We start from the raw sequence: 225507 nt of genomic DNA on the forward strand, positions 1-225507 counted from the left end.
ACCCGGTCCCATCCCGAACCCGGAAGTTAAGCCTGCCAGCGCCGATGGTACTGCAACCGAGAGGATGTGGGAGAGTAGGACGCAGCCGGACAATCATTCGCCGAAAGGCCGACACCATGTGTCGGCCTTTCGGTGTTTTTGTCGTTGGATGTCTCTCCAAGAGCCCTTTCGCGTCCACATTTCGCTGTTCTGGCGCGGATCTCCACAGGCCGTCGGCGCCGGATGGCTCACTCTGCTTCTCCAGGTCGATGCTCTCGTCATGAACCAGAGCGAGCAGACATCGATGAACTCCGTACAGTTGCAGGGGCGCATCACCGGGGTGCCCGAGATGAGGGAGCTGCCCAGCGGCGACGCGGTGTGCGTGTGCCGCCTCGCGGTCGCCCGCGACGAGGTGAGGTTGCTCCCCTCGGGAAGGCGCTCGCCGTCGGTCGACGTCATCGACCTGGCCGGGTGGACCGCCCGGTTGCGCCGTTCGATGGGTGGCTGGATCCCGGGCGACCAGGTGCAGGTCGAGGGCGCGATACGGCGCCGCTTCTACCAGGCCGGCGGCCGCACGATGTCGCGTGTGGAGGTGGAGGTCAGCTCGGCGCGACGGGTTCGTCGCGCAAGGACCTGATCAGCACGCCGAGACTCGGCTTGGGCTGGAAGGACGTCGCCTTCTCGGGCAACAAGCGGTCGGCCTCGGCGATCTCGATCACCTGGTCGACCGACGGCGCCGGCATCAGCACCGACACGGCGTCGGGGCGGGCCTTGGCGAGGGCGTCGTCGACGGAGTGGTGGTAGTCGATGGCGCTGGGACCGTGGGGCAGCGCCGGCACGATCCTGCGATGCAGGGTCTCGACGGCGGCCTCACGCTCGTCGGCATCGAGCTTGATGACGGCCCAGGACCGGCCATCGGTGGCCACCAGCCGGGTGGCCGAGAGTGCGGCCACCGCGTCGGGCTGGTTCTGCTCCTCGAAGGTGAGGCCCACGCTCTCCACGGCGTCGCGGAGGTGGACCATTGCGGTGCCGGCCAGGGTGCGGTGGATCGGTCCCAGGAACAGGGGGGTGGCCTCCTGGTCCACCAGCATCGCGAGACCGAAGTCGGTCGCCGACCGACCGGGGGCGGCGAACCGTCGCTGGAGGCGCAGGTAGGCGGCGTAGCGGTGATGCCCGTCGGCGATCAGGGCGCGACCACCGGCGAGCTCTGCGGCGATCGCCTCGAGGGTGGCGGGTTCGCGGATCGTCCAGATCCGGTGCTGCTGCTCTCCGCGGTCGGTGAAGGTGTGTGCGGGAGGTGTGGCGACGACGGCGCTCAAGGTCTCACGGAGGGCCTTGCTCCCGCGGTGCACCAGCAGGATCGGCGCAGGGTTGAGCTCCATCTCTGCCATCCGGTCGGCCAGGTCGTCGGCCTGGGCCGGATGGATCCCTTCGTGGGGCAGGACGGCCCGGTCCTCTGGGCGGGTGGCCCGTCGCGACACGTCGAGGGCACCGACCAGGCCGCGCACCGTCATCCCGGCCGAGCTGTACTCGTGCAGGTAGAGCGCAGGCAGGTCGTCGTGACGGACGTACCCGCGCGCCTGCCAGCGCAGCAGCCGCGCGGAGACGTCCTTGTAGGGACGGGCGAAGGCGCGTCCCGTGGTCGGGTTCCCGACACGGGCGGGCGTCAGCATCAGCCCGCGGAAGGGCTCGAGGCGCAACGGACCCGCGACGTAGGGCGGGGTCACCAGTGCTGTTGCGTCCACTCCCGCATCGTACGGAGCCGCGCGTGGAGCAGGCTGGCAAGGTGGTCCTGTGTTGCTGACTTCCACCTCCGTGCTCACGGAGGTCTACGACCTGGCCATGCTCGACCTGGACGGTGTCGTCTACATCGGTGCCGAAGCCGTCCCGGGAGCAGCCGGTCACATCGCTGCGGCACGCTCCGCTGGCATGCGGATCGCCTTCGTCACCAACAACGCCTCCCGTCCACCGGAGACCGTCGCCCAGCACCTGAGCGATCTCGGTGTGTCCGCCAGCGCCTCGGACGTCGTGACGAGCGCGCAGGCCGCAGCCCGCCTGGCGCGGGGACGCTGGGGGCGGGGCGCCCGCGTGGTGTGTCTGGGTGCTCCCGGTCTGGAGCAGGCACTGGTCGAGGCGGGACTGGTTCCGGTGGGTGTCGAGGAGGAAGCCGTCGGCCTGGTCAGCGGCTATGGACCGGATCTGCGTTGGTCGACGATCATGCGTGCCGCCGTACTGATCGGGGACGGTCTGCCCTGGGTGGCCAGCAACACCGACCAGTCGATTCCGACGGCGTTCGGGGTGGCGCCCGGCCACGGTGTGCTGGTCGAGATGGTCAGCCGCTTCACGGGCGTGGTCCCCGTCGTGGCAGGCAAGCCGGAGCGCCCGCTCCTCGACGAGACCGTGCGGCGGGTCGGAGGCGCCCGGCCGCTGATGATCGGTGACCGACTCGACACCGACATCGAAGGCGCCCGGAACGCCGGAGTGGACTCGCTGCTCGTCCTCACCGGAGTCACCGGGCTCGGGGACCTGGTCGCGGCGCCCGTGCCGCTTCGACCGTCCTACCTGTCCGCGAACCTGGCGGGCCTGTTCGACGCGCACGTCGCACCGACGCGCGTGGAGGACCGGTGGGTCGCAGGTGGCTGGAGCTGCCGGGTGGCGAAGGACGGTCGGATCGAGATGGCGACGGACGCTGCGCGGCCTGACGCCGCCCAGCGCGACGACTGGTGGCGCGCTGTGGCGGCGGCTGCCTGGGACCACCTCGACCGAACCGGATCGGTGGTCGACATCACCGCGGCACGGGTCCCCGCGCCCGACCCGTCGGCGCGGTAGCCTCGCGACATGACCGAGGTTCCTGTACCGGCACCCACGCCGACCGGCATCGAGGCCGTCGACCGCGTCCTCGACCTGGTCGCGGGTCTGGACGTCCGTCCGCTCGACGAGCACGCGGCCGTCTTCGAGGAGGCCCACGCCGGCCTCCGGCACACGCTCGACAACCCGCCGGCTGCCGACTAGCGCTGTGCCACCGCGACGCCTGCGGCTGGACGCAGAGCTGGTACGACGTCAGCTGGCGCCCTCCAGGGAACGGGCTGCCCAGCTCATCGCCGACCGCCGGGTCAAGGTCGCCGGCGTCGTCGCGACCAAGCCGGCGACCGGTGTCACGACCGATGTCGCGATCGTCGTCCTCGAGGGCGAGCACGGTCCGGACTACGTGTCGCGTGGTGCCCACAAGCTCGCTGGTGCGCTCGCTGCCTTCGCTCCACTCGGACTGGGTGTCGCCGGTCGGCGGTGCCTCGACGCCGGGGCGTCGACCGGTGGCTTCACCGACGTACTCCTCCGTGCCGGCGCCCAGCAGGTGGTTGCGGTCGACGTCGGCTACGGCCAGCTGCACTGGTCGCTGCAGAAGGACGACCGGGTCGACATCCACGACCGCACCAACGTCCGTGCCCTGGTCCCGGACCAGATCGGCGGTCAGGTCGACCTCGTGGTCGGTGACCTCTCCTTCATCTCGCTGGTCCTCGTCCTCGAGGCACTGCTCGGCGTGACCCGCCCCGACGGCGACCTCGCGTTGATGGTGAAGCCGCAGTTCGAGGTCGGCAAGGACCGGGTCGGCAAGGGCGGCGTCGTCCGCGATGCCGCTCTGAGGACCGAAGCCGTGCTCGGGGTGGCCCATGCGGCCGCCGCGCGTGGCTGGGGTGCGCAGGCCGTGACGGTGAGTCCGTTGCCGGGTCCCTCGGGCAATGTGGAGTTCTTCCTCTGGCTGCGCCACGGCCCCGCGATGGTGGACGACGAGGCCATTGCCGAGGTCGTGCACCGCGGGACGTCGGAGCATGATGAGAAGGTGGGCCCATGACCGACCCGCGCCGCGTCCTCGTCCTGGCGCACACGCGACGCCCCGAAGCCCGTGAGGTCGCCCGGGCCTTCGTCAAGGAGCTGACCGGGCACGGCATCGTGGTGCGTCTCCTGCGCGCCGAGGCCGACGACCTGGACCTCGATCCGGACGGCTACGACCCGGCGGTCGAGCTCACCGACTCCGAGACCGATGCCAGCCGCGGCTGCGAGCTCACCGTCGTCATCGGCGGCGACGGCAGCATCCTGCGAGCGGCCGAGGTCACCTACGCCCGGCTCACGCCCGTGCTCGGCGTCAACCTGGGCCACGTCGGATTCCTCGCCGAGGCCGAGCACGAGGACGTCGCCGACACCATCGAGGCGATCGTCCACCAGCGCTACACCACCGAGGACCGCCTGACCCTGGACGTGCGGGCCTTCGTCGACGGCGAGCTGGTCTACACGACCTTCGCGGTCAACGAGGCGAGTGTCGAGAAGGCGTCGCGCGAGCGGATGCTCGAGGTCGTCGTCGAGATCGACAACCGGCCGCTGTCCCGATGGGGCTGCGACGGCGTCGTCTGTGCGACGCCCACCGGCTCCACGGCGTACAACTTCAGCGCGGGTGGCCCGATCGTGTGGCCCCAGGTCGAGGCGCTGTGCATCGTCCCGCTCAGCGCGCATGCCCTGTTCGCGCGACCGATGGTGGTCGCGCCGTCCTCGGTGATCGCGATCGAGGTGCTCGAGGGCAACCAGGGCTCCGGCGTGCTGTGGTGCGACGGGCGACGCAGTGTCGACCTCCCGCCGGGCGCCCGGATCGAGGTGAGCCGGGGTCTGCGACCGGTGCGTCTGGTGCGCCTGCACCAGCGGCCGTTCACCGACCGGCTGGTTGCCAAGTTCGGCCTGTCGGTCGCCGGCTGGCGTGGCACGGCCGAGCAGCGCAACAACGCCAGGGGACAGGGAGAGATCACGTGATCGAGGAGCTCAGGATCAGCTCGCTCGGGGTGATCGACTGCTCCGTGCTCGAGCTCGGCCCCGGCCTCACCGTGATCACGGGCGAGACCGGCGCCGGCAAGACCATGGTCGTCACGGCCCTCGGGCTGCTGCTCGGGGGACGGGCGGACAGCGGAGCGGTCCGCGCCGGTGCCCGTCAGGCGCGGGTGGAGGGCCTGGTGTCCACCACCTCGGTCCCCGGACTGGCCGCTGCGGTCGAGGACGCCGGTGGCGAGGTGGAGGACGGGACGACCGTCCTCGCCCGCAACGTCAATGCAGAAGGGCGCTCGCGTGCCTTCGTCGGTGGGGCGGCGGTGCCCATCTCCACCCTCACCGAGATCACCGAGCCTCTCGTCGCGGTGCACGGGCAGTCGGATCAGCACCGCCTGCTCAAGCCGCAGACCCAACGCCACGCGCTCGACCGCTTCGGCGCGCTCGAGCCCCTGAACGCCACCTATGCCGGGATCCACGACCGGTTGGTCGCCACCGAGCAGGAGCTCGCGGAGGTGACGGCGAGCGCGCGGGAGCGCGCTCGCGAGGCCGACGTGCTGCGCTTCGGCGTCGACGAGGTCGAGGCGGTCTCGCCCCAACCCGGCGAGGACGTCGAGCTGGCGGCCGAGGAGGCCCGGCTCGGTCATGCCGACACGCTGCGCGGTGCTGCCGAGCAGGCCCGCGAGGCCCTGTCCAGCGAGCACGGGTCGCCTGACGCGTTGGGCGCGGTCGCGGCAGCACGCGGTCTGCTGGAGGGTGTGCGTGACCACGACCCCGAGGCGGCCTCGCTCGCCGACCGGGTCGCCGAGGTCAGCTACCTGTTGTCCGACGTCGCGGCCGACGTCGCGTCGTACTGCTCGGGCGTGGACACCGATCCTGCCCGGCTCGCCTCGGTGTCCGAGCGGCGGGCGGCCCTGCTCTCCCTCACCCGGAAGTACGGCGAGACCGTCGCCGACGTGCTGGCCTGGGCCGATGCCTCCTCGGCCCGCCTGCTCGACCTCGACTCGACCGACGAGCGGATCCAGGAGCTCGCGGCCACGGCGGGCCGACTGCGCGCAGAGCTCGCTGCGGCCGGCCTCGCGCTCAGCAAGGCCCGCACGGAAGCGGCTGCCCGGCTCTCCAGCGCCGTGAGTGACGAGCTCACCCTCCTCGCCATGCCGCACGCCCACGTGAGGATCCGGGTGTCCCGGCGCGAGGTCACGGCGCCGATCGACCCTGCCCGTCCGCCCGCCGACCAGGTCGCGGTGGGGGAGCAGTGGATCCGCTTCAGCCGCAGCGGGCTGGACGACGTCGAGTTCCTGCTCGCCGCCAACTCGGGCTCCGAGCCGCGACCCCTGCACAAGGGTGCCTCGGGCGGCGAGCTCTCCCGGGTGATGCTGGCCGTCGAGGTCTGCCTCGCCGGGACGAGTCCCGTCCCGACCTTCGTGTTCGACGAGGTCGACTCCGGCGTGGGTGGCGCCGCAGCCGTGGAGATCGGGCGACGCCTGGCCACCCTCGCCGACCAGGCCCAGGTCCTGGTCGTCACCCACCTTCCCCAGGTCGCGGCGTTCGCAGATCGCCATGTCCTGGTGGAGAAGTCCAGCGACGGCACCGTCACGACCTCGGGACTGGTGACCCTCGACGACGCGGGCCGTGAGAGGGAACTCTCGCGGATGCTCGCTGGCCTCTCGGAGTCCGACACCGCCCTCGCCCACGCGCGCGAACTGCTCGATGTGGCGCGGCGGCGTGCAGGCTGAGCAATCACCGCGTAGAATGGAATCCCGTGAACACGGCGCCCGGTAGTGGTACGAATCGACAGGCAAAACACCTCTTCGTGACCGGGGGCGTCGCCTCCTCCCTCGGCAAGGGTCTGACTGCTTCCAGTCTCGGTCGTCTGCTGCGCTCGCGTGGCCTTCGGGTCACCATGCAGAAGCTGGACCCCTATCTCAACGTCGACCCCGGAACGATGAACCCGTTCCAGCACGGTGAGGTGTTCGTCACCAACGACGGCGCCGAGACCGACCTCGACATCGGTCACTATGAGCGGTTCCTCGACACCGATCTCAGCCAGATCGCCAATGTCACGACCGGGCAGGTCTACTCGACGGTGATCGCCAAGGAGCGCAAGGGCGAGTACCTCGGCGACACCGTCCAGGTGATCCCGCACATCACCAACGAGATCAAGGAACGGATCCTGGCCATGGGCCACGGAACCGGTGCCGACGCGGTGGACATCGTGATCACCGAGGTCGGCGGCACGGTCGGCGACATCGAGTCCCTGCCCTTCCTCGAGGCCGCCCGCCAGGTGCGTCACGACATCGGTCGCGACAACTGCTTCTTCCTGCACGTCTCGCTGGTCCCGTTCATCGGTCCGTCCGGTGAGCTGAAGACCAAGCCGACCCAGCACTCTGTGGCCGCCCTGCGCCAGGTCGGCATCCAGCCCGACGCGGTGGTGTGCCGCGCCGACCGTGAACTGCCGGACAGCATCAAGAAGAAGATCTCGCTGATGTGCGACGTCGAGCAGGAGGCCGTCGTCACGGCCGCCGACGCGCCCTCGATCTACGACATCCCCAAGGTCCTGCACCGTGAGGGCCTGGACGCCTACGTCGTACGACGTCTCAACCTGCCGTTCCGCGACGTCGACTGGACGCTGTGGGACGACCTGCTCCGCCGGGTGCACCACCCCAAGGAGGACGTCACGATCGCGCTGGTCGGCAAGTACATCGACCTCCACGACGCCTACCTCTCGGTGGCCGAGGCGCTGCGCGCCGGTGGGTTCGCCCACGAGGCCAAGGTCCACCTCAAGTGGGTCGCCTCGGACGAGTGCGAGAGCCAGCCCGGCGCAGCCAAGCAGCTGGCCGACGTCGACGCCATCTGCGTGCCCGGTGGCTTCGGCATCCGCGGCCTCGAGGGCAAGCTCGGCGCACTCACCTACGCCCGCGCGCACGGGATCCCCACCCTGGGCCTGTGCCTGGGCCTGCAGAGCATGGTCATCGAGTACGCCCGCACCGAGCTCGGCCTCACCAAGGCGGGATCGACGGAGTTCGACCCGGACACCCCGGAGCCGGTCATCGCGACGATGGAGGAGCAGAAGTCCATCGTCGAGGGCGGCGGCGACCTGGGTGGCACGATGCGACTGGGCCTCTACCCGGCCCGGCTGACCCCGGGCTCGCTCGCGGCCGAGGCCTACGGCGCCGAGCTGATCGAGGAGCGTCACCGGCACCGCTACGAGGTGAACAACGCCTACCGCGCGCAGCTGGAGGAGGCTGGGCTGGTGTTCTCCGGGATCAACCCCGACCTCGACCTGGTCGAGTTCGTCGAGCTGCCGCGCGACGTGCACCCCTACTACGTCGGGACCCAGGCGCACCCCGAGCTCCGCTCGCGCCCGACGCGTCCGCACCCGCTCTTCGCCGGTCTGGTCGGCGCGGCGCTCGCCCGTCAGCGGGAGACGCGTCTGGAGATCGACGAGTCCGGCCTCCATCCCGATCCGGTCGACGAGTGACGACCGGAGCCTGAGGTGCTCGGCGACGTCCCGGAGTCCTGGCCGGTCGAGTCGAGCACCGACGTGCACCGCGACTCGTGGGTGCTCGCGCTGCGTTCGGACCGGGTACGCCGCCCGGGGGACCACGGCGAGGAGCCCTTCCGGCGGCTCGTGGTCGAACACCCCGGTGCTGCCGTGGTGCTGGCCATCGACGACCAGGACCGCGCGCTGTGCATCCGGCAGTACCGCCACGCGGCGCAGCACCGGCTGGTGGAGCTGCCCGCCGGTGTGTGCGACCACGACGGGGAGGACCCCGAGCAGGTCGCCCGCCGCGAGCTGCGGGAGGAGGCCGCGCTGCAGGCCGAGCGCTGGACCCACGTGCTGTCGACGTACAGCTCACCCGGCTACTCCGCGGAGCGGATCCACTACTTCCTCGCCGAGGGGCTCTCGCCCGCGGACCGTGGCGACTTCGTGCTCGAGCACGAGGAGGCCGAGCTGGAAGAGGTCTGGGTCCCGTTCGCCGAGCTGGTGGAGGCGGTCCTGAGCGGCGCGATCGCCGACGGACCGGTGGTCCAGGTCGTGCTGGCCTGCCACGTCCTGCGTGAACGGGCTCGTACGGCGTGAGCGAGCTCGACGCCATCGACGCGGCGATCGTCCGCGAGCTGCAGCAGGACGCGCGGCTCGCGAACAACGTGCTCGCCGCGCGGGTGGGCATCGCCCCCTCGACCTGTCACGGTCGGGTGCGCAGCCTGTTCGAGCGCGGCGTGATCCGCGGAGCCCATGCCGAGGTCGACCAGGCCAGCATCGGTCGCCCGCTGCAGGCGATGATCTCGGTGCGCCTGCGCCCTCATGCCCGCGGTGAGCTGAGCGCGTTCGCCCTGTCGATGGCGGGTCTGCCCGAGGTGCTCAACGTCTACTTCCTCGCTGGCGCCGACGACTTCCTGATCCACGTGGCGACCGCAGGCTCCGAGGAGCTGCGCGAGTTCGTCCTGCACCACCTCAGCGGAACCCGCGACGTCGCGATGACCGAGACGAGCCTGATCTTCGAACATCTCCGCGGTGGCGCCGAATCCGGTTCAGCACAGCGAACCACGCCGGTGCCACCGTCGACGATCTGAGCGTTCTTCGGCCGATCTGCGAATAATCGATCCGAGCACTAGCGCGATGCTCGACTGATCTTCAGTATTTCCTTCCACCAGGGAATCCAGGTCGGATGCCCGCGGCCAGGAGGGTGTCCCCATGCGCGTCGGTGTCGCGAAGGAAGTCAAGAACCACGAGTACCGGGTGGCGATCACGCCGATCGGTGTGCACGAGCTGGTCGCGCACGGTCATGAGGTGATGATCCAGGCGGGTGCCGGGGTGGGTTCCTCGATCGAGGACGCTGACTACGTCGCGGCCGGCGCCACGATCGCGCCGGACGCGGACGCGGTGTGGGGTGCGGCCGAGATGGTGATGAAGGTCAAGGAGCCGGTCGCCGAGGAGTACCACCGGATGCGGGAGGGGCAGGTGCTCTTCACCTATCTCCACCTCGCGGCCGACAAGCGGTTGACCGAGGAGCTGCTGGCCCGCAAGGTGACCGGTGTCGCCTACGAGACGGTCCAGCTTCCCTCGGGAGGACTGCCGCTGCTCTATCCGATGTCGGAGGTCGCTGGTTGCCTCGCGCCCCAGGTCGGCGCGCACGCCCTGATGAAGGCCCAGGGCGGTCGTGGCGTGTTGATGGGCGGCGTCGGTGGCGTGTCCAACGCCAAGGTCGTGATCATCGGTGCCGGTGTCTCGGGCCAGAACGCCGCCAACATCGCGCTCGGCATGGGTGCGGACGTGACGCTGCTCGACACCGATCTCGACAAGCTGCGGATGTCGTTCTGGCGCTACGACAACCGGGTGCACGGACTGGCGAGCTCGAGGCTCGCGCTGGAGCAGCAGGTGATGGCAGCCGACATGGTCATCGGTGCCGTGCTGATCCCCGGTGCCGCGGCGCCGAAGCTGGTGTCGAACGAGCTGGTCTCGCGGATGAAGCCTGGCTCGGTGCTCGTCGACATCGCGGTCGACCAGGGTGGTTGCTTCGAGGACACCCGTCCCACGACGCACGCCGACCCGACCTACCAGGTCCACAACTCGACGTTCTACTGCGTGGCGAACATGCCCGGTGCGGTGCCGAACACCTCGACCTACGCGTTGACCAATGCCACGCTGCCGTACGCCGTGGCGCTGGCCAACCGCGGCTGGCGCGAGGCCTGCCGGGCCGACCACAGCCTCGCGTTGGGCCTCAACACCCACGACGGGATGCTCACCAACACCCCGGTCGGCGAAGCGGTGGGTGTCGAGGCAGTGTCCCTGGACGATGCCCTAGCCTGACCGGGTGAGTGGCACAGGGGCGGTGGACCGGGCGGTTCGCACCTATCTGGACCACCTGAGTGTCGAGAAGGGCCTGGCGGCGAACACCCTGACGTCGTACCGCCGGGACCTGAGGCGCTACCGCGAGCACCTGGCGGGCGCCGGCATCGCCGATCTCGACGGCGTGACGGAGTCGACGGTCACCGAGTTCCTGATGAGCCTGCGCGAGGGCAGCGCCGACCACCCGCCGCTGAGCGCGTCGTCGGCAGCCCGGACCGTCGTGGCGGTGCGGGGCTTCCACCGGTTCGCGGTGTCCGACGGACTCGCCCAGCTCGATCCCGCGGCCAGCGTGAAGCCGCCCAGTCCGCCCAAGCGTCTGCCCAAAGCACTGCCACTCGCGGACGTCGAAGCGATCCTCGACGCCGCCGGTGCGCCCGGAACCCCGCTGGCGCTGCGCGATCGGGCCCTGCTCGAGGTGCTCTACGGCACCGGTGCCCGGATCTCCGAGGCGATCGGGCTCGACGTGGACGACGTCAGCGGACTGATCGGTCTGGCCGACGGAGGTGCCGACGACACGGTCCTGCTGAGCGGCAAGGGCGGCAAGGAACGTCTGGTTCCGGTCGGCACCTATGCCCGCGAGGCGCTGTCGGCCTACCTGGTGCGGGGACGGCCGGCGCTCGTCGCGAAGGCGACGCCCGGGCTCTTCCTCAACTCCCGTGGGGGACGACTGTCGCGCCAGTCCGCGTGGGCCGTGCTGGTCAAGGCCGCCGAGCGCGCAGGCGTGACGCGCGATGTCTCTCCGCACACCCTGCGCCACTCGTTCGCCACGCACCTGCTGGACGGCGGCGCCGACGTCCGCGTCGTCCAGGAGCTGCTCGGCCATGCGTCGGTCACCACGACGCAGGTCTACACGCTCGTGACCGTCGACAACCTGCGCGAGGTCTTCGCCACCGCACACCCGAGAGCCCGCGATGCCTGAATCCACCGACGCCACTGCTTCGACCGACGAGGCCTATGACCGGATCCTCGCGCACGCCGAGGCGCAGGGTCTGACGCTCTACGACCACCAGGAGGAGGCGATCCTGTCCCTGCTGGCCGGGGACAACGTCGTCCTGGCGACGCCCACCGGCTCGGGCAAGTCCCTGGTCGCGATCGCGGCGGCGATGGCGGCACAGGCCGACGACCGGGTCAGCTTCTACACCGCTCCGATCAAGGCACTGGTGAGCGAGAAGTTCTTCGACCTCGTCGAGGTCTTCGGCGCCGACGACGTCGGCATGCTGACCGGCGACGTCGCGGTCAACGCCGATGCGCCGATCATCTGCTGCACCGCCGAGGTGCTCGCGAACATCGCCCTGCGCGAGGGTGCCGCAGCCGACGTCGGCATGGTCGTCATGGACGAGTTCCACTTCTACGGCGAGCCCGGGCGGGGCTGGGCATGGCAGGTGCCGCTCATCGAACTGCCGCGCGCCCAGTTCCTGCTGATGTCCGCGACGCTCGGCGATGTCACGGAGCTCGCGGCGGACCTGACCCGACGCAACGGTCGCGCCACCTCGGTGGTCGACGACGCGGAACGCCCCGTGCCGCTCGACTTCGCCTGGTCGCTGGAGCCCATGGGCGACAAGCTCGCCGAGCTCGTGACGACCGGTCAGGGCCCGGTCTACGTCGTGCACTTCACCCAGGCCGCTGCCGTCGATCACGCGGTGTCGCTGCTCGCCGGTCCGGGGCGTCTCGACACGGTCCTGCCGAAGGACCGCAAGGAGCAGATCGCCGAGCGGATCGCCGGCGTGCGCTTCGCTGCCGGGTTCGGCAAGACCCTGAGCAAGCTGCTGCGCCAGGGCATCGGCGTCCACCACGCCGGGATGCTGCCTCGTTACCGGCGTCTGGTCGAGCAGCTGGCGCAGGCCGGCCTGCTCACCGTCATCTGCGGCACGGACACCCTCGGCGTCGGCATCAACGTGCCCATCCGCACGGTCCTGTTCACCGGACTGGCGAAGTTCGACGGCAGCCGCCAACGGGTGCTGCGGACCCGCGAGTTCCTGCAGATCGCCGGCAGGGCGGGCCGAGCGGGCTTCGACACGGCCGGCTACGTCGTCGTCCAGGCTCCGGAGCACATCATCGACAACGAGAAGGCGAAGGCGAAGGCAGCCGCCAAGAACGCTGCGATGAGTGAGCAGCAACAGGCCAAGCGCGCGTCCAAGGCGCAGCTGCGCAAGCCGCCCGCCGGCACCGTCGTGTGGAGCGAACAGACCTTCGACAAGCTGGTCGCCGGGCGTCCCGAGGCGCTGAAGTCGCAGATGAAGGTCGACAACGGGATGCTCGTGAACGTCCTGTCCCGCGAGGAGGACGCGTTCCCGGTCATGCGCCGGCTGTTGATGGACAACCACGAGGACCGCAAGACCCAGCTCCGCCTCGCCCAGCGCGCCGTGCGGCTGGCGCGCAGCCTGGTCCGGTCCGAGGTCCTGACCCGGTTGGACGAGGTCGACTCCTTCGGGCGCCGGTTCGTGCTCACCGAGGCCCTGCCGGTCGACTTCGCCCTCAACCAGCCGCTGTCGCACTTCGCGCTGGCCGTCCTCGACGTGCTCGACCCGGACAGCGAGACCTTCATGCTCGACGTGGTCTCGGTGGTGGAGTCGACCCTGGAGGCGCCACGGCCGTTGCTGATGGCCCAGCGCCACGCGGCGCGCGGTGACGCGATCGCGGCGCTGAAGGCCGATGGGGTCGAGTACGACGAGCGGATGGCCCTGATCGAGGAGATCAGCTGGCCCGAGCCGCTCTCCGAGCTCCTCGAGCCGCTCTTCGAGACCTACCGGGAGCGGCACCCGTGGCTCTCGCCCGATGCCCTGGCCCCGAAGTCGGTCGTGCGCGCCATGTGGGAACAGGGGATGGGCTTCACGGACCTCGTGTCGCGCTACCAGGTGGCACGCTCCGAGGGTCTGGTCCTGCGCTACCTGACCGACGCCTACCGCGCCCTGCGCCAGACCGTCGCGCAGGCGCACCGGACCGAGGAGCTGGAGCTGCTCATCGAGTGGCTCGGGGAGACCGTGCGCCAGGTCGACTCCTCCCTGCTCGACGAGTGGGAGGCGCTCGCCGACCCGTCGCACGCGACCACGGCGGTCAGCCATCACGAGCCCCCGCCGCCACCCCGCCCGCTCAGCCAGCAGGGTCGGGTCTTCGACGTCATGGTCCGCAACGCGATGTGGCGCCGGGTCGAGCTGGTCGCCCGCGACGAGGTACCCGCGCTCGCGGTTCTCGACGAGGACGCCGAGTGGGGCGAGGCCGAGTGGGACCAGGCGATCGAGGCCTACTACGCCGAGCACGACCGGCTGGCGACCGACGGCGACGCCCGTGGCCCGGCCCTCCTGGCCATCGAGAAGCAGCCCGGACGCTGGGTCGCGACCCAGACGTTGCACGACCCGGAGGGCGATCACGACTGGGTGATCCGGGCCGAGATCGACCTCGCCGCCAGCGACGAGGCCGGCGAGGCCGTCGTACGCACCCTCGAGATGGCCTGCCTGACCGGCTGAGCGGCGCGTCGGTGCCCGCGTCCGCAATGTCTCCGTGTCGACATTGTTGGATGAAGGAGTCCCGGGCTCTGGGGAAGGAGCCCGCAACCACTCCACGACAAAAGGTGAGGGCGATGGTCGGTATCTATGGAGGATCCAGTGCACCCGACATGCCACCGCGGGTGCAGATCCCGTTGGGCTCGGAGGATGCCATGACATTGCAGTTCCCGACTTCGGACGACGTCTCGGAGTCCGAGGGACCGGCCGCGAAGGCGTCCGGCTCCTCGAAGCTCGGCCCGACGGGCCGGCCGATGCCGAGCTTCCCGGTGCCGAAGCCGATCGAGGTCCACGGCCAGGCCCGGGTGGTCTCGATGTGCAACCAGAAGGGCGGCGTCGGCAAGACGACGACCACGATCAACCTGGGTGCCGCCCTGGCCGAGTTCGGCCGCAAGGTGCTCCTGGTCGACTTCGACCCGCAGGGCTCGCTCTCCGTCGGTCTCGGCCTGAACCCGCACGAGATGGACAGCACCATCTACAACCTGCTGCTGGACCGCGACACGACGCTGGCCGACGTGGTCGTGCCGTCCGGGATCCCCGGCATGGACCTCCTGCCGTCCAACATCGACCTGTCGGCGGCCGAGGTGCAGCTCGTGCACGAGGTCGCCCGCGAGCAGACGCTGCAGCGCGTGCTGGCGCCCGCCCTGGCGGACTACGACATCATCCTGATCGACTGCCAGCCCTCGCTGGGCCTGCTGACGGTCAACGCCCTGACGGCCTCGCACGGCGTCATCGTCCCGCTGGAGTGCGAGTACTTCGCGCTGCGCGGTGTGGCGCTGCTCAAGCAGACCATCGACAAGGTCAAGGAGCGGCTCAACCCCGCCCTGGAGATCGACGGCGTGCTCGGCACGATGTACGACGGCCGCACGCTGCACGGACGCGAGGTGCTCGAGCGTCTGGTGCAGGCCTGGGGTGACCAGGTCTTCCACACCGTCATCCGCCGGACCGTGAAGTTCTCCGACTCGACCGTGGCCGGGGAGCCCATCACGTCGTACGCCTCGTCCTCGAGCGGCGCGGAGGCCTATCGGCAGCTCGCGAGGGAGGTGGCGCTGCGGTGGCCCGACGCGTGAGCCTGCCCAACGCCGACGACCTGTTCCGGGCGACCTCGGAGCCTGCGGTCCGTGCGGTGCCCGACCCGCCCGCCGCGGCCGCCCAGAAGGGACCGAGCGGACGGATCCGGCACGACGAGAAGATCACTGTCTACGTCACCGCCACCGAGCTGATGGCGCTCGAACAGGCCCGGCTGACGTTGCGCGGCGAGCACGGCCTGGTCGTGGACCGTGGCCGGCTGGTGCGCGAGGCGCTGCACCTGGTCCTGGAGGAGCTGGAGTCCGGGGGAGAGGACTCCGCGCTGGTCAGGCGCCTGCGTGAATGACGACACCGAGCTCGCCGGGGAGCCCTCCACGGGCTTCGCAGTCCACCTGGCGAACTTCGAGGGCCCGTTCGACCTCCTGCTGAGCCTGATCTCCAAGCACAAGCTGGACGTCACGGAGATCTCGCTCTCCTCGGTCACCGACGAGTTCATCGCGCACATCAAGAACCTCCCGGATGCCGACCTGGAGGAGACGACGTCCTTCCTGCTGGTCGCGGCGACCCTGCTCGACCTCAAGGCCGCACGGCTCCTGCCGCAGGGCGACGTCGAGGACGAGGAGGACCTGGCGCTGCTGGAGGCGCGGGACCTGCTCTTCGCGCGCCTGCTGCAGTACAAGGCCTACAAGCAGGTGGCCGCGGTCATGGACCGGCGGCTGCAGGCCGAAGCGCTGCGCTTCCCCCGTGCGGTCGGCCTCGAGGAGAGGTTCGCGGGTCTGCTGCCCGAGGTGCTGATCGGGATCGGGCTCGAGGCCTTCGCCGCACTCGCGGCCCGGGCGATGGAGCCCAAGGCCGAGCTCGAGTTCAACCTCCACCACATCCACGCGCCCACGGTCAGCGTGCGCGAGCAGGCCGTGATCGTGGCCGACCGGCTGCGGCGCAGCGGCACGATGACCTTCCGGGCGCTGTGCGGCGACTCGCCGGACACGTTGACCACCGTCGCCCGCTTCCTCTCGCTGCTCGAGCTGTTCCGCGAGGGCGCCGTCGCGTTCGACCAGGTCACCCCGCTCGGTGAGCTCACCGTGCGGTGGACCGGGGACGAAGAGGTCGATGTCGGCGACCTGATCACCGACGAGTTCGACGGAGCGCCCGTCCCCGACGAGGCCCCCAGCACCGAGGAGACACCCGACGATGACTGATGCACCTGACGAGGCGCTCGCCGTCCCGCTCGCGGCCCTGCGCCCCGCCCTCGAGGCGGTGCTGATGGTCGCTGACCAACCACTGGACCTGCTGTCCCTGGCCACAGCCGTCGGCTACCCCTCGCCCGAGGTGTCCGAGGCGCTGCTCGCGCTCGCGGGGGAGTACGACGAGCAGGGCCGCGGCTTCGAGCTGCGCAACGTCGCCGGTGGGTGGCGCTACTACACCCGCGAGGAGTTCGCCCCGGTCGTCGAGGCCTTCGTGCTCGAGGGCCAGCAGGCCAGGCTCACCCAGGCGGCGCTGGAGACGCTGGCGGTCGTGGCCTACCAGCAGCCGGTGTCGCGCGCGCGGGTCTCGGCGGTACGCGGTGTCAACGTCGACGGCGTGATGCGTACGCTGATCAGTCGCGGACTCGTCGAGGAGGCCGGCCGCGACGGGGAGCACGGCGCCACGCTGTACCGCACCTCGTCGTACTTCCTCGAGCGGATCGGCATCGTCTCCCTGGACGAGCTGCCCGATCTCGCTCCGCACCTCCCCGACCTGGCCGACGTCGAGGAGGAGCTGGCGCCGAGCCAGCCGATTGACCAGGAACCTGTGGAAGGAACCCATTGACCCGCGAGATCGCCGTTGACGAGGACGGCCTGATCCGACTGCAGAAGCTGCTCGCCACCTCCGGCGTCGCCTCGCGCCGCAAGTGCGAGGAGCTGATGCTCGAGGGTGAGGTCGAGGTCGACGGCGAGGTCGTCACCCGACTCGGCACCAAGGTCGATCCCCGCACCGCGGTGATCAAGGTGTCCGGCAAGCGTCTCCCGCCCGTGTCCGATCACGTCTACCTCGTGCTCAACAAGCCGCGCGGTGTGGTCTCGACGATGTCGGACCCCGAGGGACGCAAGACCCTCACCGACTTCCTCGGCAACCGTCGCGAGCGCCTGTTCCACGTCGGCCGGCTCGACACCGACACCTCCGGCCTGCTGTTGCTGACCAACGACGGGGAGTTCGCGCACCGCATGGCGCACCCGTCCTTCGAGGTCGAGAAGACCTACGTCGCCGAGGTCGCCGGCCGGCTCGCGAAGGGAACTGTCGCCGACCTGCTCGCGGGGGTCACCCTCGAGGACGGTCCGGTGCAGGTCCGCCGGGCACGGGTCATCGACACCGCCGCCGAGAAGTCGATCATCGAGCTGGTCATCCACGAGGGCCGCAACCGGATCGTGCGCCGCCTGCTCGACCAGGTCGGCCACCCGGTGCGGCAGCTGAGCCGCACGAAGTTCGGTCCGATCGAGCTCGGCACGCTCAGCGGGGGAACCCTGCGCGAGCTGAGCGACGACGAGCTCGGACAGCTGCTGGACCTGGTGGGTCTGTGAGCGAGCAGGCCACTCCGACCGGTGGGGGCAGCCTGGTCGGACCGGTCGAGATCGTGGGAACCGGCCTGATCGGGACCTCGATCGCGCTCGCCTGTCGGCGCGCGGGCCTCGAGGTCCTGCTCACCGACACCTCGCCCGACCACGTCCGCACGGCCACCGGGCTCGGTGCGGGTCGTCCGCGCGCGGCCGGCGACGTGCCGCAGGTGGTCGTGGTCGCCGTACCCCCGGACGCGCTGGGCTCCGCGGTCGGTGCCGCCCTCGACGCCGCAGGTCCCGAGACCGTCGTGACCGACGTCGGCAGCGTGAAGGCGGCTCCGCTGGCTGCGGTCCAGGGCCACCCGGCGCTGAGTCGGTACGTCGGGAGCCACCCGATGGCCGGGACGGAGCACTCGGGTCCGCTCTCGGCGAGCGCAGCCCTGTTCGACGGCCGCCCCTGGGCAGTCACGCCCGGTCCCTCGTCGACCCCGTCGGCCGTGCGCCAGGTCGAGGCGCTGGTGCTGCTCTGTGGCGCGGTCCCGGTCCACCTGAGCCCGAGTGAGCACGACCGGGCCGTCGCCCGGACCTCGCACGTCCCCCACCTGATGGCCTCCCTGGTCGCTGGCACCCTCGCGGGCGCCCCCGCCGAGCACCTCGCGCTCTCCGGCACCGGCGTGCGTGACGTGACCCGGGTCGCGGGCGGGGACCCCCGTCTCTACAGCCAGATCATCGGCGGCAACGCCACGGCGGTCGCCAACCTGCTCGCCGAGGTGCGTGACCGGCTGGACCTGGTCCTGGAGGCCGTCGCCGGCGGTGACCGGGCGGGCCTCGAGTCGCTGCTGGGCTTCGGCCAGGCCGGGACCCGGGTGATCCCGGGCAAGCACGGCGTGGCCCCGCAGCCCATGGCGGCGGTCCGGGTCGCCGTCCCCGACCATCCGGGCGAGCTCGCCCGGCTCTTCGCCGATGCCGGCGCGAGCGGCGTCAACATCGAGGACGTCCGGATCGACCACGACCCGGGCCGACCGGTCGGGCTGGTCGAGCTGGACGTCGTCGCGGTCCGTGCCGACGAGCTCCGGGCGGCGCTGGAGTCGAAGGGCTGGACGGTTCCCTGAGCCGGTCACCGGTAGTCTGCGGGCCGTGAACGTGCCGAAGAGTGTCGTGGTTGCCGTTGACGGGACGTCCGGATCGGGCAAGTCGAGCACGTGCCGTGCGGTCGCCGACCGCGTCGGTCTGCGCTACCTCGACACCGGTGCGCAGTACCGCGCGATGACGTGGTGGATGCTCGCTGCCGGCGTCGACGTCCACGATCCTGCTGCCGTCGCGGCACGGGCCGGGGAGCCGGTCCTGGTGTCCGGCACGGATCCTCTGGGGCCGACGATCACCGTCGACGGTCGCGACGTGTCGGTCGAGATCCGCAGCGACGAGGTCAACGGCGCGGTCTCGCCGGTCAGCACGGTCCCTGAGGTGCGTTCCCGCCTGGTCGCCCTGCAGCGTGAGCTGGTCGGCGCCGGCGGCATCGTCGTCGAGGGCCGCGACATCGGCTCCGTGGTGTGGCCCGAGGCCGAGGTCAAGATCTACCTGACGGCCGACCCCGCGGCACGTGCCGCGCGCCGGGCCCTCGAGAACGACACCTCCGACGTCGCCGCCACGCAGGAGTCCCTCCTGGCCCGCGACAAGATCGACTCCGGCCGGGCGGTGGCCCCGCTGACCATGGCCGACGGCGCCGTCCACATCGACTCCACGGACCTGACCCTCGACGAGGTCGTCGAGCTGGTGGTGGGCCTGGTGATGGAGCGCGAGTGAGCGCCCATCGCGAGTCGCCGCGCAGCGACACCGTGCGGCCTCCCGCCCGGTGGCTGCTGCGCGGTGCCCGACCGACGGCCCGTTGGCTCATCCAGCGGCGCTGGGACGTCCACGTGCACCATCGCGAGAGGTTCCCCGCGACCGGACCGGTCGTGGTGGCCGGCAACCACGTCGGTTTCATCGACGGCCCGCTGATGGCGATCTTCGCTCCGCGGCCGGTGCACGCGCTGACCAAGGAGGAGATGTTCCGCGGCGGGCTCGGCTGGTTCCTCAGGCGGGCCGGGCAGGTGCCGTTGGACCGGTTCCACACCGACCCGCGTGCGGTCCGCACGGCCCTCCACGTGCTGCGCGAGGGCAACCCGGTGGGTGTGTTCCCCGAGGGCACCCGCGGACCGGGGGACCTCGAGGAGTTCCACACCGGAGCGGCCTATCTCGCGCTCGTGACCGGCGCCCCCGTCGTACCCCTGACCTTCATCGGGAGCCGCGAACCGGGTGGTTCGAGCAGCTCGCTCCCGGCCAAGGGGCAGCGCATCGATGTGGTGGTCGGCAAGGCGATGTCCGTCGATGCTGTGTCCTGGCCCCGGACGCGAGACAATGTTCGTCTGATGTCGGCTGCCCTCCAGGCGCACATGCGCAGTGGGCTGGCCGATGCCCTGGACGAGACGGGGCGGAGCCTGCCCGGCCCGCTCCCGCAAGGAGACACAGATGAGTGACGTTCCCGTGGTGGCCGTCGTCGGCCGCCCGAACGTCGGCAAGTCGACGCTGGTAAACCGTATCCTCGGCCGCCGCGAGGCAGTCGTGGAGGACGTTCCCGGTGTGACCCGGGACCGCGTGTCCTACGACGCCGAGTGGAGCGGACGGGCGTTCACCGTCGTCGACACCGGCGGCTGGGACCCCGACGCCCGCGGCCTGGCCGAGCGGATCAAGGAACAGGCGGAGATCGCCGTCAGCCTGGCCGATGCCGTGCTGTTCGTCGTCGACGCCACGATCGGGATCACCGACGCAGACGAAGCCGTGGTGCGCGTCCTGCGCAAGTCCGGCAAGAACGTCGTCCTCGCCGCCAACAAGGTCGACGACGAGCGGGCGGAGGCCCAGGCGTTCGGCCTGTGGAACCTCGGTCTCGGCGAGCCGCACATGGTCTCGGCGCTGCACGGTCGAGGCTCGGGCGACATGCTCGACGCCATCCTGGCCGTCCTGCCGGACGCCCCCGAGCACAGCCCGACCGAGGTCGGCGGCCCGCGACGGATCGCCATCGTCGGACGCCCCAACGTCGGCAAGTCCTCGCTGCTCAACCAGCTCGCCGGTGAGAACCGGGTCGTCGTCGACAACGTCGCCGGCACGACCGTCGACCCCGTCGACGAGCTGGTCGACCTCGGTGGCGAGACCTGGCGCTTCATCGACACCGCGGGCATCCGCAAGCGGGTCAAGGAGGCCTCGGGCCACGAGTACTACGCCTGGCTGCGCACCTCGACCGCCATCGAGCGGGCCGAGGTCTGCGTGCTGGTCCTCGCCGGCAACGAGTCGGTCGCCGAGCAGGACATCCGGATCCTGCAGGAGGTCCGCGAGGCGGGCAAGGCCCTGGTCATCGCGTTCAACAAGTGGGACCTCGTCGACGCCGAGCGTCGCTACTACCTCGACCGCGAGATCGAGCGCGACCTGGTGCAGGTGCAGTGGGCGCCGCGGATCAACATCACCGCGAAGACCGGCTGGCACATCGACCGGATCGTCCCGGCGCTGAACCGGGCCATCGAGGGCTGGGAGACCCGGATCTCGACCGGCTCCTTCAACGCCTTCCTCGGCCGCATCGTCGCCGAGCACCCGCACCCCGTGCGCGGTGGCAAGCAGCCGCGCATCCTGTTCGGCAGCCAGGTGCAGAGTGCGCCGCCGGTGTTCAAGCTGTTCACCACCGGCAAGCTCGACGCGGGCTACGAGCGGTTCATCGAGCGTCGTCTGCGCGAGGAGTTCGGGTTCGTCGGTACGCCGATCGAGATCAAGGTCCAGCCGCGGGAGAAGCGCGGGCGGAAGTAGGCGGAGTTGTTGCGGTTTGGTCCCAAACCGCAACAATTCGGGGCCTGGAGCTGCGGTTCCTGCCCAATCGGTGACTCGACGAGCCCTGCCAACGGGTGGACGTGGTCTTGCATCGTTCGAACATGTGTTCGATCATGGTGGGGTGAGTGTTCGCCCCCTCGAGATGCCCGAGCCGGCCGACCCGCGTGCGGTCCTCGACCAGCTCCGCGGGCGGATCCAGGCGCTCCAGGGCGGACCGACCCGGATGCTCGTGCCGACCTTGCCGATGTTCGAGCCACTCGTGCAGCTGCGCACCGGGGGCGTGTACGCCGTGGACTCGTCCAGCCTCGGCATGGGCCTGGCTGCAGGCGCCTCCCGGTCGGGGGAGTGGGTCGGGTTCGCGGGGTGGGACGACTTCGGGGTCGAGGCGGCTCACCAGTGGGGGATCGACCTGTCCCGCACGGTGCTGGTGCCTGCTCCGGGTGAGCACTGGCTCGAGGTGACCGCGGCGCTCGTCGACGTCCTCAAGGTGGTCGTGCTCCGCCCGCCCGGTCCGGTGGATGCGAAGTCGGCGAGCATCATCGATGCCCGGCTGCGGGCGCGATCGGGTGTGCTGGTCGTCCAGGGGGAGTGGCCGCGATGCGAGCTGCGCCTCACCGCCGAGCAGACCACCTGGAGCGGCATCGGTGACGGACGTGGCCGGCTGCGCGAGCGGCAGGTCGCGATGGTGGCCCGCGGCTCCGGGGGTGCGCCGAGGCGCGCCGTCGTGGTGCTGTGATGTGCCCGTGGCCTGATGTGCCCGGTGACCTGATGTGCCCGGTGGCCTGATGCGCACGATGGTCCTGTGGTGCCCCGACTGGTCGGTGACCGCGGGTCTGCTGGAGCTGGCCGACGAGCAGGGCGACTCGCCCGTGACCGTGGCGGCGCCGGCCGTCGTACTCGCCAACAACAAGGTGGTCGTCTGCAACACCGCCGCCCGTTCCGAGGGGGTACGGCGTGGTCAGCGTCGCCGCGACGCCCAGGCGCGCTGTCCGGAGGTGGTGCTGCTGAGTGCCAATCCGGCTCGTGACGCCCGCTGGTTCGAACCGGTCCTCTCGGCCGTCGAGGAGGTGCGCCCCGGGGTGGCTCCGTTGCGGCCGGGGATGCTGGCGGTGCCTGCGCCCGGGCGCTACTTCGCGCGGGCCGGCCTCAGCGGGGAGGAGGCGGCAGCAGCGGTCCTGGCCGAGCACCTCGTCGGTGCCGGTGTGTGGGACTGCCGGTTCGGGTCGGCCGACGACCTCTACACCGCCGAGCGCGCGGCGCGCCTGGCCACGGCGCAGGCGTGCACGGTCGTGCCGGTCGGCGGTTCGGCGCTCTTCCTGCGCGGGCTCCCGGTCACGGTGCTCGCTGACGACGGGCCCGAGGGTGCCGAGCTGGCGGACCTGCTGCGCCGGCTGGGGCTGGTGCTCCTCGGCGACTTTGCTGCCCTCTCGGGTGCCTCGGTCAGCAACCGCTTCGGCAGCTACGGCATGGACGTGTGGCGTCGTGTGCACGGCGAGGAGGTCTCCCGGCTCGCCTCCCGGACCCCGCCCCCCGAGCTGGCGTGCGAGATCTCCTTCGAACCGCCCCTGGAATCTGCCGAGGCGGTCACCTTCAGTGTGCGCACCACCGCGGAACGGTTCATCGCCGGGCTCGCGGACCGGCAGCTGGTCGCCACCGGAGTCCGGGTCGAGGCGGAGTTCGAGGACATCGGCCACGGTGGGGGTGTTTCGGCCCGCACCTGGCTGCACCCGCGCTGCTTCACCTCCCGCGACCTGGTGGATCGCGTGCACTGGCAGCTGCAGGCAGGCATGGCGACCTCTGGCCTGCGCAGCCGCAAGACGACGGGGGAGCGGATCGACGCGCCGGTCACCCTCGTCCGCTTCCTGCCCGACACGGTGGAGCCGGCCGGTGACCATGCCGACGGCCTGTGGGGTGGTGGCGCCGACGACCAGGTCGTCCGCGGTGTCGCACGGGTCCAGGCCGTGGTCGGGTACGACGCCGTCCGGGTCCCGGTGCGTCAGGGCGGCCGGAGCGCAGCCGACCGACAGACACTGGTCCCGTGGGGCGAGCGTCCCGTCGGGCTGCGCCCGGTCGATCGGCCGTGGCCCGGGCAGATCCCGGGACCCGCGCCGAGCCGGGTCTTCGCCGAGGGCCGGGAGGCCGAGGTCGTCGACGAGGCGGGCGTCGCCGTCGCGATCACCGCGCGGGGCGTGGTCACCGGAGCGCCGTGGCGCTTCCGGGTCGGCCAGCGTTGGCAGCCCGTCGGATCCTGGGCAGGTCCCTGGCCGGTCGACGAGTCCTGGTGGCTGGGGGCAGGGGCGGGTGGACGCTCGGCGCGCTTCCAGGTCGTCGGGGTCGACGGCAGGGCCTGGCTGCTGCGCTGGACGTCGCCGGGGAGCTGGGCGGCGGAGGCGGCGTACGACTGAACCGGTCGGCTCAGAGGTACTGACCCGCCGTCTGCCGCTCCGGACGCCACGGTCCCGTGCGCGCCTGCGCGACCAGCGCCTCGGTGGTGACCTGGTCCATCGTCTCCAGCACCGTCGCGCGCACCAGCTCCTTGAGGTCGGCGCCCGTCGCCCCGTCCGTGGCACGGGCCACCGCCTCCAGGTCGAGCGGGGCCTCGCACCAGGCGAGATAGCGCTGCAGGATCGAGACCCGGCCCTCGAGGCGGGGCGCCTCCATCTTGATGACGGTGTCGAAGCGGGAGGAGCGGCGCGCTGCCTTGTCGATCTTGCGGTGGTCGTTGGTCGAGGCGATCACCACGACGCCGCTGCGGTCGGCCAGGCCACCGTCCATCACGTTGAGGAACTCGCGCAGCCGGTGCGGGTTGGTCTGACCGCGCTCGCCGGCGATCAGGTCGAGGTCGTCCATCAGGATCAGGCAGGGTGACAGGTCCGCGGCGAGGTCGAACAGCTCGGTCATGTAGTTCTCGGTGACCTGGGTGCCGGGGATCAGCACGGTCGTGCGCCCGCTCAGCTCGTGGGCGACCACGGTGCCGAGCTGGGTCTTGCCGGTGCCCGGGGGACCGACGAGCAGGAGACCGGTGCTCGTGCCCAGGCCCCGCGACGTCAGGTCGTCGGCCAGGTCGAGCACCCGGTGCACCCGGTGATCGATCGTGTGCCACACCGAGTCGTCCAGCTTGAGCAGGTCACGCGACGCAGCCGGCGCGGCCCACCGCTTCAGCACGAGACCGGCGTTGTTGGCGGTGACCCGGTAGGCGCCGCGCCAGTACGGCGACTCGGACGTGCGGCAGGTGCGCAGGAAGGTGTCGAACTGGTCCTGGAGGTCGAAGCCGTCCTCGGCACGCCCCATCAGCTCCACGTCGGTGCCCCACTTGTCCGGGACGATGCGCAGGACGAGGGGAGCCTCCCCGAGCGTCCCGGCGGGCAGCAGCGCGGTCGCCGAGGAGAACGCCCGCACGTCACCGACCGCGCCGGGGATGGTGTGGGTCCGGGCCGGCAGGCGGGGATCCGCCCCGACGAGGTCGAGGCTCCAGCGCGTCTGGGCGTCGTACAGCCAGCGACCGACGGCGTGGGTGACCGGAGTGTCCGGGCACTCGCTCAGCACGACCAGCTCGGTGGCCTCGACGCCGAGTGCGGCGGCGGCGTACTCGTAGCCGGTGGGCGTGGTCGGAGCGCGCCGTGCGAACTCCCGGTCGATGGTGTCGGCCAGCAGTCGGAGGGCAGCGTGGGGCGCCTCCATGTGGAGGTCGAATGCGTCGATGTCGGTCATGGTCACCACCTTCGAGGGAGTCGGGTCGGATCGGGCACAGTTGGACAGTGTGCGCTCGCCCGACCGGTCGACGCCAATGGTTATCCAGGGGTCCGACATGAAGTCCGACATGAAGTCCGGCATGAAGTCCGGCATGAAGCTCGACATGAAGAAGAGCTCGACGCCTACCGTGCGCGTTGCGGTGAGTTCCGGGTCCTCGACCTCGCGCCGCAGGGCTACCTGATGGTCGACGGACAGGGCGACCCGAACACGTCACCGGCCTACGCCGAGGCGATCTCCGCCCTCTACCCGGTGGCCTACGGGCTGAAGTTCGCTTCGAGACGCTGGCTGAGGCTCGCGATGGCGGTCGCCACCACGAGATCTACCTGAGTGATGCCCGCCGGGTGGAGCCGGCCAGGCTGCGCACGATCCTGCGGCAGCCCGTGGTGCCGACTACCAGGTCCTGACCCACACGCAGTGCTCGGAGCCGCGCAGGGCGGCCACGGCCTCGGCCGACAGCGGCTCGGAGGCGTCGGTGACGACGTACCCGAGCCGGTCGCGGGTCGAGAGGTGCTGGCCGACGACGTTGTCACCTGCCTCGGCGAACGCGGCGTTGAGCTCGGCGAGGACGCCGGCCACGTTGTGGTGCAGGAAGCCGATGCGGTGTCCGGGCTCGTAGGTGCCGGGCAGGACGTCGGGCAGGTTGACCGACAGGGCAGTGCTGCCCTCGAGTGCGAACCGGGCGAGCTTCTCGGCCACGAACCAGCCGATCTCCTCCTGCGCCTCCTGGGTCGAGCCGCCGATGTGCGGCGTCAGGATGACGTTGTCGAGGCCGCGCAGCGGGGAGTCGAACGCGTCGCCCTGGGCCTTGGGCTCGGCCGGGAACACGTCGACGGCGGCACCGGCGATGTGGCCCGAGAGCAGGTGGTCGCGTAGCGGCGTGTAGTCGACGACCATGCCGCGGGAGGCGTTGATGAACAGGGCGCGCGGCTTCATGGCGGCGAACTCGGCGGGGCCGAAGAAGCCGGCGTTGCCGGGGCGACCGTCGACGTGGAGGCTGACGACGTCGGCGACGGCGAGCAGCTCCTTGAGGGTGCGCAGGCGGCGCGCGGTGCCGTGGGCGGGACGGTCGGCGGTGTCGTAGAAGACGACGTTCATGCCGAGTGCCTCGGCGACGGTCGACAGCTGGGTGCCGATGTTGCCGTAGCCGACGATGCCGAGGGTGCGTCCCCGCACCTCGTGGCTGCCCTTGGCGGACTTGTCCCACACGCCGTCGTGCATGCGCTGGGTCTTCTCCGGCAGGCGCCGGGCGAGACTGATGATCTCGGCGATGACCAGCTCGACGACGCTGCGCGTGTTGGAGTACGGCGCGTTGAACACGGCGATGCCGCGCTCGGCGGCGGCGACGAGGTCGACCTGGTTGGTGCCGATGCAGAAGCAACCGACGGCGACCAGCTCGCTCGCCTCGGCGAGGACGCGGTCCGTCACGGTCGTGTTGGACCGGATGCCGAGCAGGCTCACGCCGCTGAGGGCGGCGACCAGCTCGTCCTCGGACAGGGAGCCGGCACGGAGTTCCACGTCGTACCCGCGGCCCTCCAGGTACTCGACAGCGGCCGGGTGGATGTTCTCGAGGAGCAGGGCCTTCACGGGACAACCGTAGGGGAGGTCGGGACCTCAGGGCGAAGTGGCGACGCCCCGTGGGCGGCTCAGTGCTGGAGCGTGGGATCCCAGCGGTTGGCGATCAGCTTGAAGCTCGGGGTGTCGTCGAGCGAGGTCATCGCCTCGTAGATGCGCTCGTACTTGGTGGACGCGATCCGCCACGCGCCGTCGGCATCCTTGCGGTAGGTGTCGACGTAGTAGCCGCCGCCGCGGATCTGCACCTTGAAGTCCGGCACGATCACGGTGTCCTCGAACGCCCAGGATCCGGTCGCGGTGTCGCCGTCGACGTCGATCTCGGGGTGGTTGGCGATGTGGATGGTGACGATCCCCGGCCCGAGGTTCTGCGACATGTAGGTCACGACGTCGGCGCGCGAGTCGAAGTGCAGCGGCTGGTCCATCGCCTGGGTGCCGTAGCGGGCGGTGACGTCCTCGGCGAGGCAGTCGCCGAACTCGTCCCACAGCTTCAGGTCGAGGGTGCGGAAGTAGCGGTGCTTGAGGCGCTTGATCTGCTCGATCGCGACGAAGTCCATGGAGAGAGACTAGAACGTGTTTCAGTTCTGGTCGAGGGGTACGTCGCCGCCGGGCGAGGCCGAACTCCCGTCGCCCTCTTGCGTCGAACACCTGTTCGACTAGAGTTGGGTGCATGGCCGCCCCCACCGCACTCCCCTCGTAGGCCGCCATGGGCTGGAACAACCCACCCGTCCCGTGGAGCGAGCTCGAGCGCCGCATGTCCGGTCGAGCGCCGTCGATGGAGGCGCCGGTCTCGCGCCGCAAGCACCCGCGTGCCGAGCCGGAGGACATCAGCCGACCCGACCGCGTGACGCCGTACGCCGAGCTGCACTGCCACAGCCACTTCAGCTTCCTCGACGGGGCGAGCAGCCCCGGCGACCTGGCCCGTGAAGCCACCCGACTCGGGCTGCACGCCCTCGCCCTCACCGACCACGACGGCTTCGCGGGGGCACCGCTGTTCGCCGAGGCGGGGACCGACTACGGCCTGAGGACCGTCTACGGCGCCGAGCTCTCCCTGGGGCTCACCCGCACCCAGAACGGCATCCCCGACCCGGAGGGCAGTCACCTGCTGGTGCTCGCCCGAGGGGTCGAGGGCTACCACCGGTTGTCCGGGGCGATCACCGAAGCCGGTCTGCGGGCGCCCGAGAAGGGCAGCCCCGCCCACGACCTGGACGAGCTCGCTGCGAGGGCGGAGGGCCACTGGCTGGTCCTCACTGGATGCCGCAAGGGGACGGTCCGCCAGGCCCTCGCCGCTCAGGGGCCACGCGCTGCCGCCGCTGAGCTGGACCTGCTCCTCGACCGGTTCGGGCGCGAGCACGTCGTCGTCGAGCTCGTCACCGGTGACCACCCCGGCATCGACGAGACCAACGATCTGCTCACCCGGATCGCCGACGACCGGCGGGTGCCGGTGCTCGCCACCGGCAACGTGCACCACGCCACCCCGGGCGAGCGTCGTCTCGCCGCGGCGATGGCGGCCGTACGAGCCCGGCGGAGCATCGCCGAGCTCGACGGATGGCTCGACCTCTCCGGGGGAGCGCACCTGCGCAGCGGGGAGGAGATGTTGCAGCGCTTCGCGCACCGGCCCGACGCGGTGCACCGCAGCGTCGTACTCGCCGACGAGCTGGCCTTCGACCTGCACAAGGCACAGCCGAAGCTGCCCAAGCAGATGATCCCGGAGGGACACACCCCGATCTCCTGGCTGCGCCACCTCACCGAGATCGGCTTCGCCCAGCGCTACGCCTCCACCCCGCTCGCCGAGCAGGCGCGCCACCGCGTCGACCGCGAGCTCGCCGTGATCGAGGCCAAGGACTTCGCCGGCTACTTCGTGATCGTCCACGACATCGTCGCCTTCGCCCGCAGCCAGGGGATCCTCTGCCAGGGGAGAGGGTCCGCGGCGAGCTCCGCGGTCTGCTACGCCCTCGGGATCACCGCCATCGACTCGGTCTACTTCAACCTCCCCTTCGAGCGCTTCATCTCCCAGCACCGCGACGAAGAGCCCGACATCGACGTGGACTTCGACTCCGACCGCCGCGAGGAGGTCATCCAGTGGGTCTACGACACCTACGGACGGCGCAACGCTGCCCAGGTGTGCAATGTCGTGAGCTACCGCCCACGGATGGCGGTGCGCGACGCGGCGAAGGCACTCGGCTTCTCGCCCGGCCAGCAGGACGCGTGGTCGAAATCGATCGATGGGTGGGGCAGTGAGGTCGAGAAGGGTCTGGGCATCCCCGACCAGGTCGCCACCCTCGCCGAGGAGCTGATGGGAGCGCCACGACACCTCGGCATCCACTCCGGCGGCATGGTCCTCACCGAGCGCCCGATCGGCGAGGTCTGTCCGATCGAGAAGGCACGGATGCCCGGACGCACCGTGCTGCAGTGGGACAAGGACGGCTGCGAGTCCATGGGGCTGGTGAAGTTCGACCTCCTCGGCCTCGGCATGCTCGGCGCGCTGGACCACATGATGCGGCTGGTGGAGGAGCACACCGGCCGGCGTTGGAGCCTCGAGACGTTGCCGCGCGAGGAGTCCGAGGTCTACGACATGCTCTGTCGCGCCGACTCGATCGGCGTCTTCCAGGTCGAGTCCCGTGCCCAGATCGGCACCCTGCCGAGGCTGAAGCCCCGCTGCTTCTACGACCTCGCCATCGAGATCGCCCTCATCCGTCCCGGGCCGATCCAGGGCGGCGCCGTGCATCCCTACATCCGGCGGGCCACCGGGCGTGAACCGGTCACCTACGACCACCCGAGCCTGCGTCCGATCCTCGAGCGCACCCTCGGCGTCCCGCTCTTCCAGGAGCAGCTGATGCAGATGGCGGTCGCGCTCGGCGACTGCACGCCCGACGACGCCGACCTGCTGCGCCGCGCGATGGGGTCCAAGCGGGGCGTCGAGCGGATCGAACGGGTCAAGGACAGGCTCTACCAAGGCATGGCGAAGAAAGGCATCACCGGCGACCTCGCCGACGGGATCTACGTCAAGATCCTCTCCTTCGCCGGCTTCGGCTTCGCCGAGTCCCACTCACTCAGCTTCGCGCTGCTGGTCTACGCCTCCTCCTGGTTCAAGCTGCGCTACCCGGCAGCCTTCCTCGCCGGTCTGCTCCGCAACCAGCCGATGGGCTTCTACTCGCCCCAGTCGCTCGTCGCCGACGCTCGCCGCCACGGTGTCACCGTGCTGCCGCCGGACATCGGGCTCTCCGGTGCCAAGGCCGGGCTGGAACGCTGTGAGGCGCACGGTCGCGACCGGCACCGGTACGACGACGGACTGGCCGTCCGGCTCGGGCTCGACGCCGTGAAGGGGATCGGCAGCGAGCTCGCCGAGCGCATCGTCGAAGAGCGTCGCACCTCGCCGTACGACGACCTGCGTGACCTGTCCCGGCGCGCCGGCCTCACCACGACGCAGCTGGAGGCGCTGGCCACCGCCGGTGCATTCGACGGACTGGGCCTCGAGCGTCGCCAGGCGATCTGGATGGCGGGCTATGCCGAGCACGACGGCCAGCTGCCGGGCACCACGCCCGCTCCGGCCCCGCCGACGCTGCCGGGGATGAGCCCGCTGGAGACGACGCTGGCCGACCTGTGGGCGACCAGGATCTCCACCGACATCCACCCGGTCGAGCACTTCCGCGAGACCCTGCGGTCCGCCGGGATCCTCGCCGTCGGCGACACGGCGACGGCGGCGGCCGGTCGCCGCGTGCACGTCGCCGGGTTGATCACGCACCGTCAGCGTCCCGGGACGGCCGGCGGCGTCACCTTCATCAACCTCGAGGACGAGACCGGGATGCTCAACGTGGTCTGCTCGCAGGGAGTGATGCGGGTGCACCGTCAGGCGGCCCGCAACAAGGTGGCCGTCGTCATCCGCGGCCAGCTGGAACGACAGGACGGCGTGACCAACCTCCTGGCGGATCGGATCGAGTCGCTCGACACCGTTCTCCCCGGAGCCGGTGCGGCTCTCCAGGCGCGACAGACGTCGCGCGACTTCCGGTGAGACCCTTGGAGGGGAGCCCGATTCCAGTTCGGCGAAGCGCCTGGGGTAGTCTTCCGGTCGCTCCGGACGGCGATCCCGTACGGAGTGATTCGGGCTGTAGCGCAGCTTGGTAGCGCACCTGACTGGGGGTCAGGGGGTCGCAGGTTCAAATCCTGTCAGCCCGACCGAAAAGTAGCCTCTGACCTGCTGAAACACAGGTCGGGGGCTCCTTGTCGTCTTGAGCCATTCCGGCTTATGGCACGCTTTGCGCATCAAAAACCATCTGGTGAAGGTTCACCACACCTAGCGAGCGATATTCGAACAGATATCATCGGCGGTTGGCTGAGGACACGATCATCGCGCGAGCACGCCGGGGGAGCGGGCTGTCCCAACGCGCGCTGGCGCACCGTTCAGGCACCTCCCAACCCACACTGTCGACCTACGAACGCGGCACCAAGCCGCCCACCCTCACCGTCCTTGAACGGATCGTCCACACCTCCGGCTGCGACCTCGACCTGACTTCACGGGTGAGATTCACCAACCACCTGGGCTCGCGCGGTGAGCCCTACGTGGTTCCGGACCGGCTGTGGCGCCTGGACCTCGAGACCGCTTTCGCTGAAGTGGTCCTCCCGGGCCATCTGCACTGGTCGGGCCCCTCGCGTGCCTACCGACTCGCTGAGCGGGCTGATCGGGCCCGGGTCTACGAGATCGTCCTTCGCGAGGGCGCCGCCCCGGACCTGTTGACCTACCTCGACGGGGCACTGCTGCTCGACCTGTTCGACGAGCTGATCATCCCGCCAGCCCTACGCAAGGCGTGGGCCCCAGCGATCGACCGGTACCGAAACACAACCCCATGAATGACGCCATGGATGACGCTGTGAGTGGTGAGCCGGGCGAGGAGCCCGGAGGGCGGCTTCGCCGACCGGCGGGCAGGTGATGTGCCCGCCGCTGGTCAGGCTCTCCTCGCGGCCGTCGGTGGACGCGGGTACCGGCGTCGGGGGCAGTTCGCGCGTAGTCGTCGCGGTCATCGGCGCTTGGGCTCGCCCCGCTGCCACCAGTCGCGCGACCGCTGATCATCGACCAGGCTCGCTGTGAACTCGACGTCGTCGAGGTTGCAGAACTTCCAGAGCTCTTTCGCGGCCCGGCTGTACTGAAAGATCACTTGGTCGACGTCGAAAGCGTCAACCTCGCCGGCGCGGAAGCGGTCGACCTCTGCAGCTACGCGTCGGACGAGAACCTCCAACTGAGCCTCGTGGTAGGACATCACCTTTTCTTGCGCTGCCCGCCTCGTGGAGTTGCCGGTCATGAACCGACGCTAGCGACCCCCGGCACCTACGGGAACCGAGGCCAAGCGACTACGACGACTACGACCTCAACTTTCGACGTAGAGCCGGCGCGTCCGCTTCGACACCGGCATGGTCGGACGGCTGCGAGAAGCCGACTGGAGCCATCCCGAGTCGACCTCCGGGATCAAACGATGATGATCACGAACACGGTGACCACGAACAACAAGAGGAACAGGAGGAACAGGTCGCTGCTCACCACACCGCGATCGGCTGGCAGCGGTGTGGTCGTCACTCTGCTTGGCGGGGTCCCGGGCCAGGGTGGTCAGCGATCGAGCGGTCCGAGGCAGACAGGCTGCCGGCGCGCCAACCAGCACATCACCCTCATTGAGGGTCTAAACTGCATAATCGACCGCCGAATTATCTAGTTTAGACCGTCTGTGAGGGCTTCTTGTGCACTCTTTCGTCGACCTTGATCGAGTCCTCGGCGCTGTGCCAGCGCCCTTGGTGATGACGCTGCGCGACATCGACCGCGGCCAAGGTAGCGAGGGCCTGTACCTGAACCAGGTGCCCGACCTGCTCACCGAGTTGGCTAACCGGGCCCGAGTCGCGAGCATCACTGCGTCGTCTGCCCTTGAGGGCGTCGTCGTCAAGAACCGCAGCCGTGCGGCCGCCATCATCGCCAACAAGCCCATCGAGCTGCGAACGCGCAGCGAACAGGAGTTCGCCGGCTACCGTGCTGCCCTCGATTACCTGTTCGCCGAGGACCGGCGCCCCTTGAACGTCGGCTTGCTTCTTCACCTGCACCGGCTCCTGTTCGCGGAGGCCAAGGCCACCGGGGGGACTTTCAAGGAGAGCGACAACCTCGTCGTCGACCGGTCTCCCGACGGCGTACAGACCGTCCGATTCAAGCCTGTTCCTGCCGCTCGCACCGAGTACTACGCCGCTGAGCTCATCGACCGCTACACCGACGCCGTGAAGGCAAACCAACACCACCCGGTGCTCCTCGTCGGCCTGTTCGTCCTCGATCTGCTCATCATTCACCCATTCGATGACGGCAACGGTCGTGTGGCGCGCGCGCTGACGAACGCCCTCCTCGCTGAGGCTGGCTATGGGGTAGGCCGCTACGTGTCGCTTGAACAGCTCATCGCCGAATCTGCCGACGGCTACTACCAGGCGTTGCTCGACTCAACTCACAACTGGAACGACCACGTCAACGACCCGTGGCCCTGGCTGCACTACTTCAGCCAGCTCCTCGCTCGCGGCTATGCCCGGTTCGCTGAGGGCGTCACTGCGGACCGGTCTGGGGGCACGAAGACCGAACGCGTCCGCGAGCACGTCTTGCGGCACAGTGCCCCCGTCTTTGCGATCTCCGACGTCAGAGCCGCGCTACCCGGAATCAGCGATCCAACCATCCGCCTCGTCCTCAATGACCTCAAGGATGAAGGACTCCTCAAACCCCAGGGCACAGGACGCTCCGCCGTGTGGTTGCGCGTCACCACCTAAGACACACCAAGCACGCCTTCCGCAGCACCGAATGACTGTCTAAAGACCCGACAGCGGCATGTGAGTGCGTTCGGCGACTACCCAAGAACTTGGCTGAGCACCTGCTCGCGGTCCTCTCCGGTGGCGTCGGCCAATCGCTCCACCAATCTGGCGGCAAGGCCGTACAGAACGTGCACGGCTGCATCCGGACCAGGGTGCGCCTGGGCTGCTTCGTCCAGCCAGTTCAGTTCGTCTGCGTCGTTACCGGCCCATCCAGCCCGCATCGCCTGCTGGATCGCCTTCCGCCGGATGCGGTCGTCTTTCCTGGCCGCGTCGCGGGCGGCACGCTTCTCCGACGGACTCACCACGGGGCGCTCAGTCATGCCTGAGTATCTAACGCTCATCGGCACGACCGCGCGCGTGTCGCGGCGTGGTCGGGCGCTTGCGCTCCGACAGCGGCATGGTCGGGCGCTACTGCGGCTCGGTCAGTCGTTCTCGCAGGTAGGTGATCTCTCTCCAGGCAACTGGCGTTGCGCCTGCGGTCGGTTGAAGACCGTGTTCCCGTACGGGTCCACGCCAGCGAGGAGCGGCGTGTCACGCAGGTTAAGAGCGTCGTACGGCGCCTTCCAAGCAACTGAACTCTCGTCCAGCCGGTCACCACGCTCGGCGTTCCAGTTGCGGACCCAGATACTGATTGGCACTTCGTGATTCTCACACGAGGCAGCCGCCCGACCATCGGCATGAGCGTGCGCTTGTGCTGCGCCTGATGGGGGGTTGAGTTCGAGCATTGGGCTGATCATCTTTGGGTGATGCGCGGCGACGTTGGTTCGGAGCCGGTGCTCATTTCTACGTGGTCGCCCAGGATCAACGGTCACCAGTCGTCGACCCCTCCCGCCCAGCCCAGGTCCACCACTGTCCGGGCAAACAGGCAAGACCTCCCCGGGACGTCGGGGAGGCCTTGCAGGTTGCCTCGCGGAGAGAGGCTCGACGTCAGTCGACGGTGATCCGCAGGACGGTGCGGTACTGGTCCCCATCCTCGACGACCGAGATGCCCAAGGTGCCGAGCGCGTCAGCGTCGTCGCCGGTGAGTGCACCCTCGCTGAACTCCTCCAGCCACTCACCCGCGTTGATGTCGGCGTACATCGTGATGATGGCGTCGTCCGCACCGGGCAGTGCGCGCTCGAAGGCGTCGCTGTCGGCCAGGGTCTTCTTCGCGTCGGCGATCTCCTCGAGGTAGGAGACGTCCGGTCCGATCACCACGGCGTCACCGTCGCGGCGGGACTGGAAGAACGAGTCGTCCTTGCCCTTGGAGAGCTTGGCCAGTGCCTTCTCGATCGCGTCGGCGTTGCCGGTGACCCGCGCGGCAATCGGAGGGGTCTTGGAGCCCTCGTCCTCGAAGTCGAAGAAGTCGGCGAACGCCTTCTCGAAGCCGGGCTTCGCTGCAAAGGCGATGGTGTCACCGCCGATGGTCTCCAAGTCCTTGATGGTGAGTCCGGTCGACTTTTCGAAGGTGTCGAGTACGTCCTTCTCGTCGACCTCCTCCCCGAAGGAGAAGGCGAGCTGACCGTCCAGGACGGTCCGCTTGCCCCAGTCGTCGGCAAGTCCTCCACCGAAGGCGATCGCAGTGTCCGCGGGCAGCGCGGCGATCGCCGAGGTGCCGTCGGTGCCGTCGTAGCGGCCGTTGAAGCCGCCGATCAGCGGGTCGCTGACGGTTTCGATCTCCAGGGTTCCGTCGTCGAAACGGACGATTCCGCCGAGTCCGGAGAAGCCTTCGATGTCCTTGCGTAGGTCGGCCGGGACCTCGATCCCCTCGAGTTCTTCGTCGATGAACTCCTCCTCGTCGAACTCCTCCTCGTCGAACTCCTCTTCGGAGAGGTCGCCGTACTCCTTCTCGTAGAACGCCTCCATCTCCTTGTCGAGTGCCTCCTGCTCGGCGGGCGTGAGGTCGTCGTAGTTCTCCATGCGTTCGTGGAGCCGACGCTCCTCCGGCGAGAGTGAGGCCTCGTACTCGGCCTGCATCTCCTCGAGCTCCTCGTCGCTGAGCTCGAGGTCTTCTCCGGCGTACACATCGTCCGAGGAGTCGAAGGATCCGAACAGCTGGCTGAAGCCGACGACGCTGGCCAGCGGGTCGGAGCCGGCCAGGAGGGGAAGGACTGCGAACGAGAGGTACGGGTCCTTGTCGACTTCCTCGAGGAGGGCCTTGCCGGCCTCGGGCGCGAGGAAAGCGGTCATGACGCCGGCGCTCCCGGCCGACTTCGTCAGCTTCTGGAAGTCGGAGTCCTCGGCAAGGGTGCGTCCCTTCGCGTTGTCGGCGACCTGGCGGGCGATCTCGGTGGTCTCCGCGAGGATGGCCCACTTCTCGCCGACGACGTAGCCGAGCTCTCCCTCGCCGCACTCGCGGACGATCTTCTCGAGGCGCTCCTTCGCCTTCGCGGCGTCGTCCACCTGGACGGCCGCGACGACGGTCGGCTCGTCCAGGGGTACGACGGCCATCGCGGCCCGGTCGCCGGCCCAGGAGGTGATGGCGCTGGCGTCGAGGTCGCATCCGCTGTCAGCGGTGACCTCGCCGACGATCGAGTCGCGCAGGTCGTCGGCGCTTCCGAGGCCGAGCTCCTTCTTCAGCGTGGGGAGCTTGCGCAGCGTGTTGAACGCCGCGACCTTCTGGCCGCCCGGCGGGTCGAGGTCGACGGCGAGGTAGGCCAGGGTGTTGGCCGGCAGCGCCTCGGCAGCCTGCGGGCCCTGGGCGTTCCAGACCTGCCACGCCCAGGCTCCGCCTCCGACGACGGCGGCCACGCCGACGACACCGGCGACGGCGGCTGCGCGGCGTCGTGGCCGCGGGGTCGGAGCTGATGGGGTGGGGGTGGCATCGATCAGAGTCACCGGCGTCACCGTAGTTGGCTTCGGCGATCCTCACCGAGGGTTTGCCGAAAGTGTGGTTGCTGTAACCGTTGGTTGCAGATAACTTGGGGTCATGGGAAGCGTCGGAACCAGCCAGCAGGACTACCGCGAGATCCTCCAGACCCTCTCCGAGGCGTCGGTCGAGCACCACTTCGACGCGTTCGTCGACGTACCGTGGGAGGACCCGGAGTTCGCGATCGATCCGGCGGACCCGCGTTGGATCCTGCCGAAGGTCGATGCCCTGGGCGGCACCGACTGGTACCAGTCGCTGTCGGTCGAGCGGCAGATCGAGGTCGGGTTCTACCGACAGACCAACGTGGTCAAGGTCGGTCTCCAGTTCGAGCAGGTCCTGATCGCGGGCCTGATGATGTACTGCCTCGACCTGCCCAACGGGCGCCCGGAGTTCCGCTACTCCACGCACGAGGCGACCGAGGAGTGTCACCACACCCAGATGTTCCAGGAGTTCGTGAACCGGACCGGACTGGACGTCGCCGGGTCGCACACCCTCTTCCGGGCGCTGGGCCCGCTGCTCCCGCTCGCGGCCAAGCACCTGCCCTTCATCTTCTTCATCGGTGTCCTCGGGGGAGAGGAGCCGATCGACTACGTCCAGAAGGTGATGCTCCGCTCGGGCGAGCCGATGCATCCGCTGCTCGAGCGGATCAGCCAGATCCACGTCGCCGAGGAGGCGCGCCACATCGGCTTCGCCCACCAGTACCTCGAGCACCGCGCGCCGCGCCTGGGGCGCGTGCACCGCGGGGTCGCCTCCGTGCTGACGCCGATACTGATGCGCGTCCTGTGTGACGCCATCGTGATCCCGGGCGCCAAGGCCGTGCGCGACATGGGCATCCCCAAGGACGTCGTTCGCGAGGTCTGGTGGGAGAGCCCGGAGTCGCGCAGGTTCCTCCAGGACATGTTCGGCGACGTCCGCATGCTCGCCGAGGAGCTCGGCCTGATGAACCCGGTCTCCCGTCGGATCTGGCGCGCGCTCGGCATCGCCGGGCGCCCGAATCGGTTCCGCAGCGAGCCCGCCCGCGCTGCCTGAGGTCGACCGGGTTCAGGCGTCCCGCGGCGTCAGGCTGCGGCGCATGTCGATCACCCACTGCTTGTAGGCGAGGTGGCTGGCCCGCAGCTCCTCGCCCGGCCAGTCGGCCGGTAGGAGCTCGGCTGGCAGCACCGGGTCCGTGAGCAGGTGTCGCCCCGACGTCGCGCAGGCGGTGAACCGCAGCACCGGGTCGTCGGTGGCCGTGGCGTCCAGCAGCGCGCGCGCCGTCGCGCTCCAGGTGTCGAGGTCCCACATGCGCCCGGCCAGTGCCTGCGGATCCGCGACCTCGGCGCCGGCGAAGCGCTCACACACCTCTGCGACCGGGTCCGGCCACTCGGGTTCGAGATTGGCGGGGCGGGTCCAGACTCCTTCCCGGAGCTCGGCGAGCCGGAGCTCGGCAAGGATGGCGCGCAGGTCGGCTCGATCGGCCGCCGTCCGGCCCATGGTGGTCACCACCACGACATCCCAGGCGCCGTCCCAGGTGCCGTCGGTGGTGCGCCGGGCGGGATGGGTTGCCCGTTCCTGACGACGCTGCCGCTCGAGCAGGCGCTCGGAGAGCTGGTACTGCCCGTCGTCGCTGCGGATGACGTCGCCAGCGCTCGCCATCCGGGAGAGCGCGACCCGCACCGTCGGCTCGGCGAACCCGACGACCGACGCGGCTGCGGCCAGCTCGCGCGACGACAGACTGGTCACGTCGGCGCCCAGGAGCAGCGTGAGCAGGGCAGACCGGGTCGAGACCGGCTTGAGGGCGGGGGAGGCGAGGACCATGGTGCGGCCGATGTTACGAGATCACGACAGACGTCGTACAACTGTTGTGATCTATGTCTAACATTCTTGGCGCAGCTGTCGGCAGTGTGTAACGGTTCCGGCATGACGCAGAACTCAGCCAGCCAGCGGCTCACCGGACGTACCCTGATGATGTCCGGCGGCAGCCGGGGGATCGGTCTCGCGATCGGTCTGGCCGCGGCCCGCGAGGGCGCCAACGTGGTGCTCCTCGCCAAGACCGACGTGCCGGATCCCCGTCTGCCCGGAACGGTCCACTCCGCCGCGGCCGAGATCGAGGCGGCCGGGGGCCAGGCCCTCGCCGTCGTCGGTGACGTCCGCGACGAGGCCTCGGTGGACAACGCCGTGGCCCGCGCCGTCGAGCGCTTCGGCGGCATCGACATCTGCGTCAACAACGCCTCGGCCCTGGCGCTCGACTCCACCGCCGACCTGCCGGTCAAGCGCTTCGACCTGATGACCCAGATCCAGCTGCGCGGGACCTACCTGTTGACCCGGGCCTGCCTGCCGCACCTGCAGCAGGGCACCAATCCCCACATCCTGTCGCTGTCGCCGCCGCTCAACATGTCGCCCGAATGGCTGGGCAAGCACCCGGCGTACACGCTGGCGAAGTACGGCATGTCCCTGCTCACCCTGGGCTGGGCCGCGGAGTACGCCGCCGACGGGATCGCCGCCAACTGCCTGTGGCCCGAGACCCTGATCGCCACGGCTGCGGTCCAGAACCTGCTGGGTGGCGACGGCGCGATGGACCGGGCCCGCTCGCCCGAGATCGTCGCCGACGCTGCGATCGAGGTGCTCACCGGCCCGTCGCGGGAGTACACCGGTCAGGCGCTCCTCGACGTCGAGGTCCTGCGGGCCGCCGGCGTCACCGACCTGTCGGCGTACGGCGGTACCGGCGAGCTGGAGTACGACATCTTCGTGGATGCGCCGTCCTGAGGGCGCTCACCGACTGTTGATCGCCTGCTCGGTGCCGAGGCGTGCCCGGGCTGCGGCCCGCACGCCCGCGTCGCGGGAGCCGGGTGCGGCGTGGCCCGCCGACGCCGTGCCCTTCCACGTGCCGCGGATGCCGTGGTCGCGCTGCATCCGCGAGAAGTAGTCGACCACCTCGACCTCCTTGGCCCGCAGTGCGAGCTCGGTGGAGGTGGTGACCTCGGGAGGTGCGTGCTCGGCCTGGATCGCCGCCGCCCGGGCGTCGTCGCGGGCACGGGCGAGCCGGTCGCCGACGTGGTCGGCCCAGGCCTCGTAGAACGCGGCCCTGGCCGTCGAGCCGTGCACCGGACGGTCCTCCCAGGCGCGGCGCCGGGCGTTCCACACCTGCCGGGTGTCGGTCTTGTGTGCCCCGGACCTCAGGTGAGCGTCTCCGTCGGCCACCATCTGCATCACCAGTGAGGCGTAGAGCGCCTTGACGACCGCGATGTCGCTGGGGAAGCCGTAGAGGGTGACCCGGGTGTTGCTGGTGTAGATCGCCACCCGGACGTCGTTGGCGCGGGCGATCTCGAGGACCAGGCGGACGTAGCGTGCCAGCGACCGGGTGCCGGACTCGCCGATCAGCACGGTCTCCCAGGCCGGGTCCTGGCGTTGCTCCTCCGAGCGCGCGGTCGCCCGCGCGACCGCCAGGGCGATCTGGTGGCGGGTCGCAAGCGTCTGGGCCTTCTCGAAGAACGCGTCGCGCTCGGCCGTGTTGGTCGTGCGTTCGGCCTGCCGCAGGAGTCGACCGATCCGCAACAGCGTGCGGTCCTCGTCGTCGACGCCGGTGTCCAGACCGGAGACGCGGTAGGCGGTGTGCAGGAGGTCGGCCACCACGGGCATGCCGATGTCCTCGAGCAGGCGCAGGAAGTTGGTGCGGAAGGCGGGTCCGTGACCGTCGCTGCCGGACAGGTGGTGTGCGACCTCGTGCAGGACGACCGCCCCGCGCAACGACCAGGCGCCTCCGATCTCGCGCGGGGGCAGGGCGATGACACCGCGCAGGGGGAGCTCGTGGCGCTCATAGTGAGCCTTGAGGCGACCGCGACGGCTCCGCACCGCGATCGGCACCCGGGCCAGGTCGAGCCCCGTGCCGTCGTCGTACGACGCCTCGGCGGTCATGAGATGGTCGAGGACCCGGTCCACGAAGGTCTGGACGTGGGCGGGATCGGTGAAACGGGGCTCGGTCTCGGGAGAGAACTCGTGCACTGACGAACCCACCCGGACCCGGACGGGTTCGCCCGGGTGTCGGCTGGACTCGTCGAGCCAGCCGGCGAGCAGGTCTTCGGCCGCGTAGACCGCTGAGGTGTCGTCAACCATGGCAGCACCCTTCCAGTCGGTCCCGATCAAATGGTCATCAGGAGTTTCTCAGGGTGGGGGTTAGCAACGTCGGGAGGTGGGGATAGCCTCCTCGCGCGGCAACAAGCCGTCGAACCCTCACCAAGACACCCCCGGGGACACCACATGCACAAGACCCTCCACCGATTCCTTCTCCTCGTCGTCGCGCTGGCGACGGGGGCCATCTCCCTGGTCGCGGTCGCGCCTGCTGCACATGCCGCGCCTGCCGCCACGGTCTCCAAGATCTCTTCGACCAAGACGGTGGTCCTCCACGGCACCACGGTCAAGATCTACGGTTGCGGCACGCTTCCGGCGTACGGAGACTGCATCTCCGAGCCCGGCGCTGCTGCGCCGTTCGGCACGCTCACCCTGCAGCGCCGACTGGTCGGCTCGACGTCGTGGACCAACATCTCCTCGCGCAAGGCGTCCGACAACCCGGTCTCCAGCTGGATCCTCACGCCGACCGCGTCGGCCTACTACCGGGTTTCCTGGAACCCCGGCGCACCCGAGACCTACGCGCCGACCACCACCAGCGCCCGCCAGACCCGCCTGATCCGTGTCGCGCGCAACCTGCACGACGGCTGGACCAAGAGCTCGTTCCGCTTCTACGGCAAGGTCACCCCGAGCTACTCGCGCAAGCCCGTCTACATCCAGAAGACGACCTGCTCGAACCCGACCGCCTCGACCTGCAAGTGGACCAGCCACAAGACGCTCACCACGACGTCGGCCGGCAACTGGTCCGTCAAGCTCCCGGCGTACTCCCGCACGACCTACTTCCGCGCGTACGTCAAGCCCAGCAGCGGCTACGCGCCGAGCTACTCGCGGTACTACATCGAGACCAAGAAGTACCGTCCGGCCGCGCGCATGACGCGCTGACCTTCACCACTGAAGAGGTCAGGCCGACTCGACGAAACCGGCTGCAGGGCTCGCGCCCTGCAGTCGGTTTCGCAATTCCACGAGCTCGGTGATCGCATCGACGAAGCGCCCGGTGCTGTCACCGACGCCGTTGTCGTCGAAGTAGTGGTGACGCATGGCTGCGCGGGCGATCCGATGCTCGTCGTGCTCCAACCGGGCCTCGAGCAGCTCCTCGAGGTCGGCCAGGGTGTCGGCGTCCACCACGTCCGCGCAGCGGCTGACGGGGACCTCGCGGCGCAACCGCTCGCTGTCGTGGTGCCGGTCGGTGATCAGGATCGGCTTGTCGGTCTGGAGGTAGAGCCAGTCCAGGCCGACGGAGGAGACGTCGGTGATCATCGCGTCGCAGCCGGGGAAGACGGCGAGGATGTCGCCCTGCCACACGGCAGCGTGACCGGCGTCGGGGTCCTGATCGGCAGCGCGCTCGATCAGGTCGAGGATCGCCTGGTGCCCGTCGCGGATGGCCGGGGTCTGGCTCGTGGTCACCTTGGGGTGCGGCTTGTAGACCAGTCGCACGCCGGGCACGGCCAGTGCGGCCCGCACGATCGCCGGACCGAACACGTCCACGGAGGTGTAGTCGTTGTACTCCGCGTCGCCCTCCCAGGTCGGCGCGTAGAGCACGGTACGACGCTCGCTCGGCGGGAGCAGGGGAGCTGGACGCAGGTCGAGCTGCGGACGCCCGATGCGCACGAGCCGGTCCTCGTCGAGCTCCATCAGCGCGAGGTGGTGGCGCTGCACGGCGGCCTCGCCGGCCACGAACACCCGGTCGTAGGCCTTGGCGTTGTTGCTCACCATGCTCTGCTTGTCGCTCTCGCCGTGGTTGATGTGCACGTGCATCATCCGGCCGTCGAGCAGCGAGTTGAAGTTGAACATGGAGTTGTTGCAGTAGACGACGACGGCCGGGTCGAGGTCGTCGTACATCGTGGCGAGGTCGGCGAAGCCGGGGGCGAAGTACACCGGCAGCGACGTGCGCTCCTCGAGGATCGCGCGGGTGCCGGCGTCCCGCGTGAGGATGCCCACCGGCTGGCTGGCGTCGAGACGCTCGAGCACCGGAATCCATTGCAGGAGCTGGTAGACCCGGGTCGGGTCGTCAGCGAAGTAGGCGATCACGCGAGGCTTCTGCACCAGCGGATGTTACGGCTCCGTAGGTCACCGGAACGAACCGACGAGACCACTGGATGTTGCGTTTCGGTAACCTCTGCGGATGCCTCGCGTTCGCCGCCTCGTGAACCGCTCCATCCATGCCGTGTGGCAGTGGGTCGAGCGGGCTGGGGACGTCGGCCCGGGGACCGATCTCGCGCAGCGTTTCGGAACGTTCGGCGAACACAGCTGCCTGGCCTTTCCGATGGCGACGATCGTCAACCCGAGCGCGATCCACGTCGGCAGCGGCACGCTGATCGGGAAGTACTCCACGCTCTCCGTCGGCTACGGCCCGACCCAGGAGGTGCTCCCGGAGCGAGGCCTGGTCGTGGGGGACCGCTGCGTGCTCGGCGCCCGGATCTGCATCACCGCCCACGAGTCGATCGAGATCGGCGACGACGTGTGGTTCGGGCAGGACGTCTTCGTGTCCGACGCCAGCCACGGCTACCAGAACCCCGACATCCCGGTCGGTCTCCAGTTCGGTGCGCACCAGCCGGTGCGGATCGGATCGGGAACCTGGATCGGCCACGGCGCGATGATCCTCCCCGGGACCACGATCGGTCGCAACGTCGTGGTCGCAGCGGGATCCGTCGTGCGGGGCGTGGTCGAGGACCACGCGGTCGTCGGCGGTGTGCCTGCCCGCGTGATCCGTCGCCTCGAGCCGGGCCAGGGCTGGGTGTCGGCCAACGGAAACGGCGAGCTCCGCGGCCTCGCGGGGATCCCGCAGTGAGCCACAGCGGGCTGCCGGTAGGCTGGACGCTCTCGAAGTGAACGACCGGTACAGCAACGTGGGCAGGAGCCGCACACCCCGATGACTGCCTGGCTCCTGCTGGGGCTCGCCATTCTCCTCATCCTCGCGTGCGGACTGTTCGTCGCGGCGGAGTTCGCGCTCGTCACCGTCGACCGAGGACAGGTCGACCGCCTTGCCGCCGAGGGTGACGCCTCGGCGATCGGTGTGCAGAAGGCACTGCGCTCCCTGTCGACCCAGCTCTCCGGCGCGCAGGTCGGCATCACCATCACCAATCTCGCGATCGGGTTCTTGGCCGAACCGGCCATCGCCGAGCTGTTGCGCTCCCCGCTGCAGGACGCCGGTGTCTCCGAGGGCGCCGTCACGCCGGTCGCGGTGGCGACCGGGCTCGTGCTCAGCACGCTGCTGACGATGCTGATCGGCGAGTTGGTGCCGAAGAACGTCGCCATCGCCGTGCCGTACACAACCGCTCGCCTCACCCAGGGCCCGATGCGCGCGTTCACCGCAGCAGCGAGAGGTCCGATCCGGGTTCTCAACGGCAGCGCCAACGCGATCGTCCGGCGACTCGGGATCGAACCCCAGGAGGAGCTCCGCTCGGCGCGCAGCGTCACCGAGCTCGCCTCACTGATCCAGCGCTCGGCGGACGAGGGCACGCTGGATGCGGACACGGCCGAGCTCATGGAGCGGTCGGTCGAGTTCGGCAGTCGCACGGCCGGCGAGATCATGACCCCGCGGGTGCGGACCCGGTCGCTCGAGACGAACGACCGCGCGAGCGCGGTGATCCTCCTGGCGCGTGAGTCCGGCAACTCCCGGTTCCCCGTCCTGGACCAGACCGACGCGGTGGTCGGGACGGTCCACGTCAAGAATGCTGTGGCGCTCCCGTTGCACGAGCGTGCGACGACGAAGGTCAAGCACCTCATGGCCAAGCCGATCGTCGTACCCGACTCGTTGCGCCTCGACCCGCTGCTGGCCCTGCTGCGTGCCGACGGCTTCCAGATGGCGATCGTCCTGGACGAGTACGGCGACCACGCCGGCATCGTCACGCTGGAGGACGTCATCGAGGAGATCGTCGGCGACATCGCCGACGAGCACGACCGGTCGGGCAGCCGCGGACGGCTGCGACGCGACGGCACCTGGTCGCTCTCGGGCCTGCTGCGCCCCGACGAGGTCGAGGACCTGACCGAGGTCGAGCTGCCCGAGAGCGAGGACTATGACACCGTCGCCGGCCTCGTGCTCAAGATCCTGGGCCGTATCCCGGTCGCGGGCGACCAGGCAGAGATCCCGCTGCCTGCGGACGGCGACGACGACGAGGACGCCCCCGCCCGCCGGGCCGTCCTGACCGTCGACCACATGGACGGCCTGCGCATCGACCGGGTCTCCCTGCGCGTCGAGGAGGTGGAGTCGAGCGATGGGTGACCTCGGTGGCGTGCTGCTCGCCGTCTTCCTGCTCGCAGCCAACGCCTTCTTCGTGGGGGCCGAGTTCGCACTGATCTCGGCGCGCCGCAGCCAGATCGAGCCTCGCGCCCAGGCTGGCTCGCGGATGGCCAGGATCACCCTGACGGCCATGGAGCAGGTCTCGCGGATGATGGCGGGCGCCCAGCTGGGCATCACCATCTGCTCCCTGGGCCTCGGCGCGGTCGGTGAGCCCGCCCTCGCCCACCTCATCGAGCCGGTCTTCCACGAGCTCCACGTCCCCGAGGACTGGCTGCACCCGGTGGCGTTCGTGATCGCCATGACCATCGTGGTCTTCCTGCACGTCGTCCTGGGGGAGATGGTCCCCAAGAACATCGCGATCGCTGGTCCCGAGCGCGCGGCGCTGGTCCTCGGCCCGCCGATGTACGCCATCGTCCTGGTGCTGCGCCCGCTGATCGCCTCGATCAACGCGATCGCCAACGCCATTCTGCGGCTGCTGAACATCGAGCCGAAGGACGAGCTCGGGAGCACCTACACCCGTGAGGAGGTCGCTGCGCTCGTCGAGGAGTCGCACGGCGAGGGCCTGCTCGCCGAGGAAGAGTACGACCGCCTCTCCGGCGCGCTCGGCTTCACCGAGAAGAGCGTCGCCGTGGTCACCATGACGCCCGACTCGCTCGCAACGGTGCGTCGCGGTGCCACCGGCGCGGAGGTCGAGGCTCTCTGTGCCGCCACCGGCTTCAGCCGGTTCCCGGTGGTCGCCGACCAGGAGGACGGCTCGGTGGACCTGGTCGGCTACCTGCACATCAAGGACATCCTCGAGCCCGACGAGGAGCGCCGGGAGCGTCCGGTCGCCGACCGTTGGATCCGGCCCTTCGCGACGGTCACCGAGGACACGCTGCTCCACGACGCCCTCGAGGTCCTCCAGCGCCGCGGGTCCCACATGGCCCGCGTGGTCACCGGCGACGGTACGACGATCGGCGTCGCAGCGCTCGAGGACGTGATCGAGGAACTCGTCGGAGAGATCCGCGACGCGGCGCACTACGACGACGCGACGGGCAACTAGGGTGGCGGGCGTGGGCGAAGCGGTGACGCGCGAGGATCGCGAAGGTGACCGGGTGCTGACCATCCCCAACCTGATCAGCGCCTCGAGACTGCTGGGCGTGCCCCTCTTCCTGTGGCTGGTGCTCGGTCCCGAGGCCGACGTCTGGGCGCTGGTCGTGCTGATGGTCTCCGGAGTGACCGACTTCCTCGACGGATGGCTCGCGCGCAAGCTGAACCAGACCTCCGAGCTGGGCCGGTTGCTCGACCCGGTCGCGGACCGGCTCTACATCCTCGCCGTCGTCGTGGGTCTGGCGATGCGTGAGGTCATCCCGTGGTGGCTGGCGCTCTCGCTGCCGCTGCGCGACCTGCTGCTGTGGGGACTGGTCCCCGTCCTCCGGACCCGCGGCTACAGCGCGCTGCCGGTGCACTTCCTCGGCAAGGCCGCCACCTTCAACCTGCTCTACGCCTTCCCGCTCCTGCTCCTCGGCGACGGTGACGGCACGATCGCCACACTGGCCCAGGTCTTCGGGTGGTCCCTGGCCCTGTGGGGCGTCGGGCTCTACTGGTGGGCCGGCGTCCTCTACGCCTGGCAGGTCCGCAAGCTCCTCGCCACGACCGAGCCGCGTTCGCGTTCCGGCGGCTGACCGTGACGGACACCGAGGACCGCGCCCGGACTCCACTGCTGACCCTGATCACGCTGGAGGCCGTCGACAAGGACTACCAGGTCGCGGCCTCGCGTCGCTCGCCCGACCACCACGCCGGCCCGGGGCTCCGGCTCGCCGTCGTCGGCGTGGTTGCCGCCTTCGCGGTGCTGGTCACCGTCGCGGCCGTGCAGACCTCGCAGAACGCCGACGTCAACGACGCCAGCCGCTCCAGCCTCATCGAGCGGATCGAGTCCCGCCGCGACCGGGTCAACAGCCTCCAGAAGGAGATCGCGGGCCTGCGCAGCGACAACCAGGACGCCGAGGACCGCCTGCGGTCACTCGGCACCCAGTACGCCGACGCCCAGACCCGCCGGGCCTCGCTGGCCGCGCTCACGGGCTTCGACCGCGTCCGGGGTGACGGGGTACGGGTCCGGATGGACAACCCGCCGTACGCCGACGAGAACTCCTCCATCCGGGACGCCGATCTGGCGCTGCTCGCCAATGCGCTGTGGGGGGCCGGGGCGGAGGCCATCGCCATCAACGGCCAGCGGCTCACCGCCGCCAGCGGGATCCGCAACTCAGGTCTCGCGATCGAGGTCCACGGCATCGGCATCGCGCCGCCGTACACGGTCACGGCGATCGGCGACCAGCGCAACCTGTCGGCGAATTTCGTCGACTCGGAGGCGGGCCTGCAGCTCATCGGCCTGACCGAGCAGTACGGCTACTCGTACGACATGGAGAATGTGGACGACCTCAGGCTGCCCGCAGCTCCCGCGTCACTGCGGGCGTTGCGTTCGGCGACGTACGAACCCAAGCCCCGGATCAAGGGAGGTGGCACGCCGTGATCGCAGTGCTCGGACTGCTCGTCGGTGTCGTCCTCGGACTGGTGTTCCAGCCCGACGTCCCACTCGGCCTCGAGCCGTACCTGCCGATCGCCGTCGTCGCGGCGCTGGATGCCGTCTTCGGCGCGCTCCGCGCCTATCTCGACGGCATCTTCGACGACAAGGTCTTCGTCGTCTCCTTCGTCAGCAATGTCTTCATCGCGGCCGGGATCGTCTACCTCGGTGACCGGCTCGGCGTCGGCGGCCAGCTCTCCACCGGCGTGATCGTCGTGCTCGGGATCCGGATCTTCACCAACGTCGCCGCCATCCGGAGGCACGTCTTCCATGCCTGAGCCCGAGTCGCCCACCGAGGAGACGCCGAGCGAGCTGACCCCCACGGGGCGGCTCCGTCGGGCTGCGCTGCGTCCCTCGCGGCGCCAGATCGTCGTCGGACTGCTGATGGCGGTCCTCGGCTTCGCCGCCGTGACGCAGGTCCGGGTCGCCGGAACCGACGAGACCTACGCCGGGTTGCGCGAGCAGGAGCTGATCGACCTGCTCAACGCACTCTCCGGCACCCGCCAGCGCACCGAGTCCGAGATCGGGCGCCTCGAGGAGGTCGCCTCGGGACTGCGCGACGAGACCACCAAGCGTCAGACCGCGCTCGAGCAGGCCGAGACCGAGTCGGACACGCTGAGCATCCTCGCCGGCCTCGTGCCGGTGACCGGCCCGGGCACCCGGATCACGATCAACGAGGAGGAGGGTCGGATCCGGCTCGCCTCCCTGCTCGACACGATCCAGGAGCTGCGCACCGTCGGTGCGGAGGCGATCGCGATCAACGGCACCGTCCGGGTCGTCGCCCAGACGTCGTTCGTGGAGACCGAAGGCGGGTTCACCATCGACGGCGAGCGGGTCGAGGCACCGTACGTCATCGACGCCATCGGCGAACCGGGCGTGCTGCGTGCGGCGATCGATTTCGCCCTCGGCCCGAAGAAGCAGATCAAGGAGGACGGCGGCACGATCGAGGTCCGGGAGCTGCGGGCCGTCGACATCGAGGCCGTCACCCGACGCGACGAGCCTCGCTACGCCCTGCCGGACCAGGGGCAGTAACCTTCTGGCCATGACGAACCCCGCGGACCTGAAGTACACCGTCGAGCACGAGTGGCTGCGCCAGCCCGGCGAGGCCGCGGGCTCGGTCCGGGTGGGCATCACCGACTTCGCCCAGGACGCCCTCGGCGACATCGTCTACGTCTCCCTGCCCGAGGTCGGCGCCTCCGTGACCTCCGGCGAGGCCTGCGGCGAGCTGGAGTCGACGAAGTCGGTCAGCGACGTCTACGCCCCGGTCACCGGCGAGATCGTCGCGGTCAACGAGGCGCTGGACGCCACGCCCGAGCTGGTCAACAACGACCCGTACGGCGCCGGTTGGCTCTTCGAGGTCGTCCCGGCCACCGACGGTGACATCGAAGGACTTCTCGACGCGGCCGCATACGAGGCACAGCTCGACGTCTGATCCGGTACGTTCGTACGTATCCGTTTCCGGTCCGTCGCTGTCCCCCCGAGGAGTTCCTGATGCCGTTCTGCACCGCCTGTGGCAGGCAGAACCCTGATGACGCCCGCTTCTGCTCGCAGTGCGGCACCCGCCTCGCCGAAGCCGACGCGGCGCCCGTGGCCACCGATGCCACCGCGACGATCATGTTCGGCGCTGGCGACCGTGCCGAGACCTCCGACCGCGCGCTGAGCCCGGTCGACGCTGCCGCGGTCGACGCGCTGCCGATGGGTCACGCACTGCTGGTCGTGCAGAAGGGTCCGGGAGCGGGCAGCCGCTTCCTGCTGGACGCCGACGAGGTGAGCGCCGGTCGACACCCCGAGAGCGGCATCTTCCTGGACGACGTCACCGTCTCCCGTCGCCATGCGCTGTTCCGCCGGGCCGGCGACACGTTCACGGTCGAGGACGCCGGGAGCCTCAACGGCACCTACGTCAACCGCGACCGGATCGAGAAGGCCCACCTCAAGGACAGCGACGAGGTCCAGGTCGGCAAGTACCGCCTCGTGTTCTTCGCAGGTCACGAGAACCTCTGATTCGATGGTCGCTGCCGTCGCCCGCGGTGAGCGGGAGCCGCTGCTCAACATCGGCCAGGTCCTGGACCGGCTGCGCTCGGACTTCGAGGACATCAGCATCCCGAAGATCCGCTTCCTCGAGTCCGAGGGACTGGTCAAGCCCGAGCGCACCCCGGCGGGCTACCGGAAGTTCTCGGAGGCCGACATCGTCCGGCTGCGCTACATCCTGCGGATGCAGCGTGACCACTACCTCCCGCTGAAGGTCATCGGCGAACACCTCGATGCCATGGACCGCGGCCTGGAGCCGCCGGCCGTCGAGCCGGTCGTGCCGACCGTGCCCAAGGTGGCTGTCGGCGCCGACGGCCTGCCCGCACCGGAGTCGTTCCGCCGGACCGACCGGCTCCGTCTCTCCCGCAAGGAGCTCATCAAGGTGGCCGAGATCGACCAGGCCCTGTTGGCGCAGCTCGAGGACTTCGCGCTGATCTCGCCCTCCGCGACGGGCCACTACGACACCGACGCCCTGGTCATCGCGCAGACGGCCAAGGAGCTCGCCGACTTCGGGATCGAGCCGCGCCACCTGCGGGCTTTCCGCACCGCCGCCGATCGCGAGGTCGGTCTGATCCAGCAGGTGGTGGCGCCGCGCAGAGGCCGCGACGCCGGCGCCAGTGCGCGTGCCGAGGAGGCCGTCAGCGAGATCGCGGCGCTGTCGGTGCGCCTGCACGCGACGCTCGTGAAGGCTGGCCTGCGGCGCATCTGAGCGTCCGCAAATTGCGCGCAGTAGGCTGGTGTCATGCGCGAGGTGGATGTCCTGGGAGTCCGGGTGGAGATGCCCTCCAACCAGCCGATCGTGCTGTTGCGCGAGACCTCGGGGGAGCGGTACGTCCCGATCTGGATCGGCGCGGTGGAGGCGACAGCGATCGCCTTCGCCCAGCAGGGCGTGGTTCCACCACGGCCGCTGACCCACGACCTGATGAAGGACCTGCTCGAGGCCACCGGGACCGAGCTGTCCGAAGTTAGGATCACCGCGGTCAAGGACGGCGTCTTCTTCGCCACCCTGGTGCTCGCCTCGGGGGTGGAGATCAGCGCCCGTCCCTCGGACTCGATCGCGCTGGCCCTGCGCACGGGGGCCACGATCATGTGCGCCGAGGAGGTGCTGGCCGAGGCCGGCATCGCGGCGCCCGCCGAGGAGGAGGACGAGGTCGAGGCCTTCCGCGAGTTCCTCGATCACGTCTCGGCTGACGACTTCGGTCCCGAGGAGAGCTGAGCACCCTGAGTCTCACCTTGAGGCTGAGGGTTTTTCCCGACACGCCCGGTGACGTCTTTGACCGCCCGGTCCTCGCCGCCGTACCTTGAAGACGTCGAATCACAGAGGTGCAACATCTGCGCCAGGTGAAGTGGATCCGTGGAGGACGCCGTGAACGAGCAGCAGCCCGAGAAGGTCGGTCAGGACACGACCGCGGCGACCGCTGTCGCGGAGGAGCAGGGTCTTCTCTTCACCGATGACGTCTCCCCGGTCCCCAGCGACCTGGGCTACCGCGGCCCGACCGCGTGCAACGCCGCCGGCATCACCTACCGCCAGCTCGACTACTGGGCCCGCACCGGCCTGATCGAGCCCAGCGTGCGCGGCGCCAAGGGCTCCGGATCGCAGCGGCTCTACAGCTTCCGCGACATCTTGATCCTCAAGATCATCAAGCGGCTCCTCGACGCCGGCATCTCGCTGCAGCAGATCCGCACCGCGGTGAGCCACCTTCGCGAGCGCGGCACTGACGACCTGACGCAGGTCACCCTGATGAGCGACGGCGCCTCGGTCTACGAGTGCACCAGCAACGACGAGGTCATCGACCTGCTCCAGGGCGGCCAGGGCGTGTTCGGCATCGCCATCGGCGGCGTGTGGCGCGAGATCGAGGGCACCCTCGCCCAGCTGCCGAGCGAGCACGCTGCCGAGTCCCCGGACGCGGACTCCACGGCGAGCGACGAGCTCGCCGCACGCCGCGCCGCGCGCAACGCCGGCTGATCCTCGAGCGTCATCAACGCGGTCTGCCAGCGTCGAGGTAGTAGGCTGCACCTGCTGTTTGATGCTGCGCGGGAGAGTCAGGCCCGAGCCTGCGCCGAAGGGGCAATTCCTCCCCGGAACCTCTCAGGCGCCCGGACCGTGCGGAGCAGGCAACTCTGAAGGTGCAGTGACGCACCGACAGAGGGGGAGGGCTCGATCTCTTTTCGATCCCTGAGGAAGCCTGCCTGCCATGAGTGACCCCTCCGCTGCCCCCTTCGGTCCGTTCGTACGCCGCCACATCGGCCCGGACGACGTCCAGGTCGAGACCATGCTCGATCGCCTCGGGTTCGCCTCGCTGGACGCCCTGATGGACGCGGCCGTGCCGAAGTCCATCCGTTCGACCGACACGCTGGACCTGCCGGCGGCCGCCGACGAGGAGACCACGGCGGCCGAGCTCCGTGCGCTGGCGGCGGCGAACGTCCCGGGTGAGCCGATGATCGGCCTCGGCTACCACGCCACGGTGACGCCGGCCGTGATCCGCCGCAACCTGCTCGAGGACCCGAGCTGGTACACCGCCTACACGCCGTACCAGCCGGAGATCTCGCAGGGGCGTCTCGAGGCACTGATCAACTTCCAGACGATGGTGGCGGACCTGACCGGTCTCACCACGGCGGGCTCCTCGCTGCTCGACGAGGGCACGGCGGCGGCCGAGGCGGTCGCCCTGGCCTTCCGGGCCAACCGCAAGGCGTCCGGTCCCTTCGTGATCGACGCCGACGCGCTGCCGCAGACGATCGACGTCGTGCGCACCCGCGCCGAGGGGATCGGGATCGAGATCCTCGTCGCCGACCTGACCGAGGGCCTGCCCGACGGCGAGGTGTCCGGCGTCCTGGTGCAGTACCCCGGTGCCTCGGGCCGGATCGTGGACCTCAAGCCGGTCATCGACGCCGTCCACGAGCGCGGCGGGCTGGCCGTGGTCGCGGCCGATCTCCTGGCCCTCACCCTGCTGGAGGCGCCGGGCACGCTCGGTGCCGACGTGGTCGTCGGCTCCGCGCAGCGCTTCGGCGTCCCGCTCTTCTACGGCGGTCCCCATGCCGGGTTCATGGCCGTGCGCGAAGGGCTCGAGCGGCAGCTGCCGGGCCGGCTCGTGGGCGTCTCGATCGATGCCGAGGGTCGTCCGGCCTACCGGCTGGCGCTCCAGACGCGTGAGCAGCACATCCGTCGCGACAAGGCGACCTCGAACATCTGCACCGCCCAGGTCCTGCTCGCCGTGACCGCCGGCATGTACGCCGTCTACCACGGCCCTGCGGGCCTGAAGGCGATCGCGAACCAGATCCACACCCTCGCCGGTCGGGCCGCTGCCTCCCTGCAGGCTGCGGGGCTCGACCTGGTGAACGACACCTTCTTCGACACCCTCCAGGTGCGCGTCCCCGGCCGCGCGGCCGAGGTCGTCGCGGCGGCCCGGGTCGAGGGACTCCACCTGCGCCTGGTTGACCAGGACGTCGTCGGGATCGCGTTCGGCGAGACGGCGGGCCCCGCCACCCTGCGTTCCCTTCACACCGCCTTCGGTGTCACTCCAGGGGAGGCCACCCCGACCGCGGGACTCCCGACCGACCTGGCGCGGACCACGGACTACCTCACCCACCCGGTGTTCTCCTCGCACCACAGCGAGACGTCGATGCTGCGCTACCTCGCGCGCCTGGCCAACCGGGACTACGCGCTGGACCGTGGCATGATCCCGCTCGGTTCCTGCACGATGAAGCTCAACGCGACCACGGAGATGGAGCCGATCTCGCTCGCCGGCTTCGCCGGACTGCACCCGTTCGTCCCGGCGGAGGACGCCGAGGGCTACCGCCAGCTCATCGAGCAGCTCGAGGACTGGCTGGCCGAGGTCACGGGCTACGACCGCGTCTCGATCCAGCCCAACGCGGGCGCCCAGGGCGAGTTCGCCGGGATGCTCGCGATCCGGAACTACCACCGCGCCAACGGCCAGGACCAGCGCAACGTGTGCCTGATCCCGTCCTCGGCTCACGGCACCAACCCCGCTTCGGCCGTGATGGTCGGCATGAAGGTCGTCGTGGTGAAGTCGAACGACGACGGAACCGTCGACCTGGCCGACCTACGCGCCAAGTGCGAGCAGCACGCCGACACCCTGGCGGCGATCATGGTCACCTATCCCTCGACGCACGGTGTCTACGAGGAGACGATCACCGAGCTGTGCGACATCGTCCACGAGCACGGTGGACAGGTGTACGTCGACGGCGCGAACTTCAACGCACTGCTGGGCTACGCCCAGCCCGGCCGGTTCGGTGGCGACGTCTCGCACCTGAACCTGCACAAGACGTTCTGCATCCCGCACGGTGGTGGCGGCCCGGGTGTGGGCCCGGTCGCGGTCCGCGAGCACCTCGCGCCGTACCTCCCCACGCACACGCTGCACCCGGACGCAGAGCGCCGGGAGGGCACGGGCGCGATCAGTGCTGCGCCCTACGGCTCGGCCGGCATCCTGCCCATCTCGTGGGCCTACGTGCGGATGATGGGTGCCGAGGGCCTGACCCGGGCCACGGCCGTCGCGGTCCTGTCCGCCAACTACGTCGCGGCCCGCCTCGGCGAGCACTACCCGGTGCTCTACCGCGGTGAGTCCGGGCTGGTCGCCCACGAGTGCATCCTCGACCTGCGCGACATCTCCAAGGACACCGGCGTCAGCGTCGACGACGTGGCCAAGCGCCTCATCGACTACGGCTTCCACGCGCCGACGATGTCCTTCCCCGTTGCCGGCACGCTGATGGTCGAGCCGACCGAGTCCGAGGACCTGGCCGAGCTGGACCGCTTCTGCGACGCGATGATCGCGATCAAGGACGAGATCGACCGGGTCGTCGCGGGGGAGTGGGACGTCGATGGTTCGCCGCTGCACCACGCTCCGCACACCGCCCGTGCGCTCGTCGGTGACTGGGACCGGTCCTACTCCCGCGAGGTCGCGGTGTTCCCTGCCGGCATCACGGTCGACAAGTACTGGCCCCCGGTGGCCCGCATCGACCAGGCCTACGGAGACCGCAACCTGGTCTGCGCCTGCCCGCCGATGGACGCCTACGCCGAGTGAGGGTCGTGCGCCAGGGGTACGACGACACGCTGGCCTCGCTCCAGGGCGCCGGTCGGCTGCCGTCGGTCTCGGCCGCCGTCGCCCGTGGTGGGGAGCCGGTGTGGCAGGGCTGCGTCTCGGCGATGCCCGGAGTGGACGTGCACTCCGCGTACCGGATCGGCTCGATCACCAAGACGATGACCGCCGTCCTCGTCCTGCAGCTGCGGGACGAAGGACGGTGCTCGCTCGACGAACCGATCGGGCGATTCGTCCCCGAGGCGGGCTACGCCGAGGTCACGCTCCGGGAGCTGCTGGCGCACACCGGCGGCCTGCAGAGCGAGCCGGTCGGTCCATGGTGGGAACGGGTCGACGGCCCTGCGGTGGCGGAGCTGCTCCTGGCCAACGACGGGTCCGGCCGGGTGGCCGGTCGCGGGGAGTTCTTCCACTACTCCAACCTCGGGTTCGCCCTCCTGGGCGAGGCGGTGGCCCGGCTGCGGGGCCAGACGTGGTGGGACGCGGTCCGCGCACGCGTGCTGGAGCCGCTGGCGATGACCGCCACGTCGTACGGTCCGCCGACCCACCACGCTCCGGGACACAGTGTCGACCAGTTCGCCCACACCCTCAGCGCCGAGCCGCACGCGGACACCGGTGCGATGGCACCCGCCGGGCAGCTCTGGAGCACTGTCGCCGACCTGCTCCGGTGGGCCGACTTCCTCGCCGCGGGTCACCCCGGCGTGCTGGGTGCGGACACCCTTGCGGAGATGGCGACCCACGCCGAGCCCGCTGACGCCTACGGCCTGGGTCTTCGCCTGCTGGACGTGGGCGCGCGCGCCATGGTGGGTCACACCGGTTCGATGCCCGGTTTCCAGGCGTCCCTCTTCGTCGACCGCGCCACGAGGGATGCCGTGGCCGTGCTGACCAACGCGACCACCGGCCTGCGCGCCGAGCACGCGCCGGGTGCGTTCCTCGACGGCGCAGTGGCGCCCGCCCCGCCGTGGACGCCGCCGTGGACGCCGTCCTCCGTGCCGGTGCCGGGGCGGGTCGCCGAGGTGCTGGGCCTCTGGTTCTGGGGCAACACGGCCTTCACCTTCGAGTGGGTGGGTGGGGAGCTCCTCGCCCACGACCTGCGCACCGGCGAGCTGCACGAGCGGTTCGTCATCCGCGGGGACGACGTCGTCGGCGCGCAGGGCTACCACCGTGGCGAGCGACTGGTCACGCATCGTGATGCGGCCGGCGGGTTGCTGAGCCTGGAGTGCGCGACCTTCGTCTACACACGGGTTCCCTACGACGCCCGGGTCACGATCCCCGGTGGGCATCCGTCGCCGGAAAGACCGTGACGACGGACGCCAGTCCGAGCACGACGCTGGCCGCCAGGAGCAGCAAGGTCCCGTCGGGGAACAGGTGCGGGAACCTCGCGACCAACAGCGTGGGCACGAGCAGGTGCACCGACACCGCCACCACCCACGGCCAGGGGGTCCGTCGTACGCCCAGCGCAGCGGCGGCCAGGGCGGCCGGCGCGAGAACCAACCACGCCAGGGCGACCGCGTAGGGCAGTCCGCCGTGCCGCGCGAGCCAGGGCGCGAGGTCCCACGGCTCGATGCCGGGCCCGAGGGCCGCCACCAGCGCCGTCGCGAGCGCGATGAGGAGCACCGCGGCGCGGAGCAGCGGTCCCGGCACCGATCAGTCGATGTCGTAGGAGGAGATGCAGGACCGGCCGTCCCGCTCCTCGACCTGGACGGTCGCCGACAACTCCTCGCCGGACAGCCCGTCCTCGTCGCTGGTGGCGCGGACGTCGAAGGTGCCGGCGCTGTCGCCCACGATGTTCGAGATCTCGTAGTCGACGTCGGGGTCCTCGGTGTCCGCCTCCTCCTGGGCCGCTTCGATCAGCCGCTCGAGGTCGCGCCGGTCCTCGGCGGGCGGGGCCTCGCAGAGCAGGTCGACACCCGCCTCCACGTCGAGGTCCTCGGCGGCTTCGACGGCAGCCTCGGCCACGCCCGCGACGGTGGTCGGGTCACCGGCGGAGGCCAGGACGAGGGTGGTCACGCCACCTGCGAGGAGGAGAACGGCGGCCAGGGCTCCGGCCACGATGAGTCCGGTCTTGTTCGTCATGGTCTCCTGATGCCCCACCGGACGGCTGCCCACACCGGTTGCGGACGAGGCATGATGGACCCATGAACGAGAACACGTTCCAGTTTTGCTGGTTCCGTCGCAACGGCGACCTCTTCGACCCGCAACCGCTGGCGCAGAGCCTGTGGCGATCGGACCAGATGCACGGTGTCGCGGTGAGTGGCCTGCTGGCCCGCTGCCTGGAGCAGGCGGCGGCCGGCCGCGACGACCTCGTCCCGGCCCGCTACCACGTCGACCTGTTCCGGCCGGCCCGGATGACCGGCACGAGTGCAACGGCGACGGTCGTGCGCGAAGGCCCCCGCCTCCTGCTGATCGACGCCGTCGTGGAGCAGGAGGGCGAGGTGGTGGCCCGGGCCAGCGCCACCTTCCTCAAGCCCTCGACCAACGCGACCGGCGTCGTCTGGTCCTCTCCGGAGGACAGGCCGACGCCACCGCCGCTGGAGATCGCCCCTGACGACGTGGAGCACCACGTTCCGATCTTCTCCAGCCAGGCGCCATGGTCCGACGACTTCGGTCAGCACCAGAACGCCGGCCGCCACGCGACGTGGCACATCGCTGTTCCGATCGTGCTGGGGGAGGAGTGCACGCCCTTCCAGGCCGTCGCCTCGGTCGCCGATGCGACCAGCATGGTGACGAACTGGGGTGCCGGTGGCGTGCAGTACATCAACACCGACATCGACCTGGCGCTCTCGCGTCGGCCGAGGGGGATCTCCATCGGCCTGCGGGCCAGCGACCACCTGGCCCATGACGGCATCGCTGTCGGGACCGCCGAGGTCTTCGACCGTGACGGGTCCATCGGCACGGCGACCGTGACCTCGCTCGCCAACTCCCGCCGGACAGTCGACCTGTCCGGCGGGGTCAGCGTCGAGGGCAGTGCCTGATCGAGCTCGCCCGAGGCTGGGTCAGCCTCCGGCGATCACCACGTAGAACCGCTTGCGCGCGCCGTCCTGGGTCACGGTGCCGTCGCTGTTGCGCGGGCTGACCACGAAGTGGTTGGCGTTGTTGGTGTCGGTGGGCGCACACGCGACGATCATGGCCAGGCCGCAGATCGAGGCGGAGATCTCACCGGAGAACTCCGGGTTGGCGTCGGCCGTCGGCGCACGGCCGTTGGTGATGCCGTCCGCGTTCTGGTCGAGCTGGTTCTGCAGCGCGATCGTGGCGACGATGGCGTTGTCCGACAGGCTCTCGCCGGCGTTGATGTAGACGTTGCCCGCGGCCCGCAGCGAGTTGTCACCGCTCGGCGCGGTGTTGGCGAGCGTCGGGTAGGCCGCAGCAACGGTGAAGCCACCGGACTGGGCCTCGATCTGACCCTGGGCGTTGATCAGCACCCAGCGGGCGGGGGCGCCGTCGGTGCCGTCCTCGCCGTTGGTCCCGTCCGTTCCGTTGGTGCCATCGGTTCCGTTGGTGCCGGCCGGGCCGCGGGGACCCGTCTTGCCCCGGGGGCCGGGGACCAGGACGCCGTCGGCGAAGTCGGCCCGTCGCAGCGTTCCGTTCTTCACGTCGATCGAGCGCACGGTGTCGTTGCGGATGTCAGCAGAGCGAACCGAGTTGTCCTTGATGTCGGAGGAACCGACCTGGTTGACCGCGTAGGACGTCCCTCCGAGCGAGATGACGAGGGCGCCGACGGCGACGGCGAAGGCGGGGGTGGGCTTGCGAATGCGCATCAGGGGTTCCTCCGGAGCGAGAGTGATCTGTCACACACACTTCGGAGCGGAGCCTCCGACGGATTGGAACCAATTTCGAGGAGGGTCCCCAGGGGGCTCAGCCCGCCTCGGCCTCGTCCACGATCTCTGCCTCGGCGACGTCGAAGTCGAAGGTCAGCTCGTCACGATCGAGGTCGGCCAGGGCCGAGAACTCACTGCTCGACAACGGGCTGGGAACGTCCTCGATCTCCTTCGGTGCAGGGATCGTCGCCACCGGGTCGGCGGCGTTGAGCTTGCGCGCCGCCGGCAGGACCGAGCGCTCCAGGGAACCGGTGAAGGCGTTGTAGTCCTTCACGCTCCGCTGCAGGGAGCGACCGAGCTTGTCGACGTGCTCGGACAGCTTGAGGATGCGGCGGTAGAGCACCTGGCCGAGGTCGAAGAGCGCCTGCGCGTCCTCTGTCAGCGCCTCCTGCTTCCAGGTGAAGGCGACCGTCTTGAGCAGGCCCCAGAGGTTGGTCGGCGTCGCCAGGACGATGCCCTGCTTGAACGCGTGCTCCTGCAACGAGGGATCCACCTCGAGCGCGGCATTGAGCAGCTGCTCGTTGGGGATGAACGCGACGGTGAACTCGGGGCTGGTGGTCAGGCCGGTCCAGTAGCCCTTGCGGGACAGGACGTCGACGTGGCCGCGGACCTTGCGGGCGTGGTCCTCGAGGAGGCGCTGGCGCACCTCCGGGTCGATGCCCTCGCGGTGCGCGTCCATGAACGCGTTGTAGGGAACCTTGGCGTCGATCGCCATCTGCTTGCCGCCGGGCAGGTTGATCACCATGTCCGGGCGTCGGGCTCCGGAGTCGGCGTCCATCGAGTGCTGCAGCTCGAAGTCGACCCGGTTGAGCAGGCCCGACGTCTCGACGAGGGTGCGGAGCTGGGTCTCGCCCCAGGCGCCGCGGACCGCGTTGTTCTTCAGCACCGAGGCGAGGGTGTCGGCGGCCTTGCGGGAGTCCTCCACCGAGCGCTGCGTGTGGCGGATCTGGGCGGCCAGCTCGGTGTGCTGCTCGACCCGGGACTTCTCCAGGTCGTCGACCTTGCGCTGCATGGTGCGCAGGTGCTCGACCACGGGGGAGAGGGTCTTGAGGACCTGGGTGTGGCCGCTCTCCGCGTGCTCCTTGTCGCGCTGGGCCTGCTCGCGCTCGCGCTGGGTCTGGCGCTGGCTCTCGACGAGCGCCTTGTACTGCTCGCGCGCGTCGCCGAGCGCGGCCCGGAGGGCCTCGACCTGCGCGGCGGTGGCGGCGAGCTCCTCCTGGACGGCGGCGCGGGCGGTCGACGCCTCCTGTCGCTCCTCGGCGAGGGCGAGCTCGTGACGGGCGCGGACCAGGGCCGGGTCCTCCACGGGCACCGGCGGCTCGGCGGGCTCGGGCTGGGCGAAGGTCGCCTGACGCACCGCCCAACCGACGCCGGCTCCGAGCAGGAGACCGACGAGGAGGGCGAGGAAGATGACCATGGGGACAGTCAAACAGTGGGGCCCGACGCAATGGTGCTGGCCACGCCGAGGCGGCGCCGGAGTTCGTCCAGCCGGTCGGTCAGCCGGCGTCGTACGGCGCCCGGGAGCTCGCCCTCGAGCGCAGCGAGGGCTGCGGCGACCGTGCGGTCGTCGAGATGCGTGATGGGGAAGAAGGCCTCGACCACGACGCCCTGGACCCAGCCCTGGTGGGCCGAGATCAGCGAGGGCAGCTCGGCGAAGTAGGCCTCGGCGAAGGGACGGGTCAGCTCGCGCTGGTCCGGTCGCCACAGGCCGATGCCAGCGGCCTCGATCTCGTAGTTGGGCACCGACACCTCGCCGGTCGCGCGGGCCCAGGCGAACTCCTTGGCCTCCCGCGTCGGGAGCGAGGCCACGGCCCGGGCGTGGTGAACGGTGGCCGATCCGCTCGGTGCCTCGGCGAGGACGCGGTCGAGAGCGGCCCGATCGGTCGCGCCGATCTCGGCCAGTCGGCGGCGTGCCTTCCAGCGCAGGTCGGCGTCGGCGGAGATGCCGCGGGGCAAACCCTCGCCCTCGGCCCAGCGGGTCAGGGCCTCGGCATCGACCGAGGTGAGCACTGATGTGCGGAAGGCGGAGAGCTGGAGCTCTGATCCGGGATCGGACCGCTCGGCCGCCTCGGTCACCGCGGCGTGGAAGCGGGCGGTGCTGCCCTCGGGCGCGAGGGGGAGGGCGGTGCCGATCACCCACGGGAGCAGGCCGCGGATCCCGTCCGAGGTGTCCTGCACAGGAGGCGCGGCGACGAGGAGCTCCGCCACCGCCGCCGGGGTGACGGCTCCGTCGAAGAGTGCGAGCCGCACGCTGTTCCACATGGTCGCGCGCAGCTGCTCGCTGGGCAGGCTGGCCGCGAGCTGGGGGAGTGCGGCCATCGTGACCGCGTCAGGCGGGCACATCGCCCAGGTGGTCTCGTTGGCGTCGAGCAGGATCGGCGCGTCGCCTGCGTCGAACGGGGTCTGCGGGCCGTCGAGGACCAGCGGTTCCACCGACCAGGTCCCGTCGCGGTGGATGGCCACGTCGAGCAGGTGGCGACGCTCGGCCGGATGGGTCGGCGAGCTCGTCCGCCGGACCACTCCGGCGGACCGGTCCAGGCTCAGCACGTCGGGCTCGGGTGTCAGCAGCCAGTCCTCGACGAAGCCGCCGAGGTCGGTGCCACCGGCAGCACGCTCCCAGCTCGCGAACAGGTCGTGCATGGTCGCGTTGCCGAAGCGGTGCAGGGCGAAGTGCTCGCGCACCCCGCCGAGGAAGGCCTCGTCGCCCAGACGGGTGGCGAGCTGGCGCAGGACGTTGGAGCCGCGGGCGTAGGAGATCCCGTCGAAGTTCTGGAGGGCCGACAGTGCGTCCTCGGCAGGGTTGCCGGCGACCGGGTGCGTCGTGGGCCGGCAGTCGGCGGTGATGCCCCAGACCCGGCGGGCATAGGACTGGTGGACCCACGCGTCGTCGTACTCCGTGGCGTCGGCGACGACCCGGTAGCCGGCGTACTCGGCGAAGGACTCGTTGAGCCACAGGTCGTCCCACCACCTCGGGGTGACGATGTTGCCGAACCACTGGTGCGCCATCTCGTGGGCGACGAGAGCGGCGCGGAAGCTGCGGTCGGCCCGGCTCGCGCTGGTTCCCTCGAAGAGGAGAGGGTCGCGGATCGTCACACAACCGGGGTTCTCCATCGCACCGGCGTTGAACTCGGGGACGAAGGCCTGGTGGTAGTCGCCGAACGGGTAGCGCACCTCGAACAGACGGTGCAGCTCGTCGAAGGACTGTCGGGTCAGCGTGAACAGCTCATCGGCTTCGCGGTCGAGCGCATCGGCGAGGCTGCGGCGAGAGCTGAGGCCGAGCCTGATGCCGTCGTGCTCGGTGGAGAGGTGGTGGTAGGGGCCGGCGACCAGCGTGACGAAGTAGGTCGCCAGGGGCTCGGTCGGGCCGAGCTCCCAGCGGCGGGCTGCGCCCTCGGTGCCGACCTCGCGCGCCGGAGCGTTGCCGACGACCAGCCACTCTGCGGGCGCGGTCACGCTCATGGAGTACGGCGCCTTGAGGTCCGGCTGGTCGAAGCAGGCGAAGATCGACGGTGCAGCGTCCATGAACGACATGCCGTAGACGTAGGCGAGCCCGTCGGCGGGATCGACGGAGCGGTGCAGGCCCTCGCCGTCGTTGCGGAAGGACATCGTCGCCTCGACGACCAGCTCGTGCTCGCCGGCGGCCAGGTCCAGTGCGACGCGTCCCCGATCGAGTGTCGTCGGGTCGATCCTCGCGCCGTCGAGGGTCACGGCGTGCAGCGCACGAGGCTTGACGTCGACGAAGGTCCGCGCCGCCTCGCTCCTGAACCTGATCACGGTGCGCGACGAGAACGTCTCCGGGCCGCGGGCCAGGTCCAGCTCGACGTCGTACGACGACACGGCGAGCACGCTCGCGCGGTGCTCGGCCTCGGCGCGGGTGAGGCTGAGGAAGCCGGAGTCGCTGCTCATCGGGCCAGCGTATGGGAGCCTTCCGCCATGCGACCCTGGACCCAGGTGCCACCCCAGCAGGGGCGGCGATTCGTCATCACCGGCTCGAACGGCGGTCTCGGACTCGAGACGGCGCGGATCCTTGGCTCGCGAGGCGCGGAGATCGTCATGGCCTGCCGCAGCATCGAGCGCGGCGAGGCAGCGGCACGCACCGTGCCCGGCCACGACAAGGGGCGGATCCAGGTCCGCCAGGTCGACGTCAGCGACCTCGCCTCGGTGGACGAGTTCGTCCGGGCGTTGAGCGCCGAAGGGCGCCCGGTCGACGTACTCATCAACAACGCGGGGGTCCTGGGAGTTCCGCACGCCCTGTCCGCGGACGGGGTCGAGATGCACTTCGCGACCAACTACCTCGGCCACTTCGCGCTCACCCTCGGACTGCTGCCGTTGCTGAGGGACCGCGTCGTCGTGATCAGCTCGCGTGAGCACCGCTCGGGACGCATCGACCTCGACGACCTGGGCTGGGAGCGTCGGCCCTACCGCGCCTTCGCGGCATACGGCGACTCTAAGCTCGCCGACCTGCTGTTCATGCGTGAGCTGGACCGGCGGTTCCGGGCGGAGGGCTCCGACCTGCGCGCGGTGGCCGCCCATCCCGGCGCGTCGGCCACCGGCATCACGAGCAGCACCGGCAACGCGCTGCTCACCGCCATCGGCCACTACGGGCAGAAGCTCGTCAGCATGCCGGCCTGGCGGGGTGCGCTGTGCACGGTCTACGCCGCCACGACGGACGTCAAGGGCGGGAGCTACACGGGTCCGCACGGACGGACCGAGCTGTGGGGCTGGCCCGGACCGGCACAAATGGGCCAGGGCGCGGACGACGTCGTGCTCGCCCGCGCCCTGTGGGACCGCTCCGAGGAGCTGGTCAGCCGATCTCGACGCCGGTGAACGTCACCGGGGTGTTGGGACGGCCGCCGCCGCTCTGTGCCCAGAAGCCGTCGTTGCCGGAGGCGGTCGCCTTCGTCAGCGTGGCGAGCGAGGCGGCGTCGAGCTTGCCCCACACGGTGTAGCTCGGCGGGAACTGGCTGTCGCCGAAGACGATGAAGAACTGGCCGCCGCCGGAGTTGGGGGCGCCGGTGTTGGCCATGGCGAGGGTGCCGGCCGGGTAGGTCTCCGTGCCGTCGACCTCGTCGGGGATGGTGTAGCCGGGGCTGCTGCTTCCGGTCTTCGGGTCCGGCTGGTCGGCCTTCGGGTCGAAGTAGGGGTCGCCGCACTGCAGGAACTCGAAGCCGGGGTCGTTGCCCTGGCGGTGGCACGAGCTGTTGTCGTAGTAGCCCTGCTCGGCGAGCGAGGCGAAGGACGCGACCGTGCACGGAGCCTTGTCGGCATCGAGGGTGAGCTTCAGGTCGCCGACGGAGGTCTTGATGACTGCGGGGACCTGGCCGGTGAACGTCGAGGTCGCAGCCGGCGGCTCCACGTCGCGGGCGGCGTCACCGGTCTCGACGAAGTCGCACTGCGTCCCGCCGGAGGCGTCCGGGGCGGCGGTGGTCTCGGTCGTGGCGGCCTCGGTGGGCGCAGAGCTGGTGCCCTCGGTCGTGGGGCTGTCGTCGGTGGCCGACTTCTTGTCGTCGTCCCCGCAGGCGGAGAGGCTGGCGAGCAGGAGGAGTGCCGGGACACCGGCGAGCAGGCGTGAGCGCATGGGCCGCATCGTACGCAGGCACCCTGTGGCGGCGCGGCGTAGGTTGAAGGACATGGACCTCGGCATCCACTATGCGAACTTCACCCACCCCGACTGGCAGACCACGCTGGTGGATCGTCTCGATGCCACCGTGCGGGTGGCCGACGAGGGCGGCATCTCGCTGTTCACCGTGATGGACCACTACTTCCAGATGGTCGACTTCGGTGGGCCCTTCGAGCCGATGCTGGAGGGGTACAGCACCCTCGGCTACCTCGCAGGTCGCACCGAACGCGTCGAGCTCGGGCTGCTCGTCACCGGCGTGACCTATCGCCACCCGGGAGTGCTCGCCAAGGTCGTCTCGACCCTCGACGTGCTGTCGCGCGGTCGGGCCTGGCTCGGCATCGGTGCCGCTTGGTACGACCGTGAGCACGAGGGCCTCGGGGTGCCGTTCCCGTCCATGGCCGAGCGGTTCGAGCGGCTGGAGGAGACGATCCGGATCACCGAGCAGATGTGGAGCGACGACGACGGACCGTTCGAGGGCACGCACTTCCAGCTCGCCGAGACGATCTGCCTCCCGAAGCCGCCGCGTGGGCGGGTGCCGCTGATGATCGGCGGGCAGGGGGAGCGCAAGACGCTGCGGATGGTGGCCCAGTACGCCGACGCCTGCAACCTCTTCACCGGCGACGGCGTCGAGGGGGTCGCGCACAAGCTCGACGTGCTGCGCGGCCACTGCGACGACCTGGGACGTGACTACGACGCGATCCGCAAGACGATCCTGTGGATGGGTGACCCGGTCGCCGAGATCGACCGTTTCGTGCAGGAGACGGGGGAGTACGCCGCCCTCGGGGTCGACCTCACCGCGCTCGCGCCGCCGCTGGACGTCGACCCCGAGGCCTGGGCGACCGTCCTGGTCGAGAAGGTGCTCCCGCGGGTCGCGGAGCTCTGAGCCGCTCCGGCACACTTGGCTTCGGCTTCGCTGCCTGCGCGGCCTGAACCGAGGAGGGGAATCGGGCCATGGGCGCGACGATCAAGGTGTCCGGGCTCTCTGCCGGACACGGGGCGACGGCGCTGTTCGCCGACCTCGACCTGGTGATCGCGCCGCGCGACGTGATCGGACTCGTCGGTCCGAACGGTGCGGGCAAGTCCACCTTGCTCCGCACGCTGGCCGGCGAGCTGGTGCCCGAGGCCGGCACGGTCACGGTCGTTCCCTCCGCCGCCACCATCGGCTACCTGCCGCAGGAGACCGAGCGGCGCGAGGGTGAGACGGTGCGCGCGTTCCTGGCCCGTCGCACGGGCGTGGCGCAGGCCCAGGCAGCGTTCGATGCGGCGACCGAGGCACTCGGCTCGGAGCAGCCGGGAGCCGACGACACCTACGCCGACGCGCTCGAGCGCTGGCTCGCGCTGGGTGCCCCGGACCTCGATGAGAGGGCTGAGGCGATCGCCGCCGACGTGGGTCTGGCGGTCGACCTCGACCAGCCGATGACCTCTCTGTCCGGCGGGCAGGCGGCCCGCGCGGGGCTCGCCAGCCTGCTGCTCTCGCGCTACGACGTGTTCCTGCTCGACGAGCCCACCAACGACCTGGACCTCGACGGTCTCGCCAGGCTGGAGCGTTTCGTCGGCGACCTCGGCGAAGCGGCCGTGATCGTCAGCCACGACCGGGAGTTCCTCGCCCGCACCGTCAACCGGATCGTCGAGCTGGACCTCCACCAACGCGCGATCAACGTCTACGGCGGGGGATACGACTCCTGGTTGCAGGAGCGCGAGATCGCCCGACGCCACGCGCGCGAGGCCTATGACGAGTACGCCGGAACGGTCGCCGGGCTGCAGGCCCGCGCCAACACGCAGCGCAATTGGGCGGCGCAGGGCGTGCGCAACGCGCGACGCAGCATCAACAACGAGCCCGACAAGTCGGTACGGAGGTTCCGGGCGGAGGCCAGCGAGAAGCAGGCGTCCAAGGTCCGCCAGTCCGAGCGGGCGCTGGAGCGGCTCGAAGAGGTCGACGAACCTCGCAAGGAGTGGGAGCTGCGGATGGAGATCGCGGCGGCCCCACGATCCGGTGCGGTCACCGCCGCACTCCGGGAGGCCGTCGTACGACGCGGGGAGTTCACGTTCGGACCGGTGACCCTCGAGATCGGCTGGGCCGAGAAGGTCGCGATCACCGGTGCGAACGGCGCGGGCAAGTCCACCCTGCTCGCGGCGCTGCTCGGTCGACTGCCGCTGGACGCGGGGGAGTCGCACCTCGGTCCCGGCGTGGTCGTCGGCGAGGTCGACCAGGCCCGCCGGCTCTTCGAGGGCGATGACTCGCTGGTGGACGCCTTCCAGCGACAGGTCCCCGATCTGGCTCCGGAGCCGGTGCGCACACTGCTGGCGAAGTTCGGTCTGAAGACCGGTCACGTCGTACGGCCGGCAGCGACGTTGTCGCCCGGCGAGCGCACCCGCGCCGCCCTGGCACTGCTCCAGGCCCGGGGAGTGAACCTGCTCGTCCTCGACGAGCCGACCAACCACCTCGACCTGCCCGCCATCGAACAGCTCGAGTCGGCGCTCGCCGAGTATCCGGGGACCTTGCTGCTCGTCACGCACGACCGCCGGATGTTGGAGGCAGTCGCCACGACGCGTGAGCTGTCCGTCGCGAACGGTCGGGTCACCGAACGCAGTTGAATGTTATGTCAGGCGGCTTGGGTGGGGTCGCCGGGATCTGGCTTCCGGGAGAACTGCTGGCGGTCGGCTCGAAACGTTGCGGTTTGGTCCCAAACCGCAACGAATTGGGTCTGAAACGTGCGGTTTGGGACCAAACCGCAACGTCAGGGGAGCGTCTCGGGCAACTCGACCGTGTCGTTCCGCCGACGTGGCGCAAGGGCCTTCTGAATCAGCAACATGACATAATGTTCATTATCGGCGATATCTGAACAGGTCGTTCAGGTCCGGAGCCCGATGTGTTCGGGGGCTTTCCTGGAGGTGATGGAGGACATTGTCGAGTGCCGACCTAGTCTTCAAGGGTGCACCGCATCATCGCCCCGTTCGCCGTGGTGATCCACCTCGTCTTCGTCGGGTTCACGGTGATCGGCGGGTTCCTCGCCTGGCTGGTGGTTCCCTGGCTCGTCGTCCCTCACGTCGCGGCTGCTGCATGGGGCGGCCGGATGGCCGTGTCGCGCGCCGCCTGTCCACTGTCACGTCTGGAGAACTGGGGACGGTCGCGGACCGGACGCCCTGAGCTGCACGAGCGTGGCTTCGTCGCGCACTACTTCGAGGGCACGGTGTACCCGCATCGGTGGTCGCGCCGGATCGAGCTCGTCATCGGTGGGCTGATCGCCGGTTCCTGGCTCGGGTTCGCGCTGCGCTGATGCGCCGGATCGTGCTGGTCGAGGGCGAGAGTGACAGGGTCGCGCTCGAGACACTCGCTGCGCGGACCGGACGAGACCTCGCCACCGAGGGTGCCGAGATCGTCGTGATGGGTGGCGTCACCAACGTCCGCAGGTACGCGACGACGTACGGGCCGCGTGGTCAGGGTTTGGAGGTCGAGGGGTTGTACGACTCCCCCGACGAATCCATCATCAGACGCGGTCTGGTCGACGCCGGACTGGACGTGCCTGAGGACCTCGCGCTGATCGGGTTCCACGGCTGCGAGCCGGACCTGGAGCACGAGCTGATCCGGGCGCTCGGGACCGACGTCGTCGAGCAGGTCATCGCTGCGGAGGGCGAGACCAGGTCGCTGGACCTGTTGTTGCAGATGCCTGCCCAACGCGGCTGGACGCGGGTCGAGGTGCTGCACCGCTTCATCGGAGCGAGGTCGGGGCGCAAGGCGAGGTACGCCCGGCTCCTCGTCGAGGCGCTGGGTGAGGGGTGCGCGCCGCCACCCCTCAGGGCAGTGTTGGGGACATGGACGCCGACGTGAGCCTGCGCCGTGCCCGCAGTCCGGTGGTGATCGCCAGCACGGCGGTCGTCGTCCTGGTGGCGGGCGCTGCGCTGATCTGGACCATCCGTGACGACGACGAGACGGCCGAGGTGCGCCCGGTCGACCGGGCCCTCGCGGCGGCGATCTCCGGGACAGGGGTCACGCCGTACGTCGTCGACTTCGACGGCGCCCGCCTGCGCGACGTCCGTGTCGAGGGCGCAGAGGTGTTCCTGTCGTACGACGTGGACGACGTCCCGCTCTTCACGCTCGTGCTCGAGAAGTCGAGGCCCGGTGACCTGTGCCAGGACCACGACGACTCCCGGGGTGGGAGCTGTCTCGCCGACGGGGACCGGGTCGAGACCGAGTTCGAGGAGTTCGGGACCTTCGGCGTGCGCAGGGACGACACGATGCTGACCATGGCGAGCGTGGTCATCGAGAGTGACCCGGACATCGGTGAGCGGGCGTACGCCGCGCTGGAGGCCGCCGAGCGCGTGGGCGTCGACGACCTCGCGCGACGCTGAGCGTGGCAGGCTGGGTGACGTGGACGACGAGCTGATCATCGAACGGAGCCCGCTCCCCGCCGGCATCGATCCCCGGCTGGTCGCCCAGCTGACGTTCCTCGCCGAGGCCGACAAGCTCAAGACGATCCTCCGCGCCTCTCCCCTGGCTGCTGTCGAGCGTCGCGAGAACGATGCCGAGCACTCGTGGCATCTCGCGCTGATGGTCACCCTGCTGGCGGAGTACGCCGACGAGCCGATCGACGTCGGGCATGCGATCAAGCTCGTGATCATTCACGACCTGGTCGAGATCTACGCCGGCGACAGCCCCGTCTTCGACCCGGCCGCCGTGGTCGGCCAGCAGGAGCGCGAAGAGGCGGCCGCAGACCGACTCTTCACACTGCTCCCCCACGACCAGGCCGGGTGGGTCCGGGCGCTGTGGGACGAGTTCGAGGCGGCCGCAACGCCGGAGGCGCGGTTCTGCAAGGCGATGGACCGGCTCGAGCCGATGCTGCTCAACTGGCTGAACCGCGGTGGCACCTGGCAGATGCCCGGCGCGACCGAGACGACGGTGCGGGCGCGCGAGGCGGGCGTGGTGGCCGGCTCGACGACCCTCGGGGCCGTGACGAACCTCCTGGTCGAGGGCGGCCTGCGCAACGGGTGGATCAGGCCTGACGCTCCGGCGTCCTGACCGGAAGCAACGTGCCGCGTGACAGCGCGGTCCACACGGCCCGGGTCACGACGACCCGTCGGCCCAGCCCGAGCCGGGTCCGGTACTGCCGCACCGTCCTGGCCGTGTCGGCTCCGTAGGTGCCGTCGACGCGGACGACGCGTCGTCCGACAGCGGCATTCAGACTGCGTTGCAGACGGCGCACGTCCTCGCCACGGGCTCCCCTGCGCAGCACCGGCGTGCTGCCCTGGGACAGGAGTGCCGTCCAGGTGCGACGGTCCACCGCCCCCGTCGCCGGGAGGCCGCGCCGCTCCTGGAAGGCGCCGACCGCACGGACCGTGGTCGCGTCGTGGAGCCCCGAGGTCTTGACCGGGTGCGGCTGCCCGGGCAGCACGAGGCACTGGACCAGGCGGACGAGCGCCCCGCGGTCCCCTGAGCGGACGGGGCGGGTGCGGGCCCGGCCCGCCGCGTCGTCGCAGCCGACGGGCGCGCGCGGGTTGCTGGTGGCGCCGAGGCTGACGAAGTTCCAGTCGATCGCCATCCGGTGGCCGCCGAACTCCACCCGGGTGTCGAGGGCGTACTGGTGGACCCGGCTGGTCCGCATGTACTCCGGCGCGGCGACGTACTGGCCGGGCAGCGTCCTCGGGCGGTCGATCCACGCGTACCAGACCGCATCGGGACGGGCGTAGTCCCGATCGGTGGCGCTGAGCAGTGCGATCCCGGCGCGCACGTGGGAGTAGACGCCGGACCGGTAGCCGAGCCGGTGCACGTCGCGCGTCCACTGGTCGAGGAAGGCGAGCGAGGAGCCGCGGCAGTGGCGGCGGGCCGTGTCGAACGGCTCGAGGTCGTAGAAGAGGAGCTCCCCGGGAACGAGGCCGAGGGCGCGGGCGGCCGCCACGGCCTGCTCTGCCTCCTGGGTGGCGCGCGCCCGAGCGGCGTCGTACAGGCCACTCTTCCCCGGCCGGGCGGTGATCCGGTGGCGATAGCCGGTGCACGATGCCTGTGGTCCGACCCAGATCGGCAGGAGCTTCCAGCCGGCGCGGACCTGGTTGTCGACCCATCCCGAGGTCAGGTGCCGCTGCGGGCACGCCCGGTGGATGCCGCCGAGGTAGATGCCGACGCCGGTGAAGGGTGAGCTCGTGAGCCAGCGGTCCATCACGCCCTGCCTCGGGGCGCGGCAGGCATCGAAGGCGAAGCCGCTCCAGGCCGAGCCCGGCGGAGCCGGCGGCGGAGGTGGTGGAGGTGGGAGCTGATCCTCGGCCTCGGCGACGACCGGCGCAGCCGCCGGGTCGGCCTGGTCCGCGTCGTTGTCGTCGAACGGGCCGTAGGGCCCGGCCAGCACGAGAGCGACCGTCAGGTAGAGGGCCAGGGCGGCGCTCAGCACGACAGGCAGGGGCACGGAGCGGTCGAGGACGCGCATGGGGAGGACAATCGGCTGGGCGACAGGGTTTCCGCGATCGTAGGCGGCGGGTGGTCGCGAACCGTTGCGTGACCCACGTCACGCTGACAGCATCGCCTCATGACGGCCACCGACGCCACCCCGACCACCGACGCCGACGCGCTCGACGTCCCCACCCTCTGCGCCGCGTTCCAGAGCACGGCCGTCCTCCATGCCGACGAGGTCGCGCTCCGCACGCCCGGTGGAACACAGGAGATCACCTGGCGGGAGTACGCCGACCGGGTGCGCCGCGTCGCGGAAGGACTGGCCTCGTTGGGCGTCGCCCACGGCGACACCGTCGGCATCATGCTGACCAACCGGCCGGAGTTCGCGATCGTCGACACCGCCGCCCTGCACCTCGGTGCCGTGCCCTTCTCGATCTACAACACCTCGTCCCCGGAGCAGGCGTCCTACCTGTTCGGCAACGCCGGCAACAAGGTCGTCATCACCGAGGAGGCCTTCCTGCCACTGGTCAAGGCTGCCGGTGCGGACATCGAGACGATCGTGACCGTCGACGGCGGAGACGCCACGATGACCCTCGCCGAGCTCGAGGGCCGCACTGTCGACGGATTCGACTTCGAGGCGTCGTGGCGCAAGGTCGCCTCCGAGGACGTGCTCACGCTGATCTACACCTCCGGCACCACCGGTCCGCCGAAGGGTGTGGAGCTGACCCATGGCAGCATGCTCGCCCAGCTCCGGGGTGTGCAGGCGGTCATCCCGGCGCGGCGCGGCGAGCGGACCACGTCGTACCTCCCCGCGGCGCACGTCGCCGACCGCTGGGCCGGGCACTACTCCCCCATGGCCTTCGGCGGCACCGTCACCTATGTCGCTGACCCGAAGGCGGTCGTGGGTGCGCTGCCTGAGGTCCGGCCGACGGCCTGGGGCAGCGTGCCGCGCGTCTGGGAGAAGATCAAGGCCGCGCTCGAGGCCAAGGGGGTCACCGATCCCGGTGCTCTCCCCGAGGAGCACCGCGTGGCGGTGCGTCAGCTGCTCGGGCTCGACGACGTCCGCTTCACCGTGTCGGGTGCTGCGCCGATCGCCCCCGAGGTGCTGGAGTTCTTCGCGGCGCTCGGTGTGCCGATCTGCGAGCTGTGGGGCATGTCGGAGATCTCCTGCTGCGGGATCATCAACCCGCCCGACGACATCCGGATCGGCACGGTCGGCAAGCCGATCCCCGGCCTGGAGGTCCGCATCGCCGACGACGGCGAGCTGCTGGTGCGCGGGCCCCAGCTGATGCGTGGCTACCGCAATCAGCCGGAGAAGACGGCCGAGGCGATCGACGCCGACGGCTGGCTGCACACCGGTGACGTCGCGACCATCGACGAGGACGGCTACGTCACCATCGTGGACCGCAAGAAGGAGCTCATCATCAACGCCGGCGGCAAGAACATGTCGCCCTCCAACATCGAGCAGGTCGTCAAGGCCTCGCACGCCCTGATCGGCCAGGCGGTGGTGGTCGGCGACCGCAGGCCGTACAACGTGGCGCTCCTGGTCCTCGACCCCGACGTGTGCGCGGCCTACGCCGACCAGGCCGGACTGGCCGATGGATCGGCTCCGGCCCTGGCGCGCGACGCAGGTGTCAAGCAGCAGATCGCGGAGGCCATCGAGGCCGCGAACGCCCGCCTGTCACGGATCGAGCAGATCAAGCGCTACCGGATCCTCGAGTCGGACTGGCTGCCCGGCGGCGACGAGCTCACGCCGACGATGAAGCTCAAGCGACGACCGATCGCCGACAAGTACGCCGCTGTGATCGAGGAGTTGTACGCCGAGGGCTGATCCTCAGTCGAGGCAGAACTCGTTGCCCTCGGGGTCGGCCATCACCAGGTGGCCGGCGCCGAGGGGTGGCGCGGGATCGTGCCGTGCGAGGCGGCTCGCTCCCAGCGCGACCAAGCGCTCGCACTCGGCCTCGAGGGCCTCCATCCGCGCGTCACCCTCGAGTCCGGGGGCTGCGCGGACGTCGAGGTGGAGCCGGTTCTTGGTGACCTTGTCCGCGGGGACCTGCTGGAAGAAGAGACGCGGCCGCTTCCCCTCCGGGTCCTCGACCGCGGAGCGGCTGTTGCGCAGCTCCTCGGGCACGCCGATCCCGGCGAGGAACCCGTCCCAGGCCTCGAAGGGGTCCTCGCCGTCGGCGAGCTCGACGCCGGGCGGACCGGGGATCGCGTAGTGGAGGGCCTGGCTCCAGAACCGGGAGAGGCTGGCCGGGTCGTGGGCGTCGAACGTGATCTGGAGGTCGCGGGGCATGGGCCTTGTCTACGCGGCGCCACCGACAGTCCTCCCCCGTTCGCCGTCCTGGAGCGGTGATCCACGTCTCCCAACCACCCGCTTTCCAATTCCTATGCAGCCCTGCATAGTTGTCCCCATGACCGAGACCACGACCGTCGCCGCTCTGCACCAGCCGTTCACCCTCCCCAACGGCTCGGTCCTCCCGAACCGCCTCGCGAAGGCTGCGCTGAGCGAGAGCCTCGCCCGCCGCGACCACTCGCCGGGGACCCGGATCAAGACGCTCTACCGGCGCTGGTCCGACAACGGTGCCGGCCTGGTCATCACCGGCAACGTGATGGTCGACCGCCGCGCGATCGGCGAGCCCGGCAACGTCGTCGTCGAGGACGAGTCGTGCGTCGAGGACGTCGCCGAGTGGGCCCGGATCATCAAGGCCAACGGCGCCGTCGCGTGGGCACAGATCAACCACCCCGGCCGCCAGGCACCGCGCACGCTCACCCCGAAGCCGGTCGCCCCCTCCGCGGTGGCGCTCCCCGGTAGCGGCGGCATGTTCGCCGAGCCGCGCGAGCTCACCCACGAGGAGATCCTCGACATCATCCGGCGCTTCGCCACGACCGCCGGGATCCTGGTCCGGGCCGGCTTCGACGGCGTCCAGATCCACGGTGCCCACGGCTACCTCGTCAGCCAGTTCCTCTCGCCGCTCGCCAACCAGCGCACCGACGAGTGGGGCGGCACGCCGGAGAAGCGCCGCCGCTTCGTCATCGAGGTCGCCCGCGCGATCCGCGCCGAGATCGGCCCCGACGCCGCCATGGGCATCAAGCTCAACTCCGCCGACTTCCAGCGCGGTGGCTTCTCCGAGGACGAGTCGATCGCCGTCGTCCACGCCCTCGTGGCCGAGGGCATCGACCTGCTCGAGGTCTCCGGCGGCACCTACTCCTCCGCAGCCATGCTGGGCGTCGACCCGTCGCTGAAGGAGAGCACCCGCAAGCGCGAGGCCTACTTCCTCGACTACGCACTGCGTGTGCGCGCCGAGCTGCCCGACCTTCCCCTCATGCTCACCGGTGGCTTCCGCACGGCCGACGCCATGAACGACGCCGTGGCCAGCGGCGCCATCGACGTCGTCGGTCTCGGACGCCCGCTCACCGTGGAGCCTGACGTCCCCGGCCAGCTCCTCGACGGTACGGCGACCGCGAGCCACGTCCGGCCCAAGCGCAGCGGCATCCGGCTGATCGACAGCCTGACCGAGCTCACGGCGTACACGGTCCAGATGTGGCGGATGGCCGACGGCAAGGCGCCCGCGCCCCGACGCCACCCGGCGTTCAACGTCGCGACCTACCTCGTGCGCAACGGCAAGGACAGCGTCCGCGTCGGCCGCCGCGGGCTCTGAGCCGTGGCACGCCGGCCGGACCCCGCCAAGCGGGAGCGGATCGTCCACACCACCCGTGAACTGCTCCGTCGCCGCGGTGTGGCCGGGACGACCATGCTCGACGTGGTCGCCGAGGCCGGCGCGTCACGGGGATCGCTCTACCACTACTTCCCCGGTGGCCGTTCGGAGATGGTCGAGGACGCCGTGAGCGGCGCTGTCGCGGAGTACTCCGAGGCGCTCCTCGCTCTCGCCGAGCTCTCGCCGCGCGAGGCGATCCCGCTGATCGTCGAGGTGTGGCGGTCCGAGGCGGAGGCGAGCGGCTACGAAGCCGGATGCCCCGTCGTGGCCGCTGCCCTCGGCGGCGAGGCCGAGCCGGGCGCCCGCGAGATCGCGGCCCGTGCCTTCACCGACTGGACCGACACGGTCGCTGCGTGGCTCGAGCAGACCGGTGTCCCGGCCCGGCGAACCGCATCTTTGGCAAACCTCCTGCTCTCCGCCGTGGAGGGTGCGGTGATCGTCGGGCTCGCCCAGCGATCCAGCGAACCGATGGTGCGGGTCGCCGAAGAGCTGGTCAACGTCGTCGAGGCGGCCAGGAGCACCGGGGCCGGCCACAGCTAGCAAGTTCCGATCTGCACGGAATCTCCACAGGTCGCACACCCTTTGCGACCGGTCGCGCTCGTAGCCTCATCGCATGAGCATGTCCCGAGTCCTCGTCGTCGAGGACGATCCGGTGATCAACCAGGCGATCACGGACCGACTGGTCGCCGAGGGGTACGACGTCGTCCGCGCCTGGGACGGACCGGGCGCCGTTGCGGCGCACGTCGAGCACTCCCCCGACGTGGTGGTCCTCGACGTGATGCTGCCCGGGTACGACGGCCACGAGGTCTGCCGCCGCATCCAGGCCGACCGACCGGTGCCGGTCCTGATGGTCACCGCACGCGCGGACGAGTCCGACGTCCTGGTCGGTCTGGGGATCGGCGCGGACGACTACCTCACCAAGCCGTTCCGGATGCGGGAGCTGGTGGCCCGGATCGCCGCGCTGCTGCGTCGCGTCCAGCGAGCGGCCGACCTCGCCGCGGACAGTGCGGGCAGCGGACCGATCGAGCTCGGTGACCTGCGCGTCGACGAGGCCGCCCGCAGGGTGTGGCGCGGCGACGAGGAGGTGTCCCTGACGCCCACCGAGTTCGACCTCCTGGTCTGCCTCGCAGCCACGCCGGGAGCCGTGGTGACCCGTGAGCGTCTCCACGCCGAGGTGTGGGGCTGGCCCGGCGGGTCCGGCTCCCGCACCGTCGACAGCCACGTCAAGGCGCTGCGCGCCAAGATCGGTGCCGAGCGGATCCGGACCTCGCACGGTGTCGGCTACGCCCTCGAGACGCCGGAGCCCGGTCGGTGACCCCGGAGCCGCTGGCCGGCATCACCTCCATCAAGGTCAAGCTCGGCCTGCTCGTCGCGGCGAGCGTCACCGTGGCCGCTGTCGTGGCCAGCATCGGCCGCGCCGCCGGCGTACCCGTGCTGCTCGGCCTGCCCGTGACCATCCTGCTCGCCCTCGCCGTCACGCAGCTGCTGGCGGTCGGGATGACCTCACCGCTGCGCCAGATGACCGAGGCGGCCCGACTGATGGCAACCGGTGACTACGGCGTGGAGATCGCGACGCCGTCGACCGACGAGGTGGGCCAGCTGGCGCGGGCGTTCACGACGATGGCACGCGATCTCGCCTCGGTGGACCGGCAACGGCGCGAGCTCGTCGCCAACGTGAGCCACGAGCTCCGCACGCCCCTGACCGCGCTGTGCGCAGTGCTGGAGAATCTCGTCGACGACGTCGCGCCTCGTGATCCGGAGACGCTCGCCAGCGCTCTCGCCCAGGCCGAGCGGTTGGCCGGGCTGGTCGAGGACCTCCTCGACCTCGCCCGGGTCGACGCCGGCAAGGCACCGCTCGATCCCGCACCCGTACAGCTCCGTTCCCTCCTGGAGGACGCGGTCGCCGAGGCGCAGGTCCTCGGACGGGTGGTGGAGTACGACGTCCACGTCGTGCCTGCCGACCTGACGGTGCACGCCGATCCCGCCCGTCTGCGCCAGCTGGTGGCCAACCTGCTCGACAACGCCAGCCGGCACAGCCCGTCGGGAGGCACCGTGGCCGTGACGGCGGCCCGGACCGGGGACCGCTACGTCGTCGAGGTCCACGACCAGGGCCCGGGCGTTGCGGTGCCGGACCGTGAGCGGGCCTTCGAGCCGTTCGGGACGCTGAGCACCGACGAGGGCGGCAGCACCGGCCTCGGGCTCGCCATCGCCCGGTGGGTCACCGACCTCCACGGCGGCTCGATCGGCTTCGTCGATCCCGGGCCGGGCCGGCGCGGTGCCCGGGTCAGGGTCTCTCTCCCCCTCCAGCCCGCCGACCGCCACTCCCTCCCCACCGAGATCGAGGAGATCCCCATGGCCACCCCCACCCCTCCAGTCCCGGTGCCGGCGCCACTCCCGTCCCCGTACCCAGCAGGCGTCCTCCCGGCGCCCGCGCCGCGGCCCGTGCTCGACGACCTCTTCGGCTCCTTCTGGCCCGAGCGGGACCTGCCGACGAGCAGCCGCCTGCTGCTGGGTTCCGTGGGCACCGGTGTGCTGGCCGCACTGCTCCTGCCGTTCCGCGAGCTCGGCCTCGCCGCCTTCGTCGTGCTCCTCGCGGCGGGCGGTGTCGTGCTCGCCGCGAGCAGGAACCGTCGCGACCCGTTCACGCTCTCCTGCGCCGCGCTGTGCGTGGTGCTCGCCGCGACGACCGTGGTCCGCGACGCCGAGTGGGTCGTCGCGCTGAGCCTGTTCGCCGGCGGCGTGGTCTGCCTGTGCGGTGTGACCCGCGGTCGGTCGCTTCCGGGCTTCGTGCTCTCGGGCCTCGCGTGGCCGTTGTCCGCGCTCCGCGGCCTGCCCTGGCTCGGCCGGACGCTCACGCGGCTCGCCGGGGTGACCAGCTTCGGCCGGGGGCCGGCCCTGCTCCGCACCGTGGCGCTGTCGGCGCTGGGCCTGCTGGTCTTCGGTGCCCTGCTCGGGTCGGCCGACGCGCTGCTCGCCTCCTGGGTCGAGACCCTCGTGCCCGACCTGAGCATCGACACCGTCGTCCTGCGGGTCTTCGTCGGCGTCGCCGTCGGCGGCGCCGTGCTCGCCGCGGCCTACCTCGCGCTCAACCCGCCACGCGTCGAGACCGACCCGCGGCCCGCCCGCCCCACGACCCACCGGTTCGAGTGGCTGGCTCCGGTCCTTGTCGTGAACGGCGTTCTCGCGGCCTTCCTGCTGGCTCAGGCCGCGGTGGTCTTCGGAGGTCACGCCTACCTGCGCCGCACCACCGGGCTCACCTACGCGGAGTACGTCCACCAGGGGTTCGGGCAGCTCACGGTCGTGACGGCGCTGACCCTGATGGTGATCTGGGTGGCCGCGCGCAAGGCACGCAAGGAGGATGTCTCCGACCGGCGGTGGCTGCGCCTCTCGCTGGGCCTGCTCTGCCTGCAGGCCCTGGTGGTCGTGGCCTCCGCCCTGCACCGGCTCAGCCTCTACCAGGACGCCTACGGCCTGACCCGCATGCGCCTGCTGGTCGACGTCTTCGAGGGGTGGCTCGGGCTGCTGCTCCTGGCGGTCCTCGTCGCCGGCGCCTCGCTCCGGGCAGCGTGGTTCGCGCGTTTCGCCCTGCTCAGTGGTGCCCTCGCGATCGTGGGCGTCGCTGCGATCAACCCCGACGCCTGGATCGCCCGGCACAACATCGATCGCTACGAGGAGTCCGGCAAGCTGGACGTGGCCTACCTCCAGCAGCTCTCGGACGACGCGGTGCCTGCCTTCGCCGACCTGCCAGACGAGCTGCGCCGGTGCGCCGTGGCCGGGCGGGACGTGGCCGACGGTGACTGGCTCTCCTGGAACCTCGGCCGCAGCCGCGCCGCCGACGTGGTGGACGCTCGCAGCGTCGATCGGTCCGAGGCCGACTCGCTCTGCACGGCGTCCGCGCCCTGACGGGTCACGCTGCTGGGCGCATCACCCGCCGACGTACGCCGCCAGGTGCTCACCTGTCAGCGTCGATGCCTTCGCGACCAGGTCGGCGGGCGTGCCCTCGAACACCACCGAGCCGCCGTCGTGACCGGCTCCCGGCCCGAGGTCGATGATCCAGTCGGCGTGCGCCATCACGGCCTGGTGGTGCTCGATCACGATGACGGACTTGCCGGCATCGACCAGGCGGTCGAGCAGTCGCAGGAGGTTCTCGACGTCGGCGAGGTGGAGGCCGGTCGTCGGCTCGTCCAGCACGTAGACGCCGCCCTTCTCCCCCATCCGCATCGCGAGCTTCAGCCGCTGGCGCTCGCCGCCCGACAGGGTGTTGAGCGGCTGGCCGAGCTTGAGGTAGCCCAGACCGACGTCCTCCATGCGGGACAGGATCGAGGAGGCCGCCGGGGTCTTCGCCTCGCCGGCCGCGAAGAACGCGTGCGCCTCGGCGACCGGCAGGTCGAGGACCTCGGCGATGTTGAGGCCGCCGAACCTCAGCTCCAGCACGGAGGCCTGGAAGCGCTTGCCGCCGCACTCGTCGCAGAGGGTCGCGACGGTGTCCATGAACCCGAGCTCGGTGTAGATCATCCCGTTGCCGTTGCAGCTCTCGCAGGCACCTTCGGAGTTGGCGCTGAACAGTGCGGGCTTGACCCCGTTGGCCTTCGCGAAGGCCTTGCGGATCGGCTCCAGCAGCCCCGTGTACGTCGCCGGGTTGCTCCGCCGCGAGCCCTTGATCGCGCTCTGGTCGACCACCACGACGTCGTCGTGACCGGCCACCGAGCCGTGGATCAGCGAGCTCTTCCCGGAGCCGGCGACGCCGGTGACCACGCACAGCACGCCGAGCGGGACGTCGACGTCGACGTCACGGAGGTTGTGGGTGGACGCACCGCGGATCTCGAGCACGCTCGTCGCCGTACGGACCTCGTCCTTGAGCGTCGCACGGTAGGCCAGGTGTCGACCGGTGAGCGTGTCGGACGCCTCGAGCCCGGCGACGTCGCCCTCGAAGCAGATGGTCCCGCCGCCGGTCCCGGCGCCGGGACCGAGGTCGACGACGTGGTCGGCGATCACGATCGTCTCCGGCTTGTGCTCCACGACGAGGACCGTGTTGCCCTTGTCCCGCAGCTCGAGCAGCAGGTTGTTCATCCGGGCGATGTCGTGCGGGTGCAACCCGATGGTCGGCTCGTCGAAGACGTAGGTGACGTCGGTGAGGGCCGAGCCGAGGTGGCGGATCATCTTGGTCCGCTGGGCCTCGCCGCCGGACAGGGTTCCGGCCGGGCGGTCCAGCGAGAGGTAGCCCAGGCCGATCTCGACGAACGAGTCGAACAGGTGCAGCAGGTTGGCCAGCAGCGGGCCCACCGAGGAGTCGTCGACGGAGCGCACCCAGTCGGCGGCGTCGGTGATCTGCATCGAGCAGACGTCGGCGATGCTCTTGCCGTTGACCAGCGAGGTCCGGGCCGCTTCGTTGAGCCTGGTCCCCTCGCAGGCCGAGCAGGACGCGAAGACCGCAGCGCGCTCGACGAAGGCCTTGATGTGGGGCTGGAGCGAGTCGACGTCCTTGCTGAACATCGCCTTGCGGATCTTGGGGATCAGGCCCTCGTAGGTGATGTTGATCTTGTCGAGCTTGATCTTGCGCGGCTCGGCGTGGAGGAAGTCCTCGCGCTCGGCCTTCGTGAACTTCGCGATCGGCTTCTCAGGAGGCAGCTCTGCCTTGTAGGCCGCGACCATCCAGCCGTCCGCGGTGTAGCCGGGCACGAGGATGGCGCCGTCCACCAGCGACTTGCTCTCGTCGACGATCTGGGTCAGGTCCAGGTCCGAGACCGTCCCGCGGCCCTCGCACTCCGCGCACATGCCGCCGAGGTAGATCGCCTGCTTGACGACCTTCTTCTCGACCTTGCCACCGGCCTTCTCGGTGCTCATGACGCCACCGGCCCTACGGGTCGGCACGTTGAACGCGAAGGCGGTCGGCGGCCCGATGAACGGGTCGCCGAGCCGGCTGAAGAGCACCCGGAGCATCGCGTTGGCGTCGGTCGCGGTGCCGACCGTCGACCGGACGTTGGCCCCCATCCGCTCCTGGTCGACGAGGATCGCGGTGGTGACCCCCTCGATGTTGTCGACCTCGGGACGGGCCAGCGTCGGCATGAAGCCCTGGACGAAGGTGCTGTAGGTCTCGTTGATCATCCGCTGCGACTCGGCCGCGATGGTCGCGAAGACCAGGGAGCTCTTGCCGGAGCCGGACACCCCCGTGAAGACCGTCAGGCGGCGCTTGGGGATCTCGACGCTGACGTCCTTGAGGTTGTTCTCCCGGGCGCCCTGCACCCGGATGAGATCGTGACTGTCGGCGGCGTGGGGGGTGGTGCTCATGGGGTGGGGTGATGCCTTTCGGTCCAGGTGCCGTCGCGCATGAGGGTACGGCCGGTCATCTCGTTCACTTCGCGCCATGCCTGCACCCGGTGCGGGCGCAGGACCAGGAACACGTACCCGACCGAGCCCCGGGGGTCCCAGTCGGCCTGTGCTGCATACGACTCCGCCAGTGCCGGATTCTCATCGATCCCCAGCACGTTCCAGCACGACGTCGCGCGGCTCGGCGCTCACCCGTCAGATCGTGCCACGTCCACCCATGCCTCGGTGCGAGTCCAGAGCTCGGCGGCGAGCTCGTCGGTGACGACCTCCGAGGGCGCCTTCACGCGCCGGTTGTCGTAGTACAGGCCGGTCTGGTCGGCAACGTCCGGTGAGGTGGCGCAGTGCAACGAGGTCCGAGCGCCGTCGACGGTCGACTTCATGAACAGCTTCATCACGTGCCGCAGCCCGGGCGGCACCTCCCGCCACACGTCGGACGCGATGGCGCCGGGGTGCAACGAGTACGTCGTCACGCCGGTCCCCTCGAGGCGGCGGCCAAGCTCGCGCGCGTGGAGGATGTTCGCGAGCTTCGACACGCAGTACTCGTCGAAGGCGGTCCGGGTGACCGACGGCCGGCGCACGGCCTCCCAGTCGATGCCCTTGGCGCGGTAGTGGCCGGCGCTGGCGACGTTCACGATCCGGCCGGGACCGCTTGCGACGATCTGCTCGCGGAGCAGCTCGGTGAACAGGAACGTGCCGACGTGGTTGGTGCCGAAGGCGAGCTCGAACCCGCTGGCCGACAGGCCGCGCTTGCCGGCGAGACCGGCATTGTTGATCAGGACGTGGAGCGGCTCGCCGCTGGCGAGGAAGGTCTGGGCCGCCGTCCGCACCGAGGCGAGGTCGCCGAGGTCGATGGCGAGGAAGTCGAGGTCGGTGTTGCCGGTCTCCTCGGAGATCTCCTTCATCGCCGCCCGGACCTTGTCCTCCGAGCGGCCCCCGATCACGACGCGCGCGCCTCGACCGGCGAGCTCGCGCGCCGTCTCCTTGCCGATGCCGGTGTTCGCCCCGGTGACGAGGAAGGTGCGTCCGTTCAGTTCGCTCATGGTTCGCCATGCTCCCGCATGGGCCCCGGCCCGTCGTCCTCCCCTGGTCGTAGTTCACGGGTCTACGGTGGTGAGGTGGCGCTCAGCGTGTTCGATCTCTACTCCGTCGGTATCGGCCCCTCCTCGTCCCACACCGTGGGCCCGATGCGCGCCGCCAAGCTGTTCGCGGACGGCATCGTCGCCGATGGTCTCCTGGAGGAGATCGGCCGGGTCCGGGCCGAACTGTTCGGTTCCCTCGGCGCGACCGGTCACGGCCACGGGTCCGAGAAGGCAGTGCTGCTCGGGCTCGAGGGTGAGGAGCCGGCGACCGTCGACATCACGACGTACGACGAGCGCGCGGCCGCGATCCGGGCCTCCGGCCGGCTCCTGCTCGCCGGGCGTCGTGAGGTCGACTTCGGGGCCGACGACCTCGTGATGCATCGCCGCAAGTCCCTGCCCGGACATCCCAACGGCATGAGGTTCGAGGCGTACGACGGGTCCGGAGCCCTGGTGCGCGAGCGGGTCTACTACTCGGTCGGCGGCGGCTTCGTCGTGGACGAGTCGGCCGTCGGGGCGGACCGCGTCGTCGCCGACGAGACGCCGGTCCGCCACCCCTTCGGCACCGCTGCCGACCTGCTCGCGATCTGCGCCGAGACCGGCCTGCGGGTCAGCGACGTGATGCTCGCCAACGAGCTGGCGTGGCGCACGGAGGCCGAGGTCCGCGACGGCCTTCTGGAGATCTGGTCGGTCATGAAGACCTGTGTGCGCAACGGCTGCGCGAGCGAGGGGGTGCTCCCGGGTGGGCTCAAGGTGCCTCGTCGGGCTCCCGCGCTGCACGCGCGACTGACCGCCGACAGCGGGGTCGACGACCCGCTGCAGGCGATGGACTGGGTCAACCTGTTCGCGCTGGCGGTGAACGAGGAGAACGCTGCTGGCGGGCGGATGGTCACCGCCCCCACCAACGGTGCCGCGGGGATCATCCCGGCCGTCCTCCACTACTACGACCGTTTCGTTCCGGGAGCCGACGACGACGGCATCGTGCGGTTCCTGCTGACAGCCGGAGCCATCGGTGCCCTGTTCAAGCAGAACGCCTCGATCTCCGGCGCCGAGGTCGGGTGCCAGGGCGAGGTCGGCTCGGCCTGCTCGATGGCCGCAGGGGCCTTCTGCGAGGTGCTCGGCGGCTCGCCCGAGCAGGTGGAGAACGCTGCGGAGATCGGTATCGAGCACAACCTCGGGCTGACCTGCGACCCGGTGGGCGGTCTGGTCCAGATCCCCTGCATCGAGCGCAACGCCATCGCCTCGGTGAAGGCGATCAATGCCGCCCGCCTGGCGCTGGCGGGCACCGGCCGGCACACCGTGTCACTCGACCGGGCGATCAAGACCATGCGGGAAACCGGCCGCGACATGCACACGAAGTACAAGGAGACCTCGCGCGGCGGACTCGCCGTCAACGTGATCGAGTGCTGAGCGCGGTGCGTGAAATGTGACGCAGGTCATGCCACTCTGGGACCCATGACCACCGTTGCCCTTGTCGTGATCGCTGCTGTCGTCCTGTTCGTGCTGCTCCTGGGGTCCCTCTTCGGGGTCGTGTGGTTCGCCGGACAGAGCAGCCGCAAGAGCCAGGTCCGGGGCTAGCCAGGATCCAGCCCTAGTTGATCGGGTGGCGCAGCACTGCCGCCGCCCGCTCCCACACCGCAGGATCGCCCTCGAAGGTGATGCCTGCGTCGTCGTACCTGTGCCAGAGCCAGCCGTCGAGGCGGTCCGCAGTCCCCGCGACCACCAGGTCAGCCGGCGTGCCGGGGTCCGGGACGACGTGCTGATCGGGCTCGTCGGCGTGGTCGGTGCCCTCCGGCGAGGTCCCGGAGAAGGTGCCGAGCCGGGTCCACACCGACGTAGCGGTGTCCGTGATCCGGTACTCCACGTGCAGTGGCAGAGGCTCGAACCGGCCCCAGTCGGGCAGTCCGCCGAACATGACGGCCAGGGTCTCCTCGACGCCGTCGGTCGCAAGGTCCGGCGGCAACGGCGTCGACGTGCCCGCGGCGAGCTCGGCGTCGAGCCGGTGGATGAGGGCCTCGTGTGCCTGGCGGCGGTAGGTGAACGCGACGCTCTGGGCGCCCGCGTCGTTGGACCAGGACCAGGCCGGCTCGCTCGGGGCGGCAGCGCTCAGCGCCTCCAGGAACCGTCCGTGCACCTCCTGGAACCTCGCCAGCAACCCGTCGTACGACGTGGGGCGCCCCGGCTCCGCGTAGTCGTCGGGCGCGGCCGGGCGGGTCGTGACGACGTGGTGCCAGAAGTGCTGGACGCCGGTGAGGTGCCACAGGAGGTCCGCGGCGTCCCAGTCGGGGCACGAGGGGACCTGGGCGGTCGGCTCGCACCCGCGCAGGACCTCCAGGAAGCGCGCGGACTCCTTGCGGATGTGGTCCAGGTAGGCGTGGTCGGCGAGCCGGGTCACGGCGTCAACATCACCTTGATCGCGCGGCGCTCGTCCATCGCGCGGTAGCCCTCGGCGGCCTGCTCGAGCGGGAGCACCAGGTCGAAGACCCGGCCCGGATCGATGGCGCGGTCCTGGACGAGCGCGAGCAGCTCGGGCAGGTAGCGGCGAACCGGCGCGACGCCACCCCGGAGCCCGATGTTCTTCGCGAAGAGGGTGCCGACCGGCAGCTCGACGCCGTGGGGAACCCCGACGAAGCCGACTCCCCCGCCGGGGCGGGTCACGCCGATCGCGGTGCTCATCGCCTGGTCGGTGCCCACGCATTCGAGTGCGGCATCCACGCCGACGCCGTCGGTCAGCGCCAACACCTCCTCGATGCCCTCCTCGCCGCGGGTCGAGACGATGTGGGTCGCGCCGAAGGCACGTGCGATGTCCTGACGGGACTCGTGCCGCGACATCGCGATGATCCTCTCCGCACCCATCACCGAGGCGGCCAGGACTCCGCACAGCCCGACGGCGCCGTCCCCGACGACCACGGCGGTGCCGCCCTTGCGGACGCCCGCGCAGACAGCGGCGTGCCACCCGGTGGGCATCACGTCGGTCAGCGAGAGGACCGAGGCGAGCAGGTCGGCCGGCGGCGCGCCGCCCGTGGCGACGAGGCTGCCGTCGGCCTGGCCGACCCGGGCGTACTCCGCCTGGCCGCTGGAGGTCATCGAGAGGTTGACGCAGGCCGACTGTGCGCCGGCCCGGCAGTGCGCGCAGGTGTTGTCGCAGTGGCAGAACGGCACGATGACGTGGTCGCCGGCTGCGAAGTCGCGGACCTCGCTGCCGACCTCCTCGACGATCCCGATGCACTCGTGGCCGATCGTCGCGCCCGGGCGGATGGGGTTCTCGCCGCGGTAGGGCCACAGGTCGGAGCCGCAGATGCAGCCGGCCGTCACCTTGATGATGGCGTCGGTGGGCTTCTTCAGGACCGGGACGTCGACGTCCTCGACACGGATGTCGCGGGCGGCGTGGATGGTGGTGGCGCGCATGGACCGATCCTGCCACCGGAGGGATCAGGTGAGGGCGCACCGTGCGCCGTCGCTTGCGTTATCTCACATGTGAGTTACCGTCGTGGTATGACGTTCGAGGAGCCCAACGACGACTACAAGGGCCGGATCGGCAATCTCATCCGGGACGCCCGCAAGCACCGCGGACTCACCCAGGCGCAGCTCGCAGAGCGCCTCGGCACCAGCCAGAGTGCGATCAACCGGATCGAGAAGGGCCACCAGAACCTGTCCCTGGAGATGCTCGCGCGGATCGGCAGTGCGCTCGACTCCGAGATCGTGGCGCTGGGTGCCGGCCCGACCCATCTCCGGGTCAAGGGACCCACGACGCTGGCCGGCACCATCGACGTGAAGACCTCGAAGAACGCCGGCGTCGCGCTCCTGTGCGCCTCGCTGCTGAACCGCGGTCGGACCACGCTGCGCAAGGTCGCCCGGATCGAGGAGGTCAACCGCCTGCTCGAGGTGCTCGACAGCCTCGGCGTGCAGACCCGCTGGATCAACGCGGACAACGACCTCGAGATCATCCCGCCCAAGGAGCTCGACCTCACCAAGATCGACGAGGAGGCCGCTCGACGGACCCGCTCGGTGATCATGTTCCTCGGACCGCTGCTGCACCGCTCCGACGACTTCGAGCTGCCCTACGCCGGCGGCTGCAACCTCGGCACCCGCACCGTCGAGCCCCACATGTCCGCCCTGCGTCCGTTCGGGCTCGAGGTGAAGGCGACCGATGGCTGGTACCACGCCCAGCTCAACCGGGCGATCTCCCCGACCCGTCCGATCGTGCTGACCGAGCGCGGTGACACCGTCACCGAGAACGCCCTCATGGCCGCCGCGCTGCACCCCGGCACGACCATGATCCGCAACGCGTCGTCGAACTACATGGTCCAGGACCTCTGCTTCTTCCTCCAGGCGCTCGGCGTCCAGGTCGAGGGCATCGGCACCACCACCCTCACGGTCACCGGGTGCACGAGGATCGACGTGGACGTCGACTACTCCCCCAGCGAGGACCCGATCGAGGCGATGTCGCTGCTCGCGGCCGCCATCGTCACCCGCAGCGAGATCACCGTCCAGCGGGCCCCGATCGAGTTCCTGGAGATCGAGCTCGCCGTGCTCGAGGAGATGGGCTTCCTCTACGACCTCTCCGAGGAGTACGTCGCCGCCAACGGCCGCACCCGCCTGGTCGACATCACCACGCACCCCTCCGACCTGGTTGCCCCGCGGGACAAGATCCACCCGATGCCCTTCCCGGGCCTCAACATCGACAACCTGCCGTTCTTCGCCATCATCGGCGCCGTCGCCGAGGGCACGACCTACCTCCACGACTGGGTCTACGACAACCGGGCGATCTACCTCACCGAGCTCAACAAGCTCGGCGGCCGGGTGACCCTGCTCGACCCGCACCGCGTCCAGATCGAGGGACCGACGTCGTGGACCGGCACCGAGCTGATCTGCCCGCCCGCGCTGCGACCTGCGGTCGTCGTCCTGCTCGCCATGCTGGCCAGCAAGGGCACCTCCGTGCTCCGCGGCACCTACGTGATCCACCGCGGCTACGAGGACCTCGCCGAGCGGCTGAGCTCGCTCGGCGCGGACATCGAGACCTTCCGCGACATCTGAGCGCCCTGCCGTGTATCTCCCCGAGGGCAAGGTCCTCGCCTTCGCCCACCGCGGCGGCGCGTACCACCCGGAGATCGAGGGACTCGAGAACACCATGGCGGCCTTCCGGCACGCTGCGGCGCTCGGGTACGACTACCTCGAGACCGACGTCCACCTGACCGCGGACGGGGTGCTCCTCGCGTTCCACGACGCGGTCCTGGACCGGGTCAGCGACCAGCAGGGTGCCATCCGCGACCTCACCCTCGCCGACGTACGACGTGCCCGGATCGGTGGGCGTGAGGAGATCCCGACCCTCCTCGACCTCCTCGACGCCTTCCCCGACGCTCGCTTCAACATCGACCTCAAGGCCGACGAGGCCGTCGAGCCGCTGGCGCGCCTGGTGCGCGAGCGCGACCTGTGGGACCGGGTGTTCATCGGGTCGTTCTCGCGCCGCCGGATCCGGCGGTTCCGCGCACTGACGCAGGGGCGGGTCCCGACCGCAGCGGATCCGTGGCAGGTGGTGGTGTGGCGCCTCTCCCCCGTCGCATCGGTCGCACGCCTGCTCGCGGGCACCGACTTCGAGGCCTTCCAGATCCCCCACCGACACCGCCGGTTCCCCGTCGTGACCCCGGGTCTGGTGCGCCGGGCGCACGGTGCGGGCCTCCAGGTGCATGTCTGGACCATCGACGAGCCGGACGAAATGGTCGAGCTCCTCGACCTCGGCGTCGACGGACTCTTCACGGATCGCACCGATCTGCTCAAGGATGTCCTGCAGGGGCGCGGCCAATGGTGGTCCGTGCAGGGAGGGACGTCGTGAGCGACACCAACAGCATCGCGGACCTGGGGCCGCTGAACCGGGCGCGTCAGCAGCGCGCCTGGTACTTCACCGACTGGGCTGCCTCCGCCTTCCAGACGACGGTCGCGGGCGTGCTCTTCGCGCCGTACCTCATCTCGATCGCGGAGAACGACGTCGGCGAGAGCGGCCATCTCGACATCCTCGGCCTGTCGATCTCGCCCGGCGCGCTGCCGTCGTACGTCATCACGCTCTCGACCGTGCTCAGCGCACTCGTCTACCCACTGATCGGCGCGATCGCGGACCGGACGGCCCGCAAGCCCGACCTGCTGGTCGGCTTCGCGTGGGCCGGGGCGATCGCCACCGCGATGCTGTTCTTCCTGGAGGGCGACAACTGGCTGTTCGGCAGCCTGGTGTTCATCTTCGCCAACCTCTGCGCCGGCGCCGCGGTGGTCATCAGCGACTCGATCCTGCCGCTCATCTCGGAGGAGTCCGAGCGGGACCGGGTCTCCTCGATCGGCTGGGCCTACGGGTACGCCGGCGGCGGGTTGCTCCTGGCGGTGAACTTCCTCGTCGTCACCTTCCACGACTCCCTCGGGATGAGCACCGAGCTCGCCGTCCGGCTGAGCATGCTGTCCGCTGCGGTGTGGTGGGCGGCGTTCATGGTCATCCCGTGGATGCGGATCAAGAGACATCCTCCGGTCGACGTCGCCGAGGTGGACGGCGGCCTGCTGACGCGGTCCTTCGGCCAGCTCTGGGCCACGCTCAAGGACCTCCGCAACTATCCGACGGCGCTCTCCTTCCTGGTCGCCTACCTGTTCTTCAACGACGGCATCCAGACCGTCATCGCCTCGGCGTCGACCTTCGGGATCGAGGAGCTGGACTTCGCCGAGGGCACCGTCCTGGGCACCTACCTGCTGGTCCAGTTCGTCGCGATGTTCGGCGCCATCGGCTTCGGACGGGCCGCCAACAGGTACGGCGCCAAACGGGTCATCCTCGCCGGACTGGTGGGCTGGATGGCCATCGTCACGGTCGCCCTGGGCATCCCCTCGGGCGCCCTGCTGCCCTTCCTGGCCCTCGGTGTGGCGATCGGCATCGTCCTGGGCGGCACCCAGGCGCTCGCCCGGTCGTACTTCTCGCTGTTCATCCCCCGTGGCAAGGAGGGTGAGTACTTCAGCCTCTACCACGCGATGGACCGGGGGACGTCCTGGTTCGGCACGCTCACCTTCGGTCTCGTCTACCAGCTGACCGACTCCTACCGGCCGGCGATCTTCGCCCTCATCGTCTTCTTCGTCGTGGGTGGACTCCTGTTGCTGAGGGTGGACACTGAACGTGGCATCCGCGAGGCGGGCAACACCCGTCCCGCGGTCATCTAGGGCCCGTATCGCGGTACCGGATCCGGTCCTGGTGGTGATCACGACCTCACCGGGGATTGGAACCTTTTACCGGCGGGTAGCGTTGACATGATCAGAGACGAAACACGGGAGGTGAGTTCTCATGGCTGAGCGGACATTGCGCGGCGCCCGACTGGGGGGCCAGTCGTTCGAGGACGAGCGAGGAATCGAGTTTGCTGCCCGTCAGCAGGTCGGCTACCGCTGCTCACAGGGACACGAGTTCGAGATCACGATGTCGATCGAGGCCGACGTGCCGGCCATCTGGGAGTGCCCACGATGCGGCCTCGAGGCCGAGAGCACTGCCGGGATCGAGCGTGAGGTCAAGGTCGAGAAGCCGCAGCGCACCCACTGGGACATGCTCCTGGAGCGGCGTTCGGAGAAGGAGCTCGAGGAGATCCTCACCGAGCGGCTCGAGCTGCTCCGCGGTGGCGAGATCGGCCCCGCCCACCTGCACCGGGCCAGCGCCCGCAAGAAGAAGGCCGCCAAGGCCTGACGTCAGTCGATGACCTCGCCCCGGACCACATCTGGTCCGGGGCGATTGTCATCTCCGGGACCAGTGCGCCCGGGACCGGTGCGCCCGGGACCTGCGGCCCGTCGAGCGACCTGGTGCACGGCATAGGTCGTCAGCAGCCGCCGGAACACCGGGCGGGTGACCGGCAGGATCAGCAGGATGCCGACCGCGTCCGTCACGAAGCCCGGGCTGAGCATGAACGCCCCACCGAGGACCACCAGGGCGCCGTCGGCGAGCTCCCTGGTCGGCATCCGACCGGTCTCGACCTGCTCGCGCAGCGCGAGCCACGCACGCCGACCCTCCCGCTTGATCAGCCAGGCACCGAGGATGCTGTCGAGCACCAGCAGCAGGATCGTCCACCACGGCCCGATCACCTGACCCACCTGGATGAGCACGACGATCTCGAGGATCGGCATCACCACGAAGGCGAGGAAGAGCAGGACGGCGGCGCGCCGGCCCCGTCGGCTGCGGCGGGTCATCGTCTGATCTTCTCCCAGCGTTCGCGGACGCCCCAGGACGTGATCCGCTTGAGCGACTCGACGGCGACCTGACCGCTCATCTTCGACTCGCCGCGGACCCGTTCCACGAACTCGATGGGGACCTCGCGCACGCTCAGCCCGGCCCGCAGGGTCCGGGTGACCAGGTCGGTCTGGAAGACGTAGCCGGTCGAGCGGACCTCGTCGAGGCGGATCTTCTCGAGCGTCGTGCGCCGGAACAGGCGGTAGCCCGCCGTGGCGTCGCGGACCTTGATGCCGAGCAGCATCCGCACGTACAGGTTGCCGCCGCGGGAGAGGACCTCGCGCTGCCAGGGCCAGTTCACGACCGAGCCGCCGGGAACCCAGCGGGAACCGATCACCAGGTCGGCGTCGAGCAGGCCGTGCAACAGGCGCTGGAGCTGCTCGGGCTGGTGGGAGCCGTCGGCGTCCATCTCGCCGATGACGTCGTAGCCGCGGTCCAGCGCCCACGCGAAACCGGCGAGGTAGGCGGCGCCGAGGCCGCCCTTGGCGGTGCGGTGCAGGACGTGGACCTGGGTGTCGGACACGGCCAGGTCGTCGGCGATCCGTCCGGTTCCGTCCGGGGAGCCGTCGTCGACGACGAGGACGTCGACGGCGGGCTGGGCACGCCGCACCCGCCCGACGATCCAGGCCAGGTTGCTGGCCTCGTTGTACGTCGGGATCACCATGACCGTGCGGCCGAGGTCCGTGAGGGGGTCACGCATGCTGGGGCTCCTTCGCCGGGACGTGCTGGGGCCCGGCAAACTCTCGCCTTCGACGGTACGCGACGGCACCAGCGACGAGAGCGACAAGGGTCGATCCGGTGAACAACCGGGACGGCCAGGCTCCCAGTCGCATCGCCGGGGTCAGGTCGGTGCTCAGACCGACCTCCTCCACGAGGACGGCGGTCGTGCGGGTGGCCGCTGAGGCCACGACCGAACCGTCCGGTCGGATCACGCCCGTGCGGCCGTTGGTGGAGGCGACGGCGAGCCAGCGTCCCGCCTCGATCGCACGTAGTCGGGTGATCGCGAACTGCTGCTCGATCTGGTGGGTGAAGATGAAGCTCGCGTTGCTGGTCTGCACGGTCAGCAGCTCGGCTCCCGCCCGGACCTGGGCCGGCATCACGTCGTCGTAGGCGACGTCGAAGCAGATCGCATCGGCGACGTCGATGCCCGCGATGCGCAGGGGCCTGGTCCTCGTGCCGCTCTTCATGTCACGGGAGATCAGCGCGAGCTGGCCGAACTTGGGGTCCCAGTAGCGCCGGTAGGGGATGTACTCGCCGTACGGGACGGGGTGCTGCTTGGTGTAGCGCTCCCCCGGTCCGGTCAGCGGGTCCCACACGATGCCCTGGTTGAGGATGTGCTCGGGGCCGTCGTCGACGATGCCTCCCACCACCACCGGGACGCCGATGGCCTCCACCGCCTCCTTGATGCCGCGGTTCACGGGGGCGTCGGCGAAGGGGTCGACGGCTGTCGAGTTCTCCGGCCACAGCACGAAGTCGGGGCGCGGACGGCGACCTGTCGCGACGTCGGTCGCGAGGTCGATCGTCGCGTCGACGTGGTTCTCGGTGACGCCCCGCGCGTCGAAGAGGATGTCGTTGCCCGGCCCGGGGACGTCTCCCTGGACGACGGCGACCGTGGCGCGGCCCGACTCCTGCACGGAGTACGGCGCCACCGCGGGCAGCACGAGCGCGGCCAGCACGCCGACCAGTGCGGCCGCGTGGACGCGGGTGCGCTCCTCGAGGGCACGCGCCAGCAGGAACCCGACCAGCGCCAGCAGGAAGGTCAGCCCGGTCATCCCCACCCAGGCGACCGCCGGCGCCGCGGGGGTGTCGACGGCAGCGAACGCCAGGCGTCCCCACGGCATGCCGCTGAACGGCCAGCCGCTGCGCACCGTCTCCATGGTGGTCCACGCCGCCGCGAGCCACACCGGCCACCAGGGCAGTGCGCGCAGCAACGGCGAGACCAGGCCCAGCAGGCCGTAGAACAGCGCCTCCACGATCGCGAGCGCGACCCAGGCGTCCGGGCCCACCGAGGTCCGCATCCACTCGATGTGGACGAAGTAGAAGGAGATCCCGAACAGGAGACCGACCAGGCCGGCCCGGCGCACGGTGAGGTCCCTGGTGACCAGCGCGAAGCAGGCGACACCGAAGGGCAGCAACCACGCTGCGGCGACGGGCTCGAAGGAGACGGCGAGGAGGAGGCCTCCGAGGACCGCGAGGAACGAGCGCTGCAGCACGTGGGGAGCCTAGTCGGGCTCTCCAGGAGCGGAAGGTGGAGGGACGCCTTCGGACCACCGCGACGCGAGCTGGCTGCCCACGCCATGGCGTTGTCTAGGGAGACCCGCCACCTTCCGGCCCACTCTCGAGGAGCGAACCGACCTCCGCGAACCGCTGACCGGGATGAGTTGGTGCCACTCCCCCGGGTACTGCGGCCACTCGGACGCCGGTCCGCCGACCACGACCTGCACGAGCGAACGGAACCGTACTTTGGTCACCGGGAACGGCCCTGTCAACCGCCTCCTGACCTGCGGTGATACACGTTCTCGCAGGTCAGCAGGCCCCGCCGGAGAAGGAAAAATCCCGAAAAAACGAAGGCAACCTCGGCGTGTCGCTGGCGCCACGCCGAAGCGTCAGTTCGAGACGGGCCGGTTCTCGTAGTAGGTCGAGAGCACGATGGTGGTCCGGGTCGACACGTTCGCGGCGGAGCGGATCCGGCCCAGGAGGACCTCCATCTCCGCCGGTGAGGTGGTGCGCACCTTGAGCATGTACGACTCCTCGCCGGCCACGGACCAGCACGACTCGATCTCCGTCATGCCGACCAGACGATCGGGGCAGTCGTCGGGCTGCGACGGGTCGATCGGGCGGATCGAGATGAACGCCGTCAGTGGCAACCCGATCTCCGCGTAGTTGACCGTGGCGCCGTATCCGAGGATCAGGCCGCGCTGCTCCAGCCGCTTCACGCGCTGGTGCACCGCGGAGGTGGAGAGCCCTGTGGCCCGCCCGAGATCGGTGTAGGACATCCGGCCGTCCTTGGACAGGAGCTCCAGGATCTGTCGATCGATCACTTCGACCGCTGGATTGGGGCTCTGACTCACGGGCACACCCTAATAGGCTGCGCCACGATGAATGAGCGACTTCTACTCCTCGATACGGCCAGCCTCTACTTCCGCGCCTTTTTCGGTTCCCCGGAGATCCTCTCTCCGGGCGGTACGAACGTGAACGCAGTCCGTGGACTGCTGGGCTACATCTCCCAGCTGGTGGAGCAGTACGAGCCCACCCACCTGGTCTGTTGCTGGGACGACGACTGGCGTCCGCAGTGGCGCGTCGACCTCCTGCCCAGCTACAAGGCGCACCGCGTCGTGGAGGAGGTCGCCGGCGCGCCGGACGTCGAGGAGGTCCCTGATCCGCTCGAGCTGCAGGTGCCGGTCATCCGCGAGGTGCTCGCCGCGTTCGGCATCGCTGTCATCGGCGCGCCGGGCTACGAGGCCGACGACGTGATCGGGACGCTCGCCACCGGTGCCGGTATGCCGGTCGACGTCGTCACCGGCGACCGCGACCTGTTCCAGCTCGTCGACGACGAGGCGGCGGTCCGGATCCTCTACGTCGGCAAGGGCGTCGGACGTCACGAACGCGTCGACGAGGCCTGGGTGCTGGACAAGTACGCCGTGCGGGCCGATCAGTACGCCGACTTCGCCACCCTCCGTGGTGACGCGTCCGACGGCCTGCCGGGCGTGAAGGGTGTCGGCGACAAGACCGCCGCCGTCCTCCTGCAGAAGTACGACGACATCGCCGGCGTGCGTGCGGCGGCGGAGGACCCGGCCAGTGACCTCGGTCCCGGCCCCCGCCTGAAGATCAAGGAGGCGGCGCCGTACCTCGACGTCGCCCCGACGGTCGTCGCCGTGGCCCGCGACATCGACCTCCCCCGCGACGGGATCGCCCTCCCCCGGGTCCCGGCCGACCCCGAGGGCCTGGCGGACCTGTCGGAGCGGTGGGGCCTGAACAGCCCGGTGGAGCGCCTGATCGGTGTGCTCGGCGCTTTGTAACATCGATTTCATTCCATTTGGTAGTAGTTGGAAATCAGCGCTCCCTAGGTTCATCGCACCGGGGCCCGCTGATGTGCCCCTTGGCTTCCGAGCCCGCAGCCCCGAGACTGCGGGCCGATGACCGAAGGGTTGTCCCACGTGTTCGAATCCCGCCCCCGCCTTGTCACGGGCACCGTCCTCGCCTTCACCGCCGCGCTCAGCCTGAGTGCGTGCGGTGGAACCAAGTCCGGAGAGTCCAGCGCCGTCGAGAGCTGCGTCGACACCTCCGGTGACACCGTCAAGCTCGGGTTCCTCAACTCCACCTCCGGCGCCATGGCGATCAGCGAGCAGACCGTTCGCGACTCCCTGGTCATGGCGATCGACGAGATCAACGCCGACGGCGGCATCCTCGGCAAGAAGGTCGAGCCCGTCGCCGAGGACGGCGCGAGCGACCCGGCGATCTTCGCCGAGAAGATCGAGAAGCTGTTGACCGGTGACTGCGTCGCCGCGGTCTTCGGTGGGTGGACCTCCGCATCGCGCAAGGCGATGCTCCCGGTCGTCGAGGCCAACAAGGGCCTGCTGTTCTACCCCGTCCAGTACGAGGGCCTCGAGGCGTCCGAGAACATCTACTACACCGGCGCCACGACCAACCAGCAGATCATCCCGGCCATGGACTTCCTGAAGTCCGAGGGCGTGAAGACGCTGTTCCTCGCCGGTTCGGACTACGTCTTCCCGCGCACCGCGAACAAGATCATCAAGCAGTACGCCGAGGAGCTCGGCATCGAGATCGTGGGCGAGGAGTACGTCCCCCTCGACGACGACGACTGGACCACGCAGGTCGCCAAGATCGCCGCCGCCAAGCCGGACTTCGTGTTCAACACCATCAACGGCTCCTCCAACGTCGGCTTCGTCAAGGCGTACTACGAGCAGGGACTCGGCCCGGACAACTCGCCGATCATCTCGGTGTCGATCGCCGAGGAGGAGGCGCCGGCGATGGGCAAGGACATCACGGGTCAGTACGCCGCCTGGAACTACTTCCAGTCCGTGGAGAGCCCGACGAACGACACCTTCATCGAGGCCTTCCAGGCGAAGTACGGCGACGACCGGCCGACCTCGGACCCGATGGAGGCGGCCTACACGTCGCTGTACCTCTACAAGGCACTGGTCGAGAAGGCCGGATCCTTCGACGTGGACGAGATCAACGCGTCCGCCGACGGCGTCACCTTCGACGCCCCGGAGGGCACCGTCACCATCGACGGCGAGAACCACCACATCGCCAAGACGGCACTGATCGGAAAGATCAACTCCGACAACCAGTTCGACGTCGTGTGGTCCTCCGACAGCCCGGTGGAGCCGGACCCGTTCCTCGAGGGCTACAGCTGGTGGGACCCGAGCAAGAACTGACCTGACCGGCCCCGTTCATCCCCCCTCCCGGGGCGTCGCGACCTCAGCGGCGCCCCGGGACCGGCTGTCAGGAGACCCGTCTTGGACGCGTTCACCACCCCGCTGCTCGCTGGTACGGCGACCGGTGCACTGCTGCTCATCGCTGCCCTCGGCCTGGCGCTCACGTTCGGCCAGATGGGCGTGATCAACATGGCGCACGGCGAGTTCCTCATGGCCGGCGCCTACACGACCTTCCTCACCCAGCAGGTCGTCACGAACACCGACCTCTCGATCCTCGTCGCCCTCCCGGCCGCCTTCGTGGTGGCCGGCTCGCTGGGGCTCCTGCTCGAGGTGTCGATCATCTCCTGGATGTATCGACGGCCCCTCGACACGCTGCTCGTGACGGTCGGGGTGAGCCTCCTGCTCCAACAGCTCGCCAAGGACATCTTCGGCGCGCAGGGCGACCCCGTGCAGACGCCGGGCTGGCTCGACGGCAACATCGACGTGTTCGGCTACCACTGGCCCTACCGGCAGATGTTCACCATCCTGCTGGCCATCGCGGCCCTCGTCGGGCTGGGCCTGCTGCTGAAGTACACCGCCTACGGCCGGCAGATCCGGGCCACGGTCCAGAACCGGGACCTGGCCGAGACGATGGGCGTCTCGACCCGGACCGTCGACCGGGTGACCTTCTTCGTCGGCTCCGGTCTCGCCGGGGTGGGCGGGGTCGCGGTCTCGCTGATCTCCGGCACCAATCCGAATCTCGGGACGACGTACATCATCTCGGCGTTCCTGGTCGTGGTCGCCGGAGGCCTCGGCCAGCTCAAGGGCACCGTGATCGCGGCCTTCGCGGTCGGCATCGTGACCGCGTTCTTCACCGACTGGTTCAACTCCAGCATGGCGCAGGTCTTCACCTTCGCGCTGGTCGTCATCTTCCTCCAGCTCAGGCCCCAGGGCCTGTTCACCGTGCGCACGAGGGGGCTCGCATGAACAACCTGCTGCAGACCGGACAGCGGCTGGGCCGCACCTGGGGACCGCTGCTCGGCATCGCGATCGTCGCGATCGCCCTGCTGGTGGTGGCGCCGGCCGTGCTCAGTCCCTTCCGGCTCAACAACCTCGGCAAGTACGTCTGCTGGGCGATCGCCGGCGTCGGCATCGGCCTCGCCTGGGGCCGGGGCGGCATGCTCGTCATGGGCCAGGGCGTCTTCTTCGGGCTCGGTGGCTACGCGATGGCGATGCACCTCAAGCTCGAGGCGGCGATGGCCACCGGCGGCCCGGACGCGATCCCGGACTTCATGGTCCTGTACGGCGACGGCACGATGCCCGGCTGGTGGGAACCGTTCCGCAGCGGTCCGTTCACCCTGTTCGCGATCCTGGTGCTGCCTGCGATCGCGGCGACGATCCTCGGGTTCGCGATCTTCAAGAGGCGGGTGAAGGGCGCCTACTTCGCGATCCTCACCCAGGCGCTCGCCGTCGCCTTCGCCACCCTGCTGGTCGCGACGATCAAGCAGACGGGAGGGTTCAACGGCCTCAACCAGTTCACCCAGTTCTTCGGCTACAACCTCTACGACCCGGTGAACAAGCGGATGATCTACTCGATCGCCGCGGTCCTGCTCATCGTCTGCCTGGTGGTCGTGTGGCAGCTCTACCGCAGCAGGTTCGGCGAGCTGCTGGTCGCGACGAGGGACGCCGAGGAGCGGGTCCGGTTCCTCGGGCACGACCCGGCCAACATCAAGCTCGTCGCGTTCGTGGTCGCCGCCGTGATGGCGAGCATCGGCGGTGCCATGTTCGCCCCGATCACCGGCATCATCTCCCCCTCCGACGTGGACGCGACCGCCTCGATCTTCCTGATCGCCGGGGTCGCACTCGGCGGACGGTCCCTGCTCCTGGGACCCGCGATCGGCGCGCTGGCCGTGGGCTTCGGCAGGACCTTCCTGTCCGAGTCGTTCCCTGACCAGTGGACCTACTTCTTGGGACTGCTGTTCATCGTGGTCATCCTGTTCTTCCCCTCCGGCCTCGGGAGCTCGTGGTCGCAGCTCACCTCCCGCCTGCGTACGAAGGAGGTCGCGCGATGAACGACGACTACCTCGAGATCCGGGGCCTCACCGTCGAGTTCGACGGGTTCAAGGCCATCGACGGGGTGGACCTGACCCTGCTCCAGGGCCAGCTCCACTTCCTCATCGGTCCCAACGGCGCGGGCAAGACGACGCTCGTCGACGCGGTGACCGGCCTGGTGCCGGCGACGGGCCATGCCCGCTACCGGAACCAGGACCTGCTCCGGATGAAGTCGCACCGGATCGTGCGGGCGGGCATCGGGCGCACCTTCCAGACCGCCACGGTCTTCGAGGGTCTCTCGGTCCTGCAGAACCTGGACATCGCCGGCGGCGTGCACCGCTCTGCCTGGACGATGCTGATGGCGCGGCGCGGCGTCCCGTCGTACGTCGAGGAGGCACTCGAGACCGTCGGTCTCGCCGACCTCCGGGACAAGCCCGCCGGTGTCCTGGCCCACGGGCAGAAGCAGTGGCTGGAGATCGGCATGCTGCTCGTCCAGGACGCCCGGGTGATGCTGCTCGACGAACCCGTCGCCGGGATGAGCGCCGAGGAGCGTGAGGAGACCGGCGAGCTGCTCCGGCGGATCGGGCACGAGCGGACCATCGTCGTGATCGAGCACGACATGGACTTCGTCCGCAGCTTTGCCGACGTCGTCACCGTGATGCACGCGGGCAAGGTGCTCGCCGAGGGCGGCGTCGCGGAGATCCAGGCCAACGCCAGGGTCCAGGAGGTCTACCTGGGCCGCACCGCTGAGGAGGCGGACCATGCTTGAGCTGCGTGACGTGACGGCCGGGTACGGCCGGACCAAGGTGTTGGAAGGTGTCTCGGTCGAGGTGCCGCGCGGCGGAGCGGTGGCGCTGATGGGTCACAACGGCGCCGGGAAGACCACGCTGCTGCGCGTCGCGGTCGGGCTCCTGCCCGTGATGAGCGGCACGGTGCTCATCGACGGCGAGGACGTGACCCGACTGCGTCCCAACAAGCGGGTCGCCCGAGGTCTCGGGTACGTGCCCCAGGGGCAGCTGTCGTTCCCGCAGATGACCACGCTGGAGAACCTCCAGCTGGTCACCACCGACCGGACCTCGATCGACGAGGTGCTCGACACCTTCCCGGCGCTGCGCGACCTGCTCGCGCGACGCGCGGGCCTGCTGTCCGGAGGTCAGCGGCAACAGCTGTCGATCGCGCGGACGCTCCTCACGAAGCCGCGCCTGCTGATCCTCGACGAGCCGACGGAGGGCATCCAGCCCAATGTCGTCGCCGAGATCGAGTCGGTGATCACCTCGCTCACCGCACGCGGTGACCTCTCGGTGCTGCTCGTCGAGCAGCACGTCGGCTTCGCGCTGCGGAGCACGGGCTCCTACTACGTCCTCGAGTCGGGTCGGATCACCTCCCACGGCGAGGGCGGACCCGGCGCCCTGGACGACGTCCGCGCTGCGATGGCGGTCTGAGGTGCACCTGACGCCGGCCGACACGGAGAAGCTGTTGCTGAGCGTGGCGGGGATGGTGGCGCGGGACCGGCTCGAGCGAGGCGTCCTCCTGAACTACCCCGAGACCGTCGCGCTCCTGTGCTGCTGGGTGATCGAGGAGGCGCGGGCAGGTGCCCTCGTGGTCGACCTGATGGAACGGGGCCGCGAGGTGCTCGGCCGCCACCAGGTGATGGCCGGTGTCGCCGAGATGCTCGTGGACGTCCAGGTCGAGGCCACCTTCCGCGACGGACGCAAGCTCGTCACCCTCCACCACCCGATCGCCTGAGGAGGACTCGTGGGAATCGTGTCCGAAGGACCCGGCGCCACCCGGCCCCGGCCCGGCACCATCGTGCTCAACGCCGATCGCACACCCGAGCAGCGGGGCCTCCTCGTCGTGACCAACACCGGCGACCGGCCGGTGCAGGTGGGCTCCCACCTGCACCTCCCCGACGCCAACGCCGCCCTGGCGTTCGACCGGGCCGCCGCGCACGGCTTCCGGCTCGACATCGCATCCGGCACGTCCCGCCGCTTCGAGCCCGGCGCCTCGCAGGAGGTGGCCGTGGTCGCGTTCGCCGGCCGACGGGTGGTCCCGGGCATCCAGATCAAGACGGACGGCGGAGCACTCGATGGTTGAGATCAGCCGGGCGGCGTACGCCGCGCTCTACGGCCCGACGGTCGGCGACCAGGTTCGCCTCGGCGACACGGACCTGTGGATCGAGGTCGAGCAGGACCTCGTCGTGGGCGGCGAGGAGGCGGTGTTCGGTGGTGGCAAGTCGATCCGCGAGTCCATGGCCCAGTCGACCCGGACCTCGGCCCAGGGAGCACTCGACACCGTCATCACCAACGCGCTGGTCCTCGACCACTGGGGCATCGTCCGCTGCGACGTCGGCATCCGGGCGGGTCGGATCGTCGCGCTCGGGCGCTCGGGGAACCCGGACGTCGCCGACGGAGTCCACCCCGACCTGGTGATCGGGCCCGGCACCGACGTCGTCTCGGGCGAGGGCAGGATCCTCACCGCGGGCGCCATCGACGTCCACGTGCACCTGCTGTCCCGGTCCCAGCTGGTTGAAGCACTCGCGACCGGCATCACGACCGTCGGCGGTGGTGGGACCGGGCCCTCCGAGGGCTCGAAGGCCACGACCGTCACACCGGGGCCGTGGCACCTCGCCGCGGTCCACCGCGCGCTCGACACCCTGCCGCTCAACGTCCTGCTGCTGGCCAAGGGCAACACCGTGAGCAGCGCGAGCCTCGCGGAGCAGGCGCTCGCCGGCGCAGCGGGGTTCAAGGTCCACGAGGACTGGGGCTCCACCCCGGCTGCGATCGACGCTGCCCTGCGCGCTGCGGACGAGTTCGGCCTCCAGGTCGCCCTCCACTCCGACAGTCTCAACGAGGCGGGCTACGTCGAGTCGACGATCGGCGCCATCGCCGGACGCGGCATCCATGCCTTCCACGCGGAGGGCGCAGGTGGTGGGCACGCGCCCGACATCCTCAAGGTCGCCTCGCTGGCGAACGTCATCCCCGGCTCGACCAACCCGACGCTCCCGCACACGGTCAACACGGTGGCCGAGCACCTCGACATGCTGATGGTCTGCCACCACCTCAACCCCCAGGTGCCCGAGGACCTGGCGTTCGCGGAGTCGCGGATCCGCGCGACGACGATCGCCGCCGAGGACCTGCTGCACGACATCGGCGCCCTGTCGATCACCTCCTCCGACGCCCAGGCCATGGGCCGCATCGGCGAGGTCGTGTGTCGCACCTGGCAGGTCGCCCACGTGATGAAGGCGAGGTATGGCCGCCACGGTGACCTGGCCGCGGGACCCGCGGACAACGCCCGGGCCCGCCGATACATCGCGAAGTACACGATCAATCCCGCGATCGCCCACGGGATCGACCACGAGGTCGGCTCGGTCGAGCCGGGCAAGATGGCCGACCTCGTCCTGTGGGACCCGCGGTTCTTCGGCATCCGGCCGGACGTGGTGATGAAGTCCGGAGCCCTCGTGTGGGGGGCGCTCGGGGACCCCAACGCCTCGATCCCGACGCCGCAGCCCGTGTTGATGAGGCCGACGCTGTACGACGACGGCAGCCCCTACGGAGTGAGCTTCGTGGCACCGGCTGCCCTCGCGGACGGCCTCGTCGATCGGCTCGGGCTGCGGCGACGACTGGCTGCCGTCCGGCCGACCAGGGAGCTCACCAAGGCGCACATGGTCAACAACGCCGCGCTCCCCCGCATCGACATCGATCCGGAGACCTTCGCGATCGACGTCGACGGTGAACGCGTGCTGCCCTCGCCGGCTGAGGAGCTGCCGCTCGCGCAGCTGTACTCGATGTTCTAGGTGGACTGCGTGCACCCTGACCTGCTCCTCATGCTGCTGGCCGACGCCCGTCTGCCCGTGGCCGGACACACCCAGTCCGGTTCGCTCGAGCCTGCCGTCGTCCGCGGTCTGGGTGCGGCCGAGGTGCCGGCGTACCTCCGGCTGCGGCTGCGCACCGTCGTGACCGTCGACGCAGGCACCGCCGTCGTGGCACGCGCCCTCGTGGACAGCCACGGCGCCGCTGCGGGCCTCGGAGTGCTCGACCGGGCCTGGGCCGCGCGGACGTCGAGCCCGGCCCTGCGCGACGCGGCACGGGGCCAGGGACGGGCACTGCTCCGGCTGACCGAGAGGTTGTGGCCGCAGGGGCCCGGAGCCACGGCACTCCGCGCTGTCGAGAGCCCTCCGAGAGCGGTCGTCCTCGGCGCCCTCGCGTGCGACCTCGGTCTGCCCGGCCCTGCGCTCGCGCGCCTGGTCGGGTACGACGACGTCCAGACCGTGTGCGCAGCGGCCCTCAAACTGGTGCCGCTCGACCCTGCCGTCGTGACCGGATGGGTACGCGACGCACTCCCCCGGATCGAGGAGATGGCGGAGTCCGTCGCCGGACTCAGCGAGCCCGACCAGGTCCCCGCGACCGGGGCCCCCCAGATCGAGGTGTGGGCACAGGCCCACGCCCACACCACCCGGAGGTTGTTCCGTGCCTGACCACGCTGACCCGGTTGACCCCACCCGACGCCGCCCCCTGCGGCTCGGCATCTGCGGCCCGGTGGGCACCGGGAAGAGCTCGCTGATCGCCCTGCTGTGTCGCGAGCTGGCCGGCTCCCTCGAGCTCGCCGTCGTCACCAACGACATCTACACCGACGAGGACGCGCGATTCCTTCGATCCGCCGGCGTGCTCGAGGTCGACCGGATCAGGGCGGTGGAGACCGGTGCCTGTCCGCACACCGCCATCCGCGACGACATCACCGCCAACCTGATGGCCGCCGAGGAGCTCGAGGGGACCTATCCGTTCCTCGACGTCGTGATGATCGAGTCGGGCGGCGACAACCTCACCGCGACCTTCTCCCCCGCCCTCGTCGACGCCCAGGTCTTCGTGCTGGACGTCGCCGGCGGTGGCGACGTCGCCCGCAAGGGTGGCCCGGGGATCGAGCGCGCAGACCTGCTCGTCGTCAACAAGACCGACCTCGCGCCGTACGTCGGGGTCGACGTGGTCCAGATGCTCGCGGATGCCCGGTCGGCACGGGACGAACGGCCGGTGGTGGGCCTGTCCCGCACGGATCGCGACAGCATCGACCAGCTGACGGCCTGGCTCGCCGACGTCCTCGCGACCCATCGTGCCGGCACGCTCGTTCCCGTGGACCCGGGGCCGATGGCAGCCCACGGCGACGGCGTGGGACACGGACACGGGCACGGACATGCCGGTGCTCACCAGCACTGAGCGCTGGTCCCGCACCCGGCTCCGGGTGCAGCGGGGATCCGGGGGTTCGCCGACCGTCGTCCGGTCGGTGGTCTCGGCCTCGGACACGGCCGCTCCCTCGCTCCGGCCGATGCTGATGGACCGGCGCCGCGACCATGCCCGGGTCTGCCTGGTCCCGGAGGGTGCCCTGCTGCTCGCGGGGGACGGCGTGGAGATGGACATCGAGGTCGGCGACGGAGCGCGCCTGGACCTGGTGGAACCGGGCGGCACCGTCGCCTTCGACATGCGGGGAGCGGCGGCTCGGTGGTCGGTGCGCATCACGCTCGGCCGCGATGCCTGCCTCACCTGGGCCGGCGAACCCTTCGTCGTCGCCGCCGGCGCCGACGTGCAGCGCGACACCGTGATCCGGCTCGGGGCCGGTGCCCGCCTGGCGTTGCGGGAGACACTGGTGCTCGGCCGCTTCGGCGAGGTGCCGGGCCGGGTCCGGCTCACGACCACGGTCCTGGACGACGAGGGTCCTCTCCTCGTCGAGGACCTGCCGCTCGACGCATCGAGCGCAGCAGGCCTCCTCGGGGGCCATCGCGTGATGGCATCGGTGCTCTGCCTGGGCCCGGATCCGGTTTCTGTGGCCGACGACCAAGATCCGGACCGTTACGACCTGCACGCCGGTGGGACGCTCTGGCGTCGTCTCGGTGCGGAGGTCCACACCAGCGGCCTCGGGCCCGCCTGGCTGACGTCGCTGACCCGAGTGGTCGGGCTCTAGTGGGCCCGCGCGATCTGCTGCTCGATCCGGAACTCCAGCCCGTCGGCTGCCGCCAGGTAGACGTCCTGGTCGAGCAGGTTGCCGTCCAGGCGCATGAGACCGCGGGGGCTCGAGTAGAAGTGGCCGGACTCGAGGGCACCCACGGCTCCGACCGACAGCGAGCCGCACACCTCGCCGACCCGCGCGAGGAAGAACAGCGCCTCGTAGCAGGACTCCCCCACCGCATTGAGCGCCGGCGCCCAGCGGCCCCACCGGGCGTAGTACGCCCGGGCCAGCTCGGTGCTCTCGGCCGTGCCGAGGACGTCGAAGTACGCCGCGGCGGCGTACAGGCCGTCGTGGGCGCCGGCCCCGCCGGCCAGGAGGGTGTTCTCCTCCACGGCCGGACTCAGTCGCGGAAGGTCGGCGGACAGTCCCGATCGGCCGAACTGCCGGTTGAAGTGGACCGCGTCCTGGCCCATCAGCAGCATGATCACGCCGTCGATCGGCTGGCGGGCCAGGTCGGAGAGAACGCTGGAGAAGTCGCTCGTGCCGAGCGGCACGTAGGTCTCGCTGACGACCTCGGACGCGGTGTCCTCGAGCGCGAGACGGGCGGTCGTGCCGGTGACCCGGGGGAAGACGTAGTCGTTGCCGACGATCGCCCATCGGCCGACGCCGAGCTCCTCGCGCATCCAGTGCGCCGCGGGCAGGAGCTGGTTGATGGGTCGCTCCCCGAGCATGAAGACACCCGGCGTCGCGTCACTGCCCTCGTGCATGGCGGCGTAGGCGTAGACGACCCGACCACCGACCCGTCTCGTGATCGCCTGGCGTACGGCGGAGATGTGCCAGCCCGCCACGGCCTGGACCCGGCCCGATTCGACCAGTCCGCCGACCTCGTCGGCCACCAGCCCGGGGTCGCGCCCGGCGTCGACGACGACCAGCTCCACCTGCTTGCCGGCGATGCCCCGGCCGGCGTTGAGCTGCTCCACCGCCAGCTCCCCGCAGGCGAGGCAGGACGGTCCGTAGAGCCCCGTCGTTCCCTGGAGGGGGACGACGAAGGCGACGGACAGGACCTCGTCGCTACGGGTGCGGGGCACGGGACCTCTGCGCGGGCGTCGGCCGGCGGTGCCGGCGACATTGCGGGCGACGAATCAACCGGAATCTTTCGTGGTTCCGCCTAGGATAGGCCCGACGCCGCGGCGTGGCAGCGTCGTTCACGCGATTGTGACGAATCCGACCGGGGGGACCGCCGTGACCCACAGTCTGGCCGTGCAGGTCCGCCAGGTCGAGGCGCTGTTGCGCCGGGCCCTCCAGCCGATCCTCGCCGAGCACGACCTGGCCATGGACCACTGGCGGATCGTCGCCGTGATCGCCGCCGCACCCGGCCTCGGCATGAACGAGGTCGCCACGACGGCGGTCGTGCCGGCCGCCAGCCTGACGCGGCACATGGACCGGCTCGTCGAGCGCGGCCTCGTCGTGCGCCGCATCGACACCGAGGACAAGCGCCGTGCCGTGGTCGCCCTGTCCGCCCGGGGCCAGGCCTACGCCGAGCGGTTGCGTGCGGCCGAGCAGTCCCTTCCGACGCCGGCCGTGACCGGCCTGCCCGTCAGCTGATCCAGTCAGCTGATCCGGCAGCTGATCCGGCTCAGACGCTCGCGACGATGCCGCGGCGCAACAGCCTGACCAGCTCGCGGGCCGTGTCCCGCACGGGCGTGCCGGCAGCTGCATCAGCGATCTGACCGGCGAAGTCGATCAGCTGCTTCATCTGGCGCACGAAGTCCCCCGCCGTCTGGTCGTTGCGGGTGATCACCTCGTCGAGGTCCTGACCTCCGGCCCAGCGGTAGGCGGTCCAGGCGAACCCTCCGTCGGGTCGCCGGAGGAAGTCGAGCCGGTGACCGCGCTCGAGGGTGTCCAGCTCGCCCCAGAGTCGCGTCATCGCCTCGATCGTGTCCTGGATGGGACCGGGCGGGACGTTGGCGGGTCCGTCCTCGGGTCGACGCGCCTCGTAGACCAGGGCCGACAGCACAGCTCCCAGCTGCTGGGCGTTGAGGCCGTCCCACAGCCCTGCGCGCAGCGACTCGGCAGCGACCAGGTCGAGGTCGGAGTAGATCCGCATCAGCCGGCGGCCGCGCTCGGTCACCTCGTCGTCGACGAGGTACTCCAGTGCGTGGAGCACCTCGCAGACCCGGTCGAAGGTGCGCGCCACGGTGTTGGTGCGGCGCTCGATGCGCTGCGCGAGGACCTGCGCGTCCTTCTCCAGCTTGCCGTACCGCTCTGCCCACCGTGAGTGGTCCTCGCGATCCGAGCACCCGTGGCAGGGGTGGTTCTTGATCTGCGCGCGGAGGTCGGCGATCTGCGCGGCGACGCCGGCGTCGACGGGCCCCCGCTCCGACTTCGGGCGGGTCACCGACAACGGCAGACCGCGGATCGCCTCGCGCAGGGCCTGGGCGATGTCCTTGCGCTGGTGCGGGTTGCGGGCATCGACCCGCTTGGGGAGCTTGATCCTCGCGACGGGTTCGACCGGCGTCGGGAAGTCCATCATCGCCAGGCGGCGACCCTGGCGCTCTGCGGTGATCACCAGCGGCCGGTGGCCGTGCTCGGACAGGCCCGGGTCGACGACGACGGCCGGACCGGCGAACTTGCCGACCGGCACCACGACGATGTCGCCGGGAACGAGCTTCTCGAGCGATGCGGACGCCTCGTCGCGGCGGTCCTGACGGCGCACCTTGCTGGACGCCTTCTCCAGCTCCGAGACCTGGCGGCGCAGCCCGGCGTACTCCATGAAGTCGCCGAGGTGGCACTGGGCGGACTCGGCGTAGCCCTCGAGCGCGTCCTCTGCCTTGCGCAGCTGTCGGGCGAGGCCGACGACGGCGCGGTCGGCCTGGAACTGGGCGAACGACTGCTCCAGCAGCTCCCGGGCGCGGTGGCGTCCGAAGGAGTGCACGAGGTTGACCGCCATGTTGTACGACGGCCGGAAGGACGAGCGGAGCGGATAGGTCCGGGTGGAGGCGAGGCCGGCGAGCTCGCGAGGGTTCATGCCAGGTTGCCACAGCACGACCGCGTGGCCCTCGATGTCCAGACCGCGGCGACCGGCGCGGCCGGTGAGCTGGGTGTACTCCCCCGGCGTGATGTCCGCGTGCGTCTCGCCGTTCCACTTCGACAGCTTCTCCAGCACGACGGTGCGGGCGGGCATGTTGATGCCGAGGGCAAGCGTCTCGGTGGCGAAGACCATCTTCACCAGGCCGCGGAGGTAGAGCTCCTCCACGCACGACTTGAAGGCGGGCAGCATCCCGGCGTGGTGGGCGGCGACGCCGCGCGAGGCAGCGTCGAGGAAGTCGTGGTAGCCCAGCACCTGGAGGTCGTCGGGCGGGAGACCACCCAGGGCGTGCTCGACGTACTCGATGGCCTCGTCGCGCTCCTGGGCCGTGGTGAGCCGCAGGTTGGCGTCGAGGCACTGCTGGACGGCCGCGTCGCACCCGGCCCGACTGAAGATGAAGTCGATGGCCGGCAGGAGGTTCTCCCGCTCCAGGCGATCGATCACATCGAGGCGGCCCGGGATCCAGATCCGGCGCCCGCTGCCCATGTTGCGGCTGCCCGCTCCGCCCTGCTGGCCGCGGGCTCCCTTGGGGGTACGACGGTCCTTGAGCCGGCTGGATGCCCAGTCGTCGCGGGCGAGCTTCATCAGCTCCTCGTTGACCGGGGCTCCCTCACGCACGAAACCGGCCGCGGCATCCACGTCGGAGGAGGCGAACAGGTCATGCAGGCGTCGACCGGCCACGACGTGCTGGAAGAGCGGGACCGGGCGCCGCTCGGCGACGATGGTCCGGGTCGACCCGCGCACGGTCTCCAGCCACTCACCGAACTCCTCGGCGTTGGAGACCGTCGCGGACAGCGAGATCACCGACACCGACTCCGGGAGGTGGATGATGACCTCCTCCCAGACCGCTCCGCGGGAACGGTCGGCGAGGTAGTGCACCTCGTCCATCACCACGAACCCGAGCCCGGTCAGGGTGCGGGAGCGGGCGTAGAGCATGTTGCGGAGCACCTCGGTCGTCATCACGACGACCGGCGCCTCACCGTTGATCGAGGTGTCGCCGGTCAGCAGGCCGACCCGGTCGGCGCCGTAGCGTGCGACGAGGTCGTTGTACTTCTGGTTCGACAGCGCCTTGATCGGGGTCGTGTAGAAGCACTTGCGGTCCGTCTCGAGCGCGAGATGGACGGCGAACTCCCCCACGACGGTCTTGCCGGCACCGGTCGGAGCGGCGACCAGGACGCCGTCACCCTCCTCGACCGCCTTGCAGCCCTCGATCTGGAACTCGTCCAGCGGGAACGGGAAGCTGCCCGCGAAGTCGCGGAAGACGGGGTGGCCCTTGTCGCGACGGTAGGCGGCGTAGCGCTCCGAGGCGGAGGGCTCGTCGGTGCGGTCCTCGGCGTTGCTCATGCGCGCACCCGGGCCGCGCTCGGCACGCACTCGACGGTCAGCGGCAGGGCGCCGAAGCGCTCGCCGTCGGCGTAGCCGACGATGCCGGCGCAGGCGATGCTCACCCGGCGTACCCGGTGGCGTTCGAACTGCGGGTGCTCGACGTGGCGTCCGTCGAAGATCTTGGGGAAGGTGCGCACGAGTTCCACCCGACTGACCGGCTTGATGAGTACGACGTCGAGCAGCCCGTCGTCGAGCTCGGCGCCGTGAGCGATGCGCATGCCGCCGCCGAAGGACGGACCGTTGCCGACGGCGACCAGCATCGCGTCGACCTGGCGCTCCTCGCCGTCGAGCTCCAGCGTGTAGTGCAGGGGCTTGAACGTGCGCAGCTCGGCGAGGGTCGCGATGCTGTAGCGCATCTGTCCCTTCGGCCACCGCATCCGGTTGGCCCGTTCGTTGACGACGGCGTCGAACCCCGCAGCGAGGACGCTGCCGAAGTACCGGTCGCCGATGCGTGCCAGATCGATGGTGTGGGTGCTCCCGTTGATGATCTGCGACGCGGCAGCGCTGGCGTCGCCGAGCGGGATGTCGAAGGAGCGGGCGAGGTCGTTGCCCGTGCCGGCCGGGAGGATCCCGAGGGGTACGTCGGTCCCCGCGACGGCCTGGAGCGCGATGTTGACCATTCCGTCGCCACCGCAGACGACCAGGACGTCGGGCTTCTCCGCGACCGCGACCCGGGCGAGATCGAGAGCGTCCCCGGCGTCACGGCTGGAGAGTGCCGTGGTGCGCCAACCGGCCCCGTGGAAGCGCGGAAGCGCCTCGTCACGGATCTGCGCGGCACGCCCCTTGCCCGAGGTCGGGTTGGTCAGGACGACGGCTCGGGGCACAGGGTGAAGATTAGAGGACGGCCCGTGGCGACCCGCCACTCAGATCTCGCTGATGTCGCTGATCTCGTCGGGCGAGAGTCCGGCATTGATCCGCTTGCGGTCGCGACGACGGTCGTTGAAGCGGGCGATGACCTCGGAGACGAGGAAAAGGATCACCATCGGGATCGCCATGAAGCTCATCGTGAACGGGTCGCCGGACGGGGTCATCACGGCAGCGAAGATGAACGAGCCGACGATGATCCACGGTCGGTGGGCGCCCAGGCTCTTGCCCTTGACGACGCCGGCGAGGTTGAGCAGCACCACGAACACCGGGATCTCGAAGGCGATGCCGAAACCGAGCAGGGTGCGCGTGAAGAACGAGAGGTAGTCGTTGAACTCGACGAGGTTGGTGAGATCGCCGGGGGTGAAGCCGATCAGGATCTCCAGGCCCTTGGGCAGCGTGAGGTAGCCCAGGATGATGCCGGCGAGGAACAGCGGTCCGGCGATGACGGCGAAGACGGCCGTCCACTTCTTCTCGCTCCGGTGCAGGCCCGGCAGGATGAAGGCCCAGATCTGGTAGAGCCAGATCGGGCTGGTGCCCACCAGCGCAGCCAGGCCGCAGAGCTTCAGGTAGAGCAGGAAACCACCGGCGGCGCCGCTGGTCGTCGCGATCGTGCGCTCCTCGCCCAGCGCCTCACGGGCCTGCTGGTAGGGCTCGTTGACGAAGGAGAAGATCGGGTCGAAGAAGAACAACGCGAGCACGAAGCCCAGCACGATCACGAACGCAGCCTTCAGCAGCCGCGCACGCAGCTCGCGAAGGTGGTCCGACAGAGCCATCCGGCCGTCCTGGCCGACCGGATGGAGCGGCTTGCCCACGAACAGGCGAGCGACTCCGGTCAATGACATCTACGTGGTCCTGCGGGGAAGATCGCGCGAACGATCAGTTCAGACGTTCTTCTCGCGCTGCTCGTCGACGATCTCGCCCTCGGCGACCTCGTCGACCGGGCTCAGCTCGACCGTGGGCGGCGCGGGCGTGGCCGGCTTGTCGTCGTCGTCCTTGAGGCCCTTGGTCTCGGCCTTGAAGATGCGCAGCGCCTGGCCGGTGCCGCGCGCGAGGTCAGGGAGCTTCGCCGCACCGAACACGAGGATCACGATGGCCAGAATGATGAGCCACTCGGCTCCCTGGGGCATTCCGATCAGGGCAGACATCGTGGAGACCAACTCTCACTACTCGGGGGCTGTGACGAACAAGGACCATGCTACGCCCCTGTCACTGGTAGAGGCTGAGGGTCTCCTGTGCAGCGTCGGTGAAAGCCTGGGTGAACTCATGGGGTCGCACGACCTCGGCGTGCGGCGCGAGGCGCAGCAGGAGCCGGACCAGCCAGCGTTGGTCGACCACCACGAGGTCGACCTCGGCACTGCCGTCCTCGTGGTCCCGCACGTCGCGGACCGGGTAGTACTCGGTGGCCCAGCGCGCCTCGGGACCCAGCCGGAGGGTGACCACGACCTGGTCGGGACCCTCCACGTCGCTGAACAGCCCGGAGCTCAGGTCGCGGGGCGGCTGCGGGTCGGTCGCCACGGCGGAGTCGAGGACGGCGTACTTGGTGATCCGGTCCAGCCGGAACAGGCGCTCTGCCCCGGCGCGGTGGCACCAGGCGTCGAGGTAGGTGAAGACGCCGTGCGACACGACACCGCGGGGGTCGACCACCCGCTCCGCCTCCTCGTCGCGGGAGGGCACGAAGTAGGTGATGCGCACCTGACGGCCCTGCTCGACGGCCTCGTTGATCCGGTGGGTGAGGTCGACGGAGGCGACCTGCTGGGCGTCCCGCGGCGACGGCGTCACCTCGACGTGGGCTGCGCCACCGGTGGCTGCGGCGGCCTCGAGCTTGTCGAGCACGCGCGCGACCAGCGCGCCCGTGTCACCGGTGGAGGTGTCGCGCAGCATCCGCAGCGCCACGATGATGGCCGATGCCTCGGTGGCGCTCAGGCGGAGCGGTCGGGCGAGGTAGTCGGCGTTCTCGACCCGGATCACCCCCTCGGTCAGCGGGCTGCCCGCCTCGCTCTGGATCGCATCCAGGTCCACATCGATGAGGTCGCCCGGAAGGCCGCCCGGGAGTCCGCACATGAACAGGACCTTGAGGTCGCGCAGCACCTGCTCGGAGGAGGTGCCCAGCAGCCGGGCCGCCTCGTCGAGCCGGACGCCGTCGCGGTGGTGCAGGAAGGGGACGAGGGTCAGCAGTCGGGCGACCTGGTCGCGGGCACCGGCGCTCGCCGGCGGGGTCCGGATCACCGGGTCACCAGCCCGAGGCGGTCGATCACGCGCTGGCGAACGGTGACGGGCTCGATGAGAACCACGTCCGCGCCGTGGGCGAGCACGTCGTCGGCCAGCCCCATCTCCGGGCGGACGAGCTCGACGCGGTCCCATCCTGTGCGCTCGTCCGGTCCGGCGACGCCCACGTCCACCCGCTCGGCGGACCGGCGGAAGGTCTGACCGGCTCCCTGGCGCACGAGCAGCACCACCGCGTGCTGGGGCATGGGCGGCGGAGCCAGGCGACGGGCGATGTCGCGGACGTCGGTGTCCGGCGGGACGTCGTAGGCACCGGGCTGGCCCACGGTGCGTACGTCGCCCTGGACCCGGGAGAGCCGGAAGACCCGCTCTGCTCCACGGTCACGGTCGAAGCCGACGACGTACCAGCGCCCGCTGGAGCGCACGACTCCCCAGGGTTGCACCCGTCGGGTGCTCGGGGCGTCGGCGCCGGGCCGCTGGTAGTCGAAGCGGACTTCCTGGCGTTCGCAGACCGCGAGCCAGCAGGTCTCGAAGGCCGGCTCCTCGGCAGTCAGCAGCGGCTGGGCGATGTCGAGGGCGTCGAGGTCGACGGCGATCCCGGACGCGGTGAGCTTGCGGACCGCGTCCGAGGTCGCCTGCGCCATCGTGGCGTGCTGCCACACCCGCGACGCCAGCCCGACGACGGCCGCCTCCTCGGGCGTGAGCTCGATGTCCGGCAGCGCGAAGGCCTCCGGGGGGATGCGGTAGCCGACCTCGTCCTCGAACAGCGGGTCCACCGTCGCGACGTCGACCGGCACGCCGAGACTGCGCAGCTCGTCCTTGTCGCGCTCGAACATCTTCTCGAAGGCGTCCGGACGGGAGTCCGGGTACAACAGCTCCCGGATCCGCTCCTTGGGAATCGGCCGGCGCTGGACCAGGAGCATGATCAGGAGGTTGAGCAGCCGCTCACTCTTCGGGGCAGGCATGGGTCGATTCTGCCCGCCGGACTACTCGGAGGGAGTGGCAGAGGGGCTGGCGGTGTCGCTGGCGGAGTCACTGGCCGACTCGCTTGCCGCGGGCTCGGGCTCCGGGGCGGGCTCCACGTCGGACACGTCGAGGATGTCGACGATGAAGTAGAGCGTGGAGTTCGCCGGGATGTCCTCGCCCTGGGCCTCCGCGCCGTAGCCGAGCTTCGGCGGGATCTGCAGCAGCACGCGGCTGCCGACCGGAAGACCCACCAGGCCCTGGGACCAGCCCTCGACGACGGATGCCTGCTCGCCGCCGATGACGGCCTCGAGGCCGGTGCCCTTGCTGAAGCTCTCGTCGAACGGCTTCTCGCCGGCCGGGATCTGGCCGAGGTAGCTCGCGAGGATCTTCTGACCGCTCTTGACGACCGGGCCGGTGCCCTTGATCAGGGTCGCGACCTCGAGCTTGCCCGACGGCTTCGGCGTACCGGTGAAGTCAAGGCTGCTGGGAACACCCTCGGCCTCGACGATCGCGGGTGCCCAGGCCGGCGGCGCCGCCTCGGTGCCCTCGGGGCCTGCGATCGCGGTGAGGTCGGCGACGAAGAGCAGGCCGTCCTCGTTGCCGATGTCGTTGGCGACCATGAACTGCGAGACCTGCGCGTTGCCGAGGAAGTCGCCGAGGAGCGTGTCGCTGCCGACGGTGACCGCGATCCGGCTGCCGATCTTCTGGCCGGGCTCGATCTCGTCCTTGACGGCCTGGGTGAGCAGGTCGGCGATGCTCTGCGGGTCCTCGGTGCCACCGACCTTGATCAGGGTGCCGACGTTGTAGTCCTTGTCGTCCTCGTCGAGGAACGTCGAGTAGGACACCTCGTGGGTGTAGCCGTTGGTCAGCGAGTAGTTGACCAGCACCACGTCGCCCTTGGCGACCTCGGGGCCGTCGCCCTCCTCGATCACCTTGGACTCCGCGTCGCCTGCGGCGAGCGTGCCCTTCCAGTCGAGCTCGGGCGCCTCACCGACACCGCCGCTCACCGAGACGGCGTCGAAGCCCTCGAGGCTGGAGTCGTCGTTGCCACAGGCCGCCAGCGCCAGGGACGCAGGCAGCAGGGCAGTCAGGAAAAGGGCGGAGGGTCGTCGCAGGCGCATCGGCACGCGCAAACCTTACCGACTCCCCCTGAGTGGGGAGTAAGTGCGGCCTACATCCCGTCGATGAGGCGCTGCACGCGTTCGTCGTAGGCCCGGAACGGGTCCTTGCACAGGACGGTCCGCTGCGCCTGGTCGTTGAGCTTCAGGTGCACCCAGTCGACCGTGAAGTCACGTCGGCGCTCCTGCGCACGGCGGATGAACTCGCCCCGCAGACGTGCCCGCGTGTTCTGCGGCGGGACGGACTTGGCCTCGAAGATCTTCAGGTCGCTGGTGACACGGGTGACCGCCCCGCGCTTCTCCAGCAGGTAGTAGAGACCGCGGTTGCGGTGGATGTCGTGGTAGGCGAGGTCGAGCTGCGCGACGCGGGCATGGCTCATCGGGATGCCGTGCTTGGCGCGGTACCGGTCGATCAGCTTCCACTTGATGACCCAGTCGATCTCACGGTCGACCAGGCCGAGGTCGTCGGACTCCACGGCCTTGATCGTGCGCTCCCACAGGTCCAGGGACCGCTCGATGACGGGCGTGGCGATGCCGCGCCGGTCGACGAAGTCGCGCGCTCGGGTGAGGTACTCCGACTGGATGTCCAGCGCACTGGCCTCGCGACCGTTCGCGAGGCGGACCTTGCGCCGGCCGGTGACGTCGTGCGCGATCTCGCGGATCGCCCGGATCGGGTTCTCCATCGTGAGGTCGCGCATCACCACGCCCTCCTCGATCATCCGCAGCACCAGGTCGCACGAGGCGACCTTGAGCATCGTGGTCGTCTCGCTCATGTTGGAGTCGCCCACGATGACGTGCAGCCGGCGGTACTTCTCCGCGTCCGCGTGCGGCTCGTCGCGGGTGTTGATGATCGGGCGGCTGCGCGTCGTCGCGCTGCTCACGCCCTCCCAGATGTGTTCAGCCCGCTGGCTGACCGAGTAGGTCGTGCCGCGAGGAGTCTGGGTCACCTTCCCGGCACCCACGATGATCTGCCGCGTCACCAGGAACGGGATCAGCACGTCGGCGAGCTTGGAGAACTCCCCCGCCCGGCTCACCAGGTAGTTCTCGTGGCACCCGTAGGAGTTGCCGGCCGAGTCGGTGTTGTTCTTGAACAGGTAGATGTCGCCCGCAATGCCCTCGTCGTGGAGACGCTGCTCCGCATCGAGCAACAGACCCTCGAGCACCCGCTCGCCCGCCTTGTCGTGCGTCACCAGCTCCATGATGTCGTCGCACTCGGGTGTGGCGTACTCCGGGTGGCTGCCCACGTCGAGGTACAACCGGGCACCGTTGCGCAGGAAGACGTTGCTCGACCTTCCCCAGCTGACGACCTTGCGGAACAGGTAGCGGGCGACCTCGTCAGGACTGAGCCTGCGCTGTCCCCGGAACGTGCACGTGACGCCGTACTCGTTCTCGATACCGAAGATTCGGCGGTCCATGTGGGAACAGTACTGCCGAGGGGGTGATCGGGTGGGGAAGGACGCGGAACGGGTGCGGTTTGGTCCCAAACCGCAACGATACGGGCTCAACTCATGCAGTTCGTGCCCATTCGACGGGGTTGGTCGACCGGTACCAACGGTTCATGATTCGGGCCCGTCCGGTCTCCGAGTACAGCGAGTCTCCGACCATCGACCGCCACACGCGGAGCCGGCGCACCTGATGACTTCGCCCGAGCAGCGAATCGAACTCGTGCATCAGGACCGCCGGGTGATTGAGCAGGTCGTCCAGCGTGTAGCCCCTTCTCGTGTACGACGCCGCGGCGATCGCTCGTTCCCTGCGGAGGTCCTTGCGGTGGGTCGACGCCCGCCGGTGACCAGCTCCGTCGTACTCGTGAAGGTTCTGGGTCCCGGTCACGAGCAGGTCGGCTCGCGCGACGAAGCGGCCGTCGACCACGATGTCGACCTGCGACCTGGTCGGCACCTCCATGGCGTCGTGGAACTTGCGCAGCAGCGTCTCCCCCGGTGACTCGGCCTTGCCGTCGCGGCCAGCCCACACCCTGGCAAGGCGTCGTACGCCCGGCCGCCGGGAGTTGAGGACGGGCGCCATCAGCTCCTCGTTGACGTGACCGAGTCGGACGGCTGAATCGACCATGATGGCGAGGTCGAGATCGCCGAGGTCGCGCGCGGCTCTGAGGAGGATCTCCTCAGGCGCCTCGACCGGAAGTCCGTCGACGACCAGACCACCGGACTCGTGGGTCAGTCGCGCACAGATCAGACCGGGCCGGCGGGGCCGCTTCGAATCGCGAACCGCCACGAAGAACGGCACGTGTTCAGGAAGGTTCGGCAACTTCCAGCCCAGCAGTCGCGCTCCCGTCACGTGGGTGAACTTCGCCCCGCCCGGCAGGATCAGAGCAAGTGCCGACAGGTCGAGCAGGAAGTTCGCGCGCTCCGACAGCTCAGGGGTCTCCGGGCGGTACAGGCCATGCAGCACACGCTGATGGCCTGCCACACGCACCTCACCGCGAATGGCCCCGTCCGGTCCGACTTCCATGCGGCTCAGGATTCGTCGTCGGGACGGCCTGGCTCAACCCCTCAACGACGGGCTGTGGAGAACCTGCCGCGCCAGCCTTCCTGTGGATCGCGGAGGGTCGCTCGACGGTGCGGTTTGGTCCCAAACCGCGTCGTGGAGCTCTGGATCGTTGCGGTTTGGGACCAAACCGCAACGACAACGGCTCAGCTCAGCGGCGGAGCCACCGGCGGCTCACCACCAGCATCACCAGGCAGATCAGCAGGCAGATCAGTCGGAGTCTCCGAGGAGTGCACGGCCGGCGCGGTCTCTGACGGACCACGGTCGGCGAGCACCTCGGCCAGCTTCGCGGGCAGGATCCGGCGGAACTTGCGGGGCTGGACGCGGGTACGGTCCAGCACGGCGACCTCGAGGTCCTCGACGGGGATGACCCGGTCCTGGACCTCGCCGCGCTCGTTGGCAGTGTGGCCGAGCGCGGCGACGGCGACGTGCAGCGCGTCAGCGAGGTCGGCACCGTCGGTGTAGTGCTCCTTGAGGTAGGACGACACGGTGTCGGCGTCGCCGCCCATCGCCGCGTAGCCGTGCTCGTCGGCGACCCTGCCCTCGTAGGTGAGGCGGTAGATCTGGTCGTCAGCGGCGGTGGCGCCGATCTCGGCGACGAAGATCTCGACCTCGTAGGGCTTCTCGCCGCCCGAGGAGAAGATCGTGCCGAGGGTCTGGGCGTACGCGTTGGCCAGGCCGCGGCCGGTCACGTCACGGCGGTCGTAGGAATAGCCGCGCATGTCGGCGAGCCGGACGCCGGCGATGCGGAGGTTCTCGAACTCGTTGTAGCGACCGACGGCCGCGAACGCGAGCCGGTCGTAGAGCTCGGAGACCTTGTGGAGCGCCTTGGACGGGTTCTCGGTGACGAGGAGTACGCCGTCGGCGTACTGCACCGCGACGAGCGAGCGTCCGCGCGAGATGCCCTTGCGGGCGAAGTCCGCCCGGTCCTTCATCAGCTGCTCGGGCGAGACGTAGAACGGCGTGCTCATGGGCGTGCCTCCTGTGCGCCGCCGGGTAGCGGGGCGTTGGGTCCGTCGGGGCGCACCATCCGGGCAGCGACCAGCTGGTCGGCGAACTGGCCGAGCTGGTCGTCTCCGAGGCGGGTGGCGCCCTCGGCGGTGACCACCCAGACCACCGGGAAGATCCGACGGGTCAGGTCAGGTCCGCCGGTGGCGGAGTCGTCGTCGGCGGCGTCGTACAACGCCTGGAGGCAGACGCGTACGGCGTCGTCGGGGCTGAGGTCGTCGCGGTAGAGCTTCTTCAGCGCACCCCGGGCGAAGAGCGAGCCGGAGCCGACCGTGAAGAACGCCGCCTCCTCATGGCGTCCGCCGGTGACGTCGTACCCGAAGATCCGGCCGACGCCGCGGTCGAGGTCGAAGCCGGCGAACATCGGGACGACGGCCAGGCCCTGCATTGCCATGCCGAGGTTGGCGCGGATCAGCGCCGAGAGGCGGTTGGCCTTGCCGTCGAGGGAGAGGATCGTGCCCTCGATCTTCTCGTAGTGCTCGAGCTCGACCTGGAACAGCCGGACCATCTCGACGGCGAGGCCGGCGGTGCCGGCGATCCCGACGACGGAGTACTCGTCTGCCGGGAAGACCTTCTCGATGTCGCGCTGGGCAATGACGTTGCCCATCGTGGCACGGCGGTCTCCGGCCATGACCAGGCCGCCCGGGAAGGTCGCCGCGACGATCGTGGTGCCGTGCGGGGCCATGTCGGCGGCGCTGCCGGCGGGCAGCGATCGACGGGCCGGCAGCAGGTCGGGTGCGTTCTCCGCGACGAAGTCGCTGAAGGACGAGGTGCCCGGGCGCAGGAACGCGGCCGGGATGCGTGCGTCACTCATACGGGGCTACTCCCCGCCCTTCTGGATGAACGACTTGACGAAGTCCTCGGCGTTGGACTCCAGCACGTCGTCGATCTCGTCGAGGATCGCATCGACGTCGCCGTCGAGGGACTCCTTGCGCTCGGCGACATCCGACTCGGTGGTGACGTCGGTCGTCTCCTCGACGTCTTCGGCCTTGCGGGGCTGCTTCTGTTCCTGGGCCATGTCGCAACCCTATCCACTCAGCGGCTGAGTGCGCGGACCAATTCCTCTGCGGTCTCACAGGAATCGAGCAGCGCACCCACATGGGCACGCGTGCCACGCAGCGGGTCGATGGTCGGGACGCGTTGCAGCGACTCGCGACCGGGGAGGTCGAAGATGACCGAGTCCCACGACGCGGCGGCGATGTCGGAGGCGTACTTCTCGAGGCAACGCCCGCGGAAGTACGCCCGGGTCTCCTCCGGCGGCACCGTCATCGCGGTGTCCACGGACTCGTCGGTGAGCAGGCGCTGGATCCGGCCGGCCTTCACGAGTCGGTGGTAAAGACCCTTCTCGGGGCGGATGTCGGAGTACTGGTAGTCGATGAGCTGCAGCTTCGCGTCGTCCCAGGCGAGGCCGTCACGCGAGCGGTACTGCTCCAGCAGCTTCAGCTTCGCAACCCAGTCGAGCTGGTCGGCCAGTGACATCGGGTCGGACTCGAGCCGGTTGAGCACGTCCTCCCAGCGCGCGAGGACGTCGACGGTCTGCTCGTCGGCGTCGGCGCCGTACCGGTCCTCGACGTACTTCTTGGCGAGGTCGAGGTACTCGAGCTGGAGCTGGATGGCGGTGAGGTGCCGGCCGTCGGCGAGGGTCACGACGTGCTGGAGGGTGGGGTCGTGCGACACGGCGCGCAGCGAGGCGACCGGCATGTCGACGGAGAGGTCGCGGCTGATGAAGCGGTCCTCGATCATGGCCAGCACGAGCGAGGTCGTGCCGACCTTGAGGTACGTCGAGATCTCGGACAGGTTGGCGTCGCCGATGATGACGTGCAGGCGGCGGTACTTCTCCGGGTCGGCGTGCGGCTCGTCCCGGGTGTTGATGATCGGACGCTTCAGGGTCGTCTCGAGACCGACCTCGACCTCGAAGAAGTCGGCACGCTGGCTCACCTGGAAACCGTGGGTGCGGCCGTCCTGGCCCTTGCCCACCCGACCGGCACCACAGATGACCTGACGGCTGACGAAGAAGGGCGTCAGGTGGCGCACGATGTCCGCGAACGGCGTCGAGCGTCGCATCAGGTAGTTCTCGTGGGCGCCGTACGACGCACCCTTGTTGTCGGTGTTGTTCTTGTAGAGCACGATCTGCGGGTTGCCGGGCAGGTTCTGCGCGAGCCGGGCGGCGTCGTGCATGACCTGCTCGCCGGCCTTGTCCCAGCGCACGATGTCGAGCGGGGTCACGACCTCGGGCGTGGAGTACTCGGGGTGGGCGTGGTCGACGTACAGCCGCGCGCCGTTGGTGAGGATGACGTTGGCCAGCCCGAGGTCCTCGTCGGTGAGCTGGCTCTGGTCGGCCACGTGGCGCGACATGTCGAAGCCGCGGGCGTCGCGCAGCGGCGACTCCTCCTCGAAGTCCCAGCGCGCGCGACGCGCCAGCACGGTGGCGGTCGCATAGGCGTTGACGACCTGGGACGAGGCGACCATCGGGTTGGCGGTCGGCTGCCCCTGGACCGAGATGCCGTACTCGATCTCGGTGCCCATCACTCGGCGCACGCTCATGCATCCACCCTACGCGGGCAGTCCCGGCGGGATGGATGGGACGCTCCCGGGTACCACTGCCGCACAGGAGGCACATCATGGGCGCGAGGGGGGACGCCGCCGAGAAGGCGGCGCGTGACGCGCGCGACCATCCGGTCGTCGACCGGTTGGCGCGGCTGGGCTTCGTGGCCTACGGCGTCGTGCACATCATCATCGGCTGGCTGGCTGCACAGCTGGCGCTGGGCGACCCGGCAGGCTCGGCATCGGGCCAGGGGGCATTCTCCGAGATGGCGCAGAAGCCCTGGGGCGCGGCGGCCCTCTGGCTCTCCGCCCTCGGTCTGGCAGCCCTCGTCGTGTGGCAGCTGGCCCAAGCCGTTGGCGGCCACCGCGACCATGACGGCCTGCGCCGCCAGCTCTCGCGGGCGGGCTCTGCCGGCCGCGCGGTGGTGCTCGCGACGTTGGCGGTGCTCGCGGTGCGCACCGCCGTCGGGGGCGGCGGCGGGGGCAGCGGCGGTGGCGGCGATGGCGGTGGACTCACCGGCGCGGCGCTCGGCTCGCCCGTCGGCCCGGCACTGTTCGTGCTGGCCGGTGCTGTCGTTCTCGGGGTGGCCGGGGCCAGCGCCTGGCGCGGGGCGAGCGACCGGTGGCGCAAGGACCTCGAGGTCGAGGGGCACACCGGTCACGGCGGGCGGGCCGTCGAGGTCCTCGCCCGCGCCGGCTACCTGAGCCGTGCCGTCGCGCTCGGTGTCGTCGGCCTCCTGGTCGTCCGCGCCGGCCTGGAGGATCGGCCGCAGGGCTCGGGACTGGACCAGGCGATCGTCCGCTACCGCGATGAGGTCGCCGGCCCGTGGCTGGCCGTGGCGGTCGCTGTCGGGCTCGCCTGCTTCGGGGCCTACCACCTGGTCCGCGCGTGGTACCTCCGTGCGGAATGAGCCGGCCCGGGACGACGAAGGGCCCCGCACCTGAGGTGCGGGGCCCGTCGTACGGACGTCGTCAGCGCGACTTGGCGACCTTCACGGCAGCCGTGACGCCGAGGGCGACGAGCAGGACGAGGGCGATCTTCTTCATGAGGGCTCCTTCAGGAGGGTCGGGGGTGGTTCGTGGACATCATGGCAACCGGGTGGGAACCCGGGGTCAGAGGTACTGGCCCGTGTCGGACACGGTGTCGATCGATCGGCCGGGCTCGGTGCCCTGCTTGCCGGTGATGAGCGTGCGGATGAACACGATCCGTTCGCCCTTCTTGCCCGAGATCCGCGCCCAGTCGTCCGGGTTGGTGGTGTTCGGGAGGTCCTCGTTCTCCTTGAACTCGTCCACGCAGGCCTGGAGCAGGTGTGAGACCCGCAGACCCTTCTGCGAGTGGTCGATGAAGTCCTTGATGGCCATCTTCTTCGCCCGGTCGACGATGTTCTGGATCATGGCGCCGGAGTTGAAGTCCTTGAAGTACAGGACCTCCTTGTCACCGTTGGCGTAGGTCACCTCGAGAAAGCGGTTCTCCTCGGTCTCGGTGTACATCCGCTCGACGGTGGCCCGGATCATGCCGGTGACCGTGGCCTGACGGTCCCCACCGAACTCGGCGACGTCCTCGGCGTGCAGCGGCAACGTGGTCGTGAGGTACTTGCTGAAGATGTCGCGGGCCGACTCGGCGTCGGGTCGCTCGATCTTGATCTTCACGTCCAGGCGGCCCGGCCGCAGGATGGCGGGGTCGATCATGTCCTCGCGGTTGGACGCACCGATGACCAGCACGTTCTCGAGGGTCTCGACGCCGTCGATCTCGCTCAGCAACTGCGGGACGATGGTGTTCTCGACGTCCGAGGAGACGCCTGAGCCACGGGTGCGGAAGAGCGAGTCCATCTCGTCGAAGAAGACGATGACCGGCGTACCTTCGCTGGCCTTCTCCCGGGCGCGCTGGAACACCAGCCGGATGTGTCGCTCGGTCTCGCCGACGTACTTGTTGAGGAGCTCGGGGCCCTTGATGTTGAGGAAGTACGCCTTGCCGCTCTCGCCGGTCTTGGCAGCGACCTTCTTGGCCAGCGAGTTGGCGACCGCCTTGGCGATCAGCGTCTTGCCGCAACCCGGAGGACCGTAGAGCAGGATGCCCTTGGGGGGCTTCAGCTCGTGCTCGAGGAACAGGTCCGGGTAGAGGTAGGGCAGCTCGACGGCGTCCTGGATCATTTCGATCTGACTGCCGAGACCACCGATGGTCTCGTAGGTGATGTCCGGGACCTCCTCGAGGACGAGCTCCTCGACCTCGGACTTCGGCACCTTCTCGTAGACGTAGCCGGCGCGGGAGTCCAGCAGCAGGGAGTCCCCCGCGCGCAGCTTCTCGGTCAGCAGTGGCTCGGCGAGGCGTACGACGCGCTCCTCGTCGGCGTTGGCGATCACCAGGACCCGGTCGCCGTCGGCGAGCAGCTCCTTGAACATCACCACCTCACCGACGGTCTCGTAGTCGAAGGCCGCGACGACGTTGAGCGCCTCGTTGAGCATGACCTCCTGCCCACGGCGCAGCGTGTCGAGCTCCACGGCGGGGCTGACGCTGACGCGCAGCTTGCGACCACCCGTGAAGACGTCGACCGAGTCGTCCTCGTTGCGCTGCAGGAAGGTGCCGAAGCCGGCAGGCGGCTGGGCGAGGCGGTCGACCTCCTCCTTCAGCTTCATGATCTGGTCGCGCGCATCCCGCAAGGTGCTGGCGAGCCGTTCGTTCTGGGCCGTGACCGCTGCGAGTGAGCGCTGGGTGTCAGCCAGCCTCGACTCGATCGTGCGGGCCGACGCTCCGGGCGTCTCGGCCGCACGGCGGCGCAGGGCGCGGATCTCGTCCTCGAGGAAACGGACCTGGTCCTCGAGCTCTTGCTGGCTCGCCGACCCGTGGTTTCCCGAAGTGCCTTCTCCCATGTTCGTCATGGCACACCTCCTGAACCGACCCTACTCGGCGGCGTGTGACGCGGAAGTGCTTCGCCACGCTTTGAATGCAACGTTTCGGTTGCGGTGGGAGGAGGGAGGGAGCGGCGTCGAGAATTGATGCGGTTTGGTCCCAAACCGCATCAATTCGGGCCCTGATGTTGCGGTTTGGGACCAAACCGCAACGATTCACACCTCAGTCGTCGGTGGGCTCGACCGGCAACGCAGGCACACCGGGAGGGCGGAGACCGTCGTAGTCGGGTCCGTAGGCTCCGGGGGCGGGACGACGCTTCTTGAGCGGAGCGCGCTGACCGGGGGCCATCCGTCGGGCGGTGACGAGGAACGCGGTGTGGCCGATCATCTTGTGACCGGGCCGCACGGCGAGACCCTCGACGTGCCAGTCGCGGACGAGGGACTCCCAGGGCGCCGGCTCGGTGAACCCGCCGTGGAAGCGCACGGCCTCGACGAACTTCGAGAGCTGGGTCGTCGTGGCGACGTAGGCACAGACGATGCCGCCGGGCAGCAGCGCCTCGGCGGCGGCGTCCAGGCAGTCCCAGGGCGCGAGCATGTCGAGGATGATGCGGTCGCACCGCTCCCCCGAGGCCGGGAGCGCCTCGGCGAGGTCGCCGAGGGTGAGCTGCCAGGCGGGGTGGTCGCCACCGAAGAACTGGGTGACGTTGCGACGGGCGACGTCGGCGAACTCCTCACGGCGCTCGTACGACGACACCCGGCCGTGCGGGCCGACGGCGCGCAGCAGCGAGCAGGTCAGCGCGCCGGACCCGACGCCCGCCTCGACGACGTGTGCACCGGGGAAGATGTCGGCCATCGCGATGATCTGGGCCGAGTCCTTGGGGTAGACGACGGCCGCGCCGCGGGGCATCGAGACGACGTACTCCGACAGCAGCGGTCGGAACACGAGGTACTCGCCACCGACCGACGAGGTGACGGTGAAGCCTTCCTCGCGACCGATCAGCTCGTCGTGCTCGAGGTGGCCCTTGTTCGAGAAGAAGCGCTTCCCGGGCTCGAGGGCGAAGTTGTGGCGGCGACCCTTGCCGTCGAGCAGGCGGACCCACTCTCCTTCGCGCAGGGGGCCGCGGTGCACGCCGGACCAGGCGTCCTCGGGTACGTCAGGGGTCGCTTCACTCACCGGCGCAATCTATCGGTTGCGCATCGCCCGGACGATGTCGGCCGTCGCGAGCACTCCGTGGATGCCGCCGTCCTCGGCCATCAGGACGTATTCGGATGCGGGCACCTCACGCAGCGCGGTGAGCAGGTCCGGCCCCGAGATCGACACCGGGAGCGTGCGACCGTCCGCGAGGCTGCGGGCCACGGTCGACACGGCGACCCAGGGCTTGCGCTCGTCCGGCATCGCCGTCACTGCCTGCTGGTCGACGACGCCGACAGGACGTCCGTCCGAGGTCGTGGTGACGATGCTGCCCGCCTCCGCCTCCTGGGCGCGACGGACGGCCTCGGCGAGCGGGAGATCCTCGGGCACGGCGAGGGTACGACGGGCGAGGTCGCGGGCGACGACCTTGGAGAAGCCCTCGACGACGGCCGCGGCGGCCAGTGACTGACTCGCACCGGTCCACAGGAAGATGGCGACGATCACCAGCACGATCGGGTTCACGACGCCGCCGGCGCCAGCGCTCAGGGCGGCCCAGACCACGACGGCGACCGCGGTGACCCGCCCACCCCACGCGGCGACCCGGGTGCCGGTGTGGACGCGCCCGGTCGCCGCCCACACCCCGGCCTTGAGCACCCGGCCACCGTCGAGCGGCAGGCCGGGGACGAGGTTGAGGACTCCGATGACGAGGTTGGCGCCGGCCAGCCCCTCGACCACCAGTCGCAGGAGCCCGGGGGGCGTCACGAACCAGAGCCCGAGAGCGGTCGCACCGACCGCCAGGGACGTGATCGGACCGACGACCGCGATCCAGAACTCCTGGCGCGGCCGGCGAGCCTCCCCCTCGATCGCGGTCGCGCCGCCGAGGAAGTGCAGGGTGATCGACTCGACGCGGAAGCCGAACCGGCGAGCGACCACGGCGTGCGAGGCCTCGTGCAGCAGGATCGCCAGGTAGAGCGCCATCGCGAACGCGACGCCGACGACGTACTTCCACCCGCCGAGCCCGGGCTCGACCTGGTCGACCCGCGGGCCCATGATCCACGCGATCAGTGCCGCGACGACGAACCACGAGGTCGAGACCAGGACGTCGCTGCCCGCGATCCGGCCGATCCGGAACATGCCGCGCGGCACGGGGGTGCGTGGCGGGGCGGGCGACGGTACGGACACACCATGAGGCTATCCGGCAGGTGTCGGAGGCCTGACCTAGTGTCGAACCCATGACGAGCACTTCGACCGCGGCGGGCATCGAGCCGGCCGACCCGTCCGAGCGCGGCGGCACCCGCGTCGACGGTGTCGACGTCCTGGGGGCGCTCTCCCCCTCGCGGGTGGGCGACTTCCTCAACTGTCCGCTGCTCTACCGCTTCCGCAGCATCGACCGCCTTCCCGAGCCCGCCTCCCCGGCCGCGGTCCGCGGCACCGTGGTGCACCGGGTCCTCGAGCAGCTCTTCGACGTTCCCGCCGCGGAGCGGACTCCGGAGCGTGCCGACGAGATGCTGGCCCCCGCCTGGGAGGAGCTGCAACAGCTCGAGCCCGCCGTCCTCGACATGTTCCCTGCTGACGGGCCGGAGATCGCCGACTGGCTGGTCACCTGCCACGACGTGCTTCGCACGTACTTCGACCTGGAGGACCCCACCCGGCTCGAGCCCGCGGCACGCGAGCTGTACGTCGAGGCGCTGACCGATGCCAAGGTGCTGCTCCGGGGCGTGATCGATCGGGTCGACATCGCCCCCGACGGCGCGATCCGGGTCGTCGACTACAAGTCGGGCGCGAGCCCGAGCGAGATGTTCGAGGGCAAGGCGCTCTTCCAGCTCAAGTTCTACGCGCTCGTGCTCTGGCGGATGCGTGGCGTCGTCCCCCGGATGCTCCAGCTCATCTACCTCGGCAACAGTGAGGTGCTGCGCTACGAGCCCGACGAGCAGGACCTGCTCGCGACCGAGCGCAAGGTGCTGGCCGTCTGGGACGCGATCCGGGCCGCCACCGAGAAACAGGAGTTCGAGGCGCGCAAGGGCGCCGGTTGCCGGTGGTGCGCCCACGCGGCGATCTGCCCGGCGTACGGCGGCACTCCCCCGCCGTACCCGGTCCGGGGGCCGTCGATCAGAGAGACGCCAGGTCCGACGGGCTGATCCCGACGAGGGAGTCCCGGAAGACGCGACGGGGTCCCTCCGGCACCGGAACGTGGTTCGGCACGACCAGCACCCGGCACCCGGCCGCCTCGGCAGACCTCGCACCGGTCGGGGAGTCCTCGATCGCGACGCAGTTGGCCGGGTCGACGCCCAGCGCAGCGGCCGCGGTGAGGTAGGCCTCGGGGTGCGGCTTGCCCTCGGCGACCATGTCACCCGTCACGATCACCCGAAAGGTCTCCGGCGGCAGGTGCTCGAGGATCGGTGCCACGAAGCGCTGGTACGACATCGTCACCAGTCCGCACGGTACGTCGGCGGCGCGCAGGGCGAGCAAGAGCTCTCGGGAACCCTCGCACCACGGCACCGAGTGCCGGACCTGGGCGACGACACCGTCGAGCAGCATCTCGACGACCTCCGCGGGCGACTGGGGCAGGTCGAGCTTCGCCTTGATGTACTCCCCCGAGACGAGCAGGTCGTTGCCGACCAGGCTCATCGCGTCCTCGTGGGTCCACGTCCCGCCGTGCTCCTCGGCGATCGCTGTCTCCGTGGCCATCCAGTAGGGCTCGGTGTCCACCAGGGTGCCGTCCATGTCCCACAGGACTGCCGCGAGCTTCACGCCTCGATGGTGTCATGTTCACGACATCCGCCCGACGCCAGGTCGCGCACCTTCCGGGCCTAGGGTGGGGGCGTGCTCTACGAGGTGCTCCACGCGACCGTCCCTCCGATCGCCCGCACCATCTGGAGGCCCTGGGTGGAGGGCGTCGAGAACGTGCCCATGACCGGGCCGGTCCTGTTCGCGAGCAACCACCTCAGCTTCGCCGACAGCGTGGTGATCCCGATCGTGGCGCCGCGCAAGGTGGCCTTCCTCGCCAAGGCGGAGTACTTCACCGGCACCGGGATCCGGGGCCGGATGATGAAGGCGTGGTTCGAGGGACTCGGCATGGTCCCCGTGGACCGCAACGACAGCCGGGCGGCGCTCAACTCGCTGGACGTCGCGCTCGAGATCCTGGGCCGCGGTGAGGCGTTCGGGATCTACCCCGAGGGCACCCGCTCCAGGGACGGACGGCTGTACCGGGGGCGCACGGGAGTGGCCCAGCTCGCACTGACCGCGGGCGTGCCGGTGGTGCCCGTCGGGCTGATCGGCACCGCCGAGCTGCAGCCGGTCGACTCGACCCTGCCCCGCCTCGCGAAGGTGACGGTCAGGTTCGGTCAGCCGATCGACTTCGCGGGACGCTTCGAGGGCCTCGCACCGGGTCGAGCACGGCGCGAGGCCACGGACGAGATCATGGACGCCGTCCACGCCCTCACCGGCCAGGTGCTCGCTGGAACCTACAACGAGCACCCGGCCACGGCCTGAGTCCACCCGGTGAGGGTCAGTCCTCCGGGTTGTAGCCGAGGTTGGGGCCGAGCCAGCGCTCGGCCTCCTTCAGCGTCCAGCCCTTGCGGGTGGCGTAGTCGGCGACCTGGTCCTGGGCCAAGCGGCCCACGACGAAGTACTGCGACTGCGGGTGGGAGAAGTACCAGCCGCTGACCGCGGCACCGGGCCACATCGCCATCGACTCGGTGAGCTCGATGCCGGTGTTCGTGGTCACGTCGAGCAGCTCCCAGAGGGTCTGCTTCTCGGTGTGCTCCGGGCAGGCGGGGTAGCCGGGGGCGGGCCGGATGCCGACGTACTTCTCGCCGATCAGTGCCTCGTTGCTGAGCTCCTCGTCGGGCTGGTAGCCCCAGAACTCCTTGCGGACCCGCTCGTGCATCCGCTCGGCGAATGCCTCGGCGAGACGGTCGGCCAGGGACTCCAGCAGGATGGCGCTGTAGTCGTCGAGCGCCTCCTTGAACTCCATGATCTTGGTCTGGCTGCCGAGCCCGGCGGTGACCGCGAAGGCGCCGACGTAGTCGTCGAGACCGGTGGCCTTCGGCGCCACGAAGTCGCCGAGCGAGCGGTTCGGGATGCCGTCGCGGTGCTCGCCCTGCTGACGCAGGTTGCGCAGGACCTGGAGGACCTGGGTCCGCTCCGGGTCGGCGTACACCTCGATGTCGTCGCCGACGGCGTTCGCGGGGAAGAAGCCGATGACACCGCTGGCGGTCAGCCACTTCTCCTTGATCATCCGGTCGAGCATGTCCTGGCCGTCGTCGTACAGCTTGCGTGCCGCGTCGCCCGACACCGGGTTGTTCAGGATGTCGGGGAACTTGCCCTTCATCTCCCAGGCGTTGAAGAACGGCTGCCAGTCGATGTACTCGCGCAGCTCGGCGATGTCGTAGTCGGTGAAGACCCGCACGCCCTGCTGCTGGGGTACGGGCGGGGCGTAGCCGTCCCACTCGATCGGGGTCCGGTTGACCCGGGCCTTCTCCAGCGTCACGGTGGGGCGCTCGTGCTTCTGGGCGTGCCGTTCGCGCAACGAGGCGTAGTCCTTCTCCGTCGCCTCCAGCAGGGCCGGGCGCTGCTTGTCGTCGAGGAGCGCGGCGGCGACCGGGACCGAACGCGACGCGTCCTTGACCCACACGACGGGTCCCGTACGACGCGGCGAGACCTTGACGGCCGTGTGGGCGCGCGAGGTGGTGGCGCCACCGATCAGCAGCGGGATGTCCAGGCCCTGGCGCTCCATCTCGACGGCGAAGTTGACCATCTCGTCGAGCGAGGGCGTGATCAGCCCGGACAGACCGATGATGTCGGCCCCGTGCTCCTTGGCGGCATCCAGGATCTTCTGGGCAGGCACCATCACCCCGAGGTCGATCACGGTGTAGTTGTTGCACTGCAGCACCACGCCGACGATGTTCTTGCCGATGTCGTGGACGTCGCCCTTCACGGTCGCCATCACGATGGTGCCGTTGGTGGTCTCGACGTCGCCGGGCTGCTTCTCCGCCTCGATGAACGGCAGCAGGTAGGCGACGGCCTTCTTCATGACCCGGGCCGACTTCACCACCTGGGGGAGGAACATCTTGCCGGCGCCGAACAGGTCGCCGACGACGTTCATGCCGTCCATCAGCGGTCCCTCGATCACCTCGATCGGGCGGCCGCCCGCGGCGGAGATCTCCGCCCGCAGCTCCTCGGTGTCCGCCTCGACGTCGGCGTCGATGCCCTTCACCAGCGCGTGGGTGATCCGCTCCCGGACCGGCAGGCTGCGCCACTCGGCGGCTGCTGCCTCCTCCTTGGCGTCGCCGGAGTTGTTGAACCGCTCCGCGATCTCCAGGAGACGCTCGGCGGCATCCTCACGACGATTGAGGACGACGTCCTCGATCCGGTCGCGCAGCTCGGGGTCGATCGAGTCGTACGGCACGAGCGCACCGGCGTTCACGATGCCCATGTCGAGCCCCGCCTTGATGGCGTGGAAGAGGAACACGGCGTGAATCGCCTCGCGGACCGGGTTGTTGCCACGGAAGGAGAACGAGACGTTCGAGATGCCGCCGGAGATGTGCACGCCCGGCAGGTTCTCCTTGATCCAGGCGCAGGCCTCGATGAAGTCGATGCCGTAGGTCGCGTGCTCCTCGATGCCCGTCGCGAGGGCGAAGCAGTTCGGGTCGAAGATGATGTCCTCGGCCGGGAACCCGACCTCCTCGGTCAGGATCCGGTACGCGCGGCCGCAGATCTCCTTGCGGCGCTCGAGGTTGTCGGCCTGGCCCTGCTCGTCGAAGGCCATCACGACGACGGCGGCGCCGTACTTGCGGCACAGCCGGGCCTCGCGGATGAACTTCTCCTCGCCCTCCTTCATGGAGATCGAGTTGACGATCGGCTTGCCCTGGACGTTCTTCAGTCCGGCCTCGATGACCTCCCACTTGGAGGAGTCGATCATCACCGGGACGCGGCTGATGTCGGGCTCGGCAGCGATCAGCTTGGTGAACCGATCCATCGCGGCGATGCCGTCGATCATGCCTTCGTCCATGTTGATGTCGATGACCTGCGCGCCGACCTCGACCTGTTGCAACGCGACCGACAGGGCCGTGTCGTAGTCCTCGGCCTTGATCAGGTTGCGGAAGCGCGCCGAGCCGGTGATGTTGGTGCGCTCACCGATGTTGACGAAGAGCGAGTCCTCGGTGATGTTCAGCGGCTCGAGGCCCGACAGCCGGGTCGCGACGGGGATCTCGGGCAGCTCACGGGGAGCCTTGCCCTCGACGACCTTGGCGATCTCCGCGATGTGAGCGGGTGTGGTGCCGCAGCAGCCACCGACCAGGTTGACCAGACCGGCCTCGGCGAACTCGGCGATGTAGCCCGCCTGGCGCTCCGGTGACTCGTCGTACTCGCCGAAGGCGTTCGGCAGTCCGGCGTTGGGATAGCTCGACACGAAGGTGTCGGAGATCCGGGAGATCTCGGCCATGTACGGCCTCATCTCGGGGGCACCGAGGGCGCAGTTCAGGCCGACCGCGAGGGGCCGGGCGTGCCGAACGGCGTTCCAGAAGGCCTCGGTGACCTGGCCCGACAGGGTCCGACCGGAGGCGTCGGTGATGGTGCCCGAGATGACGACCGGCCACCGTCGGCCGCGCTCCTCGAAGAGGGTCTCGACGGCGAAGATGGCGGCCTTGGCGTTGAGCGAGTCGAAGATCGTCTCGATGAAGATCAGGTCCGAGCCGCCGTCGACGAGGCCGTTGGCGGCCTCGAGGTAGGCCGCCACCAGTTGGTCGTAGGACACGTTGCGTGCGCCCGGGTCGTTGACGTCCGGGGAGATGGACGCGGTCCGGGTGGTCGGGCCGAGGGCGCCGGCGACGTACCGCGGCTTCTCCGGCGTGCTCAGCGCGTCGCACTCGACGCGGGCCAGCGCAGCGCCGGCGTAGTTGAGCTCGTAGGACAGGTCGGCCATGTCGTAGTCGGCCAGCGAGACGGCGTTCGCGTTGAACGTGTTGGTCTCGAGGATGTCCGCTCCGGCCTCGAGGTACTCGCGATGGATGCCCGCGATGATCTGGGGCTGCGTGATGGTCAGGAGGTCGTTGTTGCCCTGGACGTCGCTGGGCCAGTCCTTGAACCGCTCACCGCGGTAGCCGGCCTCGTCGGGACGGTCCCGTTGGATCGCCGTGCCCATGGCTCCGTCGATCACGAGGATCCGCTCTCCCAGCGCGCGGGTCAGCTCGTCGGTGCAGTCTGGGCGGATGTTGGGCTCGAGGGCGTCCACTGAGAGTCCTTCCTTGACGGAAGGCGTCCTTAACTCTGCCGAGCGTGGCGGACCAGACCTGGTGATCTGCATCCGTTGCAACGCCTCTCGACTGTTGCCCATGTTACTCGTGATCGCCCGACTAGGCTGGAAGAGTGATGGAGATCGAGACGGTCACCGGCCTGGTACGCCCGGTCGTGATCGCTGCCTTCGAGGGATGGAACGACGCAGCCGAGTCAGCGACGGCGGTGGTCGATCATCTGATGAGGGTGTGGAACTCCCGGGTCGTCGCCGCGATCGACCCGGAGGAGTACTACGACTTCCAGGTCAACCGGCCCACCGTCGGCATCGACGAGAACGGCTTCCGCAAGCTCACCTGGCCCAGCACCCACGTCTCCGTGGCCTCCCCTCCGGACCTGGACCGCGACGTCATCCTGATCCGCGGGATCGAGCCGAACATGAAGTGGCGCCAGTTCACCGACGAGCTGATCGAGGTGATCGAGGAGCTCGGAGGCGAGCTCCTGGTCACCCTCGGGGCCCTGCTCTCCGACAGCCCCCACACGCGTCCGATCCCCGTGTCGGGATCTTCGACCGAGATCGACCTGATGGAGAAGCTCGACCTCGAGCAGTCGACCTATGAGGGGCCGACCGGGATCGTGGGCGTGCTGCAGGACGCCTGCTCGCGCGTCGACCTGCCCGCTGTCTCCTACTGGGCAGCGGTGCCCCACTACGTCGCGCAGCCGCCGTGCCCGAAGGCCACGCTCGCGCTGCTGAGCCGGCTCGAGGACCTCTTCGAGATCCCGGTGCCGCTGGGTGACCTGCCCGAGGAGGCCCGGGCCTGGGAGCGCGGGGTCGACGAGCTCGCCGAGGAGGACGAGGACATCGCCGACTACGTCCGCTCGCTCGAGGAGTCGCGTGACACCGCGGACCTGCCCGAGGCGTCGGGTGAGGCGATCGCGCGAGAGTTCGAGCGGTACCTCAAGAGACGTGACGAGAAGGACTGAGTCCGTCCTGAGGGCTCAGATCGTTGCGGTTTGGTCCCAAACCGCAACGACACGCCGTACGAGGATGTGGTTTGTGACCAAACCGCACACCCCGCGGAGCGACCAGACTGCTACAGGCTGAGCCCGAGAGCGGCGTCGAGCACCGGGAGCAGGGTGATCGCGGCGTCGGGGTCACTCGTGTCGGCCAGACCGTCGGTTCCCAGCGTCGCAGCGACCCAGGCGTCGACGGCAGCGGTCGCTCGCGGCGCGTCGAGGTCGTCGGCGAGCGCAGCGAGGATCTCCTCGACGACCGGCGCCGCACTGGCTCCGGCGCCGAGTGCCAGGGCGCGTCGCCAGTTGGCGACGTCGTCGACAGCCGTCCAGAGCTGGTCGTCGGTCCACTCCCAGTCGGTGCGGTAGTGATGACGCAGCAGGGTGAGCCTGATCGCCATCGGGTCGATGTCGCTGTTGCGCAACGCGGACACGAAGACGAGGTTGCCCTTCGACTTCGACATCTTCTCGCCGTCGTAGGCCACCATCCCGGCGTGGGAGTAGATCTTGGCGAAGGGCTCACCGGTCGCCACCTGGACGTGACCGGCGCACATCTCGTGGTGCGGGAAGACGAGGTCGCTGCCGCCACCCTGGACGTCGAAGTGCCCACCGAGCTCGTCGAGCGCGATCGCAGCGCACTCGATGTGCCAACCGGGCCGGCCGGGACCCCACGGGCTCTCCCAGGACGGCTCGCCCTCGCGCTCGCCACGCCACACGACGCAGTCGAGCGGGTCCTTCTTGCCGACACGGTCCGGGTCACCGCCGCGTTCGCCGAAGAAGCGGAGCATGGTCTCGCGGTCGTAGCCGGACTCGGCACCGAACGCCGGGTCGGCAGTCACTGAGAAGTAGAGGTCGTCCTCGACGCGGTAGATCGATCCGCCCACCTCGAGCCGGGTGATCAGATCGATGACGAGCGGGATCGACTCGACCGCTCCGACGTAGGCCGCCGGCGGGAGCACCCGCAGGGCCTCCATGTCGGTGCGGAAGAGCTCGGTCTCGCGCTCGGCGAGCTCCACCCAGTCGACACCGACCTTCGTCGCGCGCTCGAGCAGCGGGTCATCGACGTCGGTGACGTTCTGCACGAAGCGGACGTCGTGACCGGCGTTGCGCCACGCCCGGTTCAGCAGGTCGAAGGCGATGTAGGTGTTCGCGTGGCCGATGTGGGTGGCGTCGTACGGCGTGATGCCACAGACGTACAGACGCGCAGTGCCCTCGGGGCTGCTCTCCACCTCACCACCGGACGAGGTGTCGTGGAGGACGACAGGGGGGCCGGTGACCGGGAGGACCGGGACACCCGGAGCGTTCCATGCGCGCATGGACGCGATGCTAGTTGCTCGGTGCGTGGGACCTTCAAAAGGGAGGCCACGGGATGGGTGGCCAGCTCCCCTCCGGGTTGGGCAGGTGACCGGCGGCGAGGAGTCGTTCGGTGCGTCGTTCGAGGGCGGTGAGCTCGTGCTGGGCGATGTGGAGGCCCAGCTGATCACCCAGGTCCCCGCGCAGAGCCGCCAGGACGGTCTCGACCGCCGCCACCTCGTCCGGCTCCAGCGCGCTGCCCGCCCAGCCCCACAGCACTGTGCGGAGCTTCGGGTCATGGTGGAAGGCGATGCCGTGATCGACGCCATGGCGGTGGCCGTCCGCCATCGCCAGGACGTGCCCACCCTTGCGGTCGGCGTTGTTGACGACGATGTCGAAGACCGCCATCCGGCGCAGGGCGGCCGAGTCCTCGTGGACGAGCGTCACCGGCCGGTCCCGGTCGTCCCGACCTTCGAAGACCGACAACCACCCCTGGGGGGTCGTCCCGGCGCGGACCAGGTCGACGGCGTCCTGGTCGGGATCGATCTCCTTCCAGTGCTGCACCATCCCGGGACCGTGCGGCCCCTCGTCCCACCAGGTGCGCGGAACGATGTCCCAGCCCATGACCTCGGAGACGAGGTAGGCAGCGACCTCACGGTCGGCGAGCGTCCCGTCGGGGAAGTCCCACAGGGGGCGCTCCCCCGCCACCGGCTTGTAGACGACCTCGAGCCCGTCGACCTCGGCGAGGAAGGTCGCGTTGGAGGCCGGCATGATCCGGCCCTTGATGATCATGGGTCGCGGCGCTTGAAGCCGTTCGCCCGAACGCAGAGGTGGCCATCGGGATCGATCGGCTGACCGCAGAACGGGCAGGTGGGTCGGCCTGCGCCGACCACCAGCTCGGCCCGCTTGACGAACGCCCGGGCCTGACGGGCCTCGAGCCGTACCAGGAGCATCTCGTCGGGTTCCTCGCCGTCGGCGAGCTCGACCGGCTCCTCCCCGACGGGGAACACCTCGATGACGACCCGCTCGTCGGACGGGTCCCAGGACAGCGTCATGGTGCCGGCGCGGAACTCCTCCTCGATGGGCTGGGCGAGGGGGGCGTCGTCGGCGAGCTCGAACGGAGCGACCGCGGGGACGACGGCCTCGGTGCCGCCGTCGGCGATCACCTCGTCGAGCAGCTCGTCGACGCGCTCCGCGAGGGCCGCCACCTGCTGCTTCTCGATCGCGACCGACACCGTGCGGGGCCCGGCGGTGGCCTGGAGGAAGAAGGTCCGGGCTCCGGGCTCTCCGACGGTTCCCGCGACGAAGCGTTCGGGTGGGTCGAATCCGTGGACGATCGGCATGACGAACAGCCTATCGACGGGTCAGGAAGGTCCGGCGCCGCCGCCGACCACGGCGCCGTGGGCGGCGGGCCGCTTGCGCTTGCGGGCAGCGGGTCGGGGAGCGAGCCAGGACAGGTCGCCGGCATGTGTGTTGGTCGCCAGGACGTAGGGCCGGTCGGCGGCGTACCGCACCACCGACACCGACGCGGGGTCGACGTTGATCCGCTGAAAGAGGTCGAGGTGCAGGCCGAGGGCGTCGGCGAGCAGCGCCTTGATGATGTCGCCGTGGCTGACGGCGACCCAGACCGCGTCAGCGCCGTGCTCGGCGGTGACGGCGGCGTCGATGCGTCGTACGGCGGACACGGCGCGGTGCTGCATGACCACCATCGACTCACCGCCCGGGAACGTCACAGCGGAGGGCTGCTGCTGCACGGTGCGCCAGAGCGGCTCCTTGAGCAGGGTCCTGATGGCCTGACCCTGCCACTCGCCGTAGTCGCACTCGGCGAGCCCGCGCTCGGTCGTTGCGCGGGTGACTGGGTGCTTCGCCTCGCGTTGTGCCTCGCCGATGGCCTTCGCGGTCTGCTTGCAGCGCTCCTGGGGGCTGGTCACGAGGCGCACGATCGGCACGGCGGCGATCCGCGCGCCCGTCCGGGCCACCTGCTCGACCCCGGTGTCGTCGAGCAGGACGCCTGGTGTCCTGCCCGCCAGCAGGCCGGAGGCATTCGCGGTCGTCCGTCCGTGACGGACCAGCAGCATCGTGGCCATGACGTGACCCTATCCACCGCACCAGCCACTAGCGTGGAGTCGTGATCGTCGACAGCGCTGTCTATCGCCACGGGGCCCGGCTCCCGGTGGACTGCCACCTCCACGACTACGCAGCGCTGCGCGAGGCCGCTGGGGGCGACCACGACTTCGTCTGGGTCGGCCTCTACGAACCCAGTCACATCGAGCTGACCGAGATCGCCGACGCCTTCGGGCTGCACCCGCTCGCGGTCGAGGATGCCGTCGTGGCCCACCAGCGCCCGAAGCTGGAGCGCTACGAGAACAGCCTGTTCCTCGTCCTGAAGACGCTCTGGTACGTCGACGAGGACGACGCCGTCGAGACCGGCGAGATCAATGTCTTCATCGGTACGGACTTCGTGATCACCGTCCGCCACGGACGCGGCTCGGCCCTCAGCGATGCCCGCCACGAGCTCGAGAAGAAGCAGTCGGTCCTCGACCACGGTCCCTCCGCCGTCGTGTACGCCGTCTGCGACGCCGTCGTGGACGGCTACACCGCCGTCGTCGCCGAGCTCCAGACCGACGTGGACGAGGTCGAGGTCTCCGTGTTCTCCGACCAGCGGACCAACGACGGCAACCGCATCTACATCCTGAAACGCGAGCTGTCCGAGGTACGCCGCGCCGTGCTGCCGCTGCGCGAGCCGATGCGGCGCTTCTCGACCGGGTCCGTCGACCTGATCGAGGCCGAGGCCGGCCCCTTCTTCCGCGACGTCAGCGACCACCTCGCCCAGGCCGCCGACGAGATCGACACCCTCGACAGCCTGTTGTCGACTGCCTTCGACGCCCACCTGTCGCGTGTGGCGGTCCAGCAGAACGACGACATGCGCAAGATCTCCGCAGGTGCGGCCCTGGTCGTCGTACCCACCCTGATCGCCGGTGTGTACGGCATGAACTTCAGGCACATGCCGGAGCTGGACTGGACCCTCGGCTACCCGTTCGCGTTGTTCCTGATGGCCGCCACGGTCGGCGGGTTGTGGATCTTCTTCAAGAAGTCCGGCTGGTTCTGAATTGATGCGGTTTGGTCCCAAACCGCATCAATTCCGGGGCCTGGGATGCGGTTTCTGCCCAAACGCGGGCCTCAGCGGTCCGGGGATCAGGCGTTCAGCACACCCGTACCGAGCAGCACCAGGACCGCCACACCGAGCACGACCCGGTAGGCGACGAACGGTGTGTAGGAACGGGTGCTGACGTAACGCAGGAGCCAGGCAATGGCGGCGTAGCCGACCACGAAGGACACGATCGTCGCAGTGATCGTCGGGCCCCAGCCGTAGCTCGCCTCGCCGGCGTGCGCCTCACCGACGTTCGCGATCTCGGTGAGCTCGAACAGCCCGGCACCGACGACGGCCGGGATCGCGAGGAGGAAGGCGAACCGGGTGGCAGCCTCGCGGTCGTAGCCGAGGAAGCGGCCCATCGACAGCGTCGCACCGGAGCGCGACACCCCGGGGACCAGGGCCATCGCCTGGGCGCCACCCATGAGGGCCGCGTCGCGCAGGGTCATCTGCTTGATCTGCTTGTCCGTACGGCCGATCCGGTCGGCCAACCCGAGCACCAGTCCGAGCAGGATCAGCATCGTGCCGATGATCCACAGGTTGCGGAAGTCGCGCTCGATGACGTCCTTGAGCAGGATGCCCAGGATCACGATGGGCATCGAGCCGACGATGATGTACCAACCCATCCGGGCGTCGATCGCGCCGCGGTACTCCGGCTTGAAGAGCGAGAGCACCCACGCACGGGCGATGCGCCAGATGTCCTTGCGGAAGTAGATCAGCACCGCGAGCTCGGTCCCGATCTGGATGACGGCCGTGAAGGCGGCGCCCGGGTCACCCCAGCCGAACAGCTCGGGGAAGATCCGCAGGTGTGCACTGCTGGAGATCGGCAGGAACTCGGTCAACCCCTGGAGGATGCCGAGGAACACTGCCTGGAGGAAGTCGGCCACGACGGAGCATCCTAGGGAGTGAGGCCGAATCGAACAGGATCGGCGCGCCCGTCGGCGCCTCTGACCGGGAGCCGGATAGTTTGTGCCCCATGCAGCAGCGGTACGTCGGAGCCAGCGGCCTCCAGGTGTCGCGATTGGCCCTGGGCACGATGACATGGGGCAAGGACACCGACGAGCACGAGGCGCGCGACCAGCTCACTGCCTTCGTCGAGGCGGGCGGGACGACCATCGACACCGCCGCCGGGTACACCGACGGCCGGTCCGAGGAACTCATCGGTTCCCTGCTCGGCGACGTCGTACGACGTGACGAAGTCGTCCTCGCGACCAAGGCAGGGATCTGGCGACGGGGCGGCGAACGGGTCACCGACACCTCGCGCGGCGCGCTCCTGCGCGGCCTCGACACCTCACTCACCCGCCTCGGGACCGACCACGTGGACCTCTGGCAGGTCCACATCTGGTCCGACTCCGTTCCGCTCGAGGAGACCTTGGGAGCGCTCGACCATGCGATCAGCAGCGGCCGGGCGTCGTACGTCGGCATCTCCAACTACAACGGGTGGCAGACCGCACGGGCGGTCACGCTGCAGGAGGGCGGCGCAGGCCGGGCCCGCATCACATCGACCCAGGTGGAGTACTCCCTGGTCAACCGGCGCATCGAGCGCGAGGTCCTGCCTGCCGCCGAAGCCCTTGGTCTCGGTGTCTTCCCGTGGTCGCCGCTGGGGCGGGGTGTGCTGACCGGCAAGTACCGCACCGGTACCCCCTCGGACTCCCGGGCCGCCTCCCCCGTCTTCTCCGGCTTCGTCGAGGCCTATCTCGACGACCAGAGCAGGGGCATCGTCGAGGCAGTGGCCCGCGCTGCCGACGGTCTCGGCTGGACACCGCTCGAGGTGGCGCTTGCCTGGGTGCGCGACTCCCCCGGCGTGACCGCGCCGGTCATCGGCGCCCGCACCGCCGCCCAGCTCAAGGTCGCACTCCGGGCGGAGGAGAAGACGCTCCCCGCGGAGATCCGGGGAGCCCTCGACGACGTGTCCGGAGGTGCTGTGTGACGGTGTCGATGATCCGACCCGGGATGATGCGCGGGCTGGGGCGTGGGGTGGAGTGGGAGTTCGACCAGGTCACCTTCGATCGTGGCTTCTCCCGCAATCAGGTGACACGACTGCTGGTGGAACGGGCCGAGCACGGTGGCTGGGAGCTGGACCGGCTTCAGATCGGGGCTGACGGCAAGCGACGGGTCGTGCTGCGGCGCAAGATCATTCGGGCGGTCAGGACCGCCTGAGGGCCTCCAGAACGTTGCGGTTTGGTCCCAAACCGCAACAGATCAGCCCGAATTGATGCGGTTTGGGACCAAACCGCAGCATTTCCAGCTCGCCGCCGGGCTGCTCAGACCTCGTCGAGGAACCGGTCCATGACCCGCGTTCCGAACTCCAGGGCATCGACGGGGACCCGCTCGTCGACACCGTGGAAGAGCGCGGTGAAGTCGAGGTCATCGGGCAGTCGCAGCGGCGCGAAGCCGTAGGAGCGCATGCCGAGCTTGGTGAAGTGCTTGGCGTCGGTGCCACCGCTCATCAGGAACGGGGCGACGAGCGCCTCGGGGTCCTCGGCGAGCAGGCTGCGGGACATCGCTTCGATGATCGGGCCCTCGTACGGCATCTCCCAGGGCGGCTGGTGGGAGAGGTAGTCGATCTCGATGCCCTCACCGGTGAGCTCGGCGAGGGTGGCGAAGAACTCGTCCTCGAAGCCGGGCAGGAAGCGGCCGTCGACGTGGGCGCTGGCCTCGGTCGGGATCACGTTGACCTTGTAGCCCGCCTCGAGCATGGTCGGGTTGGTCGAGTTGCGCAGCACCGCGCCGAGCATCCGGGCGGCGCCGCCGAACTCCTCGACCAGGGCGGGGGCGTTCTCGGGCGTGGCCTCGGTGCCGGCCAGGTCGGCGACGGCGGCGAGGAGGGTCTGCATCGTCGGCGTCAGCCGGACCGGCCACTGGTGGGCGCCGATGCGGGCCACGGCGCTGGCGAGACGGGTGACGGCGTTGTCGTCGTTGACCATGGAGCCGTGGCCGGCGCGGCCGCGGGCGGTGAGCCGCATCCAGGCCATGCCCTTCTCGGCCGCCTCGATCAGGTACAGGCGGCGGCCGCGGACCGTGGTGCTGAAGCCGCCGACCTCGCCGACCGCCTCGGTGCACCCGTCGAACCAGTCCGCGTGGTTGCGTACGAGGAGCTCTGCTCCGAGGTGGCCGCCGGCTTCCTCGTCTGCGGTGAAGCAGAGCACGACGGGGCGTTCCGGTGCCCGGCCCGCGCGCTGGCGCGCCCGCACCACCGACAGCAGCATCGCGTCGAAGTCCTTCATGTCGACGGCGCCGCGGCCCCAGACGTACCCGTCCTGGACCTCGCCGCTGAAGGGATGGACCTGCCAGTCCTCCGCGGCAGCGGGTACGACGTCCAGGTGGCCGTGCAGGAGCAGCGCGTCCGACCTGGCGCCCGACTCCCCACCCCAGCGGGCGATCACGTTGGCCCGGCCGGGGGCGGTCTCGATCACCTCGGCTGCGATCCCGACCTCGTCGAGCAGGCCGGCGACGTACTCAGCTGCCTTGCGCTCCCCCGGCCCCTCGTCGGTGCCGTAGTTGGAGGTGTCGATCCGGATCAGCTCACGGCACAGGTCGACGACCTCGGCAGCGACATCGGGCACGGTGGATTCCCCCATGACCGACATCGTTGCACGACGTCGTCTGCCCGCCACCGGTTCCGCTGGGCCGGGAAGCGGGACAACCGGCCACGTGCTCCCCTACGGTGCGGGGATGGCTCCACCCGACTGGAAGCAGTACTCGCCCGACGAGACCCCCGACGACGAGACATCCGCGACATCCGCGGTCCCGAAGCCGGTCCGCTCGCTGGACGAGCGCACCGTCCGGCGTACAGGTGGGTTCCCGGTGGGCATCGTGGTGGGCGCCGTGGCTGCGGTCGGCGCGGTCGCCGGCGTCATCCTGCTGCTCGGTGCCGGCGGTGAGCCGGGCGACGACGAGCCGCAGTCGGCCAACGGCTTCGACGCCCTGGTGGCGGACCTGGACGAGGAGACCGGCTCGACGACGATCCGTCGGGCCGTGATCTACCCGGACTACGCGGTGCTGACCGTCCCGTACGACGTCGACGACCCTGCCGACGAGCGCGAGCTGAGCTACTACTGGGACGGCAGCTTCGGCGACCCGACCAAGGGCACCGGGGACGCCCTGCCCTTTGACCTCGCGACGGTGGACGGGACCGTGCTCGACGGACTCTGTCCGCAGGTCGAGGAGCTGGTCGAGGACCCGGAGACGTGCTACCTCGTCATCGACAAGCCCGCGGACGACGACGGGACCCCCGAGTGGATCACCGCCTCCACCAGCAACGAGTTCGGTCAGTCCGCTCAGATCGAGTTCGAGCTCGACGGCACCGTCGTCGAGGTGCGCCCGCCCTCCTGAGTCCCGTCGTCGAGACCGGTCGGGCGGCGCGACGAGATGCGGTAGACGGCAGGCGCTCCTTCAGGAACGGCCGGTCGCACGGGTGCCACGGGCGTGATTCGCGCGTAGGCCTGGCCCCGACCGGGTCGCGCATCCGGCTCACCCTTGTTCGGCCAGAGCGCCACCGCGCGCTCGGCCATCGCGGTGATCGTCAGTGAGGGATTCACGCCGAGGTTCGCGGCCACGGCCGAGCCGTCGATCACGTGCAGCCCGTCGTACCCGTGCAGCCGGTGGTACGGGTCGATCACGCCCTCGGCCGGGGACTCGCCGATCGGGCACCCGCCGACGAGGTGGCCGGTGACCGGGATGTTGACGAGGTCTGCCCACGCCCCGCCGGGGATGCCGTCGATCTCCTCACCGATCCTGCGGGCCACGTCGTGCCCCTGCGGGATCCAGACCGGGTTGGGGTCGCCCGTGCCCTGCTTGGTCGTCATCACCCGTCCCCACGGACGGCGCTTGAGGTAGGTCGTCAGCGAGTTGTCGAGGCTCTGCATGACCAGCAGCACGATGGTCTGCTCCGACCAGTGGCGCGGGTCGTGCAGGTGCGGCAGGTCCCGCCGGTGGCGCCACATCTCCTGCAGTCCCGCGACCAGGCGCGGGCGCCGGTCCTCGGGCTTGTCGGTCAGGGTCGCCATCATCAGGCCCAGCAGGTTGCTGCCCTTGCCGTAGCGCACCGGCTCGACGTGGGTGTGCTCGTCCACGTGGATCGAGGACGTGATCGCAACACCCTCCGAGTAGTCGACGTCGGTGCCACGGGCGCGCACGCCGAGGATCGCCTCGGAGTTCGTGCGGGTCAGCTCTCCCAGCCGTGCCGAGATCCGGGGCAGGCTGCCACTGTCGCGCAGACGGTGCAGCAGGCGCTGGGTCCCGAGCGAGGCAGCGGAGAAGACCACCTGGTCGGCGGTGAACGAGTCACGCCCCAGGCGGACCTTGCCGTTCGTACGGCGCGTCGCGACGGCGTACCCGCCCTCGGGCCGCGGCCGGACGTCCGTGACCGTGGTCATCGGATGGACCACGGCGCCGGCCTTCTCGGCGAGGAACAGGTAGTTCTTGACGGTGGTGTTCTTCGCCCCCACCCGGCAGCCCGTCATGCAGGCGCCGCAGTCCGTGCAGGTGGTGCGCTCCGGTCCGGCACCGCCGAAGTAGGGGTCCGCCACCTTCTCGCCGCCCCGTTCGCCGAAGAGCACGCCGACGTCGGTCGGGTGGAAGGTGTCCCCCACGCCCATGTCCTCGGCGACCTTGCGCATCACGCGGTCGGACGGCGAGGTCAGGGGGTACGTCGCCACGCCGAGCATCCGCCGGGCCTGGTCGTAGAACGGGGCGAGCTCGTCGGCCCAGTCGGTGATGCCGGCCCAGTGGGCATCGGTGAAGAACGCCGGCGGCGGCTGGTAGAGCGTGTTGGCGTAGACGAGCGAGCCTCCGCCGACCCCTGCGCCCGCGAGCACGAGCACGTCCTTGAGGATCGTCATCCGCAGCAGGCCGTAGCAGCCGATGGCCGGGTTGAAGACATAGTCGCGCATCTTCCACGAGGAGGTGGGCAGCTCGTCGTCGGCGAACCTGCGACCGGCCTCGATCACCCCGACCTTGTAGCCCTTCTCCGAGAGTCGCAGCGCGGTCACGCTGCCCCCGAAGCCGGACCCGATCACCAGGACGTCGTAGTGCGTCATGCCGACACCTCCCTCACTGCGTCGAAGTCGTGGGCATCGAACTGCCCCGTCCTGGTCTGGTACTCGGCGACCGTTCCCGGCCAGTTCGTCGTGATCCGGCCGCTGGGGTCGCGGTACCAGCTGGCGCACGACGTCCACACGCTCTTGGAGAGACGTTCCTGCATCTCGCTGTCGTAGGCGGCAGCGACCTCCGGACGCACCGAGATCGCCCGCCCGGAGGACTCGATCTCGCGAGCTGCGCTGACGATGTAGCCGGCCTGGCCCTCGAGCATGCCGATGATCGAGCTCCCGCCCAGGTTGGTGTTGGGGCCGTAGAGCACGAAGAAGTTCGGGAACCCGGGGACGTTGATCCCGAGGTGGGCGCGGGCACCGCCGTCCCACGCGTCGGTCAGCTCGCGACCGGCGTGTCCGGTGATCCGCATCGGGGCGAGGAACTCGGTCGCCGCAAAGCCGGTGCCGAACACGAGGACGTCGAACTCGTGCAGGACGCCGTCGGGCGTCCGCACGCCCGAGGGTTCCACCGAGCTGACCCGGTCGGTGACGACCTCGACGTTCTTGCGGGCGAGTGCGGGGTACCAGTTGTTCGAGAAGAGCAGGCGCTTGCACCCCAGGGCGTAGTCCGGGACCAGCTTGGCGCGCAGCGCGGGATCCTTGACCTGGCGGCGCAGCTGGAGCTGCCACGCCGCGCGCAGGACCCCGGCGAGTCGACCGTCCGAGTCGAGGGTCTTGTTCAGCTGCTCGGTGAGGTGGAAGGTCCCACGACGGGTCAGGTGGTGCAGCCGCGAGTGCGCGGCGAACCGGCGCTGCTGGCCGGTCGTGTAGGTGCCGTCAGGCTTCGGGACGACGTACGGCGCCGAGCGCTGGAAGACCGTGAGGTGGCTGGCGAGGGGGGCGATCTCCGGGACGAACTGGATCGCGCTCGCGCCGGTGCCGATCACGCCGATCCGCTTGCCGGCCAGATCGACGTCGTGGTCCCAGGTCGCCGAGTGGAAGGCCGGGCCGGCGAACGTGTCGAGGCCGGGCAGGGCAGGGATCGAGGGGCGGGAGAGCTGGCCGACCGCGGAGACCACGATGTCGGCCTGCAGCTCCTCGCCGGTGGCGAGCCGCACGGTCCACTGCCGGGCAGTGTCGTCCCAGGCAGCTCCCGTCACGTCGGACCCGGTGCGGACGAGCTCGCGCAGCCCGCTGCTGGCGGCGTACTCACTGATGTAGCGGTGGATCTCGGGCTGGCGCGCGTAGCGGTGGGTCCAGTCGGTCTTGGGGGCGAACGACCACGAGTAGAGGACCGAGGGTACGTCGCAGGCCGCGCCCGGGTAGGTGTTGTCCCGCCAGACCCCACCGACGTCGTCGGCGCGCTCGAGGATCGTGATGTCGGTGACCCCGGCCTCGCGGAGGTGGTGCGCGGTGGCCAGGCCTCCAAAGCCTGCGCCGATGATGATGACCGAGGTCTGCATGGCACCCACGCTAGGAACCAATGCCCCCCGGAGCCAGCGACGCGCGGCCACAGGGTCCATAATTCCGGCCATGGTGTCTCTGGAGGGATTCGAGCCGGCGGCGACGCGGAGCTGGGACTTCCCCCGCCAGGTCGCCGGGACGGCACTGCTCGTCGAGGCGGGTGTCGACGCGGGGCTCGACGTCGACGTCCTGCTGCAGGGCAGCGACCTGGGACCCCGGGACCTCGCCGACCACCAGCGGGAGGTGACCGCCGCCCAGGAGCTCCGCGTGCTCCGCAACCTGCGCAACCGGGCACCGTCGGTGACGGGCGGGTCGGTCGGAGCGCGCTACCACGCCTCCACCTTCGGGCCGCTGGGGTTCGCCCTGCTCAGCAGCCCGACGCTCGGTCACGCCGCCAACCTCGCGCTGCGCTTCATCGACCTCAGCTTCACCTTCACGATCCCCTCCGCCACCGTCGACAGCGAGCAGGTGGTGATCACCGTCGACGACCGCGGCGTCCCCGTGGACGTGCGCGACTTCCTCGTCCAGCGGGACCTGACCGCCATCGGCCGCGTCCTTCAGGAGATCGCCGGCGGTGGCCTGGCGGCCGAGCACCGCGCGAGCACCTCGGAGAGTCCCGGCGCCCTCCGTTTCGACTCGTCGTGGCTCGAGCACCCGCTCCCCCAGGCCAACCCGCACGCCTTCGCGCTCGCCGAGGCGATGTGTCGTGACCTCGTCTCGCCGCGGCGCAGTCGGCACGGCATCGTGGAGCACGTCCGGATCCACGTGGCCCAGCGGCTGGAGAGCGGTAGTCCGATGCCCGACGTCGCCGCCGCCCTGGGGCTGAGTGAGCGGTCGTTGCGGCGGCGCCTGAGTGATGCGGGCACGTCGTACCGCACCGTGGTGGACGAGGTCCGCCATGACGTCGCCGAGGACCTGCTCGCCGCCGGCACCCTGCGGGTCGAGGACGTCGCCCACCGTCTCGGCTACGCGGAGTCGACGAGCTTCGGTGCGGCCTATCGACGCTGGACAGGGCACGCACCGAGCCAGCGTTGACGGAGTTCCGGAGAAATCTCCAGAGCTCGATGTATCACCGGTGACGTCGACGGACTCCTCCTGCTGGAACACGCGACCGTGTGCCCAGAAAAGAGGATGACGATGTCCATCGAAGTGTCCCCTGCCCCCCAGCAGGCCCACCGCAACCGACGCCGCTACTGGCGCGCCGCTGCGCTGTCGCTCGTCACGGCCGCACTTCCGGCCACCCTGGTCCAGGCCCCGGCGCATGCCGTGGCAGCTCCTGTCACCATCACGCAGGTCCAGCCCGTCAACCCGTCCGCCACCAATCAGGTGTACGTCGAGCGGGTTGCTCCCCGCTACGCCGGCGACGCCGCCGGGTGGCGCCTCAACATGGACATGCGGGTCAACAACACCCACACGAGCAGCGTGACGCTGTCCAGCGTGCAGGTCTCCTACCCGGGCAGCTCGATCACCGCCCAGACCTTCAGCCTCGCCACGTCCATCCCGCGCTCGGGACTGGACGGCTCGAACCACTTCCTCAAGGTGCCCGACAACCGGATCAATGCCTTCCCCGTGCCGGCAACCGTCCGGATCCAGCTCAACTTCAGCGGGTACGACGCGAAGGTGTTCACGCGCTCCCTCGTGGAGTACGTCAACAAGACGCCCTCCGGCGGCTACCGGTTCCCGGCGTCCACGGTCAGCGGCGGTCGCTGGCGCAACACGGTCGGCCACGACGTCGGCTCGCACCACCGCGGCGTGCACAACCAGCGCTACGCCTACGACCTCGACGTCGTGAAGTGGAACGGATCGACCTGGAGCCACACCAAGCCCGGCACGACCGACGCCACCGACGTCAACACCGACCACTACTCCTTCGGCCTGCCCATCTACGCCATGGCGGACGGCACGATCCGCAAGTGCCGTCGCGACCAGGCCGACAACACCCCGGGTGTGCTGAAGCCCGAGCCCGAGGTCGAGGGCAACCACCTCTACATCGAGCACGCCACCGGTGAGGTGGCGCTGTACGCCCACTTCAAGGCGGGGTCGATCTCGACTGCCCTGTGCCCCTCCGCTGCGGGCTCGGGGTTGAACATCCCCGTCAAGCAGGGCCAGCTCCTCGGGTACAGCGGGAACTCCGGCAACAGCAGCCGCCCGCACCTCCACCTGCACCTTGCCGACAAGGCCGGCTTCGGCGACTACGCCAACCCAGCCCAGGGCCTCCCGTTGCGCTTCAACCACGCCACGGTGCGTTCCGCCGCAGCTCCGAGTGTGACGCCCGGGTTCACCGCACTCACCAACAGCAGCGAGGCCGCCCTTCGCCAGGGCCAGCACATCTCCCCCAACGGCTGCGGCTGGCAGCGGGTCGTCCCCGGTGGCACCCAGTGGGCGCGACACGGTGTGAAGTCGACCTGCTGGCAGGAGGAGTTCAACGACACCGCACTCGCGGGCTACCGGCTCGTGTGGCGTCAGCAGGTCCAGGACGGTTCGCTGTCCCGGGTCGCGAGCATCTGGCGTCCCGCCGCGGGTCTCCCGTGGGTCGCCCGCAACGGTCAGAGCTCTGCCCAGCACCAGGCCACCTTCGACACCTACCGGGCTGCGGGCTACCGCCTGACGCACGTCGACAGCTACCTCGAGGGTGGCGTGGCGAAGTACTCCTCGGTGTTCACCAAGACGTCCGGACCGGCCTGGACGGCCTACCACGGCGTCACGGCGACGAACCACCAGTCGAAGTTCACCAGCCTGACCCGGGCGGGCTACGTCCCGCGCCAGATCTCCGTCGTGTACGTCGGCGGCGAGCGTCGGTACACCGCGCTCTACGAGAAGGCCAGCGTCGGCGCGATGGTGTCGCTGCAGAACATCGCGGAGACGAGCTACCAGACCGTCTACAACCAGCAGGTGGCCGCAGGCCGTCGTCCGGTCCACCTGGACACCTACCTGGTGGGCGCGAACGTGAAGTTCTCGGCGATCTTCACCTCGGCCGCACCGGCCACGGTGGCCCGCCACGGTCTGACCGCCGCGCAGTACCAGGCGGAGTTCACCACGCAGTCCGCCGCCGGGCGGCTCCTGGTGTCCGTCACGGCGTACCGCTCGGGCAGCGTCCTGAAGTACGCCGCGCTCTGGAACTGAGCACGGCCCTTCGGGGATGACCAACGGTCCCGGGCTCCTGGCAACAGGGGTCCGGGACCTTCCTCGTCAGACGAGGCGGTCCGGTGCCGCGAGGTAGCGCCCGGTCATGAACCGCTGCATGGCCCTGCTCGCCGGTCCGCCGGCGCGCGCCAGGAAGCTCGCGGGCCGGGAGTACGCCGCAACGACGAAGTCGATGCTGCCGTCCGGCTGGCGTTCCAGGACGAACGACTCCTCTCCGCTCTCCGGATGACCCGGCAGGGTGCCGTACACGAAGCCGCGACGGTCGGGCTCGTCGATGACGTCGAGGACCCGGCACGGGATGCGCAGAGCGAGCGGCCCGAGACCGAGCCGCATGAGCACCACCTCGCCCGGAGCGGCGCTGGGTGCCGAGGAGGCGACCTTCAGACCGGCCCGCGCGTGCACCCGCCACCCGAGCAGGTCCGCGGCCGCACCGTCGAGGTCGGTGCGCCGGATCCGCTGCGCGCGGGAGAAGTGGTGGAACCCGTCAGGTACGACGGCAGGGTCACTCGGGCGTGTGTAGGTCAGCTCCTCGGCGCGGAGCCGGGCTGTCGTGGCGGCGTCGAGGAGCTGAGGTGCCCGCTCGCCCCGCGGGGCAGGTAGGGGGCCGTCGTCCATGGGGCCAGCCTAGGCTCCCCTCGGTGCGCGGCACGTCAGCCGGCGGCGCTGTCCTGCCTCAGGACCATGCCCGCACGTAGTCCACGGTCATGGTGGCGGGGATCGGGGTCTCGGGGACCAGGGTGTTGCCCTGCTGCGAGCCGAGTCCCTGGGTCAGCGCCATGATGTAGCGCTTCTTGAACGCGTCGTTGCCCGAGGTGTTCACGAGGCACGAGACCCCGTTCACGAAGACCTCGACCCGCTCCGGCGTCCACTCGAGCGTGAAGACGTTGAACACCCCTCGCTGGGCGGCGCAGGTGCGGTTCGTGTTCGCGTCCTTGCCGGTGAGGATCGCCCCGAGCGCATCAAGGCTGGTGTGGAGGTAGGGCACCACGAGGTTCGCGAAGTTCGAGTACGTCTCGGCGATGTCGATCTCGCCGTTGGCCGGCCACGCCTGCTGACCCTCGGGGTAGCGGTCGTCCGGCCAGAGCCAGAACGCTTCGTGGAGACCGGCGCTGGTCGTGGCCGTGGACTTCACGCGTGCCTCGAACCGGCCGTACTGCTGGGACCACGTGTGCGATGTCGTGACCATCCCGGCGGTGTACGGCGTGACCAGGTCCTCGTGACCGGCGCAGGCCATCGCCTCGCCCTTGCGCACCGTGAGCTGGAGGGTGCCGTCGGAGACGGCAACGTTGTCGGGCGAGTCGACGTAGCAGGCGATCTCCTCGTGGCCCGTCGCGAACGTCGTCTGCACGGCCCACTTGTCCCGGTCGAGGGCGCTCCCGTCGAAGTCGTCGGCGAAGGTGCAGTTCCACCGGTCCCCGTCGGCCTTCTCGATGACCGCACCGCACTCCTCGGCGCCCGGCACCGGGCTGGTGTCGACCGACCACATCGCCGTCGCCGTGCTCGCCTGCTGCGTGGGGTCGGGGCGGTACCTGACCTTGACGGGGAGGACCCCTCCGGCCTTGCTTCCCAGAGCGACTGTTGCCCGGCCGTCGGTCAGGGTGTGGGTGCTCATCGGTCGTCCCTCGACCCAGAGATCCACCGGGTTGGCCGGCGTGGACCCGTCGGCCACCTCGACCTCGATGGTGGCGGTGCCGTCGGGGAGCACGGACAGGGTGGTCGTCGTCGCTTCCTGGTCGGCGGTCGTGACCAGCCACGGCTGGGTGGCCTGGCTGGCGCCGCTGGTGCTGCTGGGCCGGTGCCGGACTGTGACCTTGTGGTCGCCGCCGGGCTGGGCTGCGAGCTGGAAGGCTGCTTCGCCGTTCGTCAGCGTCAGGGCGGTCGTCCATACGTTGTCGATCCACAGGTCGACCTTGTTGCTCGGTGTCGGGCCGTCGGCGGCGGTGACCTCGACCCTGCCCCTGCCGTTCGCGTCGAGCTCGAGCGTGGTGGCGGTCGGGACCTGCACCGTGGTCGGCGCAGTCCAGGTGAGCGTGGACTGGCTCGCCGCGTTGGTGCTGCTGGGCCGATAGCGGGCGGCGATCTGGTGGTCGCCGGGCGTCTGGGTGCCGAGGCTGATCGGGCTCACGCCGTCGGTGAGGGTGAGGGCGATCTTCCAGACACCGTCGATCCACACGTCGACCTTGTTGGTCGTCGGCGTTCCGTCCTGCGCGGTGACCCGGATCGTCCCGTTGCCCTCGGCGTCGAGCTCGATCTTCGTGGTGGTCGGGACCTGCACAGTGCTCGGCGCGGTCCACGTCACGGTGCTCTGGCTGGTGCCGCTGGTGCTGCTGGGCCGGTAGCGGGCGGTGATCTGGTGGTCGCCGGGCGTCTGGGTGCCGAGGCTGATCGGGCTGACGCCGTCGGTGAGGGTGAGGGCGATCTTCCAGACGCCGTCGATCCACATGTCGACCTTGTTGCTGAGGGTGGCGCCGGCTCCGGTGACCCTGACCAGCCCGTTGCCCTCGGCGTCGAGCTCGATCTTCGTGGTGGTCGGGACCTGGACGGTGCCGGGCGCGGTCCASGTCACGGTGSYCTGGCTGGTGCCGCTGGTGCTGCTGGGCCGGTGGCGGGCGGTGATCTGGTGGTCGCCGGGCGTCTGGGTGCCGAGGTCGATGGCCGCCTGGCCGTTGGTGAGGGTCAGCGCCGACTTCCAGACCCCGTCGACCCACAGGTCCACAGGGTTCTTCGGTACGGCGCCGTCGGCGCTCACCTTGACCAGGCCGGTTCCGTCCGCGTTGAGCTCGATCTTCGTGGTGGTCGGGACCTGGACGGTGCCGGGCGCGGTCCAGACGACATTCGCCTGGCTCGCCGCGTGAGCAACGTTGTTCCGGTACCGGACGGTGACCAGGTGGTCGCCCAGCGGTTGGGGTCCGATGTCGATCGTGGCTGCTCGGTCGGTGAGAGCGAAGGTCTGCTGCCAGACCGAGTCGACCCACAGGTCGACGAGGTTGGCCGGATCGGACCCGTCGGCGACCGCGACCCGGACGGTCCCGGTGCCGTCGGCCCGGAGGTCCAGGGTCGTGGAGGTGACCACGGGCGTGCTGGCCACCGTCGGTACGGCAGCGACACCGGCCACTGCGGTCACGGCGACCACGAACAGCCCCGTGACGACGACGGCGGAATTGGCAGCGGCTGCTCGGGCCCGCGCCCTCAAGAACTTCACAACGGTCCCCCCATGGTGGTCTCCCTCACCACGACGTTAGAGATGCCGTTGCGTCAGGGAATCCCCAACGCGGCGCGAGAAAAACCACCCGAAGGAACTACGGGACCCTGGCATTTCGGTCATCGGGGACGGGACCGCGTCGGCCCGGGATGAGCATCGAAATGAGCAAAGGTCCCGAGCCTCTGACCTGCAGAGATTCGGGACCTTCGTCGGTGTCCGAGGGGGGACTTGAACCCCCACGCCCTAATACGGGCACTAGCACCTCAAGCTAGCGCGTCTGCCAATTCCGCCACCCGGACGAGTGCGGAGAAACCGTAGCAAAGGGTGGGCCCCGACGTCGCATCGGCACCCCGTTTTGACGGCAGCGAGCGGCACTCCGACACGCCCGGCGCCTTGAACGGGATGGAGCGGCGTGCAACGGTCGGAAAGGTCTCTGACCCACGAAAGCGGAAGGCCCATCATGCTCACCCTGACTGAGAACGCCTGCACGATCGTCAAGCAGATGACCGAGGTACCGGAGGCTGCGGACTCCGCCGGCCTCAGGATCACCGAGGCCGAGGCCGGCTTCGCCGTCACGGCGACCAACCAGCCGGAGGCCGGTGACCAGGTGGTCGAGCAGGACGGCGCGACCGTCTACCTCGACACCACCGCTGCGGAGAAGCTCGACGCGATGGTCCTCGACGCGGGAGTCGACGACACGGGGTCCATCCAGTTCGGGCTGGTCGCGCAGGCCTGAGAGATCGACGAACGGCGGGGCCCGGGTGCGGAGTACCCGGGCTTCGTCGTACTCCCCCGGCTTCTGGGAGGCTGGTCCCATGGATCAGATGCGCGTCGCCTTCGTCCCGGGCGTGACTCCGGACAAGTGGAAGAAGGTCTGGTGGGAGAAGAACCCCCGGATCCGCTTCGAGCTGATCCCGATCCAGGAGGACGTCCAGCGCAGCGTCCTCGACGACGGCACCGCCGACATGGTCATCGCCCGCCTGCCCGTCGACCTCGACTCCCCCGCGCCGTTGCACTGTGTGCGCTTGTACGACGAGGTGCAGGTCGTGGTCGCTGCGAAGGAGCACTTCGTGGCGGCCGTCGAGGACCAGGACGTCGTGGCGATGGCCGATCTCGACGGCGAGCAGCTGGTCCAGCCCCACCCGTCGGGCTGGACACCGTCCGCCGACCAGCTGAGCTTCCCCGAGATGAGCGTCAAGGACGCCATCGAGGTGGCGGCGTCGGGTACGGGCATCGTGATCGTGCCGATGTCGATCGCCAGGCTGCACCACCGCAAGGACGTGGTGCAGCGCGCCGTCGACCTCGAGCCCACCAACGTCGCCCTGATCTGGCTCCGCGACGCAGACAGCCCCGTCCACCAGGACTTCGTCGGCGTTGCGCGCGGCCGACGAGCCGGGAGCAGCCGCGGCTGAGAGTCCTCCGCGGCGCGGTCAGGCGAGGTTCTGCGAGGCCCACTCCCCCAGGATCTGCGCACTGCGATCGACCAGGGTCACCCAGTCCATGGCGCCTTCGTCGGCGTTGTCGGAGACGTGCTTGATCATCCGCAGGGGGACGCCGAATTCCCGGGCGACGTAGGCGACGGCGTACCCCTCCATGTCGACCAGGGAGGCCTGGGCGGCGAGTCGGGTCCGGACAGCCGGGTCGTTGACGAACACGTCGCCGGTCGCCAGCACGGTCGGAGCGTCGCCGATCACGAACCGCTCGCGGGCGTCGTACCCGAGCGCCCGGATGGCATCGGCATTGATGTCGTGGTTGATGACCGTCCCGATCTCGAACAGACCGTCCGAACCGGGAGGCAGGTCACGCAACGCGCCGGCGGTGCCGAGGTTCACGATCACCAGGTCGTGGAGGTCGTTCGAGGACGTGAGGCGACGTGTCAGCGCCGTCGCAGCAGCCGTCTTGCCGATGCCGGTGAGGAGCACCTCGAGGTCGGCGGGCAGGTGGGCAGCTTCGGTCGCTGTCGCAGCGACGATCAGGGGACGCGGCACGCGGGCAAACCTAGCGGCCGCCGGCGAGCGTCCATCGGGTTGGATGGACCGGTGAGCACCGTGATCGCCGTCGCCCCCGGGCGGGTCAACCTGATCGGCGAGCACACCGACTACAACGGCGGCCTCTGCCTTCCCTTCGCGATCGGGCTCGGCACCACGGCGACCCTCACCACCCGCCGGGACCGGCGGCTGAGCATCGACAGCGACCGTGGCGAGGTGTGGACGGGCACCTGGGACGACGTCGTGCGCCAGGACGTGAACGGCTGGGCGGCCTACGTCGCCGGCGTGCTCTGGGCGATGGCCGAGGACGGCTGGGAGGTCCCCGGCCTCGACATCGCGATCACGACGACCCTTCCGCTCGGCGGTGGCCTGTCGAGCTCGGCCGCTCTGGAGTGCTCCGTCGCCCTGGCGGTGGCCGCACTGAGCAGACCCGACCGCGACCGGGACGAGCGGATGAGGCTGGCCGAGGCCTGTCGCCGCGCCGAGACGGAGTACGTCGGAGCGCCCACCGGTGGCATGGACCAGCTGGCCAGTCTCCTCGCGACACCCGATCACGGCGTGCTCATCGACTTCGCCGATCCGACGGCTCCCCGCGTGCACGACGTCGAGCTCGGCTTCGACGCGGCGTCCCTGGCGGTCCTCGTCACCGACACCGGCGTCCGGCACGCCCTGGCCGATGGCGACGGAGGCTACGCGCAGCGCCGGGCCGAGTGCGAGGCCTTCGCCGCCGATCCCGCGACCTCCGAGCGCACGCTGGCTGCCAGGGGACGACACGTCCGGACCGAGAGCGACCGGGTGCGACGGACCGTCGAGGCACTCCGAACCCGTGACTGGAGCACCGTGGGCGAGCTGATGACGGCCTCCCACGCCTCCCTCCGCGACGACTTCGAGGTCTCCTGCGCGGAGCTCGACACCTCGGTCGACGCGGCCCTCGCAGCCGGGGCGTCGGGGGCGCGGATGACGGGCGGCGGCTTCGGAGGCTGCTCCATCGCACTCGTCGCGCGGGACGACGTCGACCGGGTCGCTGCCGCCATCGGCCGGTCCTACGAGGCGCGGGGCTGGCCCGCACCGGCGCATCACGTCGTCAGCCCCGGCGCAGGGGCACGGCTCCACCAATGACACCGGGCCCGCCCCCACGAGGAGGACGGGCCCGGATGACAGGCTCAGGTCACTTGAGCTCGGCGCTCGACAGACCGAGGAGCCGTCGGGCGACGATCAGCTGCTGGATCTGCTGGGTCCCCTCGAAGATGTCGAGGATCTTGGAGTCGCGGGCCCACTTCTCGAGCAGCTCCTCCTCGCTGTAGCCGATGGAGGCGCACAGCTCGACGCAGGAGAGGGTGACGTCGGAGCCGACCCGGCCCGCCTTCGCCTTGGCCATGGAGGCCTCGAGCGAGTTGGGCTTGCGGTTGTCGGCCATCCACGCCGCCTGCAGGGTGAGCAGGCGCCCGGCCTCCCAGTCGGACTCGAGCTGGAGGAACTTCGCGGCCGCCGCGTGCTGCAGGATGGCGGGCCGGTCGTAGTCGACCTCGATGCCGGCCTCCTTGAGGAGGTCGCGGGTGAGGTCGAGGGACGCGCGGGCGCAGCCCACGGCCATCGCAGCCACCAGCGGTCGGGTGTTGTCGAAGGTCGCCATCGCGCCGGCGAAGCCCTGCTCGACGTTGATCTCCGGCGAGCCGAGGAGGTTCTCCTTCGGGACGCGGGCGTCGGTGAAGGTGATCACGGCGGTGTCGGAGGCCCGGATGCCGAGCTTCTCCTCGAGCCGCTCGACCTTGACTCCCGGGGTGCCCTTCTCGACCACGAACGACTTGATCGCCGCGCGGCCCAGGGCCTTGTCCAGGGTGGCCCACACGACGATGCAGTCGGACCGCTCGCCGGAGGTGACGAAGATCTTCTCGCCGTTGATGACGTAGGCGTCGCCGTCGAGGACCGCGGTCGTCGAGATGGCGGCCGAGTCGGAACCGAAGGAGGGCTCGGTGATCGCCATCGAGGCCCAGGTGCCCTTGAAGCGCTCGAGCTGCTCGTCGTTGGCGACCGAGGCGATCGCCGAGTTGCCGAGGCCCTGGCGGGGCATCGACAGGAGCAGGCCGGTGTCGCCCCAGCACATCTCGGCGACCGAGGTCACCGAGGCCAGGTTGGCGCCGTTCTTGACGGTTCCCTTCTTGTCCCCGTCGTCGGCGTCGCGGCGGACGCCGGTCGCGCCGGCACCCTCGCTGGCGCCGGACTCGGAGAGACCGTCGATCATCGCGGCCAGCATGTCGAGTTCCTTGGGGTACTCGTGCTCGGCGATGTCGTACTTGCGGGAGATCGGTCGCAGCATGTTCATCGCGACCTGGTGGGCCTGGTCGACCAGTGCCCGGTGCTTCTTCGGCACCTCGAGGTTGATGGCCATCAGACCAGCACCGTTCCTTCCATGATCCCGATGGCACGCAGGTCGCGGTACCACCGCTCGACCGGGTGCTCCTTGACGAAGCCGTGGCCACCGAGCAGCTGGACGCCGTCGAGGCCGATCTGCATGCCCTTGTCGGTGCACGCCTTGCGGGCCAGGGCGACCTCGCGGGAGAAGTCCTTGCCGGCAGCCGCGCGGGAGGCGGCCCGGTAGGTCAGCAGGCGCATGCCCTGCAGCTCGATCGCGATGTTGGCGACCATGAACGCCACCGACTGGCGGTTGGCGATCGGCTCGCCGAACGCCTGACGCTCCTTGACGTAGGGCGTGACGTAGTCGAGCACGGCCTGGCCGGTGCCGACGGCGAGGGCACACCACGCGAGGCGGGACAACCGGACGCACTCGGTGTAGGTCGATCCGTCGGTCTCGCCCAGGACGGCCTCGGCCGGGACCTTGACGTCGTCGAGGACCAGCTTGGTCATCGTGGCGGCGCGGACACCCATCGCGGGGTCGCCCTCGATCGCCAGGCCCTCGGTGGAGGACTCGACCAGGAACAGGACCGGCTTGCCGTCGAGGCTGGCACCGATGATGAACAGCTCGGCGCTGTCGCCGCGGGCGACCAGGCTCTTGGTGCCGTTGAGGACGTAGCCGTCGCCGGACTTCGTGGCAGTCGTCGAGGGGCTCAGCACGTCGAAGAGCACGGTGGGCTCGTTGAGCGCGAGCGCTGCCGCCGGGACCTCCTCGCCGGTGAAGGCAGGGAGGTAGGTCTGCTGCTGGGCGTCGGTGCCCCACAGGCCGATCGCGGTGGCGACCGAACCGGGAGCGAGCGTGGCGACGGCCAGGCCCATGTCGCCCTTCGCAAGCGCCTCGGCGACGAGCGTGCCGGCCATGGCCGAGCGCTCCTCGGAGATGCCACCGAGCGCCTCCGGCACACCGAGGATCGGCAGGCCGATCTCGAGGCTGGACTTGAGCAGGGCATCAGGAGCGGCGCACGCCTTGTCCGACTCGAAGGCAGCAGGACGCACGACCTCCGCGGCGAACTCGCTGACGAGGTCGACGAGCATCTGCTCGTCCTCGCCCGGGGTCAGGTCGAAGACACCGCTGGCAGCCGCGTTGGCGGGCCGGGTCCCGGGCTGGCCCTTCTTCCCGGCCTTGGCGAAGGTGCGGCTCGCATTGGTCATCGTCTTGAACCCGGTGCGGGTCACGGAGAAGACGGCCTGCTCGGCAGGCTTGCGGAGGCGGACCTTGTCGAGGAGGTCGGTCTGGGCGAGCCGGTTGAGGCCGGCCACGAGGTAGCCGATGGGATCGCGGCTCTCGGTGCTCGGAACCCCGTTCCTGCCACCTGGTTTGAGGTTGCTGATCAAGGACATGCGCTAAATGTAACTGTGAGTTACACATTGCGCTACACCTGGGCTCACATCGACCGGTGTGATCCGTGCATCACTTCGCGGGGAACCGGATCGGGATCGGCGTCGAAGGGATCGTGAGGACCACGACCTCGTTCTCGGCAGTGGGCAGTCGCCGCTCCCCGCGCAGGACCAGGGTGGCCCTGGTGAGGTCGGCTGGCACCACGAAGACCGTGTCGCTGATCCGGTCCGGCTGGATGTCGCGACGCTCGTACTCCTGGTTGCCCGGTCCCCGCAGCACGATGTTGTCGAAGCCGACATAGCTCGGTTCGCCGGAGTCGTCGTTGCCGGCCAGGTAGCTCACCTCGATGTCGAGATAGGCCTTCCCCGGATCAGCCAGTCCCTTGGCTCCGATGAAGAAGGACAGCTCGGCCCGTCCGACCGACACCGTCCAGCGTGCGGCTCCCGGCTCGAGCAGCAGGTTCGAGGTGACCGGCACGACGCGGGACTCGCCGACGTCGACGGTGCGGACCGCACGCGTGAGGACCTCGATGTTCTCGTCGCCGGGCCGGCCGTCACGAAGTGCGATCCGCTGGTCGTAGCCGTTCATCGTGAGGCGGAGCTGGACCGCATCGTCGGTCCCGGCGGCGATCACGAACGACGGTCCACCTGCCGGCAGCAGGACCGTCGCGTCCCCCACCACGACCTCGAGGGCCAGCTGCTCCCACGGAAGGCAGGCCGGCTGTGCCTGGCAGGGGCCGTCGGCGAGCGTGAAGGCGACCAGTTCCTCGTCGGCAGCGCTGATCAGCGCCACCTCGTCAGCGACCACCTTCTCGACCGACCCGAAACCGGTGACCTGCACGCCGCCGTCCCTGCTGGCCATCACGGCAGGCTCGGCAGCCTCGGGCACCGAGGCAGCCGGGATCGCCCGTATCTCGCCTGACGTCAGAACGCTCGACTCCCCCGGGACAGCACCTCCACTGGGTTCGCGCTCGTCGGGGACCTCACGCCACAGCACGACTCCCGCTGCCGTCAGGGCCACTGCGGATCCCGCGGCGAACAGGACCCACAGCCTGCGCGCGCGCCCCGGACGTACGACGGCGTCCGCCTCGACCAGCACGTCCGGGCGCGCCTTCGACTGGGTGAGCGGCGGCAGGGCGGTCGGCGGCGGCAGGACCGTCGGCGGGGACGCGCTGGGAACGGGCGTGAGGAGCGGACGCTGCGGCAGCACGGTGGCCTGATCGGCCGCGCCCTGCTCCGTGGGCCCGAGCACGACGGGCTCGTCGACGTGTCCGAGCGCATGGGCGAGGGCTCCGAGTGCCCACCGTGCGCCCTCCGCCTCACGGGTCCCGCGCTGCTCGGCCAGACGATCGGCCTGGGCGACGATGGCGAGCTCGGGATCGGCCCCGTGCGCGATCTGGTCCACCACGCGCTGCAGCGAACCCAGGCGCACGGCATCGGTCAGCAGGTTGAGCTCGCCCTCGCTCGCGGCACCCTCGTCGAGGAAGTCGTCGAGCGCGGCCCGGAACTCGGTGGCGTCGAGCAGGACGTCCGGACCTGCCGCCGCCACCAGCTCGCACAGGTCACGATGGATCCCCACGATCCTCACGATGACACCGGGTCCCGCGGCCCACAACCCGCTGCGGCTCGTGTCCCCTGATCTGATGATGTGCAGTGCCCTCGCAAGAGCCTAGGCTGCGAGAGATCTCGGGTCACCGGCTCTCGGACGTCCCTGGGGGGATCATGAAGAGGTTCGCAGCAGCTCTCGTGGCGGGCTCGCTGATCGTGCTGGGTGCGGTACCGGGATCGCTTCCAGCAGCCTCGGCCGCCTCCTCGGTGGTGGTGGTCGACGGGTTCGACTGGCCCTCCTCGCTGGGCTACATCACGGATGGGTGCGATCCCGGTGACAGCGCCCCGGGCTTCGACCCGCAGTACCGCCGACAGGGTCTGCGCGGTCACCGGTCCATCGGTTTCGGATTCGGTGGGACCGGGGGCATGGCGGGTGTCGAGGCCCGCGTCGCCACGCCGCGTTCGCTGACCGACGCCCGCTTCGGCGTCTACTACCCCGAGGCGTCCGGCGGCGGGCTGGGACGACAGGGCGTCATCAAGGTGAGCTATGCGACCTCGCCGGACGGATTCGGCTATCCCTACTACGTCGGCATCCTCGACCTGCACCTCCACGACGCCGGCTGGACGTCCGTCACAGGCGTTGGCTCCGCCGATCTCCACTGGTACCTGTTCGACGGCGCCACCTACACGGCGCAGAACGTGCAGGCGTCGGTCGCCGAGTTCGCCCAGAGCAAGGGAACCGACGGCAGCGGTGCCTGGGTGGGCTTCGAGCTCGGCTGCGACGGGCGCACCCACTACATGGACGACCTCCGCCTGACGACGGCGAGCGGGACGAGGACCTACGACTTCGAGGGCGCCGAGAGCGAGTCGTCGCTCACGGCAGCGACCTCCCACGACGGCCACACGTTCAAGCGGGACATCACCTCCCTGCGGTTGGTGAAGGGCGAGACCCACCGGATCTACGGCGACAGCTACGGCTACAGCGACGGCGTCCAGGACGACGGCTACCTCGACGGCGTGGCGCACCTCTGGGAGCGCCGCTACGGCGCGAACTGGCGCCGCGTCGCATCCGCCAATTACCTGTCGACGGGCTACGCCCGCTTTGCCATCGCACCGGCGAAGAAGACGCTCTACCTGGTCAAGACGGTGCCGACGCTCACTCCGTTCACGCCCAGCACCTCGCTCACCCTGACCGTCGACGTCCGCCGTACGTTGTCCGCTCGCGTGGCCGACACCCGTATCCGGAAGGGGAAGCGGATCTCGGTGAGCGGCCGCATCAACCCGACCGACAGCGGTGTCTCCGTCCTGCTCCAGAGGTATCGCGACGGAGCCTGGCGGACGGTGGCACGAACCACCACGACCAGTGGCGGTCGCTACAGCGTGGGTGTGCGGGCGCGCACCGTCGGGACGTGGCGGATGCGGATCACGGTGCCCACGGCGAAGGGCAACCTCGGGACCTCCTCCTCCGCCCAAACGGTCCGGGTCGTCCGTGCCGCCCCGCCGGCGGTGGTCGAGCCGGTCACCTACGTCAGCCCGGTGCCGACGCCGGTCTTCCACGATCCGATCGACGCCAAGGACCCCGGCACCCACCACCGCCAGGTGGCACCGCCGCACGGCCGCAAGGTCGGAACCAGTCGAGGAGCCGTACCCGTCGCGCCCTAGGATTCGGGGCATGGCGTGGGGCAAGGGCGAATCCGAGGACGACGAGATCGAGACGGTGCTGGAGCCGTACGGTCCGCTGCCCCGCGGCGGCAACGTCCGCCCGATCACGCGCTGGGGAACGCCCGTCATGCATGCGGCGCAGAAGCAGGTCGCGCACTTCGACCCGGCGTTGCGGGCCCTCGCGGCCGACATGGTCGCCACGATGTACGCCGCCGAGGGAGTCGGTCTGGCTGCGTGCCAGATCGGCGAGGACGTCGCCATGTTCGTCTTCGACTGCCCGGATGCCTCGGGCGAACGGACCGTCGGCGTGGTCTGCAACCCCGTGCTCGAGCTCCCCGAGGGCAGGGACCGGGTGCTCGACGACAGTGCCGAGGGGTGCCTGTCGTTCCCCGGAGCCTTCGTCGACTGCGCCCGGCCGGACTTCGCCGCGGTGATCGGTGTCGGGCTCGACGGCCAGCCCGTTCGCTTCGAGGGTGACGGGCTGCTGGCCAAGTGTCTCCAGCACGAGGCCGACCACACGGACGGCACCGTGTTCGGTGACCGGCTGTCGGCCCGGATGATGAAGAAGCTGCGCAAGCAGCACGATGCCGCAGTCCTCGACTTCCCGGAGGGCTGGCCGACCTGAGGCCCTCGCCGTCGTGGGGGCGATGGCCTAGGTTGCAGCCATGCCTCTCGACCCGGACCTCCAGCCCCTGCTCGGCCTCATCGAGGCCGGCACCCCGCTCCACGGCCTGACGCCGGCCGAGGCACGGGACTCGTTCCGCAAGCTCACCGTCGACTTCCGGCCGCCGGACTCGATGGCCGAGGTCGCCTCCGTGCAGGACTCGACCGTCGCAGGCGCCGACGGTCCGCTCCCGGCGCGGGTCTACCGCCCGCTCGGCGTCGACGGCGCGGTCCCGACGGTGGTCCTCCTGCACGGTGGCGGGTTCGTGATCGGCGACCTGGACACGCACGACGCGATGGCCCGCGCGATCTGTGCCGGGACGTCCTCCGTCGTGGTGGCGGTGGACTACCGGCTCGCACCGGAGGCGAAGTTCCCGGCCGCTGCCGAGGACGCCATCGCGGCCGTGCGCGACGTGCAGTCCCGCCTGTCGGAGTACGGCGCCAGCCCGGTCCTCGCGGTGGCCGGTGACTCGGCCGGTGGCAACCTGTCGGCCGTCGCGGCCCAGCAGGTGCCGGGGGTGGCGGCGCAGCTGCTCGTCTACCCGGCGACCGACGTGCTCGGCACCTACGCCTCACGCGAGGAGAACGCGTCGGGCTACTTCCTCGACCAGCCGACCCTGATCTGGTTCATCGGGCACTACGCGGACACCGCCGCCGACCTCGACGACCCGCTGATCTCGCCCATCCACGGCGCCCTGGAGGGCCAGCCTCCTGCCGTCGTGGTCACCGCGGAGTTCGACCCGCTCCGCGACGAGGGCATCGCCTATGCGGACGCGCTCGCAGCGGCCGGCGTCGAGGTCCACCAGACGACGTACCCGGGACTGATCCACGGGTTCTTCGACATGGGACCGTGGTCGCCGGCCTGCCAGCGCGCGATCGACGAGACGATCGCCCGGTTCGGTGACCTCCTGGCGAAGGCGTCGGCTCAGGCCTGATCCACGCGGTCCTGGTCCACGCGGTTCTGGCCGACGTGGCTGGGCAGGACGCAGGCCGCGTCCAGGCCCAGCACCCGGTTGAGCCGACCGAAGGCGAGCCACGACCCGAGGCACATCGACAGCTCGGCGATCTCACGATCGGAGTAGTGGGTCCGCAACCGCTGCCAGAAGCCGTCGTCGATGCCGTGGTGGTCGAGGGCGTACCTCTCGGCGTACTCCGCCGCGAGCCTGGTCCGGTCGTCGAAGTCGCGCGTGGTGCGCCACTCGGTGACGGCCTGGTCGAAGGTGTCCTCCACCTTCTGGCCCTCGCGCTCGGTGCGCCAGTCCTGGCAGAACAGGCAGCCGTTGATCTGGGCGATCCGCAACCGTGCGGCCTCGAACTCGCGGAGTCCCAGCGTGCTGTGCTCGTAGACGCTCATCGCGAGCGTCGACGCCGCAGGACCGATGCCGGGGACGAGCTCGCCCCAGACGTAGAGGAGCGGGTCCTTGCCCTCGGGGATGTCGATGAACACGCTCATGCCTTCCGGTTGCGGAGGTGGACGCTGGGCTGCAGCGGGACGTCGAGTCCGTCGTACAACCCGGGTGCCGCGGTCCGCAGCCACGGGATTGCGTTGACCAGGCGGTTGGCCGCCGTGGCGTTGCCGCCGGCCGCGCGGTTGCCGCCCTCGTCGGTCGCCTCGACGTTGATCTCGATCCGCGGCCGCCCCTCGACGATCACGCGGTGCGCACCGTCGCCGCCGTCGGGCGGCATCGGCCAGTCGCGGGCGCAGTCCCCGGTGATCCGGGTGACGTGCTCGATCACGATGCGCGGCTCGCCGTCGACGATGCCCTGGACCTCGAAGCGCAGGGCGCCCTGGGTCCCCGCCTCGAAGAGGCCGAGCGCCGTGGTCACCGAGGCCTCCAGCGGTGCTCGCTCGACGGTCTCGCGGAGCTCGTCGACCTCCACGCCGAGGGCTCGCGCGATCAACCGGACCTGCCCTCCCCACACCATGGACGGGATGCCGGGGGCGACCATCATCGGCTCGTAGTCCATCGGCTGGCCCATCCCGACGATGAAGCGGACCGACTCCTCGGCGTCGTAGGTCGAGTAGTCGAAGATCTCCTGGCAGCGGATCTGGTCGATCTCGGAGGCCAGACCGCTGACGAGGGCCGGCAGGAGGTCGTTGCCCCAACCCGGATCGATGCCACTGACGAACAGGGCCGAGCCGCCTTCCGCGCAGGCCTTCTCGAGCGGCTCGCGCAGCTCCGCGGGGGCGCTGCGGTGGTCGTAGAGGGCGTAGATCGACGGCGAGACCACGACGGCCCCTCCGGCCAGCGCCCTGGCGATGTCGACGGCCGCCTCGTCGGGGCGCAGCTCGCCCGACGCGGTGTAGGCGACCGCTCCCCCGCCCTGGAGCGAGCCCAGGGCGGCGTCGACGTCACGGGTCGCCGCGACACCGAGCGAGCGGCCGAGGTCGGCCAGGTCCCCGGCGTCACGGCCCTCCTTGGCCTCGTCGGAGACGATGACCGCCGCCAGGGAGAGCCCGGGGTGGGCGGCCACGGAGCGGATCGAGGCCCGCCCCATGTTGCCGGTGCCCCAGACCACGACCGGTACGGGTGAATAGAACGTGTTCTCGTTCGCCATGAGGGGAGGTTAGGCCCCCAGGTGCCGGAAAGGTAGTGCGACACCGTGTCTGAATTGGTGAGGCCTTGCGCCGGTGGTCGGGTGGTCAGCGTCGGGCGGTGACGTAACAGGCGACGGCACTCGCAGCAGCCACGTTGAGCGAGTCGATGCCGTGCTCGATCGTGCGCGCCATCGGGATGATCGCCCGCCGGTCGGCACTCTGCTCCCATCGAGGTGACAGCCCGTGCCCCTCGGAGCCGAGCACGAGGGCGACCTTGTCGACACCGGCCACGGCTTCCTCGATGGGTACGGCGTCCGGGGCCAGGGTGAGCGCGACGGTCGTGAACCCCGCTGTGCCCAGGTCCGGCAGCGCGTCGTACCACTCGGGCAGGCGGGTCCAGGGCGTCTGGAAGACCGCCCCCATCGCGACCTTGATCGAGCGCCGGTAGAGCGGGTCAGCGCACCGCGGAGCGAGGAGGACGGCATCGAAGCCGAGCGCCGCGCCGCTGCGGAAGATGGCCCCGACGTTGGTGTGGTCCACGAGGTCCTCGAGCACCAGCACCGACCGGGCGCCGTCGAGGACCTCGGCCACCGAGCGGAGCGGGCGCCGCTCGAGGGAGGCCAGGGCGCCACGGTGGACGTGGAAGCCGGTGACCTCCTCGGCCATGCTCTCCGGCAGCACGAAGCACGGGGCCTCGGAGCGCTCCAGGATGTCGGCCAGCCCGTCGAGCCAGCGCGGTGCCATCAGGAACGAGCGCGCGTCGTACCCCGCCTCGATCGCACGGCGCACGACCTTCTCGCCCTCGGCGAGGAACAGGCCGTGCTCCGCCTCGAGGTTCTTGCGGAGCTCGACGTCACGCAGGTCGCGGTAGTCGGCGAGCCGGGGGTCGTCGGCCGAGGTGATCTCGACGAGCTCGGCCACCCTCAGGCCCGGAAGGCGTCCGGGTGGGCGACGGCGACGACGTCGCCGACCACGATGATCGCGGGCGGCTTGACCGATTCGGCCTCGAGCCGGGCCGCGAGGGTGCCCAGGGTGGCCAGCACGGTCCGCTGCGTGGGCATCGTGCCGTCACAGATGACCGCGACGGGCGTGGCCGCGGCTCGACCTCCGGCGACCAGGGCCTCCGCGATGTGGGGCGCGTTCTCGACGCCCATCATCACCACGATCGTGCCCTGCATCTTCGCCAGTGCGTCGTAGTTCACCAGCGCCTCGGGGTGACCCGGCGGCAGGTGGCCCGAGACGACCGTGAACTCGTGGGTCACGCCACGGTGGGTGACCGGGATGCCGGCGATGCCCGGCACCGACACGGGTGAGGTGAGGCCGGGGATCACGGTGACGGGGACACCCGCCTCGCGGCAGGCGATGATCTCCTCGTAGCCGCGACCGAAGACGAAGTTGTCGCCGCCCTTGAAGCGCACGACCCGCTTGCCCTCGAGGGCACGCTCGACGATCACCCGGTTGATCTCCTCCTGCATGGCGGAGCGGCCGCGCGGCAGCTTGGCCACGTCGATCAGCTCGACGTCGTGCGGGAGGTCGCCCAGCAGCTCGCGCGGCGCGAGACGGTCCGCGACGACGACGTCGGCCGCCATCAGTGCCTTGCGGCCGGCGATGGAGATCAGCTCCGGGTCGCCCGGTCCGCCGCCCACGAGGGTGACGCCGGCGGTCCGTTCACGGTGGTGGGGTGCGGCGATGGTGCCGTCGCGCAGTCCGGCGACGATCTCGTCGCGCACCGATGCCGAGCGGCGCGGGTCGCGGTTGCCGACCACGGCGATGGTGATGCCGGCCTCGCGGCCGACGGCGGGGGTCCACGCCGTACCCAGGGTCGCGTCGTCGGAACGCACGCAGAACACCCGCTGCGCCTCGCAGAGCTGCGACACGTGGTCGTTGACGGCACGGTCGTCGGTGACCGCGATGACGTACCAGGCGCCGTCGAGGTCGGCGTCCTCGAACGGGCGCTCGTGCCAACCGATCTCGCCGGATCCGACCAGTCCCTCGATCGCGGGAGTCACGACCGGTGACACGACCTGGACGTCCGCGCCGACGGCGATCAGCTGCGGAACGCGCCGCTGGGCGACGTGGCCACCTCCGACGACGAGGACGCGACGTCCCGCGAGACGAAGACCGGACGGGTACGGCGGGAAGTCACTCACGCCCCCATTCTCCCGACATCGGCAGCCCGGCCGACGACGAGGGCCCAGTACGCGGACGACGGCGGCTACGTTGGGTGACATGAGTCTCGATCGCCCCGTCACCCCGGACCCGTATCCCCTGCTGCCTGCAGCACCGTCCTTCGACGTGTCGAGCGTCGACGTCACCGATGGCCAGCCCCTCGCGGACGCCCAGGTGTACTCGCTCGGCAACACCTCTCCGCAGCTCACCTGGGAGCCCGGCCCCGAGGGCACCCAGAGCTATGTCGTCACCTGCTTCGACCCCGACGCGCCGACGCCGAGCGGCTTCTGGCACTGGGTCGTGGTCGACGTGCCCGGCGACGTGACCAGCCTCGACACCGGGGCCGGCGCCTCCGACGACGCCCTCCCGGGCGCTGCCTTCCACGTCCGCAACGACTTCGGTACCCCCGACTACGCCGGTGCCGCCCCGCCGGAGGGCGACCAGGTGCACCGCTACTTCTTCGTGGTCCACGCGGTGAAGGAGCCGACCCTGGGGGTCGACTCCTCCGCCACGCCCGCCGTGGTCGGCTTCAACCTGGCCTTCAAGACGGCCGGCCGGGCGATCCTCACCGGGACGTACGCGCACTGACGGGAGCTGCTAGAGGCCCATCGACTTCGCGAGGATCAGCTTCATGACCTCCGAGGTGCCGCCGTAGATCCGGGTGACCCGGGTGTCGGCGTACAACCGTGCGATCGGGTACTCGTTCATGTAGCCGTAGCCACCGTGCAGCTGGAGGCAGCGGTCGATCACCCGGCCGGCGACCTCCGTGCAGAACAGCTTCGCCGAGGCGGCGTCGACGGCAGTGAGGTCACCGGCGTCGTGGGCCTCCAACGCGCGGTCGACCACGGCCTGGGCGGCGTCGACCTCGGCGCGGCAGGCAGCCAGCTCGAACTTGGTGTTCTGGAAGGAGGCGACGGTGTTGCCGAAGACCTGGCGCTCCTCGACGTAGGCCTGGGTGAACCGGATCGCGGCCTCGGCCTGGGCGTAGGCGCCGTAGGCGATGCCGAGCCGCTCCTGCGGGAGGTTCTGACCCAGGTAGGAGAACCCCTCGTTCTCCTCGCCCAGCAGGTCCTCGACCGGCACCCGGACGTCGGAGAAGGACAGCTCGGCGGTGTCGGAGGTGCGCAGCCCGATCTTGTCGAGCTTGCGGCCCACCTCGTAGCCCGCCGAGGTCGTGTCCACGGCGAACAGCGAGATGCCGAAGCGGCGGTTGTTGTCGAGCGGCGGGGACGTCCGGGCGCAGACGATAACGCGGTCGGCGAGCACGCCACCCGTGATGAAGGTCTTGGCGCCGTTGAGGACGTAGTGGTCGCCGTCGCGCTTCGCGCTGCTGCGCATTCCCGCGAGGTCCGACCCGGTGCCCGGCTCGGTCATCGCGATCGCCCACATCTCCTCGCCACCGACGAAGCCCGGCATCCAGCGCTTGAGCTGCTCCTCGGTCCCGAGCTTCATCAGGTACGGCAGGCAGAGCTCGACGTGGACGCTCGAACCGCCGAGCTGGATGCCCGCGCGGGTCGCCTCCTCGGTCAGGATCGCGGAGTACTTGAAGGACTCGATCCCGGCGCCGCCGTACTCCTCGGGCACCTCGATCCCGAAGATCCCGAGATCTCCCAGCTTGCGGTAGAGCTCCTTGGGAACGATCCCGGCGTCGTACCACTCCTGGTAGTGCGGGACGACCTCCGACTCCAGGAAGGACCGGAAGGTCTTCCGGAAGTCTTCGTGCTCCTCGGTGAAGACGCTGCGGCGCATGATGCTCCTCTCACGACGATGTGGTGGCCCATCGTGCCACCATCACTGTCACGATCGGTGACCGATCACCGCACGGCGTTCCCGCCGGCCTCGCGCAGGAGCTGCTCGAAGGGCGTCGGGGCAGCGAACTCGTCGGCGACCTGTCGCCGGACCGGAGCTGCCGCGGGCTCCCCTGCGCCGTTCCCGAGCAGAGCGGCGAGCTCCGCGGCGGCCCGGTCGACCCGCTTGTCCAGCGAGCCGTCATCGGTGGCACCGAAGTCCTCGGCGGCAGCGAAGACGCCCGTCGGGACCACGACTGCGTGGAGATGGGCGAACAGCGGTCGCAGCGCGTGGTCGAGCGCGAGGCTGTGCCGGGCCGTGCCGGCCGTGGCCGCGATGACGACCGGTTTGCCGTCCAGGGTCCCCGGCTCGAGGACGTCGAAGAACGTCTTGAACAAGCCGGAGTACGACGCCGAGAACACCGGCGTCACCACGACCAGCGCGTCGGCGCGGCGGACCTGCTCGAGCGAGGTCGCGAGGTCACCCGTCGGGAACCCCGTGAGCAGGTGGTCGGCGAGCGCGTGGGCCAGCGGCCGGAGCTCGACGTGCTGGACGTCGACCTCCTGGCCGCGGGCGGCCACGCTGCGTCGCACCGCCTCGCCGAGCTTGTCGGCGAGGATCCGGGTGGAGGACGGGACCGAGAGCCCCGCCGAGACGACGACCACGCTGGTCATGCGTCGACCTCCTCCTTCTGGAACCGGTCGGTGGTACCGGTCATCGTGTCCTCAGCGTGCACCGTGCTGTCCTTGGCGCCGCCGGCCGCGGCGACCCGCGACGCGTGCGTCGGGGCGTCGGGGACGTGGGCGGGTCGACCCTCGGCGAAGCCCTTGCGCATCTCCGGCAGGATCTCGCCGAGCAGGTCGAGCTGCTCGAGCACCGTCTTCAACGGCAGACCGGCGTGGTCGACGAGGAACAGCTGGCGCTGGTAGTCGCCGGCGTACTCGCGGAACGACAGTGTCTTCTCCAGCACCTGCTGGGGAGAGCCGACGGTCAACGGAGTGTTCTGGGTGAACTCCTCCAGCGTCGGGCCGTGGCCGTAGACGGGGGCGTTGTCGAAGTACGGCCGGAAGTCGCGGACGGCGTCCTGGCTGTTGTGCCTCATGAAGATCTGGCCGCCGAGTCCGACGATCGCCTGGTCCGCCGAGCCGTGTCCGTAGTGCTCGAAGCGCTGCCGGTAGAGCTGCACCATCTGCTGGGCGTGCGAGGACGGCCAGAAGATGTGGTTGTGGAAGTAGCCGTCGCCGTAGTAGGCCGCCTGCTCCGCGATCTCGGGGCTGCGGATCGAGCCGTGCCACACGAACGGCGCGACACCCTCGAGCGGACGCGGCGTGGCGGTGTAGCCCTGGAGCGGGGTGCGGAAGCGGCCCTCCCAGTCCACGACGTCCTCGGACCAGAGCCGGCGCAGCAGGGCGTAGTTCTCGATCGCCAGGTTGATCCCCTGGCGGATGTCCTTGCCGAACCACGGGTAGACGGGACCGGTGTTGCCACGACCCAGCATCAGGTCGACCCGACCGTCGGTCAGGTGCTGGATCTTCGCGTAGTCCTCGGCGATGAGCACCGGGTCCGTCGTGGTGATCAGCGTGGTGGCCGTCGAGAGGATGATCCGCTCGGTCTGGGCGCCGATGTAGGCGAGCGTCGCCGTCGGGTTGGACGCGATGAACGGCGGGTTGTGGTGCTCACCGGTGGCGAACACGTCGAGGCCGATGTCCTCGGCCTTCTTCGCGATCGCGACCGTCGCCTTGATCCGCTCGTACTCCGTCGGAGTACGTCCGGTCGTGGGGTCCGTGGTGACGTCACCGACGGTGAAGATGCCGATCTGCATGATCCACTCCCTGGGGCTGTTCGGGATGCTGTCCTGTCCTCCGCTCCAACGGGTGACATGTCAACTATATTCCGGAACGGTCCCCGATGTCACACGGGGCGGAGTCGCGGCGCACGATCAGCACCGCACGGTCGTCGTCTCCCCGGTCCACCTGGGCGATGATCCGCTCCGCAGCGCCCTCCCAGCAGTCGAGCACCGCCTCACGCGCCACCCGGCGCAGCCAGTCGATGCCGTCGTCGATGTCAGCGGAACGGGACTCGACCACCCCGTCGGTGTAGAAGAGCAGCGCCTCCCCCGGAGCGAGGCTGCCCTCGCTGGGGACCACCTCGGGCACGTCGCTGACACCGAGCGCCGTGCCGCGGGCGTTGTCGGTCTCCCATCTCCCGGGTCCCGGCTCCCACCGCAGGGCGGGCGGGTGGCCCGCGCTCCGGATCCGGTAGGCGCCGGTGTCCAGCTCGAGCACGACCTGGACCGCCGTGGCGATGCTCTCGTCCGACGGTTGGCGCTGCAGGTAGCCGTTGGCCGCGAGCAGCAATGTGTCCTCCGGAACCGCAGCGATGAGGCTCTCGAGCGCCCCGGCGAACTGGAGCGCGGCCGGCACCGCCGAGGCGCCGCTCCCGCAGACGTCGACCAGGATCATCTGGAGCAGGCGGCCGTCGGCCGACAGGTCGCTGACGATGAAGTCGCCGCCGTACTCATAGCCCTCGGCGCCGAGCATGGCCGACTGGTGCGCCCAGCCGTCCGGCAGCACGGGCATCCGGCCCCGTGCGAGCAACCGGTCGCGGAGCCGGGCCCATTCGGCATGGTCGTCCATCGGGCCAGCGTACGCACGGGTAGCCTGCGAGCGGGCCCGGTCCGGCCAACCCCCCTTGGTCGGACCGGGTCTTCTGACGTCCGGGTCCTAGAATCGGACCGTGACCGAGCCGAGCGTCGTCGACATCCTGGGCGAACCGTGGCTCGCCGAGACGATCCCGCTGCCCGACGACTTCGAGGGTGAGGTCGTCGCGACGCTCGTCAGCCGCAGGTCAGAGACCGCGACCGCTCGGGCAACCCTCCACGTCCACGGGTTCTCGGACTACTTCTTCCACACCGAGTACGCCGACTGGTGGCTCGCGCGCGACCACGACATGTACGCCCTCGACCTGCGCAAGTACGGCCGCTCGCTCCGGCCGCACCAGTCCGCGACCTACGTCGAGGACCTCGACGACTACTTCGCCGAGCTCGATGCCGCGTGGGACCGGATCACCGTGCGTGACGGGCACACCCGCGTCGTGGTGTCGGGCCACTCGACGGGTGGTCTCGTCGTCGCGCTGTGGGCCCACGCCCGCCAGCCGGCCGAGCTCGCCGGGCTCGTCCTGAACTCGCCCTGGCTGGACCTCCAGGGCCAGGCCTGGATGCGCTCCCCCGCCGTTGGGGCGGTGATCGGCCAGCTCGCCCAGCGTCGTCCGCTGGCGGCCCTGCCCCGCGAGGTGAAGGGGTACTACGGCCGCAGCCTGCACCGCGACCACGACGGGGAATGGGACTTCGACCTCACGTGGAAGCCCGTGGAGTCCTTCCCCGTGCGCTTCGGCTGGCTCCGCGCGATCCGCCAGGGCCACGCGCGCCTCCAGGCCGGGCTCGCGGTCGGCGTACCCGTGCTCGTGCTCTCCTCGGACCGCAGCAGCTCACCGGCGAGCATGGACGAGGACGTGTTCAGCACCGACATCGTGCTGGACGTCGCGCAGATCCGGCGCTGGTCGACCGCGGTCGGTCAGCACGTCACCTATGTCGCCGTCCCGGGTGCGGTCCACGACGTGGTGCTGTCCCGCGACACGCCGCGCGCACGCGCGTACGAAGAGATCCGACTCTGGTTGGACGCGTACGTGCTCCGCGACCAGTAGTCTCCGGCCATGGATCCCGTCACTGGACTCTCGCTCGGTCGCATCGTCATCGGCATCGGCGCACTCGTCTCGCCCTCGACGACGGCCAAGCTCTTCGGCCTCGACCCCACGACCAACCCGCAGGTCGGGGTCTTCGGACGCATGTTCGGCGCGCGTGAGATCGCCCTGGGTGCGGTCACCCTCGTCTCGAAGGGTGCGCTGCGCCGCAACCTGACCCTCGTCGGCATCGCCGTCGACGGGGCCGACGCCGCCAGCGGGGTCATCGAGGTCAAGGGTGGCGGTGCGCCGAAGCTCCAGGGTGGTGCGCTCGTCGGCGTCGCACTCGGAGCCGTCGGCTCGGGCATCGCAGCGCTCGCCCTCAACCGGGGGAAGTGAGCCCGGGCAGGTGGGTCAGGTCGCCACGATGATGGCGACCGCCACCAGCCCGACCACGACGATGATGCTGCGCAGCGCCAGCGGCGGGAGCTTGCGGCCCACGGCGGCGCCCAGGAAGCCACCGATCACGGCGCCCACGCCGATCACGAGGACGATCAGCCAGTCGATCTCGACGTCGCTGCCGAACAGACCGAGCTCAGCGGCGACGACGAAGATCAGCCCGGCGACACCGTTCACGACGGCCACGAGGACGTTCTTCACGCCGTTGAGGCGCTGCAGCGACTCACCGATCCCGATGCCCAGGATGCCCATCAGGAGCACTCCCTGGGCGGCGCCGAAGTAGCCGCCGTACACGCCGGTGGCGAAGGCGGCCGCCAGCACCCAGGCCGGCTCCGCACCGGGCCGCGGGGCGCTCGCCTCCTCGCCGGACTCTCCCCCGGACTCGGTCTCGCGTCGTGCAGCCCGCTCGGCGACGTACCTCGACAGCCGAGGCTGGACGATCACCAGGGCGACCCCGAGCAGGATCAGGACGGGGACGACGGCCTCGAACGCGCCGGGCGGCAGCACGAGCAGCAGGACGGCGCCGAGCACACCTCCCGAGGTGGAGAAGACCAGGAGACGCACGATCCTGGCGCGCTGGCCGACCAGCTCGCGCCGGTAGCCGACCGCTCCGGCGACCGAGCCCGGCACCAGGCCCAGGCTGTTGGACATGTTGGCCGTGACGGCCGGGACGCCCAGTGCCAGCAGCGTCGGGAAGGTGATCAGGGTCCCGGATCCCACGACGGCGTTGATGGTCCCGGCACCCACTCCGGCGAGCAGGATCGCGAGGAGCTCGAGCGCACTCACTTCTGGAGGTCGGCCCCGGGCATGATCGCCGAGCCGAGTCCTTCGAGCGCCTTGCCGATCTCGCTCGGGATGATCCACACCTTGTTGGCGTCGCCCTCGGCGATGCGCGGGAGCATCTGGAGGTACTGGTAGGCCAGCAGGCCCTGGTCCGGGCGGCCCTCGTGGATGGCGCGGAAGACCGTCTGGATCGCCTCACCCTCACCCTGCGCCCGCAGGATGGCCGCCTCGCGGTCTCCCTCGGCGTTGAGGATCGCGGACTGCTTGTTGCCCTCCGCGGTCAGGATGGCGGACTGGCGCTGGCCTTCGGCGGTCAGGATGAACGCGCGCTTGTCGCGCTCCGCGCGCATCTGCTTCTCCATCGCGTCCTTGATCGAGGGCGGCGGGTCGATGCCCTTGATCTCGACCCGCTTGACCTTGATCCCCCAGCGTCCGGTCGTCTCGTCGAGCACCGCGGACAGGCCGCTGTTGATCGACTCGCGGCTGGTGAGGGTCTGCTCGAGGTCCATCCCGCCGACGACGTTGCGCAGCGTGGTCATGGTCAGCTGCTCGATCGCCTGGATGTAGTTGGAGATCTCGTAGGTCGCCGAGATCGGATCGGTGACCTGGAAGTAGATGACGGTGTCGATGTCCACCGTCAGGTTGTCCTCGGTGATCGCCGACTGCGGCGGGAAGCTCACGACCTGCTCGCGCAGGTCGATCATGTAGCGGACCTTGTCGATGAACGGCACGACGAAGTTGAGACCCGCGGGGAGCGTCTCCTTGTACTTGCCGAAGCGCTCGACGATGCCCGTGTAGGCCTGCGGGACCACGCGGATCGACTTCGCGATCACCGTGATGACGAAGAGCAGCAGGAGGGCGAGGACGACCAGGATGATCACAGCAGGGGCTCCTTCGGGGGGTTCGACGAGGAGACGGGGCGCACGTGCGCGGTGGCGCCGGTGATCGAGACCACCTCGACCGTGCGGCCCACGTGGATGTCGCTCTCAGCGCCCTCGGAGACCGCGAGCCAGCTCTCGCCGCCGATCTTGACGCGGCCGGGGCGGTGCTCGACGACGGCTTCGGTGACGATGCCGCGTGCTCCGACCAGGCTGGCCGGCCCGAGGACGAGGTCGGGACCGCCGTGGAGGCGGCGTACCAACGGTGGACGGACGCCTGCCAACAGCAGCAGTGCTGCCGCCGAGGCCACGAGCACCTGGACGATCACTCTGTCGGTGACGAAGGCCGAGCCCATGCCCGCGAGGGCACCGCCGGCGAGCATCAGCAGGAAGAGGTCCAGGCTCAGCATCTCGGCCAGCGCGAGGGCGATGCCGACGCCCAGCCACGCTTCCCAGAGGTGATCACTCAGCCAGTCCATGACCGCACCCTAGAGGATCGCTCAGCCGCGGCGTTGACGCCTGCGGGCGGCGAAGCGTCCGTCGTGCTCCTCGAGCACCAGGGGCATCCCGAAGGTCGCCGACAGCGCCGCTGCGTTCAGCGTCGACTCCAGCGGTCCCTCGGCCACGACGGCACCCTCGCGCAGCATCAGCACGTGGGTGAAGCCAGGAGGGATCTCCTCGACGTGGTGGGACACCAGGACCGTCGCCGGCGAGGTGGGGTCGTAGGCGAGCACGGACAGGGTGGACACCAGGTCCTCGCGCCCGCCCAGGTCGAGTCCCGCCGCGGGCTCGTCGAGCAGCAGCAGCTCCGGGTCGGTCATCAGCGCGCGGGCGATCTGGACACGCTTGCGCTCGCCCTCGCTCAACGTGCCGAACGTGCGATCCGCGAGATGGGTGACACCGACCTCGCGCAGCAGGGCGTCCGCGCGGGCGTGGTCGACCTGGTCGTACTCCTCGCGCCAGCGGCCCAGGACGCCGTACGACGCCGACAGCACCACGTCGCGGACCTTCTCCTGGCGCGGGATCCGCTCCGCGATGGCTGCGCTGGAGACACCGATGCGCGGGCGGAGGTCGAAGACGTCGACGCTGCCGATCAGCTCTCCGAGGACGCCGACGGCTCCGGTCGTGGGGTACATCTGAGCCGCGGCGATCTGCATCAGCGTGGTCTTGCCCGCGCCGTTGCCGCCGAGCAGGATCCAGCGCTCCCCCTCGCGCACCACCCAGCTCACACGGTCCAGCAGCGTGGACTGGCCACGCCGAACGGTCACCTCGGCGAGCTCGAGCACGGCGGACATGCAGGCCACCCTAACCAGTAGGGTCACGCCGTGAGTGGACTACCCGTGACGGCACGCCTCGCCTGGTGGGGAACGGCCTGGCTGCAGGGCCGGATCGGGCCCGACGAGTTCATCGACGCGATGCTCGGCGACGACGTGGCCCACGTGGTCACCGGAGCGGAGGGACCCGCGCCGCTCCTGCTCGAGCTGGCCGGTGCCCGCGCGCGGGGAGCGAGCGTCGTCGCAGCGGCCTACCCGGCTCCGGGTGATCCCGCCGGACTGCGCGGACCGAAGGACCTCAACCTCGCGGCGATCGAGGTCGGCGAGGTCGCGCTGCTGGTCGGTGCGGGAACGGCACTGGTCCCCGCCCGCGTCGGCCGGGCGGTGGAGTGGACCGCACACCCGGCCGAGCGCCGCCCGCCGCCCGATCTCGGCGAGGCCGACCGTCGACTGCGGAGCATGCTGCTCACGACCGCCAACGCGCTCGCCGCCCTCGACGTCGCCCGGTGGCGTCCGGAGCTCGCCGACGACCTGATCGACCTGCGCGCCGCCGTACCCCTCACCGCGCCGCCGGGCACCCCGGCCCGCAGCATCGACCTCGCCGGGCGCGCGCTGCACCTCGAGGCAGTGACCTCGCTCGCGCTCGACGACGACGGTGGCGCGGTCTCGGCCGGGGAGGTCGCTGCCCGCCGGGCCGCCCTCGAGCCGCTCGAGCAGGCAGCACGCCACGCACTGACGGCCGCCTGCTCGCCCGACGGCTGGCCTCCGGCGTCCTGAGGTCGCCACGAGCGATAGCCTTCAGCCGCGATGAGCACACACGACAACGCCCCCGAGACGCTCCTGATCACCGTCACCGGCACCGACCGCCCGGGAGTGACCTCGGCCGTCCTGGTGACCCTTGCCTCCGCCGGCGTCACGGTGCTCGACGTCGAGCAGATCCTGATGCGGGGTCGCCTCGTCCTGGGTGTGCTCGTCACGGCACCGCGCGACGTCAAGAAGCTCCGCAAGGCCATCACGACGACCGTCGAGGCGCTCGGCATGGCCGTCGAGATGGAACGCGGCTCCGGCGACAACCGCTCCCGCCCCAGTGACCGGGTGCACGTCACGATCATCGGAACTCCCCTCAAGGCCTCGGCCATGGCGGCGATCGCCGGGCGCATCGCCGACCTCGGCGGCAACATCGACCGGATCGAACGCATGGCCCGCTATCCCGTGACGGCGATCGAGCTGCACGTCTCGGGTGCGGCGCCGGATCGGCTGCGCACCCTGCTGGCCACCGAGGCGGCGCGCAACGGCATCGACGTCGCCGTCCAGCCCGCCAACATGCTGCGCCACGGCGTCCGCCTGATCGTCATGGACGTCGACTCGACCCTCATCCAGGGCGAGGTCATCGAGATGCTCGCCGAGCACGCGGGCTACGGCGCCGAGGTCGCCGAGGTCACCGAGCTCGCCATGCGGGGCGACCTCGACTTCGAGCAGTCCCTCCGGGCGAGGGTCAAGCTCCTCGCCGGGCTCGACGCCTCCGTCCTCGACGAGGTGTACGACGCGATCGTGGTCAACCCCGGCGCTCGCACGATGGTGCGGACCCTGCGCCGCCTGGGCTACCGCTTCGCCATCGTGTCGGGCGGGTTCAGCCAGATCACCGACCGGCTCGCCGCCGACCTCGGGATCCACCGTGCCCGCGCGAACACCCTCGAGATCATCGACGGCAAGCTCACCGGCGAGGTCGTGGGGCAGGTCGTCGACCGCGCCGGCAAGGCACAGGCCCTGCGCGAGTTCGCGGCGGACCTCGGGGTGCCCGAGGCCGCGACGATCGCCATCGGTGACGGCGCCAACGACCTCGACATGCTCGACGCGGCGGGTCTCGGCATCGCCTACAACGCGCGTCCGGTGGTGCGCGAGGCCGCGGACACCTCGCTGAACGTGCCCTACCTCGACACGATCATGTACCTGCTCGGCATCAGCCGCGAGGAGATCGTGGCCGCCGATGCCGAGGCCGGCATCGTGACGCCCGCTCCCCCGCTGGTCTGAGCCCCCGGCTGGGCGGTTGCTCAGTCGCCGTCGCGTGCGACGTGGAACCGGCGCAGCCGGCCGCTCATCGCGGCGAGGTCGGCCCATCCGCCGGCGAGGTCGAGGACGGCGGCAGTGCTCGTGGGGAAGCTGCCCAGCGCCACTGCGCCGGTCGCCTCGCCCTCGCCGTCGTCGAGCAGCTGGACCAGCATGCCCATCGTCGGGTTGTGCCCGACGACGACGGCCGTGGTGGCGTCGTCCGGCAGCACGCGCAGGAGGTCGAGCGCCCCCTCCTCGTCGGTGTCGTAGAGCGAACCGTCGTACGACGGCTCGAGGCTCCAGCCTGCGCCTGCGGCGACGACCTCCCAGGTCTCGCGGGTGCGGGCGGCGTACGACACGAGGGCGGTGTCGGGAACGATCCCCTCACCGGCGAGCCACTGGCCGAGCAGGCGGCCCTCGGTGCGCCCCCGGTCGGCGAGCACGCGCTCGACATCGGACGGTGCGAACGGCTCGGCCTTGGCGTGCCGGATGATCACGAGCCGGCGGGTCTTCTCCACGACGTCATCGTAGGGCCCATGCTGGTCCCGTGACCCAGTACGGCCTGACCCACCTCGTGCCGCTCGGCGTGTTCGTCGTGGGCCTGGTCCTGGCCGTCGTCCTGGGACGTCGCCACGCAGGCGTCCCGGGGCCGACCCGCTTCAGCCGGACCTGCGCCGTGCTGATCCCGCTGGCCACGGTGCCCTTCCAGGTCATCGACCTGGTGTTCAACTTCGACATCGACACGACGTTGCCGCTGCACCTGTGCGACCTCGCGTGGATCGCCGCGACATGGGCGCTGTGGACGCACCGGCCGTTCCCGGTCGCCCTGACGTACTTCTGGGGACTGACCCTCACCATCCAGGGCGTGCTGACGCCGTCCCTGAACGAGGACCTGCCGCACCCGAGGTACTTCGCCTTCTGGGCCCTGCACCTGCTGGTGGTGTGGGCGGCCGTCTACCTGGTGGTCGGGCTGCGCCGGTCGCCGCGCTGGAGCGACTTCGGTGCGGCCGTCGCCACGACCCTGACGTGGGCCGTGGCGACGTACACGTTCAACGTGCTGGCCGACACGAATTACGGCTACCTGCTGCGCAAGCCGCGCTCCTCGGTCCTGGACCTGCTCGGTCCCTGGCCGTGGTACGTCGCGCAGGAGATCGCCGTCGTCTTCCTGGCCTGGGCGCTGCTGACCTGGCTCGCCCAGAGGTCGGCAGCCTCAGGCGCCCATCGCGTGGAAGCCGCCGTCGACGTGGACGATCGCGCCGGTGGTGGCCGGGAACAGGTCTGAGAGCAGTGCGCAGACCGCCTTGGCGGTCGGCTCCTGGTCGGTGTTGTCCCAGCCGAGGGGGGCGCGGGTGGCCCACATCGACTCGAGCTCGCCGAAGCCGGGGATCGCCTTGGCCGCGAGGGTGCGCAGCGGACCGGCGGAGACCAGGTTGACCCGGATGTTCTCCGGGCCCAGGTCACGGGCGAGGTAGCGCGAGCACGACTCGAGGCCGGCCTTCGCCACACCCATCCAGTCGTAGGCCGGCCACGCAACGGTCGCGTCGAAGGTCAGCCCCACGACGGAGCCGCCCTCGGTCATCAGCGGACGGCAGGCGACCGCGAGGGACTTCAGGGAGTACGCCGAGACCTGCACGGCCTGCGCGACGTCGTTCCAGGGACCTTCGAGGAACTTGCCGCCGAGCAGCGTCTCCGGGTTGCCGTAGGCGATCGAGTGCACGACGCCGTGCAGCACGGCGTCCGCACCGAGGTGCTCGCGGATCGCGCCCGGCAGGGCCGCGAGGTGCTCGGGATCGGTCACGTCGAGCTCGATGACCTCCGGCAGCACCGGAAGTCGCTTCGCGATGCGTCGGGTGATCCTCAACGCCTGACCGAAGTTCGAGATCAGGACCGTGGCGCCCTGCTCCTGGGCGAACTTCGCCACGGCGAAGCCGATCGAGCTGTCCATCGTCACGCCCGCGACGAGGATGTTCTTGCCTTCGAGAATTCCCATTGTCAGTGCCCCATTCCAAGTCCGCCGTCTACAGGGATCACAGCACCGGTGACGTACGCCGCCGACGGGCTGGCCAACCAGAGCACCGCACCCGCGACCTCCGCCGGGTCGGCGTACCGACCGAGCGGGACCTGGGTGCGAATGCCCTCCTTCTGCTCGTCGCTCAGGACGGCGGTCATGTCGGTGTCGACATACCCCGGAGCAACGACATTCGCGGTGATGTTGCGCGGCCCGAGCTCACGGGCCAACGAGCGCGCCATGCCGACCAGGCCGGACTTCGACGCGGCGTAGTTGACCTGGCCCGGCGAGCCGAGCAGGGCCACGACGCTGGAGATGAAGATGATGCGCCCGCGACGCTGGCGCATCATGCCCTTCGTTGCTCGGCGCGCGAGCCGGAACGAGGACGTGAGGTTGGTGGCGATCACCGAGTCCCAGTCCTCGTCGGACATCCGCATCATCAGCGTGTCGGCAGTGATGCCGGCGTTGGCGACGAGGACCTCGACCGGACCGTGGGCCGCCTCGGCCGCGGCGAAGGCGGCATCGAGGGCGGCGGCGTCGGTGACGTCGGCCCTCAGGTCGAGCGCACCCTCGGGCGCACCGCCGCTGCGGGTGGTCACTGCGACAAGGTCACCCTGGGCGATGAAGGCCTCGGCAATCGCACGGCCGATGCCGCGGTTGCCTCCGGTGACGAGGACGGATCGTGGTTCGTTCACGCTCCTTGACGCTAGTCGCGTCGACCTCGTCGGCTCGTGGGCGGCAGGCACCAAGATCGGTGAGATCCCTTGTGAGATTCCTCCAAAGGCGCCTGCCGCGAGGTCACGGCTGCGGAGCGGGAATCCGGACTACTCGTCGTCCTCGAGGCGGAAGCCGACCTTCATGGACACCTGGAAGTGCTCGACCAGCCCGTCCTTGATGTGACCCCGGACCTGGGTGACCTCGAACCAGTCGAGATGACGCAGCGTCTGTCCGGCACGCTCGACGCCATTGCGAATGGCCTGGTCGATGCCCTCGGGGGAAGTTCCGACGATCTCGCTGACACGGTAGGTACGACTCGACATGACAGGCAGCCTACTGGTGGGCCTCCTCGGACGCGCGGCGTAGGCTGCAGGTATGTCCTCACCGCGTCACGGCCGATCCGATCAGCCCGACGCGATCCGGATCACGACCGTGGGCAACAACCCCCAGGCCGACATCTCGCGGAGGCAGAAGAAGTACGCCATCGCGATGACGATCCGCACCCTCTGCTTCATCGGTGCCGCCATCAGTGGCGCCGCAGGGATCAACTGGCTCTGGCCCTTCCTGATCTTCGGCTCGCTCGTGCTGCCCTACGTCGCCGTCGTGCTCGCCAACGCCAACGACTCCCGCTCCAGCTCGCTCCCCCTGCCCGGTGGCGGCGACCCGCAGCGCCAGCTCGGAGCCGGCCCGCATGGATCCTGACATCTGCTCCGCCAGGGACTGTCGGTCCCCGGCGCAGTGGCAGCTGCAGTGGAACAACCCCAAGCTGCACACGCCCGAACGCCGCAAGATCTGGCTCGCCTGCGATGACCACAGGGAGTCGCTCGAGCTCTTCCTCGGTGCCCGGGGCTTCCTCAAGGACACCGTCCCCCACTCCTGATCGGCGAGCTGGAGATCAGCCGCCGATGGCGGACATCGGGCGGTCCGGCTGCAGGAAGGTCGGGTCGTCGATGCCGTGGCCGGCGGCCTTGCCCCACATCGCCGCACGCCAGCGCTCGGCGATGTCGGCGTCACTCGCGCCGGCCCGCATCGCGACCCGGAGATCGGACTCGGAGCGCGCGAACAGGCAGTTGCGGACCTGGCCGTCGGCGGTCAGGCGGACCCGGTCGCAGTCGCCGCAGAAGGGGCGGGTGACCGAGGCGATCACACCGACGGTCGCCGGACCGCCGTCGACGAGGAAGAGCTCGGCGGGCGCGCTGCCCCGCGGCTCGCTGGCCGGGGTCAGGGTGAACCGGGTCGCCAGCGAGGCGAAGATCTCGTCAGCGGTGACCATCGAGGTCCGGTCCCAGCCGTGCTGGGCGTCGAGGGGCATCTGCTCGATGAAGCGGAGCTGGTAGCCGCGCTCGACGCACCACGCGAGCAGCTCCGGCGCCTGGTCGTCGTTGACGCCCCGCAGCAGCACCGCGTTGACCTTGACCGGCCCCAGGCCGGCCTCCACGGCTGCGCCGAGTCCCTCGACGACGTCGTCGAAGCGGTCGCGCCGGGTGATCTCGTTGAAGGTGTCGCGCCGCACGGTGTCGAGGCTGACGTTGACGCGGTTGAGCCCCGCGGCGGCCAGCGCACCAGCCGTGCGGGCCAGGCCCAGGGCATTGGTGGTGATCGACATCTCGACGTCGGGGTCCAGCGCGCGGACGCCGGTGACGATGTCGACGAGCCCGCGGCGTACCAACGGCTCGCCGCCCGTGAACCGGACCTCGCGCACGCCCAGGTCGCGCACGGCGATCCCGATCAGCCGGACCACCTCGGCGTCGCTGAGCTGCTCGTCGGTCGGCAACCAGTCCAGACCCTCTGCAGGCATGCAGTAGGTGCAGCGCAGGTTGCAGCGATCGGTCAGCGAGACCCGGAGGTCCGTGGCCGCCCTGCCGTGCTGATCAAGGAGTGGCTGCACTCCCCCAGTCTAGGCCGGGGGGTGGTTGTGTGGTGGTTGGTCCTACCGTTGTCCCGTGCGAACCTGGCTGGCCTCGTGGCGATTCCTCCTGAGCCGTCGGTGGGTGCTGTTCTTCGTGGCCGTCCTCCTGGCGGGCTGGGCGACGTGGTGGCTCGGTGAGTGGCAGTTCGGCCGGCTCGAGGACCGCAAGGAACGCAACGCGATCGTCTCGGTCAACGAGGAGCGCGAGCCCGTCGCGCTGACCGAGGTCCTCGCGCCGGGACGCCCCGTCGCCGAGGCGGACGAGTGGCGCCTGGTCACCGTCACCGGCGAGTACGACGTCGAGAAGACCGTCGTCGTGCGTTACCGCACCCGGGAGTCGGCCCCCGGGGTCGAGGTCGTCGTCCCACTGGTCACCGCCGACGGCACCGCCGTCGTGGTCGACCGGGGCTGGTTCGGCACCGACGACCCGGAGATCGGCCCGGACGAGCTCCCCGCGCCTCCGGCAGGTCAGGTGACGGTGTCGGGCTGGGTCCGCTCCGACGGCACCGGCAGCAGCACCGCCGTCAACGGCCACTCGACCCGCGCGATCTCGAGCGAGACGATCGGTCGCGCGATCGACCGTCCCGTCTTCACCGGCTTCCTCGCGATGAAGGCCGAGGACCCGGGCGCCACCGAGGACCTCGAGCCCGTCGAGCTGCCCGAGCTCGGTGAAGGACCCCACTTCTTCTACGGCCTCCAGTGGTGGTTCTTCGGCATCATGGCCGCCGGGGGCTTCGGCTACCTCGCCTGGGACGAACGCGCCAACGGTCGACGCGGGGACCGTCCGGGCGGCAAGCGGACCGGTGGACCGTTCGCCCGGCGCAACGCTCGGGAGGACGACGACGAGGATCAGAGGCCGCGCGACATCCCGCCGTCGACCGGCACCATCGCGCCGGACACGAAGGACGCCGCCGGCGACAGCAGGAAGGCCGCCACGCGGCCGAACTCCGACGGCAACCCGTAGCGACCGAGCGGGATCTGCGCCGTGGCCGCGGCTTGCGCAGCGGCGGCATCCCCCGTCGAGGCGTCCAGCTCGGCGACACGCTCGGTCGCGACCCGTCCGGGCAGCAAGCCGTTGACCCTGATGCCGCGCGGGCCGAGCTCGTCGGCGAGGTTCTTCGCCACCATCGCCAGCCCCGGTCGCAGTCCGTTGGAGATCGCCAGTCCCGCGATCGGTTGACGGACGCTGGTGGACAGCACGAAGGCGATCGATCCGCCGTCCTCGAGTGCGGCGGCCGCCGTACGCGCCAACCGGACAGCGCCGAGGAAGACCGAGTCGAAGGCCGTGAGCCACTGCTCGTCGGTCATGTCGCTCACCGTGCCGCCGGGCGGTCCGCCGACGCTCACCAGGACGCCGTCGAGTCGTCCCCAGGTGTCCTTCGCCTCCGCGACCAGTCGGCCCGCTGCGTGGGAGTCGCCGTTGTCGGCGGCCTGGCCCCTCGCGGCCCCGGCGCCACCGATCTCGACCAACGAGGCGACGGCGCTGTCCACGCTGTCCTGGTTCCGTCCGGAGACCAGGACCCGGGCGCCGTCGGCGACCAGCACCTCGGCGGTGGCCAGGCCGAGACCGCGGGTGGCTCCGGTGAGGACGAACACGCGACCCTTCACGTCGAGATCCATCAGCTGCTCTCCAACGTCTCGAGCTCTTCGGCGATCCGGGACACGGGTACGACGTCCGGGGCACCCTTGCGTGCCGCGTCGGCCGTGTGGTCGTCGGGCTGGCGCTGGCTCTCCCGCTCCGCCTCCACCCGCTTCAGGTAGTGCTGGAGCTCCCGGTCCTGCTGGTCGGTGTCCCAGCGGAGGTACCCGCGCACGAGCTCCGCGACGTGGGGTGCGGCGGCGACCCCGCGATCGAAGGTCTCGAAGGAGATCCGCATCCGGCGGGTCAGGATGTCGTCGAGGTGACGCGCACCCTCGTGGGTGACGGCGTAGACCGCCTCGACCTGCAGGTAGTCCTCGGCCCCGGGCAGCGGCTCCCCCAGCTCGGGTTCGGCAGCGACGAGGTCGAGGACCTCCAGGACGAGGGATCCGTAGCGTTCCAGCAGGTGCTCGACCCGGTTGATCGCGAGCCCGGACTGGGCAGCGAGCATCCGTCGCTGGTTCCACAGCGCCTGGTAGCCGTCGGCACCGACCAGCGGCACGCGCTCGGTGACGCATTCGCCGACCTTGCGTCCGAGCACCGTCTCCAGCCCGTGGACCGCCTCGTCGACGGCGTCCGCGGCCATCACCCGGTAGGTCGTGTACTTGCCTCCCGCGACGACCACCAGACCGGGGACGCTGTGCGCGACCGCGTGCTCCCTCGAGAGCTTCGAGGTGGCGGCGGACTCCCCGGCCAGCAGGGGCCGCAGGCCGGCGAAGACACCTTCGACGTCGTCGCGCGTGAGCGGGACCTCGAGCACGCCGTTGACGTGTTCGAGGATGTAGTCGATGTCGCTCGAGCTCGCCGCGGGGTGGTCCTTGGAGAGCTCCCAGTCGGTGTCGGTCGTACCGATGATCCAGTGCCGCTTCCACGGGATCACGAAGAGGACCGACTTCTCGGTGCGCAGGATCAGGCCGGTCTCGCCGCGGATCCGGTCTCGCGGGACGACGAGGTGGATGCCCTTGCTGGCCCGCACCTTGAACTGTCCGCGCTCACGGGCCATCCCCTGCGTCTCGTCGGTCCACACGCCGGTGGCGTTGATGACCTGCGAGGCGCGGATCTCGAACCTCTTGCCGGTCTCGAGGTCGATGACCTCGGCGCCCACGACCCGCTCGCTCTCCTTGATCAGCCCGAGCACCCGGGTGCGCGAGGCCACGGCGGCGCCGTACGTCGCTGCGGTCCTGGCGAGGAACATCGTGTGCCGGGCGTCGTCGACCTGGGCGTCGTAGTAGCGGATGGCGCCGATGAGCGCGTCCTTGCGCAGGGAGGGGAACGCCTTGCGGGCACCGCGCCGGCTGAGGTGCTTGTGGACGGGTACGCCGTCGCCGTACCCGCTCGCCCTGGACATCGCGTCGTACAACGCGACACCGGAGCCGGCGTACCAGCGTTCCCAGCCGCGTCCGGTGAGCGGGTAGAGGAACGGGACCGGGCGGACGAGGTGCGGCGCCAGGCGCTGCATCATCAGACCGCGTTCCTTCAACGCCTCCGCGACGAGCCGGAAGTCCATCATCTCCAGGTAGCGCAGGCCACCGTGGATGAGCTTGGAGCTCCTGCTCGACGTCCCCGAGGCGAAGTCGCGGGCCTCGACGAGCCCGACGGCCAGACCACGGGTCGCCGCGTCGAGTGCCGCACCCGCCCCGACCACACCGCCGCCGATCACCAGCACGTCGAGGTGCTGGGTGCTGAGCCGCTTGAGCGCGGCAGTCCGCGCTCGCGGTGAGAGTGCTGCAGGGTTCATCGCTCTGCCTCCACATCCACCCAGTCAAGGGTGCGTTGTACGGCCTTCTTCCACTGCGCGTACCCCGCTGTACGCCGTTCGTCGTCCCACTCCGGTTCCCACCGGGTGTCCTCACGCCAGTTCTGGCGCAGCTCGTCGGTGTCCTTCCAGTAGCCGACCGAGAGACCGGCGGCATAGGCAGCGCCCAGCGCCGTCGTCTCCGGTACGACGGGTCGGCTCACCGAGACGCCGAGGATGTCGGCCTGGATCTGCATGCACAGGCTGTTCGTCGTCACGCCGCCGTCGACCTTGAGCACCTCGAGCTGGACGCCGGAGTCGGCGCACATCGCCTCGACGACGTCTCGCGACTGGTAGCAGATGGCCTCGAGGGTCGCCCGGGCCACGTGCGCATTGGTGTTGAACCGGGAGAGTCCGACGATCGCGCCGCGGGCGTCGGAGCGCCAGTAGGGCGCGAACAGGCCCGAGAACGCGGGGACGAAGTAGACCCCGCCGTTGTCCTCGACCTGACGCGCCAGCGACTCGGACTCCCCCGCACCGCTGATGATCCCGAGCTGGTCACGCAGCCACTGCACGGCCGAGCCGGTGACCGCGATGGAGCCCTCGAGGGCGTAGACGCAGGGCTCCTCACCCAGCTGGTAGGCGGGCGTCGTGAGCAGCCCGGACGTCGACCGCACGATCTCGGTGCCGGTGTTGAGCAGCATGAAGTTGCCCGTGCCGTAGGTGTTCTTGGCCTCGCCCGGTGCGAAGCAGACCTGTCCGACGGTGGCTGCCTGCTGGTCGCCGAGGATGCCCGTGATCGGGATCTCGCCCCCGAAGGGGCCGTTGGCGCGGGTCGTTCCGTAGGGCGTGGTCGCCGAGGACTCCCGGATCTCGGGCAGCATCGCCCGCGGGATGTCGAAGAAGCCCAGGAGCTCGTCGTCCCACTGGAGGGTCTCGAGGTCCATCAGCATGGTGCGGCTGGCATTGGTGACATCGGTGACGTGGACGCCACCGTCGGGGCCGCCGGTGAGGTTCCACAGCACCCAGCTGTCGGGTGTCCCGAACAGCGCGTCGCCGCGCTCGGCCGCCTCCCTCAGGCCCGGCACCTCGTGGAGCAACCACTGGAGCTTGCCGCCCGAGAAGTACGTCGCCGGGGGCAGGCCCGCGCGGTGCCGGATCACGTCGCCGCGGCCGTCCCGGTCGAGCGCCGCTGCGATGGCGTCGGTGCGCGTGTCCTGCCAGACGATCGCGTTGTGGAGCGGACGGCCGGTGCGGCGGTCCCAGACGATGGTGGTTTCTCGCTGGTTGGTGATGCCGATCGCGGCGAGGTCGGAGGCATCGAGGCGGGCCTTGCCGAGCGCTGTCTGCACCACGGAGGAGGTCCGTTCCCAGATCTCGACCGGGTTGTGCTCGACCCATCCGGCCCGCGGTAGCACCTGCTGGTGCTCGAGCTGGTGGCGGGCGACCTCGGTCCCGGCATGGTCGAAGACCATGAACCGGGTGCTGGTCGTGCCCTGGTCGATCGCCCCCACGTACCTCGCCATGTCGCAACTCTGGCACGTGGGGCACAAGTCTCAGGGGCGACTCGGGGCATTTCCTGATGAACGGCGGTCGCCGGATCGGGCAAGGTGGTGCCCATGACGGTCGACTCCCCCCACTCCGCCCTCACCCCCCGCGTCGCTGCCCGGGCGGTCGACCTGCACAAGACCTACGGTTCCGGCGGCGCAGAGGTCCGCGCGCTCGACGGCGTGTCGATCGACCTGCTCGCCGGCCAGTTCACCGCGATCATGGGTCCCTCGGGATCCGGCAAGTCGACGCTCATGCACTGCCTCGCAGCCCTGGACACCCCCACGTCGGGCCAGATCGTGGTCGGCGACACCGACCTCGCCCGCTTGCGCGACAAGGCACTCACGGCGCTGCGCCGGGACCAGGTGGGCTTCGTCTTCCAGGCCTTCAACCTGATCCCGACCCTGACGGCGAAGGAGAACATCCTGCTTCCGCTGAGCCTGGCCGGCGCGAAGCCGGACCAGGCGTGGTTCGACACGGTCGTCGACACCGTGGGCCTGCGCGACCGGCTCGGACACCGTCCCGCGGAGATGTCGGGTGGCCAGCAGCAGCGGGTCGCCTGCGCCCGGGCGCTGGTCAGCAAGCCGGCGATCGTGTTCGCCGACGAGCCCACCGGCAACCTCGACAGCACCTCCGGCGCCGAGGTGCTGTCCTTCCTGCGCCGCAGCGTCGACGAGTTCGGCCAGACCATCGTGATGGTCACCCACGACGCCATCGCGGCGTCGTACTGCGACCGCGTGGTGTTCCTCGCGGACGGCCGGATCGTCGACGAGATCTCCTCGCCCGACCGCGAGCAGATTCTCGAGCACATGTCGGCCCTGCAGGCGGCTGCTGTGCGCGGCGAGGCCTGAGATGCTGCTCCTGACCCTGCGCAACCTGTTCGCCCGCAAGGTCCGGCTCGTGATGAGCGGCCTCGCGATCGTGATCGGCGTCGCGTTCCTCTCCGGCGTGATGGTCTTCAGCAACGGACTGTCCACGACCTTCGACAACATCATCTACGGGTCCACCCCCGACGGCGTCGTCCGCGCCCAGGACACCGACGAGTTCAGCAGCGGCGTGTCGGGCCAGTCCGCGCAGGCGATGACTCCGGACGTCGTCAGCGAGCTCGAGGCGCTGCCCGAGGTGGCTCGAGCCGACGGCGACATCATCGGTGGCGGGCTGAGCCTGCTCGGCAGCGACGGCACCCTCGTCGGGGGTTCCGGGGCACCGACCCTGGCGTTCAACTACCACGACGGCCCCAACATGGAGGGCGAGCAGATCCTCCTCCTCGGCCAGGGCCGCTGGCCCGAGGCCAACGACGAGATCGTGCTCGACCAGGGTGCGGTCGACGCTGGTGAGTACGAGCTCGGCGACGAGATCAAGATGCTCGCACCGTTCGGCCTGCTGGAGCGGACCGCGACCCTGGTCGGCATCGCCGAGTTCAACGGTGGAGGTACGGCGGGCGCGACCCTGCTGATCTTCTCCACCACAGGTGCGCAGGAGATCTTCTTCCAGGGCAAGGAACTCTTCAACCGGGTGAGCCTCACCGCTGCCGAGGGCGTGACCCAGCGCCAGCTGGCCGACGCCGCTGCAAAGGTGATCCCCGAGGGCTTCGAGACCGCCACGGGCGACAAGGTGGCCGAGGAGTCGCAGGACGCCGTGGGGAGCTTCCTGGACGTGATCAAGACGTTCCTGACCGTCTTCGCGATCATCGCGGTGATCGTCGGCGGTTTCATCATCGTCAACACCTTCACGATCCTCATCGCGCAACGCAGCCGCGAGCTCGCCCTCCTGCGCGCCATGGGCGCCTCGCGGGGACAGGTGACTCGTTCGGTCCTGCTCGAGGCCTTCGTGCTCTCGCTGATCTCCTCGACGCTCGCCATCGGGCTGGGCCTGCTGCTGGCGCGCGGTCTCGCCAGTGCGTTCCGCTCGTTCGGCCTCGACATCTCCGGCAACGCGCTCGACCTCAGCTCCCGAGCGACCCTGATCAGCTACGCCGTGGGCATCGGCGTCACGATGGCGGCGGCGTACCTGCCTGCCCGGCGGGCGGGCAAGGTCGCCCCGGTGGCAGCCATGCGCCAGGACATCGCTCCCGAGCGGGCATCGCTGCGCCGTCGTACCGTCATCGGCTCGGTGGTCCTGCTGATCGGCGCCGGCTTCGCCGCTGCCGGCGTCGCGGACACCAACGCACTGCTGATCGGGATCGGCGCCATCATCTGGATCCTCACGGTGGCCGCCATGAGCTCCATCCTCGGCTGGCCGGTGCTCGCCGCCTGCCGGTCCCTGTTCTCGGCCCTGTTCGGCACCACGGGCCGGCTGGCGGGCGAGAACGCGCTGCGCGACCCGCGACGCACCGGTGCCACCGCTTCGGCGCTGATGATCGGACTGGCGCTCGTCTCCACCATCGGGGTGCTCGCCGCCTCGCTCAACAAGTCGGTGGACGACGTCGTCGACGAGCAGTTCACCGCCGACCTGCTGGTGCAGAGCACGACCTTCCTGCCGTTCTCGACCGAGGTCGGTGACCGGATCGCCGGCATCGACGGCGTCGGTGTGATGGCCCGGCAGCAGTTCACGACCGCCCAGCACGACGACAGCACCGTGTACGTCACCGGGGTCGACGAGAAGTTCAACGAGGTCTACGACCTCGAGGTCCTCGAGGGCAGCGACCGGATCACCGGTGCCGAGACGATCATCAGCGACGACTTCGCGACGAAGTACGACGTCGGGGTCGGGGACACCCTCGACCTCGCCTTCCAGGGCGGCAAGGCGCTCGCCCCGACGATCGTCGGGATCATCGAGGGCAGCGAGGTGGCTTCGGAGGTCACCGTCCCGCTGGACCAGATCACGAAGGCCGGGGTCCTGCGCCAGGACACCGCGATCAGCATCCTGCTCGCGCCCGGTGCCGACGCGCAGGAGGTCCACGACCTGATCGACGAGGCGGCGGAATCGGTGCCGATCGTCGGGGTCTACGACAAGGAGCAGTTCTCCGACCAGATCCGCGAGCAGGTCAACCAGCTGCTCTACATGATCTACGGCCTGCTCGCGCTCGCGATCGTCATCGCCGTCATCGGGATCGTGAACACCCTCGGGCTCAGCGTCATCGAACGCACCCGTGAGGTCGGCCTCCTGCGCGCCGTCGGGATGAGCAGGACCAAGCTCCGCCGGATGATCACCCTCGAGTCGGTGGCCATCGCCGTGCTCGGCGCCGTGCTCGGCATGGCGCTGGGGCTGGTCATCGGGGTGCTGCTGCAGCGCGCGCTGGCCGACGAGCTCACCAGTCTCGGACTGCCGTTCGGCCAACTGGTCGTGTTCCTGGTGATCGCCGTCGTGGTCGGCGTCCTCGCGGCGGTGGTCCCGGCGATCCGCGCCGCCCGGCTCAACGTGTTGGCTGCCATCGCCAGCGAGTGAGGACCCGTGGTCCGGTGGATCATCCGATGAAGGTAAGGTGTGCATAACCTCAGTTCCTTCCCCGGGAGTCGACCATGAAGAGCTCCACCCAGCACCCCCAGCGGCCCCAGCGGTTCCGCCTCCTCGGGATCGCCGCCGTCGGCGTGGTCGGTCTCGGAGCCGGCTGCACCGCCGCCGGCAGCGCGGGCGACGGCGGCGACGGCGGCGACGCGGGCGGCGACCGCGGGTCCGGGGACTACACGGCCGGGGACTACGTCGCCACGGGTCGCTACACGACTCCCGGCGGCCAGGAGGAGATCGAGGTGGCGGTGGCACTCGCCGCCGACGGCACCATCTCCGAGCTGACCGTCACACCCCGCGGCGTGAACCCGAACTCGAAGAAGTTCCAGGGTGCCTTCGCCACCGGGATCGCCGAGGTGGCCGTCGGCAGGAGCATCTCCTCGCTCGTGGTGGACAAGGTCGCCGGTTCCTCGCTCTCGTCCGGAGGCTTCAACAAGGCCCTCGACGTGATCGCCGACGCCGCGCAGCAGTGACGGCGCCGACCCGCCCGCACCAGGTCGCGAACTTCACCTCCCTCGGCACGTCGTGGGAGATCGCGGGTGACCACGGCCTCGACCTCACCCCGGCGCTGGCGGTCCTCGACGACCTGGACCGCACCTGGTCGCGATTTCGCGAGGACTCCTCGGTGTCCCGGGCAGCCCGCCACGGTGGATCCATCCCGCTGACACCCACCACGACGCGCCTGCTCGACCTCCACGACCTCCTCGACGACCTGACCACGGGTGCGGTCAACCCGTTGGTCGGCGGCAGCCTGGAAGCACTGGGGTACGACGCGTCGTACTCACTCGTCGCGGGCTCCCCCGTCCCGGCGCCGCCCTGGCGTTCGCTGCCACGCTCGGAGGACCACCTCGTCGTGCCGGCCGGTGTGGTCGTCGACATCGGGGCGGCCGGCAAGGGTCTGGCGGTCGACCTGGTGGTCGCGGCGATGGAGGACTCCGGCCAACCGGTGCGCTGGGTCGACGCGAGCGGAGACCTGTGCCACGTCAGCGGCGAGGGTCCGCTGAGGGTCGCTCTCGAGCACCCGTCCGACCCGTCCTCTGCCATCGGCGTATGGGACCTCGCCCCGGGTTCGGCGATGGGCGCCTCGGCGACCAATCGGCGGGCGTGGGGCGAGGGCCTGCACCACGTCCTGGACGCCCGGACCGGGCGACCGGTGCGGCGCGTCGTCGCGACGTGGGCTGTCGCCGGCACCGCGATGCTCGCCGACGCGGCGGCGACCGCGCTCTTCTTCCTCAGCTCCGCCGCCGTCGAGGACGCCCTGGGCGTGGCGGCAGTCCGCATGTTCACCGACCACACCGTCGACTGCGGTCGCGGCTTCACCGGAGAGATCTTCACGTGATCAGCAGATTCGACCAGGCGCTGGGCCGCCTCCCGATGTACCGCGTCGCGTCGGGCGCCCTCGGTGCGCTCGTCGTGGTGGCACTGCTGCTGGCGCTCACGGGACGCCTTGACCAGGGCGTCTTCGACCCCGGCGCGATGCTGCTGACCCTCGCCGTCCTGGTCGGGGCATCGGTCATCAGCAGCCAGGTCGTGGCCCGACTGCTGGGTGGGCGGGCGCACCCCGAGTCAGCGCTGATCACCGGCTTGCTGCTGTGGTTCCTCTACTGGCCCACGACGGTCGCCGCGGAGCTCGGATGGCTGGCTCTCGCCGCCGTCCTGGCCAGCCTGAGCAAGTACCTCCTCGTCCGGCACGGACGTCACCTGTTCAACCCCGCAGCCGCCGGGGTCGTGCTGCTCGCGCTGGTCGGCTGGGCCGTCGGCACCCCGGAGGACCTCCCGTTCACCACCTGGTGGGTCGGGAGCGAGGTGCTGCTCGGTTGGGTCGCCCTGGCCGGTCTCGTCGTCCTGTGGCGGCTGCGGCGGTCCACCCACGTGGTCGTGTTCGTGGTCGCGGCGACCGTGCTGACCGCACTCTCGCTCCACGACCAGGGACTCGGCTGGTCCGACGGGATCCGCTTCGCCCTCGAGTCGGCCCCGGTTCTCTTCTTCGCGACGATGATGCTGACCGAACCGCTCACCCTGGCCCCCCGCAGGATCCACCAGGTCCTCGCTGCGCTCGTCGCTGCCGCTGTGTTCACCCTTCCGCTCACGATGCTGGCGGCCGGCTACCTGCTCGGCCTCGGTCCCGTCGGCGGGAGCTACGAGATCGCGCTGCTCGCCGCGAACGTCGTGGCGCTGCTCTGTGGTCAACGGGGCACCCAGCTCGAGGTGAGCGCCGTCCGTCCGATCGGCGAGGCGACCATCGAGGTCTCGTTCTCCCCGCGACGCCAGCTGCGCTTCGCGCCCGGTCAGTACGTCGAGCTCGACCTGGGCGCGACCGGCGCAGGGAGCGACCGCCGCGGCCTGCGCCGGATCCTGAGCATCAGCAGCCCTCCGGGCGGTGACCTCACGGTCGCCGTGCGGGTGCCCGAGGAGTCCAGCGCCTTCAAGACCGTGCTGCAGGGCCTCGCCCCCGGCGACCGGGTCCGCGCGACCCTCGTCGGCGGCGACTTCGTGTGGGCGCGCCGTCCCGCTCCCCTGCTGCTGGTCGCGGGAGGCATCGGCGTCACGCCCTACCTCAGCCAGCTGCGGGCCGAGCGGCATGCGTCGTACGACGACGTGGTGCTCGTCTACGGCACCAACGCCGACCCGGTGCCCTATGCCGCCGAGCTGGCGGCGACCTCGGCCCGGGTGGTGCTGGTGGCACCCCGACGCCCCGCCGGAGTGCCCGCGCACTGGGAGCACGTGGTCGGCGAGGTGCTCGACCCGGCGGCGCTCGTAGAAGCCGTGCCCGACCGGCACGGTCGCCGGGTCTACCTCAGTGGGCCGCCGGCGATGGTCAGCGCGTTGCGCTTCGCACTTCCGCGCGCCCGCGTCGACCAGTTCTCGGGCTACTGAGCCGGAGAGCGGCGAACCTCAGGCGAGCTCGACGAGATCGGCGTAGTCCTGGCTCCACAGGTCCTCGACGCCGTCCGGGAGGATGAGCACCCGGTCCGGCTCGAGCGCGTGGACGGCACCCTCGTCGTGGGTGACCAGGACGACGGCACCCTCGTAGCGCCGGATGGCGTTGAGCACCTCTTCACGCGAGGCGGGATCGAGGTTGTTCGTCGGCTCGTCCAGCAGCAGCACGTTGGCGGCCGAGACGACGAGGGAGGCCAACGCGAGGCGGGTCTTCTCGCCACCGGACAGGACGCCGGCCGGCTTGTGCACGTCGTCGCCGCCGAAGAGGAACGAGCCGAGCACCGAACGGGTCTCGGTGTCGGTGAGGCCGGGCGCCGCCGACTCCATGTTCTGCAGGACCGTCCGGTTGACGTCGAGCGTCTCGTGCTCCTGGGCGTAGTAGCCCACCTTGAGCCCGTGCCCGGGCAGGACCTGACCGGTGTCGGGCTTGTCGACGCCGGCGAGGATCCGCAGCATCGTGGTCTTCCCGGCACCGTTGAGACCGAGGATGACAACGCGTGAGCCCTTGTCGATGGCCAGGTCGACTGCCGTGAAGATCTCCAGGGCGCCGTAGGACTTCGAGAGGTCCTTGGCCGTGAGCGGCGTCTTGCCGCACGGCGCGGGTGTCGGGAACTTGATCGCTGCGATCTTGTCCGCCTGGCGCTCGCCCTCGACGCTGCCCAGCAGCTTCTCGGCACGCTTGAGCATCTGCTGGGCCGCGCTGGCCCCGGAGGCGCGGGCCCGCATCTTGTTGGCCTGGTCGGTGAGCGTCTTGGCCTTGTTCTGCGCGCTCATCATCTCGCGCTTGCGGCGAGCCTCGTCGGTCTCGCGCTGGACCAGGTAGTTCTTCCAGCCCATGTTGTACGTGTCGATCACGCCGCGATTGGCGTCGAGGTGGAAGACCTTGTTGACGGTCTCCTCGAGCAGCGCGTTGTCGTGGGAGATCACGATGAACCCACCGCGGTAGGTCTTCATCCAGTCGCGCAACCAGCCGATGGAGTCCGCGTCGAGGTGGTTGGTCGGCTCGTCGAGGATCAGGACCTCGGCGCTGGAGAAGAGGATGCGCGCGAGCTCGACCCGGCGACGCTGCCCACCGGACAGCGTGCCCAGCGGCTGGTCCATCAGGCGGTCGGGGATGCCGAGGCTCTGCGCGATCTGGAGCGCCTCGGTCTCGGCGGCGTAACCACCGCCGGCGTCCAGCTCGTCCTGGGCACGCTGGAAGCGGCCCATCGCCTTCTCCTGGACGACGGGGTCGTCCGAGCCCATGGCGACCTCGGCCTCACGCATCCGTCGTACGGCGTCGTCGAGACCGCGCGCCGAGAGGATCCGGTCGCGGACGACGACCTCGGGGTCGCCGACGCGCGGGTCCTGGGGCAGGTAGCCCAGGTCGCCGTTGTTGGTCACCGTGCCGTCGGACGGGAGGACGTCACCGGCCAGGACCTTGGTCAGGGTGGTCTTCCCGGCGCCGTTGCGGCCGACGAGACCGACCTTGTCGCCGGGGCCGACGCGGAAGCTGACGTTCTCCATGAGAAGCCTCGCACCGACGCGAACTTCGAGCTGGTGCACAGTGATCATGACGTGCCTGATTCTCCCACGTGAGGTCGAGGTCCCCTAAACCGCGACGCTGTGTCCTACGCTGCTGACGTGGTTCGATTCAATCCGAAGGCCCGCCTCGACACGTCCCGCGTCAACGACGGCGGGAGCGGCGGCCGAGGCCGGGGCGGCGGCAGTGTCGGCGGCGGAGGCATGCGCTTCCCGATTCCGACCGGACGGGGCGGGATCGGCGGCATCATCCTGCTGGTCGTCGTGTTCGTCGTCGGGCGGATGCTGGGCATCGACTTCGGTGTCGGTGGCGGAGCCTCCCCCGTTTACTCCCCCACCCGCCTCAGCGACGCCGACGACTCCGGTCGCTACGACGACTGCAAGACCGGTGCCGACGCCAACGAGTCCCAGGACTGCCTGCGCGTCGCGGTCGAGAACTCGTTGACCGACTTCTGGTCCGACCAGGGCATCCGCAACTGGGAGCCGATCTCGGCGCTGACCACCTTCACCGGCGGCGTCTCCACCGGGTGCGGCAGTGCGACGACCGACGTGGGTCCGTTCTACTGCCCGGCCGACTTCGGCATCTACGAGGACACCACCTTCTTCGACGAGGTCTTCGAGCGGCAGCTGGGCGGTCCCGACGGCGGCTTCGTCGAGGCCTACGTCATCGCCCACGAGTACGGCCACCACATCTCGAACCTGCTCGGCTTCATGGACAAGGTCACCAACCAGAAGACCGGCCCGCAGAGCCTGTCGACCCGCCTCGAGCTCCAGGCCGACTGCTACGCCGGCCTGTGGGCGCAGCACGCCACCGAGACCGAGGACGCCAGCGGCGAGGTCCTGGTCGAGGAGCTGACCGACAAGGACATCCAGCTCGCCCTCGAGGCGGCGGCCGCCGTCGGGGACGACCACATCCAGGAGAAGACCCAGGGGCAGACCAATCCCGAGACCTGGAACCACGGATCGTCCGAGCAGCGGATGAACTGGTTCCGCGAGGGCTTCGAGGGCGGGACCGTCGAGTCCTGCGACACCTTCTCCGCGCGGACGGTCTGACCCCACCAGCCCGGTCTACAGCGCGAGCAGTGCTTCCATGTGGTCGAACTGACGCTGCAACGTGCGCAGGTGCGGCGCCACCGCGGGGTGGCGGTACTTCGCGGCGAGCGCGCCCTCGCCCGCCGCCACCCGGTTCAGTGCCCACTCGGCCCGGCTCAGCGCGGTGAAGACGGCCACGATCCGGGCGCCGAGGACGACGGACTCCCGGTCGGCCAGGCCGGCAGGCAACCCGAGCAGGTAGGCGTCGAGCAGTGGCTCGAAGTCCTCGCGCGAGGACAGCGACAGATAGCCCAGGTCGCCGCCGACCGGGCCCCAGCCGAGGGTCCCCCAGTCGATGGCGAGTGCCTCGTCCGCGTCGCGGCCCGGCAGGTTGAGCGCGGTCGGGTCACCGTGCTGTGGCACCTGGGGCAGGCCGTCGAGCATCATCAGCATGACCTCGCGCCGTGTCCAGAGGTGCTCGGCGACGTCGGCGACGGTCGTGCGGGCCAGCGTGGTCCAGCCGCCCTTGCGGGCCACCCGCGCCAGCCGGTCACGCATCAGGTCCGAGGCGAGGAAGGTGGGATGTCCGATGGCGGCGCCGGCGAACCTGCCGATCGACACCGCCAGGAACAGCCCGCTCGCCGCAGCGTCCTCCACCCAGTCCCGCACGATCGTGACGCCGTCCGGGTCCTCCTCGACGGAGGCTCCCGCGGCACGCAGCCCGGGCGTCGCGGCGACCAGCCCGGTCTCGAGGACGTCGGCCTCACGGCGCCAGTAGGCGACATGGGCCCGCTCGGACAGGATGCCCGGGTCCCCCGGCTGCGGGGCGCCGAGCCGTTTGACCACCACCGGACGCCCGCCCAGCGCGGTGCGCCAGACCCCGACGGTGGACGTGCCGGATCCACCCGGGAGTGCCACCCACTCGGGCTCCGGCTGCCACATGGGGCTGAAACTAGCCGACGAGGAGCCGGTTCCCCGGGACATCGGCTCCCGGGAGAGGATGGATCGTGGAGATCTCGACCGACGACCCCGGCCGCCGCGACGTGCTCGCGCTGCTGGAGCAGCACCTCGCTGACATGTACGCGACCTCACCTGCGGAGAGCGTGCACGCCCTGGATCCGGCAGCGTTGGCCGGTCCCGACATCTCGTTCTGGACAGCGCGGGAGGACGGCCGGCTGCTCGGCTGTGCGGCGCTGAAGCAGCTCGCGCCCGAGCACGCTGAGCTGAAGTCGATGCGGACCACACCCCTCGCCCGCCGCCGGGGCGTCGCCGGGCGGCTGCTCGACCACGTCCTGGCCGAGTCCCGCTCCCGAGGCCACCGGCGGATCAGCCTCGAGACGGGCACCGAGGACTACTTCGCGCCCGCCCGGAACCTGTATCTCACCCGGGGCTTCGCTGAGTGCGGCCCGTTCGCGGACTACGTCCTCGATCCTCACAGCATGTTCCTGACCCTGGAGCTCTGAGGTCAGGTCCGTCGTCAGGACGGCGCGTTCTCGACCTCGACGTGCAGCGACTGGGCGTCGGCGATGACCTTCTCGAGAACCGCCCGCCGCGGGTCCGGGACCGCGTGCCACGCCCCGACGACCTCGAGTCGAGCGAGCCGGGCGTCCTCGAGGACCTCGGCCACCGCGGTGCGATCTCCTCCGGCCACCACGACGTCGAGCCCGGCGAGGATCCGCGCCGCGTGGTCGGCTGCTGCCTCGAAGGCATCGCGGGCCTGGTTGGCGCGGCGTCGGGCGAACCGCTGCTGGGACTGGCCGCCGGCCTTCGTGCGCCCCTGGACATGGCGTTGCCCGACCTTCGACTCGACGAGCTGCGTGCCCTCGAGCCGTCCGACGGCGAAACCGCCCTTGCGCACGAGCAGGACGCCCCAGCGTTGCGGTGGCCTCGCCTCGCCCACGAGGGCGACGGCCTCCGCAGCACCGTCGTAGGAGGAGGAGAAGGGGAGCCGGGCCGCGAACCAGGAGCCGTCGGCTGCCGTGCCCCGCAGGGCGCCGCCGTCGGTCACCAGCGCCGTGGCGCCGTGCGAGGACTGGAAGTTCTCGCACCATCGAGGCCAGCGCTGGACGGGAACGAAGACCTCGGGCACGGGACGAACCTACCGATGAGAACGTGTTCTAGTCTTGCCGCATGCCCGCCCTGCACCCGTGCGACCACGTCGGCCTCGACTTCATCGACTCCGCCGCGAACCGGTTCTCCAACAGCGTGGACCTCGCGATCACCCCGGAACAGCTCTTCGAGGTGCTCGCCGACGCGGACTCGTGGCCGCGCTGGGCGAAGGTGATCACCGACGTCGAGTGGACCACCGCGCCGCCCAGGGGCATCGGCACGATGCGCACGGTCACCATGCGCGGCGGACTCGTGGGCGCCGAGGAGTTCATCGCCTGGGACGAGCACACGATGCTCGCCTTCCGCTTCAACGAGGCGTCCGAGAAGCGGATCCGGGCGTTCGCCGAGAGGTACGACGTCGTCGCGACCCCCGAGGGCTGTCGACTCACCTGGACGCTGGCCCTCGAGGTGAGCGGTGTCGCCCGCTTCACACTCGCGCCGAGCAAGCCCCTGTTGAACGCGGGCTTCCGCAAGTTCCTCAGGAACCTGAGGCGCTACACCGACGAGCGGTACGCGTCAGCTACACGTTGAAGCCGAGGGCGCGGAGCTGCTCGCGGCCGTCGGGAGAGATCTTGTCGGGGCCCCACGGCGGCATCCAGACCCAGTTGATCGCGACGTCGTTGACCAGGCCCTCGAGAGCGGCGTTGGTCTGGTCGGTGATCACGTCGGTCAGCGGACAGGCCGCCGAGGTCAGCGTCATGTCGAGCACGAGGTTGGATCCCTCGTCGACGTGCATGCCGTAGACGAGGCCGAGGTCGACGACGTTGATCCCGAGCTCGGGGTCGACGACGTCCTTCATCGCCTCCTCGACGTCGACCAGCGCGACGCCGGTCGAGGCGTTCGTGCTGTTCGCGAGGAGATTCGCCTCCGGCACGTCGGGAAGGTCGCTGTGGTCCTGGTGACCGTGGCCGTGACCATGTCCGTGGTCGCCGTGGTCGTGGTTGTGCTCGCTCATGACTTGTCTTCTCCTCCTGCGACGACCTGGGTCGTCGCGTCCTTCCACGCCATCCACGACAGCAGTGCGCACTTCACGCGCGCGGGGAACTTCGCCACTCCGGCGAAGGCGATGCCGTCCTCCAGGACGTCCTCGTCCGGCTCCACGTTGCCCTTGCCCTGCATGAGGGTCAGGAACTCCTGGTGGATCGCCAGCGCCTCGTCGACGGTCTTGCCGATCACGAGGTCGTAGAGCACGGAGGCAGATGCCTGGGAGATCGAGCAGCCGAGCGAGTCGTACGAGACGTCCTCGACGACGCCGTCCTTGAGGTGGACCCGGAGGGTCACCTCGTCACCACAGGTCGGGTTCACGTGGTGCACCTCGGCCGACTCGCCGGTCGCGCTGTCGCGAAGACCCTTGCCGTGCGGGTTCTTGTAGTGGTCGAGGATGATCTCCTGGTAGAGAGCATCCAGCCCGTTCCGGTCAGTTCCGTGTGCCGTCATCAGGTCAGTCCAACTTGAAGTAGCTGCGGGTGTATTCCAGGGCCTCGACGAGCGCGTCGATCTCGCGCGGCTCCGTGTAGAGGTACGACGACATGCGCGTCGAGCTCTGTACGCCGAACCTGGCATGGGCCGGCTTGGCGCAGTGGTGGCCGGCGCGCACGGCGACGCCGCGGCTGTCGAGCACCTGGGCGATGTCGTGCGGGTGCACGCCGTCGAGCTCGAAGGCGATCGCGCCACCGCGCAGGGCGGCGTCCAGCGGTCCGAGCACGGTCAGGCCCTTGATGCCCTGCAGACCCTCGAGGGCGTAGGCGGTGATGGCCTGCTCGTGGGCGTGGATCGCACCGAGTCCGATGTGACCGAGGTAGTCCACCGCGGCACCGAGGCCGATGGCCTCGACGATCGGCGGGGTCCCGGCCTCGAACTTGTGCGGGATGCCGGCGTAGGTCGAGACGTCCATCCGGACGGTCTCGATCATCTCGCCGCCACCGAGGAACGGCGGCAGCTGGTCGAGCACGGCACGCGAGCCCCACAGGACGCCGATCCCCGTAGGTCCGACGACCTTGTGACCGGTGAAGGCGACCAGGTCGGGCCGCTCGTCGAGAGGCATCGCGGCCAGGTCGATCGGCAGCTGCGGCGCGGCCTGCGAGGCGTCCACCACGACGATCGCGCCGACGGCGTGCGCCTTGCGGGTGATCTCGGCGATCGGGTTGATCGTGCCGAGCATGTTGGACACCCAGGTCAGGGACACGACCTTCGTGCGCTCGGTGATGAGCTGCTCGATGTTCGAGAGGTCGAGCTGACCGTCGTCGGTCAGGCCGAACCACCGCAGCGTCGCGCCGGTGCGCTGCGTGAGCAGCTGCCACGGGACGATGTTGGAGTGGTGCTCCATCTCGGTGATGACCACCTCGTCGCCAGCGCCGATCTGTCGCTCCCCCGCCCAGACCAGCGTGTTGGCGACCAGGTTGAGCGCCTCCGAGGCGTTCTTGGTGAAGATCACCTCGTCGCGCTCGGGCGCGCCGATGAAGGCGGCGACCTTGTCACGGGCGGCCTCGAAGGCCTCCGTGGACTCGGCACCGAGCTGGTGCATCGCCCGTGCGATGTTCGCGTTGTGCCGCTCGAGGTGGTCGACCATCGTGTCGATCACCACCTGCGGCTTCTGCGAGGTGTTCGCGCTGTCGAGGTAGACCAGCGGCATCCCGCCCGCGAGCGTGCGCTCGAGGATCGGGAAGTCCTTGCGGATGACCTCGAGCTCGGGCAGCAGGCCGCTCAACCCGCTGGTCGACCCGATGGCCGGGCCGGGCGAGACCATCAGACCGCCGCCTCGAGGAAGCGCTCGTAGCCGTTGGCCTCCAGCTCCTCGGCCAGCTCGGGACCGCCGGACTCGGCGACCCGGCCCGCGACGAACACGTGCACGTGGTCGGGCTTGATGTAGCGCAGGATCCGCGTGTAGTGCGTGATCAGCAGGACACCCTTGCCGTCGCGCTCGCGGAACCGGTTCACGCCCTCGGAGACGACCTTGAGCGCGTCGATGTCGAGGCCGGAGTCGGTCTCGTCCAGGATCGCGACCTTGGGGTCGAGCAGGTCCAGCTGGGCGATCTCGTGGCGCTTCTTCTCGCCGCCGGAGAAGCCCTCGTTGACCGAGCGCTGACCGAAGGTCGGGTCGAGGTTCATCCGCTCGAGCGTGGCGTTGACGTCCTTGACCCAGGTGCGCAGCTTGGGCGCCTCTCCGTCGATGGCCGTCTTGGCGGTGCGCAGGAAGTTCGACACGGACACGCCGGGGACCTCGACGGGGTACTGCATCGCGAGGAAGAGTCCGGCGCGGGCGCGCTCGTCGACCGACATCGCCAGGACGTCGTCGCCGTCGAGGGTGACCGTTCCGCCGGTGATCTCGTAGCGCGGGTGGCCGGCGATCGAGTAGGCCAGGGTCGACTTGCCCGAACCGTTGGGTCCCATGATCGCGTGGGTCTCGCCGTCGTTGATCGTCAGCGTGACGCCCTTGAGGATCTCCTTGGGACCGTCATCGGTCTGAACCTGGACCTGCAGGTCCTTGATCTCCAGGGTGCTCATGTTGGGGTGACTCCGTTCAGAGTGGTCTCCACGTCGACGTACACGTCGTCTCCGCGGACTTCGACAGGGAAGGTGGCAACCGGCTCGGTCGCCGGGAAGGTGGTGGGCTTGCCGGTGCGCAGGTCGAAGGTCGACCCGTGCAGCCAGCACTCGATGGTGCAGTTCGCGACCTCGCCCTCGCTGAGCGAGACTGCGGCGTGCGAGCAGAGGTCCTGCAGGGCGAAGACCTCCTCGCCGTCACGGGCGATCGCGACGTCGTACCGGTCGATCGTGACCGCAAGGGCCTCGTCGGTGGGTACGTCGGCGAGCGCGCACGCGCGTTCGAAGGTCATGCCTGTCCTCGATCGGCCTCGTCCAGCTCGGCGAGCACGTGACGCTGCAGCTCCTCCTCGACCTGGGCCGACAGCTTTGCTGCGACCTCGGGCACGGTGACCCGACGGATCAGGTCGTCGAAGAACCCGCGGACGACGAGCTTGCGGGCCTCGGCCTCGCTGATGCCACGCGAGCGGAGGTAGAAGAGCTGGTTGTCGTCGAAGCGGCCGACCGCCGACGCGTGGCCCGCGCCCTCGATCTCGCCGGTCTCGATCTCCAGGTTGGGGACCGAGTCGGCCTGGCAGCCCTCGGTGAGCACGAGGTTGCGGTTCTCCTCGTAGGTCTCGATGCCTTCGGCGACCTTGCGGATCAAGACGTTGCCGATCCACACGGTGTGCGCCTTGGCGCCCTGCAGCGCACCCTTGTAGACGACGTTGGACTTCGTCTTCGGGGCGTTGTGGTCGACGAACAGGCGGTGCTCGAAGTGCTGACCCGCGTCGGCGAAGTAGAGGCCGAACAGCTCGGCTGATCCACCGGGACCGGCGTAGTCCACGTTGGTGCTGGTGCGGACCAGGTCGCCGCCGAGGGTGAACTCGAACTGGCGCAGCGTGGCGTCGCGACCGACCCGCACGTTGATCTGCTCGGTGTGCACGGCGTCGTCGGCCCAGTCGTTGATGTGCACCAGGTCGAGCTGCGCGCCGTCGCCGACGAGCACCGAGGTGAAGGCGTTGTACGTCGTGCTGCCGGAGTGCTCGATGAGCACGACCGCGCGGGCGTGGTTCCCGATCCGCACGACGACCCGGCCGGCCACGGCCTCCTCGACGGAGGTGCCGTGCAGCTGGATCCGGACGGGGTCCACGACGTCGGCCTCGCTGGCGATGTCCAGCAGCCAGGCCGTGCCGGCGTTCTTCGCCGCGAGGGCGCCGAGGCGGTCGAACGGGGCCGTGCCGCCGAGCGCGACGGCCTCCTCGAGCGGGATCTCGCTCAGCGTGACGCCGTCGGGGAGCTCGATCTTCTGCTCCAGCCGGCCACCGGGAGCGGTGTCCTCGAGGAGCCCGCGCAGCCGCTTGAGCGGCGTGAAGCGCCAGATCTCCTCACGGCCGGACGGCGCGGGGTGCGCCGCCAGGTCGTAGGTGGGCTCGGGGTGGAGGTGACTCTCGACGTGGTCCTGCTCGAGGGCGTCACTGACAACTGCTGCCGACATCAGCCGACGGCTCCTTCCATCTGGAGCTCGATGAGCCGGTTCAGCTCGAGGGCGTACTCCATGGGGAGCTCCTTGGCGATCGGCTCGACGAATCCGCGCACGATCATCGCCATGGCCTCGTCCTGCTCCATGCCACGCGACATGAGGTAGAACAGCTGGTCGTCGGAGACCTTCGAGACCGAGGCCTCGTGACCCATCGAGACGTCGTCCTCGCGGATGTCGACGTACGGGTAGGTGTCGGAGCGGCTGATCTGGTCGACCAGCAGCGCGTCGCAGAGCACGTTGGACTTCGAGCCGTGCGCGCCCTCGTTGATCTGGATCAGGCCGCGGTAGGACGTCCGCCCGCCACCGCGCGCCACCGACTTGCTCAGGATCGAGCTGGAGGTGTTGGGGGCGGCGTGCACCATCTTGGCGCCGGCGTCCTGGTGCTGGCCCTCGCCGGCGAAGGCGATCGACAGCGTCTCACCCTTGGCGTGCTCGCCCATGAGGTAGACGGCGGGGTACTTCATCGTGACCTTGGAGCCGATGTTGCCGTCGACCCACTCCATGGTCGCGCCGGCCTCGCAGACGGCGCGCTTGGTCACGAGGTTGTAGACGTTGTTCGACCAGTTCTGGATGGTCGTGTAACGGCAGCGGCCACCCTTCTTGACGATGATCTCGACGACCGCGGAGTGCAGCGAGTCCGAGGAGTAGATCGGGGCGGTGCAGCCCTCGACGTAGTGGACGTAGGCGTCCTCGTCGACGATGATCAGCGTCCGCTCGAACTGGCCCATGTTCTCGGTGTTGATCCGGAAGTAGGCCTGCAGCGGGATGTCGACGTGCACACCCTTGGGGACGTAGATGAACGAGCCGCCCGACCACACCGCTGTGTTCAGGGCGGAGAACTTGTTGTCACCGACCGGGATCACCGTGCCGAAGTACTCCTTGAAGAGCTCCGGCTGCTCCTTGAGGGCGGTGTCGGTGTCCAGGAACAGCACGCCCTGGGCCTCGAGGTCCTCACGGATCGAGTGGTAGACGACCTCGGACTCGTACTGCGCGGCGACACCGGAGACGAGACGCTGCTTCTCCGCCTCGGGGATGCCGAGCTTGTCGTAGGTGTTCTTGATGTCCTCGGGGAGGTCGTCCCAGGTCGCGGCCTGCTTCTCGCTGGACCGGACGAAGTACTTGATGTTGTCGAAGTCGATGCCTCCCAGGTCCGATCCCCACGTGGGCATGGGCTTGCGGCCGAAGAGCTTGAGGCCCTTCAGGCGCAGGTCGAGCATCCACTCCGGCTCGGACTTCAGGGACGAGATGTTGCGCACGACGTCCTCGCTGAGGCCGCGCTTCGCGTCCGCACCGACGTCGTTCTTGTCGGACCAACCGAACTCGTAGCGACCGATCCCCTTCAGCTCAGGGTTCAGTTCTTCGATCGAGGTCATGACGTGACCTCCTCCTTCTTTGTCGGCGACTGCGATGACGTCGGAGCGGCGGGGATGCAGGTGGTGCACACCCCGTCGCCGTGGGCGATGGTGGCCAGGCGCTGGACGTGGGTTCCGAGGACGCGGCCGATGGCCTCGGTCTCGGCCTCGCACAGCTGGGGGAACTCGTGGGCGACGTGGGACACGGGGCAGTGCTGCTGGCACAGCTGCTCCCCCGCGCTGTGTCCGTTGATCGGCGTCAGCTGGCGCACGGCGGCGGCGTACCCCTCCTCGGAGAAGACCAGCGCCAGCACCTCGGCATCGGACGACTCGGGGTGGGCGGCACGGAGGTCGGGGAACCGGCGTTCGATGAAGGACGCCCGTCGGTCCGCGAACGCACGCACGGCCTGCTCGCCGCCGGTCTCGGCCAGGAAGCGCAGGGCCTCGGTGGCGAGGTCGTCGTACTGCTGCACGAACGCATCGCGTCCGTGACCGGTGAGCGCGAACACCTTGGCCGGGCGACCGCGACCGCGGGCACCCACGGGACGCGGGTCACGGGCATCGATCGCACCGTCGGCCAGCATCTGGTCGAGGTGGCGACGGACGGCGGCAGGAGTCAGCTCCAGCCGCTCGGCGAGGGCCGCAGCAGTGGACGGTCCGTTGACCAGGATCGACTGCGCGACGCGCTGGCGCGTCGGCTGATCGGTGTCCCTGGACATTTCCACAACATCAGTGTGCCGATATTGCAGGGGGTCCTTCAAGCAAGGCCGCCCTTACTGAGGACACCCTGCGAGACGTGGGTCACATCGCGACGTCGGAGGCCCGCCCCGGGGCGGTCTGCCGCAGCCACGCGAGACCTGCGAACGGGAGCACGAGCGGGAGGAAGCCGTACCCCTGGCCGAAGTGGGACCACACGGTCCGGTCCGGGAACAGGTCGGTCGCCAGATAGCTCATCGCGCCCACGGAGAGCACGCCGAGGAGCTCGATGCTCACCGCGATGCCGGCGACACGCCAGCCCGTGCGCCCGCCGAGCAGGAGGCAGGTCGTGGCGACCAGGTAGAGCACGGCGGCGAGGAGCGACAGCGAGTACGCCAGCGGCGCCCGCTCCGGCTCCATGCCGAGTTGGACCGCAGACCTCCCGGTCGCAGCGACGGCGAAGATCCCGTAGACGAAGACGAGGGCGCGGCCCCAGCCCTGGGAGAGCTGGCCGTCGGACAGCGGCCTGGACTCAGCCACGGCCCGCCACCCAGACGTCCCACAGACGGAGCTCGAGCCCGGCCACCGTGGCGACTGCGAGGAGCAGGATCGTGGTCCCGACCCGCGACCGCTCGGCGAGCGAGAAGAAGGCGCCCACGATCGGCACCAGCACGACCGTGACGAGGTAGCTCACGAAGACCGCGCCCTCGACCTCGCGATCGGTGCGGGCCAGCGCGACGGCACCGACGACGAGCTGCGCGACGACCGCGACCTCCAGCACCGCGAGCCCGATGAAGTGCGCGTCCTGGGCCGAACGGTCCCGGACCAGGTCGACGAGCAGCACGATGGCCACCACGCCGGCAATGGCGAGGATCACGCCGTAGGACCAGGAACTCACGGCCGCCAGCGTAGAGCCGAAGTGGCACCCATAGACTCCCCGGGTGCCCGCTGGACCTGCTGGACCTGCCGTTCTCGTCGACGGACTGGTGATGCGATACGGCGACCGTACGGCCGTCGACGGTCTCTCCTTCGAGGTCGAGGCCCACACCATCACCGCGGTGCTCGGGCCCAATGGCGCCGGCAAGACCACGACGCTCGAGACCTGCGAGGGCTACCGCCGGGCGCAGGCAGGCACGGTGCGGGTCCTGGGGCTCGACCCCGTCCGCGAGCGCAGGGCCCTGCTCCCCCGCATCGGGGTCATGCTCCAGTCCGGTGGCGCGTGGAGCGGCGCCCGGGCCGAGGAGATGCTCCAGCACTTCGCGCGGCTGCACGCCCACCCCCTCGACACGGACCTGTTGATGGAGCGGCTCGCCCTCCACGAGTGCGGACGTACGCCGTACCGCCGCCTGTCCGGTGGTCAGCAGCAGCGCCTCGGGCTCGCACTGGCCCTCGTCGGACGACCCGAGCTCGTCTTCGTCGACGAACCCACCGCCGGCCTGGACCCCCAGATCCGGCGCGCCGTGTGGGACCTGCTCGAGGAGCTGCGCACCGACGGCGTCACGGTCGTGCTCACGACGCACTACCTCGAGGAGGCCGAGCGGCTCGCCGACAAGGTGCACATCCTCGACCAGGGCCGGCTCGTCGCCAGCGGATCCCCGCTGGAGCTCACCCGCGGCGGCACGGTCGCCACGATCCGCCTCGTCGTGACCCAGCCCTTCCCGGAGGGCTCCCCCGAGGCCCTGGCCCGCGCGCTCGGTGCCGGGACCGAGCTGAGGATCCTGGACCCCCTGAGCCTGCAGCTCTCCGGGCCCGCCGACGGCTCCACGCTTGCCACCGTCGCCGCCTGGTGCGCCGACCACGACGTCCTGCCCGAGTCGCTGTCCCTGGGGCAGCGCAACCTGGAGGACGTGTTCCTCGAGCTCACCGGTCGGGAGGACTTCGCATGAGCACCCGCCCGACCGGCACCTTCACCCCGGCTCCCGGCGCCGCACCCGTCCTGCGTCAGCTCGTCACCCAGGCCGGCATGGAGGCGCGGCTGATGCTGCGCAACGGCGAACAGCTCCTCATCGCGGTCGTGATCCCCGTGATCGTGCTGATCGGCGCCGTCCGCGGCGCCGAACGGGTCGGCCTCGACCTCGACGGGCGGCCGATCGACGTGCTCACGCCCGGAGTGCTGGCCCTCGCCGTGATGTCCACGGCCTTCACCTCGCTGGCGATCGCGACGGGTTTCGAGCGCAGGTACGGCGTGCTCAAGCGTCTCGGGACCGCTCCGTTGTCCCGGGCCACCCTGCTCGGCGGCAAGGTCGTCGCACTGGTGCTGGTGCAGGTCATCCAGTTCGTCGTGATCGGGGGCGTGGGCCTGGCCCTCGGGTGGTCGGGCCCCGACGGCGTCGGCGCGTGCCTCGCGATCGTGCTGGCAGCCCTGGCCGGCACCGCCGCCTTCGCGTCGCTCGGCATGCTGCTCGCGGGCTCGCTCCGCGCCGAGGCCACGCTCGCCGCGGCCAACCTGGTCTACCTGCTGCTCCTCGCCGGTGGCGCCGTGATCCTGCCCGCCGACGTGTACGGCGGCCTGGGGGACGTCGTGCGCTGGCTGCCCTCGGGCGCGCTCGGTGAGGCCATGCGGGCCGCCTGCGAGAGCACTGTCGCTGTGCGCGACCTCGTCGTCCTCGCCGCCTGGGCCGGACTCGGCTCCGCCCTGACCGCCCGGACCTTCAAGTGGGAGTGAACGTGACCACCCAGACCGAGAGCCGTCTCACGGCCGTCCAGCGTCGCCTCGGCGAGCGGCTGGTGCCCCTCGCGTGGGCCAACCTCGTCGCCAACATCGCCATCGTCGTCACCGGAGGCGCGGTCCGGCTCACCGGATCCGGCCTGGGCTGTCCCACGTGGCCGCGCTGCACCGACGAGTCCTATCTGCCTCACGGCGCCCTCGGCGTCCACGGGGCGATCGAGTTCGGCAACCGGATGCTCACCTACGTCCTCGTCGTGATCGCGGTGGCCTGCTGGCTCGCGGCTCGCGGTCGCGCTGCGGAGCACCCCCTCGCCGTACGCCTCTCGACGATCATCGCGCTCGGCATCCCGGCTCAGGCGCTGCTCGGCGGCGTGACCGTCCTGACCGACCTCAACCCGTGGATCGTCGCGTTCCACCTGCTCGTGTCGATGGCCATCGTCGGTGTGTGCGTGCTCCTGCTCGACCACCTCCGCGGCCCGACCCGCGCCTCCGCTCCCCTGCCACTGCGGCGGGCCGCGCTCGCGACCTTCGCCGTGGGCTGGGCGGTGCTCTACCTCGGCACCGTCGTGACGGGCTCCGGCCCGCACTCGGGTGACCTGGAGTCCAAGCGCACCGGTCTCGACCCCCAGGTGATGTCCCACGTGCACGCGTGGTCGGTCTACGCGCTGGTCGCGCTCACCCTGCTGGTGCTGTGGTGGTCACGTCGTACGGGACTGCTCGTGCTGCACCGTGCTGCACGACTCCTGCTCCTCGTCGAGCTCGCCCAGGGCACCATCGGCTTCTGGCAGTACTTCACCGACCTGCCGGAGATCCTCGTCGGCATCCACATGCTCGGCGCCGGAGTGACCTCTGCGGCCATCACCTGGGTGCTGATCGCCACCCGGGCGCGTCGCTGATCTGCCTGCAGGGCGTCAGCGCAGCAGCGGGTCGATCGCGACCGCGACGAACAGCAGGCTCAGGTAGAGGTTCGAGGAGTGGAACAGCCGCATCGGCTGCAGGAGGCTGAGCTCCTCGGTGGTGCGGGCACGGCGGTGCAGGCCGTGGGCCTGGACCAGGAACACCGCACCGAGCACGGCGGCGACGATCGGGTAGACGAGCCCGGTCTCGGCAACAGGCCACAGGACCAGCGACGTCGCGACCATCACCCAGCTGTAGACGACGATCTGGAAGGCCACGGCCCGGGCCGACTTCACGACCGGCAGCATCGGGACGTCGACCTGCGCGTAGTCCTCGCGGTAGCGCAGCGCCAGCGCCCACGTGTGCGGGGGCGTCCAGAAGAACACGACCATGAACAACACGATCGGGACCCAGGACAGCTCGCCGGTCACGGCCGTCCAGCCGATCAGGGCGGGGAAGCAGCCAGCGATCCCGCCCCAGACGATGTTCTGGGTCGTGCGGCGCTTCAGCAGCATGGTGTAGACGAAGACGTAGAACGCGTTGGCGCTGATCGAGAGCACCGCGGAGAGGGTGTTGACCCAGACCGCGAGGATCACGGTGGACAGCACCGCGAGCACGATGCCGAAGAAGAGGGCGGCGCCCGGCGTGACGATGTGGCGCGGCAACGCCCGGCGACGCGTACGACGCATCTGCTCGTCGATGTCGCGGTCGTAGACACAGTTGAACACCGATGCCGAGCCTGCGGAGAGCGTGCCGCCGATGACGGTGGCCACCACCAGGCCGAGGGGCGGCACGCCACGGGCCGCGAAGAACATGACGGGAACCGTCGTCAGCAGCAGCAGCTCGATCACACGCGGCTTGGTGAGGCCCACATAGGCCATCACCACGTCACGCAGGCTGGCCTTCGGGTCACCCGCGTCGTCGGCGACCAGCTCGGGGCTGGTGGGGTCGACGTAGGTCACGGAGTCCTCGCAAACAGGGAACGACAGCAGTGGAACGGGGCCGAGTGTAGCCCGCCGCTCGCCCGTCCACCGCACCGCTGCCGGTGTCGCGTGCGCCACCGGCCTGAGTAGGCTCGGACCATGATCCATGACCTGGAGTGGACCGACCTCGACCGCAAGGCCGTCGACACGGCGAGAGTCCTCGCGATGGACGCCGTGCAGAAGGTCGGCAACGGCCACCCCGGCACGGCGATGAGCCTGGCGCCGGCGGCCTACCTGCTGTTCCACAAGGTGATGCGGCACGATCCCGCAAACCCCGACTGGATGGGCCGCGACCGGTTCGTCCTCTCCTGTGGTCACTCCTCGATCACGCTCTACACGCAGCTCTTCCTCGGCGGCTTCGGCCTGGAGCTCTCCGACCTCCAGGCGCTCCGCACCTGGGACAGCAAGACCCCCGGCCACCCCGAGTTCGGTCACACCGCCGGCGTCGAGGTCACCACCGGCCCGCTCGGCCAGGGCGTGGCGAACGCGGTCGGGATGGCCATGGCCGCCCGCCGCGAGCGCGGACTCCTGGACCCGGGCGCCGGCGACGGCCCCTCGATCTTCGACCACAAGGTGTACGTGATCGCCTCCGACGGCGACCTCGAGGAGGGCGTCAGCAGCGAGGCGTCCTCGATCGCGGGCACCCAGGAGCTCGGCAACCTCACCGTCATCTACGACGCCAACCGGATCTCCATCGAGGGCGACACCCACATCGCCTTCAACGAGGACGTCGCCAAGCGCTACGAGGCCTACGGCTGGCACGTCCAGACCGTCGACTGGACCGGCAACGACCACTCCGACCTCGCCAACTACGCCGAGGACGTGCCCGCCCTCCACGAGGCCATCCGCGCCGCCGACGGTGTCGACGACAAGCCCTCGCTGATCGTCCTCAAGACCGTCATCGCCTGGCCGGCACCGAGCGCCCAGAACACCGAGGCGGCGCACGGCTCGGCCCTCGGCGCCGACGAGGTGGCGGCGACGAAGTCCGTGCTGGGCTTCGACCCCGAGCTCCACTTCGAGGTCCCCGCCGACGTCCTCGCCCACACCCGCTCGCTCGTCGAGCGCGGCAAGACCTGGGCCGCCGAGTGGGAGGCTGAGCGCGACGCCTGGGCCGCGGCGAACCCGGACGGTGCCGCCCTCCTGCAGCGGATGCGCCAGCGTGCCCTGCCGGACGGCATCGAGGGCGTGCTCCCGACGTTCGAGGCCGACGCCAAGGGCGTTGCCACCCGGGCCGCCTCCGGCAAGGTCATCAACGCCATCGCTCCGGTCATGCCCGAGCTGTGGGGCGGCTCCGCCGACCTCGCCGGCTCCAACAACACCACCATCAAGGACGCCCCGTCCTTCCTGCCGCTCGACCGCTCCGTCGAGGAGTGGAAGGGCGACCCGTACCAGGGCCGCGTGCTCCACTTCGGCATCCGTGAGCACGGCATGGGCGCGATCATGAACGGCATCGCCGTCCACGGCGGGACCCGCGTCTTCGGTGGCACGTTCCTGACCTTCTCCGACTACATGCGCGGTGCCGTCCGGGTGGCCTCGCTGATGAAGGCCCCGGTCATCTACGTCTGGACGCACGACTCCATCGGTCTCGGCGAGGACGGTCCGACCCATCAGCCCATCGAGCACGTCGCCTCCCTGCGCGCCATGCCGGGCCTGGACGTCGTACGACCTGCCGACGCCAACGAGACCGCAGCCGTCTGGCTGCAGGTCCTGCGCAACACGGACCGTCCGGCGGGTCTCATCCTGAGCCGCCAGAACGTCCCGACGTTCCCGCGCGGCGCCGAGGGCTTCGCGACGACCGAGGACGTCGCCAAGGGCGGCTACGTCCTCATCGACGCCGAGGGCGGCGAGCCCGATGTCGTCCTGCTCGCCACCGGTTCCGAGGTCCAGCTCGCCGTCACGGCCCGCGAGCAGCTGAAGACCGAGGGCGTCAACGCCCGGGTGGTCTCGCTCCCCTGCCTCGAGTGGTTCGACGCCCAGACGCAGGCCTACCGCGACGCCGTGATCCCGCCGACCGTCAAGGCCCGGGTGAGCGTCGAGGCCGGCGTGAAGCAGGGCTGGCGCGAGTACGTCGGCGATGCCGGCCGGATCGTCAGCATCGACCACTACGGCGCCAGCGCCGACGCCGGCACGCTGTTCCGCCAGTTCGGCTTCACCCCCGAGGCGGTCGTTGCGGCCGCCAAGGAGAGCATCTCCGCCGCCGGAGCCTGACCGACCGTACGGGCACCCGGTATCCGCAGCACTCTCACGAGGAGGATCCATGACCGATCGACTGAAGGCCCTTGCCGACGCAGGGGTGTCCATCTGGCTCGACGACCTGTCCCGCGAGCGCATCGAGTCCGGCAACCTCGCCGAGCTCGTCGCCAGCTCGTCGGTCGTGGGCGTCACGACCAACCCCACGATCTTCGCCAGCGCGATCGCCAAGGGTGAGCGTTACGACGAGCAGGTCCGCGGCCTGGTCGCGGAAGGCGCGGGCGTCGACGAGGTCATCTTCGCGCTCACGACCCAGGACGTCCGCAACGCGTGCGACATCCTCGCGCCCGTCGCCGCCTCGACCGCAGAGGACGGCCGGGTCTCGATCGAGGTCGAGCCCACGCTGGCCAACGACACCGATGCCACGATCGCCTCTGCGAAGGCGCTGTGGGCCGCGGTCGACCGGCCCAATGCCCTCATCAAGATCCCGGCGACCCTCGAGGGCCTGCCTGCGATCACCGAGGTCATCGCCGCTGGGATCAGCGTCAACGTGACCCTCATCTTCTCCACCGAGCGCTACCGGGCCGTCATGGACGCCTACCTCGCCGGTCTGGAGAAGGCCCAGTCCGCGGGCATCGACCTGTCCACGATCCGCTCGGTCGCGTCCTTCTTCGTCTCGCGCGTCGACACCGACATCGACCCGCGGCTGGAGGCGATCGGCACCGACGAGGCGCTCGCCCTGCGTGGCAAGGCCGCCGTTGCCAACGCCCGTCTGGCCTACGCCGCGTTCCAGGAGGTCACCGCCTCCGAGCGGTGGACCTCGCTCGCCGCCGCCGGGGCGAACACCCAGCGACCGCTGTGGGCATCGACGGGAGTCAAGAACCCGGCGTACCCGGACACCCTCTACGTCACCGACCTGGTGGTCGCCGACACCGTCAACACGATGCCCGAGAAGACCATGCAGGCCTTCGCCGACCACGGCGAGCTCGTCGCGGAGAACGGCGGCGACGCGGTCTCGGGCAAGGCAGCCGAGGCGCAGGCCGTCTTCGACGCGCTGGCTGCCGTCGGGGTCGACCTGGACGACGTCTTCCACGTCCTCGAGACCGAGGGCGTCGACAAGTTCAGGGCGTCGTGGATCGAGCTGGTCGAGACCGTCGAGGCACAGATGGCGGCGTCGACCGGTACGGCCAAGGGCTGAGCACCGTGGGCGCGGCTCCTGTCGATCCACGCTCCACCGCGGCCTGGGCCACCCTGACCCGGCTCGCCGACGACCTCGTACCCGACCTGCGTCGGTGGTTCGAGGTCGACCCCGGCCGCGCCGAGCGGTTCTCGATCACGGGCGGCGACCTGCGGGTCGACCTGTCGAAGAACCTGATCAACGACGACGTCATCGAGGCACTGCTCCAGCTCGCTGACGAGGTCGGTCTCGCCGCCCGCCGCGACGCCATGCTCCGCGGTGACCACATCAACGTCACCGAGGACCGGGCGGTGCTCCACACCGCGCTGCGCCAGCCGGAGGGCGCCCACGTCGAGGTCAACGGCGACGACGTCGTCGACGACGTCCACGAGGTGCTGGGCCGCGTCTACGCCTTCGCCCGCGACGTCCGGTCCGGCGCCTGGACCGGGGTGACCGGGGAGCGCATCCGCACGGTCGTCAACATCGGCATCGGTGGTTCGGACCTCGGACCGGTGATGGCCTACGAAGCCCTCAAGCCGTACGTCCAGGACGGCCTCGAGTGCCGCTTCATCAGCAACATCGACCCGACCGACGCGGCCGACACCCTAGCCGGCCTGGATCCCGCCACCACGCTCTTCATCGTGTCGAGCAAGACCTTCGGCACCCTCGAGACCCTCACCAACGCGCGGCTCTGCCGGACCTGGCTGCTCGACGGCCTGCGTGCCACCGGCGCGATCCCGGACGGTGACGAGGCCGCCGGCTCCGCCGTGGCCAGGCACTTCGTGGCGGTCTCCACCGCACTGGAGAAGGTCGCCGCGTTCGGCATCGATCCTGCCAACGCCTTCGGCTTCTGGGACTGGGTCGGTGGCCGGTACAGCGTCGACTCCGCGATCGGCACCTCCCTCGTCGTCGCGATCGGTCCCGAGAGGTTCGAGGAGTTCCTCTCCGGCTTCCACGCCCTCGACGAGCACTTCCGCTCCACCCCGCTGGAGTCCAACGTGCCGGTCCTGATGGGCCTGATGAACGTCTGGTACGTCAACTTCCTCGGCGCCCAGACCCACGCGGTGCTGCCGTACGCCCAGTCGTTGCACCGCTTCCCGGCCTACCTCCAGCAGCTCACGATGGAGTCCAACGGCAAGAGCGTGCGCTGGGACGGCACTCCGGTCACGACCGCGACGGGCGAGGTGTTCTGGGGAGAGCCCGGCACCAACGGACAGCACGCCTTCTACCAGCTCATCCACCAGGGCACCCGGCTGATCCCGGCCGACTTCCTGGCGTTCGCGACGCCGACCGACCCGCTCGTCGACGGCGAGACCGATGTCCACGAGCTCCTGCTGGCGAACTTCTTCGCGCAGACCCGGGCACTGGCGTTCGGCAAGACGGCCGACGAGGTCCGGGCGGAGGGCACGACCGAGCAGCTCGTCCCCGCGCGGGTGTTTCCGGGCAACCGGCCGACGACGTCGATCATGGCGCCGTCCCTCACCCCGTCCGTGCTGGGCCAGCTGATCGCGCTCTACGAGCACATCACCTTCACCCAGGGCGTCGTGTGGGGCATCGACAGCTTCGACCAGTGGGGTGTCGAGCTGGGCAAGCAGCTCGCCCTGCAGATCGCGCCGGCGCTCTCGGGCGACGACGACGTGCTGGGCGCCCAGGACGCGTCGACCCAGGCCCTCATCCGCTACTACCGGGAGCACCGCTCACGATGACCGATCTCAGCCAGCGACCCGATCCTCTCGTCGAGGTCCATGACGACGCAGGCGCCCTCGCCACCGCCATCGCCGGAGAGCTCCTCAACCGGATCGCCGATGCCCAGGCAGCGGGCCACATCCCCGACATCGGCCTCACCGGAGGCACCATCGCCGAGGCGGTCCACCGCGAGGTCGCGCGGATGGCTCCGGCCTCGGGCGTCGACTGGGGCGCGGTGCGGTTCTACTTCGGGGACGAGCGCTTCGTGCCCGCCGGATCGCCGGACCGCAACGCCGGGCAGGCGCGGGCGGCCTTCCTCGACGAGGTCGGCGCGACCCGCGTGCACGAGGTGCCGGCGAGCGACGAGTCCGACAGCGCCGAGAGCGCCGCGGCGGCGTACGCCGAGACGGTGCGCGCCACCGGTGGCGGCTCCTTCGACGTCCTGATGCTCGGTGTCGGGCCCGACGGACACATCGCATCCCTCTTCCCGGGGCATCCGGTGCTCGATGCGACCGATGCCATCGCCGCCGCCGTGCACGACTCTCCCAAGCCTCCGCCCGACCGCGTCACACTGACGTTCGAGGCGTTGAACCGGTCGCGCGCCGTGTGGTTCCTGGTCAGCGGCGAGAGCAAGGCCGATGCCACCCGTCGGGCGCTGGCCGACGAGGGCTCCGTCGCGGAGACGCCGGCCCGCGGCGTTCGCGGCGAGATCGAGACCACGTGGTTCCTCGACTCCGACGCCGCCAGCCAGCTCTGACGCACCCTCGGGCCTGTCGCCCCGACCGCCCCACAGGACACCGGATCGGCCTCTCGGGATCCACAACGCCCCCGGCGCACGTGTCCCTCCACAGCGACCGCTGACCTCGCAGACCTGCGACGTCGCGGTCGCCGAGGATCCCGACATGAGCACTCGACCACCCCTCGGCCTGTTGGCCCTGGTCCTCCTGACTCTTCTCGTCCTCGCACCCACCGCACCGGCCGACGCCGAGCGTCTCGGGCCAGGGCGCCCGGACCAGCCCGCCTTCTCCGGGTACACGACCCGCGCCGGACACGAGCTCGGCATCGCCGCGCTCGCCGACGGCACCATCGGCATCTGCCTCGACACCGGCACCAGGCTCTGGCCGCGCCGCTCGACCCGCGCCACGACGGTCACTGATCCGGTCGTCGGCTACCTCCTCTCCACCACGCTGGGGCCTGCCCGCCGCGACGGCGCCCTGGCCACCGCCCTGTGGTGGGTGGTCGGCAAGGAACGCGGACTCAACTCCCAGCCACGGAGGATGACGTCTCGTCTGGCCGAGCTCCGACGCGAGAGCCCGGGCCTGCACCGCAAGGTCCTGACAGCAGCGCGGACGTTGCTCGCCGACGCGCGACGTCACGCGGCACCGGCGTCCGGGTACCGCGCCACCCCTCCCCGACTGACCTCCGAGGGACGCACCGGCACCGTCGGCGGACTCGGGATCCGGTCGGCCGCCGGCCGGTGGGTGCCCGGCATCAGGATGGAGATCACGTTGACCGGCGCGACCTTCACCGACGGGAGGTCGTCCAGGACCGTGACCACCACGACGAGGGCATCGGAGTCGGCGTGGCACCGGATCGACGGCGAGGCCGTCACCGTCCGCGTGCGCTACACCGGCGTGCCCGAGCACCGCTACCGGCTGCACCGCTCCGGCGCACGCTTCCAGCGGGTCGCTGCGTCGGCGGGGACCCGGGCCCTCACCACGAGCGCGCGCACGGCGGAGCTGCCGACTCCGTCCCTCACCACCCGTGTGAACCTCCAGCGGGCACTGTCCGGCGACGTCCTCGTGGACGCCGTCACCGTCCGTGGCACGGGCGGTGCGAAGGTCGCCGGTGAGTGGCGCCTGCTCGGACCGGTCCGACCCGACAGTGGCCTGCGCTGCCGTGCCGTCCGCTGGACGGGCGCGCCGGTGGCCGGTCGGGGAACCTTCTCCGTCACCGGCGACACCACCGTGCACGTGGGACGCACGCGCGTCCTGCGCGGTGGGTGCTACACCTACCAGGAGCGACTGACGGCGTCGGCCCGGACCATGGCGACGGCGTGGACACCCGCCGGGCTGGTCGAGGAGACCTCACTCGTCAGGCCCCGGCCGCCGGCCGTTCCCACGCACCCGGTGGTCGACACCGGCGGACAGGGAGCCGGTCGGTCCACCAGCGGGGCCACAGCGCGACTGCGCGCTCCCACGGCCCGGGTGTCGGCTCGTCTGAGTGGCGTGGACTTCCGCCGGTCGGTGCTCACTGCTCCCGTACGTCGCACTGACGCCGGCATCTGGCGCGAGGGCGCTCGGCTGTCGGCCCTCGTCGGCACCACCGTGGTGGTCGGCCACGTCTCGGACCGACGCGACCGGCCCGGTGTCTTCCACCGGCTGCGGCGCCTCGACGTCGGTGACCGACTGACCACCACCGATGCCGGGGGTTCGAACCTCACCTGGCGCGTGGTCCGGGTCCGGACCGTCGATCGCCGACGACTGCCGCGTTCCCTGTTCTCGCAGGGCATCGCGCGACGACTGGTGCTGATCACGTGCACCGACCGGGTCAGGACCTCAACAGGAGGCTTCCACTACAGGAAGAACCTCGTCGTCGAAGCGGTCCCGTACTGACGAGACCACGACGAAGCAGCGCCGGGGCGCCACCCGTCAGAAGACGACGTCGCCCGACTTGCGGCGGGACCGCAGGAGCTGGATCGCCTCGTCGAGGATGACCTCGGCCTCCTTGTCGGAGCGGCGCTCCTTCACGTAGGCGAGGTGCGTCTTGTAGGGCTCGATCTTCGGAGGCGGCGGGGCATTCTCCGAGTCGAGGCCACCGGGAAGACCGCACTTCGGGCAGTCCCAGGAGTCCGGGACGTTGGCCTCGACGGAGAACGTGATCACCGAACGGTGGCTGTTCACGCAGAAGTAGGTCACCGCCTGGCGCGGAGCCGCCTCACCACGCTCGGCCTCGCCCATGGGACCCGCACCGACGCGACTGCCACGAATCGCGTTTCCACCACCAGCCAACGGAGTTTCTCCTCAAGATCAAGCGGCCCGGTGTTCCACGGGCCAGCTGCAGTCGGTCAGTTCTGATAGGCGAGCAGCAGTCCGAGCGCGATGACGCACGCGAACCAGATGACGCCGATGCCAATGGTGAAGCGGTCGAGGTTGCGCTCGGCGATCGAGGAGCCGCCGAGGGAGCTCGACGTACCACCACCGAACATGTCCGAGAGTCCACCGCCACGACCCTTGTGCAGCAACACCAGGAGGATCAGCATGAGGCTCGTGATCACGAGCAGCACAGTCAGAAGCGTCGACACGCGAGGAATCCTACGTCAGGCCCGGATCTAGGGGAGAACCGGCATGTCGTAGAAGCGGCAGATGCCGCCGAACTCGTCGACCTGCAGGCTTGCTCCACCCACCAGGGCGCCGTCCACGTCGGCCTTCGCCATGATCCCGGCGACGTTGGCAGCCTTCACGGAGCCGCCGTAGAGGACGCGCACGGAGTCGGCGGCCTCGGCCCCGAAGGACTCCTTGATCTGGCCCCTGATCGCCGCACAGACCTCCTGTGCGTCCTCGGGAGTGGCGACCTCGCCGGTGCCGATGGCCCACACGGGCTCGTAGGCGATGACGAGCGAGGCGACCTGCTGCGCACTGAGTCCCGCGAGCGAGCCCTCCACCTGGGCCATCGTGTGCGGCACGTGCTCGCCCGCCTGGCGGATCTCGAGACCCTCACCGACACACACGATGGGGATGATGTTCTCGCCGAGCGCGGCCTTGGCCTTGGCGTTGACGATCTCGTCGGTCTCGTTGTGGAACTGGCGCCGCTCGGAGTGGCCGACCACGACGTAGGAGCAGCCGAGCTTGGCGAGCATGCCCGCCGAGATCTCGCCGGTGTAGGCGCCGCTGGCATGCGCAGAGACGTCCTGGGCGCCGTACTTGATGGACAGGCGGTCGCCGTCCACCAGCGTCTGCACCGAACGGATGTCGGTGAACGGCGGGATGACCGCCACGTCGACCTTGGCGTAGTCGTGGCGCTTGTCGGACAGCGTCCAGGTGAGCTTCTGGACCAGCACCACGGCTTCGGCGTGGTTGAGGTTCATCTTCCAGTTGCCCGCCATCAGCGGGGTACGGGTCGCGTTGCTCATCAGTCCTCCAGAACTGTGATGCCGGGGAGGTCCTTGCCCTCGAGGTATTCGAGGCTGGCACCTCCGCCGGTCGAGATGTGGCCGAACGCGGCCTCGTCGAACCCGAGGGTGCGGACGGCGGCAGCGGAGTCGCCACCACCGACCACGGACAGTCCGTCGATCGCGGTGAGCGCCTTCGCCACGGCGCGGGTGCCCTCGGCGAAGGCCAGCTGCTCGAACACGCCCATGGGCCCGTTCCAGAACACGGTGCGCGCATCGGCCAGGGCGGCTGCGAAGGCAGCTGCCGACTCGGGGCCGATGTCGAGACCCAGCGCGTCGGCGGGGATCTCCGTGGCCGGCACGACCCGTGCCGATGCCTCGTCGCCGAAGCTGTCGGCCACGACGATGTCGGTCGGGACGAGGATCTCGACGCCGAGCTCAGCGGCTCGCGCCCGGTAGGCGCGCACGGTGTCGAGCTGGTCCTCCTCGAGCAGGCTCTTGCCGACCTCGAGGCCGTCGGCCTTGAGGAAGGTGAAGACCATGCCGCCGCCGATGAGCAGCTTGTCGGCCTTGCCGAGCAGGTTGTCGATCACACCCAGCTTGTCCGAGACCTTGGAACCGCCCAGGACGACGGCGTAGGGCCGCGCCGGGTCGTCGGTGAGCCGCCTCAGGACGTCGATCTCGGCGGCCACGAGGGCACCCATCGTGTGCGGCAGCCGCTGCGCGACGTCGTACACGCTGGCCTGCTTGCGATGCACGACACCGAAGCCGTCGGACACGAAGGCATCGGCCAGCCCGGCGAGCTGGTCGGCGAAGGCACCCCGCTCGGCGTCGTCCTTGCTCGTCTCCCCGGCGTTGAACCGGACGTTCTCCAGGAGCGCGACCTGGCCGTCGCCCAGGGCCGCGACCACCTCCTGGGCGGAGGCGCCGACGGTGTCGGTGGCGAAGGCCACCGGAGCGCCCAGGAGCTCGGCCAGGCGGACGGCAACGGGCCCGAGGGAGTACGCCGGGTCCGGCTCCCCCTTCGGTCGACCGAGGTGGGCCGTGACCACGACGCGGGCGCCGGCCTCGGCGAGCGCCCGGATCGTCGGCACGCTGGCCCGGATCCGTCCGTCATCGGTGATGGTCGTCCCGTCGAGCGGGACGTTCAGGTCCGAGCGGACCAGGACGCGTTGGCCGCCGATCGTGCGCAGGAATTCCGGGTCGAGTCCGTTGTTGTCCGTCACAAGCGTCAGAGCGTAGCGCCGACGTGCACGATCAGGTCGGCGAGGCGGTTGGAGTAGCCCCACTCGTTGTCGTACCAGCCGGCGACCTTGACCTGGTTGCCGATCACCTTGGTCAACGGGGCGTCGAAGATGCACGACGCCGGGTTGGTGACGATGTCGGACGACACGATCGGGTCGGTGGAGTAGACGAGGAAGCGACCGTCCGCGGCGGCCCGGACGATCTCGTTGACCTCCTCGACGGACGTCTCACGCGAGGCCTCGAAGGTCAGGTCGGTCAGCGAGCCGGTCGGGGTCGGGACCCGCAGCGCGTAGCCGTCGAGCTTGCCCTTCAGCTCCGGCAGCACCAGGCCGATGGCCTTCGCCGCACCGGTCGAGGTCGGCACGATGTTGATCGCCGCGGCGCGGGCGCGGCGCAGGTCCGAGTGGATGTTGTCCTGGAGGTTCTGGTCGGCCGTGTAGGCGTGCACGGTCGTCATCAGGCCCTTGACCAGGCCGAGGCCGTCGTTGAGCGCCTTGGCCATCGGGGCGAGGCAGTTGGTGGTGCACGAGGCATTCGAGATCACCGTGTGGGCGGCGCCGTCGTACCGCTCGTGGTTGACGCCCATCACGATCGTGATGTCCTCGTTGGAGGCGGGCGCGGAGATGATGACCTTCTTGGCTCCCCCGCCGTCGACGTGGGCGCGCGCCTTGGTCGCGTCGGTGAAGAAACCGGTCGACTCCACGACGACGTCGACGCCCAGGTCGCCCCAGCCGAGGGCCGCGGGGTCGCGCTCGGCGAAGGCCCTGATCTCCGTGCCGTCGACGATGATCGAGTTGTCCGTCGAGGTGACCTCGACGCCCAGTGGACCGAGGATCGAGTCGTACTTCAGCAGGTGCGCGAGGGTGGCGTTGCCGGTCAGGTCGTTGACACCGACGATCTCGATGTCGGCCCCGCTTGCCCGCACTGCGCGGAAGAAGTTGCGGCCGATCCGGCCGAATCCGTTGATGCCTACGCGGACAGTCACCGTGGGTGCTCCTCTGTTGTGTCAGATGTGTGGCGCGATGTGTGACGCAGATCATGCGTCACCCACGACCCTATCCGGGCACGCCTCGTCACCGCTGCCCGCCGTCCGCGATACGGGCAGGTAACAACACAAACAAACACAAAGCCACATTCGAGGCAGGCGGACCTGCTCAGACCTGCTCGAACCTGCTCAGGCGTCGCCGGCGAGCATCTCGGCGGTCAGCGATGCCTCGGTGTCCGGAACGCCGAGGTCCTCGGCGCGCTTGTCGGCCATCGCCAGGAGGCGGCGGATCCGGCCGGCGATCGCGTCCTTGGTGAGCACGGGCTCGTGGAGCTGGCCGAGCTCCTCGAGGGAGGCCTGCTTGTGCTGGAGCCGCAGCTCCCCCGCCATCCGCAGGTGGTCGGGGACCTCGTCGCCGAGGATCTCCATCGCCCGGTCGACCCGGGCGCCGGCCGTCACGGCAGCACGGGCGGAGCGGCGAAGGTTGGCGTCGTCGAAGTTGGCGAGCCGGTTGGCGGTCGCGCGGACCTCACGCCGCATGCGGCGTTCCTCCCAGGCCATCAGGGTCTCGTGCGCACCGAGCCGGGTCAGCAGCTGACCGATCGCGTCGCCGTCGCGGATGACCACGCGGTCGACGCCGCGGACCTCGCGGGCCTTGGCCTGGATGCCGAGCCGACGGGCCACGCCGACCAGCGCCAGGGCGGCCTCGGACCCCGGGCAGGTGACCTCCAGCGAGGATGAGCGGCCGGGTTCGGTCAGCGAACCGTGGGCGAGGAAGGCACCGCGCCAGGCGGCGACCGCGTCGCACGCGCCTCCGGACACGACGGCCGGCGGCAGTCCGCGCACCGGACGCCCGCGCTGGTCGAGCAGCCCGGTCTGGCGCGCGAGGGCTTCGCCGTCCCGTGCTACCCGCACGATGTAGCGGCTCCCCTTGCGCAGTCCGTTGCCCTGGACCATCACGACGTCCGAGCTCTGGCCGTAGATCTCCGAGATGTCCCGGCGCAGCCTGCGGGCGGCGGCACCGGTGTCCAGCTCGGCTTCGACCACGATCCGGCCGGCGACGATGTGCAGGCCGCCGGCGAAGCGCAGCGTGGAGGCGACCTCGGCCTTGCGACAACACACCTTGGTGACCGACGTACTGGCCAGTTCTGCCTTCACCTGTGCCGTCATCGCCATGCGCACGATCCTCCCACGCTGGTCAACAACCCTCGGCGGCGCATCAGGACGCCGGGGATGTGCCCGTTCCCGGGTCAGCCCGCGGCGAAGATCCGCCCGTAGGCCGCTGCGAGCTTGAGCGGATCGTGCCGCGGGGTGCCGTCGTCGGCGGCGACGTCGTCGAGGACCAGCCGCGCTCCGAGCACGCGACACATCTCGTCGAGCTCGGTGAGGCCGGTGCCGACCGACGTGCGATCAGCCAGGACGGTGTGGATGGCGAGGTCGGGCGCGTGCTCCGCCAGGACGGCGAGGTGGTCGGCCGGGCCGAACCCGCCGGTCTCGCCTGCCTGCTCCTCGAGATTGAGTACGACGACGAGGCGGGCGTCCGTGCTGACCAGGGCCTCACGCAGGGCGGGCACCAGCAGGTGCGGCAGGACCGAGCTGAACCAGGACCCGGGCCCGAGCACGGCCCAGTCGGCCTCGGTGATCGCCTGGACCACGGCCGGGCTCACCTCGGGGCGGGCAGGCTCCAGGGCGATCGAGGCGATCACGCCGTCCGTGGTGGCGACCTCGACCTGGCCCCGCACGGTGGTCAGCAGGTCCGGATCGGTCGCGACGAGGCCGCGCACCTCGGCGGTGATGTCCATCGGTGCCAGCGCCATGGGCAGCACCCGGCCGCGGGCGCCGAGCAGCCGCCCCACCAGGTCGAGCGCGTCGACGTGGTCGCCGAGCAGCTCCCACAGGCCGACGATCAGCAGGTTGCCGACGACGTGGCCCCTCATCTCGCCGTCGCCCTCGAACCGGTGCTGGAGCACCCGGGCCCAGGTGTCGCCCCACTCGTCGTCTCCGCAGAGCGCGGCCAGGGCCATCCGCAGGTCCCCCGGCGGCAGGACGCCGAACTCGCCACGGAGCCGGCCGGACGAGCCGCCGTTGTCGGCGACCGTCACGACTGCGGTGAGCTCGTCCACGGTGAGGTCGTCGAGGAGGTGACGCAGGGCGCTCAGTGATGCGTGCAGTCCGTGGCCGCCTCCCAGGGCGACGACGGCCTGTGCCCTCAGCTCATTCACGACCGAGGTCGCGGTGGATCACGCGGGCGACGTGGCCCAGCTCGGCGAGACGACGGGGGATCTCCTCGCTCATCGCCACGCTGCGGTGCTTGCCGCCGGTGCACCCGATGGCCACCCGCATGAACCTCTTGCCCTCGCGCAGGTAGCCCTCCGCGACACCGGCGAGCAGGGGGACGTAGGAGTCCAGGAACTCCTCGGCCCCCGGACGGGCCATCACGTAGGCCGAGACCTCGCCGTCCTGGCCGGTGCGCGGCCGGAGCTCGGGCACCCAGTGCGGGTTGGGGAGGAACCTCATGTCGGCGAGGTAGTCGGCGTCGACCGGGATGCCGTACTTGAAGCCGAAGCTGATCACCGTGACCCGCAGCCGCGCGGTCTCGGCGGTCCCGAAGGACTCGGCGATCCGGTCGGTCAGCTGGTGGACGTTGAGGCTGCTGGTGTCGATCACCAGGTCGGCCTCGGAGCGCAGGTCGGCGAGCACCACCCGCTCCCGCTGGAGGCCGTCCAGCAACCGGCCGCCCTGCTGCAGCGGATGCGGTCGGCGCGCTGCCTCCTGGCGCCGCACGAGCACCTCGTCCGTGGCGTCCAGGAACACCAGGCTCGTGTCACGTCCGGTGGCCCCGTGGGCGAGGGCGCTGCTCAGCCCCTGGAAGAAGGAGCCCGACCGGACGTCGACCACGACGGCGACCGGCTGCGCCGGGCCGTGGCTCTCGTCGACGAGACGGACGACGTCGGCCAGCAGGGTGGGCGGGAGGTTGTCGACCACGAAGTAGCCGAGGTCCTCGAGCTCCTTCGCGGCAGTGCTGCGTCCGGCACCGGTCATGCCGGTGACGACGACGAGCTGTCCAGGCGTGCTCTCGGTCATGGTCGTCATTGTGGTGCAGCCTTGCGTCGGCCGGCTGCCCCGGTGTCGTCCTGCGCCAGCGCGTCCTTGATCGACTGGGCCGTCCGGGGGCCGACCCCGGGCACCGCAGCGATCTCCTCCACCGTCGCGGCCCGGAGCTTGCGGAGCGAGCCGAAGTGGCGCAGCAGTGTCTTGCGGCGCACCTCTCCCAGACCCGGGACCCCGTCGAGCACGCTCTCGACCATCGACTTGGACCGCCGGTTGCGGTGGTGCGCGATCGCGAAGCGGTGCGCCTCGTCCCGCACGCGCTGCAGGAGGTAGAGGCCCTCGGACGTGCGCGGGAGGATCACGGGATCCTCGGCGACGCGGCCGTCGGGACCGACGACCCAGACCTCCTCGAGGCGCTTCGCCAGCCCGCAGACGGGGATGTCGTCGATGCCGAGCTCGTCGAGGGCGCGCTGGGCCGCGGCGACCTGCGGGGCTCCGCCGTCGACGACCACCAACCCCGGCGCGTAGGCGAACTTGCGTGGCCGGCCGGTGTCGGGGTCGATCAGCATCGGGCCGGAGCCGGTCTCGGGGTCGCCGGGCTTGAGCTCCGAGCGCGCCTGCTCGTCGAGGAGCCGCTTGAACCGCCGGGTGATCACCTCGTGCATCGCGGCGACGTCGTCGGAGCCCTCCTGGTCGCGGATCACGAACCGGCGGTACTCCCCCTTGCGTGACAGCCCGTCCTCGAACACGACCATCGACGCGACGATCTCGGTGCCCTGCATGTGGGAGACGTCGTAGCACTCGATCCGCAGCGGCGCCTCGTCGAGCTCGAGTGCCTCCGCGATCTCGGCGAGCGCACGGTTGCGGGTGGTCAGGTCGCTGGCGCGCCTGGTCTTGTGCAGCACCAGCGACTCCGTGGCGTTGCGCCCGACCGTCTCCTGGAGCGCCTTCTTGTCGCCCCGCTGCGGGACCCGGATCTCCACGCGGGACCCGCGCAGGTCGGACAGCAGCTGCTCGAAGGTCGCACTCTCGGGCGGCAGCTCGGGCACGAGGATCTCCCGCGGCACCGCGTCGCGAGCGTCCTCGGGAGCCACGCCGGCGTACAGCTGGAGCAGGAAGTCCTCGACCAGTGCCGAGGTGTCGCCGTCGTCGGTGCGGTCGGCCACCCAGCCGCGCTGACCGCGGATCCGGCCGCCACGCACGTAGAACACCTGCACCGCGACCTCGAGCGGGTCCTCGGCGAGGGCGATGACGTCAGCGTCCGAGCCGTCGCTGAGGACCACGGCCTGCTTCTCCAGCGCCTTGTTCATCGCGCCGAGGTCATCGCGCAGCCGCGCGGCCTTCTCGAAGTCCAGGGCATCGGAGGCGGCGTACATCTCCTGCTCGATGCGCTTGGTGAACTGCTTGGTCCGCCCGGCCATGAAGTCGCAGAAGTCCTCGACGATCTCGCGGTGCTCGTCGGGTGACACGTTGCCCACGCAGGGGGCGGCGCACTTGTCGATGTAGCCGAGCAGGCAGGGCCTGCCGATCTGGCCCGACCGCTTGAAGACGCCGTTGCTGCACGAGCGCATCGGGAACACGCGGAGCAGGATGTCGACGGTCTCGCGGATCGCCCAGGCGTGGCCGTAGGGACCGAAGTAGCGGGTGCCCTTGCGCTTGGCGCCGCGACCCACCATCACCCGCGGGAACTCCTCGGAGACCGTGACGGCCAGCCAGGGGTAGGACTTGTCGTCGCGGTACTTCACGTTGAAGCGCGGGTCGTACTCCTTGATCCAGGAGTACTCCAGCTGCAACGCCTCGACCTCGGTCTTGACGACCGTCCACTCCACCGACCGCGCCGTCGTCACCATCGTCGCGGTGCGCTGGTGGAGGTTGCCGATGTCCTGGAAGTACGACGACAGCCGGGACCGGAGGTTCTTGGCCTTGCCGACGTAGACGACCCGGCCCTTCGCGTCACGGAACCGGTAGACCCCCGGCTGGGTCGGGATCGAGCCGGGCTCGGGCCGATAGCTCAGGGCGGGTGACACGTGCGCCAGCCTACGGAGATGCACCGACACCCTCATATCGGGCAATGTCACGTGACATACTCGACCTATGGGTTGTCGTGACCTCTACGGGTATCCACTCACCACCAGTCGCCAGGCCGCCGAGGCCTACCGCGACGGCGTCGGCGACCTCCTGCGACTGCGCGCCGGTGCGGCGGGGAGGATCGCCTCCTCCGTCGCGCTCGACCCTACGTTCGCCATCGGTCACGCGACCCTCGCGCTGCTGGGCCACGAGATGTGCGTGCAGGTCGACATCGAGTCCCGGCTGGTCGACGCGCGGCTCCACGCCGGACGGGCCACCGAACGCGAGCGCAGCCACGTGCACGCCGTGCAGCGTCACCTGCAGGGCGACTCCCTCCCCCTCGTGGCCCACGTGGCGGCGTACCCGCTCGACGCGGTGCTGCTCTCCGTCGCGATGCCGACGATCGCGTTCGCCGGGGTCACCGAGGTCCCGGAGCAGGCATGGAACATCGTCGAGCAGGCCGCACCGGCGTACGGCGACGATCCCTGGATCAACGGCCTGCTCGCCTTCGTCCGTCAGGAGCAACGACGTTTCGACGACGCGATGGACCTCGCGTGCCGCTCCCTGCTCGTCGAGCCGTCCGGCGGCCACGCGGCCCACGCCCGGGCCCACGCGCACTACGAGACCGGCGACCACGCGGCAGGCCTGGCCTGGATGGACGACTGGGTCGTGGGTGAGGGCGCGGCGACCGACAGCATCACCCACTTCGCCTGGCACGCGGCGCTGCACGAGCTCTCGCTCGGCGACCTCGACGCCGTACGACGTCGCTACGAGACCCAGCTCCAACCGCGGCACGCGGTCGGCTGCCGGGCGCTGGTCGACACCGGCTCCCTGCTGTTCCGGTGGGCGCTCACGCCCGACGGCGTGGACGCACCAGCCATGGACGAGGTCGTCGCGCTGACTGGTCGACACGTCCTCGAGGAACCGGCCACGGCCTTCCTCGGGATGCACTCGGCGGTGGCCCTGCTCGCCGTGGGCGACGACGCGGGCCTGGAGCGGCTGGGCGCCTGGAGCGCCCGCAACCCGAACCCGACCCACCGCGAGGTCCTCGCTCCCCTCGCCGGCGCGCTGCGGCTGCTGACCCGAGGGCGCTGGAGCGAGGGCGCCGACCGCCTCGCGGAGCTGACCCCGCACTGCTGGCGCCTCGGTGGTTCCGACGCCCAGCGCGAGCTCGTCGAGGAGACCCGGATCGCCGCACTCCTGCGAGCCGGTCGGTACGACGAGGCGCGCGCCCTGCTGGACGCGCGCCTGGACCGTCGACCGGCGGTGCGTGACCGCCGCTGGCGGGAGTCCGCCCTGCGGTCAGGCAGCGAGGATCTTGTCGCCGCTCACGTCGATCTCGACCTTGCTGAGCGCTGAGGGCGCCGGTCCGCCCTCGACCTCGCCGCTGTCGGCGGAGTAGGACGAGCCGTGGTTGGCGCAGAGGATCTTGCCGTCGGCCACCGAGGTCACCGTCAGGCTCTGGTGCGTGCAGACGGCCGTGAAGGCGCGGAAGGTGCCCTCCACGGGCTGGGTGATGACGATCTTCTCGGCCGTCAGGATCAGACCGCCGCCGACCGGGATCTCGCTGGTCGAGGCGAGCTCGGCGCCGGCATCGACCTCGGCGCTCGCGCCGTCGTCGCCCGAGTCGCTCCCGGCGCAACCGGCGAGGGCTGCGGCCACACCGAGCGCGCCGAGACCCGAGAAGACGATCCGGCGGTTGACGAGCGGCCCGCTCATGCCTTGACCACCTGGTCGCCGCTGACGGTCACGGCGACCTCGGCCAGTGCCGACGGAGCGGGGCCACCCTTCACGGCGCCGTCCTCGGCGGAGAAGCTGCTGCCGTGGCACGCGCAGGCGATCGAGTTGTCGCTGACCGAGGTGACCAGGCAGCCCTGGTGGGTGCAGAGCGCGGAGAACGCCTTGAACTCCCCCTCCGAGGGCTGGGTCACCACGAGGGAGGCGTCCTTGAGGATCACGCCACCGCCGACGGGGACCTCCGAGGTCGCCACCAGCCCGTCGCCCGCAGGAGCACCGGTGGCCGCAGTGGTCGTCTCTGCCGCCGTGGGCGAGGTGGAGGTGGCCGGGGCCGTCGGCGAGCTCGTTGCCGGGTCTGCCGCCGAGGAACCACCGTCGTCGCCGCACGCGGCGAGGAGGGGGACTCCGACGCCGAGGGTTGCTGCTCCGGTCAGGGCACCGCGCCTGCTGAGGGGGGCTGTCATGGCGTCAGGCTACGGGCC

General features: G+C 70.2%; 222 protein-coding genes, 2 tRNA genes, 1 rRNA gene, 1 pseudogene and 1 riboswitch. Of the genes and pseudogenes, 121 read left to right on the top strand and 105 right to left on the bottom strand.

Annotated features, from left to right (window positions below; all coding sequences use genetic code 11):
* A 5S ribosomal RNA gene (rrf, locus tag ASE01_RS18375) occupies nt 1-91 on the top strand; the annotation flags it as partial.
* 192 nt (nt 92-283) lie between these two features.
* Nucleotides 284-616, top strand: a complete 333-nt coding sequence (locus tag ASE01_RS18380) for a single-stranded DNA-binding protein (RefSeq protein ID WP_200958912.1) — start codon at nt 284-286, stop codon at nt 614-616.
* On the opposite strand, the gene ASE01_RS18385 is transcribed toward ASE01_RS18380, so the two are convergent.
* Entirely contained in the window at nt 579-1724 is a 1146-nt protein-coding gene (locus ASE01_RS18385) for a DUF1015 family protein (RefSeq protein ID WP_157537534.1), read from the bottom strand. The genes ASE01_RS18380 and ASE01_RS18385 overlap by 38 nt on opposite strands.
* A 49-nt stretch (nt 1725-1773) precedes the next feature.
* Here ASE01_RS18385 and ASE01_RS18390 point away from each other — a divergent pair, with 49 nt between their 5' ends.
* From ASE01_RS18390 to ASE01_RS18490, 22 genes are all read left to right on the top strand, one after another.
* Entirely contained in the window at nt 1774-2808 is a 1035-nt protein-coding gene (locus tag ASE01_RS18390) for an HAD-IIA family hydrolase (protein WP_056755772.1), read from the top strand.
* Between the two features lie 9 nt (nt 2809-2817).
* Complete coding sequence (locus ASE01_RS24535) at nt 2818-2991, top strand: hypothetical protein (RefSeq protein WP_157537536.1); 174 nt, start codon at nt 2818-2820, stop codon at nt 2989-2991.
* A gap of 4 nt (nt 2992-2995) precedes the next feature.
* Nucleotides 2996-3829: a TlyA family RNA methyltransferase gene (locus tag ASE01_RS18395; protein ID WP_056755774.1), complete on the top strand. Its 834-nt coding sequence runs from the start codon at nt 2996-2998 to the stop codon at nt 3827-3829.
* Entirely contained in the window at nt 3826-4776 is a 951-nt protein-coding gene (locus ASE01_RS18400; protein ID WP_056755777.1) for an NAD kinase, read from the top strand. Before ASE01_RS18395 ends, ASE01_RS18400 begins: the two co-directional genes overlap by 4 nt.
* Nucleotides 4773-6521 carry a DNA repair protein RecN gene (recN, locus tag ASE01_RS18405; RefSeq protein ID WP_056755780.1) on the top strand — a complete coding sequence of 583 codons (1749 nt, stop codon included), beginning with the start codon at nt 4773-4775 and terminating at the stop codon, nt 6519-6521. Before ASE01_RS18400 ends, recN begins: the two co-directional genes overlap by 4 nt.
* A 26-nt stretch (nt 6522-6547) precedes the next feature.
* On the top strand, nt 6548-8266 hold the full coding sequence (locus tag ASE01_RS18410; RefSeq protein ID WP_056755783.1) for a CTP synthase: 1719 nt from the start codon (nt 6548-6550) through the stop codon (nt 8264-8266).
* A gap of 15 nt (nt 8267-8281) precedes the next feature.
* Entirely contained in the window at nt 8282-8869 is a 588-nt protein-coding gene (locus tag ASE01_RS18415) for an NUDIX domain-containing protein (protein WP_056755786.1), read from the top strand.
* Nucleotides 8866-9363, top strand: coding sequence for an Lrp/AsnC family transcriptional regulator (locus ASE01_RS18420; protein WP_157537537.1), 498 nt, complete (start codon nt 8866-8868; stop codon nt 9361-9363). Before ASE01_RS18415 ends, ASE01_RS18420 begins: the two co-directional genes overlap by 4 nt.
* A 121-nt stretch (nt 9364-9484) precedes the next feature.
* A complete protein-coding gene (gene ald, locus ASE01_RS18425) occupies nt 9485-10600 on the top strand; it encodes an alanine dehydrogenase (protein ID WP_056755789.1) in 1116 nt (371 codons plus the stop codon).
* A gap of 4 nt (nt 10601-10604) precedes the next feature.
* Nucleotides 10605-11558, top strand: a complete 954-nt coding sequence (locus ASE01_RS18430) for a site-specific tyrosine recombinase XerD (RefSeq protein WP_056755792.1) — start codon at nt 10605-10607, stop codon at nt 11556-11558.
* Nucleotides 11551-14103, top strand: coding sequence for a DEAD/DEAH box helicase (locus ASE01_RS18435; RefSeq protein WP_056755795.1), 2553 nt, complete (start codon nt 11551-11553; stop codon nt 14101-14103). The genes ASE01_RS18430 and ASE01_RS18435 overlap by 8 nt, the downstream gene beginning before the upstream one ends.
* 290 nt (nt 14104-14393) lie before the next feature.
* Nucleotides 14394-15209 (top strand): ParA family protein, encoded by an 816-nt coding sequence (locus ASE01_RS18440; RefSeq protein ID WP_235536123.1) that lies wholly within the window; start codon nt 14394-14396, stop codon nt 15207-15209.
* On the top strand, nt 15194-15514 hold the full coding sequence (locus tag ASE01_RS18445; RefSeq protein WP_056755801.1) for a hypothetical protein: 321 nt from the start codon (nt 15194-15196) through the stop codon (nt 15512-15514). Before ASE01_RS18440 ends, ASE01_RS18445 begins: the two co-directional genes overlap by 16 nt.
* Nucleotides 15507-16367 (top strand): segregation and condensation protein A, encoded by an 861-nt coding sequence (locus tag ASE01_RS18450; RefSeq protein WP_056755805.1) that lies wholly within the window; start codon nt 15507-15509, stop codon nt 16365-16367. The genes ASE01_RS18445 and ASE01_RS18450 overlap by 8 nt, the downstream gene beginning before the upstream one ends.
* Nucleotides 16360-16977 carry an SMC-Scp complex subunit ScpB gene (gene scpB / locus ASE01_RS18455; RefSeq protein WP_056755807.1) on the top strand — a complete coding sequence of 206 codons (618 nt, stop codon included), beginning with the start codon at nt 16360-16362 and terminating at the stop codon, nt 16975-16977. Before ASE01_RS18450 ends, scpB begins: the two co-directional genes overlap by 8 nt.
* Nucleotides 16974-17726, top strand: coding sequence for a pseudouridine synthase (locus ASE01_RS18460; protein ID WP_056755810.1), 753 nt, complete (start codon nt 16974-16976; stop codon nt 17724-17726). Before scpB ends, ASE01_RS18460 begins: the two co-directional genes overlap by 4 nt.
* Complete coding sequence (locus tag ASE01_RS18465; RefSeq protein WP_082606216.1) at nt 17723-18814, top strand: prephenate dehydrogenase; 1092 nt, start codon at nt 17723-17725, stop codon at nt 18812-18814. Before ASE01_RS18460 ends, ASE01_RS18465 begins: the two co-directional genes overlap by 4 nt.
* 25 nt (nt 18815-18839) lie before the next feature.
* The gene (gene cmk / locus ASE01_RS18470; protein WP_056755813.1) at nt 18840-19505 is read left to right on the top strand and encodes a (d)CMP kinase; all 666 of its coding nucleotides are present in this window, start codon (nt 18840-18842) and stop codon (nt 19503-19505) included.
* Nucleotides 19502-20218, top strand: a complete 717-nt coding sequence (locus ASE01_RS18475; protein WP_056755815.1) for a lysophospholipid acyltransferase family protein — start codon at nt 19502-19504, stop codon at nt 20216-20218. Before cmk ends, ASE01_RS18475 begins: the two co-directional genes overlap by 4 nt.
* Nucleotides 20211-21533 (top strand): ribosome biogenesis GTPase Der, encoded by a 1323-nt coding sequence (gene der, locus ASE01_RS18480; RefSeq protein WP_056755818.1) that lies wholly within the window; start codon nt 20211-20213, stop codon nt 21531-21533. Before ASE01_RS18475 ends, der begins: the two co-directional genes overlap by 8 nt.
* A 142-nt stretch (nt 21534-21675) precedes the next feature.
* Nucleotides 21676-22290 (top strand): hypothetical protein, encoded by a 615-nt coding sequence (locus tag ASE01_RS18485; RefSeq protein WP_157537539.1) that lies wholly within the window; start codon nt 21676-21678, stop codon nt 22288-22290.
* 49 nt (nt 22291-22339) lie between these two features.
* The gene (locus ASE01_RS18490; RefSeq protein ID WP_056756910.1) at nt 22340-23959 is read left to right on the top strand and encodes a DNA polymerase; all 1620 of its coding nucleotides are present in this window, start codon (nt 22340-22342) and stop codon (nt 23957-23959) included.
* A 10-nt stretch (nt 23960-23969) separates the two neighbouring features.
* Here ASE01_RS18490 and ASE01_RS18495 read toward each other — a convergent pair whose 3' ends face one another.
* Nucleotides 23970-25265 carry an AAA family ATPase gene (locus ASE01_RS18495; RefSeq protein ID WP_056755824.1) on the bottom strand — a complete coding sequence of 432 codons (1296 nt, stop codon included), beginning with the start codon at nt 25263-25265 and terminating at the stop codon, nt 23970-23972.
* On the opposite strand from ASE01_RS18495, the gene ASE01_RS24840 reads away from it, so the two are divergent.
* Both ASE01_RS24840 and ASE01_RS25065 read left to right on the top strand, forming a co-directional pair.
* Nucleotides 25264-25488, top strand: coding sequence for a hypothetical protein (locus ASE01_RS24840; RefSeq protein WP_056755829.1), 225 nt, complete (start codon nt 25264-25266; stop codon nt 25486-25488). The two genes, ASE01_RS18495 and ASE01_RS24840, sit on opposite strands and share 2 nt — an antisense overlap.
* Nucleotides 25488-25634: a hypothetical protein gene (locus ASE01_RS25065; protein WP_200958913.1), complete on the top strand. Its 147-nt coding sequence runs from the start codon at nt 25488-25490 to the stop codon at nt 25632-25634. The genes ASE01_RS24840 and ASE01_RS25065 overlap by 1 nt, the downstream gene beginning before the upstream one ends.
* Before the next feature lie 63 nt (nt 25635-25697).
* On the opposite strand, the gene serA is transcribed toward ASE01_RS25065, so the two are convergent.
* Together serA and ASE01_RS18510 are read right to left on the bottom strand one after the other, a co-directional pair.
* Nucleotides 25698-26891, bottom strand: a complete 1194-nt coding sequence (serA, locus tag ASE01_RS18505; protein ID WP_056755832.1) for a phosphoglycerate dehydrogenase — start codon at nt 26889-26891, stop codon at nt 25698-25700.
* A gap of 59 nt (nt 26892-26950) precedes the next feature.
* Nucleotides 26951-27433, bottom strand: coding sequence for a nuclear transport factor 2 family protein (locus ASE01_RS18510; RefSeq protein WP_056755833.1), 483 nt, complete (start codon nt 27431-27433; stop codon nt 26951-26953).
* Between the two features lie 149 nt (nt 27434-27582).
* Between ASE01_RS18510 and ASE01_RS18515 the strand changes: the two genes are divergently transcribed.
* The 3 genes from ASE01_RS18515 (at nt 27583) to ASE01_RS18525 (ending at nt 31724) form a co-directional block, all read left to right on the top strand.
* A complete protein-coding gene (locus ASE01_RS18515) occupies nt 27583-30888 on the top strand; it encodes an error-prone DNA polymerase (RefSeq protein WP_056755834.1) in 3306 nt (1101 codons plus the stop codon).
* Nucleotides 30889-30978: 90 nt separating this feature from the next.
* Nucleotides 30979-31052 (top strand) — tRNA-Pro (locus tag ASE01_RS18520).
* Between the two features lie 153 nt (nt 31053-31205).
* Nucleotides 31206-31724 carry a helix-turn-helix domain-containing protein gene (locus tag ASE01_RS18525; RefSeq protein ID WP_056755838.1) on the top strand — a complete coding sequence of 173 codons (519 nt, stop codon included), beginning with the start codon at nt 31206-31208 and terminating at the stop codon, nt 31722-31724.
* 167 nt (nt 31725-31891) lie between these two features.
* Here the strand turns inward: ASE01_RS18525 and ASE01_RS18530 are convergent, their stop codons facing one another.
* Nucleotides 31892-32173 carry a hypothetical protein gene (locus ASE01_RS18530; protein ID WP_056755841.1) on the bottom strand — a complete coding sequence of 94 codons (282 nt, stop codon included), beginning with the start codon at nt 32171-32173 and terminating at the stop codon, nt 31892-31894.
* A 487-nt stretch (nt 32174-32660) separates the two neighbouring features.
* Between ASE01_RS18530 and ASE01_RS18535 the strand changes: the two genes are divergently transcribed.
* Nucleotides 32661-33656 carry a Fic family protein gene (locus ASE01_RS18535; protein ID WP_200958914.1) on the top strand — a complete coding sequence of 332 codons (996 nt, stop codon included), beginning with the start codon at nt 32661-32663 and terminating at the stop codon, nt 33654-33656.
* A 77-nt stretch (nt 33657-33733) separates the two neighbouring features.
* Here ASE01_RS18535 and ASE01_RS18540 read toward each other — a convergent pair whose 3' ends face one another.
* Together ASE01_RS18540 and ASE01_RS18545 are read right to left on the bottom strand one after the other, a co-directional pair.
* The gene (locus ASE01_RS18540) at nt 33734-34018 is read right to left on the bottom strand and encodes a hypothetical protein (RefSeq protein WP_056755844.1); all 285 of its coding nucleotides are present in this window, start codon (nt 34016-34018) and stop codon (nt 33734-33736) included.
* Between the two features lie 607 nt (nt 34019-34625).
* The gene (locus tag ASE01_RS18545) at nt 34626-36515 is read right to left on the bottom strand and encodes a DUF3352 domain-containing protein (RefSeq protein ID WP_162260317.1); all 1890 of its coding nucleotides are present in this window, start codon (nt 36513-36515) and stop codon (nt 34626-34628) included.
* A gap of 91 nt (nt 36516-36606) precedes the next feature.
* Here ASE01_RS18545 and ASE01_RS18550 point away from each other — a divergent pair, with 91 nt between their 5' ends.
* The gene (locus ASE01_RS18550) at nt 36607-37575 is read left to right on the top strand and encodes an AurF N-oxygenase family protein (RefSeq protein WP_056755851.1); all 969 of its coding nucleotides are present in this window, start codon (nt 36607-36609) and stop codon (nt 37573-37575) included.
* 12 nt (nt 37576-37587) lie between these two features.
* Here the strand turns inward: ASE01_RS18550 and ASE01_RS18555 are convergent, their stop codons facing one another.
* Nucleotides 37588-38343, bottom strand: coding sequence for a PaaX family transcriptional regulator C-terminal domain-containing protein (locus tag ASE01_RS18555; RefSeq protein ID WP_056755853.1), 756 nt, complete (start codon nt 38341-38343; stop codon nt 37588-37590).
* A gap of 102 nt (nt 38344-38445) precedes the next feature.
* Here ASE01_RS18555 and ASE01_RS18560 point away from each other — a divergent pair, with 102 nt between their 5' ends.
* Nucleotides 38446-39291 carry an SDR family oxidoreductase gene (locus tag ASE01_RS18560; protein WP_056755855.1) on the top strand — a complete coding sequence of 282 codons (846 nt, stop codon included), beginning with the start codon at nt 38446-38448 and terminating at the stop codon, nt 39289-39291.
* A gap of 6 nt (nt 39292-39297) precedes the next feature.
* On the opposite strand, the gene ASE01_RS24095 is transcribed toward ASE01_RS18560, so the two are convergent.
* Nucleotides 39298-40638, bottom strand: a complete 1341-nt coding sequence (locus tag ASE01_RS24095; protein WP_157537544.1) for a DUF2786 domain-containing protein — start codon at nt 40636-40638, stop codon at nt 39298-39300.
* A 144-nt stretch (nt 40639-40782) separates the two neighbouring features.
* On the opposite strand from ASE01_RS24095, the gene ASE01_RS18570 reads away from it, so the two are divergent.
* On the top strand, nt 40783-41532 hold the full coding sequence (locus ASE01_RS18570; RefSeq protein WP_056755857.1) for a hypothetical protein: 750 nt from the start codon (nt 40783-40785) through the stop codon (nt 41530-41532).
* Between the two features lie 18 nt (nt 41533-41550).
* Here ASE01_RS18570 and ASE01_RS18575 read toward each other — a convergent pair whose 3' ends face one another.
* Nucleotides 41551-42693: a CDP-glycerol glycerophosphotransferase family protein gene (locus ASE01_RS18575; RefSeq protein ID WP_157537546.1), complete on the bottom strand. Its 1143-nt coding sequence runs from the start codon at nt 42691-42693 to the stop codon at nt 41551-41553.
* 79 nt (nt 42694-42772) lie between these two features.
* Here ASE01_RS18575 and ASE01_RS25510 point away from each other — a divergent pair, with 79 nt between their 5' ends.
* The 14 genes from ASE01_RS25510 to ASE01_RS18645 all read left to right on the top strand — a co-directional run bounded on the left by ASE01_RS25510 (nt 42773) and on the right by ASE01_RS18645 (nt 55833).
* Entirely contained in the window at nt 42773-43438 is a 666-nt protein-coding gene (locus tag ASE01_RS25510) for an acyltransferase (RefSeq protein WP_056755864.1), read from the top strand.
* Between the two features lie 81 nt (nt 43439-43519).
* Nucleotides 43520-44872 carry a hemolysin family protein gene (locus tag ASE01_RS18585; RefSeq protein WP_056755866.1) on the top strand — a complete coding sequence of 451 codons (1353 nt, stop codon included), beginning with the start codon at nt 43520-43522 and terminating at the stop codon, nt 44870-44872.
* Complete coding sequence (locus ASE01_RS18590) at nt 44865-45932, top strand: hemolysin family protein (protein WP_056755869.1); 1068 nt, start codon at nt 44865-44867, stop codon at nt 45930-45932. The genes ASE01_RS18585 and ASE01_RS18590 overlap by 8 nt, the downstream gene beginning before the upstream one ends.
* Nucleotides 45933-45942: 10 nt before the next feature.
* On the top strand, nt 45943-46554 hold the full coding sequence (locus ASE01_RS18595) for a CDP-alcohol phosphatidyltransferase family protein (RefSeq protein ID WP_056756918.1): 612 nt from the start codon (nt 45943-45945) through the stop codon (nt 46552-46554).
* A 2-nt stretch (nt 46555-46556) separates the two neighbouring features.
* The gene (locus tag ASE01_RS18600) at nt 46557-47399 is read left to right on the top strand and encodes a DUF881 domain-containing protein (protein ID WP_056755872.1); all 843 of its coding nucleotides are present in this window, start codon (nt 46557-46559) and stop codon (nt 47397-47399) included.
* Entirely contained in the window at nt 47396-47728 is a 333-nt protein-coding gene (locus ASE01_RS18605) for a small basic family protein (RefSeq protein WP_056755874.1), read from the top strand. The genes ASE01_RS18600 and ASE01_RS18605 overlap by 4 nt, the downstream gene beginning before the upstream one ends.
* On the top strand, nt 47721-48482 hold the full coding sequence (locus ASE01_RS18610) for a DUF881 domain-containing protein (RefSeq protein WP_056755878.1): 762 nt from the start codon (nt 47721-47723) through the stop codon (nt 48480-48482). Before ASE01_RS18605 ends, ASE01_RS18610 begins: the two co-directional genes overlap by 8 nt.
* Nucleotides 48483-48492: 10 nt before the next feature.
* A complete protein-coding gene (gene gcvH, locus ASE01_RS18615; protein WP_056755883.1) occupies nt 48493-48882 on the top strand; it encodes a glycine cleavage system protein GcvH in 390 nt (129 codons plus the stop codon).
* A 59-nt stretch (nt 48883-48941) separates the two neighbouring features.
* Nucleotides 48942-49451: an FHA domain-containing protein gene (locus ASE01_RS18620; RefSeq protein WP_056755886.1), complete on the top strand. Its 510-nt coding sequence runs from the start codon at nt 48942-48944 to the stop codon at nt 49449-49451.
* Between the two features lie 4 nt (nt 49452-49455).
* The gene (locus ASE01_RS18625) at nt 49456-50187 is read left to right on the top strand and encodes a MerR family transcriptional regulator (RefSeq protein WP_056755889.1); all 732 of its coding nucleotides are present in this window, start codon (nt 49456-49458) and stop codon (nt 50185-50187) included.
* Nucleotides 50188-50220: 33 nt separating this feature from the next.
* The gene (locus ASE01_RS18630) at nt 50221-50694 is read left to right on the top strand and encodes a bifunctional nuclease family protein (protein ID WP_056755891.1); all 474 of its coding nucleotides are present in this window, start codon (nt 50221-50223) and stop codon (nt 50692-50694) included.
* Between the two features lie 150 nt (nt 50695-50844).
* Nucleotides 50845-51444, top strand: a complete 600-nt coding sequence (locus ASE01_RS18635; RefSeq protein ID WP_056756921.1) for a MerR family transcriptional regulator — start codon at nt 50845-50847, stop codon at nt 51442-51444.
* 59 nt (nt 51445-51503) lie between these two features.
* Nucleotides 51504-51593, top strand: a riboswitch (glycine riboswitch).
* 80 nt (nt 51594-51673) lie between these two features.
* Nucleotides 51674-54517: an aminomethyl-transferring glycine dehydrogenase gene (gene gcvP / locus ASE01_RS18640; protein WP_056755894.1), complete on the top strand. Its 2844-nt coding sequence runs from the start codon at nt 51674-51676 to the stop codon at nt 54515-54517.
* 5 nt (nt 54518-54522) lie between these two features.
* A complete protein-coding gene (locus ASE01_RS18645; protein ID WP_162260318.1) occupies nt 54523-55833 on the top strand; it encodes a serine hydrolase domain-containing protein in 1311 nt (436 codons plus the stop codon).
* Here ASE01_RS18645 and ASE01_RS18650 read toward each other — a convergent pair.
* Both ASE01_RS18650 and ASE01_RS18655 read right to left on the bottom strand, forming a co-directional pair.
* Complete coding sequence (locus ASE01_RS18650) at nt 55793-56173, bottom strand: hypothetical protein (RefSeq protein ID WP_056755899.1); 381 nt, start codon at nt 56171-56173, stop codon at nt 55793-55795. The genes ASE01_RS18645 and ASE01_RS18650 overlap by 41 nt on opposite strands.
* Nucleotides 56174-56176: 3 nt before the next feature.
* The gene (locus ASE01_RS18655; protein ID WP_056755901.1) at nt 56177-56605 is read right to left on the bottom strand and encodes a hypothetical protein; all 429 of its coding nucleotides are present in this window, start codon (nt 56603-56605) and stop codon (nt 56177-56179) included.
* A gap of 62 nt (nt 56606-56667) precedes the next feature.
* Here ASE01_RS18655 and ASE01_RS18660 point away from each other — a divergent pair, with 62 nt between their 5' ends.
* Nucleotides 56668-57504, top strand: a complete 837-nt coding sequence (locus ASE01_RS18660) for an acyl-CoA thioesterase domain-containing protein (RefSeq protein WP_056755904.1) — start codon at nt 56668-56670, stop codon at nt 57502-57504.
* 21 nt (nt 57505-57525) lie between these two features.
* On the opposite strand, the gene ASE01_RS18665 is transcribed toward ASE01_RS18660, so the two are convergent.
* The 3 genes from ASE01_RS18665 to pepN form a co-directional block, all read right to left on the bottom strand.
* Nucleotides 57526-58287, bottom strand: coding sequence for a collagen-like protein (locus ASE01_RS18665; RefSeq protein ID WP_056755907.1), 762 nt, complete (start codon nt 58285-58287; stop codon nt 57526-57528).
* A 97-nt stretch (nt 58288-58384) separates the two neighbouring features.
* Nucleotides 58385-59764, bottom strand: coding sequence for a DNA recombination protein RmuC (gene rmuC / locus ASE01_RS18670; protein WP_056755910.1), 1380 nt, complete (start codon nt 59762-59764; stop codon nt 58385-58387).
* Nucleotides 59765-59772: 8 nt separating this feature from the next.
* Nucleotides 59773-62253: an aminopeptidase N gene (gene pepN, locus ASE01_RS18675; protein WP_056755912.1), complete on the bottom strand. Its 2481-nt coding sequence runs from the start codon at nt 62251-62253 to the stop codon at nt 59773-59775.
* A gap of 27 nt (nt 62254-62280) precedes the next feature.
* On the opposite strand from pepN, the gene ASE01_RS18680 reads away from it, so the two are divergent.
* Nucleotides 62281-63174 carry an oxidoreductase gene (locus ASE01_RS18680; protein WP_056755914.1) on the top strand — a complete coding sequence of 298 codons (894 nt, stop codon included), beginning with the start codon at nt 62281-62283 and terminating at the stop codon, nt 63172-63174.
* Here ASE01_RS18680 and ASE01_RS18685 read toward each other — a convergent pair.
* Entirely contained in the window at nt 63152-63925 is a 774-nt protein-coding gene (locus ASE01_RS18685; RefSeq protein ID WP_056755917.1) for a peptidylprolyl isomerase, read from the bottom strand. The two genes, ASE01_RS18680 and ASE01_RS18685, sit on opposite strands and share 23 nt — an antisense overlap.
* Nucleotides 63926-63977: 52 nt before the next feature.
* Between ASE01_RS18685 and ASE01_RS18690 the strand changes: the two genes are divergently transcribed.
* From ASE01_RS18690 to ASE01_RS18715, 6 genes are all read left to right on the top strand, one after another.
* Nucleotides 63978-64850, top strand: a complete 873-nt coding sequence (locus tag ASE01_RS18690; RefSeq protein WP_056755919.1) for an LLM class F420-dependent oxidoreductase — start codon at nt 63978-63980, stop codon at nt 64848-64850.
* 68 nt (nt 64851-64918) lie between these two features.
* A complete protein-coding gene (locus tag ASE01_RS18695) occupies nt 64919-66562 on the top strand; it encodes an ABC-F family ATP-binding cassette domain-containing protein (RefSeq protein WP_056755921.1) in 1644 nt (547 codons plus the stop codon).
* A gap of 338 nt (nt 66563-66900) precedes the next feature.
* Nucleotides 66901-67245, top strand: a complete 345-nt coding sequence (locus tag ASE01_RS18700; protein WP_056755924.1) for a DUF2784 domain-containing protein — start codon at nt 66901-66903, stop codon at nt 67243-67245.
* The gene (locus ASE01_RS18705; protein ID WP_056755927.1) at nt 67245-67796 is read left to right on the top strand and encodes a TOPRIM nucleotidyl transferase/hydrolase domain-containing protein; all 552 of its coding nucleotides are present in this window, start codon (nt 67245-67247) and stop codon (nt 67794-67796) included. Before ASE01_RS18700 ends, ASE01_RS18705 begins: the two co-directional genes overlap by 1 nt.
* Complete coding sequence (locus tag ASE01_RS18710) at nt 67781-68317, top strand: hypothetical protein (RefSeq protein WP_056755930.1); 537 nt, start codon at nt 67781-67783, stop codon at nt 68315-68317. Before ASE01_RS18705 ends, ASE01_RS18710 begins: the two co-directional genes overlap by 16 nt.
* Nucleotides 68318-68336: 19 nt before the next feature.
* Nucleotides 68337-68984 (top strand): HD domain-containing protein, encoded by a 648-nt coding sequence (locus ASE01_RS18715; RefSeq protein WP_056755932.1) that lies wholly within the window; start codon nt 68337-68339, stop codon nt 68982-68984.
* Here ASE01_RS18715 and ASE01_RS18720 read toward each other — a convergent pair.
* Nucleotides 68959-70383 carry a glycoside hydrolase domain-containing protein gene (locus tag ASE01_RS18720; protein WP_056755935.1) on the bottom strand — a complete coding sequence of 475 codons (1425 nt, stop codon included), beginning with the start codon at nt 70381-70383 and terminating at the stop codon, nt 68959-68961. The genes ASE01_RS18715 and ASE01_RS18720 overlap by 26 nt on opposite strands.
* A gap of 99 nt (nt 70384-70482) precedes the next feature.
* Here ASE01_RS18720 and ASE01_RS18725 point away from each other — a divergent pair, with 99 nt between their 5' ends.
* A complete protein-coding gene (locus tag ASE01_RS18725) occupies nt 70483-72177 on the top strand; it encodes an AMP-dependent synthetase/ligase (protein WP_056755938.1) in 1695 nt (564 codons plus the stop codon).
* Nucleotides 72178-72180: 3 nt separating this feature from the next.
* On the opposite strand, the gene ASE01_RS18730 is transcribed toward ASE01_RS18725, so the two are convergent.
* On the bottom strand, nt 72181-72642 hold the full coding sequence (locus ASE01_RS18730; RefSeq protein WP_056755941.1) for a VOC family protein: 462 nt from the start codon (nt 72640-72642) through the stop codon (nt 72181-72183).
* Between the two features lie 118 nt (nt 72643-72760).
* On the opposite strand from ASE01_RS18730, the gene ASE01_RS18735 reads away from it, so the two are divergent.
* The 4 genes from ASE01_RS18735 to ASE01_RS18750 all read left to right on the top strand — a co-directional run bounded on the left by ASE01_RS18735 (nt 72761) and on the right by ASE01_RS18750 (nt 77968).
* The gene (locus tag ASE01_RS18735) at nt 72761-74008 is read left to right on the top strand and encodes an NADH:flavin oxidoreductase/NADH oxidase family protein (protein ID WP_056755944.1); all 1248 of its coding nucleotides are present in this window, start codon (nt 72761-72763) and stop codon (nt 74006-74008) included.
* A gap of 3 nt (nt 74009-74011) precedes the next feature.
* Nucleotides 74012-74605, top strand: coding sequence for a TetR/AcrR family transcriptional regulator (locus ASE01_RS18740; protein WP_056755949.1), 594 nt, complete (start codon nt 74012-74014; stop codon nt 74603-74605).
* A gap of 73 nt (nt 74606-74678) precedes the next feature.
* The gene (locus ASE01_RS18745) at nt 74679-75380 is read left to right on the top strand and encodes a response regulator transcription factor (protein WP_056755954.1); all 702 of its coding nucleotides are present in this window, start codon (nt 74679-74681) and stop codon (nt 75378-75380) included.
* Nucleotides 75377-77968, top strand: a complete 2592-nt coding sequence (locus ASE01_RS18750) for a DUF4153 domain-containing protein (protein ID WP_056755956.1) — start codon at nt 75377-75379, stop codon at nt 77966-77968. Before ASE01_RS18745 ends, ASE01_RS18750 begins: the two co-directional genes overlap by 4 nt.
* A 21-nt stretch (nt 77969-77989) precedes the next feature.
* On the opposite strand, the gene ASE01_RS18755 is transcribed toward ASE01_RS18750, so the two are convergent.
* Both ASE01_RS18755 and ASE01_RS18765 read right to left on the bottom strand, forming a co-directional pair.
* The gene (locus ASE01_RS18755) at nt 77990-80353 is read right to left on the bottom strand and encodes an ATP-binding cassette domain-containing protein (RefSeq protein WP_056755959.1); all 2364 of its coding nucleotides are present in this window, start codon (nt 80351-80353) and stop codon (nt 77990-77992) included.
* A 227-nt stretch (nt 80354-80580) separates the two neighbouring features.
* A complete protein-coding gene (locus tag ASE01_RS18765; protein WP_056755964.1) occupies nt 80581-81432 on the bottom strand; it encodes an SDR family oxidoreductase in 852 nt (283 codons plus the stop codon).
* Nucleotides 81433-81507: 75 nt separating this feature from the next.
* Here ASE01_RS18765 and ASE01_RS18770 point away from each other — a divergent pair, with 75 nt between their 5' ends.
* The gene (locus tag ASE01_RS18770; protein WP_056755967.1) at nt 81508-82878 is read left to right on the top strand and encodes an L-serine ammonia-lyase; all 1371 of its coding nucleotides are present in this window, start codon (nt 81508-81510) and stop codon (nt 82876-82878) included.
* Between the two features lie 45 nt (nt 82879-82923).
* On the top strand, nt 82924-83046 hold the full coding sequence (locus tag ASE01_RS25440) for a hypothetical protein (protein ID WP_268789340.1): 123 nt from the start codon (nt 82924-82926) through the stop codon (nt 83044-83046).
* A 13-nt stretch (nt 83047-83059) separates the two neighbouring features.
* On the opposite strand, the gene ASE01_RS18775 is transcribed toward ASE01_RS25440, so the two are convergent.
* Entirely contained in the window at nt 83060-83863 is an 804-nt protein-coding gene (locus ASE01_RS18775) for a maleylpyruvate isomerase N-terminal domain-containing protein (protein ID WP_056755972.1), read from the bottom strand.
* Nucleotides 83860-84876 carry a zinc-dependent alcohol dehydrogenase family protein gene (locus ASE01_RS18780; protein ID WP_056755976.1) on the bottom strand — a complete coding sequence of 339 codons (1017 nt, stop codon included), beginning with the start codon at nt 84874-84876 and terminating at the stop codon, nt 83860-83862. The genes ASE01_RS18775 and ASE01_RS18780 overlap by 4 nt, the downstream gene beginning before the upstream one ends.
* An 87-nt stretch (nt 84877-84963) precedes the next feature.
* Here ASE01_RS18780 and ASE01_RS18785 point away from each other — a divergent pair, with 87 nt between their 5' ends.
* The 4 genes from ASE01_RS18785 to ASE01_RS18800 all read left to right on the top strand — a co-directional run bounded on the left by ASE01_RS18785 (nt 84964) and on the right by ASE01_RS18800 (nt 89164).
* The gene (locus ASE01_RS18785; RefSeq protein WP_056755979.1) at nt 84964-86505 is read left to right on the top strand and encodes a helix-turn-helix domain-containing protein; all 1542 of its coding nucleotides are present in this window, start codon (nt 84964-84966) and stop codon (nt 86503-86505) included.
* Nucleotides 86506-86515: 10 nt separating this feature from the next.
* Nucleotides 86516-87301, top strand: coding sequence for a glycerophosphodiester phosphodiesterase (locus ASE01_RS18790; RefSeq protein ID WP_056755982.1), 786 nt, complete (start codon nt 86516-86518; stop codon nt 87299-87301).
* Nucleotides 87298-88653: an MFS transporter gene (locus tag ASE01_RS18795; protein WP_056756925.1), complete on the top strand. Its 1356-nt coding sequence runs from the start codon at nt 87298-87300 to the stop codon at nt 88651-88653. Before ASE01_RS18790 ends, ASE01_RS18795 begins: the two co-directional genes overlap by 4 nt.
* Nucleotides 88654-88774: 121 nt before the next feature.
* Entirely contained in the window at nt 88775-89164 is a 390-nt protein-coding gene (locus ASE01_RS18800; protein ID WP_056755984.1) for an RNA polymerase-binding protein RbpA, read from the top strand.
* A 2-nt stretch (nt 89165-89166) separates the two neighbouring features.
* Here ASE01_RS18800 and ASE01_RS18805 read toward each other — a convergent pair whose 3' ends face one another.
* The 4 genes from ASE01_RS18805 to ASE01_RS18820 form a co-directional block, all read right to left on the bottom strand.
* The gene (locus ASE01_RS18805; RefSeq protein WP_056755987.1) at nt 89167-89661 is read right to left on the bottom strand and encodes an FxsA family protein; all 495 of its coding nucleotides are present in this window, start codon (nt 89659-89661) and stop codon (nt 89167-89169) included.
* Nucleotides 89658-90401 (bottom strand): polyprenol monophosphomannose synthase, encoded by a 744-nt coding sequence (locus ASE01_RS18810; protein WP_056755989.1) that lies wholly within the window; start codon nt 90399-90401, stop codon nt 89658-89660. The genes ASE01_RS18805 and ASE01_RS18810 overlap by 4 nt, the downstream gene beginning before the upstream one ends.
* Nucleotides 90394-91914: an apolipoprotein N-acyltransferase gene (gene lnt, locus ASE01_RS18815; RefSeq protein WP_056755992.1), complete on the bottom strand. Its 1521-nt coding sequence runs from the start codon at nt 91912-91914 to the stop codon at nt 90394-90396. Before lnt ends, ASE01_RS18810 begins: the two co-directional genes overlap by 8 nt.
* A gap of 393 nt (nt 91915-92307) precedes the next feature.
* Entirely contained in the window at nt 92308-92772 is a 465-nt protein-coding gene (locus ASE01_RS18820) for an Lrp/AsnC family transcriptional regulator (RefSeq protein ID WP_082606224.1), read from the bottom strand.
* A 27-nt stretch (nt 92773-92799) separates the two neighbouring features.
* Here ASE01_RS18820 and ASE01_RS18825 point away from each other — a divergent pair, with 27 nt between their 5' ends.
* The 12 genes from ASE01_RS18825 to ASE01_RS18880 all read left to right on the top strand — a co-directional run bounded on the left by ASE01_RS18825 (nt 92800) and on the right by ASE01_RS18880 (nt 103083).
* Entirely contained in the window at nt 92800-93720 is a 921-nt protein-coding gene (locus ASE01_RS18825) for a 5'-3' exonuclease (protein WP_056755995.1), read from the top strand.
* Nucleotides 93721-93858: 138 nt separating this feature from the next.
* On the top strand, nt 93859-95103 hold the full coding sequence (urtA, locus tag ASE01_RS18830; protein WP_235536100.1) for an urea ABC transporter substrate-binding protein: 1245 nt from the start codon (nt 93859-93861) through the stop codon (nt 95101-95103).
* Nucleotides 95104-95184: 81 nt separating this feature from the next.
* Nucleotides 95185-96069 (top strand): urea ABC transporter permease subunit UrtB, encoded by an 885-nt coding sequence (gene urtB / locus ASE01_RS18835; RefSeq protein WP_056756001.1) that lies wholly within the window; start codon nt 95185-95187, stop codon nt 96067-96069.
* Nucleotides 96066-97154 (top strand): urea ABC transporter permease subunit UrtC, encoded by a 1089-nt coding sequence (urtC, locus tag ASE01_RS18840; RefSeq protein ID WP_082606225.1) that lies wholly within the window; start codon nt 96066-96068, stop codon nt 97152-97154. Before urtB ends, urtC begins: the two co-directional genes overlap by 4 nt.
* Nucleotides 97151-97903, top strand: a complete 753-nt coding sequence (gene urtD, locus ASE01_RS18845; protein WP_056756002.1) for an urea ABC transporter ATP-binding protein UrtD — start codon at nt 97151-97153, stop codon at nt 97901-97903. Before urtC ends, urtD begins: the two co-directional genes overlap by 4 nt.
* Nucleotides 97896-98576 carry an ATP-binding cassette domain-containing protein gene (locus tag ASE01_RS18850; RefSeq protein WP_056756005.1) on the top strand — a complete coding sequence of 227 codons (681 nt, stop codon included), beginning with the start codon at nt 97896-97898 and terminating at the stop codon, nt 98574-98576. Before urtD ends, ASE01_RS18850 begins: the two co-directional genes overlap by 8 nt.
* A 1-nt stretch (nt 98577) precedes the next feature.
* The gene (locus ASE01_RS18855) at nt 98578-98880 is read left to right on the top strand and encodes an urease subunit gamma (protein ID WP_056756008.1); all 303 of its coding nucleotides are present in this window, start codon (nt 98578-98580) and stop codon (nt 98878-98880) included.
* Between the two features lie 15 nt (nt 98881-98895).
* Nucleotides 98896-99228 (top strand): urease subunit beta, encoded by a 333-nt coding sequence (ureB, locus tag ASE01_RS18860; protein WP_056756934.1) that lies wholly within the window; start codon nt 98896-98898, stop codon nt 99226-99228.
* Nucleotides 99221-100927, top strand: coding sequence for an urease subunit alpha (locus ASE01_RS18865; protein WP_056756012.1), 1707 nt, complete (start codon nt 99221-99223; stop codon nt 100925-100927). Before ureB ends, ASE01_RS18865 begins: the two co-directional genes overlap by 8 nt.
* Before the next feature lie 9 nt (nt 100928-100936).
* Nucleotides 100937-101608 (top strand): urease accessory protein UreF, encoded by a 672-nt coding sequence (locus ASE01_RS18870; protein WP_235536102.1) that lies wholly within the window; start codon nt 100937-100939, stop codon nt 101606-101608.
* A complete protein-coding gene (ureG, locus tag ASE01_RS18875) occupies nt 101601-102341 on the top strand; it encodes an urease accessory protein UreG (RefSeq protein ID WP_056756016.1) in 741 nt (246 codons plus the stop codon). Before ASE01_RS18870 ends, ureG begins: the two co-directional genes overlap by 8 nt.
* On the top strand, nt 102325-103083 hold the full coding sequence (locus ASE01_RS18880; RefSeq protein ID WP_162260319.1) for an urease accessory protein UreD: 759 nt from the start codon (nt 102325-102327) through the stop codon (nt 103081-103083). Before ureG ends, ASE01_RS18880 begins: the two co-directional genes overlap by 17 nt.
* On the opposite strand, the gene ASE01_RS18885 is transcribed toward ASE01_RS18880, so the two are convergent.
* Nucleotides 103080-104156, bottom strand: coding sequence for a substrate-binding domain-containing protein (locus tag ASE01_RS18885; RefSeq protein WP_056756022.1), 1077 nt, complete (start codon nt 104154-104156; stop codon nt 103080-103082). The two genes, ASE01_RS18880 and ASE01_RS18885, sit on opposite strands and share 4 nt — an antisense overlap.
* 154 nt (nt 104157-104310) lie before the next feature.
* On the opposite strand from ASE01_RS18885, the gene ASE01_RS18890 reads away from it, so the two are divergent.
* Nucleotides 104311-104673, top strand: coding sequence for a MarR family winged helix-turn-helix transcriptional regulator (locus ASE01_RS18890; protein WP_056756026.1), 363 nt, complete (start codon nt 104311-104313; stop codon nt 104671-104673).
* A 31-nt stretch (nt 104674-104704) separates the two neighbouring features.
* Here the strand turns inward: ASE01_RS18890 and ASE01_RS18895 are convergent, their stop codons facing one another.
* The 13 genes from ASE01_RS18895 to dop form a co-directional block, all read right to left on the bottom strand.
* Nucleotides 104705-107500, bottom strand: a complete 2796-nt coding sequence (locus tag ASE01_RS18895) for a DEAD/DEAH box helicase (RefSeq protein WP_056756942.1) — start codon at nt 107498-107500, stop codon at nt 104705-104707.
* A complete protein-coding gene (locus ASE01_RS18900) occupies nt 107497-108366 on the bottom strand; it encodes a diacylglycerol kinase (protein ID WP_056756028.1) in 870 nt (289 codons plus the stop codon). The genes ASE01_RS18895 and ASE01_RS18900 overlap by 4 nt, the downstream gene beginning before the upstream one ends.
* Nucleotides 108367-108405: 39 nt before the next feature.
* On the bottom strand, nt 108406-109251 hold the full coding sequence (gene tatC / locus ASE01_RS18905) for a twin-arginine translocase subunit TatC (RefSeq protein ID WP_056756031.1): 846 nt from the start codon (nt 109249-109251) through the stop codon (nt 108406-108408).
* Between the two features lie 39 nt (nt 109252-109290).
* The gene (gene tatA, locus ASE01_RS25310; protein ID WP_056756034.1) at nt 109291-109554 is read right to left on the bottom strand and encodes a twin-arginine translocase TatA/TatE family subunit; all 264 of its coding nucleotides are present in this window, start codon (nt 109552-109554) and stop codon (nt 109291-109293) included.
* Between the two features lie 61 nt (nt 109555-109615).
* Nucleotides 109616-110635 carry a helix-turn-helix transcriptional regulator gene (locus tag ASE01_RS18915; protein ID WP_235536103.1) on the bottom strand — a complete coding sequence of 340 codons (1020 nt, stop codon included), beginning with the start codon at nt 110633-110635 and terminating at the stop codon, nt 109616-109618.
* Entirely contained in the window at nt 110632-111597 is a 966-nt protein-coding gene (locus ASE01_RS18920) for a helix-turn-helix transcriptional regulator (protein ID WP_056756037.1), read from the bottom strand. Before ASE01_RS18920 ends, ASE01_RS18915 begins: the two co-directional genes overlap by 4 nt.
* Nucleotides 111598-111618: 21 nt before the next feature.
* A complete protein-coding gene (locus ASE01_RS18925; RefSeq protein WP_235536104.1) occupies nt 111619-112719 on the bottom strand; it encodes an FKBP-type peptidyl-prolyl cis-trans isomerase in 1101 nt (366 codons plus the stop codon).
* A gap of 50 nt (nt 112720-112769) precedes the next feature.
* Nucleotides 112770-114131 (bottom strand): Pup--protein ligase, encoded by a 1362-nt coding sequence (gene pafA, locus ASE01_RS18930; protein ID WP_056756042.1) that lies wholly within the window; start codon nt 114129-114131, stop codon nt 112770-112772.
* A gap of 91 nt (nt 114132-114222) precedes the next feature.
* The gene (locus tag ASE01_RS18935) at nt 114223-115122 is read right to left on the bottom strand and encodes a hypothetical protein (RefSeq protein ID WP_056756045.1); all 900 of its coding nucleotides are present in this window, start codon (nt 115120-115122) and stop codon (nt 114223-114225) included.
* 242 nt (nt 115123-115364) lie between these two features.
* On the bottom strand, nt 115365-116189 hold the full coding sequence (gene prcA, locus ASE01_RS18940; protein ID WP_056756047.1) for a proteasome subunit alpha: 825 nt from the start codon (nt 116187-116189) through the stop codon (nt 115365-115367).
* On the bottom strand, nt 116186-117040 hold the full coding sequence (gene prcB / locus ASE01_RS18945) for a proteasome subunit beta (RefSeq protein WP_056756051.1): 855 nt from the start codon (nt 117038-117040) through the stop codon (nt 116186-116188). Before prcB ends, prcA begins: the two co-directional genes overlap by 4 nt.
* A 6-nt stretch (nt 117041-117046) precedes the next feature.
* Nucleotides 117047-117244 carry a ubiquitin-like protein Pup gene (locus ASE01_RS18950; RefSeq protein ID WP_056756054.1) on the bottom strand — a complete coding sequence of 66 codons (198 nt, stop codon included), beginning with the start codon at nt 117242-117244 and terminating at the stop codon, nt 117047-117049.
* A 17-nt stretch (nt 117245-117261) separates the two neighbouring features.
* Entirely contained in the window at nt 117262-118770 is a 1509-nt protein-coding gene (gene dop / locus ASE01_RS18955; RefSeq protein ID WP_056756059.1) for a depupylase/deamidase Dop, read from the bottom strand.
* 77 nt (nt 118771-118847) lie between these two features.
* Between dop and ASE01_RS18960 the strand changes: the two genes are divergently transcribed.
* On the top strand, nt 118848-119681 hold the full coding sequence (locus ASE01_RS18960) for a DUF1206 domain-containing protein (protein ID WP_056756062.1): 834 nt from the start codon (nt 118848-118850) through the stop codon (nt 119679-119681).
* Nucleotides 119682-119883: 202 nt separating this feature from the next.
* On the opposite strand, the gene arc is transcribed toward ASE01_RS18960, so the two are convergent.
* The 3 genes from arc to ASE01_RS18975 all read right to left on the bottom strand — a co-directional run bounded on the left by arc (nt 119884) and on the right by ASE01_RS18975 (nt 123931).
* On the bottom strand, nt 119884-121647 hold the full coding sequence (gene arc, locus ASE01_RS18965) for a proteasome ATPase (protein WP_082606228.1): 1764 nt from the start codon (nt 121645-121647) through the stop codon (nt 119884-119886).
* A gap of 193 nt (nt 121648-121840) precedes the next feature.
* Nucleotides 121841-122791 (bottom strand): tRNA (adenine-N1)-methyltransferase, encoded by a 951-nt coding sequence (locus ASE01_RS18970; RefSeq protein ID WP_082606229.1) that lies wholly within the window; start codon nt 122789-122791, stop codon nt 121841-121843.
* A gap of 9 nt (nt 122792-122800) precedes the next feature.
* Nucleotides 122801-123931, bottom strand: coding sequence for a site-2 protease family protein (locus ASE01_RS18975; RefSeq protein ID WP_056756067.1), 1131 nt, complete (start codon nt 123929-123931; stop codon nt 122801-122803).
* Nucleotides 123932-123981: 50 nt separating this feature from the next.
* Between ASE01_RS18975 and ASE01_RS18980 the strand changes: the two genes are divergently transcribed.
* Nucleotides 123982-124887 (top strand): RecB family exonuclease, encoded by a 906-nt coding sequence (locus ASE01_RS18980; RefSeq protein ID WP_082606231.1) that lies wholly within the window; start codon nt 123982-123984, stop codon nt 124885-124887.
* Here the strand turns inward: ASE01_RS18980 and ASE01_RS18985 are convergent.
* Nucleotides 124859-125500, bottom strand: a complete 642-nt coding sequence (locus tag ASE01_RS18985) for an HAD family hydrolase (RefSeq protein WP_235536105.1) — start codon at nt 125498-125500, stop codon at nt 124859-124861. The two genes, ASE01_RS18980 and ASE01_RS18985, sit on opposite strands and share 29 nt — an antisense overlap.
* A 72-nt stretch (nt 125501-125572) precedes the next feature.
* Here ASE01_RS18985 and ASE01_RS18990 point away from each other — a divergent pair, with 72 nt between their 5' ends.
* On the top strand, nt 125573-126241 hold the full coding sequence (locus tag ASE01_RS18990; RefSeq protein WP_056756070.1) for a lysophospholipid acyltransferase family protein: 669 nt from the start codon (nt 125573-125575) through the stop codon (nt 126239-126241).
* A gap of 16 nt (nt 126242-126257) precedes the next feature.
* On the opposite strand, the gene metH is transcribed toward ASE01_RS18990, so the two are convergent.
* A complete protein-coding gene (metH, locus tag ASE01_RS18995; protein WP_200958925.1) occupies nt 126258-130055 on the bottom strand; it encodes a methionine synthase in 3798 nt (1265 codons plus the stop codon).
* 65 nt (nt 130056-130120) lie between these two features.
* On the opposite strand from metH, the gene ASE01_RS19000 reads away from it, so the two are divergent.
* A complete protein-coding gene (locus tag ASE01_RS19000) occupies nt 130121-130966 on the top strand; it encodes a PAC2 family protein (protein WP_414858538.1) in 846 nt (281 codons plus the stop codon).
* Between the two features lie 110 nt (nt 130967-131076).
* On the opposite strand, the gene mshC is transcribed toward ASE01_RS19000, so the two are convergent.
* From mshC to ASE01_RS19020, 4 genes are read right to left on the bottom strand one after another with little or no spacing between them, the layout of a single operon-like run.
* Nucleotides 131077-132312 (bottom strand): cysteine--1-D-myo-inosityl 2-amino-2-deoxy-alpha-D-glucopyranoside ligase, encoded by a 1236-nt coding sequence (gene mshC, locus ASE01_RS19005; RefSeq protein WP_056756078.1) that lies wholly within the window; start codon nt 132310-132312, stop codon nt 131077-131079.
* 34 nt (nt 132313-132346) lie between these two features.
* The gene (locus ASE01_RS19010; protein WP_056756080.1) at nt 132347-133081 is read right to left on the bottom strand and encodes an SCO1664 family protein; all 735 of its coding nucleotides are present in this window, start codon (nt 133079-133081) and stop codon (nt 132347-132349) included.
* Nucleotides 133078-133632: a DUF3090 domain-containing protein gene (locus ASE01_RS19015; protein ID WP_056756083.1), complete on the bottom strand. Its 555-nt coding sequence runs from the start codon at nt 133630-133632 to the stop codon at nt 133078-133080. Before ASE01_RS19015 ends, ASE01_RS19010 begins: the two co-directional genes overlap by 4 nt.
* Nucleotides 133633-133653: 21 nt before the next feature.
* On the bottom strand, nt 133654-134376 hold the full coding sequence (locus ASE01_RS19020; protein ID WP_056756086.1) for an MSMEG_4193 family putative phosphomutase: 723 nt from the start codon (nt 134374-134376) through the stop codon (nt 133654-133656).
* A 41-nt stretch (nt 134377-134417) separates the two neighbouring features.
* On the opposite strand from ASE01_RS19020, the gene corA reads away from it, so the two are divergent.
* Complete coding sequence (corA, locus tag ASE01_RS19025) at nt 134418-135398, top strand: magnesium/cobalt transporter CorA (protein WP_056756090.1); 981 nt, start codon at nt 134418-134420, stop codon at nt 135396-135398.
* A gap of 86 nt (nt 135399-135484) precedes the next feature.
* On the opposite strand, the gene ASE01_RS19030 is transcribed toward corA, so the two are convergent.
* Nucleotides 135485-136327 carry an undecaprenyl-diphosphate phosphatase gene (locus tag ASE01_RS19030; RefSeq protein WP_056756092.1) on the bottom strand — a complete coding sequence of 281 codons (843 nt, stop codon included), beginning with the start codon at nt 136325-136327 and terminating at the stop codon, nt 135485-135487.
* Nucleotides 136328-136416: 89 nt separating this feature from the next.
* Between ASE01_RS19030 and ASE01_RS19035 the strand changes: the two genes are divergently transcribed.
* Both ASE01_RS19035 and ASE01_RS19040 read left to right on the top strand, forming a co-directional pair.
* Nucleotides 136417-137370, top strand: a complete 954-nt coding sequence (locus tag ASE01_RS19035; RefSeq protein ID WP_056756095.1) for an aldo/keto reductase — start codon at nt 136417-136419, stop codon at nt 137368-137370.
* An 8-nt stretch (nt 137371-137378) separates the two neighbouring features.
* Nucleotides 137379-137600 carry a DUF5703 family protein gene (locus tag ASE01_RS19040; RefSeq protein WP_235536125.1) on the top strand — a complete coding sequence of 74 codons (222 nt, stop codon included), beginning with the start codon at nt 137379-137381 and terminating at the stop codon, nt 137598-137600.
* A 104-nt stretch (nt 137601-137704) separates the two neighbouring features.
* Here ASE01_RS19040 and ASE01_RS19045 read toward each other — a convergent pair whose 3' ends face one another.
* Nucleotides 137705-139021, bottom strand: coding sequence for a M20/M25/M40 family metallo-hydrolase (locus tag ASE01_RS19045; protein WP_056756098.1), 1317 nt, complete (start codon nt 139019-139021; stop codon nt 137705-137707).
* Here ASE01_RS19045 and ASE01_RS19050 point away from each other — a divergent pair.
* Nucleotides 139020-139775, top strand: a complete 756-nt coding sequence (locus tag ASE01_RS19050) for a hypothetical protein (RefSeq protein ID WP_157537554.1) — start codon at nt 139020-139022, stop codon at nt 139773-139775. The genes ASE01_RS19045 and ASE01_RS19050 overlap by 2 nt on opposite strands.
* Here ASE01_RS19050 and ASE01_RS19055 read toward each other — a convergent pair.
* Together ASE01_RS19055 and ASE01_RS19060 are read right to left on the bottom strand one after the other, a co-directional pair.
* Nucleotides 139721-141481, bottom strand: coding sequence for a GMC oxidoreductase (locus ASE01_RS19055; protein WP_082606232.1), 1761 nt, complete (start codon nt 141479-141481; stop codon nt 139721-139723). The genes ASE01_RS19050 and ASE01_RS19055 overlap by 55 nt on opposite strands.
* Nucleotides 141478-142935: a flavin-containing monooxygenase gene (locus ASE01_RS19060; RefSeq protein ID WP_056756962.1), complete on the bottom strand. Its 1458-nt coding sequence runs from the start codon at nt 142933-142935 to the stop codon at nt 141478-141480. The genes ASE01_RS19055 and ASE01_RS19060 overlap by 4 nt, the downstream gene beginning before the upstream one ends.
* A gap of 70 nt (nt 142936-143005) precedes the next feature.
* Between ASE01_RS19060 and ASE01_RS24540 the strand changes: the two genes are divergently transcribed.
* Together ASE01_RS24540 and ASE01_RS19070 are read left to right on the top strand one after the other, a co-directional pair.
* Nucleotides 143006-143971: an AraC family transcriptional regulator gene (locus ASE01_RS24540; RefSeq protein WP_056756106.1), complete on the top strand. Its 966-nt coding sequence runs from the start codon at nt 143006-143008 to the stop codon at nt 143969-143971.
* A 102-nt stretch (nt 143972-144073) separates the two neighbouring features.
* The gene (locus tag ASE01_RS19070; RefSeq protein WP_056756111.1) at nt 144074-146059 is read left to right on the top strand and encodes a peptidoglycan DD-metalloendopeptidase family protein; all 1986 of its coding nucleotides are present in this window, start codon (nt 144074-144076) and stop codon (nt 146057-146059) included.
* 66 nt (nt 146060-146125) lie between these two features.
* Here ASE01_RS19070 and ASE01_RS19075 read toward each other — a convergent pair whose 3' ends face one another.
* From ASE01_RS19075 to ASE01_RS19085, 3 genes are all read right to left on the bottom strand, one after another.
* Nucleotides 146126-146695, bottom strand: coding sequence for a DUF1990 family protein (locus ASE01_RS19075; protein WP_082606234.1), 570 nt, complete (start codon nt 146693-146695; stop codon nt 146126-146128).
* A gap of 58 nt (nt 146696-146753) precedes the next feature.
* Nucleotides 146754-149282, bottom strand: coding sequence for a family 16 glycosylhydrolase (locus ASE01_RS19080; protein WP_056756115.1), 2529 nt, complete (start codon nt 149280-149282; stop codon nt 146754-146756).
* Nucleotides 149283-149495: 213 nt separating this feature from the next.
* Nucleotides 149496-149581: transfer RNA gene (locus tag ASE01_RS19085), tRNA-Leu, on the bottom strand.
* 161 nt (nt 149582-149742) lie between these two features.
* Between ASE01_RS19085 and ASE01_RS19090 the strand changes: the two genes are divergently transcribed.
* Nucleotides 149743-150018, top strand: a complete 276-nt coding sequence (locus ASE01_RS19090; RefSeq protein ID WP_056756118.1) for a hypothetical protein — start codon at nt 149743-149745, stop codon at nt 150016-150018.
* A 79-nt stretch (nt 150019-150097) separates the two neighbouring features.
* Nucleotides 150098-150694 carry a LysR family transcriptional regulator substrate-binding protein gene (locus ASE01_RS19095; RefSeq protein ID WP_056756121.1) on the top strand — a complete coding sequence of 199 codons (597 nt, stop codon included), beginning with the start codon at nt 150098-150100 and terminating at the stop codon, nt 150692-150694.
* Between the two features lie 18 nt (nt 150695-150712).
* Here ASE01_RS19095 and ASE01_RS19100 read toward each other — a convergent pair whose 3' ends face one another.
* Nucleotides 150713-151270: a nucleosidase gene (locus tag ASE01_RS19100; protein WP_056756124.1), complete on the bottom strand. Its 558-nt coding sequence runs from the start codon at nt 151268-151270 to the stop codon at nt 150713-150715.
* A 51-nt stretch (nt 151271-151321) separates the two neighbouring features.
* On the opposite strand from ASE01_RS19100, the gene ASE01_RS19105 reads away from it, so the two are divergent.
* Nucleotides 151322-152389 (top strand): galactokinase, encoded by a 1068-nt coding sequence (locus ASE01_RS19105; RefSeq protein WP_056756127.1) that lies wholly within the window; start codon nt 151322-151324, stop codon nt 152387-152389.
* A 49-nt stretch (nt 152390-152438) separates the two neighbouring features.
* Here the strand turns inward: ASE01_RS19105 and ASE01_RS19110 are convergent, their stop codons facing one another.
* The 3 genes from ASE01_RS19110 to ASE01_RS19120 form a co-directional block, all read right to left on the bottom strand.
* Nucleotides 152439-153659 (bottom strand): acyl-CoA dehydrogenase family protein, encoded by a 1221-nt coding sequence (locus ASE01_RS19110; RefSeq protein ID WP_056756129.1) that lies wholly within the window; start codon nt 153657-153659, stop codon nt 152439-152441.
* A complete protein-coding gene (locus tag ASE01_RS19115; RefSeq protein ID WP_056756132.1) occupies nt 153659-155023 on the bottom strand; it encodes an acyl-CoA dehydrogenase family protein in 1365 nt (454 codons plus the stop codon). Before ASE01_RS19115 ends, ASE01_RS19110 begins: the two co-directional genes overlap by 1 nt.
* 70 nt (nt 155024-155093) lie before the next feature.
* The gene (locus ASE01_RS19120) at nt 155094-156599 is read right to left on the bottom strand and encodes a hypothetical protein (RefSeq protein ID WP_157537558.1); all 1506 of its coding nucleotides are present in this window, start codon (nt 156597-156599) and stop codon (nt 155094-155096) included.
* A 143-nt stretch (nt 156600-156742) separates the two neighbouring features.
* On the opposite strand from ASE01_RS19120, the gene ASE01_RS19125 reads away from it, so the two are divergent.
* Genes ASE01_RS19125 through ASE01_RS19135 form a run of 3 tightly spaced genes read left to right on the top strand, consistent with a single transcriptional unit; the run spans nt 156743 to nt 159828 of the window.
* On the top strand, nt 156743-158230 hold the full coding sequence (locus ASE01_RS19125; protein ID WP_157537560.1) for a hypothetical protein: 1488 nt from the start codon (nt 156743-156745) through the stop codon (nt 158228-158230).
* 10 nt (nt 158231-158240) lie between these two features.
* Complete coding sequence (gene def / locus ASE01_RS19130; protein WP_056756140.1) at nt 158241-158855, top strand: peptide deformylase; 615 nt, start codon at nt 158241-158243, stop codon at nt 158853-158855.
* A 40-nt stretch (nt 158856-158895) separates the two neighbouring features.
* A complete protein-coding gene (locus ASE01_RS19135) occupies nt 158896-159828 on the top strand; it encodes an alpha/beta hydrolase (RefSeq protein ID WP_056756143.1) in 933 nt (310 codons plus the stop codon).
* Here the strand turns inward: ASE01_RS19135 and ASE01_RS19140 are convergent.
* From ASE01_RS19140 to cobA, 4 genes are all read right to left on the bottom strand, one after another.
* The gene (locus ASE01_RS19140; RefSeq protein ID WP_235536106.1) at nt 159819-160346 is read right to left on the bottom strand and encodes a carboxymuconolactone decarboxylase family protein; all 528 of its coding nucleotides are present in this window, start codon (nt 160344-160346) and stop codon (nt 159819-159821) included. The genes ASE01_RS19135 and ASE01_RS19140 overlap by 10 nt on opposite strands.
* Nucleotides 160343-161452 carry a dihydrodipicolinate reductase gene (locus ASE01_RS19145; protein WP_056756147.1) on the bottom strand — a complete coding sequence of 370 codons (1110 nt, stop codon included), beginning with the start codon at nt 161450-161452 and terminating at the stop codon, nt 160343-160345. The genes ASE01_RS19140 and ASE01_RS19145 overlap by 4 nt, the downstream gene beginning before the upstream one ends.
* An 85-nt stretch (nt 161453-161537) precedes the next feature.
* The gene (locus ASE01_RS19150) at nt 161538-162353 is read right to left on the bottom strand and encodes a TrmH family RNA methyltransferase (protein WP_056756151.1); all 816 of its coding nucleotides are present in this window, start codon (nt 162351-162353) and stop codon (nt 161538-161540) included.
* Between the two features lie 2 nt (nt 162354-162355).
* The gene (gene cobA, locus ASE01_RS19155) at nt 162356-163582 is read right to left on the bottom strand and encodes a uroporphyrinogen-III C-methyltransferase (RefSeq protein WP_056756154.1); all 1227 of its coding nucleotides are present in this window, start codon (nt 163580-163582) and stop codon (nt 162356-162358) included.
* A 79-nt stretch (nt 163583-163661) separates the two neighbouring features.
* On the opposite strand from cobA, the gene ASE01_RS19160 reads away from it, so the two are divergent.
* Nucleotides 163662-164189, top strand: a complete 528-nt coding sequence (locus tag ASE01_RS19160) for a YbhB/YbcL family Raf kinase inhibitor-like protein (protein WP_056756157.1) — start codon at nt 163662-163664, stop codon at nt 164187-164189.
* Nucleotides 164190-164198: 9 nt separating this feature from the next.
* Here ASE01_RS19160 and ASE01_RS19165 read toward each other — a convergent pair whose 3' ends face one another.
* The 4 genes from ASE01_RS19165 to ASE01_RS19180 all read right to left on the bottom strand — a co-directional run bounded on the left by ASE01_RS19165 (nt 164199) and on the right by ASE01_RS19180 (nt 168025).
* Nucleotides 164199-165350, bottom strand: a complete 1152-nt coding sequence (locus ASE01_RS19165) for an acyl-CoA dehydrogenase family protein (protein WP_056756160.1) — start codon at nt 165348-165350, stop codon at nt 164199-164201.
* A 65-nt stretch (nt 165351-165415) separates the two neighbouring features.
* Nucleotides 165416-166063: an FMN reductase gene (locus tag ASE01_RS19170; RefSeq protein WP_056756162.1), complete on the bottom strand. Its 648-nt coding sequence runs from the start codon at nt 166061-166063 to the stop codon at nt 165416-165418.
* A complete protein-coding gene (locus tag ASE01_RS19175; protein WP_056756165.1) occupies nt 166060-167211 on the bottom strand; it encodes an LLM class flavin-dependent oxidoreductase in 1152 nt (383 codons plus the stop codon). The genes ASE01_RS19170 and ASE01_RS19175 overlap by 4 nt, the downstream gene beginning before the upstream one ends.
* Before the next feature lie 64 nt (nt 167212-167275).
* Nucleotides 167276-168025, bottom strand: a complete 750-nt coding sequence (locus tag ASE01_RS19180; RefSeq protein ID WP_056756168.1) for a PP2C family protein-serine/threonine phosphatase — start codon at nt 168023-168025, stop codon at nt 167276-167278.
* A gap of 100 nt (nt 168026-168125) precedes the next feature.
* Here ASE01_RS19180 and ASE01_RS19185 point away from each other — a divergent pair, with 100 nt between their 5' ends.
* Together ASE01_RS19185 and ASE01_RS19190 are read left to right on the top strand one after the other, a co-directional pair.
* Nucleotides 168126-169091 (top strand): alpha/beta hydrolase, encoded by a 966-nt coding sequence (locus ASE01_RS19185; protein ID WP_056756170.1) that lies wholly within the window; start codon nt 168126-168128, stop codon nt 169089-169091.
* Between the two features lie 9 nt (nt 169092-169100).
* Nucleotides 169101-169466, top strand: a complete 366-nt coding sequence (locus ASE01_RS19190) for a DUF4267 domain-containing protein (protein ID WP_056756172.1) — start codon at nt 169101-169103, stop codon at nt 169464-169466.
* A 15-nt stretch (nt 169467-169481) separates the two neighbouring features.
* Here ASE01_RS19190 and ASE01_RS19195 read toward each other — a convergent pair whose 3' ends face one another.
* From ASE01_RS19195 to ASE01_RS19210, 4 genes and pseudogenes are all read right to left on the bottom strand, one after another.
* On the bottom strand, nt 169482-170312 hold the full coding sequence (locus ASE01_RS19195) for a sulfite exporter TauE/SafE family protein (RefSeq protein ID WP_056756175.1): 831 nt from the start codon (nt 170310-170312) through the stop codon (nt 169482-169484).
* A gap of 23 nt (nt 170313-170335) precedes the next feature.
* Nucleotides 170336-171190: pseudogene (locus ASE01_RS19200) on the bottom strand (SPFH domain-containing protein); the annotation flags it as partial.
* The gene (locus tag ASE01_RS19205; protein WP_056756178.1) at nt 171187-171666 is read right to left on the bottom strand and encodes an NfeD family protein; all 480 of its coding nucleotides are present in this window, start codon (nt 171664-171666) and stop codon (nt 171187-171189) included. The pseudogene ASE01_RS19200 and the gene ASE01_RS19205, both read right to left, overlap by 4 nt.
* A gap of 21 nt (nt 171667-171687) precedes the next feature.
* Entirely contained in the window at nt 171688-172482 is a 795-nt protein-coding gene (locus tag ASE01_RS19210) for an ABC transporter ATP-binding protein (RefSeq protein ID WP_056756181.1), read from the bottom strand.
* 30 nt (nt 172483-172512) lie between these two features.
* Between ASE01_RS19210 and ASE01_RS19215 the strand changes: the two genes are divergently transcribed.
* Nucleotides 172513-173238 (top strand): hypothetical protein, encoded by a 726-nt coding sequence (locus ASE01_RS19215; RefSeq protein WP_056756185.1) that lies wholly within the window; start codon nt 172513-172515, stop codon nt 173236-173238.
* 30 nt (nt 173239-173268) lie between these two features.
* Nucleotides 173269-174492, top strand: coding sequence for a phosphoserine phosphatase SerB (gene serB, locus ASE01_RS19220; protein ID WP_056756188.1), 1224 nt, complete (start codon nt 173269-173271; stop codon nt 174490-174492).
* Nucleotides 174493-174512: 20 nt separating this feature from the next.
* Here serB and ASE01_RS19225 read toward each other — a convergent pair whose 3' ends face one another.
* Complete coding sequence (locus ASE01_RS19225) at nt 174513-175028, bottom strand: SixA phosphatase family protein (RefSeq protein WP_056756192.1); 516 nt, start codon at nt 175026-175028, stop codon at nt 174513-174515.
* A 29-nt stretch (nt 175029-175057) separates the two neighbouring features.
* Here ASE01_RS19225 and ASE01_RS19230 point away from each other — a divergent pair, with 29 nt between their 5' ends.
* On the top strand, nt 175058-175792 hold the full coding sequence (locus ASE01_RS19230) for a TIGR02206 family membrane protein (RefSeq protein ID WP_056756196.1): 735 nt from the start codon (nt 175058-175060) through the stop codon (nt 175790-175792).
* Here ASE01_RS19230 and fabI read toward each other — a convergent pair.
* The 3 genes from fabI to ASE01_RS19245 all read right to left on the bottom strand — a co-directional run bounded on the left by fabI (nt 175721) and on the right by ASE01_RS19245 (nt 177558).
* Complete coding sequence (gene fabI, locus ASE01_RS19235) at nt 175721-176500, bottom strand: enoyl-ACP reductase FabI (protein WP_056756199.1); 780 nt, start codon at nt 176498-176500, stop codon at nt 175721-175723. The two genes, ASE01_RS19230 and fabI, sit on opposite strands and share 72 nt — an antisense overlap.
* A gap of 2 nt (nt 176501-176502) precedes the next feature.
* Entirely contained in the window at nt 176503-177213 is a 711-nt protein-coding gene (gene fabG, locus ASE01_RS19240; protein ID WP_157537562.1) for a 3-oxoacyl-ACP reductase FabG, read from the bottom strand.
* 129 nt (nt 177214-177342) lie between these two features.
* Entirely contained in the window at nt 177343-177558 is a 216-nt protein-coding gene (locus tag ASE01_RS19245) for a dodecin (protein WP_056756205.1), read from the bottom strand.
* 52 nt (nt 177559-177610) lie between these two features.
* Between ASE01_RS19245 and ASE01_RS19250 the strand changes: the two genes are divergently transcribed.
* Entirely contained in the window at nt 177611-177937 is a 327-nt protein-coding gene (locus ASE01_RS19250) for a DUF3099 domain-containing protein (protein ID WP_056756208.1), read from the top strand.
* Nucleotides 177927-178115 (top strand): hypothetical protein, encoded by a 189-nt coding sequence (locus tag ASE01_RS19255; RefSeq protein ID WP_056756970.1) that lies wholly within the window; start codon nt 177927-177929, stop codon nt 178113-178115. The genes ASE01_RS19250 and ASE01_RS19255 overlap by 11 nt, the downstream gene beginning before the upstream one ends.
* Nucleotides 178116-178130: 15 nt before the next feature.
* Here ASE01_RS19255 and moaA read toward each other — a convergent pair whose 3' ends face one another.
* Nucleotides 178131-179123: a GTP 3',8-cyclase MoaA gene (gene moaA, locus ASE01_RS19260; protein WP_056756211.1), complete on the bottom strand. Its 993-nt coding sequence runs from the start codon at nt 179121-179123 to the stop codon at nt 178131-178133.
* Nucleotides 179124-179178: 55 nt separating this feature from the next.
* Between moaA and ASE01_RS19265 the strand changes: the two genes are divergently transcribed.
* Nucleotides 179179-180108: an SURF1 family protein gene (locus tag ASE01_RS19265; RefSeq protein ID WP_056756214.1), complete on the top strand. Its 930-nt coding sequence runs from the start codon at nt 179179-179181 to the stop codon at nt 180106-180108.
* Here the strand turns inward: ASE01_RS19265 and ASE01_RS24110 are convergent.
* Genes ASE01_RS24110 through glpK form a run of 3 tightly spaced genes read right to left on the bottom strand, consistent with a single transcriptional unit; the run spans nt 179994 to nt 184044 of the window.
* Entirely contained in the window at nt 179994-180764 is a 771-nt protein-coding gene (locus ASE01_RS24110; RefSeq protein WP_082606237.1) for an SDR family oxidoreductase, read from the bottom strand. The two genes, ASE01_RS19265 and ASE01_RS24110, sit on opposite strands and share 115 nt — an antisense overlap.
* Complete coding sequence (locus tag ASE01_RS19270) at nt 180764-182521, bottom strand: glycerol-3-phosphate dehydrogenase/oxidase (protein ID WP_056756217.1); 1758 nt, start codon at nt 182519-182521, stop codon at nt 180764-180766. The genes ASE01_RS24110 and ASE01_RS19270 overlap by 1 nt, the downstream gene beginning before the upstream one ends.
* Nucleotides 182518-184044, bottom strand: a complete 1527-nt coding sequence (gene glpK, locus ASE01_RS19275; RefSeq protein WP_056756220.1) for a glycerol kinase GlpK — start codon at nt 184042-184044, stop codon at nt 182518-182520. The genes ASE01_RS19270 and glpK overlap by 4 nt, the downstream gene beginning before the upstream one ends.
* A 93-nt stretch (nt 184045-184137) precedes the next feature.
* Between glpK and ASE01_RS19280 the strand changes: the two genes are divergently transcribed.
* From ASE01_RS19280 to ASE01_RS19300, 5 genes are all read left to right on the top strand, one after another.
* Complete coding sequence (locus tag ASE01_RS19280; RefSeq protein WP_056756222.1) at nt 184138-184917, top strand: ABC transporter ATP-binding protein; 780 nt, start codon at nt 184138-184140, stop codon at nt 184915-184917.
* Between the two features lies 1 nt (nt 184918).
* The gene (locus ASE01_RS19285) at nt 184919-187453 is read left to right on the top strand and encodes an ABC transporter permease (protein WP_056756225.1); all 2535 of its coding nucleotides are present in this window, start codon (nt 184919-184921) and stop codon (nt 187451-187453) included.
* 74 nt (nt 187454-187527) lie between these two features.
* The gene (locus ASE01_RS19290) at nt 187528-187986 is read left to right on the top strand and encodes an FMN-binding protein (protein WP_056756227.1); all 459 of its coding nucleotides are present in this window, start codon (nt 187528-187530) and stop codon (nt 187984-187986) included.
* The gene (locus ASE01_RS19295) at nt 187983-188852 is read left to right on the top strand and encodes an FAD:protein FMN transferase (RefSeq protein ID WP_056756229.1); all 870 of its coding nucleotides are present in this window, start codon (nt 187983-187985) and stop codon (nt 188850-188852) included. Before ASE01_RS19290 ends, ASE01_RS19295 begins: the two co-directional genes overlap by 4 nt.
* A complete protein-coding gene (locus tag ASE01_RS19300) occupies nt 188849-190390 on the top strand; it encodes an FAD-dependent oxidoreductase (RefSeq protein ID WP_056756232.1) in 1542 nt (513 codons plus the stop codon). The genes ASE01_RS19295 and ASE01_RS19300 overlap by 4 nt, the downstream gene beginning before the upstream one ends.
* An 18-nt stretch (nt 190391-190408) precedes the next feature.
* Here ASE01_RS19300 and ASE01_RS19305 read toward each other — a convergent pair whose 3' ends face one another.
* Nucleotides 190409-192007: an ABC-F family ATP-binding cassette domain-containing protein gene (locus tag ASE01_RS19305; protein ID WP_056756235.1), complete on the bottom strand. Its 1599-nt coding sequence runs from the start codon at nt 192005-192007 to the stop codon at nt 190409-190411.
* Between the two features lie 69 nt (nt 192008-192076).
* On the opposite strand from ASE01_RS19305, the gene ASE01_RS19310 reads away from it, so the two are divergent.
* On the top strand, nt 192077-193027 hold the full coding sequence (locus ASE01_RS19310; protein ID WP_056756973.1) for a neutral zinc metallopeptidase: 951 nt from the start codon (nt 192077-192079) through the stop codon (nt 193025-193027).
* A gap of 15 nt (nt 193028-193042) precedes the next feature.
* Here the strand turns inward: ASE01_RS19310 and ASE01_RS19315 are convergent, their stop codons facing one another.
* A complete protein-coding gene (locus tag ASE01_RS19315) occupies nt 193043-193948 on the bottom strand; it encodes a phosphotransferase (RefSeq protein ID WP_056756238.1) in 906 nt (301 codons plus the stop codon).
* Nucleotides 193949-194013: 65 nt separating this feature from the next.
* On the opposite strand from ASE01_RS19315, the gene ASE01_RS19320 reads away from it, so the two are divergent.
* Nucleotides 194014-194469 carry a GNAT family N-acetyltransferase gene (locus ASE01_RS19320; protein ID WP_235536108.1) on the top strand — a complete coding sequence of 152 codons (456 nt, stop codon included), beginning with the start codon at nt 194014-194016 and terminating at the stop codon, nt 194467-194469.
* 14 nt (nt 194470-194483) lie between these two features.
* On the opposite strand, the gene ASE01_RS19325 is transcribed toward ASE01_RS19320, so the two are convergent.
* Nucleotides 194484-195095: an acVLRF1 family peptidyl-tRNA hydrolase gene (locus ASE01_RS19325; protein ID WP_056756243.1), complete on the bottom strand. Its 612-nt coding sequence runs from the start codon at nt 195093-195095 to the stop codon at nt 194484-194486.
* 41 nt (nt 195096-195136) lie between these two features.
* Here ASE01_RS19325 and ASE01_RS19330 point away from each other — a divergent pair, with 41 nt between their 5' ends.
* Nucleotides 195137-195646 (top strand): SRPBCC family protein, encoded by a 510-nt coding sequence (locus ASE01_RS19330; RefSeq protein ID WP_056756246.1) that lies wholly within the window; start codon nt 195137-195139, stop codon nt 195644-195646.
* Here ASE01_RS19330 and ASE01_RS25445 read toward each other — a convergent pair.
* The 10 genes from ASE01_RS25445 to ASE01_RS19380 all read right to left on the bottom strand — a co-directional run bounded on the left by ASE01_RS25445 (nt 195636) and on the right by ASE01_RS19380 (nt 203126).
* Nucleotides 195636-196070: a metal-sulfur cluster assembly factor gene (locus tag ASE01_RS25445; RefSeq protein ID WP_082606238.1), complete on the bottom strand. Its 435-nt coding sequence runs from the start codon at nt 196068-196070 to the stop codon at nt 195636-195638. The genes ASE01_RS19330 and ASE01_RS25445 overlap by 11 nt on opposite strands.
* On the bottom strand, nt 196067-196552 hold the full coding sequence (gene sufU / locus ASE01_RS19340; RefSeq protein ID WP_056756249.1) for a Fe-S cluster assembly sulfur transfer protein SufU: 486 nt from the start codon (nt 196550-196552) through the stop codon (nt 196067-196069). The genes ASE01_RS25445 and sufU overlap by 4 nt, the downstream gene beginning before the upstream one ends.
* A gap of 4 nt (nt 196553-196556) precedes the next feature.
* Nucleotides 196557-197861, bottom strand: coding sequence for a cysteine desulfurase (locus ASE01_RS19345; protein WP_056756252.1), 1305 nt, complete (start codon nt 197859-197861; stop codon nt 196557-196559).
* Nucleotides 197861-198619: a Fe-S cluster assembly ATPase SufC gene (sufC, locus tag ASE01_RS19350; RefSeq protein ID WP_056756255.1), complete on the bottom strand. Its 759-nt coding sequence runs from the start codon at nt 198617-198619 to the stop codon at nt 197861-197863. The genes ASE01_RS19345 and sufC overlap by 1 nt, the downstream gene beginning before the upstream one ends.
* Nucleotides 198616-198951, bottom strand: a complete 336-nt coding sequence (locus ASE01_RS19355; RefSeq protein WP_056756257.1) for a non-heme iron oxygenase ferredoxin subunit — start codon at nt 198949-198951, stop codon at nt 198616-198618. Before ASE01_RS19355 ends, sufC begins: the two co-directional genes overlap by 4 nt.
* The gene (gene sufD, locus ASE01_RS19360; protein ID WP_056756260.1) at nt 198948-200135 is read right to left on the bottom strand and encodes a Fe-S cluster assembly protein SufD; all 1188 of its coding nucleotides are present in this window, start codon (nt 200133-200135) and stop codon (nt 198948-198950) included. The genes ASE01_RS19355 and sufD overlap by 4 nt, the downstream gene beginning before the upstream one ends.
* A complete protein-coding gene (sufB, locus tag ASE01_RS19365) occupies nt 200135-201553 on the bottom strand; it encodes a Fe-S cluster assembly protein SufB (protein ID WP_056756263.1) in 1419 nt (472 codons plus the stop codon). The genes sufD and sufB overlap by 1 nt, the downstream gene beginning before the upstream one ends.
* On the bottom strand, nt 201550-202251 hold the full coding sequence (locus tag ASE01_RS19370; protein ID WP_056756266.1) for a helix-turn-helix transcriptional regulator: 702 nt from the start codon (nt 202249-202251) through the stop codon (nt 201550-201552). Before ASE01_RS19370 ends, sufB begins: the two co-directional genes overlap by 4 nt.
* Before the next feature lie 82 nt (nt 202252-202333).
* Nucleotides 202334-202768, bottom strand: coding sequence for a hypothetical protein (locus ASE01_RS19375; protein WP_235536109.1), 435 nt, complete (start codon nt 202766-202768; stop codon nt 202334-202336).
* Nucleotides 202761-203126 (bottom strand): hypothetical protein, encoded by a 366-nt coding sequence (locus tag ASE01_RS19380; protein ID WP_157537564.1) that lies wholly within the window; start codon nt 203124-203126, stop codon nt 202761-202763. Before ASE01_RS19380 ends, ASE01_RS19375 begins: the two co-directional genes overlap by 8 nt.
* A gap of 43 nt (nt 203127-203169) precedes the next feature.
* On the opposite strand from ASE01_RS19380, the gene ASE01_RS19385 reads away from it, so the two are divergent.
* Genes ASE01_RS19385 through ASE01_RS19395 form a run of 3 tightly spaced genes read left to right on the top strand, consistent with a single transcriptional unit; the run spans nt 203170 to nt 205792 of the window.
* Entirely contained in the window at nt 203170-204114 is a 945-nt protein-coding gene (locus ASE01_RS19385; protein WP_235536110.1) for an ABC transporter ATP-binding protein, read from the top strand.
* Nucleotides 204111-204893, top strand: a complete 783-nt coding sequence (locus ASE01_RS19390; protein ID WP_056756274.1) for an ABC transporter permease — start codon at nt 204111-204113, stop codon at nt 204891-204893. Before ASE01_RS19385 ends, ASE01_RS19390 begins: the two co-directional genes overlap by 4 nt.
* Nucleotides 204894-204895: 2 nt before the next feature.
* Nucleotides 204896-205792, top strand: a complete 897-nt coding sequence (locus ASE01_RS19395; RefSeq protein ID WP_157537567.1) for a COX15/CtaA family protein — start codon at nt 204896-204898, stop codon at nt 205790-205792.
* A gap of 15 nt (nt 205793-205807) precedes the next feature.
* Here ASE01_RS19395 and ASE01_RS19400 read toward each other — a convergent pair whose 3' ends face one another.
* Nucleotides 205808-206755: a heme o synthase gene (locus ASE01_RS19400; protein ID WP_056756277.1), complete on the bottom strand. Its 948-nt coding sequence runs from the start codon at nt 206753-206755 to the stop codon at nt 205808-205810.
* Between the two features lie 120 nt (nt 206756-206875).
* Between ASE01_RS19400 and tkt the strand changes: the two genes are divergently transcribed.
* From tkt to ASE01_RS19425, 5 genes are all read left to right on the top strand, one after another.
* Nucleotides 206876-208984, top strand: a complete 2109-nt coding sequence (gene tkt / locus ASE01_RS19405) for a transketolase (protein WP_056756279.1) — start codon at nt 206876-206878, stop codon at nt 208982-208984.
* Between the two features lie 49 nt (nt 208985-209033).
* Nucleotides 209034-210164: a transaldolase gene (gene tal / locus ASE01_RS19410; RefSeq protein ID WP_056756282.1), complete on the top strand. Its 1131-nt coding sequence runs from the start codon at nt 209034-209036 to the stop codon at nt 210162-210164.
* A gap of 5 nt (nt 210165-210169) precedes the next feature.
* Entirely contained in the window at nt 210170-211849 is a 1680-nt protein-coding gene (pgi, locus tag ASE01_RS19415) for a glucose-6-phosphate isomerase (RefSeq protein WP_056756284.1), read from the top strand.
* Nucleotides 211846-212586 (top strand): 6-phosphogluconolactonase, encoded by a 741-nt coding sequence (pgl, locus tag ASE01_RS19420; RefSeq protein WP_056756287.1) that lies wholly within the window; start codon nt 211846-211848, stop codon nt 212584-212586. Before pgi ends, pgl begins: the two co-directional genes overlap by 4 nt.
* 145 nt (nt 212587-212731) lie before the next feature.
* Complete coding sequence (locus tag ASE01_RS19425; RefSeq protein WP_056756290.1) at nt 212732-214444, top strand: class F sortase; 1713 nt, start codon at nt 212732-212734, stop codon at nt 214442-214444.
* A 36-nt stretch (nt 214445-214480) separates the two neighbouring features.
* On the opposite strand, the gene ASE01_RS19430 is transcribed toward ASE01_RS19425, so the two are convergent.
* From ASE01_RS19430 to uvrC, 9 genes are all read right to left on the bottom strand, one after another.
* Nucleotides 214481-214840: an RNA polymerase-binding protein RbpA gene (locus tag ASE01_RS19430; protein WP_082606240.1), complete on the bottom strand. Its 360-nt coding sequence runs from the start codon at nt 214838-214840 to the stop codon at nt 214481-214483.
* 56 nt (nt 214841-214896) lie between these two features.
* Nucleotides 214897-215133 carry a preprotein translocase subunit SecG gene (gene secG / locus ASE01_RS19435; protein WP_082606241.1) on the bottom strand — a complete coding sequence of 79 codons (237 nt, stop codon included), beginning with the start codon at nt 215131-215133 and terminating at the stop codon, nt 214897-214899.
* A gap of 27 nt (nt 215134-215160) precedes the next feature.
* Entirely contained in the window at nt 215161-215961 is an 801-nt protein-coding gene (tpiA, locus tag ASE01_RS19440; protein ID WP_082606242.1) for a triose-phosphate isomerase, read from the bottom strand.
* Complete coding sequence (locus ASE01_RS19445) at nt 215961-217166, bottom strand: phosphoglycerate kinase (RefSeq protein ID WP_056756296.1); 1206 nt, start codon at nt 217164-217166, stop codon at nt 215961-215963. Before ASE01_RS19445 ends, tpiA begins: the two co-directional genes overlap by 1 nt.
* A gap of 5 nt (nt 217167-217171) precedes the next feature.
* Nucleotides 217172-218170, bottom strand: coding sequence for a type I glyceraldehyde-3-phosphate dehydrogenase (gene gap / locus ASE01_RS19450; RefSeq protein ID WP_056756299.1), 999 nt, complete (start codon nt 218168-218170; stop codon nt 217172-217174).
* A 189-nt stretch (nt 218171-218359) separates the two neighbouring features.
* The gene (whiA, locus tag ASE01_RS19455; RefSeq protein WP_056756302.1) at nt 218360-219346 is read right to left on the bottom strand and encodes a DNA-binding protein WhiA; all 987 of its coding nucleotides are present in this window, start codon (nt 219344-219346) and stop codon (nt 218360-218362) included.
* Nucleotides 219347-219420: 74 nt separating this feature from the next.
* Complete coding sequence (locus ASE01_RS19460; protein ID WP_082606243.1) at nt 219421-220392, bottom strand: gluconeogenesis factor YvcK family protein; 972 nt, start codon at nt 220390-220392, stop codon at nt 219421-219423.
* Entirely contained in the window at nt 220385-221263 is an 879-nt protein-coding gene (gene rapZ, locus ASE01_RS19465) for an RNase adapter RapZ (RefSeq protein WP_414858539.1), read from the bottom strand. The genes ASE01_RS19460 and rapZ overlap by 8 nt, the downstream gene beginning before the upstream one ends.
* Entirely contained in the window at nt 221260-223248 is a 1989-nt protein-coding gene (gene uvrC, locus ASE01_RS19470; RefSeq protein ID WP_200958917.1) for an excinuclease ABC subunit UvrC, read from the bottom strand. The genes rapZ and uvrC overlap by 4 nt, the downstream gene beginning before the upstream one ends.
* Nucleotides 223249-223315: 67 nt before the next feature.
* On the opposite strand from uvrC, the gene ASE01_RS19475 reads away from it, so the two are divergent.
* Complete coding sequence (locus ASE01_RS19475; RefSeq protein ID WP_056756313.1) at nt 223316-224647, top strand: hypothetical protein; 1332 nt, start codon at nt 223316-223318, stop codon at nt 224645-224647.
* Here ASE01_RS19475 and ASE01_RS19480 read toward each other — a convergent pair.
* Together ASE01_RS19480 and ASE01_RS19485 are read right to left on the bottom strand one after the other, a co-directional pair.
* Nucleotides 224591-225007 (bottom strand): Rieske (2Fe-2S) protein, encoded by a 417-nt coding sequence (locus ASE01_RS19480; protein ID WP_056756317.1) that lies wholly within the window; start codon nt 225005-225007, stop codon nt 224591-224593. The two genes, ASE01_RS19475 and ASE01_RS19480, sit on opposite strands and share 57 nt — an antisense overlap.
* The gene (locus ASE01_RS19485) at nt 225004-225489 is read right to left on the bottom strand and encodes a Rieske (2Fe-2S) protein (protein WP_056756320.1); all 486 of its coding nucleotides are present in this window, start codon (nt 225487-225489) and stop codon (nt 225004-225006) included. The genes ASE01_RS19480 and ASE01_RS19485 overlap by 4 nt, the downstream gene beginning before the upstream one ends.
* Nucleotides 225490-225507 lie beyond the last annotated feature (18 nt).

This window comes from Nocardioides sp. Root190 (genome assembly GCF_001428565.1).
Lineage (GTDB): Bacteria > Actinomycetota > Actinomycetes > Propionibacteriales > Nocardioidaceae > Nocardioides.

Excerpts from the sequence above, each read along its gene's own strand:
- ASE01_RS18735 (WP_056755944.1), top strand. The coding sequence starts at position 72,761 with ATGACCGAGACCACGACCGTCGCCGCTCTGCACCAGCCGTTCACCCTC.
- sufB (WP_056756263.1), bottom strand. The coding sequence starts at position 201,553 with ATGACCTCGATCGAAGAACTGAACCCTGAGCTGAAGGGGATCGGTCGC.
- ASE01_RS18550 (WP_056755851.1), top strand. The coding sequence starts at position 36,607 with ATGGGAAGCGTCGGAACCAGCCAGCAGGACTACCGCGAGATCCTCCAG.
- sufU (WP_056756249.1), bottom strand. The coding sequence starts at position 196,552 with ATGACGGCACACGGAACTGACCGGAACGGGCTGGATGCTCTCTACCAG.
- ASE01_RS19180 (WP_056756168.1), bottom strand. The coding sequence starts at position 168,025 with ATGGACGACCATGCCGAATGGGCCCGGCTCCGCGACCGGTTGCTCGCA.
- der (WP_056755818.1), top strand. The coding sequence starts at position 20,211 with ATGAGTGACGTTCCCGTGGTGGCCGTCGTCGGCCGCCCGAACGTCGGC.
- ASE01_RS18530 (WP_056755841.1), bottom strand. The coding sequence starts at position 32,173 with ATGACCGGCAACTCCACGAGGCGGGCAGCGCAAGAAAAGGTGATGTCC.
- ASE01_RS19020 (WP_056756086.1), bottom strand. The coding sequence starts at position 134,376 with ATGGCCACGATGCTGCTGGTCCGTCACGGACGGACGACCGCGAATGCC.
- tal (WP_056756282.1), top strand. The coding sequence starts at position 209,034 with ATGACCGATCGACTGAAGGCCCTTGCCGACGCAGGGGTGTCCATCTGG.
- ASE01_RS19245 (WP_056756205.1), bottom strand. The coding sequence starts at position 177,558 with ATGTCGAGTCGTACCTACCGTGTCAGCGAGATCGTCGGAACTTCCCCC.
- ASE01_RS19090 (WP_056756118.1), top strand. The coding sequence starts at position 149,743 with ATGCTCACCCTGACTGAGAACGCCTGCACGATCGTCAAGCAGATGACC.
- ASE01_RS19055 (WP_082606232.1), bottom strand. The coding sequence starts at position 141,481 with ATGACGCACTACGACGTCCTGGTGATCGGGTCCGGCTTCGGGGGCAGC.
- ASE01_RS19390 (WP_056756274.1), top strand. The coding sequence starts at position 204,111 with ATGAGCACCCGCCCGACCGGCACCTTCACCCCGGCTCCCGGCGCCGCA.
- ASE01_RS19305 (WP_056756235.1), bottom strand. The coding sequence starts at position 192,007 with ATGATCACTGTGCACCAGCTCGAAGTTCGCGTCGGTGCGAGGCTTCTC.
- ASE01_RS19095 (WP_056756121.1), top strand. The coding sequence starts at position 150,098 with ATGGATCAGATGCGCGTCGCCTTCGTCCCGGGCGTGACTCCGGACAAG.
- ASE01_RS19160 (WP_056756157.1), top strand. The coding sequence starts at position 163,662 with ATGAGTCTCGATCGCCCCGTCACCCCGGACCCGTATCCCCTGCTGCCT.
- ASE01_RS18780 (WP_056755976.1), bottom strand. The coding sequence starts at position 84,876 with ATGCGCGCCACCACCATCCACGCCGCCCGCGACATCCGTGTCGAGGAC.
- ASE01_RS25440 (WP_268789340.1), top strand. The coding sequence starts at position 82,924 with ATGACCACCGTTGCCCTTGTCGTGATCGCTGCTGTCGTCCTGTTCGTG.
- ASE01_RS19370 (WP_056756266.1), bottom strand. The coding sequence starts at position 202,251 with ATGTCCAGGGACACCGATCAGCCGACGCGCCAGCGCGTCGCGCAGTCG.
- ASE01_RS18540 (WP_056755844.1), bottom strand. The coding sequence starts at position 34,018 with ATGACTGAGCGCCCCGTGGTGAGTCCGTCGGAGAAGCGTGCCGCCCGC.
- ASE01_RS18660 (WP_056755904.1), top strand. The coding sequence starts at position 56,668 with ATGAACGAGAACACGTTCCAGTTTTGCTGGTTCCGTCGCAACGGCGAC.
- ASE01_RS18625 (WP_056755889.1), top strand. The coding sequence starts at position 49,456 with ATGGTCGCTGCCGTCGCCCGCGGTGAGCGGGAGCCGCTGCTCAACATC.
- ASE01_RS19145 (WP_056756147.1), bottom strand. The coding sequence starts at position 161,452 with ATGGCGAACGAGAACACGTTCTATTCACCCGTACCGGTCGTGGTCTGG.
- sufC (WP_056756255.1), bottom strand. The coding sequence starts at position 198,619 with ATGAGCACCCTGGAGATCAAGGACCTGCAGGTCCAGGTTCAGACCGAT.
- mshC (WP_056756078.1), bottom strand. The coding sequence starts at position 132,312 with ATGCGCGCATGGAACGCTCCGGGTGTCCCGGTCCTCCCGGTCACCGGC.
- tpiA (WP_082606242.1), bottom strand. The coding sequence starts at position 215,961 with ATGAGCAACGCGACCCGTACCCCGCTGATGGCGGGCAACTGGAAGATG.
- ASE01_RS19210 (WP_056756181.1), bottom strand. The coding sequence starts at position 172,482 with ATGTCCGCCGTGCTCGAGCTCGCCGAGGTGACCGTTCGGCGTGGCCAG.
- ASE01_RS19345 (WP_056756252.1), bottom strand. The coding sequence starts at position 197,861 with ATGGTCTCGCCCGGCCCGGCCATCGGGTCGACCAGCGGGTTGAGCGGC.
- whiA (WP_056756302.1), bottom strand. The coding sequence starts at position 219,346 with ATGGCGATGACGGCACAGGTGAAGGCAGAACTGGCCAGTACGTCGGTC.
- ASE01_RS19125 (WP_157537560.1), top strand. The coding sequence starts at position 156,743 with ATGAAGAGGTTCGCAGCAGCTCTCGTGGCGGGCTCGCTGATCGTGCTG.
- ASE01_RS19290 (WP_056756227.1), top strand. The coding sequence starts at position 187,528 with ATGAAGAGCTCCACCCAGCACCCCCAGCGGCCCCAGCGGTTCCGCCTC.
- ASE01_RS18555 (WP_056755853.1), bottom strand. The coding sequence starts at position 38,343 with ATGGTCCTCGCCTCCCCCGCCCTCAAGCCGGTCTCGACCCGGTCTGCC.
- pepN (WP_056755912.1), bottom strand. The coding sequence starts at position 62,253 with ATGAGCAGCGACTCCGGCTTCCTCAGCCTCACCCGCGCCGAGGCCGAG.
- ASE01_RS19205 (WP_056756178.1), bottom strand. The coding sequence starts at position 171,666 with ATGGACTGGCTGAGTGATCACCTCTGGGAAGCGTGGCTGGGCGTCGGC.
- ASE01_RS19270 (WP_056756217.1), bottom strand. The coding sequence starts at position 182,521 with ATGAACCCTGCAGCACTCTCACCGCGAGCGCGGACTGCCGCGCTCAAG.
- ASE01_RS18695 (WP_056755921.1), top strand. The coding sequence starts at position 64,919 with ATGGGCGCGACGATCAAGGTGTCCGGGCTCTCTGCCGGACACGGGGCG.
- scpB (WP_056755807.1), top strand. The coding sequence starts at position 16,360 with ATGACTGATGCACCTGACGAGGCGCTCGCCGTCCCGCTCGCGGCCCTG.
- ASE01_RS18680 (WP_056755914.1), top strand. The coding sequence starts at position 62,281 with ATGCGACCCTGGACCCAGGTGCCACCCCAGCAGGGGCGGCGATTCGTC.
- ASE01_RS18745 (WP_056755954.1), top strand. The coding sequence starts at position 74,679 with ATGAGCATGTCCCGAGTCCTCGTCGTCGAGGACGATCCGGTGATCAAC.
- dop (WP_056756059.1), bottom strand. The coding sequence starts at position 118,770 with ATGAGCGTGCGCCGAGTGATGGGCACCGAGATCGAGTACGGCATCTCG.
- ASE01_RS25445 (WP_082606238.1), bottom strand. The coding sequence starts at position 196,070 with ATGAGCGAGCACAACCACGACCACGGCGACCACGGACATGGTCACGGC.
- ASE01_RS24535 (WP_157537536.1), top strand. The coding sequence starts at position 2,818 with ATGACCGAGGTTCCTGTACCGGCACCCACGCCGACCGGCATCGAGGCC.
- urtC (WP_082606225.1), top strand. The coding sequence starts at position 96,066 with ATGAACAACCTGCTGCAGACCGGACAGCGGCTGGGCCGCACCTGGGGA.
- ASE01_RS19035 (WP_056756095.1), top strand. The coding sequence starts at position 136,417 with ATGCAGCAGCGGTACGTCGGAGCCAGCGGCCTCCAGGTGTCGCGATTG.
- ASE01_RS18865 (WP_056756012.1), top strand. The coding sequence starts at position 99,221 with ATGGTTGAGATCAGCCGGGCGGCGTACGCCGCGCTCTACGGCCCGACG.
- ASE01_RS18665 (WP_056755907.1), bottom strand. The coding sequence starts at position 58,287 with ATGCGCATTCGCAAGCCCACCCCCGCCTTCGCCGTCGCCGTCGGCGCC.
- ASE01_RS18810 (WP_056755989.1), bottom strand. The coding sequence starts at position 90,401 with ATGCGTGACCCCCTCACGGACCTCGGCCGCACGGTCATGGTGATCCCG.
- ASE01_RS18570 (WP_056755857.1), top strand. The coding sequence starts at position 40,783 with ATGCACAAGACCCTCCACCGATTCCTTCTCCTCGTCGTCGCGCTGGCG.
- ASE01_RS25510 (WP_056755864.1), top strand. The coding sequence starts at position 42,773 with ATGCCTCGCGTTCGCCGCCTCGTGAACCGCTCCATCCATGCCGTGTGG.
- ASE01_RS24840 (WP_056755829.1), top strand. The coding sequence starts at position 25,264 with ATGGTCACCACCTTCGAGGGAGTCGGGTCGGATCGGGCACAGTTGGAC.
- ASE01_RS18730 (WP_056755941.1), bottom strand. The coding sequence starts at position 72,642 with ATGCCCCGCGACCTCCAGATCACGTTCGACGCCCACGACCCGGCCAGC.
- ASE01_RS18705 (WP_056755927.1), top strand. The coding sequence starts at position 67,245 with ATGCGCCGGATCGTGCTGGTCGAGGGCGAGAGTGACAGGGTCGCGCTC.
- ASE01_RS18495 (WP_056755824.1), bottom strand. The coding sequence starts at position 25,265 with ATGACCGACATCGACGCATTCGACCTCCACATGGAGGCGCCCCACGCT.
- ASE01_RS18435 (WP_056755795.1), top strand. The coding sequence starts at position 11,551 with ATGCCTGAATCCACCGACGCCACTGCTTCGACCGACGAGGCCTATGAC.
- ASE01_RS18980 (WP_082606231.1), top strand. The coding sequence starts at position 123,982 with ATGACGAGCACTTCGACCGCGGCGGGCATCGAGCCGGCCGACCCGTCC.
- ASE01_RS18620 (WP_056755886.1), top strand. The coding sequence starts at position 48,942 with ATGCCGTTCTGCACCGCCTGTGGCAGGCAGAACCCTGATGACGCCCGC.
- ASE01_RS19425 (WP_056756290.1), top strand. The coding sequence starts at position 212,732 with ATGAGCACTCGACCACCCCTCGGCCTGTTGGCCCTGGTCCTCCTGACT.
- sufD (WP_056756260.1), bottom strand. The coding sequence starts at position 200,135 with ATGTCGGCAGCAGTTGTCAGTGACGCCCTCGAGCAGGACCACGTCGAG.
- ASE01_RS18895 (WP_056756942.1), bottom strand. The coding sequence starts at position 107,500 with ATGAGCAACGCCGAGGACCGCACCGACGAGCCCTCCGCCTCGGAGCGC.
- tkt (WP_056756279.1), top strand. The coding sequence starts at position 206,876 with ATGATCCATGACCTGGAGTGGACCGACCTCGACCGCAAGGCCGTCGAC.
- gcvH (WP_056755883.1), top strand. The coding sequence starts at position 48,493 with ATGACGAACCCCGCGGACCTGAAGTACACCGTCGAGCACGAGTGGCTG.
- ASE01_RS18510 (WP_056755833.1), bottom strand. The coding sequence starts at position 27,433 with ATGGACTTCGTCGCGATCGAGCAGATCAAGCGCCTCAAGCACCGCTAC.
- ASE01_RS18765 (WP_056755964.1), bottom strand. The coding sequence starts at position 81,432 with ATGAGCGAACTGAACGGACGCACCTTCCTCGTCACCGGGGCGAACACC.
- ASE01_RS19045 (WP_056756098.1), bottom strand. The coding sequence starts at position 139,021 with ATGGGGGAATCCACCGTGCCCGATGTCGCTGCCGAGGTCGTCGACCTG.
- ASE01_RS19070 (WP_056756111.1), top strand. The coding sequence starts at position 144,074 with ATGTCCATCGAAGTGTCCCCTGCCCCCCAGCAGGCCCACCGCAACCGA.
- tatA (WP_056756034.1), bottom strand. The coding sequence starts at position 109,554 with ATGTCTGCCCTGATCGGAATGCCCCAGGGAGCCGAGTGGCTCATCATT.
- ASE01_RS19475 (WP_056756313.1), top strand. The coding sequence starts at position 223,316 with ATGGGTTGTCGTGACCTCTACGGGTATCCACTCACCACCAGTCGCCAG.
- ASE01_RS18515 (WP_056755834.1), top strand. The coding sequence starts at position 27,583 with ATGGGCTGGAACAACCCACCCGTCCCGTGGAGCGAGCTCGAGCGCCGC.
- prcA (WP_056756047.1), bottom strand. The coding sequence starts at position 116,189 with ATGAGCACGCCGTTCTACGTCTCGCCCGAGCAGCTGATGAAGGACCGG.
- ASE01_RS19075 (WP_082606234.1), bottom strand. The coding sequence starts at position 146,695 with ATGGACGACGGCCCCCTACCTGCCCCGCGGGGCGAGCGGGCACCTCAG.
- ASE01_RS18720 (WP_056755935.1), bottom strand. The coding sequence starts at position 70,383 with ATGCGCGTCCTCGACCGCTCCGTGCCCCTGCCTGTCGTGCTGAGCGCC.
- ASE01_RS18850 (WP_056756005.1), top strand. The coding sequence starts at position 97,896 with ATGCTTGAGCTGCGTGACGTGACGGCCGGGTACGGCCGGACCAAGGTG.
- tatC (WP_056756031.1), bottom strand. The coding sequence starts at position 109,251 with ATGTCATTGACCGGAGTCGCTCGCCTGTTCGTGGGCAAGCCGCTCCAT.
- ASE01_RS19480 (WP_056756317.1), bottom strand. The coding sequence starts at position 225,007 with ATGAGCGGGCCGCTCGTCAACCGCCGGATCGTCTTCTCGGGTCTCGGC.
- def (WP_056756140.1), top strand. The coding sequence starts at position 158,241 with ATGGCGTGGGGCAAGGGCGAATCCGAGGACGACGAGATCGAGACGGTG.
- ASE01_RS18535 (WP_200958914.1), top strand. The coding sequence starts at position 32,661 with ATGACGCTGCGCGACATCGACCGCGGCCAAGGTAGCGAGGGCCTGTAC.
- ASE01_RS19330 (WP_056756246.1), top strand. The coding sequence starts at position 195,137 with ATGCCCGCCCTGCACCCGTGCGACCACGTCGGCCTCGACTTCATCGAC.
- ASE01_RS19255 (WP_056756970.1), top strand. The coding sequence starts at position 177,927 with ATGGATCCTGACATCTGCTCCGCCAGGGACTGTCGGTCCCCGGCGCAG.
- ASE01_RS18490 (WP_056756910.1), top strand. The coding sequence starts at position 22,340 with ATGCGCACGATGGTCCTGTGGTGCCCCGACTGGTCGGTGACCGCGGGT.
- ASE01_RS18690 (WP_056755919.1), top strand. The coding sequence starts at position 63,978 with ATGGACCTCGGCATCCACTATGCGAACTTCACCCACCCCGACTGGCAG.
- prcB (WP_056756051.1), bottom strand. The coding sequence starts at position 117,040 with ATGAGTGACGCACGCATCCCGGCCGCGTTCCTGCGCCCGGGCACCTCG.
- rmuC (WP_056755910.1), bottom strand. The coding sequence starts at position 59,764 with ATGGTCATCTTCCTCGCCCTCCTCGTCGGTCTCCTGCTCGGAGCCGGC.
- ASE01_RS19280 (WP_056756222.1), top strand. The coding sequence starts at position 184,138 with ATGACGGTCGACTCCCCCCACTCCGCCCTCACCCCCCGCGTCGCTGCC.
- ASE01_RS18590 (WP_056755869.1), top strand. The coding sequence starts at position 44,865 with ATGGGTGACCTCGGTGGCGTGCTGCTCGCCGTCTTCCTGCTCGCAGCC.
- pgl (WP_056756287.1), top strand. The coding sequence starts at position 211,846 with ATGACCGATCTCAGCCAGCGACCCGATCCTCTCGTCGAGGTCCATGAC.
- ASE01_RS19050 (WP_157537554.1), top strand. The coding sequence starts at position 139,020 with ATGACCGACATCGTTGCACGACGTCGTCTGCCCGCCACCGGTTCCGCT.
- ASE01_RS18785 (WP_056755979.1), top strand. The coding sequence starts at position 84,964 with ATGACGTTCGAGGAGCCCAACGACGACTACAAGGGCCGGATCGGCAAT.
- ASE01_RS19355 (WP_056756257.1), bottom strand. The coding sequence starts at position 198,951 with ATGACCTTCGAACGCGCGTGCGCGCTCGCCGACGTACCCACCGACGAG.
- gcvP (WP_056755894.1), top strand. The coding sequence starts at position 51,674 with ATGAGTGACCCCTCCGCTGCCCCCTTCGGTCCGTTCGTACGCCGCCAC.
- ASE01_RS24095 (WP_157537544.1), bottom strand. The coding sequence starts at position 40,638 with ATGGTTGACGACACCTCAGCGGTCTACGCGGCCGAAGACCTGCTCGCC.
- ASE01_RS18560 (WP_056755855.1), top strand. The coding sequence starts at position 38,446 with ATGACGCAGAACTCAGCCAGCCAGCGGCTCACCGGACGTACCCTGATG.
- ASE01_RS19190 (WP_056756172.1), top strand. The coding sequence starts at position 169,101 with ATGGATCCCGTCACTGGACTCTCGCTCGGTCGCATCGTCATCGGCATC.
- arc (WP_082606228.1), bottom strand. The coding sequence starts at position 121,647 with ATGACGAACATGGGAGAAGGCACTTCGGGAAACCACGGGTCGGCGAGC.
- ASE01_RS18755 (WP_056755959.1), bottom strand. The coding sequence starts at position 80,353 with ATGAGCACCACCCCCCACGCCGCCGACAGTCACGATCTCATCCGGGTG.
- ASE01_RS18630 (WP_056755891.1), top strand. The coding sequence starts at position 50,221 with ATGCGCGAGGTGGATGTCCTGGGAGTCCGGGTGGAGATGCCCTCCAAC.
- ASE01_RS24110 (WP_082606237.1), bottom strand. The coding sequence starts at position 180,764 with ATGGATCTCGACGTGAAGGGTCGCGTGTTCGTCCTCACCGGAGCCACC.
- ASE01_RS19165 (WP_056756160.1), bottom strand. The coding sequence starts at position 165,350 with ATGCGCCGCAGCGTCTTCACCGAGGAGCACGAAGACTTCCGGAAGACC.
- ASE01_RS24540 (WP_056756106.1), top strand. The coding sequence starts at position 143,006 with ATGGTGTCTCTGGAGGGATTCGAGCCGGCGGCGACGCGGAGCTGGGAC.
- ASE01_RS18585 (WP_056755866.1), top strand. The coding sequence starts at position 43,520 with ATGACTGCCTGGCTCCTGCTGGGGCTCGCCATTCTCCTCATCCTCGCG.
- ASE01_RS19175 (WP_056756165.1), bottom strand. The coding sequence starts at position 167,211 with ATGCAGATCGGCATCTTCACCGTCGGTGACGTCACCACGGACCCCACG.
- ASE01_RS18920 (WP_056756037.1), bottom strand. The coding sequence starts at position 111,597 with ATGCCTGCCCCGAAGAGTGAGCGGCTGCTCAACCTCCTGATCATGCTC.
- glpK (WP_056756220.1), bottom strand. The coding sequence starts at position 184,044 with ATGGCGAGGTACGTGGGGGCGATCGACCAGGGCACGACCAGCACCCGG.
- ASE01_RS19115 (WP_056756132.1), bottom strand. The coding sequence starts at position 155,023 with ATGTCCTTGATCAGCAACCTCAAACCAGGTGGCAGGAACGGGGTTCCG.
- ASE01_RS19140 (WP_235536106.1), bottom strand. The coding sequence starts at position 160,346 with ATGAGCGTGTTCATCGACATCCCCGAGGGCAAGGACCCGCTCCTCTAC.
- ald (WP_056755789.1), top strand. The coding sequence starts at position 9,485 with ATGCGCGTCGGTGTCGCGAAGGAAGTCAAGAACCACGAGTACCGGGTG.
- ASE01_RS18710 (WP_056755930.1), top strand. The coding sequence starts at position 67,781 with ATGGACGCCGACGTGAGCCTGCGCCGTGCCCGCAGTCCGGTGGTGATC.
- rapZ (WP_414858539.1), bottom strand. The coding sequence starts at position 221,263 with ATGACGACCATGACCGAGAGCACGCCTGGACAGCTCGTCGTCGTCACC.
- ASE01_RS19110 (WP_056756129.1), bottom strand. The coding sequence starts at position 153,659 with ATGGCCATCAACCTCGAGGTGCCGAAGAAGCACCGGGCACTGGTCGAC.
- urtD (WP_056756002.1), top strand. The coding sequence starts at position 97,151 with ATGAACGACGACTACCTCGAGATCCGGGGCCTCACCGTCGAGTTCGAC.
- ASE01_RS18805 (WP_056755987.1), bottom strand. The coding sequence starts at position 89,661 with ATGACCCGCCGCAGCCGACGGGGCCGGCGCGCCGCCGTCCTGCTCTTC.
- pafA (WP_056756042.1), bottom strand. The coding sequence starts at position 114,131 with ATGGACCGCCGAATCTTCGGTATCGAGAACGAGTACGGCGTCACGTGC.
- fabI (WP_056756199.1), bottom strand. The coding sequence starts at position 176,500 with ATGGGAATTCTCGAAGGCAAGAACATCCTCGTCGCGGGCGTGACGATG.
- ASE01_RS19060 (WP_056756962.1), bottom strand. The coding sequence starts at position 142,935 with ATGCAGACCTCGGTCATCATCATCGGCGCAGGCTTTGGAGGCCTGGCC.
- ASE01_RS18925 (WP_235536104.1), bottom strand. The coding sequence starts at position 112,719 with ATGCGCCTGCGACGACCCTCCGCCCTTTTCCTGACTGCCCTGCTGCCT.
- ASE01_RS18685 (WP_056755917.1), bottom strand. The coding sequence starts at position 63,925 with ATGCGCTCACGCCTGCTCGCCGGTGTCCCGGCACTCCTCCTGCTCGCC.
- ASE01_RS18725 (WP_056755938.1), top strand. The coding sequence starts at position 70,483 with ATGACGGCCACCGACGCCACCCCGACCACCGACGCCGACGCGCTCGAC.
- ASE01_RS19250 (WP_056756208.1), top strand. The coding sequence starts at position 177,611 with ATGTCCTCACCGCGTCACGGCCGATCCGATCAGCCCGACGCGATCCGG.
- ASE01_RS18655 (WP_056755901.1), bottom strand. The coding sequence starts at position 56,605 with ATGACGAACAAGACCGGACTCATCGTGGCCGGAGCCCTGGCCGCCGTT.
- ASE01_RS18380 (WP_200958912.1), top strand. The coding sequence starts at position 284 with ATGAACTCCGTACAGTTGCAGGGGCGCATCACCGGGGTGCCCGAGATG.
- ASE01_RS19135 (WP_056756143.1), top strand. The coding sequence starts at position 158,896 with ATGCCTCTCGACCCGGACCTCCAGCCCCTGCTCGGCCTCATCGAGGCC.
- metH (WP_200958925.1), bottom strand. The coding sequence starts at position 130,055 with ATGCAGATCACCAGGTCTGGTCCGCCACGCTCGGCAGAGTTAAGGACG.
- ASE01_RS18950 (WP_056756054.1), bottom strand. The coding sequence starts at position 117,244 with ATGGCCCAGGAACAGAAGCAGCCCCGCAAGGCCGAAGACGTCGAGGAG.
- ASE01_RS19285 (WP_056756225.1), top strand. The coding sequence starts at position 184,919 with ATGCTGCTCCTGACCCTGCGCAACCTGTTCGCCCGCAAGGTCCGGCTC.
- ASE01_RS18440 (WP_235536123.1), top strand. The coding sequence starts at position 14,394 with ATGCCGAGCTTCCCGGTGCCGAAGCCGATCGAGGTCCACGGCCAGGCC.
- ASE01_RS19315 (WP_056756238.1), bottom strand. The coding sequence starts at position 193,948 with ATGTGGCAGCCGGAGCCCGAGTGGGTGGCACTCCCGGGTGGATCCGGC.
- ASE01_RS18825 (WP_056755995.1), top strand. The coding sequence starts at position 92,800 with ATGAATGAGCGACTTCTACTCCTCGATACGGCCAGCCTCTACTTCCGC.
- serB (WP_056756188.1), top strand. The coding sequence starts at position 173,269 with ATGAGCACACACGACAACGCCCCCGAGACGCTCCTGATCACCGTCACC.
- ASE01_RS19015 (WP_056756083.1), bottom strand. The coding sequence starts at position 133,632 with ATGCCGATCGTCCACGGATTCGACCCACCCGAACGCTTCGTCGCGGGA.
- ASE01_RS19000 (WP_414858538.1), top strand. The coding sequence starts at position 130,121 with ATGGAGATCGAGACGGTCACCGGCCTGGTACGCCCGGTCGTGATCGCT.
- ASE01_RS18610 (WP_056755878.1), top strand. The coding sequence starts at position 47,721 with ATGCCTGAGCCCGAGTCGCCCACCGAGGAGACGCCGAGCGAGCTGACC.
- ASE01_RS25065 (WP_200958913.1), top strand. The coding sequence starts at position 25,488 with ATGGTCGACGGACAGGGCGACCCGAACACGTCACCGGCCTACGCCGAG.
- ASE01_RS19010 (WP_056756080.1), bottom strand. The coding sequence starts at position 133,081 with ATGATCATCAAGGGCCGGATCATGCCGGCCTCCAACGCGACCTTCCTC.
- ASE01_RS19170 (WP_056756162.1), bottom strand. The coding sequence starts at position 166,063 with ATGACCAGCGTGGTCGTCGTCTCGGCGGGGCTCTCGGTCCCGTCCTCC.
- ASE01_RS18960 (WP_056756062.1), top strand. The coding sequence starts at position 118,848 with ATGGGCGCGAGGGGGGACGCCGCCGAGAAGGCGGCGCGTGACGCGCGC.
- ASE01_RS19485 (WP_056756320.1), bottom strand. The coding sequence starts at position 225,489 with ATGACAGCCCCCCTCAGCAGGCGCGGTGCCCTGACCGGAGCAGCAACC.
- ASE01_RS18800 (WP_056755984.1), top strand. The coding sequence starts at position 88,775 with ATGGCTGAGCGGACATTGCGCGGCGCCCGACTGGGGGGCCAGTCGTTC.
- ASE01_RS18400 (WP_056755777.1), top strand. The coding sequence starts at position 3,826 with ATGACCGACCCGCGCCGCGTCCTCGTCCTGGCGCACACGCGACGCCCC.
- ASE01_RS19040 (WP_235536125.1), top strand. The coding sequence starts at position 137,379 with ATGATCCGACCCGGGATGATGCGCGGGCTGGGGCGTGGGGTGGAGTGG.